The organism is Streptomyces sp. NPDC001108 (assembly GCF_053598535.1).
Map to the genome: position 1 here is coordinate 114,778 of NZ_JBSFKL010000002.1, position 228,120 is coordinate 342,897.

199 protein-coding genes, 3 tRNA genes and 1 riboswitch (2 of these 203 cut by a window edge) are annotated in these 228,120 nt (G+C 72.5%); of the genes, 81 read left to right on the forward strand and 121 right to left on the reverse strand.

What is annotated here, in order from left to right:
* From ACWC97_RS05340 to ACWC97_RS05350, 3 genes are all read right to left on the reverse strand, one after another.
* On the reverse strand, positions 1-1,678 hold the 5' portion of the coding sequence (locus tag ACWC97_RS05340; RefSeq protein ID WP_450647583.1) for an ATP-binding protein. Its footprint begins 833 nt before the window's first position; only the first 1,678 of its 2,511 coding nucleotides appear in the window; the start codon lies at positions 1,676-1,678; the stop codon falls past the left edge of the window.
* A gap of 244 nt (positions 1,679-1,922) precedes the next feature.
* A complete protein-coding gene (locus ACWC97_RS05345) occupies positions 1,923-2,246 on the reverse strand; it encodes an STAS domain-containing protein (protein ID WP_072486732.1) in 324 nt (107 codons plus the stop codon).
* A gap of 236 nt (positions 2,247-2,482) precedes the next feature.
* The gene (locus ACWC97_RS05350; RefSeq protein WP_352277204.1) at positions 2,483-3,331 is read right to left on the reverse strand and encodes a 3-hydroxyacyl-CoA dehydrogenase family protein; all 849 of its coding nucleotides are present in this window, start codon (positions 3,329-3,331) and stop codon (positions 2,483-2,485) included.
* Between the two features lie 205 nt (positions 3,332-3,536).
* On the opposite strand from ACWC97_RS05350, the gene ACWC97_RS05355 reads away from it, so the two are divergent.
* A complete protein-coding gene (locus tag ACWC97_RS05355; protein WP_352277203.1) occupies positions 3,537-4,109 on the forward strand; it encodes a cob(I)yrinic acid a,c-diamide adenosyltransferase in 573 nt (190 codons plus the stop codon).
* Positions 4,110-4,161: 52 nt separating this feature from the next.
* Here ACWC97_RS05355 and ACWC97_RS05360 read toward each other — a convergent pair whose 3' ends face one another.
* Positions 4,162-4,707 (reverse strand): hypothetical protein, encoded by a 546-nt coding sequence (locus tag ACWC97_RS05360; RefSeq protein WP_352277346.1) that lies wholly within the window; start codon positions 4,705-4,707, stop codon positions 4,162-4,164.
* 150 nt (positions 4,708-4,857) lie between these two features.
* On the opposite strand from ACWC97_RS05360, the gene ACWC97_RS05365 reads away from it, so the two are divergent.
* The 3 genes from ACWC97_RS05365 to ACWC97_RS05375 all read left to right on the forward strand — a co-directional run bounded on the left by ACWC97_RS05365 (position 4,858) and on the right by ACWC97_RS05375 (position 8,750).
* A complete protein-coding gene (locus ACWC97_RS05365) occupies positions 4,858-6,057 on the forward strand; it encodes a sensor histidine kinase (protein ID WP_450647585.1) in 1,200 nt (399 codons plus the stop codon).
* Entirely contained in the window at positions 6,054-6,704 is a 651-nt protein-coding gene (locus tag ACWC97_RS05370; RefSeq protein ID WP_352277200.1) for a response regulator transcription factor, read from the forward strand. The genes ACWC97_RS05365 and ACWC97_RS05370 overlap by 4 nt, the downstream gene beginning before the upstream one ends.
* A 168-nt stretch (positions 6,705-6,872) precedes the next feature.
* A complete protein-coding gene (locus ACWC97_RS05375) occupies positions 6,873-8,750 on the forward strand; it encodes a glycoside hydrolase family 18 chitinase (protein ID WP_352277198.1) in 1,878 nt (625 codons plus the stop codon).
* A 138-nt stretch (positions 8,751-8,888) separates the two neighbouring features.
* Here ACWC97_RS05375 and ACWC97_RS05380 read toward each other — a convergent pair whose 3' ends face one another.
* The 25 genes from ACWC97_RS05380 to ACWC97_RS05500 all read right to left on the reverse strand — a co-directional run bounded on the left by ACWC97_RS05380 (position 8,889) and on the right by ACWC97_RS05500 (position 34,767).
* A complete protein-coding gene (locus tag ACWC97_RS05380; RefSeq protein ID WP_352277196.1) occupies positions 8,889-9,335 on the reverse strand; it encodes a DUF2550 domain-containing protein in 447 nt (148 codons plus the stop codon).
* Positions 9,336-9,481: 146 nt separating this feature from the next.
* The gene (locus ACWC97_RS05385) at positions 9,482-9,856 is read right to left on the reverse strand and encodes a F0F1 ATP synthase subunit epsilon (RefSeq protein WP_352277195.1); all 375 of its coding nucleotides are present in this window, start codon (positions 9,854-9,856) and stop codon (positions 9,482-9,484) included.
* 109 nt (positions 9,857-9,965) lie between these two features.
* Positions 9,966-11,408: a F0F1 ATP synthase subunit beta gene (gene atpD, locus ACWC97_RS05390; RefSeq protein ID WP_352277194.1), complete on the reverse strand. Its 1,443-nt coding sequence runs from the start codon at positions 11,406-11,408 to the stop codon at positions 9,966-9,968.
* On the reverse strand, positions 11,408-12,322 hold the full coding sequence (locus ACWC97_RS05395) for a F0F1 ATP synthase subunit gamma (protein WP_352277193.1): 915 nt from the start codon (positions 12,320-12,322) through the stop codon (positions 11,408-11,410). The genes atpD and ACWC97_RS05395 overlap by 1 nt, the downstream gene beginning before the upstream one ends.
* A 3-nt stretch (positions 12,323-12,325) precedes the next feature.
* On the reverse strand, positions 12,326-13,897 hold the full coding sequence (gene atpA / locus ACWC97_RS05400) for a F0F1 ATP synthase subunit alpha (RefSeq protein ID WP_352277191.1): 1,572 nt from the start codon (positions 13,895-13,897) through the stop codon (positions 12,326-12,328).
* 138 nt (positions 13,898-14,035) lie between these two features.
* On the reverse strand, positions 14,036-14,851 hold the full coding sequence (locus tag ACWC97_RS05405) for a F0F1 ATP synthase subunit delta (protein ID WP_450647589.1): 816 nt from the start codon (positions 14,849-14,851) through the stop codon (positions 14,036-14,038).
* The gene (locus tag ACWC97_RS05410) at positions 14,848-15,390 is read right to left on the reverse strand and encodes a F0F1 ATP synthase subunit B (protein ID WP_352277187.1); all 543 of its coding nucleotides are present in this window, start codon (positions 15,388-15,390) and stop codon (positions 14,848-14,850) included. Before ACWC97_RS05410 ends, ACWC97_RS05405 begins: the two co-directional genes overlap by 4 nt.
* Positions 15,391-15,432: 42 nt before the next feature.
* The gene (locus tag ACWC97_RS05415) at positions 15,433-15,672 is read right to left on the reverse strand and encodes an ATP synthase subunit c family protein (protein WP_005311859.1); all 240 of its coding nucleotides are present in this window, start codon (positions 15,670-15,672) and stop codon (positions 15,433-15,435) included.
* Positions 15,673-15,746: 74 nt separating this feature from the next.
* Positions 15,747-16,568 carry a F0F1 ATP synthase subunit A gene (gene atpB, locus ACWC97_RS05420; protein ID WP_352277185.1) on the reverse strand — a complete coding sequence of 274 codons (822 nt, stop codon included), beginning with the start codon at positions 16,566-16,568 and terminating at the stop codon, positions 15,747-15,749.
* A 225-nt stretch (positions 16,569-16,793) separates the two neighbouring features.
* Entirely contained in the window at positions 16,794-17,231 is a 438-nt protein-coding gene (locus ACWC97_RS05425; protein ID WP_352277183.1) for a hypothetical protein, read from the reverse strand.
* A gap of 264 nt (positions 17,232-17,495) precedes the next feature.
* Entirely contained in the window at positions 17,496-18,890 is a 1,395-nt protein-coding gene (locus ACWC97_RS05430; protein WP_450647592.1) for an MraY family glycosyltransferase, read from the reverse strand.
* 144 nt (positions 18,891-19,034) lie between these two features.
* Entirely contained in the window at positions 19,035-20,294 is a 1,260-nt protein-coding gene (locus tag ACWC97_RS05435) for a serine hydroxymethyltransferase (protein ID WP_450647593.1), read from the reverse strand.
* A gap of 159 nt (positions 20,295-20,453) precedes the next feature.
* On the reverse strand, positions 20,454-21,095 hold the full coding sequence (locus ACWC97_RS05440; RefSeq protein ID WP_352277178.1) for an arsenate reductase/protein-tyrosine-phosphatase family protein: 642 nt from the start codon (positions 21,093-21,095) through the stop codon (positions 20,454-20,456).
* Complete coding sequence (locus ACWC97_RS05445; RefSeq protein WP_352277176.1) at positions 21,092-21,739, reverse strand: L-threonylcarbamoyladenylate synthase; 648 nt, start codon at positions 21,737-21,739, stop codon at positions 21,092-21,094. The genes ACWC97_RS05440 and ACWC97_RS05445 overlap by 4 nt, the downstream gene beginning before the upstream one ends.
* Before the next feature lie 73 nt (positions 21,740-21,812).
* Positions 21,813-22,658 carry a peptide chain release factor N(5)-glutamine methyltransferase gene (gene prmC, locus ACWC97_RS05450; protein WP_352277174.1) on the reverse strand — a complete coding sequence of 282 codons (846 nt, stop codon included), beginning with the start codon at positions 22,656-22,658 and terminating at the stop codon, positions 21,813-21,815.
* A 44-nt stretch (positions 22,659-22,702) separates the two neighbouring features.
* Complete coding sequence (gene prfA, locus ACWC97_RS05455; RefSeq protein ID WP_385215090.1) at positions 22,703-23,779, reverse strand: peptide chain release factor 1; 1,077 nt, start codon at positions 23,777-23,779, stop codon at positions 22,703-22,705.
* A 156-nt stretch (positions 23,780-23,935) separates the two neighbouring features.
* Entirely contained in the window at positions 23,936-24,163 is a 228-nt protein-coding gene (gene rpmE, locus ACWC97_RS05460) for a 50S ribosomal protein L31 (protein WP_352277171.1), read from the reverse strand.
* Positions 24,164-24,315: 152 nt separating this feature from the next.
* Positions 24,316-25,419 carry an LCP family protein gene (locus ACWC97_RS05465; protein ID WP_392280800.1) on the reverse strand — a complete coding sequence of 368 codons (1,104 nt, stop codon included), beginning with the start codon at positions 25,417-25,419 and terminating at the stop codon, positions 24,316-24,318.
* A gap of 378 nt (positions 25,420-25,797) precedes the next feature.
* Positions 25,798-27,792: a transcription termination factor Rho gene (gene rho, locus ACWC97_RS05470; RefSeq protein ID WP_450647597.1), complete on the reverse strand. Its 1,995-nt coding sequence runs from the start codon at positions 27,790-27,792 to the stop codon at positions 25,798-25,800.
* 386 nt (positions 27,793-28,178) lie between these two features.
* A complete protein-coding gene (gene thrB, locus ACWC97_RS05475) occupies positions 28,179-29,096 on the reverse strand; it encodes a homoserine kinase (RefSeq protein ID WP_450647599.1) in 918 nt (305 codons plus the stop codon).
* A gap of 328 nt (positions 29,097-29,424) precedes the next feature.
* A complete protein-coding gene (gene thrC / locus ACWC97_RS05480) occupies positions 29,425-30,495 on the reverse strand; it encodes a threonine synthase (RefSeq protein ID WP_402400979.1) in 1,071 nt (356 codons plus the stop codon).
* Between the two features lie 6 nt (positions 30,496-30,501).
* On the reverse strand, positions 30,502-31,791 hold the full coding sequence (locus tag ACWC97_RS05485) for a homoserine dehydrogenase (RefSeq protein WP_352277345.1): 1,290 nt from the start codon (positions 31,789-31,791) through the stop codon (positions 30,502-30,504).
* A gap of 98 nt (positions 31,792-31,889) precedes the next feature.
* Complete coding sequence (gene lysA / locus ACWC97_RS05490; RefSeq protein ID WP_352277163.1) at positions 31,890-33,281, reverse strand: diaminopimelate decarboxylase; 1,392 nt, start codon at positions 33,279-33,281, stop codon at positions 31,890-31,892.
* Positions 33,282-33,305: 24 nt separating this feature from the next.
* Positions 33,306-34,301, reverse strand: a complete 996-nt coding sequence (gene nrtL, locus ACWC97_RS05495) for an ArgS-related anticodon-binding protein NrtL (protein ID WP_450647601.1) — start codon at positions 34,299-34,301, stop codon at positions 33,306-33,308.
* A 55-nt stretch (positions 34,302-34,356) separates the two neighbouring features.
* A complete protein-coding gene (locus ACWC97_RS05500; RefSeq protein WP_352277159.1) occupies positions 34,357-34,767 on the reverse strand; it encodes a response regulator in 411 nt (136 codons plus the stop codon).
* A 263-nt stretch (positions 34,768-35,030) separates the two neighbouring features.
* Between ACWC97_RS05500 and ACWC97_RS05505 the strand changes: the two genes are divergently transcribed.
* A tRNA-Arg gene (locus ACWC97_RS05505) sits at positions 35,031-35,102 on the forward strand.
* 87 nt (positions 35,103-35,189) lie between these two features.
* Here the strand turns inward: ACWC97_RS05505 and ACWC97_RS05510 are convergent.
* On the reverse strand, positions 35,190-35,594 hold the full coding sequence (locus ACWC97_RS05510; protein ID WP_352277157.1) for a hypothetical protein: 405 nt from the start codon (positions 35,592-35,594) through the stop codon (positions 35,190-35,192).
* A 258-nt stretch (positions 35,595-35,852) separates the two neighbouring features.
* Between ACWC97_RS05510 and ACWC97_RS05515 the strand changes: the two genes are divergently transcribed.
* Positions 35,853-37,817, forward strand: a complete 1,965-nt coding sequence (locus ACWC97_RS05515; RefSeq protein ID WP_450647603.1) for a S53 family peptidase — start codon at positions 35,853-35,855, stop codon at positions 37,815-37,817.
* A gap of 82 nt (positions 37,818-37,899) precedes the next feature.
* Here ACWC97_RS05515 and ku read toward each other — a convergent pair whose 3' ends face one another.
* A complete protein-coding gene (gene ku, locus ACWC97_RS05520; protein ID WP_450647605.1) occupies positions 37,900-38,961 on the reverse strand; it encodes a non-homologous end joining protein Ku in 1,062 nt (353 codons plus the stop codon).
* A 60-nt stretch (positions 38,962-39,021) separates the two neighbouring features.
* On the opposite strand from ku, the gene ligD reads away from it, so the two are divergent.
* The 8 genes from ligD (at position 39,022) to ACWC97_RS05560 (ending at position 48,810) form a co-directional block, all read left to right on the forward strand.
* Positions 39,022-39,927: a non-homologous end-joining DNA ligase gene (gene ligD, locus ACWC97_RS05525; protein WP_450647606.1), complete on the forward strand. Its 906-nt coding sequence runs from the start codon at positions 39,022-39,024 to the stop codon at positions 39,925-39,927.
* 268 nt (positions 39,928-40,195) lie between these two features.
* Complete coding sequence (locus tag ACWC97_RS05530; RefSeq protein WP_450647608.1) at positions 40,196-42,346, forward strand: HEAT repeat domain-containing protein; 2,151 nt, start codon at positions 40,196-40,198, stop codon at positions 42,344-42,346.
* The gene (locus ACWC97_RS05535; protein WP_352277148.1) at positions 42,343-42,651 is read left to right on the forward strand and encodes a zinc ribbon domain-containing protein; all 309 of its coding nucleotides are present in this window, start codon (positions 42,343-42,345) and stop codon (positions 42,649-42,651) included. The genes ACWC97_RS05530 and ACWC97_RS05535 overlap by 4 nt, the downstream gene beginning before the upstream one ends.
* A 131-nt stretch (positions 42,652-42,782) precedes the next feature.
* Positions 42,783-43,523: a hypothetical protein gene (locus ACWC97_RS05540; protein WP_352277146.1), complete on the forward strand. Its 741-nt coding sequence runs from the start codon at positions 42,783-42,785 to the stop codon at positions 43,521-43,523.
* Complete coding sequence (locus tag ACWC97_RS05545; protein ID WP_352277144.1) at positions 43,520-44,815, forward strand: HAMP domain-containing sensor histidine kinase; 1,296 nt, start codon at positions 43,520-43,522, stop codon at positions 44,813-44,815. The genes ACWC97_RS05540 and ACWC97_RS05545 overlap by 4 nt, the downstream gene beginning before the upstream one ends.
* An 86-nt stretch (positions 44,816-44,901) precedes the next feature.
* Positions 44,902-46,281 (forward strand): FtsW/RodA/SpoVE family cell cycle protein, encoded by a 1,380-nt coding sequence (locus ACWC97_RS05550; protein ID WP_352277142.1) that lies wholly within the window; start codon positions 44,902-44,904, stop codon positions 46,279-46,281.
* Complete coding sequence (locus tag ACWC97_RS05555; RefSeq protein ID WP_450647611.1) at positions 46,278-47,735, forward strand: penicillin-binding transpeptidase domain-containing protein; 1,458 nt, start codon at positions 46,278-46,280, stop codon at positions 47,733-47,735. Before ACWC97_RS05550 ends, ACWC97_RS05555 begins: the two co-directional genes overlap by 4 nt.
* 4 nt (positions 47,736-47,739) lie before the next feature.
* Entirely contained in the window at positions 47,740-48,810 is a 1,071-nt protein-coding gene (locus tag ACWC97_RS05560) for an amidase family protein (RefSeq protein WP_450647612.1), read from the forward strand.
* Positions 48,811-48,817: 7 nt separating this feature from the next.
* Here ACWC97_RS05560 and ACWC97_RS05565 read toward each other — a convergent pair whose 3' ends face one another.
* Together ACWC97_RS05565 and ACWC97_RS05570 are read right to left on the reverse strand one after the other, a co-directional pair.
* Complete coding sequence (locus ACWC97_RS05565; protein ID WP_450647613.1) at positions 48,818-49,732, reverse strand: ADP-ribosylglycohydrolase family protein; 915 nt, start codon at positions 49,730-49,732, stop codon at positions 48,818-48,820.
* 55 nt (positions 49,733-49,787) lie between these two features.
* Positions 49,788-50,894, reverse strand: coding sequence for a ferritin-like domain-containing protein (locus tag ACWC97_RS05570; protein WP_352277135.1), 1,107 nt, complete (start codon positions 50,892-50,894; stop codon positions 49,788-49,790).
* A 176-nt stretch (positions 50,895-51,070) separates the two neighbouring features.
* Here ACWC97_RS05570 and ACWC97_RS05575 point away from each other — a divergent pair, with 176 nt between their 5' ends.
* The 5 genes from ACWC97_RS05575 to ACWC97_RS05595 all read left to right on the forward strand — a co-directional run bounded on the left by ACWC97_RS05575 (position 51,071) and on the right by ACWC97_RS05595 (position 57,406).
* Positions 51,071-52,006, forward strand: a complete 936-nt coding sequence (locus ACWC97_RS05575; RefSeq protein ID WP_352277134.1) for an AurF N-oxygenase family protein — start codon at positions 51,071-51,073, stop codon at positions 52,004-52,006.
* Between the two features lie 43 nt (positions 52,007-52,049).
* Positions 52,050-52,802, forward strand: a complete 753-nt coding sequence (locus tag ACWC97_RS05580) for a TetR/AcrR family transcriptional regulator (RefSeq protein ID WP_352277132.1) — start codon at positions 52,050-52,052, stop codon at positions 52,800-52,802.
* Between the two features lie 122 nt (positions 52,803-52,924).
* The gene (locus ACWC97_RS05585; protein ID WP_352277130.1) at positions 52,925-53,191 is read left to right on the forward strand and encodes a hypothetical protein; all 267 of its coding nucleotides are present in this window, start codon (positions 52,925-52,927) and stop codon (positions 53,189-53,191) included.
* Between the two features lie 83 nt (positions 53,192-53,274).
* Positions 53,275-55,914 (forward strand): outer membrane protein assembly factor BamB family protein, encoded by a 2,640-nt coding sequence (locus ACWC97_RS05590; RefSeq protein ID WP_450647616.1) that lies wholly within the window; start codon positions 53,275-53,277, stop codon positions 55,912-55,914.
* 358 nt (positions 55,915-56,272) lie between these two features.
* Positions 56,273-57,406 carry a C40 family peptidase gene (locus ACWC97_RS05595; RefSeq protein ID WP_352277128.1) on the forward strand — a complete coding sequence of 378 codons (1,134 nt, stop codon included), beginning with the start codon at positions 56,273-56,275 and terminating at the stop codon, positions 57,404-57,406.
* Positions 57,407-57,499: 93 nt separating this feature from the next.
* On the opposite strand, the gene ACWC97_RS05600 is transcribed toward ACWC97_RS05595, so the two are convergent.
* From ACWC97_RS05600 to ACWC97_RS05630, 7 genes are all read right to left on the reverse strand, one after another.
* Positions 57,500-58,147, reverse strand: a complete 648-nt coding sequence (locus ACWC97_RS05600) for a DUF6518 family protein (RefSeq protein WP_450647618.1) — start codon at positions 58,145-58,147, stop codon at positions 57,500-57,502.
* A 119-nt stretch (positions 58,148-58,266) separates the two neighbouring features.
* Positions 58,267-58,827: a hypothetical protein gene (locus ACWC97_RS05605; RefSeq protein WP_450647620.1), complete on the reverse strand. Its 561-nt coding sequence runs from the start codon at positions 58,825-58,827 to the stop codon at positions 58,267-58,269.
* Positions 58,828-59,103: 276 nt separating this feature from the next.
* A complete protein-coding gene (locus ACWC97_RS05610; protein ID WP_450647622.1) occupies positions 59,104-60,342 on the reverse strand; it encodes a styrene monooxygenase/indole monooxygenase family protein in 1,239 nt (412 codons plus the stop codon).
* 203 nt (positions 60,343-60,545) lie between these two features.
* Complete coding sequence (locus ACWC97_RS05615; RefSeq protein WP_352277123.1) at positions 60,546-61,196, reverse strand: GTP-binding protein; 651 nt, start codon at positions 61,194-61,196, stop codon at positions 60,546-60,548.
* Positions 61,177-61,590: a DUF742 domain-containing protein gene (locus ACWC97_RS05620; protein ID WP_352277121.1), complete on the reverse strand. Its 414-nt coding sequence runs from the start codon at positions 61,588-61,590 to the stop codon at positions 61,177-61,179. The genes ACWC97_RS05615 and ACWC97_RS05620 overlap by 20 nt, the downstream gene beginning before the upstream one ends.
* Positions 61,587-62,075: a roadblock/LC7 domain-containing protein gene (locus tag ACWC97_RS05625; protein ID WP_352277120.1), complete on the reverse strand. Its 489-nt coding sequence runs from the start codon at positions 62,073-62,075 to the stop codon at positions 61,587-61,589. Before ACWC97_RS05625 ends, ACWC97_RS05620 begins: the two co-directional genes overlap by 4 nt.
* Positions 62,072-65,158: a nitrate- and nitrite sensing domain-containing protein gene (locus ACWC97_RS05630; protein WP_450648182.1), complete on the reverse strand. Its 3,087-nt coding sequence runs from the start codon at positions 65,156-65,158 to the stop codon at positions 62,072-62,074. Before ACWC97_RS05630 ends, ACWC97_RS05625 begins: the two co-directional genes overlap by 4 nt.
* A gap of 365 nt (positions 65,159-65,523) precedes the next feature.
* Here ACWC97_RS05630 and ACWC97_RS05635 point away from each other — a divergent pair, with 365 nt between their 5' ends.
* Positions 65,524-66,315 carry a hypothetical protein gene (locus ACWC97_RS05635; RefSeq protein ID WP_450647625.1) on the forward strand — a complete coding sequence of 264 codons (792 nt, stop codon included), beginning with the start codon at positions 65,524-65,526 and terminating at the stop codon, positions 66,313-66,315.
* A gap of 73 nt (positions 66,316-66,388) precedes the next feature.
* On the opposite strand, the gene ACWC97_RS05640 is transcribed toward ACWC97_RS05635, so the two are convergent.
* Positions 66,389-66,886 carry a MarR family winged helix-turn-helix transcriptional regulator gene (locus tag ACWC97_RS05640; protein WP_385217649.1) on the reverse strand — a complete coding sequence of 166 codons (498 nt, stop codon included), beginning with the start codon at positions 66,884-66,886 and terminating at the stop codon, positions 66,389-66,391.
* A gap of 230 nt (positions 66,887-67,116) precedes the next feature.
* Here ACWC97_RS05640 and ACWC97_RS05645 point away from each other — a divergent pair, with 230 nt between their 5' ends.
* Together ACWC97_RS05645 and ACWC97_RS05650 are read left to right on the forward strand one after the other, a co-directional pair.
* Positions 67,117-67,968, forward strand: coding sequence for a lysozyme (locus ACWC97_RS05645; RefSeq protein ID WP_352277117.1), 852 nt, complete (start codon positions 67,117-67,119; stop codon positions 67,966-67,968).
* Positions 67,969-68,281: 313 nt separating this feature from the next.
* Positions 68,282-68,962: a polysaccharide deacetylase family protein gene (locus tag ACWC97_RS05650; protein ID WP_385217660.1), complete on the forward strand. Its 681-nt coding sequence runs from the start codon at positions 68,282-68,284 to the stop codon at positions 68,960-68,962.
* A gap of 185 nt (positions 68,963-69,147) precedes the next feature.
* Here the strand turns inward: ACWC97_RS05650 and lon are convergent, their stop codons facing one another.
* Positions 69,148-71,574 (reverse strand): endopeptidase La, encoded by a 2,427-nt coding sequence (lon, locus tag ACWC97_RS05655; RefSeq protein ID WP_385217646.1) that lies wholly within the window; start codon positions 71,572-71,574, stop codon positions 69,148-69,150.
* A gap of 263 nt (positions 71,575-71,837) precedes the next feature.
* Here lon and ACWC97_RS05660 point away from each other — a divergent pair, with 263 nt between their 5' ends.
* Positions 71,838-72,422, forward strand: coding sequence for an SMI1/KNR4 family protein (locus ACWC97_RS05660; protein WP_450647626.1), 585 nt, complete (start codon positions 71,838-71,840; stop codon positions 72,420-72,422).
* Between the two features lie 53 nt (positions 72,423-72,475).
* Here the strand turns inward: ACWC97_RS05660 and ACWC97_RS05665 are convergent, their stop codons facing one another.
* Positions 72,476-73,510, reverse strand: coding sequence for a hypothetical protein (locus ACWC97_RS05665; protein ID WP_450647628.1), 1,035 nt, complete (start codon positions 73,508-73,510; stop codon positions 72,476-72,478).
* 660 nt (positions 73,511-74,170) lie between these two features.
* Between ACWC97_RS05665 and ACWC97_RS05670 the strand changes: the two genes are divergently transcribed.
* From ACWC97_RS05670 to ACWC97_RS05695, 6 genes are all read left to right on the forward strand, one after another.
* The gene (locus tag ACWC97_RS05670; RefSeq protein ID WP_352277109.1) at positions 74,171-74,665 is read left to right on the forward strand and encodes a DUF6328 family protein; all 495 of its coding nucleotides are present in this window, start codon (positions 74,171-74,173) and stop codon (positions 74,663-74,665) included.
* Between the two features lie 1,038 nt (positions 74,666-75,703).
* Positions 75,704-76,306: a hypothetical protein gene (locus ACWC97_RS05675; protein WP_450648184.1), complete on the forward strand. Its 603-nt coding sequence runs from the start codon at positions 75,704-75,706 to the stop codon at positions 76,304-76,306.
* Positions 76,307-76,379: 73 nt separating this feature from the next.
* Positions 76,380-77,072: a spermidine synthase gene (locus tag ACWC97_RS05680; RefSeq protein WP_450647630.1), complete on the forward strand. Its 693-nt coding sequence runs from the start codon at positions 76,380-76,382 to the stop codon at positions 77,070-77,072.
* A 225-nt stretch (positions 77,073-77,297) separates the two neighbouring features.
* The gene (locus ACWC97_RS05685; protein WP_352277106.1) at positions 77,298-78,035 is read left to right on the forward strand and encodes a response regulator transcription factor; all 738 of its coding nucleotides are present in this window, start codon (positions 77,298-77,300) and stop codon (positions 78,033-78,035) included.
* On the forward strand, positions 78,032-79,108 hold the full coding sequence (locus tag ACWC97_RS05690) for a HAMP domain-containing sensor histidine kinase (RefSeq protein ID WP_352277104.1): 1,077 nt from the start codon (positions 78,032-78,034) through the stop codon (positions 79,106-79,108). The genes ACWC97_RS05685 and ACWC97_RS05690 overlap by 4 nt, the downstream gene beginning before the upstream one ends.
* A gap of 258 nt (positions 79,109-79,366) precedes the next feature.
* Positions 79,367-83,167: a multifunctional oxoglutarate decarboxylase/oxoglutarate dehydrogenase thiamine pyrophosphate-binding subunit/dihydrolipoyllysine-residue succinyltransferase subunit gene (locus ACWC97_RS05695; RefSeq protein ID WP_450647632.1), complete on the forward strand. Its 3,801-nt coding sequence runs from the start codon at positions 79,367-79,369 to the stop codon at positions 83,165-83,167.
* Positions 83,168-83,311: 144 nt separating this feature from the next.
* Here the strand turns inward: ACWC97_RS05695 and fxsT are convergent, their stop codons facing one another.
* The 5 genes from fxsT to ACWC97_RS05720 all read right to left on the reverse strand — a co-directional run bounded on the left by fxsT (position 83,312) and on the right by ACWC97_RS05720 (position 93,304).
* A complete protein-coding gene (fxsT, locus tag ACWC97_RS05700) occupies positions 83,312-86,305 on the reverse strand; it encodes an FxSxx-COOH system tetratricopeptide repeat protein (RefSeq protein WP_352277101.1) in 2,994 nt (997 codons plus the stop codon).
* A 154-nt stretch (positions 86,306-86,459) separates the two neighbouring features.
* Positions 86,460-89,753: an SAV_2336 N-terminal domain-related protein gene (locus ACWC97_RS05705; RefSeq protein ID WP_450647635.1), complete on the reverse strand. Its 3,294-nt coding sequence runs from the start codon at positions 89,751-89,753 to the stop codon at positions 86,460-86,462.
* Between the two features lie 7 nt (positions 89,754-89,760).
* Complete coding sequence (locus tag ACWC97_RS05710) at positions 89,761-90,771, reverse strand: AAA family ATPase (RefSeq protein ID WP_352277098.1); 1,011 nt, start codon at positions 90,769-90,771, stop codon at positions 89,761-89,763.
* 29 nt (positions 90,772-90,800) lie between these two features.
* The gene (locus tag ACWC97_RS05715) at positions 90,801-92,879 is read right to left on the reverse strand and encodes a VMAP-C domain-containing protein (protein ID WP_450647637.1); all 2,079 of its coding nucleotides are present in this window, start codon (positions 92,877-92,879) and stop codon (positions 90,801-90,803) included.
* Positions 92,876-93,304 carry a CU044_2847 family protein gene (locus ACWC97_RS05720; RefSeq protein ID WP_450647639.1) on the reverse strand — a complete coding sequence of 143 codons (429 nt, stop codon included), beginning with the start codon at positions 93,302-93,304 and terminating at the stop codon, positions 92,876-92,878. Before ACWC97_RS05720 ends, ACWC97_RS05715 begins: the two co-directional genes overlap by 4 nt.
* A gap of 187 nt (positions 93,305-93,491) precedes the next feature.
* On the opposite strand from ACWC97_RS05720, the gene ACWC97_RS05725 reads away from it, so the two are divergent.
* A complete protein-coding gene (locus ACWC97_RS05725) occupies positions 93,492-93,671 on the forward strand; it encodes a DUF6104 family protein (RefSeq protein ID WP_128557595.1) in 180 nt (59 codons plus the stop codon).
* Between the two features lie 19 nt (positions 93,672-93,690).
* On the opposite strand, the gene ACWC97_RS05730 is transcribed toward ACWC97_RS05725, so the two are convergent.
* Positions 93,691-94,533, reverse strand: a complete 843-nt coding sequence (locus ACWC97_RS05730; protein ID WP_450647641.1) for a hypothetical protein — start codon at positions 94,531-94,533, stop codon at positions 93,691-93,693.
* Positions 94,534-94,694: 161 nt separating this feature from the next.
* On the opposite strand from ACWC97_RS05730, the gene ACWC97_RS05735 reads away from it, so the two are divergent.
* A complete protein-coding gene (locus tag ACWC97_RS05735) occupies positions 94,695-95,570 on the forward strand; it encodes a DUF4097 family beta strand repeat-containing protein (RefSeq protein ID WP_352277093.1) in 876 nt (291 codons plus the stop codon).
* A gap of 1 nt (position 95,571) precedes the next feature.
* A complete protein-coding gene (locus tag ACWC97_RS05740; protein ID WP_450647643.1) occupies positions 95,572-96,567 on the forward strand; it encodes a helix-turn-helix transcriptional regulator in 996 nt (331 codons plus the stop codon).
* Between the two features lie 69 nt (positions 96,568-96,636).
* Here ACWC97_RS05740 and ACWC97_RS05745 read toward each other — a convergent pair whose 3' ends face one another.
* The 3 genes from ACWC97_RS05745 to ACWC97_RS05755 all read right to left on the reverse strand — a co-directional run bounded on the left by ACWC97_RS05745 (position 96,637) and on the right by ACWC97_RS05755 (position 100,438).
* A complete protein-coding gene (locus ACWC97_RS05745) occupies positions 96,637-98,091 on the reverse strand; it encodes a cellulase family glycosylhydrolase (protein ID WP_450647645.1) in 1,455 nt (484 codons plus the stop codon).
* Positions 98,092-98,123: 32 nt separating this feature from the next.
* Positions 98,124-99,089, reverse strand: coding sequence for a zinc-binding dehydrogenase (locus tag ACWC97_RS05750; RefSeq protein ID WP_450647647.1), 966 nt, complete (start codon positions 99,087-99,089; stop codon positions 98,124-98,126).
* Positions 99,090-99,223: 134 nt separating this feature from the next.
* On the reverse strand, positions 99,224-100,438 hold the full coding sequence (locus ACWC97_RS05755; RefSeq protein ID WP_450647648.1) for an NAD(P)-dependent malic enzyme: 1,215 nt from the start codon (positions 100,436-100,438) through the stop codon (positions 99,224-99,226).
* Between the two features lie 536 nt (positions 100,439-100,974).
* Here ACWC97_RS05755 and ACWC97_RS05760 point away from each other — a divergent pair.
* Genes ACWC97_RS05760 through ACWC97_RS05770 form a run of 3 tightly spaced genes read left to right on the forward strand, consistent with a single transcriptional unit; the run spans position 100,975 to position 103,660 of the window.
* Positions 100,975-101,922, forward strand: a complete 948-nt coding sequence (locus tag ACWC97_RS05760; RefSeq protein WP_352278458.1) for an ABC transporter substrate-binding protein — start codon at positions 100,975-100,977, stop codon at positions 101,920-101,922.
* 29 nt (positions 101,923-101,951) lie between these two features.
* Positions 101,952-102,902 (forward strand): amino acid ABC transporter permease, encoded by a 951-nt coding sequence (locus ACWC97_RS05765; RefSeq protein ID WP_450647650.1) that lies wholly within the window; start codon positions 101,952-101,954, stop codon positions 102,900-102,902.
* The gene (locus ACWC97_RS05770; RefSeq protein WP_352278454.1) at positions 102,899-103,660 is read left to right on the forward strand and encodes an amino acid ABC transporter ATP-binding protein; all 762 of its coding nucleotides are present in this window, start codon (positions 102,899-102,901) and stop codon (positions 103,658-103,660) included. Before ACWC97_RS05765 ends, ACWC97_RS05770 begins: the two co-directional genes overlap by 4 nt.
* Before the next feature lie 109 nt (positions 103,661-103,769).
* Here the strand turns inward: ACWC97_RS05770 and ACWC97_RS05775 are convergent, their stop codons facing one another.
* From ACWC97_RS05775 to ACWC97_RS05785, 3 genes are all read right to left on the reverse strand, one after another.
* Positions 103,770-104,531, reverse strand: a complete 762-nt coding sequence (locus tag ACWC97_RS05775) for a hypothetical protein (RefSeq protein WP_450647652.1) — start codon at positions 104,529-104,531, stop codon at positions 103,770-103,772.
* Positions 104,528-105,016 (reverse strand): SigE family RNA polymerase sigma factor, encoded by a 489-nt coding sequence (locus ACWC97_RS05780; protein WP_450647654.1) that lies wholly within the window; start codon positions 105,014-105,016, stop codon positions 104,528-104,530. The genes ACWC97_RS05775 and ACWC97_RS05780 overlap by 4 nt, the downstream gene beginning before the upstream one ends.
* 150 nt (positions 105,017-105,166) lie before the next feature.
* Positions 105,167-105,940, reverse strand: a complete 774-nt coding sequence (locus ACWC97_RS05785; RefSeq protein ID WP_450647655.1) for a class I SAM-dependent methyltransferase — start codon at positions 105,938-105,940, stop codon at positions 105,167-105,169.
* A 76-nt stretch (positions 105,941-106,016) separates the two neighbouring features.
* On the opposite strand from ACWC97_RS05785, the gene ACWC97_RS05790 reads away from it, so the two are divergent.
* Entirely contained in the window at positions 106,017-106,646 is a 630-nt protein-coding gene (locus tag ACWC97_RS05790; RefSeq protein ID WP_352278446.1) for a CGNR zinc finger domain-containing protein, read from the forward strand.
* Here the strand turns inward: ACWC97_RS05790 and sodX are convergent.
* Positions 106,550-106,999: a nickel-type superoxide dismutase maturation protease gene (gene sodX / locus ACWC97_RS05795; protein ID WP_352278444.1), complete on the reverse strand. Its 450-nt coding sequence runs from the start codon at positions 106,997-106,999 to the stop codon at positions 106,550-106,552. The two genes, ACWC97_RS05790 and sodX, sit on opposite strands and share 97 nt — an antisense overlap.
* 208 nt (positions 107,000-107,207) lie before the next feature.
* Between sodX and sodN the strand changes: the two genes are divergently transcribed.
* Positions 107,208-107,603 (forward strand): superoxide dismutase, Ni, encoded by a 396-nt coding sequence (gene sodN, locus ACWC97_RS05800; protein ID WP_352278442.1) that lies wholly within the window; start codon positions 107,208-107,210, stop codon positions 107,601-107,603.
* An 83-nt stretch (positions 107,604-107,686) separates the two neighbouring features.
* Here sodN and ACWC97_RS05805 read toward each other — a convergent pair whose 3' ends face one another.
* On the reverse strand, positions 107,687-108,220 hold the full coding sequence (locus ACWC97_RS05805; protein WP_450647657.1) for an AAA family ATPase: 534 nt from the start codon (positions 108,218-108,220) through the stop codon (positions 107,687-107,689).
* A gap of 477 nt (positions 108,221-108,697) precedes the next feature.
* On the opposite strand from ACWC97_RS05805, the gene abc-f reads away from it, so the two are divergent.
* From abc-f to ACWC97_RS05820, 3 genes are all read left to right on the forward strand, one after another.
* The gene (gene abc-f, locus ACWC97_RS05810; RefSeq protein WP_450648186.1) at positions 108,698-110,365 is read left to right on the forward strand and encodes a ribosomal protection-like ABC-F family protein; all 1,668 of its coding nucleotides are present in this window, start codon (positions 108,698-108,700) and stop codon (positions 110,363-110,365) included.
* Positions 110,366-110,511: 146 nt separating this feature from the next.
* Positions 110,512-110,769, forward strand: coding sequence for a hypothetical protein (locus tag ACWC97_RS05815; RefSeq protein WP_352278437.1), 258 nt, complete (start codon positions 110,512-110,514; stop codon positions 110,767-110,769).
* A 218-nt stretch (positions 110,770-110,987) separates the two neighbouring features.
* Positions 110,988-111,482, forward strand: coding sequence for a VOC family protein (locus ACWC97_RS05820; protein ID WP_352278436.1), 495 nt, complete (start codon positions 110,988-110,990; stop codon positions 111,480-111,482).
* A gap of 49 nt (positions 111,483-111,531) precedes the next feature.
* Here the strand turns inward: ACWC97_RS05820 and ACWC97_RS05825 are convergent, their stop codons facing one another.
* Positions 111,532-113,019, reverse strand: coding sequence for an MFS transporter (locus ACWC97_RS05825; protein WP_450647660.1), 1,488 nt, complete (start codon positions 113,017-113,019; stop codon positions 111,532-111,534).
* 103 nt (positions 113,020-113,122) lie between these two features.
* On the opposite strand from ACWC97_RS05825, the gene ACWC97_RS05830 reads away from it, so the two are divergent.
* Positions 113,123-113,749: a TetR/AcrR family transcriptional regulator gene (locus tag ACWC97_RS05830; protein ID WP_450647662.1), complete on the forward strand. Its 627-nt coding sequence runs from the start codon at positions 113,123-113,125 to the stop codon at positions 113,747-113,749.
* A gap of 61 nt (positions 113,750-113,810) precedes the next feature.
* On the opposite strand, the gene ACWC97_RS05835 is transcribed toward ACWC97_RS05830, so the two are convergent.
* The 4 genes from ACWC97_RS05835 to ACWC97_RS05850 form a co-directional block, all read right to left on the reverse strand.
* Complete coding sequence (locus ACWC97_RS05835) at positions 113,811-114,764, reverse strand: NAD(P)H-binding protein (RefSeq protein ID WP_450647664.1); 954 nt, start codon at positions 114,762-114,764, stop codon at positions 113,811-113,813.
* Positions 114,761-115,156: a DUF952 domain-containing protein gene (locus ACWC97_RS05840; protein ID WP_450647666.1), complete on the reverse strand. Its 396-nt coding sequence runs from the start codon at positions 115,154-115,156 to the stop codon at positions 114,761-114,763. Before ACWC97_RS05840 ends, ACWC97_RS05835 begins: the two co-directional genes overlap by 4 nt.
* A 72-nt stretch (positions 115,157-115,228) precedes the next feature.
* Positions 115,229-116,236 carry an NAD-dependent epimerase/dehydratase family protein gene (locus ACWC97_RS05845; protein WP_450647668.1) on the reverse strand — a complete coding sequence of 336 codons (1,008 nt, stop codon included), beginning with the start codon at positions 116,234-116,236 and terminating at the stop codon, positions 115,229-115,231.
* Between the two features lie 92 nt (positions 116,237-116,328).
* Positions 116,329-117,282 carry a LysR family transcriptional regulator gene (locus ACWC97_RS05850; protein WP_352278428.1) on the reverse strand — a complete coding sequence of 318 codons (954 nt, stop codon included), beginning with the start codon at positions 117,280-117,282 and terminating at the stop codon, positions 116,329-116,331.
* Between the two features lie 244 nt (positions 117,283-117,526).
* On the opposite strand from ACWC97_RS05850, the gene snpA reads away from it, so the two are divergent.
* Entirely contained in the window at positions 117,527-118,195 is a 669-nt protein-coding gene (gene snpA, locus ACWC97_RS05855) for a snapalysin (protein ID WP_352278426.1), read from the forward strand.
* Positions 118,196-118,262: 67 nt separating this feature from the next.
* Here snpA and ACWC97_RS05860 read toward each other — a convergent pair whose 3' ends face one another.
* The 5 genes from ACWC97_RS05860 to ACWC97_RS05880 all read right to left on the reverse strand — a co-directional run bounded on the left by ACWC97_RS05860 (position 118,263) and on the right by ACWC97_RS05880 (position 123,263).
* The gene (locus tag ACWC97_RS05860) at positions 118,263-118,622 is read right to left on the reverse strand and encodes a GntR family transcriptional regulator (RefSeq protein WP_352278424.1); all 360 of its coding nucleotides are present in this window, start codon (positions 118,620-118,622) and stop codon (positions 118,263-118,265) included.
* 2 nt (positions 118,623-118,624) lie between these two features.
* Positions 118,625-119,614, reverse strand: coding sequence for a DUF1648 domain-containing protein (locus ACWC97_RS05865; protein WP_450647671.1), 990 nt, complete (start codon positions 119,612-119,614; stop codon positions 118,625-118,627).
* A gap of 127 nt (positions 119,615-119,741) precedes the next feature.
* A complete protein-coding gene (locus ACWC97_RS05870; RefSeq protein ID WP_352278421.1) occupies positions 119,742-120,416 on the reverse strand; it encodes a DUF6304 family protein in 675 nt (224 codons plus the stop codon).
* A 220-nt stretch (positions 120,417-120,636) separates the two neighbouring features.
* Positions 120,637-121,692 (reverse strand): family 2 encapsulin nanocompartment cargo protein polyprenyl transferase, encoded by a 1,056-nt coding sequence (locus tag ACWC97_RS05875; RefSeq protein WP_450648188.1) that lies wholly within the window; start codon positions 121,690-121,692, stop codon positions 120,637-120,639.
* 164 nt (positions 121,693-121,856) lie between these two features.
* Positions 121,857-123,263, reverse strand: coding sequence for a family 2B encapsulin nanocompartment shell protein (locus tag ACWC97_RS05880; RefSeq protein WP_352278420.1), 1,407 nt, complete (start codon positions 123,261-123,263; stop codon positions 121,857-121,859).
* A 190-nt stretch (positions 123,264-123,453) separates the two neighbouring features.
* On the opposite strand from ACWC97_RS05880, the gene ACWC97_RS05885 reads away from it, so the two are divergent.
* The 3 genes from ACWC97_RS05885 (at position 123,454) to ACWC97_RS05895 (ending at position 126,163) form a co-directional block, all read left to right on the forward strand.
* Positions 123,454-123,903, forward strand: a complete 450-nt coding sequence (locus ACWC97_RS05885) for an RrF2 family transcriptional regulator (RefSeq protein ID WP_450647674.1) — start codon at positions 123,454-123,456, stop codon at positions 123,901-123,903.
* A 114-nt stretch (positions 123,904-124,017) separates the two neighbouring features.
* Complete coding sequence (locus ACWC97_RS05890) at positions 124,018-125,214, forward strand: globin domain-containing protein (protein ID WP_450647676.1); 1,197 nt, start codon at positions 124,018-124,020, stop codon at positions 125,212-125,214.
* A 31-nt stretch (positions 125,215-125,245) separates the two neighbouring features.
* Positions 125,246-126,163: a 1-aminocyclopropane-1-carboxylate deaminase/D-cysteine desulfhydrase gene (locus ACWC97_RS05895; RefSeq protein WP_352278416.1), complete on the forward strand. Its 918-nt coding sequence runs from the start codon at positions 125,246-125,248 to the stop codon at positions 126,161-126,163.
* Here the strand turns inward: ACWC97_RS05895 and ACWC97_RS05900 are convergent.
* On the reverse strand, positions 126,136-127,740 hold the full coding sequence (locus ACWC97_RS05900; protein WP_352278414.1) for a Na+/H+ antiporter: 1,605 nt from the start codon (positions 127,738-127,740) through the stop codon (positions 126,136-126,138). The genes ACWC97_RS05895 and ACWC97_RS05900 overlap by 28 nt on opposite strands.
* Before the next feature lie 57 nt (positions 127,741-127,797).
* On the opposite strand from ACWC97_RS05900, the gene ACWC97_RS05905 reads away from it, so the two are divergent.
* The 3 genes from ACWC97_RS05905 (at position 127,798) to ACWC97_RS05915 (ending at position 129,652) form a co-directional block, all read left to right on the forward strand.
* The gene (locus ACWC97_RS05905) at positions 127,798-128,058 is read left to right on the forward strand and encodes a UBP-type zinc finger domain-containing protein (RefSeq protein ID WP_352278412.1); all 261 of its coding nucleotides are present in this window, start codon (positions 127,798-127,800) and stop codon (positions 128,056-128,058) included.
* Positions 128,059-128,288: 230 nt separating this feature from the next.
* On the forward strand, positions 128,289-128,702 hold the full coding sequence (locus ACWC97_RS05910) for an ATP-binding protein (RefSeq protein WP_148839137.1): 414 nt from the start codon (positions 128,289-128,291) through the stop codon (positions 128,700-128,702).
* A 23-nt stretch (positions 128,703-128,725) separates the two neighbouring features.
* Entirely contained in the window at positions 128,726-129,652 is a 927-nt protein-coding gene (locus ACWC97_RS05915; RefSeq protein WP_385217518.1) for an RNA polymerase sigma factor SigF, read from the forward strand.
* A 121-nt stretch (positions 129,653-129,773) separates the two neighbouring features.
* On the opposite strand, the gene ACWC97_RS05920 is transcribed toward ACWC97_RS05915, so the two are convergent.
* A complete protein-coding gene (locus ACWC97_RS05920; RefSeq protein WP_385218333.1) occupies positions 129,774-130,082 on the reverse strand; it encodes a hypothetical protein in 309 nt (102 codons plus the stop codon).
* 294 nt (positions 130,083-130,376) lie between these two features.
* Between ACWC97_RS05920 and ACWC97_RS05925 the strand changes: the two genes are divergently transcribed.
* Both ACWC97_RS05925 and ACWC97_RS05930 read left to right on the forward strand, forming a co-directional pair.
* Positions 130,377-131,345 (forward strand): diacylglycerol/lipid kinase family protein, encoded by a 969-nt coding sequence (locus ACWC97_RS05925; protein WP_352278408.1) that lies wholly within the window; start codon positions 130,377-130,379, stop codon positions 131,343-131,345.
* 320 nt (positions 131,346-131,665) lie between these two features.
* A complete protein-coding gene (locus ACWC97_RS05930) occupies positions 131,666-131,923 on the forward strand; it encodes a WhiB family transcriptional regulator (RefSeq protein WP_003953983.1) in 258 nt (85 codons plus the stop codon).
* A gap of 198 nt (positions 131,924-132,121) precedes the next feature.
* Here the strand turns inward: ACWC97_RS05930 and ACWC97_RS05935 are convergent, their stop codons facing one another.
* Positions 132,122-133,591, reverse strand: coding sequence for a sensor histidine kinase (locus ACWC97_RS05935; protein WP_352278407.1), 1,470 nt, complete (start codon positions 133,589-133,591; stop codon positions 132,122-132,124).
* A 532-nt stretch (positions 133,592-134,123) separates the two neighbouring features.
* On the opposite strand from ACWC97_RS05935, the gene nagB reads away from it, so the two are divergent.
* Positions 134,124-134,909 (forward strand): glucosamine-6-phosphate deaminase, encoded by a 786-nt coding sequence (gene nagB, locus ACWC97_RS05940; protein WP_352278405.1) that lies wholly within the window; start codon positions 134,124-134,126, stop codon positions 134,907-134,909.
* Between the two features lie 111 nt (positions 134,910-135,020).
* On the opposite strand, the gene ACWC97_RS05945 is transcribed toward nagB, so the two are convergent.
* The 4 genes from ACWC97_RS05945 to ACWC97_RS05960 all read right to left on the reverse strand — a co-directional run bounded on the left by ACWC97_RS05945 (position 135,021) and on the right by ACWC97_RS05960 (position 139,764).
* Positions 135,021-136,550, reverse strand: coding sequence for a glycoside hydrolase family 3 protein (locus ACWC97_RS05945; protein WP_352278404.1), 1,530 nt, complete (start codon positions 136,548-136,550; stop codon positions 135,021-135,023).
* 7 nt (positions 136,551-136,557) lie between these two features.
* The gene (locus tag ACWC97_RS05950; RefSeq protein WP_352278402.1) at positions 136,558-137,388 is read right to left on the reverse strand and encodes a carbohydrate ABC transporter permease; all 831 of its coding nucleotides are present in this window, start codon (positions 137,386-137,388) and stop codon (positions 136,558-136,560) included.
* Complete coding sequence (locus ACWC97_RS05955) at positions 137,385-138,377, reverse strand: carbohydrate ABC transporter permease (RefSeq protein ID WP_352278400.1); 993 nt, start codon at positions 138,375-138,377, stop codon at positions 137,385-137,387. The genes ACWC97_RS05950 and ACWC97_RS05955 overlap by 4 nt, the downstream gene beginning before the upstream one ends.
* Positions 138,378-138,480: 103 nt before the next feature.
* Positions 138,481-139,764, reverse strand: coding sequence for an extracellular solute-binding protein (locus ACWC97_RS05960; protein ID WP_352278398.1), 1,284 nt, complete (start codon positions 139,762-139,764; stop codon positions 138,481-138,483).
* A 279-nt stretch (positions 139,765-140,043) separates the two neighbouring features.
* On the opposite strand from ACWC97_RS05960, the gene ACWC97_RS05965 reads away from it, so the two are divergent.
* From ACWC97_RS05965 to ACWC97_RS05985, 5 genes are all read left to right on the forward strand, one after another.
* A complete protein-coding gene (locus tag ACWC97_RS05965) occupies positions 140,044-140,808 on the forward strand; it encodes a GntR family transcriptional regulator (protein ID WP_352278397.1) in 765 nt (254 codons plus the stop codon).
* 262 nt (positions 140,809-141,070) lie between these two features.
* On the forward strand, positions 141,071-141,325 hold the full coding sequence (locus ACWC97_RS05970; RefSeq protein ID WP_352278395.1) for a DUF3311 domain-containing protein: 255 nt from the start codon (positions 141,071-141,073) through the stop codon (positions 141,323-141,325).
* On the forward strand, positions 141,322-142,956 hold the full coding sequence (gene mctP, locus ACWC97_RS05975) for a monocarboxylate uptake permease MctP (protein WP_450647682.1): 1,635 nt from the start codon (positions 141,322-141,324) through the stop codon (positions 142,954-142,956). The genes ACWC97_RS05970 and mctP overlap by 4 nt, the downstream gene beginning before the upstream one ends.
* A gap of 181 nt (positions 142,957-143,137) precedes the next feature.
* A riboswitch (cobalamin riboswitch) is annotated at positions 143,138-143,263 on the forward strand.
* A 141-nt stretch (positions 143,264-143,404) separates the two neighbouring features.
* A complete protein-coding gene (locus ACWC97_RS05980; RefSeq protein WP_450647684.1) occupies positions 143,405-145,807 on the forward strand; it encodes a ribonucleoside-diphosphate reductase subunit alpha in 2,403 nt (800 codons plus the stop codon).
* The gene (locus tag ACWC97_RS05985) at positions 145,807-146,826 is read left to right on the forward strand and encodes a ribonucleotide-diphosphate reductase subunit beta (RefSeq protein ID WP_352278390.1); all 1,020 of its coding nucleotides are present in this window, start codon (positions 145,807-145,809) and stop codon (positions 146,824-146,826) included. The genes ACWC97_RS05980 and ACWC97_RS05985 overlap by 1 nt, the downstream gene beginning before the upstream one ends.
* 86 nt (positions 146,827-146,912) lie before the next feature.
* On the opposite strand, the gene ACWC97_RS05990 is transcribed toward ACWC97_RS05985, so the two are convergent.
* Positions 146,913-147,089 carry a hypothetical protein gene (locus ACWC97_RS05990; protein ID WP_352278389.1) on the reverse strand — a complete coding sequence of 59 codons (177 nt, stop codon included), beginning with the start codon at positions 147,087-147,089 and terminating at the stop codon, positions 146,913-146,915.
* A gap of 81 nt (positions 147,090-147,170) precedes the next feature.
* Here ACWC97_RS05990 and ACWC97_RS05995 point away from each other — a divergent pair, with 81 nt between their 5' ends.
* Both ACWC97_RS05995 and ACWC97_RS06000 read left to right on the forward strand, forming a co-directional pair.
* Complete coding sequence (locus ACWC97_RS05995; protein WP_352278388.1) at positions 147,171-148,145, forward strand: helix-turn-helix domain-containing protein; 975 nt, start codon at positions 147,171-147,173, stop codon at positions 148,143-148,145.
* A gap of 92 nt (positions 148,146-148,237) precedes the next feature.
* The gene (locus tag ACWC97_RS06000; protein WP_450647687.1) at positions 148,238-150,160 is read left to right on the forward strand and encodes a family 20 glycosylhydrolase; all 1,923 of its coding nucleotides are present in this window, start codon (positions 148,238-148,240) and stop codon (positions 150,158-150,160) included.
* 61 nt (positions 150,161-150,221) lie between these two features.
* Here ACWC97_RS06000 and ACWC97_RS06005 read toward each other — a convergent pair whose 3' ends face one another.
* The 9 genes from ACWC97_RS06005 to ACWC97_RS06045 form a co-directional block, all read right to left on the reverse strand.
* The gene (locus tag ACWC97_RS06005; protein WP_352278386.1) at positions 150,222-150,959 is read right to left on the reverse strand and encodes a D-Ala-D-Ala carboxypeptidase family metallohydrolase; all 738 of its coding nucleotides are present in this window, start codon (positions 150,957-150,959) and stop codon (positions 150,222-150,224) included.
* 177 nt (positions 150,960-151,136) lie between these two features.
* Complete coding sequence (gene def, locus ACWC97_RS06010; RefSeq protein WP_352278384.1) at positions 151,137-151,775, reverse strand: peptide deformylase; 639 nt, start codon at positions 151,773-151,775, stop codon at positions 151,137-151,139.
* Between the two features lie 104 nt (positions 151,776-151,879).
* Positions 151,880-152,872, reverse strand: coding sequence for a tetratricopeptide repeat protein (locus tag ACWC97_RS06015; RefSeq protein ID WP_352278382.1), 993 nt, complete (start codon positions 152,870-152,872; stop codon positions 151,880-151,882).
* A 91-nt stretch (positions 152,873-152,963) separates the two neighbouring features.
* Entirely contained in the window at positions 152,964-154,220 is a 1,257-nt protein-coding gene (locus ACWC97_RS06020; RefSeq protein ID WP_450647690.1) for an HD-GYP domain-containing protein, read from the reverse strand.
* Positions 154,217-155,605: an HD-GYP domain-containing protein gene (locus ACWC97_RS06025; RefSeq protein WP_352278378.1), complete on the reverse strand. Its 1,389-nt coding sequence runs from the start codon at positions 155,603-155,605 to the stop codon at positions 154,217-154,219. The genes ACWC97_RS06020 and ACWC97_RS06025 overlap by 4 nt, the downstream gene beginning before the upstream one ends.
* Before the next feature lie 137 nt (positions 155,606-155,742).
* A complete protein-coding gene (rsrA, locus tag ACWC97_RS06030) occupies positions 155,743-156,063 on the reverse strand; it encodes a mycothiol system anti-sigma-R factor (RefSeq protein WP_352278376.1) in 321 nt (106 codons plus the stop codon).
* The gene (locus ACWC97_RS06035) at positions 156,060-156,716 is read right to left on the reverse strand and encodes a sigma-70 family RNA polymerase sigma factor (RefSeq protein WP_352278374.1); all 657 of its coding nucleotides are present in this window, start codon (positions 156,714-156,716) and stop codon (positions 156,060-156,062) included. The genes rsrA and ACWC97_RS06035 overlap by 4 nt, the downstream gene beginning before the upstream one ends.
* 383 nt (positions 156,717-157,099) lie before the next feature.
* Positions 157,100-157,768: an alpha/beta hydrolase family protein gene (locus ACWC97_RS06040; protein WP_352278373.1), complete on the reverse strand. Its 669-nt coding sequence runs from the start codon at positions 157,766-157,768 to the stop codon at positions 157,100-157,102.
* 31 nt (positions 157,769-157,799) lie between these two features.
* Entirely contained in the window at positions 157,800-158,615 is an 816-nt protein-coding gene (locus ACWC97_RS06045; protein WP_352278371.1) for an SOS response-associated peptidase, read from the reverse strand.
* A gap of 78 nt (positions 158,616-158,693) precedes the next feature.
* On the opposite strand from ACWC97_RS06045, the gene ACWC97_RS06050 reads away from it, so the two are divergent.
* From ACWC97_RS06050 to ACWC97_RS06075, 6 genes are all read left to right on the forward strand, one after another.
* Entirely contained in the window at positions 158,694-159,407 is a 714-nt protein-coding gene (locus ACWC97_RS06050; RefSeq protein ID WP_450647694.1) for a M50 family metallopeptidase, read from the forward strand.
* A gap of 100 nt (positions 159,408-159,507) precedes the next feature.
* The gene (gene aroA, locus ACWC97_RS06055; RefSeq protein WP_450647696.1) at positions 159,508-160,824 is read left to right on the forward strand and encodes a 3-phosphoshikimate 1-carboxyvinyltransferase; all 1,317 of its coding nucleotides are present in this window, start codon (positions 159,508-159,510) and stop codon (positions 160,822-160,824) included.
* 3 nt (positions 160,825-160,827) lie between these two features.
* The gene (gene rsgA, locus ACWC97_RS06060; RefSeq protein ID WP_352278365.1) at positions 160,828-161,844 is read left to right on the forward strand and encodes a ribosome small subunit-dependent GTPase A; all 1,017 of its coding nucleotides are present in this window, start codon (positions 160,828-160,830) and stop codon (positions 161,842-161,844) included.
* Between the two features lie 105 nt (positions 161,845-161,949).
* Complete coding sequence (locus tag ACWC97_RS06065; protein WP_352278363.1) at positions 161,950-162,273, forward strand: DMT family transporter; 324 nt, start codon at positions 161,950-161,952, stop codon at positions 162,271-162,273.
* Between the two features lie 55 nt (positions 162,274-162,328).
* Positions 162,329-163,129, forward strand: coding sequence for a histidinol-phosphatase (hisN, locus tag ACWC97_RS06070; RefSeq protein ID WP_352278361.1), 801 nt, complete (start codon positions 162,329-162,331; stop codon positions 163,127-163,129).
* 121 nt (positions 163,130-163,250) lie between these two features.
* Positions 163,251-163,664, forward strand: coding sequence for a CBS domain-containing protein (locus ACWC97_RS06075; RefSeq protein ID WP_352278359.1), 414 nt, complete (start codon positions 163,251-163,253; stop codon positions 163,662-163,664).
* A gap of 72 nt (positions 163,665-163,736) precedes the next feature.
* Here ACWC97_RS06075 and ACWC97_RS06080 read toward each other — a convergent pair whose 3' ends face one another.
* Entirely contained in the window at positions 163,737-165,188 is a 1,452-nt protein-coding gene (locus ACWC97_RS06080; protein ID WP_450647700.1) for a catalase, read from the reverse strand.
* A gap of 161 nt (positions 165,189-165,349) precedes the next feature.
* Between ACWC97_RS06080 and ACWC97_RS06085 the strand changes: the two genes are divergently transcribed.
* Positions 165,350-165,769: a Fur family transcriptional regulator gene (locus ACWC97_RS06085; RefSeq protein ID WP_352278357.1), complete on the forward strand. Its 420-nt coding sequence runs from the start codon at positions 165,350-165,352 to the stop codon at positions 165,767-165,769.
* A 143-nt stretch (positions 165,770-165,912) separates the two neighbouring features.
* On the opposite strand, the gene ACWC97_RS06090 is transcribed toward ACWC97_RS06085, so the two are convergent.
* The 4 genes from ACWC97_RS06090 to ACWC97_RS06105 form a co-directional block, all read right to left on the reverse strand.
* Positions 165,913-165,986 (reverse strand) — tRNA-Met (locus ACWC97_RS06090).
* 111 nt (positions 165,987-166,097) lie between these two features.
* Positions 166,098-168,140, reverse strand: a complete 2,043-nt coding sequence (locus ACWC97_RS06095) for a tetratricopeptide repeat protein (protein WP_352278356.1) — start codon at positions 168,138-168,140, stop codon at positions 166,098-166,100.
* A 212-nt stretch (positions 168,141-168,352) separates the two neighbouring features.
* Positions 168,353-168,426 (reverse strand) — tRNA-Met (locus ACWC97_RS06100).
* A gap of 51 nt (positions 168,427-168,477) precedes the next feature.
* A complete protein-coding gene (locus ACWC97_RS06105; RefSeq protein ID WP_352278465.1) occupies positions 168,478-171,462 on the reverse strand; it encodes a UPF0182 family membrane protein in 2,985 nt (994 codons plus the stop codon).
* Between the two features lie 137 nt (positions 171,463-171,599).
* On the opposite strand from ACWC97_RS06105, the gene ACWC97_RS06110 reads away from it, so the two are divergent.
* A complete protein-coding gene (locus ACWC97_RS06110; RefSeq protein WP_352278354.1) occupies positions 171,600-172,160 on the forward strand; it encodes a PPA1309 family protein in 561 nt (186 codons plus the stop codon).
* Positions 172,161-172,187: 27 nt separating this feature from the next.
* On the opposite strand, the gene ACWC97_RS06115 is transcribed toward ACWC97_RS06110, so the two are convergent.
* The 4 genes from ACWC97_RS06115 to ACWC97_RS06130 all read right to left on the reverse strand — a co-directional run bounded on the left by ACWC97_RS06115 (position 172,188) and on the right by ACWC97_RS06130 (position 175,477).
* Positions 172,188-173,276 carry a YlbL family protein gene (locus ACWC97_RS06115; RefSeq protein WP_352278353.1) on the reverse strand — a complete coding sequence of 363 codons (1,089 nt, stop codon included), beginning with the start codon at positions 173,274-173,276 and terminating at the stop codon, positions 172,188-172,190.
* 146 nt (positions 173,277-173,422) lie between these two features.
* Positions 173,423-173,593: a hypothetical protein gene (locus tag ACWC97_RS06120; protein WP_352278352.1), complete on the reverse strand. Its 171-nt coding sequence runs from the start codon at positions 173,591-173,593 to the stop codon at positions 173,423-173,425.
* Between the two features lie 163 nt (positions 173,594-173,756).
* Complete coding sequence (locus ACWC97_RS06125; RefSeq protein WP_352278350.1) at positions 173,757-174,218, reverse strand: molybdenum cofactor biosynthesis protein MoaE; 462 nt, start codon at positions 174,216-174,218, stop codon at positions 173,757-173,759.
* Positions 174,219-174,334: 116 nt separating this feature from the next.
* Entirely contained in the window at positions 174,335-175,477 is a 1,143-nt protein-coding gene (locus tag ACWC97_RS06130) for an SDR family oxidoreductase (RefSeq protein ID WP_366293016.1), read from the reverse strand.
* 192 nt (positions 175,478-175,669) lie between these two features.
* Here ACWC97_RS06130 and ACWC97_RS06135 point away from each other — a divergent pair, with 192 nt between their 5' ends.
* Both ACWC97_RS06135 and ACWC97_RS06140 read left to right on the forward strand, forming a co-directional pair.
* On the forward strand, positions 175,670-177,085 hold the full coding sequence (locus ACWC97_RS06135; protein ID WP_352278346.1) for a zinc-dependent metalloprotease: 1,416 nt from the start codon (positions 175,670-175,672) through the stop codon (positions 177,083-177,085).
* Positions 177,082-177,630 carry an NUDIX hydrolase gene (locus ACWC97_RS06140; RefSeq protein ID WP_352278344.1) on the forward strand — a complete coding sequence of 183 codons (549 nt, stop codon included), beginning with the start codon at positions 177,082-177,084 and terminating at the stop codon, positions 177,628-177,630. The genes ACWC97_RS06135 and ACWC97_RS06140 overlap by 4 nt, the downstream gene beginning before the upstream one ends.
* Before the next feature lie 117 nt (positions 177,631-177,747).
* On the opposite strand, the gene ACWC97_RS06145 is transcribed toward ACWC97_RS06140, so the two are convergent.
* From ACWC97_RS06145 to ACWC97_RS06160, 4 genes are all read right to left on the reverse strand, one after another.
* Complete coding sequence (locus ACWC97_RS06145) at positions 177,748-178,503, reverse strand: AIM24 family protein (RefSeq protein WP_352278343.1); 756 nt, start codon at positions 178,501-178,503, stop codon at positions 177,748-177,750.
* A gap of 19 nt (positions 178,504-178,522) precedes the next feature.
* Positions 178,523-179,203 carry an AIM24 family protein gene (locus ACWC97_RS06150; RefSeq protein WP_392280704.1) on the reverse strand — a complete coding sequence of 227 codons (681 nt, stop codon included), beginning with the start codon at positions 179,201-179,203 and terminating at the stop codon, positions 178,523-178,525.
* 11 nt (positions 179,204-179,214) lie between these two features.
* Positions 179,215-180,879 (reverse strand): TerD family protein, encoded by a 1,665-nt coding sequence (locus ACWC97_RS06155; protein WP_450647705.1) that lies wholly within the window; start codon positions 180,877-180,879, stop codon positions 179,215-179,217.
* Positions 180,880-180,986: 107 nt separating this feature from the next.
* Positions 180,987-181,610, reverse strand: coding sequence for a M48 metallopeptidase family protein (locus ACWC97_RS06160; protein ID WP_352278338.1), 624 nt, complete (start codon positions 181,608-181,610; stop codon positions 180,987-180,989).
* 247 nt (positions 181,611-181,857) lie between these two features.
* Between ACWC97_RS06160 and ACWC97_RS06165 the strand changes: the two genes are divergently transcribed.
* Complete coding sequence (locus ACWC97_RS06165; RefSeq protein ID WP_450647707.1) at positions 181,858-183,003, forward strand: ThiF family adenylyltransferase; 1,146 nt, start codon at positions 181,858-181,860, stop codon at positions 183,001-183,003.
* Between the two features lie 41 nt (positions 183,004-183,044).
* Positions 183,045-184,604 carry an ABC1 kinase family protein gene (locus tag ACWC97_RS06170; protein WP_450647709.1) on the forward strand — a complete coding sequence of 520 codons (1,560 nt, stop codon included), beginning with the start codon at positions 183,045-183,047 and terminating at the stop codon, positions 184,602-184,604.
* 56 nt (positions 184,605-184,660) lie between these two features.
* On the opposite strand, the gene ACWC97_RS06175 is transcribed toward ACWC97_RS06170, so the two are convergent.
* The 5 genes from ACWC97_RS06175 to ACWC97_RS06195 all read right to left on the reverse strand — a co-directional run bounded on the left by ACWC97_RS06175 (position 184,661) and on the right by ACWC97_RS06195 (position 188,688).
* On the reverse strand, positions 184,661-184,876 hold the full coding sequence (locus ACWC97_RS06175) for a hypothetical protein (RefSeq protein WP_450647711.1): 216 nt from the start codon (positions 184,874-184,876) through the stop codon (positions 184,661-184,663).
* Positions 184,877-185,087: 211 nt separating this feature from the next.
* A complete protein-coding gene (locus tag ACWC97_RS06180; protein ID WP_352278331.1) occupies positions 185,088-185,438 on the reverse strand; it encodes a hypothetical protein in 351 nt (116 codons plus the stop codon).
* The gene (locus ACWC97_RS06185) at positions 185,435-185,812 is read right to left on the reverse strand and encodes a WhiB family transcriptional regulator (RefSeq protein WP_385217866.1); all 378 of its coding nucleotides are present in this window, start codon (positions 185,810-185,812) and stop codon (positions 185,435-185,437) included. Before ACWC97_RS06185 ends, ACWC97_RS06180 begins: the two co-directional genes overlap by 4 nt.
* A gap of 173 nt (positions 185,813-185,985) precedes the next feature.
* Positions 185,986-186,321 carry a hypothetical protein gene (locus ACWC97_RS06190; protein WP_352278328.1) on the reverse strand — a complete coding sequence of 112 codons (336 nt, stop codon included), beginning with the start codon at positions 186,319-186,321 and terminating at the stop codon, positions 185,986-185,988.
* 165 nt (positions 186,322-186,486) lie between these two features.
* Positions 186,487-188,688 (reverse strand): ATP-dependent DNA helicase UvrD2, encoded by a 2,202-nt coding sequence (locus tag ACWC97_RS06195; protein WP_450647714.1) that lies wholly within the window; start codon positions 188,686-188,688, stop codon positions 186,487-186,489.
* Positions 188,689-188,912: 224 nt separating this feature from the next.
* Between ACWC97_RS06195 and ACWC97_RS06200 the strand changes: the two genes are divergently transcribed.
* A complete protein-coding gene (locus ACWC97_RS06200; protein WP_352278325.1) occupies positions 188,913-189,167 on the forward strand; it encodes a mycoredoxin in 255 nt (84 codons plus the stop codon).
* A gap of 78 nt (positions 189,168-189,245) precedes the next feature.
* Here ACWC97_RS06200 and nudC read toward each other — a convergent pair whose 3' ends face one another.
* Together nudC and ACWC97_RS06210 are read right to left on the reverse strand one after the other, a co-directional pair.
* Positions 189,246-190,193, reverse strand: coding sequence for an NAD(+) diphosphatase (nudC, locus tag ACWC97_RS06205; protein WP_366292975.1), 948 nt, complete (start codon positions 190,191-190,193; stop codon positions 189,246-189,248).
* 43 nt (positions 190,194-190,236) lie between these two features.
* Positions 190,237-191,631, reverse strand: a complete 1,395-nt coding sequence (locus ACWC97_RS06210; protein ID WP_450647717.1) for a dipeptidase — start codon at positions 191,629-191,631, stop codon at positions 190,237-190,239.
* 436 nt (positions 191,632-192,067) lie between these two features.
* Here ACWC97_RS06210 and ACWC97_RS06215 point away from each other — a divergent pair, with 436 nt between their 5' ends.
* Positions 192,068-192,535, forward strand: a complete 468-nt coding sequence (locus ACWC97_RS06215) for a hypothetical protein (RefSeq protein ID WP_450647719.1) — start codon at positions 192,068-192,070, stop codon at positions 192,533-192,535.
* A gap of 19 nt (positions 192,536-192,554) precedes the next feature.
* Here the strand turns inward: ACWC97_RS06215 and ACWC97_RS06220 are convergent, their stop codons facing one another.
* From ACWC97_RS06220 to ACWC97_RS06230, 3 genes are all read right to left on the reverse strand, one after another.
* Positions 192,555-196,061 (reverse strand): UvrD-helicase domain-containing protein, encoded by a 3,507-nt coding sequence (locus tag ACWC97_RS06220; protein ID WP_450647721.1) that lies wholly within the window; start codon positions 196,059-196,061, stop codon positions 192,555-192,557.
* Positions 196,062-196,124: 63 nt separating this feature from the next.
* Positions 196,125-199,670, reverse strand: a complete 3,546-nt coding sequence (locus tag ACWC97_RS06225; protein ID WP_450647723.1) for a UvrD-helicase domain-containing protein — start codon at positions 199,668-199,670, stop codon at positions 196,125-196,127.
* 328 nt (positions 199,671-199,998) lie between these two features.
* Positions 199,999-200,403 carry an MGMT family protein gene (locus tag ACWC97_RS06230; RefSeq protein WP_352278316.1) on the reverse strand — a complete coding sequence of 135 codons (405 nt, stop codon included), beginning with the start codon at positions 200,401-200,403 and terminating at the stop codon, positions 199,999-200,001.
* 221 nt (positions 200,404-200,624) lie between these two features.
* Between ACWC97_RS06230 and ACWC97_RS06235 the strand changes: the two genes are divergently transcribed.
* From ACWC97_RS06235 to ACWC97_RS06245, 3 genes are all read left to right on the forward strand, one after another.
* On the forward strand, positions 200,625-203,375 hold the full coding sequence (locus ACWC97_RS06235) for a lysylphosphatidylglycerol synthase transmembrane domain-containing protein (protein WP_450647725.1): 2,751 nt from the start codon (positions 200,625-200,627) through the stop codon (positions 203,373-203,375).
* A 122-nt stretch (positions 203,376-203,497) separates the two neighbouring features.
* The gene (locus ACWC97_RS06240) at positions 203,498-205,081 is read left to right on the forward strand and encodes an alpha/beta hydrolase (protein WP_450647727.1); all 1,584 of its coding nucleotides are present in this window, start codon (positions 203,498-203,500) and stop codon (positions 205,079-205,081) included.
* Positions 205,082-205,229: 148 nt separating this feature from the next.
* On the forward strand, positions 205,230-206,798 hold the full coding sequence (locus ACWC97_RS06245; protein WP_450647729.1) for an alpha/beta hydrolase: 1,569 nt from the start codon (positions 205,230-205,232) through the stop codon (positions 206,796-206,798).
* A 62-nt stretch (positions 206,799-206,860) separates the two neighbouring features.
* Here the strand turns inward: ACWC97_RS06245 and moeZ are convergent, their stop codons facing one another.
* The 12 genes from moeZ to ACWC97_RS06305 all read right to left on the reverse strand — a co-directional run bounded on the left by moeZ (position 206,861) and on the right by ACWC97_RS06305 (position 221,439).
* Entirely contained in the window at positions 206,861-208,039 is a 1,179-nt protein-coding gene (gene moeZ / locus ACWC97_RS06250; protein WP_352278309.1) for an adenylyltransferase/sulfurtransferase MoeZ, read from the reverse strand.
* A gap of 85 nt (positions 208,040-208,124) precedes the next feature.
* Positions 208,125-208,940 carry a spherulation-specific family 4 protein gene (locus ACWC97_RS06255; RefSeq protein ID WP_352278308.1) on the reverse strand — a complete coding sequence of 272 codons (816 nt, stop codon included), beginning with the start codon at positions 208,938-208,940 and terminating at the stop codon, positions 208,125-208,127.
* Positions 208,928-209,893 carry an NAD-dependent epimerase/dehydratase family protein gene (locus ACWC97_RS06260; RefSeq protein ID WP_352278306.1) on the reverse strand — a complete coding sequence of 322 codons (966 nt, stop codon included), beginning with the start codon at positions 209,891-209,893 and terminating at the stop codon, positions 208,928-208,930. Before ACWC97_RS06260 ends, ACWC97_RS06255 begins: the two co-directional genes overlap by 13 nt.
* Positions 209,894-210,048: 155 nt before the next feature.
* Positions 210,049-211,398, reverse strand: a complete 1,350-nt coding sequence (locus ACWC97_RS06265) for a hypothetical protein (protein WP_450647732.1) — start codon at positions 211,396-211,398, stop codon at positions 210,049-210,051.
* Positions 211,391-213,136: a DUF3492 domain-containing protein gene (locus ACWC97_RS06270; protein WP_450647734.1), complete on the reverse strand. Its 1,746-nt coding sequence runs from the start codon at positions 213,134-213,136 to the stop codon at positions 211,391-211,393. Before ACWC97_RS06270 ends, ACWC97_RS06265 begins: the two co-directional genes overlap by 8 nt.
* Before the next feature lie 191 nt (positions 213,137-213,327).
* The gene (locus tag ACWC97_RS06275) at positions 213,328-214,989 is read right to left on the reverse strand and encodes a dipeptide ABC transporter ATP-binding protein (RefSeq protein ID WP_450647736.1); all 1,662 of its coding nucleotides are present in this window, start codon (positions 214,987-214,989) and stop codon (positions 213,328-213,330) included.
* Positions 214,986-215,975, reverse strand: coding sequence for an ABC transporter permease (locus tag ACWC97_RS06280; RefSeq protein WP_352278302.1), 990 nt, complete (start codon positions 215,973-215,975; stop codon positions 214,986-214,988). The genes ACWC97_RS06275 and ACWC97_RS06280 overlap by 4 nt, the downstream gene beginning before the upstream one ends.
* Complete coding sequence (locus tag ACWC97_RS06285) at positions 215,972-216,955, reverse strand: ABC transporter permease (RefSeq protein WP_352278301.1); 984 nt, start codon at positions 216,953-216,955, stop codon at positions 215,972-215,974. Before ACWC97_RS06285 ends, ACWC97_RS06280 begins: the two co-directional genes overlap by 4 nt.
* 2 nt (positions 216,956-216,957) lie before the next feature.
* Positions 216,958-218,682, reverse strand: coding sequence for an ABC transporter substrate-binding protein (locus tag ACWC97_RS06290; RefSeq protein WP_450647739.1), 1,725 nt, complete (start codon positions 218,680-218,682; stop codon positions 216,958-216,960).
* Positions 218,683-218,893: 211 nt separating this feature from the next.
* On the reverse strand, positions 218,894-218,989 hold the full coding sequence (locus ACWC97_RS06295; protein WP_323180069.1) for an Ms4533A family Cys-rich leader peptide: 96 nt from the start codon (positions 218,987-218,989) through the stop codon (positions 218,894-218,896).
* Positions 218,990-219,157: 168 nt separating this feature from the next.
* A complete protein-coding gene (locus ACWC97_RS06300; RefSeq protein WP_450647741.1) occupies positions 219,158-220,468 on the reverse strand; it encodes a DUF3152 domain-containing protein in 1,311 nt (436 codons plus the stop codon).
* 8 nt (positions 220,469-220,476) lie between these two features.
* Positions 220,477-221,439, reverse strand: a complete 963-nt coding sequence (locus ACWC97_RS06305; RefSeq protein WP_352278296.1) for an alpha/beta fold hydrolase — start codon at positions 221,437-221,439, stop codon at positions 220,477-220,479.
* A 113-nt stretch (positions 221,440-221,552) separates the two neighbouring features.
* Here ACWC97_RS06305 and ACWC97_RS06310 point away from each other — a divergent pair, with 113 nt between their 5' ends.
* From ACWC97_RS06310 to ACWC97_RS06325, 4 genes are all read left to right on the forward strand, one after another.
* Positions 221,553-221,768, forward strand: coding sequence for a hypothetical protein (locus ACWC97_RS06310; protein WP_352278295.1), 216 nt, complete (start codon positions 221,553-221,555; stop codon positions 221,766-221,768).
* Positions 221,769-221,936: 168 nt separating this feature from the next.
* Positions 221,937-222,578: a TetR/AcrR family transcriptional regulator gene (locus ACWC97_RS06315; protein ID WP_352278293.1), complete on the forward strand. Its 642-nt coding sequence runs from the start codon at positions 221,937-221,939 to the stop codon at positions 222,576-222,578.
* Positions 222,579-222,719: 141 nt separating this feature from the next.
* Positions 222,720-222,947: a DUF3107 domain-containing protein gene (locus ACWC97_RS06320; RefSeq protein WP_352278291.1), complete on the forward strand. Its 228-nt coding sequence runs from the start codon at positions 222,720-222,722 to the stop codon at positions 222,945-222,947.
* A gap of 243 nt (positions 222,948-223,190) precedes the next feature.
* Positions 223,191-223,460: a hypothetical protein gene (locus ACWC97_RS06325; protein WP_450647744.1), complete on the forward strand. Its 270-nt coding sequence runs from the start codon at positions 223,191-223,193 to the stop codon at positions 223,458-223,460.
* 32 nt (positions 223,461-223,492) lie between these two features.
* On the opposite strand, the gene ACWC97_RS06330 is transcribed toward ACWC97_RS06325, so the two are convergent.
* Complete coding sequence (locus tag ACWC97_RS06330; RefSeq protein WP_352278288.1) at positions 223,493-224,227, reverse strand: ferritin-like fold-containing protein; 735 nt, start codon at positions 224,225-224,227, stop codon at positions 223,493-223,495.
* A gap of 484 nt (positions 224,228-224,711) precedes the next feature.
* On the opposite strand from ACWC97_RS06330, the gene ACWC97_RS06335 reads away from it, so the two are divergent.
* On the forward strand, positions 224,712-226,559 hold the full coding sequence (locus ACWC97_RS06335) for a DEAD/DEAH box helicase (protein ID WP_450647746.1): 1,848 nt from the start codon (positions 224,712-224,714) through the stop codon (positions 226,557-226,559).
* 121 nt (positions 226,560-226,680) lie between these two features.
* Entirely contained in the window at positions 226,681-227,532 is an 852-nt protein-coding gene (locus ACWC97_RS06340) for an alpha/beta fold hydrolase (RefSeq protein ID WP_385214011.1), read from the forward strand.
* A gap of 21 nt (positions 227,533-227,553) precedes the next feature.
* Here the strand turns inward: ACWC97_RS06340 and ACWC97_RS06345 are convergent, their stop codons facing one another.
* Positions 227,554-228,120, reverse strand: partial view of an NYN domain-containing protein gene (locus ACWC97_RS06345; protein WP_352278285.1) — the 3' portion only. It continues 321 nt past the right edge of the window; only the last 567 of its 888 coding nucleotides appear in the window; the start codon falls outside the window, past its right edge — the gene reads right to left on this strand; the stop codon is at positions 227,554-227,556.

Below are 228,120 nucleotides of genomic sequence, written 5' to 3' on the forward strand. Positions count from 1 at the left end.
GGCGCCCGGCGACGGCGCCGGACTTGTCGGCCAGCGCCCCGCGCATGCCGATCGAGGTCTCCAGCTCGGCCCTGGCCCGGTCCGGGTTGCCGGTGAGGAGGGCGAGCACGCCCAGTTCGTGGTGGAGGTACGCCTCCTCGGCGACCTCCCCGGCGATCCGGGCGGCCTCCTGGCCGATCCGCAGCGCCCGCTCCCAGGCGCCCCAGTGAAGCCCCGCCGCGAAGGCCGGGGCGGCGCTGCGGGCCAGCAGCACGGCCACGCTGGCCTGTCCGGCGCCGTCGCCGGGGACCAGTTGGGCCATCGCCGCGAGGACCGCGTCGCCCTCGGCCGTCACCCGCTCGGGGGTGACCGAGGGGTGCCCGGCCCACCAGGCGTAGTGCTGGGCCGCGGTCCGGGCGCGCTCGGTGGCGCCCTCGCCGTATCCGGCGGCCTCCAGCTGGGTCACCACCCCGGCGGCCAGCCGGTAGCGGGACCCGGCCGGGGAGAGCAGCCCGCAGCCGGCCAGCTCGCCGAGCGCGGCGTCCGCGTGGGTGTCCCCGATGAGCGCCGGGAGATGCGCCTGGTGCGGCACCTCGCCGCCGAGCGCCACCGCGAAGCGCAGGGTCTCGCGGGCGGCCTCGCTGAGCCGGGAGGCGAGCAGGGCGGCCGGGGCCGCCCCCTCCCCCAGGCTCGGCAGCGGTACGTGGACGCCGTCGACGGCCGGGTCGTGGCCGAACGGGGCGTCCTGCGCCGGGCCGTCCTCGGTGTCGTACGCCCCGGGGTCGGCGCGCAGCAGGTCGCGCTGGCGCAGCAGGGCCGCGGCCTGGACGAAGCGGAGCGGCAGCCCCTCGGACTCGAACCGGAGGTCGCCCGCCCAGTTCCGTTCCTCCTCGGTGAGCGGGCGCTCGACGGCCCGCTCCAGCAGGTCGAGGCAGGCCCCGCGGCCGAGGCCCGCGAGGAAGACCTCTTCGAGCTGGGAGTCCGTGGTGGGCGCGGCGACGTCGGGCACCGTCGCGAACAGGAAGGCGCACTCCGGGGTGGCGTCGAGCAGCTCCTCCAGGGCCGTGCCGCCGAACTCCAGGTCGTCGAGGACGACGACGGCGCCGATGCGGCGGACCGCGTCGAGCAGCTGGGCCCGGTCGGGGCGGTGGTCCGGTGCGTCGTGGACCGCCTCGAAGAGGCCGTACAGGAGGTCGGCGGCGGTGCGCTTGTAGCCGCTGAGGCGTACGACGCCGTCGGGGGCGAGATCGGCGCAGTCGGCCGCCACGGCGTCCAGCAGGGCCGTACGGCCGGAGCCGCCGGGCCCGGTGAGCCGTACCGAGCGGCCCTGGGTGAGCAGCCGGACGAGCCGCTCGCGCTCCCGGGTGCGCTCCAGGAGGGGGAGCTGCGGGGCGGGCGGGCCCGGGGGCACGGGCGGCGCGGCGGCGCGCTCCCGGCCGGCGCGGCCGGCCTCGGTGCGCCGGGCGGGCGGGCCGGGGTGTTCACCGGGCGGGCAGAGCTCGATCTCGCTGCCGTCGACCGGGTTGACGGTGAGGAGGTAGTCGCCCGATATCAGCCGCACGGTCCGGGCCTGCGGCGGCGCGGGCCGCCCGGGGTCCGGGGTCAGCTGGCCGCGGACCGGCCGGCGGGGTCCGGCGGCCGTACCGGGGCCGTCGTCGTCCCGGCCGTACAGTTCCGGTCCCCGGTGTGTCGAATCCATCGACGAAAGCCCCCAGACGCGTCGCGCACGATTGCCCCTCCCGGCCTCACACGCCCCGCAGTCGCTTCTGGTCCGGTGTCCGCCCGGTGGGTTCCCGTCAATCGGCGGACGGGCCGAACCCTAATCCGTCGTGCGGTGCCCCCGCACAGCCGGGGGGTCGTGCCGCCCGAAGCGGCTCGCTCTCGCACGGATTGCGCGGATCTGTCCGTGGTGAGCGTCCGTGGTCCGGGCCGGGCGGGTGGTTCTACACCCGGGGCAGCGAGTCGGCGGCGATTCCGCCCTCGATGGCCAGAATGCGGTGCAGCCGGGTCGCCACCAGGAGACGCTGCATCTGCGGCGGCACTCCGCGGAGCACCAGCCGTCGGCCGGCCCGGCCGGCCCGGCGGTGGGCGCCCATGATGACGCCGAGTCCGGTGGCGTCCCAGGAGTCCAGCTCGGTCAGGTCGAGCACGAGGTCGCCGACCCCGTCGTCGAGGGCGGAGTGCAGGGCCGTACGGGCGTCCGCCGCGCTTCGGACGTCGAGGCGGCCCCCGACGACCAGTTCGGCGTGGTCGCCCCTGATGTGCATATGCGCTCCCCTGGAATGCCCCGTTGCAAGGTTCGTCTGTCTGTTCTGTCTCTGCCACAACTGACTCCGGCGGAGACAGGGAAGTTTCCGTCTGTAAGCGAACCGATACCGAATTCACCCCGTCGAGTGACCGAGGTGCGGCGAAGGCCGGATCGGGCCCACGGTTCCCGGGGCCTGCGCCCCGGGTCCCCGGGCGCCGGCCGACGGAGGACCGGCCCCCGGAGGACCGGGAACGATCAGTACGTGTAGAAGCCCTGCCCGCTCTTGCGGCCGATGTCACCTGCGTCCACCATCCGGCGCATCAGCTCCGGGGCGGCGAACTTCTCGTCCTGCGACTCCGTGTAGATGTTGCCGGTGGCGTGCAGCAGGATGTCGACGCCGGTCAGGTCCGCGGTGGCGAGCGGGCCCATGGCGTGGCCGAAACCAAGCTTGCAGGCGATGTCGATGTCCTCGGCCGAGGCGACGCCCGACTCGTACAGCTTGGCGGCCTCGACGACCAGGGCCGAGATCAGCCGGGTGGTGACGAAGCCGGCCACGTCGCGGTTGACGACGATGCAGGTCTTGCCGACGGACTCGGCGAACTCGCGCGCGGTGGCGAGGGTTTCGTCGCTGGTCTTGTAGCCGCGGACCAGCTCGCAGAGCTGCATCATCGGGACCGGCGAGAAGAAGTGCACACCGACGACGCGCTCGGGGCGCTCCGTCACGGCCGCGATCTTGGTGATCGGGATGGCGGAGGTGTTGGAGGCGAGGACCGTGTCCTCCCGGACGATCTTGTCGAGGGAGCGGAAGATCTCGTGCTTGACCTCCAGCTTCTCGAAGACGGCCTCGACAACGACGTCCGCGTCGGCGACCGCGTCGAGGTCGGTGGTGGTCGTGATGCGGGCGAGGGCGGCCTCGGCGTCGGCCGCGTCCAGCTTGCCCTTGGAGACGAACTTGGCGTACGACGCCTCGATGCCGCCACGACCGCGGGCCAGCGCCTCGTCGGTGACGTCGCGCAGCACCACGTCCCAGCCCGCCTGGGCGGACACCTGCGCGATACCGGACCCCATGAGTCCGGCTCCGATGACGGCGAGCTTCCTGGCCACGTATGCACCCCTTGGTTCAGTGTTTCGCGCGCGCGGCTGGTCCCCGCACGGCCTGTCCTCACGCTTGTTCACATGCCCTCCGGCGGAGATTAGTACCCGGGAAGGGCCCTGGGGCCGTGAAGAGATGCGCGTCACGTCTCACATGACGGACATCACACCGGCAGGGGTCATCCGGCGGCGCGCCGGGCGTAGTTACGCTGACGGCATGGTCAATCTGACACGTATCTACACCCGCACCGGCGACCAGGGCACCACCGCGCTGGGCGACATGAGCCGCACCGCCAAGACCGATCTGCGGATCTCCGCGTACGCCGACACCAACGAGGCCAATGCCGTCATCGGGACCGCCATCGCGCTCGGGCAGCTCTCCGAGGACGTGGTGAAGGTGCTCGTCCGGGTGCAGAACGACCTGTTCGACGTGGGCGCGGACCTGTCGACCCCGGTCGTCGAGGACCCGAAGTACCCGCCGCTGCGCGTGGAGCAGTCCTACGTCGACAAGCTGGAGGCGGACTGCGACCGCTTCCTGGCGGAGCTGGAGAAGCTGCGCAGCTTCATCCTGCCGGGCGGTACGCCCGGGGCCGCGCTGCTGCACCAGGCGTGCACGGTGGTCCGGCGCGCGGAGCGGTCCACCTGGGCGGCGCTGGAGGTGCACGGCGACGTGATGAACGCGCTGACCGCCACGTACCTCAACCGCCTCTCCGACCTGTTGTTCATCCTGGCGAGGACGGCGAACAAGGAGGTCGGGGACGTGCTGTGGGTGCCGGGCGGCGAGCGGTAGCGGACCGTCCTCCCGGGCGGGCCCGCACCCCCGTGGCGGGCCTGTCCCGGTGTCAGCGGACGGCTTTGGGCTCCTGCTTGGGGAACAGCGTGTAGCTCACGGCGATGACCAGGTTGATGCCGATGACCAGCAGCATCTTCTCCTGCCAGGCCCGCAGCGAGGAGACGTCGCCGTCCCCGCCCACGTACCAGGCGGCCGCCTGGAGCAGCGCCAGCGCGGTCGCCGCCGCGAGGGACCAGCGCCCGGCGACCCGCCATTCGTGCGCCGCGCGCGCCCGGCCGTACTTCGGCGGCTTCACCGGCGGCGGACCGCCCGCCCACCGGTGGGCGACCCGGGCGTCGACCCAGCGGATCGTGGAGTGGCCGAGCCCCACCGTGAAGCCGATGTAGACCGCGGCGAGCCCGTGCTTCCAGTCCGGCTGCGCCCCGTTCTTCAGGTCGATGGCGGTCACCACCAGGAGCACGAGCTCCAGCAGCGGCTCGCACAGCAGCACGGCCGCCCCGAGCCTCGGCTTCCTCGCCCAGTACCGCAGGGCCAGCCCGGCCGCCAGCAGCACCCAGAAGGCGACCTCGCAGAGCACGATCAGTGTGACGATCACGGCGTTTCCCTTCTTCTCCCCGTTCCCTCCAGCATTCCGGCCGTCCGGGGCGTACTCGTCGTCGGCGATGACGAATCCGCACTGCATCCTTCGATGTACCGGCGCCTCCCCCCGCGACAGGAGGCCGGCGCCCCGGTCACCGTGTTGGATATGAGGGTGTCCACGCTTCCCCGACCGCACCGCCACGACGTGCTCCTGGCCGTGCTGGGCCTGTCCGGCGGCCTGCTCCTGTGGCTGCTGGGCCTGCACCTCCAGAACAACCGGTTCCTCGCGGGCCCGTGGGCCTGCCTGGTGCCGCTCGTCGTGGTCTCCGGGCTCGAACTCCTCCGCCGGAGCGCCCCGCAGACGGGGCTGGTCGTCGGCACGATCGCCCTGGTCGCGGACCAGTTCACGGTCGGGAACCTGGCGACGGTCCTGATGTTCACGGACCTGGTCTACGCGGCCGTGCTGTACGGGAAGCCGTCCGCCGCCCGGCGCATCCCGGTGACCACGTTCCTGATCACGGTCGGGGTCACGATCGGCTTCCTGGCCTGGTTCCGCAATCCGCAGGCCCTGCTCATCGGCGTCGTCACCGCCATGGTCTCGTTCCTCCCGGCGCTCACGGCGGTGAGCGTCCGCAACCACCGGGACGCCGCCGCGACGGCCCGGCTGCAGGCCGAGCAGACCGCGCGGCTCGCCGAGATGGACCGGGCCCAGGCGGTGACCGCCGAGCGCGCCCGGATGGCCCGCGAGCTCCACGACGTGGTGGCCAACCACCTCTCCGCGATCGCCATCCACTCCACCGCCGCGCTCTCCATCGACGACCCGGGGACCTCGCGCGAGGCGCTCGGGGTGATCCGGGAGAACAGCGTCGACGGCCTCGCCGAGATGCGCCGGCTCATCGGGCTGCTGCGCACAGGGGACGCGGCGCGGCCCGCCGCCTCCCCCACGCTCGCCTCGCTGGACGCGCTGGTCGAACAGGCCCGCGCCAACGCGGCCTCCAGCGGCCTGGGATGCTCCTTCGAGGACGTCCGGGAGGAACGGGGGCCGCTGCCCGCGCCGGTCGAACTTGCCGCGTACCGGATCGTCCAGGAGTCCCTGACGAACGCGCTCAAGCACGCCGCTCCCGGGCCCGTCACGGTACGGCTCGGACAGTCGGGGCGGCTGCTCACGGTGGAGGTCAGCAGCGCGCTCGGGGAGCGCGGCGGACCGCGCGTGCCGGGTTCCGGGGCCGGTCTGGTGGGCATGCGCGAGCGGGTGGCGCTGCTGGGCGGCACGATCGACGCGGGCCCGTCGGCCGGCTCCGGCGGCGGGAGGATCTGGCGGGTACGGGCCGAACTGCCCGTGGAGGAAGGGGTGTCCGGACGATGACGATCCGGGTGGTGGTCGCCGAGGACCAGTCGGCCGTACGGGCGGGGCTGGTGCTCATCCTGCGCAGCGCGGGCGGCATCGAGGTGGTGGGCGAGGCCGGGGACGGCGAGGAGGCGGTGCGGCTCGCCCGCGAGCTCCGGCCGGACCTGGTGCTGATGGACGTTCAGATGCCCCGGCTGGACGGGGTGTCCGCGACCGCGCGGGTGGTGGCGGAGCGGCTCGCGGACGTCCTGGTGCTCACCACGTTCGACCTGGACGAGTACGTCTTCGGGGCGCTGCGGGCGGGGGCCTCGGGCTTCCTGCTGAAGAACACCGACGCGCGCGACCTGATCGAGGCCGTCCGCACGGTGGCGCGCGGCGAGGGCCTGATCGCCCCGGCCGTGACGCGCAGGCTGATCGCCGAGTTCGCCGGGACCCGCCCCGCGCCCCCGGCGGACGGTCCCGGCGCGGCGGCGCTGGACGCGCTCACCCGGCGGGAGCGGGAGGTGCTGGGCTGCCTCGGCGAGGGGCTGTCGAACGCGGAGATCGCGGTCCGGCTCTCCATGGCGGAGGCCACCGTGAAGACCCATGTGAGCAGGCTGCTGGGGAAGCTCGGGCTGCGCAGCCGGGTACAGGCGGCGGTCCTCGCCCAGGAGTTGGGCATCTGAGGCCATCAACTGATCTTTGGTCCAGACCTCTTGACGATTGGTCCAGACCTTCCTAATCTCACCGGACACACTGCGGTGAGCACGCCATGACAAGGTGCGCTCTGGGCGGCGCAGGGTTTGCAGTTCACGGACCACCCCCGTTTGTCCGGACTCACCCGAGGAGCACCGTTGAGCACTGAAAACCCCCTACGCCGGACCCGATTCAGACTCGGGACCGGAAGAGCCACGAAAACCCGAGCGGTCGCGGGCCTCACCGCGCTCCTGCTCCCGCTGGCCGCCATGGTCGGCCTGGCCGCCCCCGCCGAGGCCGCGTCCTCGGCGACCGCCTCGTACGTCAAGAAGTCCGACTGGGGCAACGGCTTCGAGGGCCAGTGGACGGTGAAGAACACCGGCACCACCGCGCTCTCCTCCTGGACCATCGAGTGGGACTTCCCCTCCGGCACCGCGGTCGGCTCCGCCTGGGACGCCACCGTCACCAGCTCCGGAACCCACTGGACCGCCAAGAACCTCGGCTGGAACGGATCGGTCGCCCCCGGCGCCTCCGTCAGCTTCGGCTTCAACGGCACCGGCACCGGCGCCCCCACCGGCTGCAAGCTGAACGGCGCCTCCTGCGACGGCGGCAGCGTCCCCGGCGACAACGCCCCCTCGGCCCCCGGCACCCCCACGGCCAGCGGTATCACCGACACCTCGGTCAAGCTGAGCTGGACCGCCGCGACCGACGACAACGGCATCAAGAACTACGACGTCCTGCGGGACGGCGCGGTCGTCTCGACGGTCACCGGCACGACGTACACGGACTCCGGTCTGAAGGCCGGGACCGACTACTCGTACACCGTGCAGGCCCGCGACACCGCCGGCCAGACCGGACCGGTCAGCGGCGCGGTCAAGGTGCGCACCACCGGCGGCGGGGGCAACCCCGACCCGGGCACCGGCGGCAAGGTGAACCTCGGCTACTTCACCAACTGGGGCGTCTACGGACGCAACTACCACGTCAAGAACCTGGACACCTCCGGTTCCGCCGCGAAGATCACGCACATCAACTACGCCTTCGGCAACGTCCAGGGCGGCAAGTGCACGATCGGTGACTCGTACGCCGACTACGACAAGGCGTACACCGCCGACCAGTCGGTCGACGGCGTGGCCGACACCTGGGACCAGCCGCTGCGCGGCAACTTCAACCAGCTCCGCAAGCTGAAGGCGAAGTACCCGCACATCAAGATCCTGTGGTCCTTCGGCGGCTGGACCTGGTCCGGCGGCTTCGGTGACGCCGCGAAGAACCCGGCCGCGTTCGCCGACTCCTGCTACAGCCTGGTCGAGGACCCGCGCTGGGCCGATGTCTTCGACGGCATCGACATCGACTGGGAGTACCCCAACGCCTGCGGCCTCACCTGCGACACCAGCGGCCCCGCCGCGCTGAAGGGCCTCACCTCTGCCCTGCGGACCAAGTTCGGCAAGGACTACCTGGTCACCGCCGCCATCACGGCCGACGGCTCCCAGGGCGGCAAGATCGACCTCACCGACTACGCCGGCGCCGCCCAGTCCCTGAACTGGTACAACGTGATGACGTACGACTTCTTCGGTGCCTGGGACGCGAAGGGCCCGACCGCCCCGCACTCCCCGCTCACCTCGTACAACGGCATCCCGCAGGCCGGCTTCAACTCCGCCGACGCCATCGCCAAGCTGAAGACCCAGGGCGTCCCCGCCTCCAAGCTGCTCCTCGGCATCGGCTTCTACGGCCGCGGCTGGACCGGCGTCACCCAGGACGCGCCCGGCGGCACCGCCACCGGCGCCGCCCCGGGCACCTACGAGGCCGGCATCGAGGACTACAAGGTCCTCAAGACCAGCTGCCCGACCACCGGCACCGTCGCCGGCACCGCCTACGCCCACTGCGGCACCAACTGGTGGAGCTACGACACCCCCGCCACCATCACCTCCAAGATGACCTGGGCGAAGAGCCAGGGCCTCGGTGGCGCGTTCTTCTGGGAGTTCAGCGGTGACACCGCCAACGGCGAACTCGTCAGCGCCATCAACAGCGGCCTGAAGTAGCCCCTACGCGGTCCCGGCCGCCCCCCACCGGCACACCGCATCGCACCACCCCGCAAAGCAGCCGGGGAGACAGGTCCGCCCCCTGTCTCCCCGGCTTCTCCATCTGTACGGCGGCCCGGTGACGGCCGCCCGCGGCGCTCAGGCCACGTTCACCCGCTGGCCGGGCGGCGCCGCCTCCAGCCAGGCCAGGAAACCGGTCAGCGCGTCCTCGCTCATGGCCAGCTCCAGGCGGGTCTCCTCATGGAGACAGCCGAGCACCACCGCGTCGGACAGGAGCGCCAGCTCCTCCTCGCCCTCGGGCAGCCGCCGGGCGACCACCTCGATCGAGGCGCGCTCCAGGACCCGGCGCGGGCGGGGCGCGTAAGAGAAGACCCGGAACCAGTCGATCCGGTCCCCGCTGTACCGGGCGACGCCGTACACCCAGCCCTTGCCGGAGAGATCGGGCTCCTCCGGAACGTTCCACCGCACACTGCAGTCGAAGGTGCCGCCGGAGCGCTGGATCAGCCGCCGGCGCAGGCCGAAGACGAACAGCCCCACCAGAACCAGGGCGACGACCAGACCGCCCACCCACAGCGCGAGGATCATCTGCACCGACCTCCTCGCGTCGTCGAGTTACGAATACCGCCGGACCTGCAACAAACCGCACCTGCATCGCCTCAGCCGCGGCCCGGTCTGGAGGGGTTCTCCAGCACGGGCCGCGGCTGAGGGTAAAGCTACGTCGTCGCGGTGCGCTAGCGCGCCGCCACCGCGCGCAGTCGCACTTCGGCGCGTCGCTCGGAAGCGGCGTCCGTGTCCGACTTCGCACGCTCCAGCGCACGCTCGGCGCGCTGGACATCGATCTCGTCCGCAAGCTCGGCGATCTCCGCGAGCAGCGAGAGCTTGTCGTCCGCGAACGAGATGAATCCGCCGTGCACGGCGGCGACGACCGTGCCGCCGTCGCTCGTACGGATGGTCACCGGGCCCGACTCCAGCACACCCAGAAGCGGCTGGTGACCGGGCATGACGCCGATGTCGCCGGACGTGGTGCGCGCGACGACCAGGGTGGCCTCGCCGGACCAGACACTGCGGTCCGCGGCGACCAGCTCGACGTGCAGCTCAGCAGCCAAGGGTGGCTCCTCGGGTCACCACCCGGCCGTTCCGCCGGGTGTTGGGTCAATTCTAAGGGGCGTGGTGAGGGGGACGGGACGTGCCCCGCCCCCCTCGGTGAGCCAGGGCTCAGGAGACGCCGAGCTCCTTGGCGTTGGCCTTCAGGTCCTCGATGCCACCGCACATGAAGAACGCCTGCTCGGGGAAGTGGTCGTACTCACCGTCGCAGATCGCGTTGAACGCGGCGATCGACTCGTCCAGCGGCACGTCCGAACCGTCCACGCCGGTGAACTGCTTGGCGACGTGGGTGTTCTGCGACAGGAAGCGCTCGACACGGCGGGCACGCTGGACGACCAGCTTGTCCTCCTCGCCGAGCTCGTCCATACCGAGGATGGCGATGATGTCCTGGAGGTCCTTGTACTTCTGGAGGATCCCCTTGACGCGCATGGCGGCGTCGTAGTGGTCCTGCGCGATGTAGCGCGGGTCCAGGATGCGGGACGTGGAGTCCAGCGGGTCCACGGCCGGGTAGATGCCCTTCTCGGAGATCGGACGGGAGAGAACCGTCGTCGCGTCGAGGTGGGCGAAGGTGGTGGCCGGGGCCGGGTCGGTCAGGTCGTCCGCGGGGACGTAGATCGCCTGCATCGAGGTGATCGAGTGACCGCGGGTCGACGTGATGCGCTCCTGCAGCAGACCCATCTCGTCGGCCAGGTTCGGCTGGTAACCCACCGCGGACGGCATACGGCCGAGCAGGGTGGACACCTCGGAGCCGGCCTGGGTGTACCGGAAGATGTTGTCGATGAAGAAGAGCACGTCCTGCTTCTGAACATCGCGGAAGTACTCCGCCATGGTCAGACCGGCGAGCGCGACCCGAAGACGCGTCCCCGGCGGCTCGTCCATCTGGCCGAAGACCAGCGCGGTCTTGTCGATGACGCCCGAGTCGGCCATTTCCTCGATGAGGTCGTTGCCCTCACGGGTGCGCTCGCCGACACCGGCGAACACCGACACACCGTCGTGGTTGTTGGCCACGCGGTAGATCATTTCCTGGATCAGAACGGTCTTGCCGACACCGGCACCACCGAACAGACCGATCTTTCCACCCTTGACGTACGGGGTGAGAAGGTCGATGACCTTGACGCCGGTCTCGAACATCTCGGTCTTGGACTCGAGCTGGTCGAAGTTGGGCGCCTTGCGGTGGATCGCCCAGCGCTCGGTGACCTCGGCGTTGGCCTCCGGCTTGTTGAGGATCTCGCCGAGGGTGTTGAACACCTTGCCCTTGGTGATGTCACCGACGGGGACGGTGATGCCCTCGCCCGTGTCGGTCACCGGGGCCTGGCGGACCAGGCCGTCGGTCGGCTGCATCGAGATCGCGCGGACCATGCCGTCGCCGAGGTGCTGGGCGACTTCCAGGGTCAGCGTCTTGAGCTTGCCGTCCTCGGCCGGGTCGGCCACCTGGACGGTCAGCGCGTTGTAGATGTCCGGCATCGCGTCGACGGGGAACTCCACGTCGACGACCGGGCCGATGACCCGGGCGACGCGGCCCGTGGCAACGGCCGTCTCAACTGTCGTCGTCATTACTTGTCACTCCCCGCGGTCGCGTCGGCCAGCGCACTGGCACCACCGACGATCTCGCTGATTTCCTGGGTGATTTCGGCCTGGCGGGCCGCGTTGGCAAGCCGGGAGAGCGTCTTGATGAGCTCACCGGCGTTGTCGGTGGCGGACTTCATCGCGCGGCGGCGGGCGGCGTGCTCGGAAGCAGCGGCCTGCAGCAGCGCGTTGTAGATCCGGCTCTCGACGTACCGCGGCAGCAGGGCGTCGAGGACGTCCTCCGCCGACGGCTCGAACTCGAACAGCGGCAGGATCTCTCCCTTGCCGTCCTCGTCCTTCGCCGCACCGAGACTGAGCGGCAGCATCCGGTCGTCGACCGGGCTCTGCGTCATCATCGACACGAACTCCGTGAAGACGATGTGCAGCTCGTCGACACCGCCCTCGGCGGTCTCCTGGGTGACCGCCTCGATCAGCGGCGCAGCGGCGCGCTTGGCGTCCGCGTACGTCGGGCTGTCGGTGAAGCCGGTCCACGAGTCCGCGATCTTGCGCTCGCGGAAGCCGTAGTAGGCGACGCCCTTGCGGCCGATCACGTAGGTGACGACCTCCTTGCCCTCGCCCTGGAGGCGCTCGGTCAGTCGCTCCGCGGCCTTGATGGCGTTGGAGGAGTAACCGCCGGCCAGACCGCGGTCGCTCGTGATGAGCAGGATCGCGGCCCGGGTCGGGGCGTCGGCCTCGGTCGTCAGCGGGTGCTTGGTGGTGGAGCCGGTCGCCACCGCGGTCACCGCACGGGTGAGCTCGGTCGCGTACGGCGTGGATGCCGCCACCTGGCGCTGCGCCTTGACGATGCGCGAGGCGGCGATCATCTCCATCGCCTTGGTGATCTTCTTCGTGGCGGAGACGGAGCGAATGCGGCGCTTGTAAACGCGAAGCTGAGCGCCCATCGATCAGCCCTCGCCCAGCAGCTTGCCGTCCGAGGTCTCGAACTGCTGCTTGAAGGTGGCGACGGCGTCGGCGATCGCCTGCAGCGTGTCGTCGGACATCTTGGCGCCCTCGCGGATGCTGGTCAGGAGGTCCTTGCGCTCGCGGCGCAGGAACTCGAGCAGCTCCGTCTCGAAGCGGCGGATGTCCTGGACCGGGACGTCGTCCATCTTGCCGTTGGTGCCGGCCCAGATGGAGACGACCTGCTCCTCGACCGGGAACGGCGCGTACTGCGGCTGCTTCAGCAGCTCGACCATGCGCTTACCGCGCTCCAGCGACGCCTTCGAGGCCGCGTCCAGGTCGGAACCGAAGGCGGCGAACGCCTCCAGCTCGCGGTACTGGGCGAGGTCGACACGGAGACGGCCGGAGACCTGGCGCATCGCCTTGTGCTGGGCGGAACCACCGACGCGGGAGACCGAGATACCGACGTTCAGGGCCGGGCGCTGGCCGGCGTTGAACAGGTCGGACTCCAGGAAGCACTGGCCGTCGGTGATGGAGATGACGTTGGTCGGGATGAACGCCGACACGTCGTTGGCCTTCGTCTCGACGATCGGGAGACCCGTCATCGAACCGGCGCCCATGTCGTCGGAGAGCTTGGCGCAGCGCTCCAGCAGACGCGAGTGCAGGTAGAAGACGTCGCCCGGGTAGGCCTCACGGCCCGGCGGACGGCGCAGCAGAAGCGACACGGCGCGGTAGGCGTCGGCCTGCTTCGAGAGGTCGTCGAAGATGATCAGGACGTGCTTGCCCTGGTACATCCAGTGCTGGCCGATGGCCGAACCGGTGTACGGCGCCAGGTACTTGAAGCCGGCCGGGTCGGACGCCGGGGCGGCGACGATGGTCGTGTACTCCAGCGCGCCGGCCTCTTCGAGGGCACCGCGCACGGAGGCGATGGTGGAGCCCTTCTGACCGATGGCGACGTAGATGCAGCGGACCTGCTTGTTCACGTCGCCGGAGCGCCAGTTGTCGCGCTGGTTGATGATTGTGTCGACGGCCAGAGCGGTCTTACCCGTCTGACGGTCACCAATGATCAGCTGACGCTGGCCGCGGCCGATCGGCACCATGGCGTCGACGGCCTTGTAGCCGGTCTGCATCGGCTCGTGCACCGACTTGCGGACCATGACGCCAGGGGCCTGCAGCTCAAGGGCGCGACGGCTGTCGGTCGCGATCTCGCCGAGACCGTCGATCGGGTTGCCGAGCGGGTCGACGACGCGGCCGAGGTAGCCCTCGCCGACGCCGACGGAGAGCACCTCACCGGTGCGCTGCACCGGCTGGCCCTCCTCGATACCGCTGAACTCGCCGAGGACGATCGCACCGATCTCGCGCTCCTCGAGGTTGAGGGCGAGACCGAGGGTGCCGTCCTCGAACTTCAGCAGCTCGTTCGCCATGGCCGAGGGAAGACCCTCGACCTTCGCGATGCCGTCGCCGGCAACGCTGACCGTACCGACCTCCTCGCGCGAGGCCGCGTCCGGCTTGTACGACTGGACAAAGTTCTCCAGCGCGTCCCGGATCTCCTCCGGCCGGATCGTGAGCTCCGCCATCTGGGTTCCCTGCTCTCCTTGTTGGGCCCGAAGTTTCTTAAGGGGGTCTGGGGGCCGACCCCCAGGAATCTTCTGCAGTTTCTGCACGGCCCAACCGGGCCGCTGGTCTTGCTCTGTTCTGTTGCTGCGCGGCGTCGGTCAGCCGGCCATGCGACGGGACGCCTCGTCGAGGCGGTCCGCGATGGTGCCGTTGATGACCTCGTCGCCGACCCGCACCGAGATCCCGCCGAGGACCGTGGGGTCCACGTCGAGGTTCAGGTGCATCGGGCGACCGTAGATCTTCGCCAGCGCCGCGCCGAGGCGCTGCTTCTGCTGATCGCTCAGCGGCACTGCCGAGGTCACGACCGCGACCATGCGCTCCCGACGCTCCGCGGCGAGCTTGGAAAGGGACTCCAGTCCCTCTTCCAGGCTACGTCCGCGCGGCTGGGTGACGAGCCGCGTGACGACGCGCACGGTGGCGGCCCTGGCCTTGCCGTCGAGCAGGCTGTGCAGCAGCTGGCTCTTGGCGGGGGCGGAGGCCGACCGGTCGGTCAGCGCGGCGCGCAGTGCCTTGTCGGAGGTGACGATCCGGCCGAACCGGAACAGTTCGTCCTCGACGTCGTCGAGGTCCCCGCTGCGCTGGGCGGCGGTGAGGTCGGCGGTGTTCGCCAGCTCCTCGACCGCGTCGACCAGGTCGCGCGACTGCGACCAGCGGGAGCGGACCATGCCGGAGACCAGGTCGACGGTCTCGCCGCCCACCTGACCACGCAGCAGCCGTCCGGCCAGCTCCGCCCGGGCCTCGCCGGGCTGCGACGGGTCGGTCAGGACCCGTCGCAGGGAGACCTCGCGGTGGAGCAGCGCCGTCACGGCGGCCAGCTCCTCGGCGAGCTTCGCCGCGTCGACCGACGTGTTGTCGGTCAGCGCGTCGAGGGACTCACGTGCGGCAGCCAGTGCCTCGCGGCTCGCTCCGTTCATCGGACAGCCTCGGCCTTCGCCTCGAGCTCGTCGAGGAAACGGTCGACGGTGCCGCTCTGCCGGGCGTAGTCCTCCAGGGACTCGCCGACGAGCTTGCCGGCCAGGTCGGTGGCGAGCTTGCCCACGTCCTGACGCAGCGCGGAGGCCGCGGCCTTGCGGTCGGCCTCGATCTGGGCGTGACCGGCAGCGATGATCTCCTCGCGCTGCCGCTGGCCCTCGGCCCGCATCTCCTGCAGGATCACGGCACCCTGCTCCTGCGCCTCCTGGCGCAGGCGCGCGGCCTCGTGACGGGCCTCGGCGAGCTGAGCCTTGTACTGCTCAAGCACGCTCTGGGCCTCGGTCTGGGCCGCATCGGCCTTTTCGATACCGCCTTCGATGGCCTCGCGGCGCTCTTCCAGAACCTTGTTGATGTTCGGGAGGAGCTTCTTGGCGAGGAAGCCGAAGACGATGAGGAAGGCGATGAGGCCGATGACGAGCTCGGGGATCGGCGGGATGAGCGGGTTTTCCGTCTCGGCCGCGATCGTAAGCAACTGGCTCACGTCATTGCCTTTCGTCTAGTGGGCTGGTCTGTGATCCGTGGATCAGGAGCCGTAGACGAACGGCATGACCAGACCGATGAGGGCGAGCGCCTCACAGAAGGCGAAGCCGAGGATCTGGTTGGCGCGGATGAGACCGGCGGCCTCGGGCTGACGGGCCAGCGCCTGGGTGCCGTTACCGAAGATGATGCCGACGCCGACGCCGGGGCCGATGGCGGCGAGGCCGTAACCGATGGAGCCGAGAGCCTTCAGGTCGCCGGTGACAGCGGCAAGGGTCTGGGACATGCCAGTTCTTCCTTCTCTTTCAAGAACCGGTGGGGGTTGGCCACCGGACGTTTAAGGGACCGAGCGCGAGGGGCTCAGTGGTGCTCGGCGAGCGCGCCCTGGATGTAGGTGCAGGTCAGGAGTACGAACACGTACGCCTGAAGCGCCTGGACGAAGAGCTCGAAGGCGGTCATCACGATCGTCATCACGAAGGAGACGCCCGCGTAGGCGATGCCGACACCGTTGAGCAGGTACCAGCTGGCGATCGTGAAGAGCAGCAGCAGAGTGTGACCGGCGAACATGTTCGCGAAGAGTCGCACCGCGTGGGTGAAGGGCCGGACCAGCAGGTTCGAGAAGAGCTCGATGGCCCCGGCGAGGTAGGCGACCGGGCCCAGAGACTTGTCGAAGCCGGTGAAGTTCTTGAAGGCACCGACGAAGCCGTGACGCTTGAACGTCAGGCTGACCCACACGATGTAGACGATCAGCGCCAGCCCCACGGGGTAGGCGATGATCGACGTCACCGGGAACTGGGCGACCGGAATGATCGCCCAGAGGTTCATCATCCAGACGAAGAAGAACAGCGAAACCACGAGTGGGACGTACTTCTCGCCCTCGCGCTTGCCGATCGTCTCGTAGACGATGCCGCGGCGGATGAAGTCGTATCCCGTCTCCGCGACCATCTGCAGCTTGCCGGGAACGACCTTGGGCTTGCGGAAGGCCGCCCAGAAGAAGCCGACGATGACGATCGAGCCGAGCAGGGCCAGCAGCATCGGCTTGTTGAAGTACAGGTTGCTGTCCGCGTCGCCCCACAGGGGCTCGAACAGGAACGAGTGCAAGCCGGGTGCCGGGAAACCACAACCATCGAAGATGTGGCAATCGGTCTCGAAGGCGAGCACCTGTGTCGGGTCAGCACTCACCGCGGGCTCCTTCAGCGTGGCGCATAGGTACGGCAACCTCGTTGTGTCGGCGCGGCGCGCAGCCGCGGTTCGGCACTGGACTGGTGTTACGGATGTGTGAGCGGCAGTCAGGCATTGAGCCTCGCGATCGAGCAGGCGTCAGCTCACATGCCCGCGCCCGCAATGCCGCAGTTGGAACCGGACGATAGCAGGGTCTTGAACCCGCTCTTATCCCGCCCCTACCCTTCACGACTTCGTGCCCGTGTTCTTGGGCTTTTCCGCCTTGCCGGACTCGGGCTCGACGTAAAGGATCTTGGCCTTCATGTGTGCACGCGTCTGCGCGCCGATCCACACGAGGGTCATCGCCACCAGCGTGATCGCGAATGCCTTCGGGTTGAACAGCGTCGTGTTCTTGAATGCGGCGACGAAGATGAACAGCAGGAGAAGCTGAGCCGTGTAAAGCATCAGCCCCATCGCCTGGAAGAGGTGAGGCAGGGACCTCGCGGTCCGTTGCAGGACGATCAGCCCGATCCCCATGAAGAGGATCACCACGACCGTCGCCACGAGCGCGCCCAGGGCTCCCTTGCCGCCCGCGATCCCGGCACTGACCGCGACGGCGACAGCGCCGGCGGCAGCGGTGGGTACGGCGACTTGGAGGAGAGTCCGGGCGTCGTTGGACGGCATGGCGGCAGCTCCGCTTGCAGGGGGTGGGCAGTGTGTCGTCATGGACGAGCGTAGGCCCGGGACCGGTCGTTGGATTCAGGCCGAGGAACCGTTGCTACTCAAGTCCTTCGGCCCCGTCACCGGGCTTCGTGAACGGTATCACAAACTATTTGATGAGGTCTTTACTCGAAAGGTGTGCTTACTGTCACACGTGAGAGTGAAGCTGCGCATGTGAGCAAGGCAACTAAGCAAGCTGTCTGCTATTGCCCCGCGATGCCCTGAATATCAGCGCGCGCTTTCAGCCGTGTTTCTGTCCGAAAGACGCGAACGGGGGCCGATGGCGGTCGCTCCGTTGACGCCCGAAACTCCCACCACGACCGGGGTGCGCTCCGGCTCCACGGACTCCGCACGCCCCTCGTGCCCCGTCCGCTCCGCCGGCCCCTCAGGGCCCTCCCCGGCGGCCGCCGGGGGTTCCGTTCCGGAGGTTCCTCTTTCGGCGCGACGGTGGCGGTAGCGGGGCGGTACGAAGCGTTCCGCCCAGTACGGGGCCCGCGGGGTGAAGCGCGGCATCAGCAGCAGGACGAGACCGATCGTGCTCATCCCCATGATGACCAGCACGATCCACAACGACGTCGAGTGCACCGAGTAGCCGACCGCGCCGAAGGCGATCAGGGCCGACCAGAAGTACATGATCAGCACCGACCTGCTGTGCGAATGGCCGATCTCCAGCAGCCGGTGGTGCAGATGGCCCCGGTCCGCCGCGAACGGCGACTGGCCGTTCCAGGTGCGCCGCACGATCGCCAGCACCAGGTCCGCGGCCGGGATCGCGATGATCGTGAGCGGCAGCAGCAGCGGGATGAAGACCGGCAGCATCGCGTGGGTCGCCTCGCGCTCACTGCCCGCGAAGATCTTCAGTGTGTCCGGGTCGACCCGGCCGGTGACGGAGATCGCCCCGGCCGCCAGCACCAGGCCGATCAGCATCGAGCCCGAGTCCCCCATGAAGATCCGGGCCGGATGCATGTTGTGCGGCAGGAAGCCCAGGCACATGCCCATCAGGATCACCGCGAAGAGTGTCGCCGGGGCCGCCGCCTCGATCATGTGCCCGTACCAGAGCCGGTACGTGTACAGGAAGAACGCCGCGGCGGCGATGCACACCATGCCCGCCGCGAGCCCGTCGAGGCCGTCGACGAAGTTGACCGCGTTGATCGTGATGACGACCAGCGCGACCGTGAGCAGCGTGCCCTGCCACTGGGTGAGCGCGACCGTGCCCACACCCGGGATCGGGAGCCACAGGATCGTCAGCCCCTGGAGGACCATGACCGCGGCGGCGATCATCTGGCCGCCGAGCTTGATCAGGGCGTCGATCTCGAACTTGTCGTCGAGCACCCCGATCAGCCAGATCAGCGCGGCCCCGGAGAGCAGCGCCCGCGGTTCGGTGGAGAGCTGGAAGACCCATTCGAGGTTGTGGAGGTGCGCCGCGACGATCAGCCCGGCGCAGAGCCCGCCGAACATGGCGATGCCGCCGAGCCGCGGGGTCGGTTCCCGGTGGACGTCGCGCGCACGGATCGCGGGCATCGCCCCGATCGCGATGGCGAACTTGCGCACCGGACCGGTCAGCAGATACGTCACCGCGGCCGTGACGCAGAGCGTCAGCAGGTAATCACGCACGGGCTGCCCCACAGAATTTGCCTGGCCATCTCAGCCCACACCATAAACCGTCCGGAGCCACCGGACGGTCGCGCTGGACGGGCCCCGTGACCGAGGACACCGGGCGCGGGACGGCCGGTTCCGGGCTTCGGGAACCTCCCACGCGGCCCTTTCGCGTCACCCCGGGTAGGGCGGATGGTTCACGGCCAGTGCCCGGACCTCGGCACGGACATCGGCGTCCTCCCGCACCGCCTGCCCCAGGAGCACCGCCAGCCGGGCCATGTCGGCCCCGTCCAGGCCCTGGGTGGTCACGGCCGCCGTGCCGAGCCGAATGCCCCGGGCGTCCCCGTACGGCAGCGCGCAGGTGTCCAGCACCACCCCGGCCGCCGCCAGCCGGGCCCGCGCGGTGGCGGCGTCGACGCCCAGCGGGGCCGGGTCCGCGACGATCAGATGGGTGTCCGTGCCGCCCGTGGTGACCTCGAAGCCCTCCGCCTCCAGGCCGGCCGCCAGCACCCGGGCGTGCGCGACCACCCGATGGGCGTACGCGGCGAACGCCGGGGCCGCCGCCTCCCCGAACGCGACGGCCTTGGCCGCGACGCTGTGCATCTGGGCGCCGCCCTGCGTGAACGGGAAGACCGCCCGGTCGATCCGCTCCGCCAGCTCGGCGCCGCACAGCAGCATCCCGCCGCGCGGCCCCCGCAGCACCTTGTGGGTGGTCGCGCAGACCACGTCGGCGTACGGCACCGGGCTGGGGGCCGCTCCCCCGGCGATCAGCCCCATCGGGTGCGCGGAGTCGGCGATGAGATACGCCCCCACCTCGTCGGCGATCTCCCGGAACCGCTCGTGGTCGGGGTGGCGGGGGTAGGAGATCGAGCCGCTCACGATCGCCTTGGGGCGGTGGGCGCGGGCCAGGGCACGGACCTGCCCGTAGTCGATCAGTCCGCTCTCGGGGTCCACCCCGTAGCCGACGAACTCGAACCAGCGGCCGGAGAAGTTGGCGGGCGAACCGTGGGTGAGGTGCCCCCCGTACGGGAGTCCCATGGCGAGGACCGTGTCGCCGGGGCGCAGCAGCGCGGCGTACGCGGCGAGGACCGCGGCGGAGCCGGAGTGCGGCTGGACGTTGGCGTGCTCGGCGCCGAAGAGGGCGGTGGCCCGGCGGCGGGCGATGTTCTCGGCGGCGTCCGCCTGCTCGCAGCCGCCGTGGTGGCGGGCGCCCGGGTAGCCCTCGGCGTACTTGTTGGCGAGCGGGGAGCCCAGGGCGGCGAGGACCGCGGGCGAGGTGAAGTTCTCGGCGGCGGTGAGCTGGAGGGTGGTGGACTGGCGGCGCAGCTCCGCCTGGAGCACGGCGGCGATCTCCGGGTCCTCCCGGAGCAGGGCGGCGGGGTCCTGGGGCAGGACGGGGCCGGAGGGCGGTGCGGCGGGAGTGGTGACCGGCATCGGGATGCTCCGGACCTGGAGGGGGTGCGCTGGCGTCAGCTCTCAATGTAGGCCGGGGACGGCGCTCCCGCCCGCTGTACGGCGTCGTGGCGCGCCGGTCGGCCCCATGGGCCCGCCGCGCTTCCTCCGCCCGTCGTGGGGGCGCGGGCGGCGTCGCGCTCAGTGCGGCGCGGGGACTCCGGTCAGGGCCGTGAGGACCGGGTCGAGGGCCTGGTTGATCTCGTCGCCGATGGACCGGAAGAAGGTGATCGGGGCGCCGTACGGGTCGTGCACCTCGTCGGCCTCGACGGTGGGCGCCAGCAGCCAGCCGCGCAGCGCGGCGGCGGCGCGGACCAGCGCGCGGGCCCGCTCGACGACGCCTTCGTCGAGCGGGTCGGGGAGGGTGGCGGGGTCTATCGCCCGGACCAGCCGGGTGAATTCCTTGAGCGTGAAGGTCCGCAGCCCGGCCGAGTGGCCCATCGAGATCACCTGCGCGCGGTGGTCGCGGGTGGCGGTGAGGACCAGGTCGGCGCGGATCACGTGCTCGTCGAGGAGCTCCCGGCCGACGAAGCCGGTGGTGTCGGCGCCGAAGTCGGCGAGGACGATCTCGGCGTTGGCCTCCATCGGGGCGCCCTCGTGGCCCCAGGTGCCCGCGCTCTCCACGATCAGCCCGCCGCCCAGCGGATCGCCGAGGCGGTCCACCAGGGCGTGCCGGGTCAGCCGCTCGGTGATCGGTGAGCGGCAGACGTTGCCGGTGCTGACGTGGAGGATGCGGAAAGTGTCGGGCCGCCCCGCTATGCCACGCCCCTCAGGGGCGGTCAATTGGCCACCTCGAGGTCGGGTACCACCTTGCGGAGCTCCTCGGCGGAGAGCGCGCCGGCCCGGAGCAGCACGGGGACCTTGCCAGTGACGTCGACGATCGACGAGGGGACGATGCCGGGGGTCGGCCCGCCGTCCAGGTAGACGGAGACGGAGTCGCCGAGCATCTCCTGGGCGGCGTCGCAGGTCTCGGGGGCCGGGTGGCCGGTGAGGTTGGCGCTGGAGACGGCCATCGGGCCGAACTCCGTGAGCAGCTCGATGGCGACCGGGTGCAGCGGCATCCGGATGGCGACGGTGCCGCGGGTGTCGCCGAGGTCCCACTGGAGCGAGGGCTGGTGCTTGGCGACCAGGGTGAGGGCGCCGGGCCAGAAGGCGTCGACCAGCTCCCAGGCCTGCTCGGAGAAGTCGGTGACCAGCCCGTGCAGGGTGTTCGGGGAGCCGATCAGCACCGGGGTCGGCATGTTCCGGCCGCGTCCCTTGGCCGTGAGCAGGTCGGCGACGCCCTCGGAGCTGAAGGCGTCCGCGCCGATGCCGTACACGGTGTCGGTGGGCAGCACGACCAGTTCGCCGCGGCGGACGGCCGACGCGGCCTCGCGCAGGCCCGTCGTACGGTCGGTCGCGTCGTTGCAGTCGTATCGCCGAGCCATCAGCCGGCCTCCTCAAACGTGTACGGGTGTGACGGGTGGGGCGGGTACGGGGTGTGCGGAGGGTGGCCGCCGGTCACGGCAGGGCCTTGCGGGCCGTGGCGAACCGGGGTCGGTTGTTCAGGTCGGGGTGGTCGGCCGCGTCGGCCCAGCCGCGTTCCTCGGCGAAGATCCACGGCACCTGGCCGCCCTGGGTGTCGGCGTGCTCGATGACGACGAGGCCGCCGGGGCGCAGCAGGCGGTGCGCGGTGCGTTCGATGCCGCGGATGGTGTCGAGGCCGTCCTCGCCGGAGAACAGGGCCATCTCGGGGTCGTGGTCGCGGGCCTCGGGCGCCACGTACTCCCACTCGGTGAGCGGGATGTACGGGGGGTTGGAGATGACCAGGTCGACCTGGCCGTCCAGCTCGGGCAGGGCGGTCAACGCGTCGCCCTGGTGGACGGTGACGCGGGAGCCGTCGGCGTTCTTCCGGGTCCAGACGAGGGCGTCGTCGGAGAGCTCGACGGCGTGCACCTTGGAGCGGGGCACCTCCTGGGCCATGGCCAGGGCGATGGCGCCGGAGCCGCTGCACAGGTCGACGACGACGGGCTCGACCACGTCCATCGCGCGCACCGCGTCTATCGCCCAGCCGACGACCGACTCGGTCTCCGGGCGGGGGACGAAGACCCCGGGCCCCACCTGGAGCTCCAGGTAGCGGAAGAAGGCGCGGCCGGTGATGTGCTGGAGGGGTTCGCGGGCCTCGCGGCGGGCGATCGCCTCCCAGTAGCGGGCGTCGAAGTCCGCGTCCGGCACCCGGTGCAGCTCGCCCCGCTTGACGCCGTGCACGAACGCGGCGAGTTCCTCCGCGTCGAATCGCGGCGAGGGCACACCGGCGTCGGCCAGCCGCTGGGTGGCCTGGGCCACCTCGGCGAGCAGCAGGTTCATCGCGGTTCTCCGTACGGTCTACGGGCGGGCGGGGCGGGCTCTGCTCACGCGGCGGCGAGCTTGGCGGCGGAGTCGGCGTCGACGCACGCCTGGATCACCGCGTCCAGGTCGCCGTCGAGCACCTGGTCCAAGTTGTACGCCTTGAAGCCGACGCGGTGGTCCGAGATCCGGTTCTCCGGGAAGTTGTACGTGCGGATCTTCTCGGACCGGTCGACGGTGCGCACCTGGCTGCGGCGTACGTCGGAGGCCTCCTGCTCGGCGGCCTCCTGGGCGGCGGCGAGCAGCCTGGACCGCAGGATGCGCATGGCCTGCTCCTTGTTCTGGAGCTGGCTCTTCTCGTTCTGGCAGGAGGCGACGACGCCGGTCGGCAGGTGCGTGATACGGACGGCGGAGTCCGTGGTGTTGACGGACTGGCCGCCGGGGCCGGAGGAGCGGTAGACGTCGATCCGGAGGTCGTTGGCGTGGATCTCCACGTCGACCTCCTCGGCCTCGGGCGTGACGAGGACCCCGGCGGCGGAGGTGTGGATGCGGCCCTGCGACTCGGTGGAGGGCACCCGCTGCACGCGGTGCACCCCGCCCTCGTACTTGAGGCGGGCCCACACGCCCTGGCCGGGCTCGGTGGCGCCGTTGCCGCCCTTGGTCTTCACGGCGACCTGGACGTCCTTGTAGCCGCCCAGCTCGGACTCGGTGGAGTCGATGATCTCGGTCTTCCAGCCGACCCGCTCGGCGTAGCGCAGGTACATGCGCAGCAGGTCGCCGGCGAAGAGGGCGGATTCGTCGCCGCCCGCGCCGGCCTTGATCTCCAGGAGGACGTCCTTGTCGTCGCTGGGGTCGCGCGGGACCAGGAGCAGCCGGAGCTTCTCGGTGAGCTCCTCGCGCTGCTTCTCCAGCTCCTTGACCTCGGCGGCGAAGTCGGGGTCGTCGGCGGCGAACTCGCGGGCCGTCTCGATGTCGTCACCGGACTGCTTCCAGGAGCGGTACGTCGCGACGATCGGGGTCAGCTCGGCGTAGCGCTTGTTGAGCTTGCGCGCGTTCGCCTGGTCGGCGTGGACCGCGGGGTCCGCGAGCTGCTTCTCCAGATCGGCCTGCTCGCCGATCAGTTCCTCGACCGCCTCGAACATCTTCGGGCTCCTGTTTCCTTCACTCGGGCGTGCCTGCCGGACGGCGTGGTGCCGGCCGGGCGGGGGTGCGGCGGCGGGTCCGTCCACCCCCGGCCGGAAAAAACGCCGGTCCCGACGCCCCCGTGAGAGGGCGCCAGGAACCGGCGCAGTGGCTCGCTACTTGCTGGCGGAGCCGGAAGCAGCCTTGCCGAAGCGGGCCTCGAAGCGGGCCACACGGCCACCGGTGTCGAGGATCTTCTGCTTGCCCGTGTAGAACGGGTGGCACTCGGAGCAGACATCGGCGCGGATGGTGCCGCCCTCGATGGTGCTACGGGTGGTGAACGACGCGCCGCAGGTGCAGCTGACCTGCGTCTCGACGTACTCGGGGTGGATGTCGCGCTTCAAGGGTTTCTCCTAGGTTCGGGAGGGCACCGGGTCGCACGCGCGGATTGCGCGTCCGTGAACCGGGGCCGACGTACCAGTCTGCCAGGACCAGTCGTATCTCCCAAAACCGGGGGCGGTCCGGAACTATTCCCCCGGCCCGGGAGGGGCTCCGGTCAGTGGACGACGCTGCCCGCGGCGCCCTTGTCACCCGCCGAGTGCTCGGTGGCGGAGGCCGGGATCGGCCGGTCGTGGGCGAGCGCGGTCCAGACCTCGGTGGCGCCGGGCTCCAGCGGGACGACCCGGTTCGGGTCGGTGGGGTCGTACTCCACGGGCAGGGTGACCATGTGGACGTTCTTCGAGCCGAGCCCCTTGAGGCCGTTGGCGAAGGCGGTGAGCTCCTTCACCGAGCCGAGGTCGGAGTCGGTGGTGACGGTCCTGGTCGCGGTGTCCGCGAGGTCGAACAGGGTTTTCGGGTTGGAGAACACCCCGACGTTCTTGACCTGGTCCATCAGCGCCTTGACGAACGCCTGCTGGAGCTGGATGCGGCCGAGGTCGCTGCCGTCGCCGACGCTCTTGCGGGTGCGGACCAGGCCGAGCGCCTGCTCCCCGTCGAGGGTGTGGGTGCCGGCGGCGAGCTTCAGGTGGCTCTTGGGGTCGTCGATCGGGGCGGCGGTGGTGATCTCCACGCCGCCCAGCTGGTCGATGAGCTTCTTGAAGCCGGTGAAGTCGACCTCCAGGTAGTGGTCCATGCGGATGCCGGACATGGCCTCGACGGTCTTGACGGCGCAGGCCGGGCCGCCGACCTCGTACGCCGTGTTGAACATCGCCCGCTGCTGCCCGGCGACGGGTCGGCCGGTGGTGTCGCTGACGCAGTCGGGGCGGGTGACGAGGGTGTCGCGCGGGATGGAGACGACGGAGGCCGTCCGGTGGCCCTTGTCGACGTGCAGGACCATCGCGGTGTCGGAGCGGGCGGTGCCCTCGTCCGCGCCGTACTCGCCGTTCGCACCGGACCGGGAGTCCGAGCCGAGCACGAGGATGTCCTGGGAGCCGTTGTCGACGTTCTGGGGGCGGTTCTTGCCCAGGGCGGCGTTGATGTCGACGGACTTCAGGTTGCCGTTGAGCTTGACGTACGCGAACCCCAGTCCGGCGCCGCCGACGACCACGGCCCCGGCCAGGGTCCAGGCGGCGATCACCGTCGCCCTGCGGCGGCGGGAGGGCTTCTTCCGGCGCTTACCGGTGGGACGTATTCGGCCGCCGCTCCCGTTCTGCTCGGTCATGGGTCTCCTTAGCTCCTCGGCCTCGCCCGGCTACCCCCAAGCAGTGGTGTGCGGGTACGGAACGCGTCGACGGACTCGTCGACAAACCGGGTATCGACGACTTGTCGGTACTTCTCACGACGTCGCCCTACCAAAAAGGGTTGCACAGCCACCCGTTGTGCCGGCGTGAGGAGACGCCGGGTTCCCGGCCCGCGCGGACACCCGGTAATTCCCCGCTCACCTGCGGTTTCTTGAGCGGTACAGCCATCTCGCCGCCCTTCGGCGCCGGCCCGGGGTGTGGCAAAGGTCTCGGTCCGGACACGGTGTACGACACAGGGCCGCCCCCGGCACCGAAGTGGCGGGGGCGGCCCTGTGTGCGGCGGCCGGGCGGGAGCGACGTCAGTCGTTGCCGTTGCCCGGGGCCGGTGTCGTCTTCTGGATCTGGAGCAGGAACTCCGCGTTGGACTGGGTCTTCTTCATCCGGTCCAGGAGGAGCTCGATCGCCTGCTGCTGGTCGAGCGCGTGGAGCACCCGGCGGAGCTTCCAGACGATCGCCAACTCCTCGCTGCCCAGGAGGATTTCCTCCTTGCGGGTGCTGGACGCGTCGACGTCCACCGCCGGGAAGATGCGCTTGTCCGAGAGCTTCCGGTCGAGCTTGAGCTCCATGTTGCCGGTGCCCTTGAACTCCTCGAAGATCACCTCGTCCATGCGCGAGCCGGTCTCGACGAGCGCGGTGGCCAGGATGGTCAGTGAACCGCCGTCCTCGATGTTGCGCGCGGCACCGAAGAAGCGCTTCGGCGGGTACAGCGCGGTCGAGTCGACACCACCGGACAGGATGCGGCCGGAGGCGGGGGCCGCGAGGTTGTACGCGCGGCCGAGGCGGGTGATGGAGTCCAGCAGGACGACCACGTCGTGACCCAGCTCCACGAGACGCTTGGCGCGCTCGATGGCCAGCTCGGCGACGGTGGTGTGGTCCTCGGCGGGGCGGTCGAAGGTCGAGGAGATGACCTCGCCCTTCACCGACCGCTGCATGTCGGTGACCTCTTCCGGACGCTCGTCGACCAGGACGACCATCAGGTGGCACTCGGGGCTGTTGACCGTGATCGCGTTGGCGATGGCCTGGAGGATCATGGTCTTGCCGGTCTTCGGCGGGGCCACGATCAGACCGCGCTGGCCCTTGCCGATGGGGGCGACCAGGTCGATGATCCGCGTCGTCAGGACGTTGGAGTCGGTCTCCAGGCGGAGCCGGTCCTGCGGGTAGAGCGGGGTCAGCTTCTGGAACTCCGGGCGGCCGCGGCCGGTTTCGGGCGCCATGCCGTTCACCGAGTCGAGGCGGACCAGGGCGTTGAACTTCTCCCGGCGCTCGCCGTCCTTGGGCTGGCGCACCGCACCGGTGACGTGGTCGCCCTTGCGCAGGCCGTTCTTGCGGACCTGGGCGAGCGAGACGTACACGTCGTTCGGGCCGGGCAGGTAGCCGGAGGTCCGGATGAACGCGTAGTTGTCGAGGATGTCCAGGATGCCCGCGACGGGGATCAGGACGTCGTCCTCGGAGACCGGCACCTCGCCCGCGAAGTCCTCGCGGCCGCGACGGCCCCGGCGGTCGCGGTAGCGGCCGCGACGGCCCCGGCGGCCGCCGGCCTCGTCGTCGTAGCCGTCGTCCTGCGGGCCGCTCTGCGGACCCTGGCCCTGGCCCTGGCGCTGCTGGCGCTGGCCGCCCTGCTGGCCCTGGTCGTCGCCCTTGCCCCGGCGGTCGCGCTGACGGTCGCGGCGGTCGCCACGCTCCCCGCGCTCCCCGCGCTCCCCGCGCTGACGGTCCTGGCGGTCGCCGCGACGGCCCTCGGCCGTGTCGGCGGCGGCCTCGGCGCGCTCCTCGCCCTTGGGCTCGGCCGACGCCTCCGCCTTGGCCTCGGCGGGCTTGGACTCCGCCTTGGTCTCGGTGGGGCTGCCCGCCTGCGCGGTCGCCCGGCGGCGACGGCGCTCGACCACGGGCTGGTCCTCGCTGGCCGGCTGGCCGGGGATGTCGATCTGCTGCTGGGCCGCGCTCTTCTCGGCGGGCTCGGCGGCCGCGGACTCGTCCCCGGTGCGCGCCTTGGAGGTGGCGCGGCGCTTCGGCTTGGTCTCCGCCGTCGCGGCGGGCGCGGCGGCCTTGGGCGCGGCGTTGCCCGCCTGCGCCTCCTTGATGACCTCGATCAGCTGGCCCTTGCGCATCCGCGCGGTGCCCTTGATACCGAGGCCGGACGCGACCTGCTGCAGCTCGGCCAGGACCATGCCCTCAAGGCCGGTGCCGGAGCGGCGGCGCCGTGCGGTGGTGCCAGTGGCAGCACCTTCGGCGGGCGCGGCGCTGTCGACGGTCTTGTCGGCAGTCACGCCCATCAGATCGGTGGTGTCGCTCACGAAGGGTCCTTCCCTGGAGCGGACGTCGGCCTTCTGGCTCGGCGACCGGTTGTGCTGTCCGACTGCGGTCTTCTTTGCGGACCGTGCCGGGGCGGTGGTCCCGCCGGGGTACGGCGGAGAGATGAAAGTGTGCGTGGGGTCCGGCGCGAGCATCCCCCTGCTCGGCCCACTCCTGGACGAACGAGGGGTGTCGTGCCGGTTCCGGAGCGTGCACGAAACTGCTCAGAAAGGCTGCTCAGGCAGTTTTGGGGAGGCTCCCGGAAGAATCGGTGGTCCCGGAACGGGACACGAAGCAACGCGCCACTGAGACGTCGATTGCTGACTTGAGGTTAACACTACCGGCTCCAACAAACATTCCCCCTCTCCCTCACCGGCAATCTTCTCCGCTACGGAGCGAGCGGCAGCACACTCGCGCCCTGGGCGTCGAGCGCGAGGCGGTTGGCCGCCCAGCCCTCGCCCGCCAGCCGTGCGGCCTTCTCGGCCGCACCGTCCTCGGTCAGTGCGAGCACGGTGGGCCCGGCACCGGAGATGACCGCGGGGACGCCGTCCGCGCGCAGTCGGTTGACGAGTTCCACGCTCTCGGGCATCGCGGGGGCGCGGTACTCCTGGTGGAGCCGGTCCTCGGTGGCGGTGAGGAGCAGCTCGGGGTTCCTGGTCAGGGCCTCGACGAGCAGGGCCGCGCGGCCCGCGTTGAAGGCGGCGTCGACGTGCGGGACCGTTCGGGGGAGCAGGCCCCGGGCGGTCTCGGTGAGCACCGGCTTGCCGGGGACGAAAACCACCGGAACGATGGATTCTGCGGGGTCCATCCTGAGGGCCCGCGCCGCTCCCCCGTCCATCCACGCCAGCGTGAATCCGCCGAGCAGACAGGCCGCGACGTTGTCGGGGTGGCCCTCGATCTCGGTGGCCAGCTCCAGCAGGGCCGCGTCGTCGAGGCGGGCCTCGCCGCCGGTGGTCACGGCACGGGCCGCGACGATCCCGGCGCAGATGGCGGCGGAGGAGGAACCGAGGCCGCGGCCGTGCGGGATGCGGTTGGCGCAGACGATCTCCAGGCCGCGGGGCTGGCCGCCCAGGAGGTCGAAGGCCGCGCGCAGCGAGCGCACGAGGAGGTGCTTCTCGTCGCGGGGCAGCGTGTCGGCACCCTCGCCGGCGATGTCGATGTGCAGTCCGGAGTCGGCCACGCGGACGACGACGTCGTCGTACAGCCCCAGGGAGAGGCCGAAGGCGTCGAAACCCGGGCCCAGGTTGGCGCTGGTCGCGGGGGTGCGCACCCGGACGGCGGCGGCTCGGAAGGCGGGACCGGCCATCGGTTGAACGACTCTCCTTGGGTGGCGGCGGGGGTGGTGAAGCGTTTTCTCCGTGCGGCGTGAGTCGTGGTGACGGGGGGTGGGGTGACGGAGAGCCCGACGGCCACGACGGCCCAGGCACCGCGGCAGACGCGGCGGGGCGGTTGGGTACAGCTTATCGAAGGAAGGTTCTGTGGCGACATAGGGCGCACAGGAGGCGCACGATGCGTGTCGCACGCCGCGGGTGCGCTCTCGTCCCGAAAAGGGGTGGTTGAGCTGGGTTCTTGCCTGCGCGGGCGGAGCCCGGGGCGCGTGCCGGACCGCCCGGGTCCGGCACGCGCGGGAATGCCTAGACGAGGCCCAGCTTCTCGGCGGCGGTGGCCGCGTCGACCGGGACGGTGACCGGCTGCGGGGCGCCCGCGACGGCCCAGTCGGGGTCCTTGAGACCGTTGCCGGTGACCGTGCAGACGATCTTCTGGCCGGGGTCGACCTTGCCCTCCTCGGCGGCCTTCAGCAGGCCCGCGACGGAGGCGGCCGAGGCCGGCTCCACAAAGACGCCCTCCTGGGAGGCCAACAGCCGGTAGGCGGACAGAATCTGGCGGTCCGTCACCTCATCGATGAAACCGCCCGATTCGTCCCGGGCGTTCAGCGCGAACTGCCAGGAGGCCGGGTTGCCGATCCGGATCGCGGTGGCGACCGTCGACGGGTCCTTGACGACCTCGCCGCGCACGATGGGGGCGGAGCCGGACGCCTGGAAGCCCCACATGCGCGGGGTGTGCGTGGCCATGCCGTCCGCCGCGTATTCGCGGTAGCCCTTCCAGTACGCGGTGATGTTGCCCGCGTTGCCGACCGGGAGGACGTGGATGTCCGGCGCGTCGCCGAGCGCGTCGACGATCTCGAAGGCGGCGGTCTTCTGGCCCTCGATACGGACCGGGTTGACCGAATTGACCAGCGCCACCGGGTAGTTGTCCGAGAGCGAGCGGGCCAGCGTCAGGCAGTCGTCGAAATTGCCGTCGACCTGGAGGATCTTGGCGCCGTGCACCAGCGCCTGGCCCATCTTGCCGAGCGCGATCTTGCCCTGCGGCACGAGCACGGCGCAGACCATCCCGGCCCGCACCGCGTACGCGGCGGCGGAGGCGGAGGTGTTGCCGGTGGAGGCGCAGATGACCGCCTTGGCGCCCTCCTCCTTGGCCCGGGTGATGGCCATCGTCATGCCGCGGTCCTTGAAGGAACCGGTCGGGTTGGCGCCCTCGACCTTGAGGTGCACCTCGCAGCCCGTGCGCTCGGAGAGGACCTGAGCGGGGACGAGCGGCGTACCGCCCTCACGGAGCGTGACGACCGGCGTCGTGCTCGTGACCGGAAGCCGGTCCCGGTACTCCTCGATGATGCCGCGCCACTGGTGGGTGCCCTTGGTGGTCATGGGTCCTTACTCCCCTTCAACACGCATGATGCTGGCGACACCGCGCACGGTGTCGAGCTGCCGCAGCGCCCCGACGGTCGCCGAGAGCGCCGCGTCGGACGCACGGTGGGTGACGACGACGAGGGACGCCTCACCGCCCTTGCCCTGCTGTCGGACCGTATCGATCGATACGCCCTTCTCGGCGAAGACCGTCGCGACCTGGGCGAGCACGCCCGGCTTGTCGGCCACGTCGAGACTGATGTGGTACCGCGTGACCACGTCGCCCATCGGGCTGACCGGCAGGCGCGTGTACGCGGACTCACCGGGGCCGGTGGCCTCGTTGAGCTTGTTGCGGCAGACCGCGACCAGGTCGCCGAGGACCGCGGAGGCGGTCGGCGAGCCGCCGGCGCCGGGGCCGTAGAACATCAGCTGCCCGGCCGCCTCGGCCTCGACGAAGACCGCGTTGTACGCCTCGCGGACGGAGGCCAGCGGGTGGCTGAGCGGAATCATCGCCGGGTGGACCCGGGCCGTGACCGACTGCCCGTCGGCGGCGCGCTCGCAGATGGCGAGGAGCTTGACGGTGCAGCCCATGCGGCGGGCGGAGGCGATGTCGGCGGCGGTGACCTCGGTGATGCCCTCGCGGTAGACGTCACCGATCCGCACCCGGGTGTGGAAGGCGATGCCGGCGAGGATCGCGGCCTTGGCGGCGGCGTCGAACCCCTCGACGTCGGCGGTCGGGTCGGCCTCGGCGTATCCGAGGGCGGTGGCCTCGTCGAGCGCCTCGGAGTACCCGGCGCCGCTGGTGTCCATCTTGTCGAGGATGAAGTTGGTGGTGCCGTTCACGATCCCGAGGACCCGGTTGACCTTGTCACCGGCGAGGGATTCGCGCAGCGGGCGCACCAGCGGGATGGCACCGGCCACGGCGGCCTCGTAGTAGAGGTCCCGGCCGTGCTGCTCGGCGGCGGCGTGCAGCGCGGCGCCGTCCTCGGCGAGCAGGGCCTTGTTGGCGGAGACCACGCTCGCGCCGTGCTCGAAGGCGGTGGTGATGAGCGTCCGGGCGGGTTCGATGCCGCCGATGACCTCGATGACGACGTCGATGTCGCCCCGTTTGACCAGGGCGGTCGCGTCGGTGGTGATCAGCGCGGGGTCGATTCCCTCGCGCACCTTGGAGGGCCGGCGCACGGCGACACCGGCGAGCTCGACCGGCGCGCCGATGCGCGCGGCGAGGTCGTCGGCGTGCGTCGTCATGATGCGCGCCACCTCTGAGCCGACCACTCCACAGCCCAGCAGCGCCACCTTCAGCGGACGCGTACGCATCATCCGACCTCGATTCCTTTACATCTGATGTGTGGACCAGTCTCACTCACCGGACGGGCGATTCTGCCACCCGTCCGGATCCTGAGACATCTATTTCATCAGCCGACATCGAGACGCAGGAGATCTTCCTCCGTCTCGCGCCTGACGATGACACGCGCCGCACCGTCGCGCACGGCGACGACCGGCGGACGCAGGGCGTGGTTGTAGTTGCTCGCCATGGAGCGGCAGTACGCGCCGGTGGCGGGCACGGCGATCAGGTCGCCGGGGGCGAGGTCGGACGGCAGGAAGGCGTCCTTGACCACGATGTCGCCGCTCTCGCAGTGCTTGCCGACGACCCGGACGAGCATCGGCTCGGCGTCGGAGGCGCGGGAGGCGAGCGCGACGCTGTACTCGGCGTCGTACAGCGCGGTGCGGATGTTGTCCGACATGCCGCCGTCGACGCTGACGTACGTCCGCAGCCCCTCCAGGGGCTTGACCGTGCCCACCTCGTACAGCGTGAAGGCGGTCGGGCCGACGATCGCGCGGCCGGGCTCGACGGAGATCCGCGGGGTGGTGAGCCCGGCGGCCTCGCACTCGCGGGTCACGATGTCGCCGAGCGCCTTGGCGATCTCGTGCGGCTCGCGGGGGTCGTCCTCGGAGGTGTAGGCGATGCCGAGGCCGCCGCCGAGGTCGATCTCGGGCAGCTCCACCCCGTGCTCGTCGCGGACCTCGGCGAGCAGCTGGACCACCCGCCGGGCGGAGACCTCGAAGCCGGCCATGTCGAAGATCTGCGAGCCGATGTGCGAGTGGATGCCGATGAGCTCCAGCCCGTCGAGGGTGAGGGCCCGGCGCACCGCCTCGGCGGCCTGTCCCCCGGCCAGCGCGATCCCGAACTTCTGGTCCTCGTGGGCGGTGGCGATGAACTCGTGGGTGTGCGCCTCGACGCCGACGGTCACCCTGATCTGTACGCGCTGCCGCCTGCCGAGCCGCTGCGCGACGTGCGCGACCCGGACGATCTCCTGGAAGGAGTCCAGCACGATGCGGCCAACCCCGGCGGAGACCGCCCGCTCGATCTCGTCGACGGTCTTGTTGTTGCCGTGGAAGGCGATGCGCTCGGCGGGCATCCCGGCGGCCAGCGCGGTCGTCAGCTCGCCGCCGGAGCAGACGTCGAGGTTGAGCCCCTCCTCCGTGAGCCAGCGCACGACGGCGCGGGAGAGGAACGCCTTGCCGGCGTAGAAGACGTCGGCGCCGGGCCCGAAGGCCTCGGCCCAGGCGCGGCAGCGGGCCCGGAAGTCGCTCTCGTCGAGGAAGTAGGCGGGGGTTCCGAACTCCTCGGCCAGCCGGGTCACTTGGAGGCCGCCGACGGTGATCGCGCCGTCCTCGTCGCGGGTGACGGTACGGGCCCAGACCTTCGCGTCCAGGGCGTTGAGGTCGGCGGGCGGGGCGGTGTAGTGCCCCTCCGTCATGACGTCGGCGTGGCGGGGACCGGCGGGGTGTGCGGATCGGCTCATGGTGGTTCGGCTCTTTCGGGTCTCTCAGAGGACTTCGGGCGCGCTGATGCCGAGCAGGGACAGGCCACCGGCCAGCACCGTTCCGGCGGCCTCGGCGAGGGCGAGCCGGGAGCGGTGGGCGGCCGAGGGTTTCTCGTCACCGACGGGGAGCGGGGCGGCGCCGTCGTGGAAGTCGGAGAAGGCCGCGGCGACGGCCTCCAGATGGCGGGCGAGCCGGTCGGGCTCGCGGTACCGGGCCGCGGCGGTGAGCACCGCCGGATGGTCGGCGAGCAGCGCCCCGAGCGCGGGGGCGTCCACGGCGCACTCGTAGGCGGCCCGGAAGCCGAGCTGCCCGGCGTTCCGGCTCAGGGCGCGGGTCCGGGCGTGGGCGTACCGCACCCGGAAGAGCGGGTTGCCCTCCCGCTGGACGAGCAGCTCGCCGTTCCCGGTGTGCCGGGGGCGGTCGTGCGGGGCGGGCCGCAGCAGGGCCCAGCGCGCGGCGTCCTCGCCGAGCCGGGCGAAGAGGTCGCGGTCGGTGGCGGGCACCGGGTGGACGTGGAGCGCCTCGCCGTCCGCCGCGCGGTCGCCGACCTCGGCGCCCTGGGAGCGCAGCAGCCGCTCGACGGTGTCCGTGACGACCCGGGCGCGCGGCTCCTCGGCGGGTACGAAGGAGACGGCGGTGCCGGCGAGGGCGTCGCCGTGGCCGTACGCCGTGCCGTGCTCCCGGACCGTGCGGACCAGCGCGCCGAGGTCGCGGGCGGCGGGCAGCGTGAAGTTCAGGAAGCCGGGGCCGGTGACCTCGACGGCGGCGATGCCCGGTGTCCGGGCCATCCGCCGCCGCAGGATCTCGGCGACGTCCCTGGCGGGGAGCGCGGCGGGGCCGGCCAGCTGGAGGGCGACGGCGCAGGCGTAGTCGCCGCGGCCGCCGGGCCTGGTCCGCTCGACCCGGACGCGCGCGGGCACGGCCACGCGCAGGGCGTCCTCGTCGACCGCGCGGCGCACGGCGTGCAGCACGGTCGTGGAGAGATCGGCGGGGGTCACGGGACAAGCGTAGGGGAGGAGGGGTGGCACCCCGCGACCCGGTTTCACCATGCGGTCACCCCGCGGCGCGCTCCGCGGTCCCGGCTTCCCGCCGCCCGGCCGGCGACGGCGGCTCCTCGCGCACCATCAGCCGTCGCACGAGCCGCACCAGCTCGGTCGGCTCGAAGGGCTTCGCGAGGAAGGCGTCGATCTCGGCCGCGCCGCCGTCCGTCCCGTAGGGCGTACAGGCGCTGATGATCGCGACGGGCAGATGTCTGGTCCGCGGGTCGGAGCGCAGTCTGGCCGCGGTCTGCGGACCGTCCAACCGGGGCATGACGACATCGAGCGTGATCACGTCGGGCAGGACCCGATGCACCAGATCAAGACACTCGACACCATCGGCCGCGGTCACGACCTCGAAGCCCTCTAGCTCGAGATTGACCCTGATCAACTGCCGGATGACCTTGTTGTCGTCGACAACAAGCACGCGGCCACACGCCCCTGACACACTCCGAGAGTAGGGCGGTTCCGGGGCTGCGTCCGGGTTTTACCCACTTACGCCCCCGGACGGGTGGCGCGAACGGTGGCCGGAAGCGTCCGGAACACGCCGCACACCCCCGTCCCCGGCCGGGGACGACCCGGCCCGGGCCGCCCGCCGGGCACCCCCTCGGGCGGCCCGGAAATACCTGTTCACGGGCACCCCTCGGAAGCTGGTAGTGTTTCACCCGTCGCCGAGCAACACAGCGACTCGCCCTCGTAGCTCAGGGGATAGAGCATCGGCCTCCGGAGCCGTGTGCGCAGGTTCGAATCCTGCCGAGGGCACTTCGAAGAAGTGTCGAGGGAAAGACCCCCGATCAGGCATCGCGCCGGATCGGGGGTCTTTCTCGTAGGGCCCCGCGCCGATACGGATCAGGCGATGCCCGATCCGCCACCCGGGCCGTCCGGCCCCTCGGTGCCGATCTGTTCGGCGCGCAGCGCCAGGTCCTGGAGGACGTCGGCGGAGGTCACGTCCGTCTGTCCGGAGTCGTGCACCTGGGCCAGCATCGCGAAGGCCAGGGTGAACGCGCCGACGAGTTGTTCGACCGCGCCGCCGACCTCCCGGGCGATCAGGGTCGCCACCTCCTGGACCGAGGCGTCCTCGGGTACGGAGATGCGGGGCATCGTCTCGTTCAGCAGCACGGTGACGACGCCGCTGTCGGGGTCCAGGTCGTCGCGGTCGACGTCCTCCTCCAGCAGCCGGCGGATCTCGCCCGCCTCCGTGAGGATGCCCACCACCCGCTTCACCACTTCGCTCTGCTCCATACCGGTGAGCATAGGCCCGTGGCCTCGCGGAAGGGCCCTGCCGCGCGGCGTCCCGCCCGCCTGCCCCGCCACTGCCCGACAAACCCGGCCATTGCCCGCGAAGGGTCTGCGAATCACCTGCTGAACCGCCCGGAGAAGCAGGGCACTTGATGGATTCTTGGCCTCCGCATGCCCCTCATATGAGGTGTTCCTCGCCAGAGTGGCGCATTACATGTGCACACCATCCAGTGCATGTCGTCCACACGCGAAGACCACATCGCAGGGGGTTGTATGAGAACCAGCCGCGCGAGAAGTCGCGCCGCGCTGAGCATGGTGGCCACGCTGCCGCTGCTGGCCGGTGCGCTCGCCCTCGGGTCACCGAACGCCAGCGCCGACTCCGCTCCGGGCGGACGGGCCGCGCTGGCCGGCACCAAGCCCGCCTGGGCCACCGCCGGGGCGGACCGGGGCGCCAGCGCCGACGGCGCGAAGGTCGCCGTCCGGGTCCATCTGGCGGGCCGGGACGCGAAGGGGCTGGCCGCCTACGCCGCCGCCGTGTCCGACCCGGACTCCGCCGCGTACGGGAAGTTCCTGAGCCCCGCGCAGGCGCGGGCCCGGTTCGGGGCCACCCAGGGGCAGATCGACCGGGTCCGGGACTGGCTGCGGTCGAGCGGGCTGACCGTCACCGGCGCCAACCAGCACTACGTCTCGGCCACCGGTGACGTCGCCACCGCCCAGCGGGCCTTCAGCACCCGCCTGCACAACTACCGCAAGGGCGACCGGACCTACCGCGCCCCGGCGTCCACCGCCTCGGTGCCCGCCGCGCTGGGCGACGCCGTCCTCGCCGTCTCCGGCCTGGACAACGCCCCGCACAAGTCGAGCCACGACGAGGAACTGCCGCCGCCGGACGACGTGTTCCGCAACGCCGGGCCCTTCTCCACGTACTACGGCTCCAAGACGTCCCCGGCGCTGCCGGACGCGTACGGGAGGAAGGCGCCGTACGCCGTCAAGGGCTACACCGGGAAGCAGCTCCGCGCCGCGTACGGGGCGGGGAAGTGGACCGGCAGGGGCGTCACGGTCGCGATCACCGACGCGTACGCCTCGCCGACCATCGCGCGGGACGCCGCCGAGTACGCCCGGCGCAACGGCGACGCCCCGTACCGCGAGGGACAGCTGCGCCAGGTGCTGCCGGCCGACTACACCCGGACCGAGGAGTGCGGGGCCTCCGGGTGGTACGGCGAGGAGACCCTGGACGTCGAGGCCGTGCACGCGGTCGCGCCGGCCGCGGACATCGTGTACCTGGGCGCGGCCTCCTGCTACGACGAGGACCTGCTGGACACCCTGAACAAGGTGGTCGACAAGCGGCTCGCCGACATCGTCTCCAACTCCTGGGGCGATGTGGAGTCCAACGAGACGCCGGACGTGGCGGCCGCCTACGACCAGGTCTTCAAGATGGGCGCGGTCGAGGGGATCGGCTTCTACTTCTCCTCCGGCGACGACGGCGACAACGTCGAGTCGACCGGGACGAAGCAGATCGACGTGCCGTCCAACTCCGCCTGGGTGACCTCCGTCGGCGGCACCGCGCTGGCGGTCGGCAGGAACGACACGTACCAGTGGGAGACCGGCTGGGGCACGCTCAAGGCGACCCTCTCCGCCGACGGGAAGAGCTGGGACGGCTTCCCCGGCGCGTACACCTCGGGCGCGGGCGGCGGCACCAGCTCGACCGTGAAGCAGCCGTTCTACCAGCGCGGGATCGTGCCCGACGCGCTCGCCCGGGCCAACGGCAAGCAGCGGATGCGCACGGCCCCGGACATCGCGGCCGTCGCCGACCCGAACACCGGCTTCCTGGTCGGCCAGACCCAGACGCTGCCCGACGGCTCGCTCGGCTACGACGAGTACCGCATCGGCGGCACCTCGCTGGCCGCGCCGGTCGTCGCGGGTGTCCAGGCGCTGGCGCAGCAGGCCCGGCACGGGCTGCCGATCGGGTTCGCCAACCCGTCGATCTACGCCCGGTACGGCTCGAAGGTGTACCACGACGTCACCGACCACCCGCTGGGCCCGAACCGCGACCTCGCGGTGGTCCGGGTCGACTACGCCAACGGGGTGGACGCGGCGGACGGGCTGCTGACCTCGCTGCGCGGCCTGGGCAAGGACGCCTCGCTGAAGGCGGTCCGCGGCTACGACGACGTGACGGGGGTCGGGACCCCGGCGCCCGGTTACGTGGACTCGTACCGCTTCCCGTTCCTCGGCAGGCACTGAGCCGCGGGCAGGACGACGGCGGCCGTCCCGGGGAGCGGGTGCTCCCCGGGACGGCCGGTCCGCGCTTACGGGGCGGGGAGGTTCAGGCCGAGGCCCGTCCGCGCGGGGCGGCCTTCCCCGTCGCCGCCTTCGCGGTGGTCCTCTTCGCGGTCTTCTTCGCCGATGCCTTCGCCGCCGTCTTTCCGGTGGCCTTCTTCTCGGCCGTCTTCCTGGCGGCCGGCTTCGCCGACTTCGTGGTCTTCCCCGCCGTCTTCTTCGCCGTCCGGCGCGCGGGCTGCGCCTTCTTACGGGCGCCGGTGGCGCCGGACTTCCGGCGGCCGGCCAGCGGGGTGACCTCGGCGACGGAGGCGTCCTCCGGCTTCTCGCCCCGGGCCTCCTTCGCCTCCCGGACACTGCTCTCCAGGGCCGCGATCAGGTCGATGACCTTGCCGCCGCCGGTGCCCTCCGCCTCGGCCCGTTCGGGGGTGCGGCCCGCCGCCTTGGCGGCGATCAGCTGCTCGACCGCCTCGCGGTAGTCGTCGTGCAGCGAGTCCAGGTCGACCTCGCCGAGGGTGTCCATCAGCGCGTCCGCCAGGTCGAGTTCGGCGTCCCGGACCGTGACGTCGGCCTGCGGGGCGGCCCCCTTGGGGCTGCGGATCTCGTCCGGCCACAGCAGTCCGTGCATGGCGATCACGTCGTCGACCACCCGCAGCATGCCGAGCCGCTCCCGGCCGCGCAGCGCGTACTTGGCCACGGCGACCTTCCGGCTCCGCTTCAGCGCCTCCCGGAGCAGGGTGTACGGCTTGGCCGCGGTGACTCCGTCGGCGGAGAGGTAGTACGCCGTGTCCATCTGGAGCGGGTCGATCGAGGCGGCGGGAACGAAGGCCACGATCTCGATCGTGCGGGCGGTGGGCAGCGGGAGCGAGCCGAGGTCCTCGTCGGTGATCGGGATCATCGAGCCGTCGGCCTCCTCGTACGCCTTGCCGATCTCGGCGGCGGAGAGCTCCTCACCATCGAGTTCGCAGACCTTGCGGTAGCGGACCCGGCCGTTGTCGGCGAGGTGGATCTGCCGGAAGGAGACCGCGTGGTTCTCGGTGGCGTTGACCAGCTTGATGGGGATGCTGACCAGCCCGAACGAGATGGCACCGTTCCATATGGATCTCACCGTTCACCCCTTGTGTCCGGATGGATACCTGCACCTGGCGAAACGTGTGATTCTTATCGTATGACGCCGATCACGGAGGTGGCAGGGCGGCGGCTGGCGCTCAGCAATCTCGACAAGGTGCTGTATCCGGCCACCGGGACCACCAAGGGCGAGGTGCTGCACTACTACGCGGTCACGGCGGCGGGGCCGCTGCTCGCCCAGTTGCGCGACCGCCCGGTGTCGTTCCTGCGGTATCCGGACGGTGTGGACGGACCCCGGTTCTTCAGCAAGAACCCGCCACCGGGCACACCGTCCTGGGTGCGGGTCGCCGCGGTGCCCCGGCACCGGGACGAAACGGCCGGGCAGGTGCTCGTGGAGGATCTGGCCGCGCTGGTGTGGGCGGCCAATCTGGTGGTGGAGTTCCACACCCCGCAGTGGCGGGCGGCGGCGCCGGGGCTCGCCGACCGGATCGTGTTCGACCTGGACCCGGGCGACCCCGCGACCGTCGTGGAGTGCTGCGCGGTGGCGTGCTGGCTGCGCGGGCGGCTGGCGGCGGACGGGCTGCGCGGCTACCCGAAGACGTCCGGATCGAAGGGGCTGCACCTGCTCGTCCCGCTGGAGCCGACCCCCGCCGAACGGGTGTCGGCGTACGCGCGCCGGCTGGCCGTCCGGGCCGAGCGGGAGCTCCCGGAGCTGGTGGTGCACCGGATGCGGCGGGCGCTGCGCCCGGGGAAGGTCTTCGTCGACTTCAGCCAGAACTCCGCGTCGAAGACCACCGCCACCCCCTACACACTGCGCGCCCGCCCCGAGCCGACCGTCTCCGCGCCCGTCACCTGGGCGGAGGTCGAGGGCTGCCGCTCCCCCGGCGAGCTGGTCGTCCTGGCGGACGGGATGGCGGCGCGGCTGGCCCGGTACGGCGACCTGCTCGCGCCACTGGCCGATCCGGCCTCGGCCGGGACGCTGCCGGACGCGACGTCGCCCGGGTGACCGGGCACCCCGGCGCGCGGCCGGTGCGAACGCGCCGGAGCGCGGCTGATCCGGTGCGCCGGAGCGCGGGCGGGTCCGGTGCGCCGGGGTACGGGTGGCATGGACGCGCCGTAGCACGGATGTCCGAATCACCCCGGTCCGATAGCGCATACCCGGCCGTTTGTCATGCCCGCCGGGAAAAGACCGCATGTGAAGGGCGGATCGGCCGGACCGTGGTGCACACTCCTCGCAGACACTGCTTCGTTGTAACGCGTGGGGAGGCGATGGGGTGTTCGCGGGGATCGACGAGGTCGACTGGGCCTCGATGGAACATGCCTACGGGCCGGCCGATGACGTGCCCGCCCTGCTGCGGGGGCTCGCGTCCGCCGACCCGGCACGGCGCGAGACGGCGCTGGACGGGATGTACGGCGCGGTGCACCACCAGGGCGATGTGTACGCCTGCACGCTGGCCAGCATTCCCTTCCTCTTCGAGCTGGTCGTGGACCCGGGCGTCCAGGACCGGGGCGGCATCGTCGAACTCCTCACCAGCATCGGCGGGATCGATCTGGACGAGGACGACGAGATCGACGAGGACGAGATCGAGGGCGCGGCCAACTACGCGATGGCGGCCACCGCGGTCACCGCGGGCGCGGGGGTCTTCTTCGAGCTGATGTCCGACGAGGACCCGGGCGTGCGACTCAACGCGCCCCTGGCGCTCGCCGCGCTGCACGACCACCCGGACCGGGTGCTCGCGGTGCTGCGGGAGCGGCTGCCGATCGAGCCGGACGAGGAGGTGCGGCTCGCCCTGGTCGAGGCGGCCGGGCGGATCGCGCTGCGCCACCGGTCGCTGGCCGGGCAGGCGGCGGGGTGGCTGACCCGGCTGGCGGGCGGGGGTTTCCCGCCGGGGCTGCGGCTGGCCGCGCTGGCCCAGCTGGCCCGGTGCGCCCCCGATGCGCTCCCCGGTGACGTGGTGCGGGTGGTGACGGGGGTGCTGCGGCAGTTGCGCGCGGTCCCGGCGCGCCGGTCCGGCGCGGGTCCGGCGGCGGGCGCGCGCCCCGGGGCGGCGGCGGTCGAGGCGTACCCGGAGGCGGTCGGGGAGCCGCCCGCGGAGGAGCGGTCCGCGCCGGCGGCGGCCCGGTTGCGCGCGCTGCCCGACGAGCCGGTGGTACGGCCCGCCGCCCCGTGGACGGCGGATCTGCTGCGCACCCTGCACGCCGGGCTCGACGACCGGGTCGCCGAGCGGACGGCGCTCCTGACGGACCAGTTGCGCAGCCCGGACCGGCAGCAGCGGATCGACGCGCTCCGGATGTGCGGCGGGCTGATCCGGGCCTGGCGGGGCGAGTACGGCGAGCTGGTCCGGCTGGTCGGCGAGCAGCTCGCCACCCCCGAGCCGCGGCTCGCCGAGGCCGCCTCGCACGTGCTGGAGGAGCTGTTCGGGCTGGCCGCGCCGGCCGCGGACGCGCTGGCGGCGCGGGTGGCGGCGGACCCGGGGGCATGGGTGCGGGACTGGCCGAGCGGACCGCCCGAGCTGGGCAGCGCGGTGAAGGCGCTGGCCCGGCTGGGCGACGTACGGGCGCTGCCCGCGCTGGCCGCCGCGCTGGAGCGGACCGAGGTGCCGCACGACGTGGGCTTCGCCGTCGGCTGTCTCGGGGCGGCCGGGGCCCCGCTGACCGGTGCGCTGAGGCGCGGGCTCGCCGCCCTGCCGCTCGACGGGCGCACGCACGACCGGGCCGGGCCGCTGCTGACCGCCGTCACCGCGCTGCGGGCGGACGAGGCGCTGCCGGAGGTGCTGCGGGTGCTGCGCGGTGCGCCGGAGTACCGGGGCGACTGGGTGCGCACGTCGGCGCTGCGGGCCATCGGTTCGTTCGGGCCGGTGGCGCGCGAGGCCGTCCCCGAACTGCGGGCGCTGCTGCGGAGCCCGGGGGCCACCTCGGCGACCGAGGTCGCGAAGGCGCTGTGGGCGGTCGAGGGGGACGCCGGGGCGGTGCTGCCGGTGCTGGTGGAGGAGTTGCGGGCGGAGCGCGTCCATGAGGTCCGGGCCGCGGTGCGGGCGCTGGGCGGGCTGGGAGCGCGGGCCGAGGTGGTCGCGCCGAGGCTGCGGGCCCTGCTGGGCCACGGGGAGGCGGCGGCGCGGGTGGACGCGGCGATCGCGCTGTGGCAGGTGACCGGGCGGACCGGGGAGTCCGTGCCGGTGCTGCTGGCGGCCTGGGAGCAGGAGCGCCAGGGCCGCGTCCGGGTGGCGGAGGGCCTGGCGCTGATGGGGGCGGCCGGTGAGGGGTCCCCGGCCGCGGAGGTGCTGCGCGCCGAACTCTCCTCCGTACGCCGCCACAACGCGATGGACGGCGGGTACGCCAGCCATGACACCCATGAGGACGAGAAACTGCTGACGCTCTGTCGGCAGGCGCTTTCGGGCAGGACGGGGAAGGGACCCACCACATGATCATTTTCGGTACGCGCGGCTATCTGTACCAGCTGGCCATTCTGACGCTGGTCTGCGGCTGGTGCGGGAACCCGGCCGCGCACACCCTGCGCAAGCGGGTCACGAAGTTCACCCTGTTCTTCGTCCCGCTCTTCCCGTTCTCGACGAAGTACGCCACCCAGTGCACGTTCTGCGGCGGCGAGCAGCAGATCGCGAAGGAGCAGGCCGAGCAGTTGCTGGCCCAGCACACCGCCGCACAGCAGGGCAATCCGTACGGGCAGCCGCAGGGGTTCGCGCCGAACGGGCGGGGCCCGCACCAGGACTGACGTCCGGCCGGTTGCCGCCGGGGCGACACCCCTCGCGCGCAGTAAATACGGATAACTGACTTCTTAAATACACATAACCGACTTCCTTCCGCATACAGTCGTGGAATCCGGTCTCCGGAAGGGAGGGAGTCATGCGTCGGCTGGGACACCGTGCGGCGGCGGCCCTCGGAGCCGTCGCCGGTGCGGTGCTGCTGGCCGGCTGCGGGGACAACGGCGGGCTGCGGAGCGCCGGTACGGTCCCGCCCGCCGTCGGGCCCGTCCGGCTCTGGCCCGGTCTGCCGACCGCCTCCGCCGCCCCGAAGGACTACGGCGAGGGCGAGACCGCGCGCATCCCCGGGATCACCGTGCCGGACGACGACGTGCACCGGCTGGACCCGGTGGCGGTGGTGCGGGCCGGTCTCGCGGCCCGGTCGGGCCGGACCAGCGGTACGGCCGAACTGCCCGCCGACACCGTACGGCGGATCAACGCCTGCGGCACCGAACCCGCCTCCTGCCCGGTGCTGCGGCCGTACTACCGCGATCTGACCGGCGACGGCCACGACGACCTGGTGCTGGGCATCCGGTTGACGAACGGTCAGCTCTCGGTGCGGGCCTACACCGCCCGGGGCGGCGTGCTGACCCGCATCCTGTCCACCTCGGACGCGGTGATCAGCGTCGAGCTGGCGGGCCGGGACCTGATCGTGCGCGCCCCGTCGGCGATCCCGGGCTACGAGTACCGCACCTCCTGGACCTGGGACGGCAGCCAGCGGGCGATGCTGCCCACCCAGGAGGAGATCCAGCGGATGCCGTCGTCCCCCTCGCCGCTCCCCCGCCCCACCCCGGCCGGCTCCTCACCCGCGCCGCTCGCCGAAGCCCCCGCGGGGCGGCGATGAGCCGGCTGCGCCCGCCCGCCTGGACCGCCTCGCTCACCTGGAAGGCGGGGCTCTTCATCACGGTGATGTGCTGCGCGCTGGCCGCGCTGCTGGGCGCCCTGGTACACACCGAGGTGACCCGCCGGACCGTGGGCCAGTCCCGGGACAAGGCGCTGGCCCGGCTCTCCGACGTCACCACCGCGTACGAGACCGGCGAGGCCCTGCCGCCGGGCTCCGGGCTCGACCCGCCGGGGCTGCCCGCCGCGCTGCGCACCCTGGCGGCGGGCGGCGGGCGCGGCACGGTGGTCGGCGACCTGGACGGCCGGCCGGTCATGTGGGCGGCGGCCCCGGCGGACGGGCGGGCGCTGGCCGTCCAGATCGACTACCGGCAGAGCGCCCGCACCATCGAGAGCCTCGACGGGGCGATCGCCGGCTCCTCGGTCCTGGCCATCGGCGCGACCCTGCTGGTCGGGGCGTTCGCCGTCACCCGGGTCACCCGGCGGCTGCACCAGACGGCGCTGGTGGCCCGCCGGATCAGCGCGGGCGATCTCGACGCCCGGGTCGACGACCCGCGCACGACGGACCCCTCGCGCCCGCAGGACGAGGTCGCGACCGTCGCCGGGGCGCTCGACACCATGGCCGCCACGCTCCAGCGCAAGCTCCTCGCCGAGCAGCGCTTCACCGCCGACGTGGCGCACGAGCTGCGCACCCCGCTGACCGGTCTCTCCGCCGCCGCCGAGCTGCTCCCGCCGGGGCGCCCCTCCGAGCTGGTCCGGGACCGGGTGCGCACCATGCGGGCGCTGACCGAGGACCTGCTGGAGATCTCTCGCCTGGACGCCGGCCGGGAGCACGTCGACCTCGGGGTGTACGAGCTGGCGCCGCTGGTCGCGCGGGTGGCCCGCGCCTCCGGGACGGCGACCGAGGTCCGGGTCGAGGGGGCGACGGCGGGGGCGCCGGTGCACGTCCGGACCGATCTGCGGCGGCTGGAGCGGGTGCTGGGCAATCTGATCGCCAACGCCCACCGGCACGGCCTGCCCCCGGTGGTGGCGACGGTCGACGGCCCGGTGGTGACCGTGCGCGACCACGGTCCCGGGTTCCCGGAGTACCTGCTGGACGACGGGCCGCGCCGGTTCCGCACCGGGGGCGGCGGCAAGGGCCACGGCCTCGGGCTGACCATCGCCGCCGGGCAGGCCGCGGTGATCGGCGCCCGGCTGGAGTTCCGCAACGCCCCGGACGGCGGGGCGGCGGCCCGGGTGACGCTGCCCGCGCACCGGCCGCCGGACGACCCGCGCTCCACCCCGCCCCAGGCGTGACGGGGCGGCCGTTCCACGGTCCTTCTTCGGACATACCCGCTGCGACATAAAGGAAATACGGAGCGGCTCTTGCTACGTTTCCCGGCATGACCGCAACGACGGCGGACGCGCCCCCGCCCGAGCTACGCCTGGCGAAACGGCGCGGGATCGAGCTGCTGCTCCTGCTCGGGGCCGTCCTGATCGCGGTCTTCGGGTACGTCTCCGTCGGCCTGGCGAAGAACGGCACGGTCCCGCCCGACGCGGCCGGGTACGGGGCGGGGCTGGGGCTGCTGGCGCTGCTCGCCCATCTCGCGGTGCGGCTGCGGGCCCCGTACGCCGATCCGCTGCTGCTGCCCATCGCCGTCCTGCTCAACGGGCTCGGTCTGGTGCTGATCTACCGGCTCGACCTGGAGACGCCCGGGGACCGGGCGGCGCCCACCCAGTTGATCTGGTCCACGCTGGGGGTGGCGCTGTTCATCGTGGTGGTCGTCGTGCTCCGCGACCACCGGGTGCTCCAGCGGTACGCGTACCTCTCGGTGGCCGCCGCGCTGGTCCTGATGATCGTGCCGATCTTCTTCCCGGCGGTGAACGGCGCCAAGATCTGGATCCGGGTCGGCGGATTCTCCTTCCAGCCGGGCGAGTTCGCGAAGATCCTGCTCGCGGTGTTCTTCGCCGCGTACCTCGCGGTCAACAGCAACGCGCTCGCCTACACCGGCCGCCGCGTCTGGCGGCTCCAACTGCCCACCGGCCGGGTGCTCGGCCCGATCGTGGCGATCTGGCTGCTCAGCGTCGGCGTCCTGGTCCTGGAGCGCGACCTGGGCACCTCGCTGCTCTTCTTCGGCCTCTTCGTGATCATGCTGTACGTGGCCACCGGGCGGACCGGGTGGATCGCGGTGGGGCTGCTGCTCGCGGCGGTCGGCGCGTTCGTCGTCGGCTCCCTCGAACCGCATGTGCACAGCCGGGTGCAGGACTGGCTCGCCCCGTTCGCCTCCATCGACGCCGGCCAGGGCCCCGGCCAGTTGGCCCAGTCGCTGTTCGCGTTCGCGGCGGGCGGGCTGCTCGGCGCGGGGCTGGGGCTCGGCCACTCGATCCTGATCGGGTTCGCCGCCAAGTCCGACTTCATCCTGGCGACGGCGGGCGAGGAGCTGGGGCTGACCGGGCTGACCGCAATCTTCCTGCTGTACGCGCTGGTGGTGGCGCGCGGCTACCGGGCCGGGCTCGCCCTGCGCGACCCGTTCGGGCGGCTGCTGGCGATCGGTCTGGCCTCGATCCTGGCGCTCCAGGTCTTCGTGATCGCGGGCGGGGTGATGGGGCTGATCCCGCTGACCGGCATGGCGATGCCGTTCCTCGCCCAGGGCGGTTCCTCGGTGGTCACCAACTGGATCATCATGGCGCTGCTGATCCGGATCAGCGACCAGGCCCGCAGACCGCGGCCGGATCCCGTGGAGACCGGGATCGTCGCGCGGATCCCGGGGGGCGGACGGTGATCCGCTACATCAGGCGGGCCGCCGCGCTCCTGCTGGTCCTGCTGGTGGCGCTGCTGCTGAACGCCGCCCGCATCCAGGTCCTGGACGCCGACGAGCTCGACAACAACCCCGCCAACCGCCGCCTCACGATCGCCCGTTACGACCAGCCGCGCGGCGATATCGTGGTGGGCGGCCGGTCCGTCACCGGCTCGAAGGACACCGGTGAGCAGCTCGCCCACGAGCGCACCTACCGCGAGGGCCCGCTGTACGCGCCGGTGACCGGCTACGCCTCGCAGACGTACGGCACGACGCTGCTGGAGAACGCCGAGGACCCCCTCCTCTCCGGCACCGACCCGATGCTCGCGCCGTTCCCGTTCTGGAACGACGTCACCCGGGCGCAGCAGCCCGGCGGACGGGTCGTCACCACCGTCGTGGACGCGGTGCAGCGGGCCGCGTACCAGGGGCTCGGCGGGCGGCGGGGCGCGGTCGCCGCCCTGGAGCCGGCCACCGGGAAGATCCTGGCGCTGGTCTCGACGCCCTCGTACGACCCCGGGCTGATCTCGGGCACCGGGGCGGCGGTCACCGGTGCCTGGGCGCGGCTGAACGCGTCGAAGAGCCAGCCGATGCTCAACCGGGCGATCCGGCAGACCTATCCGCCGGGCTCCACCTTCAAGATCGTGACGGCGGCCGCAGCGCTGGACGCCCAGGTCGTCACCGATCCCGACACGGACACCCGCACCCCGTCCCCGTACGTCCTGCCGGGCACCACGACCACGCTGCCCAACGAGGCGCACGGCTGCGAGCGGGCCTCGCTGGCCGAGGCGATCCGGATCTCCTGCAACACCGTCCTGGCGGACCTGGGCGTACGGGTGGGGCTCGACGGCATGGTGGACGCGGCGCGGAACTTCGGCTTCGACGACACCGGGCTGCGGATCCCCTCGGGGGTGGCGAAGAGCAACTTCGACACGGAGATGACCAGGGACCAGCTGGCGCTCTCCTCGATCGGGCAGTTCGACACCACGGCCACCCCGCTCCAGATGGCGATGGTGGCGGCCGCCGTGGCCAACGGCGGCGAGCTGATGCGCCCGTACCTGGTGGACCGTACGACCACCCACGGGTCCAGGACGGTCCGGCGCAACGGCCCCCGCTCCTACCACCGGGCGATGAACCCGGGCACGGCGGTGCAGCTGCGGCGGATGATGGTCGACGTGGTGGAGAACGGCACCGGGACCAACGCGGCGATCGACGGGGTGACGGTCGGAGGCAAGACCGGCACCGCGCAGCACGGCGTGGACAACTCGGGCCTGCCCTATGCCTGGTTCATCTCCTGGGCGCAGGCGCCCGACGCGGCGCGGCCGGCCGTGGCGGTCGCCGTGGTGGTCGAGGACGCGGCGGCGGACCGGGCGGACATCAGCGGGGGCGGCAGCGCGGCCCCGATCGCCCGTTCCGTGATGGCGGCGGCCCTGAGAGGCTGACCCGATGGCGAGTCGGGTGGAAGCGGTGGAGCGGGCCCTGGAGCGGATCGGCCGGGAGGATCCCCGGCTGTGCGCCTTCGTGGAGGTGTGGCCCGAGCGGGCGCGCGCGGCGGCGGAGCGGGCGGGCGGGCTGCCACTGGCCGGGGTGCCGTTCGCGGTCAAGGGGCGGACGGGGATCGGCGCGTACACGGCGCGGCGGCTGGCCGGGGCCGGGGCGGTGCCGGTCGGCTCGACCTCGGTGCCCGGCCCCGGCACCCCCTGGCAGACCTGGGGGCAGGGCGCCCTGGGCCGTACGGTCAACCCCTGGCGCGCCGACCGCACCCCGGGCGGCTCCTCGGCGGGCGCGGCGGTCGCGGTGGCGGCGGGCCTGGTGGGGCTGGCGACCGGCGGCGACGGGGCCGGGTCGGTGCGGATCCCGGCGGCGTGGTGCGGGGTGTTCGGGCTGAAGACGACGAACGGCCTGCTGCCGTCGCCGGACCGCACGGGGCTGGCCGCCGCCGGTGTGCTGGCCCGCACGGCCGGGGAGGCCGGTGCCTTCGCGCGCCATGTCCTGGAGGTGGCGGTGCCCGAGCCGCCGACGGGGCCGGTGGACGCGGTGTTCAGTGTCGATCTGGGGTACGCGGAGGTCGACCCGGAGGTCGCGGCGGTGGTCCGGCGGGCGGTGCGGCGGCTGGTGGCGGCCGGGGTGGTGCGGCTGGTGGACGGCGGGTGCCCGCTGCTCGACCCGCGGGAGGCGTGGCGGACGGTCCGGGGCGGGGCGGTGTCGCCGGAGGGCGGGGAGGTCCGGCGGGCGAACGACACGGCGCTGGACGCGCTGTTCGCCCGTACGCCCCTGCTGCTCACCCCGACCACCCCGAACCGCCCGCACGGCCACGAGGGCCCCGGCGAGACGTACTCGACCGCGCTGACCTGGGCGTTCAACCTGAGCGGTCATCCGGCCGCCAGTGTGCCGGCCGGGTTCACGGCGGACGGCTGCCCGGTGGGGCTCCAGCTGGTCGCGGAGCGCGGGGCGGACGCGGCGCTGCTCGCGGTGGCGGGCGCGGTGGAGCGCGCCCTGCCCGCCGTGCGCCGCTGATCCGGCGTCAGTCGAGCGGCTCGCGACGCCGCAGCCAGGACGCGGGCACCCCGGTGGTCCCGGTGGCCGCGCCGACCACGCCGCCGGTGATGGCGCACGTCGTGTCGACGTCACCGAGTCCCTCGGCCGTCGCCCAGAGCGCCGCCTCCAGGTCGTCCGGGTGCCTGGCCGCGGTCCACAGGGCGAACGGCACGGTGTCGTCGGCGCGGATGCGCTGCCCGTTGCCCAGCAGGTCGGACGCCTTCCACGGCGCGGTGTCGAAGGGGAGGTCGGCGGCTCGGCGCAGCCCGTCGCGGACGAGCCCGGCGGGGGTCAGTCCGGCGACCTCGGCCAGGGTGAGCGTGCCCCGTACGGACAGCGCGGCGGCGACCGCGACCGCCACCGCGCCCGCGATCCCCTCCGGGTGGGCGTGGGTGACCTCCGCCTGGCGCGCGGCCTGGTCCGCGACGAGGGCGAGGTCGTGGTGGAAGTAGGCGCCGAGCGGGGCGACCCGCATCGCCGCGCCGTTGCCGAGGCTGCCGCCCTCGAAGAGTCCGGGGGCCAGGGTGCGCCAGTCGGCGGGTGCCGTCAGGAGCGCGGGCAGCAGCATGTGCATGCCGTGGCCGTAGCCCCGGCCCCGGTCGGCCTCGTGGGTGAGGGCGAAGCAGAGGGCGAGCCGGTCCTGCTCCACCCGGCCGTGCTCGTCCAGCACCCGAAGCAGGGCGCGGGCCAGCGCGGTGTCGTCGGTCCAGTGCCAGACGGGCTCGTCGGGGGTGTGGCGGGCACGGATCTCGGCGGCCGCCCGCCGGGGTTCCCGGAAGAGCGGGGCCCACCGCTCCCCGAAGGCGTCCCCGAGGGCCAGCGCCTCCAGGCTGCGGCGGGCGGCGGCGGGGTCGGCGGCGTACGCGGGCGGCGGTGGCGGCGGTGTGGTCATGGCGGCCATCCTCGCCGGGCCGGGCCGCGGCGCACACCCCCGTTTCCGGCCGTGCGCCGCCCGCTCAGGCGCCCCCGCCCTGGGCTATCGCTTCCTCGACCTCGGCGACCCGGGCCTGCTCCTCCGCCGCGAACCGGTCCCGGTCGAGCTGCTCGGCGATCTCCTCGTCCTGGGCCATCAGCAGGTCCAGGTTGGAGTCGCCGAGTTCGAGGACGCCCATGTCGACGTAGGCCTTCTGGAGCCGTTCGCCCCACAGGCCGATGTCCTTGACGCACGGCACGATCCGGCTGAACAGCAGCTTCCGGAAGAGCTGGAGGAACTCCGAGTGCTCGGACAGCTCCTTGGCCTCCTGCTTGCCGATGCCGAAGTTCTCCAGCACCTCGACACCGCTGAGCCGGTCGCGCATCAGGTAGCAGCCCTCGATGACGAACTCCTCGCGCTCGCGCCGCTCGGCCTCGCTCAGCTGCCGGTAGTAGTCGCGCAGCGCCATCCGTCCGAACGCGACGTGCCGGGCCTCGTCCTGCATGACGTAGGCCAGTATCTGCTTGGGCAGCGGCTTGGTCGTGGTGTCGCGGATCATGCCGAACGCGGCCAGCGCGAGGCCCTCGATGAGGACCTGCATGCCGAGGTAGGGCATGTCCCAGCGGGAGTCGCGCAGGGTGTCGCCGAGCAGCGCCTGGAGGTTGTCGTTGATCGGGTAGACCATCCCGACCTTCTCGTGCAGGAACCGGCCGTACACCTCCGCGTGCCGGGCCTCGTCCATGGCCTGGGTCGCGGAGTAGAACTTGGCGTCCAGGTCGGGGACGGACTCGACGATCCGGGCGGCGCAGATCATGGCGCCCTGCTCACCGTGGAGGAACTGGCTGAACTGCCAGGAGGTGTAGTGGCTGCGCAGCCGACCGCGGTCCTTCTCGGTCATCTTGTCCCAGTGCGGGGTGCCGTAGAGGGTCAGGGCCTCGTCGGGGGTGCCCAGCGGGTCCTCCGGGTCGACCTCCAGGGACCAGTCGATGCGCTTGTTGCCGTCCCACTGCTTGTCCTTGCCCTTCTGGTAGAGGGCGAGCAGGCGTTCGCGTCCGTCGTCGTAGTCCCAGCTGAAGCGGGCGGCGCCGGAGGCGGGCACCTCCCACAGCGGAGCCCCGGGGGCGGTGGTGTAGAGGTCGTGTGTCGACACGGACAACTCCTTCGCCTGGCAGTTCGCGGCAATTCCCTTGGCGGTGCGCTCAGTTGGCAGGTTCACACGTTGGTAGACGCCGGGTCAACAAGTCGCGCGGAAGGGATTGACGGCCTTGCTGACTGGGAGTCTCATAAGGAGTGACCGCCGGTAACCCCAGAGCGAGGTGCCTCCTCATGACCCCAGTGACCGAAGCCGACGTCCAACTCCTGCGCGACGCGCTCGGACCGCTCCGGGACCGCGAACAGGTGGCCGCGCGGCTCCTCGAATCCTCGGCCAGGCACTCCTTCGACCCGGACAAGGAGCTGGACTGGGACGCCCCGATCGAGGAGGGCAAGTGGTTCTGGCCGCCCGAGCTCGTCTCGCTCTACGACACCCCGCTGTGGCGGCGGATGTCCGAGGAGCAGCGGATCGACCTCTCCCGGCACGAGGGCGCCTCGCTCGCCTCGCTGGGCATCTGGTTCGAGATCATCCTGATGCAGCTGCTGGTCCGGCACATCTACGACCGGCCGGTGACCAGCAACCACGTCCGCTACGCGCTGACCGAGATAGCCGACGAGTGCCGGCACTCGATGATGTTCGGCCGCATGATCACCTGGGGCGGCTCGCCCGACTACCCCGTACCGCGCGTCTACCACAACCTCGCCCGGGTACTGAAGACCATCTCCACCACCCCCGGCTCGTTCGCCGCGACCCTGCTGGGCGAGGAGATCCTGGACTGGATGCAGCGGCTGACCTTCCCCGACGAGCGCGTCCAGACGCTGGTGCGCGGCGTGACCCGCATCCATGTCGTCGAGGAGGCGCGGCACGTCCGCTACGCCCGGGAGGAGCTGCGCCGCCAGATGGTGACCGCCCCGGCCTGGGAGCGCCGGCTGACCCGGCTGAGCTGCGGTGAGGCGGCCCGCGTCTTCTCCGTCTGCTTCGTCAACCCGCAGGTGTACGAGCACGTCGGCCTGGACCGCCGCGAGGCCGTCGCCCAGGTGCGGGCGAGCGGCCACCGCGCCGAGGTCATGCAGTCGGGCGCGAAGCGGCTGACGGACTTCTTCGAGGACATCGGGGTGCTGAACGGGGTGGGGCGCAAGCTGTGGAAGCGTTCCGGACTGCTGGCCTGAACGGCCGGGGCGCGTCCGGGGACGGAACACCTAGGCTTCGGTCATGACCCCTGTCGCCGCCGCGTCACCGGCCCGTGCGTACCGAAGGCTCAGTGTCGAGGAGCGCCGCGCCCAACTGCTCGGCGCGGCGCTCTCCCTCTTCGCCCACCGGGCCCCCGACGAGGTCTCGCTCGACGAGGTGGCGAGCGTCGCGGGGGTCTCCCGTCCGCTCGTCTACCGCTACTTCCCGGGTGGACGGCAGCAGTTGTACGAGGCGGCGCTGCGCTCGGCGGCCGAGGAGCTGATCCTCTGCTTCACCGAGCCCCCGGTGGGACCGCCCACCGAGCGGGTGACGCGGGTACTGGACCGCTACCTCGCCTTCGTCGACGGGCACGACACCGGGTTCAGCGCGCTGCTGCGCGGTGGCGGCGTCGTCGGGACCTCGCGCACGTCGGCGATCGTCGACGAGGTGCGACGGGCGGCGGCCGAGCAGATCCTGCGCCATCTCGGCGAACGGTCCGAGCCGGGCCCCCGGCTGCGGATGATGGTGCGGACCTGGATCGCGGCGGTCGAGGCGGCGTCCCTGATCTGGCTGGACGAGGAGAAGCGGCCCGCCGCGTCGGAGCTGCGGGACTGGCTGGTGGACCACCTGATGGCACTGCTGGCCGCGACCGCGGCGAGCGACCCGCAGACCGCGGAGGTGCTGGCGGCGCTGCTGCCTCTGGAGCGGCCGGAGGGCCCGGCGGGCCGCCTGGCCCAGGGTCTGGGCCCGGTGCTCGGCGGGGCGGGCCATCTACTGCCGGGGGCCGGGCGGTGACCGGGCGGGACGGCTGACCGGTCGGAACCGCTGACGGGCCGGGACGGCCGACCGGCCCGCCCACTCCCGGACTCGCCGGGCCGACCGCTGCCGGGTGCGGGCCCATCGGTCAGACTGGGGCGGTGCGAAGCGAGAACACCGCCTTCACCGGCGGCCCCCTGGACGGCCGGGTGCTGCCCGTGCTGGTCGGCCCGACCGGTCACCCGCCCAAGTGGTACGAGGTCCCGGTACCGTCCGCCGACGGCGGGCCCGCCACGGTGCACGCGTACCGGAGGGCCCCGGCCGGCTACTCCAAGCGGCTGGGCATCCAGCGCGGCTGGGTGTACGAGTACGTCCCGGAGGGCCGGGAGCGCCGCACCCTCAAGTGGCCCTGGTCCAGGCCGGACTGACGGGCCCGGTAGCGGAGACGGCCGCCCGTACCCCCTAGGATCGACGCTCTGGTGCCCAGGGACGGTCAGCGAGGGGGTGCGCCATGGAGGCGCTGCGTCAGGACGATCCACGCCGCTTCGGCCCGTACACCGTGCTCGCGCGGTTGCGCACGACCGCGGGCAGTGTGCTGTACCTGGCGCGCGGGGCCACCGGGGACGACGCGGTGGTGGTCACCGCGGCCCGTACCGAACTCGCCTCGCAGCCCGTCTTCCGGCGCCGCTTCCAGGCGGAGGCCCGCACCGCGCGCGAGCTGGCCGGGAGTTGGGTCCAGCCTTCGCCGGACGGGCCGGACGGCGAGGCCGACGAGTTGCAGTGGACGGCCGCCCCGTATCTGCCCGCGCTGACCCTGGCGGAGGTCATCGGGACGACCGGGCCGCTGCCCGAGCGGGCCGTGCGGGTGCTGGGCGCGGGACTCGCCGAGGTCCTGGCGCGGGTGCACGCCTCCGGGGCGGTGCTCCAGGGACTGGCCCCGCACACGGTGCTGCTGGCCGGGGACGGGCCCCGGCTGATCGCCTTCGGCCCGCTGGGGGCGGCGGTCGACGCGTCGGCGGGCCCCGGCGGCCAGTTGTCGGTACGGCTCGGGTACCTGACGCCGGAACAGGTCGAGGGCGAGGAGCCCGGACCGGCCTCGGACCTCTTCGTGCTGGGCCTGCTGCTGGCGTACGCGGCGACCGGCACGACCCCGCTCGCCGAGGGGCCGGCCGCCGAGGGCGCCGAACGGATCGCCCGCACCGCCCCCGAACTGGGCGCCGTTCCCGAGGAGTTGCGCGGCCCGATCGCCCGCTGCCTGGAGAAGGACCCGGCCGCCCGGCCGAGCGCCGAGGAGATCGCGGCCGAGCTGGCCCCCGGGGGCGCGGCGGAGTCGGCTAAGGACGGCTGGCTGCCGGACGCGACGGCGGCCGCGGTGGCGGAGCAGGGGATGCGCGTACGGGAGGCCGTCGCGTCCGGTGAGCGGATCGAGGCGAAGGAGGCGCCGGGAACGCCGGAAGCACCCGTCGCGGAGGCGCCCGGGGCCGCCGAGGCCCCGGCGCCCGCCGCCGCACCGCCCGCGGACACCCGGACCGCCCAGCTCGGGGACATCGCCCACCGGGCCCCGGCGACGGACCGGCCCACGACCCAACTGGCCGTCCCCCAGGAGCTGACCGGCCGCCCCGCCCTGCCGTCGGCGTCCCCGGCGCTGCCCGCGGTCCCGTCCTCGGGGCCCGTACCGGCGCTGCCCGCCGGGCTCTCCCCCGTACCGGCCGTGCCGCAGTCCACCAGCGCCCTGCCCGCCCTTCCCGCGCCGTCGGGCGCGGCGGACCCCCGGCCGCTTCCGGTCCCGCTGGGCAGCGGCCCCGCCGCCCCGCCCTCCTCCGCCGCTTCGGATGTCGGGCGGCGGAGCCTGTTCATCGGGCTCGCCGCCGGGGCCGCCGGGCTGCTCGTCGGCGGGGGCGGGGCGCTCGCACTGGCGGGCGGCGACGGGGACACCGACGACGACGCCGGGCCCTCGCCGAGCCACGGCGGCCCCACCGTCGCGGGCCTGCCGCCGCAGCCCCGCTGGGTGTACACGCACCCGGACGCCGACGCGGCGTCGCTCACCGCCACCGTCTGGAACAAGCGGCTGCTGGTGCTGACCGGCGAGTCCGGCGCGTCCGCCGTCGATCTGCGGACCGGGCGCCGGATCTGGGAGAACAAGGACGCGGCCGGCGGCCGGGCCGTACCGGACGCCGGGCAGGACTTCTGCTTCGTGGCGACGCCGTCCGCGTTCCTCTGGCTGTCACCGAAGGACGGGAAGACCGTGCACCGGGCGGCCCTCGCGGAGCTCTCCCCCGAGACGCCGTCGCTCGCCGCCCCGTCGGTGACCGGTGCGTCGGGGACGGAGCTGTGGTTCACCGCCACCGAGACGGTCACGGTCAAGGCTCCGCCGCCGAAGAAGGGCAAGAAGCGCGGCAAGGACCAACGGGTCGTCAAGGCGTACCTGTTCGGCTACGACCTCGCCCGCCGCGCCCAGCTGTGGCGGACCCCGGTACCCGCCGGACGCGGCACCGCCACCCCCGTCCACCGGCTGGTCGCGGTCCGCGGGGACGGCGTGGTCGTGCGGCAGACCTCGGCCACGCTCGCCCCCGGCCAGGTGAAGGCCGACAAGGGCAAGGCGGTCTTCCGGAGCTTCGACCGGAAGACCGGGAAGCAGCAGTGGAACCATTCGTTCGGCTCGGTCGCGCCGGACGCGGCGGTCGCGGGCGACGACCGGGGACTGCTGTACGGGGCGGTGGGCGACGCCCTCCAGGCGTTCGAGACCCCGGGCGGCAAGCCGAAGTGGACGCTGAACGGCACCGACGGGGCCCCGTTCGGCACCCCCGTCGTCTCCGGGACGGTGCTGCACGTCACCAGCCGCAACCAGGAGGTCGGCGCCGTCGAACGGGAGACGGGACGGCTGCGCTGGCGGCGCTCCACGGAGGCGGCCATCGGCACGGCGGCCCCCGCCGTCACCCTCAGCGCGGGCGGCGGAACACTGCTGGCCGCGGACGCCTCCCAGGTCACCGCCTTCGCCTCGGCGGACGGCCGACGACTGTGGAAGTTCCAGGACATCGGCGCCCAGGACCCCAAGGGCCCCACGGTCACCGCCCCGTACCGCGTCCTGCCCGCCGACCGCACGGCCGTGGTCCAGCGCGACCGGATCTTCTACGCCTTCCCGGTCGACTGAGACCCCGCCCCGCCCCGGTCGCGGCCGCACGCGCGATGCGACCGGGGCGGCGGGTCACACCGGCCGAATCCGTACGTCGCTCCGCGGCGGGTGCGATCCGATCACGTCGCCCGCTCCGGACCGGGCGTATGCGCCGACGACGACGGTGGGCAGGGAACGTCGCGCAGGCCCGGTCGGGCAGGCACGCCCCCTGAAAGCTCAGCACCCCACCCCGCCCCAACACCCGCGTCCTTCCGGGCGAATCCGCCCGGCGCCACGCGCCACGGTTCTTGCATCCCCTGACACCGAGTGACCGTATGGTCTCGTTGCGCTCACTTATGGGGTAGTCCCATGATCGCCCCGTTGCCGGAGGTGTGTCATGCCAGGTGGAGTCTCCCGCACGGTCTGTGCCGCGGCCCTGGCTGCGGTCGTCCTCGCACCGGCGGCCGTCGCCGCCCCCGTGCCGGTCGCCCCGAGGAACAAGAGTGTCGCCCAACTACTCTCAGAAATGCGGCAGTTGTATCAGCAGGCCGAGGAGGCCACCGAGGCGTACAACGGCACCGTGGCGGAGCTGAAGCAGCGCAAGGCGCAGGTGAAGAAGCTGGACGCCGCGCTCGTCACCGCCCGGTCCGCGCTGGCCGACAGCCGTGACGCGGTGGGGCGGCTCGCCCGGGAGCAGTACCAGGGCCGGTCCGACTTCTCCGCGTATCTGCAACTGCTGATGTCCCGGAACCCCGAGGGCCTCCTGGACCAGGAGCATCTGATCCGGCGCGCGGCGACCGTGCGGACGGCGGCCGTGCAGCGGCTCACCGGTGCCGAGAAGCGCGCCGACCGGCTGGCCGCCGAGTCCCGCGCGGCGCTGGACCGGCAGCAGACGCTGGTGTCGAAGCGGAAGAAACAGCGGGACGCGGTCCGGTCCCGGCTCAAGAACGTCGAGACGATGCTGGCGTCGCTCTCCGGCAGTCAGCTCGGCGCGCTGTCCCGGCTGGAGCAGCGCCAGACGACGCAGGCGCAGCGCGCCCTGGCCGCCTCGGGAGCGCTGTCCTCGACCGGGCGGCCGTCGGCGGCGGGCCGCCGGGCGGTGGCGTACGCGATCGAGCAGATCGGCAAGCCGTACGTGTGGGGCGCGCAAGGCCCGAACTCCTTCGACTGCTCGGGGCTCACCTCGCGGGCCTGGGCGAAGGCGGGCCGCCCCATCCCGAGGACCTCCCAGGAGCAGTGGCGGCAGTTGCGGAAGGTCCCGGTGAACGCGCTGCGCCCGGGGGACCTGGTGATCTACTTCCCGAAGGCCACGCATGTGGCGCTGTACATCGGCAAGGGGCTGGTGGTGCAGGCGCCCCGGCCGGGCTCGCGGGTGAAGGTGTCGCCGATGGGATCGAACCCGCTGCTGGGCGCGGTACGCCCCGACCCGGGCAGCGCCCCGCTGTCCGAGTACCGGTTGCCGCGGCTCCCCTCGGGCGCCGCCTCGGGTTCGCACACGGGGTACGGCTCCTCGTCCGCCCCGAGGCGCTGAGGCCGCCGGGACGGCGGACCGCGACGGGCGGGACGGTGGCGGGACCGACCCGTGCCCCTGCGGCTGCGGGTGCTCCCCGTCCCCCGCGCGCTCTCAGCCGAGGAGTGTCGCCAGGATCAGTTCGTAGAAGACGAGATAGGCCACCAGCGAGAAGGGAACGGCGGTCAGGAGGGCCAGCGCCCGTTCTCTGTGGGTGCGGCCCATGAGCAGGGGGACGAGAACCAGAATGGCGAGGCAGGCCCACGCCTGAGGGGCGTAGTGCAGAACCCAGGCGTAGTGGATGGCTTCCGTGCCGAAAACGCCCGCCAGCGCGGCAAGGCCGATGACGCGGTGGCGAGGGCTGCTCCCTCGCCACCCGAAGCCCGCCGCCCCGAAGAGGGGACCGGCGACGAACGCCATGCCGAGCCAGACGAGCGGAGCGAACAGGGAGCCCATGCCGTCGCGGCCGACCTCCGCGTAGCCGTAGTAGCCGACGACGAGACCGGACTCGGCGAGCAGGCCCGCGACGACGGCCGTGGACAGGCCGGCCTTCCGGGCCACCAGCGCGCCCGCGACGAACGCGGCGACGGACCAGACCCCACCGGAGTTGACGATCTGATTCCACGCGCCCGGAAGCCAGCCCTGGAGCAGGTTGGTCAGGACGCCGAGAAGGATCCCTCCGACGCATGCCGACACTGTCGCACAGGCCCAGGATCTTCCACTCGTACCGGGCACTGGGGCGATGACCGGGGACGCGCTCATGGTGGTGCTCACTTCGTCTGTCGAGGGCTGCGTGGCTCGCACCGCTTGGTGCAGTTGTAAGGATGCGTGGCGCCGGCGGTACGTTCCCCCGACCTGCGGGCGCTGACGTGGCAGGGGGCCTACGGCGCCGCACGGAGTGTGCGGTCGCGGGCCAGCGGTGCGAGGCCGGCCATGAGACCGACGGCCGCGAGCGGGATCAGGTCGAGGTCGGCCGTGATCAGGGCGAAGGACACGAACACGAGCACCGGGCTCCACACGGGCAGCCGCCCGGGCCGTACGGCTGCCAGCATGATCAGCAGGGTGAGCAGGCCGAGCTGGAAGGCGAGCGGGCCTGCGAGCTTGAGAAGGTCGGGCAGCGGAGCGGAGTCGGCCAGGCCGGGGAACAGGTCGCCGAGGATGACCCAGACGAAACAGCCCGCGCCGAACACTCCGCCGATCACGGCGGCACCGGCGGCGGTTCGTGTCCGGGTGGTGGTCGCGGGAACGAGGCGGCGCAGCTCCACGACGAAGGCGCCGAACAGGAGGAAGGCGGCGAGGAAGGACGTGTGGCCGAGGTTCCAGGCCGTCCCCGGGCCGTGGTCGCCGTCCATGCCGTCGATCAGGCGCAGCACGCCGTAGCACAGCAGCAGGAAGGGGATGAGGACGGAGAGCAGTCGGGTTCCGCGCGGCATCGAGGTCATGCCCATACGGTGTCGGCCGACCCGGTCATGAGGTATCGGGATGATCCCCGGGCGCACCCGGAGGGCCGCCTTAGGGGTTGGGCCGCTCAACGACCGGCGCTCTCGGGGTACAGCACCCCCGCGGGGGCTCCCCGGGGCCCATCTCCGGCGGGCGCTGTGAGCCCGCCACCCCCCACCCCCGCCTCGCCGACGGCCGGGCCGCCCGCGGGCCGTCCGAGGACGGCCCACAGGCACCGAAGTTCACCAGCGTCGACCGCTGCTCCGCAGGTGGGACGCCTACGCGGCGCCCGAGACCTCGGCCAGGTAGGCGTTGGTCCTCTCCGGGTCGAAGAAGAAGTTCTCGAAGTCCGCCGGGTCGTTGAAGCCGTTGGCGAAGCGGTCGGCGACCGGCTGGAGCTGGCCTGCGGCGCCGATCAGGTTCAGTACGTGCTCGGGCGGTACGCCGAGCATGGCGTTGGTCCACTTCACGACGTGCTGGGCGGTGTCCCAGTAGCGGTCGAACGTGGCCTGCATCCATGCCTCGTCGAACTCGCGGTCGCCGTGCTCGACGATCGAGTCCAGGTAGGCGTTGGCGCACTTGGAGGCCGAGTTGGAGCCCTGGCCGGTGATCGGGTCGTTGGCGACGACGACGTCCGCGACGCCGAGCACCAGACCACCGCCGGGCAGTCGGCCGATCGGCTTGCGCACGGTCGGGGCGTACCGGCCCGCCAGGGTGCCGTTGGCGTCGGTCAGTTCGACCTTGGTGGCGCGGGCGTACTCCCAGGGGAGGAACTTCTCCATCAGCGCCAGGGTCGTCTCCAGGTGCTCCGCGGGGTCCTTGATGCCCCGGAAGACGTCGACCGGGCCGCCGGGGACGCCTTCCCAGAACAGGATGTCGGCGCGCCCGGAGATGGTCAGGGTCGGCATCACGAAGAGCTCGCCGACGCCGGGGACCAGGTTGCAGCGGACCGCGTCGAACTCCGGGTGCTCCGGGCGCGGACCCATGCCGTGGACGTAGGCGACGGCCAGGGCGCGCTGCGGGGCGTCGAACGGCGAACGGGAGGCGTCCCGGCCGAACATGGAGACCAGCTCGCCCTTGCCCGCGGAGACCAGCACGAGGTCGTAGGCGCGGGAGAAGTAGTCGAGGTCCGAGACGGCCGCGCCGTGGATGACGAGCTGACCACCACGCTGGGCGAACGTCTCCATCCATCCGGCCATCTTGACCCGCTGGTCGACGGACTGGGCGAAGCCGTCCAGCTTGCCGACCCAGTCGACGGCGCGCGAGGAGTCGGGCGCCGCGACGGAGACGCCGAGGCCCTCGATGCGCGGGGCCTGGGACTCCCAGAAGTTGAGCTGGTAGTCCCGCTCGTACTGGAGCGCGGTGTGGAACATGCACTGCGTGGACATGACCCGGCCGGAGCGGATCTCGTCGGCGGTGCGGTTGGACATGAGGGTGACTTCGTACCCCTTGGACTGGAGTCCGAGGGCGAGCTGGAGGCCGGACTGGCCTGCTCCGACTATGAGTATCTTCCGCATCGCGCTTCTCCGTGCTGTGTCTGGGACGTCTGAGGCAGGGCCTAGGGCCTTTCGTTTGGATCACGCCGGGTTCGCGTGCCCCGGCACGCACGCTCGCCGCGTTGTCGTCGGTCGCCGACGCTCCGCGTCGACTCCCTCCTCCGCCTTGCGATCGCACGCACCGGACCCCGCTCACTGATCCGGCCCGATCCAAACGAAAGTCCCTAGGCGGGGGTGGCGTCGAGGGCGTGGCCGACGAGGGCCAGCAGGGACTCGACGACGGTGATCCGGTTACGCGCGTCCATGATCACAACAGGTACGTGCGGGGCTATGGTCAGGGCCTCCCGTACGTCCTCCGCCTCGTATCCGGGCGTCCCCTCGAAGTGGTTGACGGCCACGATGTAGGGCAGGCCGCAGCTCTCGAAGTAGTCGAGGGCGGGGAAGCAGTCGGCGAGCCGACGGGTGTCGGCCATCACGACCGCGCCGATCGCGCCGCGCACCAGGTCGTCCCACATGAACCAGAAACGTTGCTGCCCGGGGGTGCCGAAGACGTAGAGCACCAGGTCGTCGTCGAGGGTGATCCGGCCGAAGTCCATCGCGACGGTGGTGGTGACCTTCTCGGGCGTCGCGGAGAGGTCGTCGGTCTCCTCGCTGGCCTGGGTCATCATCGCTTCGGTCTTCAGCGGGGTGATCTCGGAGACGGCGCCGACGAAGGTCGTCTTGCCGACGCCGAAGCCGCCCGCGACCACGATCTTCGTGGCGATGGGGGCCCGGGTACGGTCGAGTTGCCAGGCCTGGAGCGATTCCTCTGCCTGGTCCGCTGTGCCCGGCCGGCGCGGGGCGAAGAGCGTCGACTCAGAGACGGCGGAGTCCATTGAGCACCCTTTCGAGCAGTGCGCGGTCGGGCTGGCCGGTGCCGTGACCGGTTCCGTACACGCGGATCTTTCCTTGGTCGGCCAGGTCGCTGAGGAGGACCCGGACCACGCCGAGCGGCATCTTCAGCAGGGCCGAGATCTCCGCGACCGTGCGCATCCGGCGGCAGATCTCGACGATCGCCTGGAGTTCGGGCATGACCCGGGTCGACAGGCTGCCGTTGGTCAGCTCGCGGCGTTCCTCGGGGGCGTCGAGCGCGGCGACGAAGGTCTCGACGAGCAGGACGTGCCCGAAGCGGGTGCGGCCGCCGGTGAGGGAGTACGGCCGGACCCTGGCGGGCCTGCGGTCGGCCCCGCGTACGGGGAGCCTGGGCGCGGATTCGGCAGCGGGCTTCACTGGGTGCTCTCCATCGATTTGCGCAGTTCACTGCGGAGTTCGGGGGTGAGTACGTGTCCGGCCCGGCCGACGAAGAGCGCCATGTGGTACGCGATGACGCTCATGTCGCAGTCCGGGGTGGCGTGCACCCCGAGCAGGGATCCGTCGCTGATCGACATGACGAAGACGCTGCCCTCGTCCATGGCGACCATCGTCTGCTTGACGCCACCGCCGTCCATGAGTTTGGCGGCACCGATGGTGAGGCTGCCGATGCCGGAGACGATGGTCGCCAGGTCGGCGCTGGAACCCCTGGGGCCGCCGGGGGCCCCGGTGTTCGTGGTGCTCGTGGTGGCCAGATGGCCGGGGTCGGAGGAGAGCAGCATCAGTCCGTCGGACGAGACGACGGTGACCGAGTGGACCCCTGGTACCTCCTCCACCAGATTGCTCAGCAGCCAGTGCAGGTTGCGGGCCTCGGTGCTCAGCCCGATTGTGCTCGGCGCAGTCAACTGCGTGCCTCCTCGACTGTGTCCCCCGTCTCATCGGTCTGGTCGGTCATGCTGCTGCCCGGGCGGGCCGCGTCGCCGTGCTGGTCGGTGGGTGTGCTGTGCGGGGCGGGGTACCCTTCGGCGATCTCCGCCTCGACGTCCCGGCGGCCGTCCTTCGCGCCCTGGTGGAAGCCGCCGAGCCGTCGGCGCAGCGCCTCCTTGTCCAGGTTCCCCTTGCGCTCGGTGGTGGCCGCCGCGGCGGGCTTGGTGATGCGGGGGGTGCGCTTGGGCAGCCCCTTGTCGGTGACGCGCCCGGCGGGAGCGGCGGGCTCCGCCTCCGCGGCGGGGGCGGCTTCCGCGGGCGACTGGGTGCGCTGCTCCGGGATGCGGTCCCGGGGCTGGTCGGGCGTCCGCTCGTGGCGGTCGGGGCCGATGGCGTACGGGTCCGCCGCCTCGGGCCGCGGGGAGGCGGCGGGCTTCGGTGCGACGGGGAGGCGGACCTGGAGGGTGACCTCGGACTCCGACTCGGCCGGAGCCGGGGTCGGGGACTTCTGGGCCGGGGACGGATCTGCGGCTGCCGGGGCCGGTACGGAGTCGGCGCCCGACGCCCGGATCGCCCGCTCGGCGGCGGCGATCAGCGGGTCCTCGGCGGGCCGCTTCCCGGACGGCTGCCACTCCTCGGGCGACTGCGGCTCCTCCGCGGACGGCCGCTCCTCGACGGACGACCGGGCCTCGGCGAACGGCGGCGCCTCGGCGGGCCGCGGTTCCGGTGCGGTCGCGGCCGCGGTCGGCTCCTCGTCGCCGGACGACGGCTGCGGCTCGCCGGACGACAGCTCCGGCTCCGGCTCGGTCGACGGCGTACGGGCGGGCAGCGCGTTGGAGTTGGCCTCGGCGACCGAGCCCGGGAGGTTCAGCGTGGGCGCGGAACCGGAGGACTTCGCCGGGGGCGGGGTGACGGCCGGGGGCGCCTCCGGCAGCAGGGCCTTGGGCAGGACGACGACGGCGGTGAGCCCGCTGCCGGTGTGCTCGCGCAGCTCGACGCGTACGCCGTGCCGGGCCGCCAGCAGTGCGGTGACCTGGAGGCCGAGCCCGGCCCCCTCCGTGCTCCGGTCGCCCGCCTCGAACAGGGTCGGGTCGGCCAGCCGGGCGTTCAGCTCCGTCATCCGCGCCGCGGGCATCCCGAGGCCGTCGTCCTGCACGGAGAGCATCACCTCGCCGCTCTCCAGCAGCCAGCCGGAGAGCTGGATCCGGGACTCCGGCGGCGAGAAGGCGGTGGCGTTCTCCAGCAGCTCGGCGAGCAGGTGGCTGAGGTCGTCGGCGGCGAAGCCGGCGACCTGGGCGTGCGGCGGCAGGGCCTGGATGACGACCCGCTCGTACCGCTCGATCTCGGAGACCGCCGCGCGTGCCACGTCGACCAGCGGGATCGGCCCGGCGTGCCCGTGGCCGTGCTCGGCGCCCGCGAGGACCAGCATGTTCTCGCTGTGCCTGCGCATGACGGTGGCCATGTGGTCGAGCTTGAAGAGGGTGGCCAGCCGCTCCGGGTCCTGCTCCCGGTCCTCCAGGCCCTCGATGACGCCGAGCTGACGGTCGACCAGGCCGAGGGTGCGCAGCGAGAGGTTGACGAAGGTGTGGTGGACGGTGTTCTTCAGCTGCTCCAGCTCGGCCGTGAGCTCCGCGGTCGCGGTCTGGAGCTCGGCGCGCTGGGCGGCGAGGGCCTCGCGCCCGGCGGCCAGCTCGCCGCGCTCGCCCTCCAGCTCCGCGAAGCGGCCGTTGAACTGGGTCAGGAGCCCCCGGAGCCTCGCGTGCAGGCTGTTGAGGGACCGTACGACCTGGGCGTACTCGTCGTTGCGGCCGGTGTAGCGGACCGGCTCGGCGGTCTCGGGCTCCGTGGCGAGCCGAGCGGCGCCGATCCGCAGCACGGCGAGCGGCTGGGTGAGGGTGCGGGCCACGGCGGTGGAGACGCCGACGGCGATCAGCAGGCAGCCGCCGAGCAGCGCGATGCGCAGTTCGAGCGCGGTGACGTCGTCGTCGCGCAGCTGCTCCAGTCGGCCGATCCGCTCGGTGCCCAGGGCCGATTCGACGCTCCGCATCCGGTCGATCCGCGCGGAGAGCGCCGCCCCGGCCTTCTTCCGGCTGGTGGCGCGGCCGCTCTCGGACAGTTCGGGGCGGGCGGTGAGCTTGTTGAGGTACTTCTCAGCTCCGGCGACCTCCGGTCCGGTGACCGTGGACGCCAGTTTGTCGCGGGCGGTGGCTCCCGCGACCTGGTCGAAGTCGGCGAGCGCGCCGAGCTCGCGGACGCGGGCGAGCTGGGCCGCGGCGCTCAGCTCGTCGCGGGTGCGGTCGTCCTTGGCGCTCGCGCCGTCCTGCGTCTGGACCGGCAGGCCGGTCGCCGGGTCGATCGTGCTCGAACCGTTCTGCACCGGCAGCCCGGTCACCGGGTCGATCTGCGGGGTGGGGGCCCCGCCGGGCACCGAGAGCGCGGCGAGCAGCAGCCCCCGGGTGGCGGCGGCCTGTTCGGTGGCGCGGGCGAGGGCGAGCGAGGCACGGGTGGCCCCGGCGGCGCGCGGCGGGGTCTTCTCCGTCAGCTCCTCGGCGAGGGCCTGGAGCTTTCCGATGATCTCGGAGTACGCCTGGTGGGCCTCCAGCGCCGTGCCCTTGCCGGTGAGCGCCTCGCGGCGCAGGGAGGGGATGCCGGCGAGGTCGCGGCGGAGCGCGGCGGGGGCGGCGGCCCGGATCTCCTCGACCCGCTGGTCGACCCGGGTGCTCCGGGCGTCGTCCGCGCCGGTCTTCCCGTCCCGGCCCGCGGCGATCCTGGCGGTGACGTCGTCGCGCTCGTCCGCCAGCGCGTGGGCGAGGGCGACGGCCTGCTGGTTCAGCTCGGCGAGGGTGACCAGGCGCTGCGAGTCGTTCAGCTCGGAGGAGGCGGTGAGGACCATGGGGGCACCGGCCGCGATGACGGTGACCCCGACCACCGCGACTCCGGCGACCAGCCTGCTCCGCACCCGTACGGGACGCCGGGTGCTCCCGCTCTCGGCGGGGGCCGGTGACACCGCCCCGGAACCGTTCCGCTCTTCGCCCTTGCTCCGAGGCCGCTTCTTCTGCACCGGTGCTCGCATTCTTGACTCGTCCGCCCATGAAGCAGAGGTGACGCACGGTCACACGCGCGGGCGTCCCTTCCCACTGGTACGGCTTCCGACCATTCCAGCGCTGTTGGGAGGGGGACACGCAACGACCACTCCACCACCTGAAGGAGTGAACATCACTCCCGAGTTGGCGAACAAGTCTGCCCGGACAGGCCCTCGGCCACACCCGGTCCGCCGGGTGGAACTTCCGCCCGGGCTTTGGCAGGATGCCCGCCCGCACGCCCCACGGAGGCCGCCCTTCCGCTCCCTCACCGGCCGGAAGCCGCAGGTTCAGGCCAATCACACGGGAGTGCGGAGGGCGTGAAGGCGTCGTGCAGACTGGCCGCATGCTCTTCGCGCTGGCCACGGCCCCCGGAAGTCCCGAACACCCGAACGAGGACTGGGCGGCCACCGTTCTCCCCGCTTCCGGGTGGGGCGGGGCGCTGGTCCTGCTGGACGGGGTGACGCCGCCGCGGGGCGACGACGGTTGTGTGCATTCGGTTCCGTGGTTCACGGCCCGGCTGGGCGGCGCGCTGATCGAACTGTCCGGTTCGCGGCGGGATCTGACCCTTCAGGAGATCCTCGCCCTGTCCATAGGGCGCACCGCCGACACGCACCGTTCCCTGTGTGACCTTTCTCACGTACGTACACCGCAGGCGACGGTCGTCATGGCCCGGTGGGACGAACGCGAGATCGAGCACCTGGTGCTCTCCGACTCCGTGCTGCTGCTCGGGATGCGCGACGGGAGCGTACGCCCGGTGCTCGACGACCGGCTGGACCGGCTGCCGCCCGGCTCGCTGAGCTCCGTGGCGTTCACCGACACCCGGCTGCGCAACAAGGAGGGCGGCTTCTTCACCGCGGCCGCCGACCCCGCCGTGGCGTCCCGTGCGGTGACCGGCCGCACCCCGCTCGACCAGGTGCGGGCGATCGCCGCGCTGACGGACGGGGCGGCCCGCTGGACCGAGGTGTTCCGCGCGGGCGACTGGGCGGACTGCCTGAAGGTGCTCGACGACGAGGGGCCGCAGTCGCTGATCGACCGGGTCAGGGTGCTGGAGGAGGCGGACGCGGGGGCCGGGCGGGCGCTGCTGGGCCGCGGCAAGACGCACGACGACGCGACGGCGGTCCACTCGGTGCTGTGACGGGGCGTCCGGGCGCCCGCCCTCGCGCTCCGGGGGCCGCCCCCGAGGCCGTACGCCCTCCGGCCCCGGGGCGTCAGTTCTCGGCGCGGGCGTTCAAGTGGTGGAGCAGCCGGGCGAGTTCGGCCACCTCGGCGCGGTCCCAGTCGGCGAGCTTGCGGACGTAGCGCTCGCGGCGGGCGTCGCGGACGCTGCGGTAGCGGTCCAGTCCTTCGGCGGTGAGGCGGACGAGGAAGGCCCGGCCGTCGGCGGGATCGGGTTCGCGGATCACCAGCCCGAGCGTTTCCAGGGCGCGGAGTTGACGGCTCATGGTCGCCTTGCCCACCCCGAAGTAGGCCGCGAGGTCGGTGGCCCGCTGCGGCCCCGCCGACTCCAACTGGACGAGCAGGCCGTACGCGGCGGATTCCAGGTCGGGATGGACCTCCCGGGCCATCTCCCCCGAATTGGCGCGGGCCCGGCGCAGAAAGACGGCCAACTCCCGTTCCAGCGCGAGGAATGCGTGGTCCACACCACTCCTTCCGGTCGCGCCCGGTTCACTACCGCTTTCGCTCCCGTGCACGTCAACACCCCTCATGAGCTTTCCGGTCGCTGAAAATTTCTTTCACCGCAGGTCATCACCGCAGCTTGCGCCAGTATTTCGCAGGAGTAGACCAACGGCGGCGCCCGGACCCCCTTCCCCAGCACGGGTCTACGTGCGTAGCGTCATGCCTGGCATGTTCACACCATTACATGCCCGCAGGGGGGTGTGCCCCACGTCCCCCTGGGATCAGCGCGTCCCCCCACCACGTCCTCGGAGGCACTCCCATGCCGGTGCTCAGATCCACTGCCAGGTCCTCCCGCCGCTCCCGTTTCGCGGCGGCCGGAACGCTCCTCGCAGCGCTCTCCCTCATGCTCACCCTGCCCGGCGCGGCGAGCGCCGCCGACACCGACGCCGCGGCCGCCAAGAAGCCCGCCAGGGGCACCGCCACGATGGGCATGGGCGTCATAGCCCACGACGGCGAGGCCGGACTCCCCCGCGACACCCGCGCCGTCCAGACCGAAGGCGTGGACGTCGCCAGCTACCAGGGCAACGTCGCCTGGTCGACGCTCTGGGGCAGCGGCGTGAAGTGGGCCTACACCAAGGCCACGGAGGGCACGTACTACACGAACCCCTACTTCGCGCAGCAGTACAACGGCTCGTACAACGTGGGCATGATCCGGGGTTCGTACCACTTCGCCACCCCGAACACCACGAGCGGCGCCACCCAGGCCAACTACTTCGTGGACCACGGCGGCGGCTGGTCCAGGGACGGCAAGACGCTCCCCGGCGTGCTCGACATCGAGTGGAACCCGTACGGCGCCCAGTGCTACGGCCTGAGCCAGGCCGGCATGGTCAACTGGATCCGCGACTTCGTGAACACGTACAAGGCGCGCACCGGCCGCGACGCGGTCATCTACACCGCGACCAGCTGGTGGAAGGACTGCACCGGCAACAACGCGAGCTTCGGCGCCACCAACCCGCTCTGGGTGGCCCGGTACGCCAGCACCGTCGGCGAGCTCCCGGCCGGCTGGGGCTTCTACACGATCTGGCAGTACACCTCGTCCGGCCCGTACGTCGGTGACCACAACCGCTTCAACGGCGCCCTCGACCGCGTACAGGCCCTCGCCAACGGCTGAGCCTCTCCCGGACGCGCATCCTCCCCGCGTACACCGCAGTGCCCCGGCGCGCCCCGCCGGGGCACTGCGCGTACCGCGTTCCATACGCCTCCGAACAGGGATTTCGTCCCCCGGAGCGGTGATTGACCCCGACGTTCGTTGACGTATACACGCTGTGTATAGTCCTCCTCCGGCGCACCCGGCACACCGCGCCGCGCGCATCTGTTCAGCCACGGAGGAGTGACCCGCCTTGCCCAAGAAGACGAAGCCGATCGGTAAGGGGTTGACCGCGGCCCTGGTGACGGCGCTCACGCTGACCCTGGGCGGCTGCGCGATGCAGACCACGGCTCCGGCCTCGGCGCGCGCCGACGCGGGCTCCGACGCGAAGGGCACCTTCGGCCCGGTGGACTGCCGCAAGGCCAAGTGCATAGCGCTGACCTTCGACGCCGGACCGGGCGAGGACACCCCGCGTCTGCTGGACATCCTCAAGGAGAAGAAGGTGCACGCGACCTTCTTCCTGCTCGGCAAGAACCATGTGAAGAAGCACCCCGACACGGTGCGCCGGATCGCCGCCGAGGGCCACGAGGTGGCCAACCACACCTGGACCCACAAGATCCTCACGGATCGCGACCCGGCCGACATACGCGCCGAGCTGAAGAAGACGCAGGACGCGATCACGGAGATAACCGGCAAGCAGCCCCGGCTGATGCGCCCGCCGCAGGGCCGCACCGACGACATCGTCTCGGACGTCAGCAAGGACCTGGGCCTCTCCCAGATCCTGTGGAGCGCCACCGCCAAGGACTACTCCACGACCGACTCCGCGCTGATCAGGAAGCGGATACTCGACCAGGCGAGCCGGGACGGCGTCATCCTGCTGCACGACATCTACAAGGGCACGGTCCCCGCAGTGCCGGGCATCATCGACGCGCTGCAGAAGCAGGGCTACACCTTCGTGACGGTGCCGCAACTGATGGCCCCCGCCGAGCCGGTCCCGGGCACCATCTACCGCCCCTGACCTCCCGGTTCCACGACGACGCGACCCCCGGCACCCCGGCACCCCGGCGCCGGGGGTCGCGTCGTCACGGAAGGGTCAGCCGCCGCGCACGGGCACGCGGTACGGCCCGCTCCCCCGGGGATCCCGGGAGGCGGGCCGTCCGTACCGGTCACGCGCGCGGCGCCACGTCCGTCACGCCGTGCCGCTCACGCCGCGACCGGGATCTCCTCCCGTGCCGGGGCCTCGGCCGGGGCCAGGGCGATCTCCAAAACCTGGCGGACGTCGGTCACCGGGTGGACCTCCAGGGTGTCCAGCACCTCGGCCGGGACGTCGTCCAGGTCGGCCTCGTTCCGCTTCGGGATGACCACGGTGGTGATCCCGGCCCGGTGGGCGGCGAGCAGCTTCTGCTTGAGGCCGCCGATCGGCAGCACCCGCCCGGTCAGCGAGACCTCACCGGTCATCGCCACGTCCGTACGGACCAGCCGCCCGGAGAGCAGCGAGGCCAGCGCGGTCGTCATGGTGATGCCGGCGCTCGGGCCGTCCTTGGGGACCGCGCCCGCCGGGAAGTGGATGTGCACGCCCCGGTCCTTCAGGTCCGCGACCGGCAGTTCCAGCTCCGCCCCGTGCGAGCGCAGGAAGCTCAGCGCGATCTGCGCTGACTCCTTCATGACGTCGCCGAGCTGACCGGTGAGGGTCAGTCCGGAGGCCCCGGTCTCCGGGTCGGCCAGCGAGGCCTCCACGAAGAGCACGTCGCCACCGGCCCCGGTGACCGCGAGCCCGGTCGCCACCCCCGGCACCGAGGTCCGGCGCTCGGCCGGGTCCTGCGCCGACTCCGGGACGTGGTGCGGGCGCCCGATCAGGCCCCGCAGGTCCGCGTCGGTGACGGTGAACGGAAGCTCCCGGTCGCCCAGTTCATGCTGGGCCGCGACCTTGCGGAGCAGCCGGGCGACGGCCCGCTCCAGGTTCCGGACCCCGGCCTCCCGCGTGTACTCGCCGGCCAGCCTGCGCAGCGCGGACTCGTCGAGCGTGACCTCGTCCGCCGCCAGTCCGGCCCGCTCCAGCTGACGCGGGAGCAGGTGGTCGCGGGCGATGACGACCTTCTCGTCCTCGGTGTAGCCGTCGAGCCGGACCAGTTCCATGCGGTCGAGCAGCGCCTCCGGGATGGCTTCGAGCACATTGGCGGTGGCCAGGAAGACGACGTCGCTGAGGTCGAGCTCGACCTCCAGGTAGTGGTCGCGGAAGGTGTGGTTCTGCGCCGGGTCGAGGACTTCGAGGAGGGCGGCGGCCGGGTCGCCCCGGAAGTCGGAGCCGACCTTGTCGATCTCGTCGAGCAGGACGACCGGGTTCATCGAACCGGCCTCCTTGATCGCCCGCACGATGCGTCCGGGCAGAGCACCGACGTACGTACGCCGGTGGCCGCGGATCTCGGCCTCGTCCCGCACCCCGCCGAGGGCGACGCGGACGAACTTGCGGCCCATGGCGTGCGCGACGGATTCGCCGAGCGAGGTCTTGCCGACACCGGGCGGCCCCACCAGCGCCAGTACGGCGCCGCCGCGCCGCCCGCCGACGACCCCGAGGCCGCGGTCGGAGCGCCGCTTGCGCACGGCCAGGTACTCGGTGATCCGCTCCTTCACGTCCTGGAGCCCGGCGTGCTCGGCGTCCAGGACCCGCTGGGCGCCCCGGATGTCGTAGGCGTCCTCGGTCCGCTCGGTCCAGGGAAGTTCGAGGACGGTGTCGAGCCAGGTCCTGATCCAGGAGCCCTCGGGGCTCTGGTCGGAGGCCCGCTCCAGCTTCTCGACCTCCTTCAGCGCCGCCTCACGGACGTGCTCGGGCAGGTCGGCGGCCTCGACGCGGGCCCGGTAGTCGTCGGACTCGTCGCCGGAACCGGACTCGCCGTTGAGCTCGGCGAGCTCCTTGCGTACGGCGTCGAGCTGGCGGCGCAGCAGGAACTCGCGCTGCTGCTTGTCGACGCCCTCCTGGACGTCCTTGGCGATGGACTCGGCGACGTCCTGCTCGGCGAGGTGCTCGCCGAGCCACTGGATGGCGAGCTTCAGCCGGGCGACCGGGTCGGTCGTCTCCAGGAGCCGCACCTTCTGGGCGGTGGTGAGGAACGGGGAGTAACCGGAGTTGTCGGCGAGCGCGGAGATGTCCTCGATCTGCTGGACCCGGTCCACGACCTGCCAGGCGCCGCGCTTCTTCAGCCAGCTGGTGGCGAGCGCCTTGTACTCCTTGACCAGCTCGGCGGCGGCGCCCGGCAGCGGGTCGGGGACGACCGGGTCGACCCGGGTCCCCTCCACCCAGAGCGCGGCGCCCGGACCGCTGGTCCCGGCCCCGATCCGCACCCGGCCCCGGCCGCGGATCAGCGCGCCCGGGTCTCCATCCGAGAGCCGCCCGACCTGCTCGACGGTACCGATGACACCGGTACCGGCGTACGTACCGTCGATCCGCGGCACGAGCAGCACCTCGGGCTTGCCCCCGTCGGCCCGGACCGCCGCCTGCGCGGCCTCGACGGCGCCCCGCACCTCCGCGTCGGACAGGTCCAGAGGCACCACCATCCCGGGCAGCACGACCTCGTCGTCGAGCGGCAGCACGGGCAGGGCGAGCGGAGTAACCGCGGTGGAATCGGTAGCCATGATCTCCCCTTCGGCAGTCAAGTTGAGCTATGCAGACTCAATGCTCCTGAGCCGCCCATTGTTCCCAGGGATGTGTTCGCTCTGAGCGATCAACCGGAAGCGCTCCCGTGTCGCCGGTCTCTTCGTTTCGCAGCTAGGGGTCACCGTTCGGTCGCGGTGCAGAACCGACGGCCGCGCGCTTCGTCCAGCAGGGGCAAGAAGCGCCGAGCGTCCGAAGCAACAGCCTCCGAAGCGTCAACCCTTCCGCACTACAGTCCCGGCTCGTGACCGATGCCACCCACCGCACTGCTACGGACGACGACGCGCTCCTGAAGAGACTGCACGCACTCGCATGGGGCGCCGGAGGCGCAATCCCCTCCCGCAGAAGCCTCCCCGACACGCCCTTCCCGCCTGTCACGCTCGCCCAGGTCGAGCACGCGGAGCAGAAGCTCGGGTATCGGCTGCCCGCATTGCTTCGCCGCATCTACACCGAGATCGGCGACGGAGGGTTCGGGCCGGATGGCGGCCTCGCATCACTGATACCGCGCAGCATTCCGCACTGGCACTTCCCGGACTGGCACTGTGCAACCACCGTCCACGACCAGCGGCCAGGATGGGGGCCACCGGCATCGTGGTTCTTCCTGACGGGTGGCGGCTGCACCATGGAGTGGCACGTCTCCCTGACAGCGATCGACAACCCGGTGCTGCTCTGGGACGCCGACGGTTGGGAACCAGACTGGGGCCAGAACCCCCACGATGGCCTGCGCTACGCGGCACCGTCTCTGCGTCAATGGCTGTGGACCTGGGCGGACGGAGGGGACGTGTGGGACGAAGCGCTGGCGCACATCAAGCAGGACGTCAGCAACTGAACGTGACCCACCAGGCGTCGGGTCCATGCGCGGACGGGGCCGAGGCGAGTCGCTCAGAGCAAGGAGGACCAGGGGTCGTCGTCGTACGGTTCGGGCTTCTCGGGGTGGAGCATGCGGCGAACACAGCGCAGGAGTCCGGGTTCACCGGTTCCGGCGGCGGCACGCATCCACGGCAGGGCGTCCATGGCGTGCGCGCGTTCGTCCGTGGCGAGGGTGTCGACGGTCCGGTGGAGATCCTCGGGGATGGGCTCATCGGTGAGGCAGAGCCAGCCGATCGCCGCGGCCAGGCGGACTTCGGGGGCGTCCGTCCCGTCACGCCACCCCTCACGGAACCACGGGACGGCCGACGGCCCTACGTGAGCCCGGGCGGTCTCGGCGACGGCGAGGAGCAGGGCGGCGCGGACCATGACGTCATGCTCGGCGGCGAAACCGGCGGCAAGGGCGCCCCGCACCACGAGGTCGGGGTCGGCGGCCGTGGCCAGGGCATAGGCCGCGTCGATGCGGATGGCGGGGTCGGAGTCGTTGAGAAGCGGCAGGAGGACGGAGGTTCCGGCGGTGATCGCGGCCCGGGCGGCAGACACCGACCAGCCTGCCGGGTAGCCCGTCACCTCGACACCGTAGTCGTCGTAGTCGTCGGGGGCGTGACGCCGGGGGTCGTTGCGATGGAGGAGGAATTCGTCGCGGGAGGCGACGCCATGATGCCGGGCGCGGGCCGGGCCGGAGAGCACGGCAAGGGCGGCAGCGCGGTGAGGGTGGCGGGTATCGGCGGCGATGGGGATCAGGAACGGTACGGCGAGGGCGGCCGCGGCCCGGCTGTCGTTGGCGCACAGGCCGCCCAGCACGTCCGTCGCGCAGCGAACGGGACCCTCGCCGGTGCGCAACAGGCGAACGGCTGCCCGGGCGTCGTCACCGTGCGGGAAGTTCCCCCACGGAACGGCTTCGGGAAGCAGCCCGTTCCGGTTCCCGGACTGGACGGCAGCGACCACCGCCCGCACATCGAACCCGCCTCCCGCGAACGATGCCGGATCCGCCCCGTTCACCAGCGCCCGGCACATCGCGAACGTCGAATCGGTCCGCCAATCCCTCACACCGCACCCCCATGATCGAATCTCCAGAGACTCCATCATGAATACCTTCACACCGAGGTTCCCACCCGGACGACGATGCGCCGCACCGCATGTGGCGGTTAATCTGCACCGGCTTCCTCACATTTCAACTCACGTCGAAAAAATTCCACGAGCTGTCGCAGAATTTTCGGCAGGCAAGTCTCCAGTTCGCCCCTTCCGAACGCGCTGTCCGAGCTGGCGGCCAGGTCGAGACACCGTCCACCACCCGAACCACCCCGACGCCGTTCGTCCGCATGGGGCGACTTCTGCTGGACGGCCTCGGTCCCGATCTTCTCCCCTTCGTTCCAGGCCATCGTGCGCCGCCGTTTCGGCCGGTTCTCGTTTCTCCCGCAGGCATACGCGCATCGCCGTGCCCCGTGGCGGGCTGTGCGTTTTATTCAACAGGGGATGACCGATCGATTCGACATTCCCTTGCGGCTCCTTGTGATTCGGTCGCATCACGACCGAAAGAGGGCCACCTCGGGAATCACCGGGCCCCTGACGGCGACCCGGACGGGCGCCGGTGCTCCCGGACACCCGTCCCGGACTACCCGCACGGAGCCCCCGCGACCGCGCCGGGTGCTGCCCCTCCGAGCTGAGCAGCGGTGGCGCGGCCGGGGCGTGGGGGAAAAAATGGGGCCCATGTCGCACATCTCGCGGAGATCCGCGGCCGCGTCCCCTCATGGTGAGGAGACGCCTGCGGAGCGCGCCGACCGCAATCTGGTCGAGCTGCTCCAGGAGCTGCGGGTCGTGCAGACGGGGGTGCAGATCGTCTTCGCGTTCCTGCTCGGTGTGGCGTTCACCAACCGGTTCCCGGATCTCGACAGCTACGAGCGCGCCACGTACGTGGTGACGCTGCTGCTCACCGTGGTCTCCTCGGCCGTGCTGGCGACCCCGGTCGCCCTGCACCGGGGGATGTTCCACCGGGGCGTCAAGTCCCGGATCGTCGCCCTGTCGGCGCAGTTCGCGCAAGTCGGTCTGGTCTTCCTCGCCCTCGCGCTCAACGGGGCCGTTCTCCTGCTGATGACGGTGGTCCTCGGCCGGGTCGCCGGCATCGCGATCACGGCCGCCACCCTCTGCCTCTTCATCGTCCTGTGGTTCATCCTCCCGAAGGCGCTGCTCCGCCCGCCTCCGTGAGCCGGGCCGGGCGCCCCGCCGTGGCCCCGGCGTAAATCCGCCGGGGGCCACAGCGGGGCGGCGGGCAGAGTACGTGCATGGACGACAAGGACGACCGGGGGCTGAACCCGGACGGAACGATCCGGCGAGAGGGCTCGCCGAGCCGGGTGCCCGCGCCCTTCGCCCCCGTCGTGGCGGCGGCCCGGACCCGGATCGCCGGGACATTCGGCGCCGCGCGGCTGCACAGCGCGTACGTCTACGGCAGCATTCCGCGCGGCACCGCCGTTCCCGGGGTCAGTGACCTGGACCTGCTGGTGGCACTGCGTGGGGCGCCCACCGCCGACGACGCGGCGGCCGTCCGCGCCCTGGAGGCCGAGCTGGACGCCGCCTTCGACCAGATCGACGGGGTCGGGGCGCTGCTCCACGACGCCGCCACCCTCACCAGCCGCCTGGAACGCCACGACCTCGGCTTCTTCGTCGCCTGCCTCTGCACCCCGCTGCTGGGCGAGGACCTCGCCGCACGGCTGCCCGCCTACCGTCCGACGCCCCTGCTCGCCCGCGAGACCAACGGGGACCTGGGCCTCGCCCTGCCGCTCCGGCGGCGCCGGGTCGCCGGGGCCGCCACGGACGCCGAGCGCCTGGCCCTCTCCCGGGGTGTCGCCCGCCGTCTGGTCCGGACCGGTTTCACCCTGGTCATGCCGCGGTGGCGGGGATGGACCAGCGATCTGGCCGAGTCGGCCGAGGTGTTCGCCCGCTACTACCCCGGCCGCCCCGAGCGGATCGCGCAGATGCGCCTCGCCGCCCGCACCGGCCGCGCCCCCCTCCCCCGACCCGGCGGTCCTGACGCCCCTCGTCGAGGACCTGGCCCCCTGGCTGGCGGCCGAGTACCGCGCGGTGCACGGGGAGAAGGCGCCCCGCCCGTGAACTATCGGGCCGGCTCCGCCCGATATAAGAGGTGTGAAGCTGTTGCGCCCCGGGGGAAGGTCCGTCGGCGCCGCGCTCGACCGGAACTCGCCCGAGCTGCGCGAGGTTCTGCTCGCCGAACGGGGTCCCGGCCCTGTGAGCGCGCTGTCCCTCCTCTATCTCCGTTCCCGCGCGCTCCCCGTCACCGCGGCCGCCCTCGCGGGCGTCGTGCTCGTGGCCGCCTGGTCCGCGGACCAGCTCCAGGACCGGCCGCACTTCGACCACACCGCCCGCGCCCCGGTCGTCGTGCTCGCCCCGCTGCTCGCCGCCGCGGCGATCGGCACCGCGCTGCACTCGCACGCCGAGGAGCTGGACCGGACCGCCGCCCGGCGGTGGTGGCCGCTTCTGCTGGCGCACCTGGTGGTGGCGACCGCCCTGGCCGCGGGGGCGTTGGCGGCGGCGGTGCCGGGGCATCCGGAGGCGTTCGGCGCCCCGGCCATGGTGCGCAACGTGCTCGGCTCGACGGGGGTGACCGTGGCGTCCGCCGCCCTGCTCGGCGCCCGGCCCAGCTGGCTGCCGATGACGGTGTACGGGAGCGCCGTCTACCTGGCCGCGCCGAACGAGCCGGGCCGGGCGGCGGCGCTCTGGGCGTGGCCGCTGCAGCCGGGCCCGGAGGCCGGGGCCTGGGCGGTGGCGCTGGCGGCGTACGGGGCCGGGGCCGCGCTGCTCGCGGTGCGCGGGCCGGGCCGGTCCCGGTAACCGGCTGGCCCCGGGCCGTGCCGAGAGGCCAGGATGGCGGGGACCCCCGCCCCCACGACCGGAGAGCCATGCCATGCCCGACTTCGCCCGTACCGATGACTCCTCCCCCGTCACGCTCGACCGCCGGGACGGGCCGTACGGGGAGGTGGTCCTGCGCAGACGGGGGGGCGACTTCGAGATCATCGCCAACGGGTGCTTCCTGATGGACACCTCGGACGGCCGGTCCGAGCGGCTGCTGATCGACGCGGCGCTGGCGGCGCTCCCCGCCGACCGGACGGCCCCGTCCGTGCTCATCGGCGGGCTCGGGGTCGGCTTCTCGCTCGCCCGCGCCGCCGCCGAGCCGCGCTGGGGGCGGATCGCCGTCGCCGAACGGGAGCGGGCGATCGTCGACTGGCACCGGGAGGGGCCGCTGTCCGGGATCTCCGGTGCGGCGCTCGCCGACCCCCGGACCGGCATCCTGACGGTCGATCTGGTCGAGTATCTGCGTACGACTACCGACCGTTACGACGCCCTGTGCCTGGACATCGACAACGGCCCGGACTGGACCGTCACCGAGGACAACGGCACCCTCTACTCCCCCGCCGGGCTGGCGGCCTGCCGGGAGCGGCTGACACCGGGCGGCGTTCTCGCAGTGTGGTCCGCACAGCCGTCCGCCGACTTCGAACAAGCCTTGCGAAATGCCGGATTCATCAGCGTAAGAACCGAAGAAGTCAGCGTTGCCCGAGGTGTTCCCGACGTGGTGCATCTCGCACTCCGGACACTCTGAGACCCTCCACCGGCCCTCCACGCCCCCCCGGCGCCCCGGTGTCCGGGCATCGCGCGACGGCCGGGACGCCACTTCCCCGCAGCCGGGGCGTTACACCCTGCGTAGCCGAGAGCGGGTCGCTGCCTTTACGCTGGCGACCCGTAATCGGGACACTACGAAAATCCACAAGCGAAGACCGTGCGTCCGGGGGAATGGCCCCCGTGAGAACGGGGCAGGGGCGGGGCGATGGAACAGACACACACCACCCAGACCGGTGTCGCGGCCACCCCGGGCGCGCAGCGCCGGGTGCTGGTGGTCGAGGACGACGCCACGATCGTCGAGGCCATCTCCGCCCGGCTGCGGGCCGAGGGCTTCCTCGTGCAGACCGCGCTCGACGGGCCCGCCGCGGTGGACGCGGCCGAGGCGTGGCAGCCCGATCTGATGGTGCTCGACATCATGCTGCCGGGCTTCGACGGCCTGGAGGTCTGCCGCCGGGTGCAGGCCCAGCGCCCGGTGCCGGTGCTGATGCTGACCGCCCGGGACGACGAGACGGACATGCTGGTCGGCCTCGGCGTGGGCGCCGACGACTACATGACCAAGCCGTTCTCGATGCGCGAGCTGGCGGCCCGGGTCCATGTCCTGCTGCGCCGCGTCGAGCGCGCCGCGCTGGCCGCGGTGACCCCGCGCAGCGGCATCCTGCGCCTGGGCGAACTGGAGATCGACCACGCGCAGCGCCGGGTCCGGGTGCGCGCCGACGACGTCCACCTCACGCCGACCGAGTTCGACCTGCTGGTCTGTCTGGCCAACACGCCGCGCGCGGTGCTCTCCCGGGAGCAGCTGCTGGCCGAGGTCTGGGACTGGGCGGACGCCTCCGGCACCCGTACCGTCGACAGCCACATCAAGGCGCTGCGCCGGAAGATCGGCGCCGAGCGCATCCGTACCGTGCACGGTGTGGGATACGCCCTGGAGACGCCGGCTCCATGACCCGGCCCGGCTCCGGCCTGCGTCCCTTCTCGATCAAGGCGAAGATGAGCACGCTCGTCGTGCTCTCGGTCTTCATCACCACCGGTCTGCTGCTGGTGGCGGTGCGCACCAGGACCGAGCTGCGGTTCATCACGGTGTTCTCGGTGATCGCGACCCTGCTGATCACCCAGTTCGTGGCGCACGGGCTGACCGCGCCGCTGGACGAGATGACCACCGTGGCCCGGTCTATCTCGCACGGCGACTACACCCGGCGGGTGCGCGGCGCCGGCCGCCGCGACGAGCTGGGCGACCTGGCCCAGACGATCAACCGCATGGCGGACGACCTGGAGGCGGTGGACCGGCACCGCAAGGAGCTGGTCGCCAATGTCTCGCACGAATTGCGCACCCCCATCGCGGCGTTGAGAGCCGTGCTGGAGAACGTCGTGGACGGGGTGTCCTCGGCCGATCCGGAGACGATGCGCACCGCCCTGAAGCAGACGGAGCGGCTCGGGCGGCTGGTGGAGACGCTGCTGGACCTGTCCCGGCTGGACAACGGCGTGGTGACGCTGAAGGCCGGGCGGTTCGAGGTGTGGCCCTATCTGTCGGGGGTGCTGAAGGAGGCGAATCTCGCCGCCGCGCACCGGGGGCTGGCCTCCGGTTCGGGGAACCACACCCGCAAGGACGTGCATCTGGCGCTCGACGTCTCGCCGCCGGAGCTGACGGCGTACGCCGACGCGGAGCGGCTGCACCAGGTGGTGGCCAATCTGGTCGACAACGCGGTCAAGCACAGCCCGCCGCACGGCCGGGTCCAGGTGCTGGCCCGCCGCGGCCCCGCCCCGGAGTCGCTGGTGCTGGAGATCATGGACGAGGGGCCGGGCATCCCGGAGGCGGAGCGCCACCGGGTCTTCGAGAGGTTCAACCGGGGCGCGGTGCCCTCCCCGCACGGGCCCGGCAGTGACGGCGGCACCGGTCTCGGCCTGGCGATCGCCCGCTGGGCGGTGGACCTGCATGGCGGACGCATCGGGGTGGCCGAATCCGAGCGCGGCTGCCGCATTCAGGTCACTCTTCCGGGGGTACCTCGGCAGCGAGGTTGACATAGGGTTCGAACCGGAGGGACGCGTTCTGCGTGTTCCGTTCCAGGGGGTGCGACCCGAAGGGCCGTAGCCGTGGTTCCGCGTACCCAAAGGGAAGCGGAACCATGCTTGTTTCCCGCCAATTCCTGCACCGAAACCCGCCTTCCAGTGTGACTTGCGCGACGAAGACCGGCCCGGCCTGCGTGTTACGGCCGGGGAGGCGTAGCCTTGATTTCCGCTGTCCATCACCTTGTGAAGCGGAAGAGGGCGGTTGCCGCCGTGTCGTCTCAGTCCCCCAGTAACTCCAGCATCTCGACCGACCAAGCCGGCCCGGGGTCGAACCCGGCCGCTGCCTTCGGGCCCAACGAGTGGCTCGTCGACGAGATCTATCAGCAGTACCTCCAGGATCCCAGTTCGGTCGATCGCGCCTGGTGGGACTTCTTCGCCGATTACAAGCCGGGTACGTCCGGCACGGCGGACAAGCCCGTTCCCGGCGCCCCGGCCGCAGGGGCCGCGGTGACCCCCACCCCCTCCGCTCCGGCCCCGGCCGTGCCCGCCCCGGCGGCGCAGGCCCCCGCACCGGCCGCGCCCGCTCCGGCGAAGGCGGCCCCGGCCCCGGCCCCGGCGAAGGCCGCTCCGGCCCCGGCAGCGAAGGCCGCCGCACCGGCCGCCGCCAAGCCCGCCGCCGCACCGGCCGCCGAGGCCCCGGCCGGCACCGAGTACGTGACGCTGCGCGGCCCCTCCGCCGCCGTCGCGAAGAACATGAACGCCTCGCTGGAGCTGCCGACGGCCACGTCCGTGCGCGCCGTCCCGGTGAAGCTGCTCTTCGACAACCGCATCGTCATCAACAACCACCTGAAGCGCGCCCGGGGCGGGAAGATCTCCTTCACCCACCTCATCGGGTACGCGATGGTGCAGGCCCTCAAGGCCATGCCGTCGATGAACCACTCCTTCGCGGTGAAGGACGGCAAGCCGACCCTGGTCAAGCCGGACCACGTGAACCTCGGCCTCGCCATCGACCTGGTGAAGCCGAACGGCGACCGCCAGCTCGTCGTCGCGGCCATCAAGAAGGCCGAGACGCTCAACTTCTTCGAGTTCTGGCAGGCCTACGAGGACATCGTCCGCCGCGCCCGCAACGGCAAGCTCGGCATGGACGACTTCACCGGCGTCACCGCCTCGCTGACCAACCCCGGCGGCATCGGCACCGTCCACTCGGTGCCCCGCCTGATGCCCGGTCAGGGCCTCATCATGGGCGTCGGCGCGATGGACTACCCCGCCGAGTTCCAGGGCACCTCCCAGGACACCCTGAACAAGCTGGGCATCTCCAAGGTCATGACGCTGACCTCGACGTACGACCACCGGGTCATCCAGGGCGCCGCCTCCGGCGAGTTCCTGCGGATCGTCTCCCAGCTCCTGCTCGGCGAGAACGAGTTCTACGACGAGATCTTCAAGTCGCTGCGCATCCCGTACGAGCCGGTCCGCTGGCTCACGGACATCGACGCCTCGCACGACAACGACGTGACCAAGGCCGCGCGGGTCTTCGAGCTGATCCACTCCTACCGGGTCCGCGGCCACGTCATGGCCGACACCGACCCGCTGGAGTACCGCCAGCGCAAGCACCCCGACCTGGACATCACCGAGCACGGCCTCACCCTGTGGGACCTGGAGCGGGACTTCGCGGTCGGCGGCTTCGCCGGCAAGTCGATGATGAAGCTCCGCGACATCCTCGGCGTGCTGCGCGAGTCGTACTGCCGCACCACCGGCATCGAGTTCATGCACATCCAGGACCCGAAGCAGCGCAAGTGGATCCAGGACCGGGTGGAGCGCACCCACACCCAGCAGCCGGAGCGCGAGGAGCAGCTGCGCATCCTGCGCCGGCTGAACGCCGCCGAGGCGTTCGAGACCTTCCTGCAGACCAAGTACGTCGGCCAGAAGCGGTTCTCGCTGGAGGGCGGCGAGTCCGTCATCCCGCTGCTCGACGCGGTCATCGACTCCGCCGCCGAGGCCCGCCTCGACGAGGTCGTCATCGGCATGGCCCACCGCGGCCGGCTCAACGTCCTGGCGAACATCGTCGGCAAGTCGTACGCGCAGATCTTCCGCGAGTTCGAGGGCAACCTCGACCCCCGGTCGATGCACGGCTCCGGCGACGTCAAGTACCACCTGGGCGCCGAGGGAACCTTCACCGGCCTGGACGGCGAGCAGATCAAGGTCTCGCTGGCCGCCAACCCCTCGCACCTGGAGGCGGTGGACCCGGTCCTGGAGGGCATCGCCCGCGCCAAGCAGGACATCATCAACAAGGGCGGCACGGACTTCACCGTCCTGCCCATCGCGCTCCACGGCGACGCGGCCTTCGCGGGCCAGGGCGTCGTCGCCGAGACGCTCAACATGTCGCAGCTGCGCGGCTACCGCACCGGCGGCACCGTGCACGTGGTGATCAACAACCAGGTCGGCTTCACCGCCGCCCCGGAGTCCTCGCGCTCCTCGATGTACGCCACCGACGTGGCGCGCATGATCGAGGCGCCGATCATCCACGTCAACGGGGACGACCCCGAGGCCGTCGTGCGCGTCGCGCGGCTCGCCTTCGAGTTCCGGCAGGCCTTCAACAAGGACGTCGTGATCGACCTCATCTGCTACCGCCGCCGCGGTCACAACGAGGGCGACAACCCGGAGTTCACCAACCCGCAGATGTACACGCTGATCGACAAGAAGCGCTCGGTGCGCAAGCTCTACACCGAGTCCCTCATCGGTCGCGGCGACATCACCCTGGAAGAGGCCGAGCAGGCGCTCCAGGACTTCCAGGGCCAGCTGGAGAAGGTCTTCGCCGAGGTCCGCGAGGCCACCTCGCTGCCGGCCCCGGCGTCCATGCCCGAGGTCCAGCCGGAGTTCCCGGTCGCCGTGACCACCGCGGTCTCCCCGGAGGTCGTCAAGGTCATCGCCGAGTCCCAGGTGAACATCCCCGAGCGGATCACCGTCCACCCCCGCCTGATGCCGCAGATGCAGCGCCGCGCGGCCTCGGTGGAGAACGGCACGATCGACTGGGGCATGGGCGAGACCCTGGCCATCGGCTCGCTGCTGATGGAGGGCACCCCGGTCCGGCTCGCCGGCCAGGACTCCCGCCGCGGCACCTTCGGCCAGCGCCACGCGGTCCTCGTCGACCAGGTGACCGGCGAGGACTACACCCCGCTGCTCTACCTCGCCGACGACCAGGCCCGCTACAACGTCTACGACTCGCTGCTCAGCGAGTACGCGGCGATGGGCTTCGAGTACGGCTACTCGCTGGCCCGCCCCGAGTCGCTGGTCATCTGGGAGGCCCAGTTCGGTGACTTCGTCAACGGCGCGCAGACCGTCGTCGACGAGTTCATCTCCTCGGCCGAGCAGAAGTGGGGCCAGACCTCCGGCGTCACGCTGCTGCTGCCGCACGGCTACGAGGGCCAGGGCCCGGACCACTCGTCCGCCCGCCCGGAGCGCTTCCTCACGCTGTGCGCGCAGAACAACATGACGGTCGCGATGCCGACCCTGCCGTCGAACTACTTCCACCTCCTGCGGTGGCAGGTGCACAACCCGCACCACAAGCCGCTGATCGTCTTCACCCCGAAGTCGATGCTCCGTCTGAAGGCGGCCGCGTCGAAGGTGGAGGAGTTCACCAGCGGCGGCTTCCGCCCGGTGATCGGCGACGACTCGGTGAACCCGGCCGACGTCCGCAAGGTCGTCTTCTGCGCCGGAAAGGTCTTCTACGACCTGGAGGCCGAGCGGGTCAAGCGCGGCGTCACGGACACCGCGATCATCCGGCTGGAGCGCCTGTACCCGCTGCCGGGTGCCGAGCTCCAGGCCGAGATCGCCAAGTACCCGAACGCCGAGAAGTACCTCTGGACGCAGGAGGAGCCGGCCAACCAGGGCGCCTGGCCGTTCATCGCCCTGAACCTGATCGACCACCTGGACCTGGCCGTCGGCGCCGACGTCCCGCACGGTGAGCGCCTGCGCCGCATCTCGCGGCCGCACAGCTCCTCCCCGGCGGTCGGTTCGGCCAAGCGCCACCAGGCCGAGCAGGCCCAGCTGGTCGCCGAGGTCTTCGAGGCCTAAGGTCTTCCGTTTGGATCAGGCCGGCTCAGCGAGCCCGGCATGATCCGGACGAGAGGTCCTGACCCGCTGCCGTACGGAAGGGGGCCCGTTCCCGCGAGTCGATCGCGGGGGCGGGCCCCTTCGGCGTGCGGCCGTCGTCCCCGGTCAGACGGCCGGGGGTTCGAAGTCCCAGTACGGGCGGGTGCGGGAGCGGGCCGAGACGGTGTGGACGTGCTGGGCACCGAGGGTCGCGGAGAGGTCTTCCAGGGCCTCGCTCTCGATCTTCTCGGCGCGCTGCCGTTCCCGCAGGCCGCGCAGGTCCGCGGCGTGCGCGATCCGGGCGGAGAGGGTCAGCGGATGGGTCCGGCCCAGGGCCTCGGCGGCCCGGACGGCCACCAGGTCGGTGAGGGCGGCCGCCGACTCCGGGTCGCCCACCAGATTGCGCAGCGCCGAGGCGTTGATCGCGCAGCCCAGGCTCCACGGGTGGTTCTCGCCCACGGCCCGGGTCATCGCGGCGAGCGAGTGCTCCAGCAGCTCGTGGGCCCGGTCCCGTTCCCCGACGTTGCGCAGGATCAGGGCGTGGTTGGCCCGGGTGCCCGCGACGAACGGGTGGTCCTCGCCGAGCATGGCGACGTACCGCCCGATCACCTCCTCGCTCATGGACCGGGCCCGGTCGATGTCGCCGTGCTGGCGGACGAAGCAGCTCTGGGTGGCGGCGACCATCATGGTCAGCGGGTCGCCCTCGCCGAGGACCCGCTCGCAGCGCTCCAGGGCCCGGGTGAAGAGCGCCGACGCCTGCTCCCGGTCCCCGGAACGGTAGTGGCACAGGGCGAGGTTGTGCTCGGCCCGCAGGGTCTGCGGGTTGTCGGGGCCGAGGACCATGCGGTGCACCCGCAGGCTCTGGTTCTGGAGCGAGAGGGCGTCGCCGTACCGGCCGAGGAGGCGCAGGTCGGTGGTGTAGTTGATCTCGGAGGCCAGGGTCCAGGTGTGGCGCAGGCGCAGCAGCCGGCGCCGGGCGTCCAGGGTGCGGCGGTTGAGCTCCAGGGACTCCCCGTACCGGCCGAGCAGCCGGAGCGAGACCGCCAGGTTGTTCTGGGCGTTGAGGGTCCGGGCGTCCTGGTCGCCCAGGAGTTCGCGGTAGGCGGCGAGGATCCAGCCGGAGATCTCCAGCGCCTCGTCGTACCGGCCCAGGCCGCGCAGGTCGGCGGCGAGGCCGCCGGCGGCGCGCAGGTGCTCCAGGTCGTGGGCGCCGCGCTCGGCGCGGAGGCGGTCGACGGCGGCCCGTTCGATGGCTTCCGTCCCGGCGTAGTCGCCGACGGCGCGCAGCAGGTTGGCGTAGTTGTAGGTGAGGTCCCAGAGGCGGGGGTGGTTCTCGCCGAGGAGTTCCCGCCAGGCCCGTACGGCGCGTCGGCCGAGCTTGATGCCGGCCTGGTACTCGCCGGAGAGGTAGAGGTAGCGCAGGCAGTTGAGGACCAGGACCTGTACGGCGGGGTCGGTGCTGTTGAGGACGTCGGCCCATTTCAGGTGCGGGGTGATCTCCGCGTAGGCGGGCCAGAGCCGGGTGTCGATGGGGCGGCCGGGGTCGGCGGCGACGAGGGCCCGGCGGACCACGTCGACGAATTCGCGGCGGTCGCGTTCGGGCATGTCCGTGCCGACGATCTGGTGGACCATGCGGTGGACGTAGAGCGATTCGCCGGACGACGCCTCCTCGTCGGCGGTCTCGTGGGACTCCAGGCGGACCACGGAGTACTGGCGGAGCTGGCCGATCGCCCTGTTCCACAGCAGCGGATCGTTCATCAGGCCGGAGAGCTGCTCGGGGAGTTCGCCGGGTGGCATCTTGCGCAGCAGCCGTACGGGGATGGAGCCGGGGGCGAAGAAGCTGCACAGGCGGAGCAGGTCGACGGATTCCGGGACGGTCTCCTTGAGCTTGTTCAGCAGGATCGACCAGGCGGTCTGGAAGGCGAGCGGGAAGTCGGCGGAGACCTTGACGACGTCCTGGTCGATGCCGCCGTCCAGGAGCCGTACGTACTCCGCGACGGACATGTCGGAGTCGTTGAGCCAGCCCCCGGTCTGGTCGAGGAGGAGCGGCAGGTCCTCCAGGGCCTCGGCGAGGCGCCCGGCCTCGGCCCGGCTCAGCCTCGGGGCGCGGCGGCGGATGAAGGCGACGGACTCGTCGCGCGAGTAGACCGGCACCCCGACGAGGTGGCTGTTGTACTCGCTCCATCTGCGGTTGCGGGAGGTGATCAGGACGTGTCCGGGTCCGCTGGGCACCAGGTCCCCGATGTCGCCGGGTTCGTCGGCGCCGTCGAGGACCAGCAGCCAGTGGGAGTGCGGTTCGCCGCGGCGCAGCGCGTCGTGGACGGCGCGCAGCCGCTCACCGTACTCGGCTCCGGTGGACAGCCCGAGTTCGGGGGCGAGTTCGGCGAGTTTCTGGCGGTAGAGGGCGCGGCGGTCGGCGGGGACCCACCAGACCACGTCGTACTCGGAGCCGAAGCGGTAGACGTACTCCGCGGCGAGCTGGGTCTTGCCGGCGCCGGGCATGCCGTGCAGGGTGACGACCCCGGCGCCGGGTCCGGCGTCCTGGAGGGTCCGGTAGACGGAGCTGAGCAGTTCGTCGCGGCCGGTGAAGCGGATGTTGCGGCGCGGTACCCCGCCCCACACCTCGGAGGGGTCGGCCGGGTAGCGGGGGCCCTGCCGGGTGCCGGCCGGTTCGGGCAGCGGGTCGGTGGGCAGGCCGAGGCGCGCCAGGAGCCGCCGTTCGGCCTCCTCGGCGCCGACGTTGGTCAGGTCGGCCGCCGCGAGGACGGAGGTGGCGCCGGGCAGGGGGGCGGTGGTGACGCTGACGGCGGCGAACCGGTCCGGGTCGGCGGCGACGACCGCGCGCAGGGCCCGGTTCCACTCCTCGTGGCCGCGCGGGCCGAGCTGGAAGTACCAGTCGCTGAGGACGATGAGCACCCGGCCCCGGGCGAGCGTCAGATCGCGCAGCAGCTCCTCCAGCGGCACCTCCGCCCGGGGGTCCCAGCGCTGCCGGACGACCGCCGTTCCGCGCCGCTCCAGCCGGTCGGCGATCCAGGCCGCCCAGGCCCGGTTGAATCCGGCGAAGCTGATGGTGACGGTGGACGTCCCGGTTGCTCCGGCTTCCTCGCGCGTACCGGGCATTGAACCGTCTCCCTACGGGAATCGAGTGTGTCGATGTACGGGCCGGGCGGCACCGGGCCGGTCCCGGGGCCCTGTCCGGACGTTCTTCCGCCGCCGTTCCCCCGGGGCGAAGGGCCGGTGGGCAGGGTGCCCGTTCCCGGGGGTGCCGGGCGGGTCAGCGGTCCAGCTCCGCGAGCCGGGCGGCGGTCGCGGCGCCCGCCGTGCCGCCGCCGTCCGGCAGCTCGCGCCAGGCCCGCAGGGCCGCCCGGTAGGCGTCGCGGGCGGCCCGGGGGCGGCCTGCCCGCTCGTAGGTCATACCCCTCCAGTGACCGGCTGTAGCGCTCAATTCGATCGCTTCTTCGAGGAGTTGGTGGCTGTCCGGTTTCTCCTGGGCCGTTCGGGCCGCCTCGGCGGCGCTCCGGAACGCCTCGGCCGCCTCGTCGAGCCGGGCCGGGCGGTCGAGCACCCGGGCGGCGTCCAGGTGGGCCCGGCCCAGCTCCAGCCAGCAGCGCGCCCGGGTCAGCGGGGTGGCGGCCTCACCGGCCGCGAGGCCGAAGAGGTGCTCGGCCTCGCGGAGGTCGACCCGGTCGTCGGTGGCCCGGTGGCGCAGCATCAGTGCCCGGCCCAGCAGCAGCAGCCGCTCGGCGAGGTGTCCGCCGCCGGCCGCGGTCTCGGCGCGGCAGTCGCGCAGCACCCGGATCGCGGCGCCGATGTGCGGGCGCCCGTCCGGCAGTGCGGCCCGGCGCAGCAGGGTGGCGCCCCATTCGGCGAGGAGGTCGGCGTACGCGCGGGAGTCGCGGGTCACGTCCCGGGCGGCCCGGCCGAACCACTCGGCGGCGGCGGTGAGTCCGGCCGGGTCGCCGGTGTCCTCGTACCGCGCGGCGTGGATGCGGCCGGCCCGGATCCGCAGCGCGGCGCGCTGCCGCTCCTCGCCCTCGGTGGCCAGGGCCCGGTCGACCAGGGCCGCGGCCTCGTCCGGTGGGGCGCCGGAGGCGAGCAGGGCGTCCACCAGGTCGAGCAGGACGCGGGGGGCGGTCCCGGTGGTGTGCCCGGAGCCGCCCCGCTCGTACGCGGTGCGCAGGGAGCGGGCGGCCTGGGCGGCGTGGGCCCGGGACCGGGCGGTGTCGGCGGTGGCCCCGGCGAGTCGGAGCAGGGTCCGTCCGTGGGCCAGCAGCAGGGCGGTGGGCGGGTCCGCCCGGTCGGGCCGGCCGTCGACGAACGCCTCCAGCATGCCGCAGGCGCTCTGGAGCGGCGCGGTGTCGCCGTCGAGCCGCCACTGCGCCTCCAGGGCCCGGACCCGTTCCAGGGTGAGCCGCAGGGCCTCGGCGGGTTCCAGGCCGGGGGCCGCGCAGGCGGCGGTGTACTCGCGGTCGGCGCGGCGCAGCAGTTCCAGTGCGCCGGGCCGGTCGCCGCGCCTGCGCCGGTCGTCGGCGGCGGCGTGCAGCACCTCGGCGAGGACGGCGCGTTCGTGCGGGGCGGCGGGGGGTGCGGCGGCCCGTTCGGCGGCGCGCTCGGCCTCGGCCAGCAGCTCGGCGCCGCCGCGGACCTCCCAGAGCCGCAGGGCGGCCCGGGCGTACGGCGCCCACGGCCCGGACTCCTCGCCGTCGACGGCGTCGCGCAGCAGCCGCACGGCGTCGATGAGGTACTGCACCATGCCCTCCGACTCGAACCGCCGCAGCAGTTCGCGGGCGTCCTCCTCGGCCGTGCCGGTGGGACCGCCGGGTACGGGGTGCCCGCCGGGCCCGGTCCGGGCGGCGAACTCGCCGGGCAGCGGCATGAAGCGTTCCAGCACCCGGACGGCGACCTCGGCGAAGGGGCGCGGGACCTGGGGTCCGTCCTTCTCCGGGTCGCCCTCGTCGCCCTCCCCGGCGCCGGGGAGCGTGGGGTGGCCGCCCTCGCCGAGCTGGGCGAGGGCCAGGGCCGGGAAGTTGGGGCCGCCGCGTCCGAAGCGCCGCTCGATGTACTGGGAGCAGTGCTTGAGGACGAGCAGGGCGTCGTCGCGGCCGAGCGAGCCGAGCAGCGCCTCCTGGGCGCCGGGGACGAAGGCGTACCACTGGTCGTCGTGGGCGGTGCCGGTGCCGCTGCGGGTCAGCAGCCCGCTGAGCAGGACCTCGGCGAGTTCGGAGGGGCCGGAGTGCGGCAGCATCGTGCGCTGCACCAGTTGCATGACGGGGAGGTGGAGGGGGGCGGCCGCGAGGTGGACGGCGAGCTGTCCGGCGGCGGGCGAGGCCGTCGCGCGGAAGCGGTCGACCAGCCGGCTCGGGGAGGGTTCGGTTCCGGCGCGCCGGGCGGCGGCGGGCGGCTGGTCGGCCCGTACCCAGCCGACGGCGCCGAAGGTCCGCCCGGCGCCGGTGCCGGAGAGCAGCCGCGCCCAGGCCGCCAGCGCCCCGGCGACCGGCGGGAGCACCGGTACGGCGAGGGCGCCGGGGTACGTGGCCGGGGCGGTGCCCGGGTGTTCCACGACCTTCAGTACGGCGGCGCCGCCGGGTCCGTCGCCCCGGGAGAGCGCGCCCCGGGTGACCGGGAGCCGGGTGCGGCCCCACATCCGCTGCGGGAGCGGCTGGAGCACGGCGGCCGGTGCCTGGGCGGCCAGGTGGTGGAGGAGGCGGTGGGCCCGGCCGCTGTGCCAGAGCGGTCCGGCGCAGTCGCTGACCAGTACGGTGAGGCGGCGGCCGGTCGGATCGCTGAGCCGGTCCGCCGAGTGCAGGGGCGCGGCGGCCGGGTCGGGGCTGCGGCTGACGGCGGCGGCACCGTCCGGCCCCTGGTGGAGATAGCGCGCCCGGACGTCCCGGAATGCCCCCAACTGGCCGAATATCTGGAGGAGTTCGTCGAACATCCGGCACCACACCAGCATCGAGGACGAGGCGTCCATGACGCACTGGAGGACCGCCTCTCCGCGCGCCTCGCCACGGAAGACCGGGATGACCAGTCCGCCCGCGCGGGCGCTGAGTTCGGCGGTGGCCGTCTCGTCGAGGGTGCGGCGCATCGGTGGCGCGGCGGGGCGGTAGCGCCGCAACGGCCGCAGGGCCCGCTGGAGTTCGAGCGGGGCGGGGAACGCCGGGGCGGCCGGCACCCCGAAGGCGAGCGCTCCCCCGCGCCCCGTACCGCCGCCGTCCGAGGCGTCCGGGGGGCCGGGACGCGGTACGGGGTGGAGGGCGATCCGGTCCGCGCCGGCGGCGGGCGGGCCGGGTCGGCCGCCGGAGGGCGGGGGTGCGGGGTGCGGGGTGGTGGCGCGGGGCGGGGCGGGGGCCGGTCGTGGGGCGTCGGCCCGCGTACCGCCGCTCGCCTCCTCCCGCTGCGGGGGCGCGGCCGGGGGCCGGGCCCAACGGGCCAGCCAGAGGGCGTCGCGGAGCTGCTCGACGCCGGGGTCGAGACCGGCCGCGCGCAGCCGGGCGACGAGTGCGGGGTAGTGCCCGGTGTCGTCGGTGCCGTGCTCCTGGGGTGGGCCGTCCGGCCCGGTGCCCGCCATCGGCCCGTCACCTCGGCCGGTCGAGTCGCTGGATGAGCAGGTCGGCGAGGCGGTCGCGGCCGGCCGGGGCCGCGGCGTCGGTGAGGTAGATCGCGTTCAGCAGCTGGTCGGTGGCGAGGAGTTCGGTGCGCGACCGTTCCAGGAACCGGGCGATCAGCTCGTCGCCGTCGCGCGCCGCGTCGTCGCCGAGGTGGGCCCGTACGAAGGTCGCCAGGCGCTGGTGGTCGGGGCGGCCGAGCTCCAGGTGGATGCAGCGGCGCATCAGCGGGGCCGGGAAGTCCCGTTCGCCGTTGCTGGTGAGGACGGTGAACGGGAAGGCCGTGCACCGTACCCGGCCGTCGCGCACCGTGACCTTGTTGCCGTCGTCGTCCAGGACCCGGGCCTCGCCGCCGGGCAGCCGGTCGGCGATCCGTTCCAGTTCGGGGATCCGGAACTCGCCCTCCTCCAACACGTTGAGCAGGTCGTTCGGCAGGTCGATGTCGCTCTTGTCGAGTTCGTCGATGAGCAGCACCCGGGGCCGGTCGGAGGGGAGCAGCGCGGTGCCGAGCGGTCCGAGCCGGATGTAGCTGCCGACGTCCTCGGTGGCCGGGGCGGCGTCGCCGTGCGCGGCGATCTGGACGTCCTGGAGGCGGGCGATCGCGTCGTAGTGGTAGAGCCCGTCGAGGAGGGTGGTCCGGCTGACGACCGGCCAGCGCAGGACCCGGCCGAGGCCGAGCTCGTGGGCGACGGAGTGGGCCAGGGTGCTCTTTCCGGCGCCGGGGACGCCGGTGACGAGGAGCGGGCGGCGCAGATAGAGCGCCGCGTTGATCATTTCGAGCTCCTCGGCGCCGGGCCGGTGGAGTTCGGCGATGCCCCGGTGGCCGCCGAGCCGACGGTCGGCGGAGCCGTCCCCGTCCCCGCCGGCCTCCTCCGCGCGCGCGGCGAAGTCGCGCCAGGGCGGCGGCGGGGGCAACTGGCTCATGCCGTCGTGCGGTTCGCCCGCGCCTCGGTAGATGAGCCATTCGCCGGGTTCACTCATGACGGTCTCCTCGTCCTCGCTCGGGGGCATCACGGCGCCTGCAGGAAGAGATCGGGGGCGGGTGGCCGAGGGGGTCCGTAGACCAGGGCGATGCCGTCCGACCAGTAGGTGTCGACGCGGCCCTCGCGCACCCCTTCGCGCAGTGCGCGGACGCGCTGTGGGAGCTGGGCGGCGCCCCCGGCCCCGTCGACCGTGTCGACCACCCGGAGGTGGAACTCCGCGCAGGTGGCGGCCCGTTCGTCCCGGGGGCGCCGCCACAGGGCCACCCCGTAGCCGGCGGCGAGCAGCCGGGCGAACCACTCGGGCCCCCGGGCGTCGTCCCGGCCGCCGTACCGGCAGAGCACCGGTACGGTGCGGTGCTCCAGGCCGCGCAGCTCGGCCATCAACAGCAGGGGGACGCGGAGGCCGTCGTCGCAGTCGAGGACGGCGGCCCGCGCCGGGCCGGTGTGGACGCGGTCCCAGCGGGCCGTGCGCTCCGCCTCGTACGCCTCGTACTCCTCGTCCGTCCCGTACGCGGAGGAGTCGTCCGGGTCGGGTTCCGGGCAGTGCACGACGACCGGACGCTGGACGCCGAGCGGGCGCCCGTCCCCGGGCAGCTCCCACCGGTCCACCTCCAGGTCGAGCAGGTCGGGGCCCGCCACGACCTGGAGGACCGCGGGGCCGCCCGGTTCGTCGCACATCCGGAACGCCTTGCCGAGCGGGGCGGCGAGCCGGGCCGGGAGCTCGTCGAGGCGGGTGCCCCGGTGGTTCTCCGCCACTGGGAGGTCCTCGTCGTGCGGGCGGGCCACCACCCGCCAGTCGTAGCGGTCCGGCTCCCAGGCGCGGGCCTCCAGGTGCAGCGCGACGAGCGCGGGTGCGGGCGGCCGGACCGGCGCGGGGTCCGGGTCGGCGGCCGGGGCCCGGTGGTGCGCGTCCTGCTCCCGCAGCCGGGCCAGCTCGCCCCGGAACGGCCGGCGCAGCCCGCCCGCCACCTTCTCCACCCAGTCCCACAGGGCGTCCTCGGCGGGCTTGGTGGACGGCAGGACGTAGGGGCGTTCGGCGGTGGCGGCGGCCACGCAGTAGCGCAGGATCCGCTCCAGCGCCTCGTCGCCCTCGCGGGTGTCGTGCAGGACGCCCAGCCCGTCGCGCCAGCCGCGCGGGGCCGGAACGCCGAAGGCGCGGTGCGTGTGCCCGAGGGAGCCGAGGATGTCGAGCAGGCCGCGGGTGCTGACCGGGGGCGGGAGCGTGGCGAGCCGCCCCAGCAGGTCGACGCGCTGCTGCGGGGTGAGCGCCGGACCGGCCGCCGCGCCCAGGTCCCGCTGGACGTCCACCCAGGTGTCCCGGTCGTCGACGGGGCTGTTGTGCCGGTCGGCGTGGTAGCGGTCGTGGGCGTGGAACACGGCCTGGTAGAGGTCGTCCGGCTCGGCCTCGACGGCCCGTTCCGGCACCGGCAGCGCCCGCAGTCGCTCCACCCCGATCGCGGTGCCGCCGGCCGTGTCGGTGGCCCGGGACTTGAGGACGCCGACGACCTCGCCGCGCGCCAGGTCGACCAGCGGCCCGCCGGACATGCCGGGGTAGAGCTGGCTCGCCTCGATCAGCACCTGCGCGTCGTCCTCGTCCCCGTCGTCGAGGGTGCCGACCACCCGGCACTCCCGGCCGAGCCGCCGGGGCGGTCCGGCGCCGCCGTCCGCCCAGCCCGCGAAGTAGTACGTTCCGCGCCGCAGACCGGTCGGGCGCTCGCTGACGTACACGCAGGGGTGCTCGACGGGGCGGAGCAGTTGGACGAGGGCCAGGTCGGGCGGGGGCCAGCCGCCGTGGTCGGGCCGCCGCTCGGGCAGGGCGGCCCGGACCGTGCCGCCGACCCGGACGGACTCGCCCCCGGCGGTCCGGAACACCACGTCGACCCGGTGCCCCCTTCCCTCCGTAGCGACGTGCGCGCAGGTGAGGACCCAGCCCGGGGCGACGAAGAATCCGCTCCCCAGGAAGACGCCGTCGTGCCCTTCCGCGTCCGGCCCGCACCCGGGCCCCGGCCGGTGGATGCGGACCGTGGCGTCCCGTACCAGGCCGGTCAGCGCGGATTCGGGGTCGTCGCCGTCCCGCCACGCGCCCCCGTCCGGCGGGGGTGTCACGGCCCGTTTCCGCCGTCCGCCCCGGTGCGGTCCGGATCCGCCGGTGCGCCGGCGGGCGGGTCGAGGAGCGGCGGGCCGCCGTTCCAGGTCAGGGTGACCTTGAGGGAGCCCTTCGCCTCGCCGTCCGCGAGGAGCCCGACGACCTTGCCCGCCCTCGCGGTCAGCTCGATGCCGAACTCGACGCTGACCGTGTCGGGCCGCACCGCCCGCAGTGGTTCGGCGAGCGAGCGGGCGACGCCGGTCACCACGGAGTGCAGCCCCTCGACCCGGGTCCGCATCCGGTCGGCGACGTTCCCGGCGCCGATGTCCGAGAAGGCCGGCCCCGCTCCGGCACCGGCCGGTTCCTCGGCGCCGGAGATCCGCGCCCAGACCTCCGTACCGTCGGGCAGCTCGATCCGCGTGATCCGGGCACCATCGTCGTCCATGAAACCCCCCGTTCCACAACTCCCCGCAGGTTAACGGCAGTTGCCCACCGAAGCGAGGTGTGCGGAGCAGGACGCCACGGCACCGCCGACCGGTTCCGGACACCGCCGCACGGACCTCGGGGCACGGCCCGGAGCCGCGTCCCGGCCGCGCTCGGGACGGCCGCCACCAGGCATTAGGCTGGTGGCCATGTACTTCACCGACCGTGGCATCGAGGAGCTGGAGAAGCGCCGGGGCGAGGAGGAGGTCACCTTCGAGTGGCTCGCCGAGCAGCTCCGTACGTTCGTCGACCTCAACCCCGACTTCGAGGTGCCGGTCGAGCGCCTCGCGACCTGGCTGGCCCGTCTCGACGACGAGGACGAGGACTAGACCCGCCCGTCGGCTCCCCTCAAGGCGTTCCGGCGCTCTCCTCGACGTCCCTGATCCGGTCGTAGGCGAGGCCGAGCGCGCCGTGCGCCACCAGCAGGGTGCCCGCGAGCGCCCAGCCGCCGCCGCGCCGGATCCCCAGGAGGACCAGCGGCAGCCCGGCGGCGATCTGGGCGGCGGCCAGCGCGCGGGCCCGGGGGCCGCGCAGCCAGGGTCCGAGGCGCCCGCGCTCCACCGCGTCCAGTTCGGCCCGTACCGCGCGCCGCCAGCCGGTCCAGACGAGCGCCTCCGCATCGGGCCGTTCGTCGGCCGCCGCGTACAGCCGCTCGCCGGGGGTGTCCGGGTCGAGGCCGGGCGGCAGGACCAGCCCGATCCTGGTCAGCACGGCGACCAGTCCGCGCAGCCGGATGCGGGCGTCGGCGTCCGCGTCCGGCCGGGTCAGCTCTTCGAGCGCCTGGACGTCCAGTACGGGATCGAGGCCGAGGCGCTCCGCGAAGGTGCGCATGGCCTCGTCCTCACCGGCCGGGGTGCCGTCGGCGAGCCAGACGTAGCCGACCGGGCGGCGGAACCCCGTCGCGAGGATGTATCCGGCCCGGTCGCCGTCCCACCACAGGGCGAGCACGGGCCAGGTCGAGCCGACCGCGAGCGCGGTCGCCCAGCCGGCCACCACCCGGTCGACCGGCTCCACGTCCGCCTCTCCCGCACCGTCGCCCTGCCAGGGCTTCCCCTCGGGCACCAGGACGGACCAGCCGTCCCCGGCGGGGGCGAGCAGCATCCGCTCGCGCAGCAGATGGGCCACCGGGCGCACGGACTCCGGTTCGGCCCGGCACAGCAGCAGCGCCCCGGCGGGGGATGTCGCGTTCATGGCTCACACGCTAGGGCACCTCGCCCCGGTTCGACACTATTTGCCGCACCCCTGTCGTTCCGCGGACGGGACGGGCCTTGACTTCCGCATGCCGCGATATATCGTGTTCAACAAGAGACGCGATATGTTGCGTCATTCCGTGTTCCTGGGAGGTCAGATCCATGCCTGTGTCGACCTGGGCCGTCCCCGAGCCCCAGAAACTGGCCTTCGACGCCCCGGTGACCTCGCTCGACGTACGTCTCGTCGGCGGCACCGTCAACGTGGTGGGCACCGACGAGCCGACCGCCCGGCTGGAGGTCACCTCGATCGAGGGGCCGCCGCTGATCGTGACCCAGGAGGGCGGGGCGCTCACGGTCGCCTACGAGGACCTGCCGTGGCAGGACTTCCTCAAGTGGTTCGACCGCCGCGCCCGGCAGCGCAGCGCGGTCGTCTCGCTCGCCGTGCCGGCCGGATCGGCGGTGAAGGTCGGGGTGGTCGGCGCGAGCGCCGTCGTCTCCGGCGTCCACGGCCGGACCGAGGTCCGGGGCGTCACCGGCGACACCACGCTCGTCGGGCTCGGCGGCCCGGTCCTGGCCGACACGGTCTCCGGCAGCGTCGAGGCCCAGTCGGTCGCGGGCGAGCTGCGCTTCCACTCGGTCTCCGGCGATCTGACGGTGGTCGAGGGCACCGGGGCGGCCGTGAAGGCGGAATCGGTCAGCGGCAACATGGTCCTCGACCTGGACCCGACCGGGCGGCCCACGGACATCCGGCTCACCACGGTCTCCGGCGAGATCGCCATCCGGCTGCCGCACCCGGCGGACGCCACGGTGGAGGCCAACACCGCGAGCGGCTCCGTCTCCAACGGCTTCGAGGACCTGCGGGTCGGCGGCCAGTGGGGCGCGAAGAAGATCACCGGCACGCTCGGCGCCGGGACCGGGAAGCTGCGCGCGACGACCGTCTCCGGCTCGATCGCCCTCCTCCGGCGCCCCTCGGCCGAGGACGGCGCACCGGCCGAGGACGGCCCGTACGATGCCGAGCCGACCGGAAAGGTGCTCTGACATGCCCCCCGTTTTCGCCCACGGCCGCCTCCGCCTCTATCTGCTGAAGCTGCTCGACGAGGCGCCCCGCCACGGCTACGAGGTGATCCGGCTCCTGGAGGAGCGCTTCCAGGGGCTGTACGCCCCCTCGGCGGGGACGGTCTATCCGCGTCTGGCGAAGCTGGAGGCCGAGGGGCTCGTCACCCACGCCACCGAGGGCGGTCGCAAGGTCTATTCGATCACCGACGCGGGCCGCGAGGAGCTGGCCGGCCGCACCGCCGAGCTGGCCGACCTGGAGCTGGAGATCCGCGAGTCGGTCTCCGAGCTGGCCGCCGAGATACGGGACGACGTGCGCGGTGCCGCGGGCAAGCTCCGCAGCGAGATGCGGGCGGCGGCGGACGAGACCCGGCACACCTCCGCCCGCAAGGGCCCCCGGGAGAACCCCTTCGGCGACCTCGGGGACCTCACCGACACCGAGGCGTGGCGCGCGGCGAAGGAGGAGCTGCGCAGGGCCAAGCAGGAGTGGAAGGAGCAGGCCCGCCGGGCGAAGGACGAGTCCCGCCGGGCCCGCGAGGAGGCCCAGCAGGCCCGCCGCCAGGCCAAGGAGGCCCAGGACCGGGCGCGCGAGCAGATGCAGAACGCCGTCCGCCAGGTGCAGGACCACTTCGCGCGCGGCGACTGGCCGGCGGGCGTACGGGACGGGCTGGCCGAGATCACCGGCCAGCTGGGCGGCCTGGCCCGTACCGGCAACTGGTCCCCGTACGTGAAGCCGGACCCCGCCGGGGCCGACCCCGACTGGGGCCGGGACACCTCCCGCACCGGCGACCCGGCCCGCGACCTGGACCGGCTGCTGGACCGCTTCCGCGACGACATCCGCGACACGGCCCGGGACCGGGGGGTCACCGAGGAGCAGTTCGCCGCGGCCCGGGGCCACCTCGCGACGGCGGCGGCCCGCATCGACGCGCTGCTGCGCGGTGACGGCGGGGCCGCCGACGGGAAGGCGGCCGACCACGGCTGACGCCCCGCCCCCGGCCGCCGCTCCCGGCCGGGGGCGGCGGCTCTCCGGCCCCTGACCGGGCCGTCTCCGTCACCGCGACGCGGGCCCCGTCCCGGTCACCGTCACCGTGACGCGCGTCCCGGGGCGGGCCCGGACGCTCACCTCTCCCCCGTTCCGGCGGACCTCGGCGCGGCCCTGGACCGCCACCCGCCACCGCCCCGCGGTCGGCGGCAGCGAGATCTCCGTGGCCCCGCCCCGGCCCGCGGTGTAGGCGAGCCGGTAGACGCGCGCCGTGTCGTCGTACGTGTCGGAGCGGACGGTTCCGGCGACGGCGGGGGCGTACGGGGTGGCGGTCCGCTCCTTGTTCGCGGCGAAGTCCCCGTTCCCGTCCAGGGCGCAGTAGCCGCCGCCGTAGCACCACACGTAGCCCGCCCAGCCGGAGCTGTAGCGGCTCAGCGAGGCCATCGCGTCCCGGTAGAAGCGGCCCATCATCGGCAGCCGGTTGTTCAGCGGACCCCACTCCCCGACGACGACCGGCATCCGCCGCTCACGGGGGTACGCGGTGACGGCGGCCTCGTACGTCTCGATCCAGCCGGCCGCCGGGTCGTAGTCGGCGCCCGCCTCCATCGCGGTGTTGTAGAAGTGCGGGGCGTAGACGGTGCGGCGGTCGCGGATCGCGCCGAGGCCGGTGGGGACGCCCTCGCCGACGATCGGGGTGGGCTCCACGAAGAGCCAGTTGCTCCGGTCCACCGTGCGGACGGCGCGGGCCAGCCGGTTGTACATCGGGGTGAGCTGCCGGGCCTCGATGCGGCGGGCGGCGGTCGGCAGGTCCTCGCCCTCGCGCACCTCCCCCATGGGCTCGTTGATCAGGTCGTAGCCGAGGACGGCGGGGTGGCGGCCGAAGCGCTCGGCGAGGAGCCGCCACATGGCGGCCTGGGCCCGCTGGAGGTCGGCGTCCTCGTAGAGGTGGGTGAAGGCGCGCTGCACGGCCGGTTCGAAGTACTCCCCGAACCAGTCGTCGGGGTGCGGGGTGAAGGGCAGCCCGTCGGTACGGGTCGCCCAGGCGGGGATGCCGCGATGGCCGAAGGCCGGGCCGAACACGTCCTGGTGGGCGTCGATCAGCACCTGGATGTCGTACGTGTGCGCCCAGTCCAGGATCCGGCCGATCCGGCGCAGGTACTCGGCGCTGTAGTGGCCCCGGCGCGGTTCCAGGTCGTCCCAGAAGATCAGCAGCCGGGCGAAATTGAAGCCCTTGGCCCGCAGGTCGCGGAAGTGCTTCTCGGTGATGGCGGTGAGGGCCCGGTCACCGCTGTTCGCCTTGTCCTCGACGTTCCAGCCGCGCAGGGTGAGCGTCCGGCCCCGGTCGTCGGTGAGCGGGGGGATCCCGGCCCGGTCGGACGGCGCCGGCCGGGCGGGGTGCGTGGCTGGTACGGGTGGTGCCTGGTGTGCTTCGGCGGCGGGGGCGAGGGCCCCCGCCGCGAGCACGAAGGTCGTCATGATCGAGGTGGCGGCGGTGGCCGCCCGTATCCGCGTCCGCTTCAGCATGGCGCAGATCAGAGCAGCTCACCGGTCACACCTCAAGAGCAGGTGAGCACAATCTTGCCGAAGTGGTCGCCCGCGGCCAGCCGTTCGAAGCCCTCGCGGGCCCGGTCCAGCGGCAGCACCTTGTCGATGACCGGGCGGACCCCGGTGGTCGCGCAGAACGCCAGCAGGTCCTCCAGCTCGTCCTTGCTTCCCATGGTCGAGCCGACGACCTTCAGCTCCAGGAAGAAGATCCGGGTCAGCTCGGCGTGCGAGGGCCGGTCGCCGCTGGTCGCGCCGGAGATGACCAGGGTGCCGCCGGGACGCAGCGACTTCACGGAGTGGGACCAGGTGGCCGCGCCGACCGTCTCGATGACCGCGTCGACCCGCTGCGGCAGCCGTGCGCCCGGCTCGAAGGCTTCGAGGGCGCCCAGCTCGACGGCGCGCTTCCGCTTGGCCTCGTCGCGGCTGGTGGCGTAGATCCGCAGTCCGGCGGCCCGGCCGAGCACGATCGCGGCGGTGGCGACGCCGCCGCCCGCGCCCTGGACGAGTACCGAGTCGCCGGGGCGCACCCCGGCGTTGGTGAAGAGCATCCGGTACGCGGTGAGCCAGGCGGTCGGCAGGCAGGCGGCCTGCTCGAAGCTGAGCTCCTTCGGCTTGGGCAGCACGTTCCAGGTGGGGACGGTGACCTGTTCGGCGAAGGTGCCCTGGTAGCGCTCGGTGAGGATGGAGCGGGGCTCGTCCGGGCCGACCCCGTGGCCGCTCTGGCCGATGACGGAGTGCAGGACGACCTCGTTGCCGTCCTGGTCGACTCCGGCGGCGTCGCAGCCGAGGATCATCGGCAGCTTGTCCTCGGCGAGGCCGACGCCGCGCAGGGACCAGAGGTCGTGGTGGTTGAGGGAGGCGGCCCGGACGGTGACGGTGGTCCAGCCGGGGCGTGCCTCGGGGGCCGGGCGTTCGCCCAGTTCGAGGCCGTCGAGGGGGCGGTCGCGGTCGATGCGGGAGGCGTAGGCGGCGAACATGACCCGACGATAGGCCGGGGCGCGGCGGGGCGTAACCGGCCGCGGGTGTGACGCGCGCCGCGCGGGGTGGATCTCCCGCGCGGCGCGGGTGAGGGGGCCGGGCCCGGCGGCCCCGGCCCCCTCACCCGCCCGGCTCAGCGCCGGGCCACGCCCTCGGCCCGCGCGGCCGCCGCCACCGCGGCCGTAACGGCGGGGGCCACCCGCTCGTCGAACGGCGAGGGGATCACGTAGTCCGCCGCGAGCTCGTCGCCGACGACGTCGGCCAGCGCGTTCGCCGCGGCGATCTTCATGCCCTCGGTGATCCGGGAGGCCCGGACCTGGAGTGCGCCGGCGAAGATGCCGGGGAAGGCCAGCACGTTGTTGATCTGGTTGGGGTAGTCGGACCGCCCGGTCGCCACGACGGACGCGTACTTGTGCGCGACGTCGGGGTGGACCTCGGGGTTCGGGTTGGCCATGGCGAAGACGAACGCGCCGGGCGCCATCGAGGCGACGGCCGCCTCGGGGACCGTGCCGCCGGAGACGCCGATGAAGACGTCCGCACCGGCCAGGGCGGCCTCCAGCGGACCGGAGATCCCGGCCCGGTTGGTCAGCTCGGCCAGCTCGCGCTTGACCTCGGTGAGGTCCTCGCGGTCCCGGCTCACGACGCCCTTGCGGTCGGCCACGGCGACGTCGCCGAGCCCGGCCTCCAGCAGGAACTTGGCGATGGCCACCCCGGCGGCGCCCGCGCCGGAGATGACGGCGCGCAGGTCGCCGAGGCTGCGGCCGGACAGCTTCGCGGCGTTGCGCAGGGCCGCGAGCGTCACGACGGCGGTGCCGTGCTGGTCGTCGTGGAAGACCGGGATGTCGAGCCGCTCCTGGAGCTTGCGCTCGATCTCGAAGCAGCGCGGGGCCGAGATGTCCTCCAGGTTCACGCCGCCGAAGGAGGGCGCGAGCCGGACGACGGTCTCGACGATCTCGTCCGCGTCGGTGGTCGCGAGCGCGATCGGCACCGCGTCGACCCCGCCGAACTGCTTGAAGAGGATCGCCTTGCCCTCCATCACGGGGAGGGACGCCTCGGGCCCGATGTCACCGAGGCCGAGCACCGCGGTGCCGTCCGTCACGACCGCGACGACCTGGGACTTCCAGGTGTAGTCGTGGACCAGCTCGGGGTTGTCCGCGATGGCGCTGCACACCTTGGCGACGCCGGGCGTGTACGCGAGGGACAGGTCGTCCTTGTCGCGGATCGGGACGGTGGCCTGCACGGCCATCTTCCCGCCGCGGTGCAGCGCGAAGGCCGGATCGAACGGCTCGTCGGTGCTGCTGTTGTCGGTATTGCTGTCGCTGCGAGGATTGACGATCTCCGCTGCCATGGTGTTGACCCCTTAAGTCTTCATCTTTTTGAGGGTGGCCACTCCTGGTTGAGGAGGGGTGGGCGGGCACCGCGTACGTTCCCTGCGTCGGCGGTTGGCCCGCACCGGCAGGGGGAACTACATACGCGCGGGCGCGCCGCACAACGCGCCCCGAGCCCCTGATGAGGGGTGTAAAGGTCTTTCTTACCGGACAGAGCCCGTCATCGACGAGTCCGGGGCGGCTCGGTGACGTGACTCATACTCGAATATCTGGACATGTCAGCTGGACGGCGAAAGTGTCCACCTGTCAAGACGCGCCACAGATCCTCCGGCCGGGAATCCGTTTCCCCGAAGAACGTCCGGCCCCGCACACCGGCCCAGTACCGGCCTTCTGGGCTACTGGAACGGCCCGTTATCCGATTTTGACATGTTCAGCGGCAAGTTTGAGCCAGTCCGAATGGCAAGATGCCCTAACCAATCAGGGGGGCGACATCGACAGTCACGTGTCCATACCGCCTGGCACCACACCACCCTCACCTGCCGGAGGAATCCCGATCATGACCGCACGCACCACCTGTCGACCGACCGCGAAGCACCGGATCGCAGCGGTCGGCGCCATCGCGGTCGCCGGCACCATGCTGCTGACCGCTTGTGGCGACCAGACGAAGAACGGCTCGCGCCCCGCTTCGAACGACCAGGCCCCGCTGGCCCATCTGCTGCCCGCGGCGATCAAGGACAAGGGAACGCTCCGGGTCGGCTCGGACATCGCCTACCCGCCGGTCGAGTTCAAGGACAAGTCCGGCAACACGGTCGGCATCGATCCCGACATCGCCGCCGCCATCGGCAAGCAGCTCGGCCTGACCCTCGAGTTCCAGAACGGCACGTTCGACACGCTGATCACCGGCCTGCGCTCCAAGCGCTACGACCTGGCCATGTCGTCCATGACCGACACCAAGGACCGCCAGCAGGGCATCGACCCCGAGACGAACAAGAAGGTCGGCGAGGGTGTCGACTTCGTCGACTACTTCAACGCCGGTGTCTCGATCTACACGCGCAAGGGCGACGACCAGGGGATCGCGTCCTGGGCCGACCTCTGCGGCAAGAAGATCGCCGTCCAGCGCAACACCGTCTCGCACGACCTCGCCAAGGCCGAGTCGAAGAAGTGCCCGGCCGGCAGGTCGATCACGATCGAGACCTTCGACAACGACCTGGAGGCCCAGACCCGGCTGCGCAGCGGTGGCGTCGACGCCGGCTCCTCCGATTTCCCGGTGGCCGCGTACGCGGTGAAGACCTCGGGCGACGGCAAGGACTTCCAGATGGTCGGCGAGCAGGTCGACGCGGCCCCGTACGGCATCGCCGTCGCCAAGGGCAACGACCAGCTGACCCAGGCCATCCGGGCGGCCCTGGACGCGATCATCAAGAACGGCGAGTACGGCAAGATCCTCGCCAAGTGGAAGGTGGAGGACGGGGCCGTCACCGAGGCCAAGATCAATGGCGGGTCCTGACAGGGCATCGGCGCAGAAAGGTTCTTCCTGTGACTGACTTCGAGAAGAAGAGGACCGGCCCGGCCGACCCGCCGCCCGCCGCCCCGTCGTCCGGACCCCAGGCGATCCGGGCCATCCCGGTCCGGCACTACGGCCGGTACGTCTCGGCGGCCGTCGCCATCGGTGTCCTGGTGGCGATCGTCTACGCCTTCAGCCAGGGCAAGATCAACTGGGGCGCGGTCCCCGACTACTTCTTCGACGACCGCATCCTGAAGGGCGTCGGCCAGACCCTGCTGCTGACCGCCCTGTCCATGGTCATCGGTGTCGTCGGCGGCATCCTGCTGGCCGTGATGCGGCTGTCGAAGAACCCGGTGACCTCGTCGATCGCCTGGTTCTACATCTGGTTCTTCCGCGGCACCCCGGTCCTGGTCCAGCTCTTCGTCTGGTTCAACCTCGGCCTGGTCTTCGAGTACATCGACCTGATGCCGATCTACAAGGACTACTGGTCGAGCTTCATGACGCCGCTGCTGACGGCGCTGCTCGGCCTGGGCCTGAACGAGGCCGCGTACATGGCCGAGATCTGCCGGGCGGGGCTGCTCTCCGTCGACGAGGGGCAGACGGAGGCCGCGCACGCGCTGGGCATGAGCCACGGCAAGACGCTCCGCCGCGTCGTGGTCCCGCAGGCCATGCGGGTGATCGTGCCGCCCACCGGCAACGAAGTGATCAACATGCTCAAGACGACGTCGCTGGTGGCGGCCGTCCAGTTCTACGAGCTGTTCAAGTACGCCCAGGACATCGGGCAGGCGTCCGGGGCCCCGGTCGAGATGTACTTCCTGGCCGCCTCCTGGTACCTGATCATGACCTCGGTGCTCAGCGTCGGCCAGTACTACCTGGAGCGGTACTACGCGCGCGGTTCCAGCCGCAGCCTGCCGCCCACCCCGTTCCAGAAGGTCAGGGCCAATCTGCTGTCCCTGGGCCGCCCGAAGGGAGGCATGGCATGAACGCCATGGTGAAGGCCGAGGGCGTCCACAAGTCCTTCGGCGCCGCGCACATCCTCAAGGGCATCGACCTGGAGGTCGCGCCGCGTGAGGTCTTCTGCCTGATCGGCCCGTCCGGCTCCGGCAAGTCGACGTTCCTGCGGTGCATCAACCACCTGGAGAAGATCAACGCCGGCCGGCTGTACGTCGACGGCGAACTGGTCGGCTACCGGCAGAAGGGCGACAAGCTCTACGAGCTGAAGGACAGCGAGGTCGCGCTGAAGCGCCAGGACATCGGCATGGTGTTCCAGCGCTTCAACCTCTTCCCGCACATGACGGCGATCGAGAACGTCATGGAGGCCCCGGTCCAGGTCAGGCGCGAGTCCAAGGCGGTGGCCCGGGCCCGCGCCGAGCGGCTGCTGGACCGGGTCGGCCTCGGCGACAAGGCGAAGAACTACCCCTCGCAGCTCTCCGGCGGCCAACAGCAGCGGGTGGCGATCGCCCGCGCCCTGGCCATGGAGCCGAAGCTGATGCTCTTCGACGAGCCGACCTCGGCGCTCGACCCGGAGCTGGTGGGCGATGTCCTCGACGTCATGCGCGGACTCGCGGAGGACGGCATGACCATGATCGTCGTCACCCATGAGATGGGCTTCGCCCGCGAGGTCGGCGACGCGCTGGTCTTCATGGACGACGGCGTGGTCGTCGAGTCGGGCCACCCGCGCGACGTGCTGACCAACCCGCAGCACGACCGGACGAAGTCGTTCCTGTCCAAGGTCCTGTGACGCCCGGGCCATGAGGCCATGAGGCCATGAGGCCATGAGGCCATGAGGCCATGAGGCCATGAGGAGAGGGGGAGGGCCGCGCGGCCCTCCCCCTCTCCTCATTCCCCGCCTACTTCTTCGGCAGCAGGGCCGGGTCGAGCAGCAGGGACCGCAACTGGTCCCGGGTGAGCGGCGGGTTCTTCAGGAGCGGCCCCTGCGCCCGCTTCCCCTCGAAGCCGGTGCTGCCGCGCACGGCCAGCACCCCGCCGTCCTTCATGACCAGCCGGCCGCTCAGCTCGGGTCCCCAGGGCAGTTCGACGCCCTCCATCGCGTCGGTCCAGGTGGTCAGCACACTGCCGTCCGGCCGCTTCTCGTTCACGCAGTCCGTCGCACCGGGGACCCCGTGGGAGGGCTTGCAGATGTCCTGCGCCCGGCCGCCGTTGCCGGTGTCCATGTAGCCGATGGTGAGGTAGCCGACGCCACCGTCCCTGCGTACGGAGTAGCTGCCGTCCAGCGGTCCCTGGAGGTGCGGCATCTCCCGCTCGTAGGTGTCGCCGTCGATGATCACGGCCATCGAGACCTCGTTGACCACCCCGACGCCCGGGGGCAGCACCTTCGCCAGTTCCTTCTCCCGGCCGCCGTTGCCCACCAGCTCGACCGGGGCCGCCACCGTGGCCCCGGGCACGGCCGGGCCGCCGCCGCTCCCGGCCGGGGACAGCCCCGGCAGGACGACCGCACCGGCCGCGACGGCGGCGACCGCCGCGGTCGTGACGCCGGCCCGGCGGCGCAGCCGCGCCCGGGCGGCCCCGGCGTACACCGCCCGTACCGAGGTCGTCGGCTCCCCCGCGCCGTCCGCGGCCCGCCCCAGCAGCTCGTGCACGTCGTTGCTCATACCAATTCCTCCGCCATCTCGGCGCGCAGTGCCGCCAACCCCCGAGCCGTGTGGCTCTTGACCGTGTTCTCCCGCATCCCGAGCAGCTCGGCCGTGACCTCGACGCTCAGGTCCTCCCAGTAGCGCAGGACCAGGACGGCCCGCTGCTTGTCGGTGAGACGGGCGAGCGCCGCCCGTACCGCCAGACCGGTGTCCGTGTCGGCCGTCCGGTCGGGGCGGTCGGGCAGTTCCCCGTAGGACTGCTCGCGCCGCCAGAACCGGCGGCGGGATGCGATGAAGGTGTTGATCAGCGTCTTGCGCGCGTACGCCTCGATGTTGTCGAGCCGTCCGTACCGCCGCCCTCCGAGCACCACCTTGACCAGCGTCGCCTGGACCAGGTCATCGGCTTCGTGCCGGTCGCCGCAGAGCAGGTACGCGCTGCGGAACAGCGCGGTACGTCTGCCTTCGACGAAGGCGTGCAGCGCGGCATCGTCATCGATCCGCATCGTCGGCGCCCCTCTCCCGGGTCCGCGGGTGCGGACCGTCTCATCCCTTCCAGTGCGGTGGGGGCCGCGGCGGGTTGCAGCGCACACGGGAGAGGGGGAGGGCGACGTACCGCCCTCCCCCTCTCCCGGTCCTGACGAACCGTCTGTCCCTCACTTCACGGCGAGCACCAGGGTGTCCGAGGGCGAGGCCCAGACGGCCCGCGCCTCACCGAACCCGGCCGCACGCAAGGTGTCGATGTGCCAGGCCGCCGGGGGCATGTCGCCGTCCGCGTGTTCACCGTAGATCCGGAACCGCTCGGCGGTCGGTCCGGCCAGCGCCGGGTCCTTGGCGGCCAGCGCCCACCAGTCCGCCCAGTCGACCGCGCCCGCCTCCTTGGCCCGGTCCATGACGGCGTGCCGGTGGGCGCGCTCGGCCGCGTTGATCCGGGGCGTGGTGGTGTCGATCATGTGGTCCGCGTTCATGAACACGCCGCCGTCCCTGACCAGCCCGCCGATGTGCCCGTAGAGCGCGGCGAGCGGTTCGGTGTGCAGCCAGTGCAGGGCGGTCGCGGTGAGGACGGCGTCGTACGAGTCGTACGGCAGCTTCGCGGCCCACGCGGGGTCCTTGAGGTCGGCGGAGACGAACTCGACGCGCCCGTCCCCCTCGAAGGAGCCGCGCGCGATGGTGAGCAGCGCGGGGTCGAGGTCGACTCCGGTACTGGTGGCTTCCGGGAACCGCCGGAGCAGCCGGTCCGTAATACTTCCCGTACCGCACGCGAGGTCCAACACCCTCGGCCGCGGCCCCACGACGGCCTCGACCATGTCCAGCATCACCCGGAAGCGCTCCTCGCGGTCGGGCATGTACCACTCCTGCTGACGGTCCCAGCTCTCCTGCCAGGCCCGCCAGTCCGTACCCGTCGACGTCTCTGCCACCGGAACCTCCATGTAATACCCTGAATCTTGAACAGCCCATTACATCTTTCGACGCATCGACCATAGACCGACGCCGTAAGGACTACAAGTGGAACTGGCCTATTACTCGGACTACGCCGTACGTCTGGTCAACACCGAGGAGCCGGCCCGTAACAAGGACTGCCTCACCTCCGTGGAGGCGGTCCGCGAGCTGTTCGGCCCCAACCAGCAGGCCGCCCGGCGCGCCACCGACGCGGACGTGACCCGCTTCAGGTCGGTACGGGCCCGGCTGCGCGCGGTCTTCGAGGCGGCCGACGGGGGTGACGAGACGCTCGCCGTCGACCTGCTCAACTCGCTGATGCTGGAGTTCCCGGTCAGCCCGCAGATCTCCGGCCACGAGACCCGGGACGCGGACGGCAAGCCGGACTGGCACATGCACCTGGCCGACCACCCGTCGAACGCGACGGCCGGGTACGCCGCCATCGCGGCGATGGGCCTGGCCTTCCACCTCACGTCGTACGGGGTCGACCGGCTCGGCCTGTGCGAGGCGTCGCCGTGCCGCAACGCCTACCTCGACACCTCGACCAACCGGTCCCGCCGCTACTGCTCGGACCGGTGCGCGACCCGCGCCAACGTGGCCGCCTACCGGGCCCGCAAGCGCCTGGAGACGGAGCGGGCCGCCGACACCGGCCGCAGCGCGGAGACCGCCCAGCTCACCACGGACCGCAGCGAACGCTGACCCTTCGCCGGCGGCCGGTACCGCAGCCGGGCCGTGGCCAGTACGAGCTCCTCGGGGACGGCACCGTAGTCCGTGCTGTCACCGCCCGCGAAGCTGTTGTCGGCCAGCACCCACCAGCCGCCCCGGCGCCGTTCGGCGGCCCTCTTCACCACCAGCAGGTCCTGCTGGAACGGATGGCGCAGGATCACCACGTCACCGGGGCGGACCCGGGCCCCGTACTGCACCAGCAGCCAGTCCCCGTGATGGAGCGTCGGCACCATCGACGGCCCGGTCACCTCCACCACCTGGAACGGCCCCCGCGCCACCGGCCCCCGCCCGGACCGCTCCCGCGTCGGCTCAGGCGTTTCCGGCATCTCCGGCACCTCCCGCATCTCCGGTACCTCCCGGCCCGTCCCGCACACATTCCGTACCCGTCCCGACAACAGCGTCCCGCATCACCGGGCCACTGGCCTCATCCTCGCCCCGGACTTTTGGCCTAAGCCCATGGGGGCACCCGGGAAAACCCGCCTCTCACCGAGTAATGTCCCACCTGAGAAGACGATCACGAGGAAGGACAGCTCAATGCTTTCCCGCCTGTTTGCCCCCAAGGTGAAGGTCAGCGCCCACTGCGACCTGCCCTGCGGCGTGTACGACCCGGCCCAGGCCCGCATCGAGGCGGAGTCCGTCAAGGCCGTCCAGGAGAAGTACCAGGCCAACGAGGACCCGCACTTCCGGGCCCGCGCGGTGGTCATCAAGGAGCAGCGCGCCGAGCTCGCCAAGCACCACGTCTCGGTGCTGTGGAGCGACTACTTCAAGCCGCCGCACTTCGAGAAGTACCCGGAGCTGCACCAGCTGGTCAACGACACCCTCAAGGCCCTCTCGGCCGCGAAGGCCTCCACGGACCCGGCGACGGGCCAGAAGGCTCTTGACCTGATCGCCCAGATCGACAAGATCTTCTGGGAGACGAAGAAGGCCTGACCTTCTCGCCGCTCGGCGAGGAAGGGAGGCCCGGCCGCTTCGCGCGGCCGGGCCTCCCTTCCTCGCTTCCGCCCGCCCCGCCGTCAAGCCCCTTCGGCGCGCCGGTGCTGTGCCAGCGCCGCCAGAAGCGCGCCGAGGTCACCTCGATGGATGATGACCTCCTCGTCCACCCCGGGCGGTTCGAAACGGCCGAAGAAGTCGTCGAGCGCTTCGGGCGTGACCACGAGAGCGTTGGCATCCCCGCGTCCGTTGCGCCCGGCCAGCCGCCGCACCAGCTCGTCGCGGCCGGCAGGCAGGTGCACGACCAGCGGCAGACCACCCTCGTCACGGGCCGCCCGCCGCCACGCGTCCCGCTCGCGACGGCGCCACAGGCCGTGGTCCAGGACCACGTCGTTCCCCGCCGCGATCTCCTCGCCGAACCTCCGCCGGACCGCCTCGACGACGGGCCGCTCGCGCGCGAAGTAGGTGTCCTCGGGATAGTCCACGCCGTAACGGCCGTGCAGACGGTGGACCTCCTCGTCGACGGAGAGACGCGCGAACCCCCGGCCGGCCAGGGCCCGGGCGAGGGTGGTCTTCCCGGAACCGGGCAGCCCGACCAGGAGAACAGCGAGGGGCACGGGGCAGTCCTTACGTTCGGATCCGTCCGTGGGCATCGGCACCGTCCCAGCGTGCCCGACGAAGTGACCGACCACGCACCCCCGGCTCGCGCATGGGGCACTCCCTCCCCGGTCGACCGGGCTGTGCCGGAGGGGATCCCCCATCGCGGCACGGCGGGGAGCCTCGCTGTCGCCGGGGCCGTCCTCTCAATTCCACGGGCCGTGCCGTCCGCCCGCTTCCACGTGCCGGATCGGCGGCTCGGAGCACGCCCGGTCGAGTGCGGGGAATCGTCGGGCCGAGCACACCTCCTCGCCGCGGTCGTCGATTCCGTACCCCCGTAAATCCCATGGAGCAGGACGATGCGTCTTGTTACGGTGGCGGCATGGCTTTCCTTTTCTTCGTCTGAGTCCGGGCACGGCCCTTGCCGCCGTTTCTGCCGCCCGTAGACCCTTCGCATGCCCAGGGAAAGCCTTATGCGCGACCGCGCTCATACCGTCATGCCCACCGCCGCCCCCACCGTGGCGCAGCTGTCCGTCAGGTCCGTCACCAAGTCGTACGGCACCCGGACCGTCCTCGACCAGGTCTCCTTCACCGTACGGCCGGGCGAGAAGGCCGCCGTGATCGGTGAGAACGGCTCCGGCAAGTCCACCTTGCTGCGGCTGCTCGCCGCGGTCGAGGAGCCGGACGCCGGGGAGGTCACCGTCCGCTTTCCCGGCGGGACCGGTCATCTCGCCCAGACCCTCGGCCTCGACGCGGGCCGCACCGTGCAGGACGCCGTCGACCTCGCCCTGGCCGAACTGCGCGACATGGAGCGGAGGATCCGTGTCGCGGAGGCGGCCCTCGCCGACGCGTCGGACGCGGAACTCGCTTCGTACGGCGATCTGTTGACCGCCTACCAGGAACGCGGTGGATACGAGGCGGACGCCCGCGTCGATGCCGCCATGCACGGGCTCGGGCTGGCCCGGATCGGCCGGGAGCGGCTGCTCGGCTCGTTGTCCGGCGGTGAACAGTCGCGGCTCGCGCTCGCCTGCTGCCTGGCCGCCGCCCCGGAACTGCTGCTTCTGGACGAGCCGACGAACCACCTCGACGCGGCGGCCGTGGGCTGGCTGGAGGAACACCTGCGCGCCCACCGCGGCACCGTCGTCGCGGTCACCCACGACCGCGGCTTCCTGGAACGCATCGCGACCACGATCCTGGAGGTCGACCGGGACGAGCGCACCGTGCGCCGGTACGGGGACGGCTGGGCCGGTTACCGTGCCGCGCGGGCCGCCGCCCGGCACGGAGCGGAGCAGCGGTACGCGGACTGGGTCGAGGAGGTGGCCCGGACGGAGGAGCTGCTGGAGGCCGCGGGCCGGCGGCTGGCCGTCACCGGACGCGACCCGAAGCAGGGTTTCGGCAAGCACCGCCGCTCCAGCGAGGCGAAGCTCGGCGGGCGGGTCCGCTCGGCGCGGGAGCGTCTGGAGCGGATGCGGCGCGACCCGGTGGTGAAGCCGCCGGAACCGCTCCGGTTCACGACGCTGCCGCCGTCCGCGGACCCCGGCCCGGCCCAGGAGGTACTCGCCGAACTCGACGGCGTACGGGTCGGGGAACGGCTGAGCCTCGACGGGCTCCTGACGATCGGGCCGGGAGGCCGCCTCCTCGTCACGGGCGGGAACGGGGCGGGCAAGACGACGCTGCTCCGCGTCCTGGCGGGCGAGCTGCGACCGGACGCGGGCACGGTGCGCCGCCCCGCCCGCGTCGGCCATCTCGCCCAGGAACTGCCCGCCCGCGCGTCACGGCTGCCGCTGCTCGCCGCGTTCGCCGCCGGGCGCCCCGGGCCGCCGGACGAGCACGCCGAACAGCTGCTGTCCCTGGGCCTGTTCCGCGAACAGGATCTGCACGTCCCGGTCGCCGCCCTGTCCGTGGGCCAGCAGCGGCGGTTGCAGATCGCGACCCTGGTGACCCGGCCCGCCGACCTCCTCGTCCTCGACGAACCGACCAACCACCTCGCACTCGACCTGGTCGAGGACCTTCAGGCGGCGCTCGCGGCCTACCCGGGGGCGGTGGTCGCGGTCTCGCACGATCGGGACTTCCGGGCGTCCTTCGCGGCCGAGCGCCTCGAACTGCACGCCGGCCACGGGCGCTGCCCCGGTCCGGTCATGCCCCGGAGGGTGTCCGGCGCATGACCCCGCGACGCCGCAGTCCGGTGTCCGACGCCCCCGGCACCGATGCGACCCGCCGTCCGACTACGCGCCACAGTGGCCAACATCGTTTATTTTAAGATCACTTGGTACCGCATACCGTGCGATCCCTCTTCGTCAGGAGACTGAACATGTCTGTCCCCGAAGGCGCCTACGCCGTCGAGTACTCGTTCACGGCCTACGACACCGGCGTCGAGATAGGCGCCGTCATCAAGTTCCCGCTCAGCTCGTCCCCCTCCCAGCAGCCGCACGAGGACGCCGCGGCGCGGGCCGCGGCCGAGGCGTACCGGGCCACCATCGCCGCCGCCTATCCGGCCGTCCCGGTGCACGCGAGCCGCGTCTACCAGTGCCGCCGCCCGGGCGACGCCTGGCCCACGACCTCCGCCTGACCACCGCGCCCGGAGGCGACCGGATCGGAACGGAGCGGCAACTCCATGGCGCGGCGCAGCGATTCGCGCTCGTTTCGCCCGACACGGCCGTGTCGTCGAGATGTTTGCGCGCTTCCGGGGGACCATATGGAGTCGGCCGATTCCGGTCCCCCGTCACTTCGCTCCTCCTGGTATACGCGAGCAATGAAACGGGGCTGCGTACACGAGGGGAGACAGCTATGGCGACCGAGGGTTTCACCACATGTCTGTGGTTCGACGGGCAGGCCGAGGAGGCCGCGGAGTACTACGTGTCCGTCTTCCGGAACTCCCGCGTCGGCAGGGTCGCCCGCTACAGCGAGGCCGGGCCGGGGCCCGCCGGCTCGGTGATGACGGTGGAGTTCGAGATCAACGGCCAGCGGTTCGTCGGGGTGAACGGCGGACCGGCGTTCACCTTCGACGAGGCCATCTCGTTCCAGATCGGCTGCGCGGACCAGGCCGAGGTGGACCACTACTGGGCGCTCCTCACCGACGGCGGCGAGGAAGGCCCCTGCGGCTGGCTGAAGGACCGGTACGGGGTCTCCTGGCAGGTCGTGCCCGACGGGCTGATCGAGCTGGTGAGCGACCCGGACGGGGAGAAGGCCGCCCGGGTCACCCGGGCGATGATGACGATGAAGAAGCTCGACATCGCCGCGCTGCGGCAGGCGCACGGCGCCGGCCGGCAGAGCGCTTCCTGACGACCGGGCCGCCGGGACACCCCCGACGGCCCGCCCCGCCCGCGTCCCGTCACGGGCGGGACGCGCCGCCCGGGCGGCGCGGTGCGAGGAAGGCCCCCGCGAGGAGTGCCCCGGCGAGCACCAGCGCCGCGTTGACCAGGATCGCGACCGCGACCCCGGACAGGACGGCCTCGGGTCCGGTGCCGCCGAGGGCGGAGATCCGGGCGGTGGCGATCGCGCTCATGACCGGGATGCCCATCGTGATGCCGACCTGCTGGGTCATGGTGGCGAGCCCGGTGGCCAGGCCCTGTTCCTCGTCGGGGAGCCCCGAGGTCGCGGTGACCATGAAGCCGACGATCATCAGCATGTTGCCGATGCCGCCGACGAACGTGGCCACCAGCAAGAGCGCGATCCAGCCACCTGTGCTGCCCAGCGCGACCAGGGAGAGGGTCGCCACGGCCTGGACGATCCCGCCGCCGACGATGGTGGCCCGGCTCCCGAACCGGCCGACTGCCCGCCCGCCGAACGCCCCGCCGAGCACCGTGCCGACGCCGAGGACACCGAAGGCGAGCCCGGTCGCGAGCGGCGAGTAGCCGAGGACCTCCTGGAGGTAGAGGGTGAGCAGGAAGACCAGCGAGGTCTCGGTGACGAACGCGATCAGCCCCGCCGTGTTGCCCCAGACGACGCCGCGCCGCCGCAGGACGCGTACGGGGACGAGCGGCGCCGCGGCCCTCGCCTCGACGAACCGGAAGGCGACGAGGAGCGCGGCCCCGGCAAGCAGGGCCGCCAGGGTGACGGGCCCGGTCCAGCCGGACTCGCCGGCCCGGGTCAGACCGTAGACGAGCAGCAGCAGTCCGCCGGTGACGGTCACCGCGCCGGGGACGTCGAGCCGGGGACGACGGGCGGGCCGGGCGTCGGTGACGACGGACGGGGCGAGGGCGACGACCAGGGCGGCGACCGGCACGTTGACGAAGAAGGCCCAGCGCCAGGAGAGCAGGTCGGTGAGCAGTCCGCCGAGGACGGCCCCGGCGGTGAAGCCCGCCGACATCAGCGCCCCGTTGAGGCCCAGGGCGCGTTCGCGCAGCGGCCCCTCCTTGAAGGCGGTGGTCAGCAGTGCCAGCCCGGCGGGCGTGACGGCCGCCGTGGCGAGCCCCTGGAGCACCCGGGCCACGAGCAGCACACCGGGCGAGGTGGCGAGCCCGCCGAGAACGGACGAGAGACCGAGGACGGTCATGCCGACGAGGAACATCCGCTTCCGGCCGACCAGATCGGCGATCCGGCCGAACAGCAGGGTGAACCCGGCGGCGGCGAGGGCGAAGGCGGTGGCGATCCACTGGAGTCGGGAGAGGGGGAAACCGAGCCCCTGGCCGACGGCGGGCAGCGCGACGTTCAGGATCGAGAAGTCCACGGCGATCATGAACTGCGCGCCGAGGAGAAGTGTGAGGACGAGCTTCTGCCGCCCGGTCATCCGGACGGCTGGAGCGGCGGGGACGCGATCCCCGGAGGGGGCGGGGGCGGAGTCGGTCGCGGCCGACGGGGCGGGGCTGGGCGCGGACATGGCGGGCCTTCCTCAGCGCAGGTTCTCTAACGGGACTGTGGTTCCGTTAAGGTGGGCGTCACCGTAGCAGAGGAAGAGACACTAATGGAACTGGAGACCCGTTATGACTTCTGAGGGTGTGGACCCCGAGGCGGTGGAACCCGGCAGCGTGCGTCCCGGGGGCCGTACCGCCCGGGTGCGTGAAGCGGTGCTGCGGGCGGCGGGCGACGCCCTGGCCGAGCACGGCTTCGGCCGGCTGGACCTCGCCGACGTCGCGCGCCGGGCGGGCGTGGGCAAGACCACCGTCTACCGGCGCTGGTCCACCCCGACCGGGCTGATGGCGGACCTGCTGGACGACATGGCCGAGCAGTCCTCGCCCCGTGCGGCCACGGGTTCGCTCACCGAGGACCTCCGGGCCAACGCCCGGCTGGTGGTGGACACCCTCACCGACGCGCGGCAGGGTGCTCTCTTCCGGGCCGTGATCGCCGCGGCCCTCTGCGACCCGCACACGGCGAAGGCGCTGCACCGCTTCTACGCGATCCGGGTCGAGGAGTGGTCCGCCTGCGTCACCGAGGCCGTCGAACGCGGCGAGCTGCCCGCCGGCACGGACCCCGGCGAAGTGGTCCGCGCCGTGTCGGCACCGCTCTACTACCGGCTGCTGACCAGCGGGGACAGGCTCGACGCGGCGGCGGCGGACCGGGCCGCCGAGGCCGCCGAGGCCGCGGCGCGGTCGGGGGCGTACGTCGTCTGAACAGCCGCGCCCGCCCACGGGAAGCGGGCGGGCGCGGGGCGGCCCAAGGGCTCGGGTGTGCTCAGGGTCGGGGCGGCCCGTCCGGTGCCAGCAGGTGCCGGTAGCTGTCCGGGTGCTGCCGCAGGAAGGCGGCCAGGCCCGTCGCCGGGCGGCCGGTGAGCTGCGGCACGGCGTCCGAGACCGTGGCCATTTCACCGGCGGCGATGGCCTCGTACGAGGTGACCCAGCCGGCCACCTCCCAGTCCTCGGCCCCGTAGTGCGCCCGTGAGGCGTACGCCTCCTTGCGGGTCTCCGGCACGTAGGTGACGGCCCGGCCGGTGACCCGGCTCAGCTCCTCCGCCGCCTCGGCGAGGGTGAACGCCTCGGGGCCGGTGAGGTCGTAGCTCCGCCCGTCGTGCCGGGTGACGGGGCCCTCGGCGCCCGGTCCGGTACCGGCCAGCAGGACGGTGGTGGCGGCGTCGGCGATGTCGTCGTGCGCCACCGCCGCCACCCGTCCGTCGCCCGCCGGTCCGCGCAGCACCCCGTCGGCGCCGGTCATGGCCGGGATGCCCGCGAGGTACAGGCTGTCGCGGAGGAAGGTGTGGCGGACGTCGGCGGCCCGGATGTGCGCCTCGGTGTGCCAGTGGTCCCGGGCGAAGGTGAATGTGGCGTCCGGCGCCGCTCCCAGGAACGAGACGTACACGATGCGTTCGACGCCGACGGCCACCGCCGCGTCCACCGCCGTCGTGTGCTCCCGTACCCGGTGCGGGCTCTCGTGCGCCGAGACCAGGAACAGGGTGTGCGCCCCGGCCAGGGCACGCCGCATGGCCTCCCCGTCGCCGTACGGGGCGGGCGGGGCGGCCACCGCTCCGGGCAGTTCGGGCAGCCGGGACGGGTCGCGGCCGAGCAGCCGTACGGGCACCCCGGCCCGGACCAGCCGCCGGGCGACCCGGCCGCCGACGGCACCGCCCGCGCCGGTGACGGCGACGATCGGGGCGTCCGGGACCGGCGTGCTCGTGGCGGACGTGTCGCTCATGCGGGACCGTCCTCCTTCCCCGGCGAATTCCCGGGCGCGTTCCCGGGCGCGTTCCCGGGCCAGGGGCGCACCTCGACGACCGCGTCCACCGGGACGGGACCGTAGATGTGCGGGAACTCCTCGCCGCCGGGCGCGGCGGGCTCGTACCGGACGGGCACCGTGAGCAGGTCGGGGTCGATGACGAGGACGACGAGTTCCTGGTCGTGGGCGCCGGCCCCGCTCCCGGTGCCGTAGAGCAGTTCGGCGACACCGTCGAGCTGGTGCGGCAGCGAGCAGTGGATGAAGCCCTCTTCGTGCAGGGTGCGGCCGCGGGTGGACATCTCGAACGTCCCGATCCCGCGGGCCGCCTCCCACAGCGGGCCTTCGGTGAGGTGCAGCAGCAGTTCGGCCATGGGCCAAAACTACGGGCTGTGCCGTGTTCCCCGGTGGATCAGCGCGCGGCCGGGTCCGGGCGCGCGCCGGTGTCAGGCGCCCCCGAGGAGCCGGGCCTCCACCTCCGGGTCCAGCCCGACGGCCGGCCGGTCCGGCCGCTGCGGGGCCCGTCCGCCCAGCTTCTCCAGCCACGTCCAGGTGTCGGCGACCGTCTCCTCGACCGGGCGGCAGCGCAGCCCGGCCGCGTGCGCCCGCTCGACGTCGCCGCGGTGGAGCGTGTCGTACAGCTCGCCCGGCGGCAGCCAGACCGGCAGGTCGCTCCACGGCTCCACGCCCGCCGCGAGGATCGCCTCCTCGGGGACCCAGCGCAGCTCGGCGCCGGAGCCGGTGACACGCACGCAGGCCTCCAGCAGCCGCCCCATGGTGGTGTGGCCCGGGCGGCTCACCAGGTTGTACGGGCCGTGCAGCCCGGCGCGGGCCGCGTCCAGCAGCCAGCCGGCGAGGTCGCGGGCGTCGATGTACTGGAGATCCAGATCCGGTCCGCCGGGGGCCAGTACGGGCCCGCCCCGGGCGATCCGCCCCAGCCACCAGGGCAGTCGGCCGATGTTCTCCCCGGGACCGAGGATCAGCCCGGCGCGGGCGAGCAGTGCCCGGTCGCCGAAGGCGTCGAGCGCCGCCAGCTCCCCGCCGCGCTTGGCCTGCGCGTACGGGACGTCCCCGCCCGCGTCCGGTGAGGCGCCGGTGACCAGCGGGCCGTCCTCGGGCAGCCCGGCCGGGGCCGGGTACGCGTACACGGAGCGGCTGGACACGTACGTGTACCGCCCGGCCCGGCCGGCGAGCAGCCGGGCGGCGTCCCGGACGGCCGAGGGTGCGCCGCTCCAGGTGTCGACGACCAGGTCCCAGCCGGGCCCGTCTGCGGCGCCCCGGGCCAGCGCGGCGAGGCCGTCCGGCGCGGTGCGGTCGCCGAGCAGCTCCGCCACGCCCGGCGGGGCGGCGTGCCGGCCCCGGTGGAACACCGTGACGTCCCAGCCGCGCGCCGACGCCTCCTCGGTCACCGCGCGCCCCACGAACTCCGTACCGCCCAGGATCAGTAGCCTCATGATCCGACTCTGCCCGGCCGGAGCCGTTCCGGTAACCGGTCCTCGCTCCTGGCGGAATCGGCACGCCCACGGCGAAACCGGGAACCTTCCGGTCACGGGGTGCGGGCGAGCGGGCTGCGGTTGCGCAGCAGCCACTGGTGGTACCCGGCGGCGCGCGAGGCGGCCTCCCGGTAGGCCGCCTCCAGCTCCGCGTAGACCGGGTCCATGTCGGCGCCCGGCCGGGAGAGCAGCAGCAGCCGTACGGCGAGGGGGTCGTCGCGCAGCGGGCGGATCGCCATGTCGTCGCGCGGCCCGGAGGTCGGCTGGCAGGGGGCGACCGCCTCGCCGAGCACGATGAGCGAGGCGGCGGTGAGGTAGTCCCCGTGCAGGACGGTCGGGGCGAGACCGGCCGCGTCGAAGACCCGCCGCAGCCCGTCCCACTCGCCGTCCACCGTGGGGTCGACCATCCACCGGTCGGCGGCCAGGTCGACGAGGTCGACCACCGGGCGGGCGGCGGCGGGGTGGTCCCTGGCCATGGAGATGAACTGCGGTTCGCGGTCCAGGAGTACGCGCTGTTCCAGACCGTCCGGTACCGCCAGCGGGCACCCCTCGACCTCGTGCACGAAGGCGACGTCCAGCGCGCCGGTCGCGACGTCGCGGAGCAGGGCGCGGGCCGACACGTCGACCCGCAGCGAGATGTCGGTGCCGGGCAGCCGGAGCCGGAGCCGGCGCAACCAGCCGCCGATGACCCGGCTCGCCGTGCAGCCGATGCGCAGCCGGGGACCGGTGGCGCGGACCGCGTCGGCCTCCGCCCTGGCGTCGCTGACCAGGGCGGTCATGCCGTCGACCAGGGGGCGGGCGCGGCTGAGGACGGCGCGGCCGAGCTGGGTCGGGCGGCAGCCGGTCCGTTCGCGCCAGAACAGCTCGGCGCCCAGGGCGTTCTCGATCCGGCGCAGCTGGGTGGTCAGAGAGGGCTGGCTGACGCCCAGGCGGCGGGCGGCTCGGTGCAGGCTGCCCGCGTCCGCGATGGCGCACAGCGCCCTGAGGTGCCTCACCTCAAGCTCCATACGAGCGAGCGTAGGGCGGCGGGAGACGGTCGCACCAGACTCCCCAATCATCTCAAAGCCCTTTAATTCACCGGGAGTTGACGGAAGCTTCAGCGACCGTACGGGGACCGGTGATAGTGCGGCGCTATCGCCGGTTGACATCATCCGCCGCGGCTTCCGCTCCCCGACACTCACTGCGTACCGCACCCGTCCGGTTCCGATCATCGGACGGGTCCATCGGACCGGTAACGGCAGGAGACCCCCCATGAAGCACCCCAGGACCGTCATCTCGGCCTTGGTCGGCCTCGGCTTCGGCCTCGCGGCCGCGCTGGGCACCGCACCCGCGATCGCCGCCTCCCCGGCCCCCGCCGACCAGGCGGCCCAGAAGGCCGCGGGCTACGCCGCGTACGCCGGTTCGGCGGAGAACGCCGCCGGGAACAAGGCGTTCTTCGAGGCGGTCGCCAAGTCCGTCGCGAAGAAGCGGGCGGCCAACCCCGGCCTCAAGTCCGTCACCATCGTCTACAGCGCCACCAACGCGCCGAGCTTCCGCAGCCAGATATCCAGCAGCGCGCAGATCTGGAACAGCTCGGTCTCCAACGTCCGGCTCCAGGAGGGCTCGAACGCCGACTTCGCCTACTACGAGGGCAACGACTCCCGGGGGTCGTACGCGAGCACCGACGGGCACGGCAACGGCTACGTCTTCCTGGACTACGCGCAGAACCAGCAGTACAGCTCGGTCCGGGTCACCGCCCACGAGACCGGGCACGTGCTCGGCCTGCCGGACCACTACTCCGGTCCGTGCAGCGAGCTGATGTCCGGCGGCGGCCCCGGCACGTCCTGCACCAACCCGTACCCGAACGCGAACGAGGTCAGCCGGGTCAACTCCCTTTGGCAGTACGGCTTCGCGGCCTCCCTCGCGAAGAACGCCTCCTGACGGTCACGGCCGTCACGCACGCGGCACGCCGCGGGGCCCCACCCCGCGGCGTGCCGCGCCGGACGTCTCAGCCGGTGCGCAGCGCGGTCCGCACCAGCTCCAGCAGCTCCTCCTCGGTCATGCCCAGCTCACGCGCGTCGGCCGCCACTTCCCGTACGCGTTCCAGCAGTCTGGCCCGGTGCGGCGGGACGCCTCCGGTGACGACCGCGCCGCGGCCCCGGCGCAGTTCGATGAGCCCTTCCTCGCGCAGCTGCTGGTAGCCACGGAGCACGGTGTGGACGTTGACGCCGAGGGAGTCCGCGAGCGCCCGGGCCGCGGGCAGCCGTTCGCCCGGCGCCACCTCGCCCCGGGCGGCCGAGCGGCGCACGCACGCCGCGATCTGGTCGCCGAGCGGCACGGTGGAGGTGGGATCGACACGGAACAGCATGCTCAGCGTCCCGCCCGACGCCGGTCGACCAGGGTGTTGAGGAGCGCGGCGCCGGTCTTCGAGTCGTCGACGGTCACCGCGAACTTCCGGCCGTCCACCAACGTCGCCACGATCCCCTCGCCGGAGCGGAGCACCACACCGGTGCCGCCGGGCCGGACGCGGTAGCCCCAGCCGCCGAACTCGGCGAGAGGGCTGATGTCGCGGCTGCACGCGGACTCTATCCGGTCGAGCGGCACCCTGACGCGGGGCCAGGGCAGCGTCCCGGAGACGGTGATGCCGCGCCGGTCCACCATCACGTGCGCCCGGACGAACCCGCCCAGCACCACGCCGACGACCAGCAGCGGCAGCCCGGCCTCCCACCGCCACAGCGGCGTCAGCACCAGCCCCGCGGCGAGCAGCGCCAGGACCGCCGCCGGAGCCCACCGGCTTCCGGCGCCGCGGGTCCACCCGGCGACCTCGCCGTCCGCCAGCGCGATCCGCGCACCGCCGCCCGCCTGCCCCGGACCGCTCCCGGTCGGCGGTTCCGGTGCGGGGAAGAGCGCGGCGAGCGCCCATCCGAGCCCGCCCGTGAGCGCGGCGACCCCCAGGGCGGCGGCGAAGTGCCACATCGGGAGCGAGACTCCCGGCACCTCCCCCCGCGGACCCACGGTCGCGTCCACGTTGACGAGCAGCGCGGCGGCCAGCAGCCAGCCGAGGAAACCGGCCAAGGCGAAGCCGCTGGAGAAGAGCCACCGGTGGGCCCGACCGTGCAGCTGCCACCGGGCCGCCATGAGCAGCCACGCCCCGCCGGCCACGACGAGCGTCAGCGTGCTGATCAGCACGTACCAGTCCCGCCCCATGTACTGGTCCGCCCGGCCGCCGCCCGTGAAGTGGCTGGCGACGCGCTCCGGGAGCCGATCCCGGAACACGAGGAAGAGCACCAGGTCGACGGCGAGGGCGAGCACGAACGGCAGGACCGCGAAGAGGGCCCCACCCAGGTTCTTTCGATTCATCAAAACCTCCCTTGTTCGCATGCTAGTAGAACAATGAGGGGCTGACAAACCCGCCCTGTACCGGAACTGCGCCGGTACGGGGCGGGATGCGATGTGCGGGAGGGCCGGCGGCCGTGCGCCGGGCCGCTCAGGCGTGTTCGAGCGGGAACGCTCCCCGATGGCCGGTGCCCGCCCCGGAGTCCGGGCGGGGCTCGTACTCGCGGCAGCTCCAGATCTCCTGGACGAACCCGGTGCGCCGGTCCCACAGGTCCCGTACGTCACCCTCGCCCGCCGCTCCCCGGTAGGCGTCCTTGGCGCCCCGGAAGCAGGCGAGGCCGCCGGAGAGTCCGCGGACCGCCTCCGGGGCCGGGAAGTAGTCCGAGAAGGCGCAGGCGATACAGGTCCGCAGCCGCACCCCGGGCGGCAGCGCACGCTGGATCGTGGCGAGCGCGGAGGCGAAGTCGCTCTCGGCCCGGCGGGACGCGTAGGAGGCCCCGCCGAACTGCAGCTCCAGACTGAGGTGCGAACCGGGCCTGCGCAGCGACAACAGGCAGCTGAGCGTGGCCTGATGGACCACCCCGTCCCAGCCGACCGGGAACGGCAGGTCCCACTCCAGCACGCAGTCGCTCAGCGCGCCGTCCACCAGGACGAACCGGTCGTCGGCCGGTGGCGTGCCGGCGACGGGGGTGAGGCCGTCGAAGCCGGGGCCCTCGAAGTCGGTGCCCCGTGTCCGGAGGCGTAGTTGCTGTCCGTCGGTGGTGAGGACGACGGCGTCGGAACCCTGCCGGTCCCGGTACCACCCGGCCCATGACTCGTCTGTCATGGGCACGGACTGTAGCCCGTGCCCATGACAGTCGCCCGGTCACCCTCCGCTTCCCACCGGCGGCGGGCAGCCGATGGCGGCCGACGCTCCCGCCGGACCTTCGGCGGAGGGTGCGCGGAAGGGAGCGCCGGTGCGTCCGGCGGTCCTTCGACGGATGTGCACCGAAGGGGCGTCAGTACCTCCAACGGCCCTTCGGCGAAAGGCGCACGGAAGCGGGGTGTCAGTGCGTCCGGCGGGTGACGAACTCCGCCAGGGTCAGGAGCTCCCCCGCCCCGGCCAGGTCGTCCACCGCGCGGGACAGGTGATGGACCGCCCGGGACATCCGGTCCGCCGCCCCGGCCTGCGCCCAGTCCCGCCCGCCGGCCCGCTCCACCGCGTCGGCGGCACGGGCCACCTCCTCGGGGGTGCTCATCGGACCCCGGTAGAGCGCGGCGAGTTCGCCCGCCGCCGGAGTGCCGGAGGTCAGTGCCGCGACGACCGGCAGGGACTTCTTACGGGCCATGAGATCCGCCCCGACCGGCTTCCCGGTCCGGGCGGGATCGCCCCAGATGCCGATCAGATCGTCGATGAGCTGGAAGGCGAGGCCCGCCTCCCGGCCGAATCCGTCCATCGCGGCGACCGCCCGCTCCCCCGCGCCGGCGTAGAGCGCCCCCAGCGCGCAGGCGCAGCCGAGCAGGGCGCCGGTCTTGGCGGTGGCCATCGTCAGGCACTCGTCCAGCGTGACCTCCTCGGGGCCCCGGTCCTCGAAGGAGCAGTCGGCCTGCTGCCCCGCGCACAGCTCGATGATGCAGGTCGAGAGCCGTGCGGCGGCCTGGGCGGCGGCCGGTGACGAGTCCTCGGCGAGCAGCCGGTGGGCCAGGACCATCATGGCGTCGCCCGTGATGACGGCGTCCGGGACACCGAAGACCGCCCAGGCGGTGGGGCGGTGCCGGCGGGTCCGGTCCTCGTCGATGATGTCGTCGTGGAGCAGGGTGAAGTTGTGGGCCAGTTCCACGGCGACGGCCGCCCGCACCGCCTGTTCCGGATCGCCGCCGAGCGCGCGGGCGGCGGCGAGGACCAGCGCGGGCCTGATCGCCTTGCCCGCGGGCCCCGAGGACGGGCTGCCGTCGGCCTCCTGCCAGCCGAAGTGGTACATCGCGACGCGGCGCAGCGAACCGGGCAGCGACTCGACGGCCGCCCGCAGCCGGGGGTCGACCAGGGCCCGGGTCCGCTCCAGGAGGGACTCGGCCCCCTCGCCCCGGCTCACGGGCCCCGGCGGCGCGCCGCCGGGGAGCACGGCACCGCCCGCGGCCCTGGCGGTCGGTGACGGAATCACCTGCGCGGTCTGCTGCGTCACATGCTGGGTCTTCACTGGGGCGTCCTCCCGGAACCACCGCGGGCACGGCTGCCCGGCGGTGGAGGTTGACGGGGTCCGGACGCCCCCGTCCGGACCCCGATCGGCTACCGCCAGCGACTGACTTCGACGTTCTCCAGGACGCCCAGGGCGTCCGGGACGAGGATGGCCGCGGAGTAGTAGGCGGTCACCAGGTAGGAGATGATCGCCTGCTCGTCGATGCCCATGAAGCGGACCGAGAGGCTGGGCTCGATCTCATCGGGGAGACCGGTCTGATGGAGCCCGATGACGCCCTGGTCGGACTCGCCGGTCCTCATGCAGATGATCGAGCTGGTCCGGGCCTCGGTGACCGGGATCTTGTTGCAGGGGAGGATCGGAACGCCGCGCCAGGCCGGTACGTGCTGGCCGCCCAGGTCCACGCTCTCCGGCACCAGGCCGCGCTTGTTGCACTCGCGGCCGAAGGCGGCGATGGCCTTGGGGTGGGCGAGGAAGAGCTTCGAGCCGCGGCGGCGGGAGAGGAGCTCGTCCATGTCGTCGGGGCCCGGCACGCCCGCGTGCGGCTGGAGGCGCTGGGAGTAGTCGCAGTTGTGGAGCAGCCCGAACTCGCGGTTGTTGACCAGCTCGTGCTCCTGGCGCTCGCGCAGCGCCTCGACCGTGAGCCGCAACTGCTGCTCGGTCTGGTTCATCGGCTGGTTGTAGAGGTCGGCGACCCGGCTGTGGACCTTCAGCACGGTCTGCGCGACGCTCAGCTCGTACTCGCGCGGGGACGCCTCGTAGTCGACGTACGTGTGCGGGACGACGGCTTCGCCGACGTGGCCGGCGGACAGGTCGATGGCCGCCTCGCCGTACTTGTTGGTGCGCTGCTCCGGGATGGCGCGCAGGCCGGCGAGGTGGGCGCGGAGCGCGTCGGAGCGCTCGGCGAGGTTCAGCACGTCGGCGCGGCTCAGCGTCAGCACCGTGCAGGCGGTGAGGGCGCGGGCCGTGTACTCCCAGACGGCGTCGCCGTCGACCAGGGAGTCGTCCCCGAAGTAGGCCCCGTCGGCGTGGACCCCGAGCACCGTCTCGTCCCCGTAGGGGCCGGTGCCGACCTTCTGGACCTTGCCGTGCGCCAGGAGGTAGACGGTGTCCGCCGCGTCCCCCGCGACGCCCAGCACCTGGCCCGCCGCGATCTCGCGCTGCTCGCAGCGCCGCGCCAGCTCGCTCAGCGCCTCCTCGTCCTCGAAGTCCCGCAGTGCGGGGAGTTCGCCGAGCTCGGCGGGGATGACCGCCACCCGGTCACCGGTCTGCACGAAGGTCACCCGGCCGTCCCCGACCGCGTAACTCAACCGGCGGTTCACCCGGTAGGTACCGCCCTGCACCTGGACCCACGGCAGCATCTTGAGCAGCCACCGCGAGGTGATCTCCTGCATCTGCGGGGCGGACTTGGTGGTCGTCGCGAGGTTCCGCGCCGCCGCCGTCCCCAGACTCTGCTGCGGAAGCGTCGCCGCGCCCTGAACCTCTTCGCCAACGGACATCTGACGTTCTCTCCATTCTTCGGATGACCTGCGCGAAGAAGCCTTTCAGCGCGGAGAGTACGCGCGCCATTACACAAAAGAGTGTGACTAATCTGCCTGGGACTGGGCAGATGCGGGCAGGTGTGCGGTGGCGCGTATCACACTCCTCGCTAACTTGCATCTCATATGCAAGTTATCTAGCGTGAGGGCCATGCGGCTGACGAGATTCACCGACGTGGCGCTGCGCGTGCTGATGCGCCTCGCCGTGGCGGAGGACGAGGACACGCCGACCACCCGGGAGGTGGCGGCCACCATGGAGGTGCCGTACACCCATACGGCGAAGGTCGTCGCCAAGCTCCAGCACCTCGGCCTGATCGAGGCGCGCCGGGGCCGCGGCGGGGGGCTCAGCCTGACCGGGGCGGGGCGCTCCGCCTCGATCGGCGGACTGGTCCGGGAGCTGGAAGGCCCCGGCGACGTCGTCGACTGCGAGGGCACCACACCCTGCCCCGTACGCTCGGCCTGCCGGCTCCGCGCCGCCCTGCGCGGTGCGACGGACGCCTTCTACCAGGCACTCGACCCGCTCACCGTCACCGAACTCGTCGCCGCGCCCACCGGTCCGCTGCTGATCGGCATCAGCCGCTCCCGGCCGGACACCGGCTGAGCCGGAGCACGATCCGCACCACACCCACCCACCGGACCCCGCTCCCCCCTGCCCGGATCCGGCACGCCCGAAAATACGCATCTCAAATACCAATTTAAACCGCAAGGAGTCCCGATGCTCTCCGAGACGTCGACCGCCACCGTCCGAGCCACCCTGCCCGCCGTGGGCGCGGCCATCGGGGACATCGCCGACCTCTTCTACCGCAAGCTCTTCGAGGCCCACCCCGAGCTGCTGCGCGACCTCTTCAACCGGGGCAACCAGGCGTCCGGCGCCCAGCGGCAGGCACTCGCGGGCTCCATAGCCGCCTTCGCGACCCACCTGGTCGAGCACCCGGACACCCGCCCCGACGTGATGCTCGGCCGGATCGCCCACAAGCATGCCTCGCTCGGCGTCACCGCCGCCCAGTACGAGATCGTGCACACCCACCTCTTCGCCGCCATCGCCGAGGTGCTCGGCGACGCGGTGACCCCCGAGGTCGCCGCCGCCTGGGACGAGGTCTACTGGCTGATGGCGAACGCCCTCATATCGATCGAGGAGCGGCTCTACGCGCAGCAGGGCGTCGTCGCGGGCGACGTGTGGCGCGACTGGGAGGTCGTCTCCCGGGTCGAGGAGACCGACGACGTCGCCACCTTCCGGATCCGCCCGGCCGACGGGGCGCCCGCGCCCGACTTCCGGCCCGGCCAGTACGTCTCCGTACAGGTGGAGCTGGCCGACGGGGCCCACCAGATACGCCAGTACAGCCTCTCCAGCGCCCCCGGTTCGGAGGTCCGCTCCCTCACCGTGAAGCGGGTGCGCGAGGCCGGGGCGCCCGACGGCGAGGTCTCCAACCACCTGCACGCCGCGGTGGCCGCCGGTGACACGCTGCGCGTCTCCGCCCCCTACGGCGACCTGGTGCTGGACGCGTCCGACGCACCGGTCCTGCTCGCCTCGGCGGGCATCGGCTGCACCCCGATGCTCTCGATGCTGGAGCACCTCGCCGCGACCGGGCACACCGCCCCCGTCACCGTCGTGCACGGCGACCGCTCCCCCGCCACCCACGCCCTGCGCGTCGACCACGACCGGCTCACCGCCAAGCTCCCCGACGCCGCCGCCCACTTCTGGTACGAGAACCCCGAGCCCGGCCACCCGGCCGACCGCACCGGCCGCGTCGACCTGAGCGGCCTCGACATCGCCCCCGGAACCCGCGCCTACCTCTGCGGCCCGCTGCCCTTCATGCGCTCCGTCCGTACCCAGCTGCTGGCCGAGGGCGTCCCGGCGAGCGACATCCACTACGAGGTGTTCGGCCCGGACATGTGGCTGGCCCAGGACTGAGCCACCGGCCGGGCACGGCCACAATGACGGCATGACCTCCGAAGCGCTCGACCTCTCCCGGCTGCGGCCGGTGCTCCCCTCACCCCTGGAGCCGGTGGAGGACGAGCGCTTCGCGCGTCACGGCGTACGGCTGGTGCTCAAGCGCGACGACCTGATCCACCCCGATCTGCCGGGCAACAAGTGGCGCAAGCTCGCCCCCAACCTGCGGGCCGCCGGCGGGCGCGCCGTGCTGACCTTCGGCGGGGCCTACTCCAACCATCTGCGGGCCACCGCCGCCGCCGGACGGCTCCTGGGGTTCCGGACCATCGGGATCGTGCGGGGCGATGAGCTGGCCCACCGCCCACTGAACCCCTCGCTCGCCGCCTGCGCCGCCGACGGGATGACCCTGCGCTTCGTGGACCGCTCGACGTACCGCGCGAAGGGCGATCCCACGGTCCTGAAGGGGCTGCTGAGCGGCTACGGGGAGTGCTGTGTCGTCCCGGAGGGTGGCAGCAACGCCCTGGCCGCACAGGGCTGTACAGAGCTGGGGCGGGAATTGCGCGGCGTGGCCGACGTGGTCGCGGTGGCCTGCGGGACCGGAGGCACCCTGGCCGGGCTCGCCGCCGGACTCGCCCCGCCGCAGCGCGCCCTCGGCGTCCCCGTCCTGCGCGGCGGCTTCCTCGGGGAGGCGGTCCGGGAGCTCCAGACGGCGGCCTTCGGCGCCCCGGCCGGCGACTGGTCCCTGGACGAGCGCTTCCACTTCGGCGGCTACGCCCGTACCACCCCGGAGCTGCACTCCTTCGCCGACGACTTCGAGCGGCGCCATGGACTGCCGGTGGAGCGGCTGTACGTGGCCAAGCTCCTGTACGCGCTGACCGAGCTGGCCGGGGAGGGCGCGTTCCCACCGGGGACCACGGTCGCCGCGGTCGTCACGGGCCGCCCTCAGGAGGCGTCCGAGGACTCCCGGTAGGCCGCCGCCTCCTCCAGGTCGAGGCGTCGGAGCAGGGTGCGCAGCATCTCGTCGTCGATGTGCCGCTCGTCGCGCAGCCGGACGAAGACCTCGCGTTCGGCGTCGATCGCCTCCCTCGACAGGCGCCGGTAGGTGTCGTCCGCCGACTCACCGGTCACCGGGTTGGCGGCGCCCAACCGCTCCCAGACGGCGTTGCGGCGGCGCTCCAGGACGGTGCGGAGCCGGTCGGCGAGCGGGCCGGGCAGGCGGTTGCCGGGGTCGGCGAGCAGCTCGTCCAGCCGTTCCTCGGCGGCCGCGGACGCCTGACTCTGGGCCTGCGCCTCGGCCAGCGTCTCGGCCTTCGCGTCGCGCCCCGGCAGCTTCAGGACCCGCACCAGCACGGGCAGGGTGAGCCCCTGGACCACCAGGGTGCCGATGACGGTGGTGAAGGTCAGGAACATCACCAGGTTGCGGGCCGGGAACGGGGCCCCGCCATGCACGACGAACGGGACGGAGAAGGCGACGGCGAGCGAGACGACCCCGCGCATCCCCGCCCAGCCGACGATGAGCGGCGCGGTCCAGTCGGTGTCCGGCTCGCGTTCCCTGATCCGCCGGGACAGCAGACGGGGCAGATAGGTCGCCGGGTAGACCCAGACGAAACGGACCACGACCACGGCGAGGAAGACGGCGACCGCGTACCAGACGGCCTCGCCCGCGGTGTACCCGCCGAGGTCCTTCAGTACGAAGGGCAGCTGGAGGCCGATCAGCGCGAAGACCGTGGACTCCAGGACGAACGCGACCATCTTCCAGACGGCCTCCTCCTGGAGCCGGGTCGCGAAATCGACCTGCCAGGAGCGGTGCCCGAGGTAGAGCGCCACCACGACGACGGCGAGCACCCCGGAGGCGTGGACCCGCTCGGCCGCCGCGTACGCGACGAAGGGGATCAGCAGCGACAGCGTGTTCTGGAGCAGCGCCTCCTTGAGGTGGGTACGCAGCCAGTGCAGCGGCACCATGAGGGCCAGGCCCACCGCGACGCCGCCGACCGCGGCGAGGAGGAACTCGCCGATCCCGGCGCCCCAGCTCATGCCCTCGCCGACGGCGGCGGCCACCGCCACCTTGTAGGCGGTGATCGCGGTGGCGTCGTTCACCAGGGACTCGCCCTGGAGGACGGTCGTCAGCCGGCCGGGCAGCCCGACCCGGCGGGCGATCGCGGCGGCCGTGACCGCGTCCGGCGGGGCGACGACCGCGCCGAGCACCAGCGCCGCGGTGAGCGGCAGATCGGGCACCAGCCGGTACGCCAGCCAGCCGACCGCGACGGTCGCGAACAGGACGTAGCCGACCGAGAGCAGTGCGACGGGCCGGAGGTTGGCCCGCAGGTCCAGGTAGGAGCTGTCGACGGCCGCCGTATGGAGCAGGGGCGGCAGCAGCAGCGGCAGCACGATGTGCGCGTCCAGGGTGTACGTGGGCACCCCGGGCAGGTAGGCGGCGACCAGGCCCGCCGCGACGAGCAGCAGCGGGGCCGGCACCGGGGTGCGGCGGGCCGCGCCCGCGACCGCCGCGCTGGCCGCGACCAGCCCCACCAGCGGCAGTGCGTCCATTCCGGGCCCTCGCCTTCCACGGTCCGTGATCCATGTCTCCGACGTAACCTGAACATCATGAGTGACTGCCCTCACCTGTCCGCACTGCCGCGCCCCGAGCCGGCCCCGCTGAGCAGCACCTGTCCTGGCTGCCTCGCGGCGGGCACCCACCCCGTGCAGCTGCGGCTCTGCCTGGTCTGCGGCCATGTCGGCTGCTGCGACTCCTCGCCCCTCCGGCACGCCACGGCGCACTTCGAGGAGACCGGTCACCCGGTGATCCGGAGCTTCGAGCCGGGCGAGAGCTGGCGCTGGTGCTTCGAGGACGGTTCGATCGTCTGACGTCTGGGTACGTCAAACCGGCGCCGGTTGTTCGCAATTGACCGCCACGAACCCCTAGCCACTGTGCGTACCCATGGGTTTACCATGAGTGACAGCCATGGGTTGAGGCTCTGGCGACACGGCATCATGGGTCACGACAGCGTCGCGGGCCAGATCCGACGGCGTACCACACGGCTCCGGGGCACCCTTCCCGGATCCTCGAAAGAGTTTGTGCCACCTTGGAGGTGAGGGTGTCCCAGATCGCAGGCGAGCCCGGGAATCAGGACTTCGTGGAGGTCCGGCTGCCCGCTGCGGGTGCCTACCTGTCGGTGCTGCGGACGGCCACGGCCGGTCTTGCAGCGCGCTTGGACTTCACGCTCGACGAGATCGAGGATCTTCGCATCGCGGTCGACGAGGCCTGCGCGATCCTGCTTCAGCAGGCCGTGCCGGGGTCCGTCCTCAGCTGCGTCTTCCGGCTCGTCGAGGATTCCCTCGAAGTCACGGTGTCGGCCCCCACCACGGACGGACGGGCGCCGGAGCGCGACACCTTCGCCTGGACGGTGCTCTCCGCACTGGCCGGGAAGGTCGACTCCTCGGTCGCCGACGACCGTACGGTCAGCATCAGCCTCTACAAGCAGCGCGGCGCGGGCCCCGGGCCGGCGTGAGCAACGGGAACGGGGACGGTCCTGTGCGGGACGAATCGACGCGACCAGGGGTGGTGCGAGCAGCAGGCATCCCGGAGCAACAGGCCCTGCCGCACCCGGAGGACGGGGCGGACGGGCCGGTGGGCCGTACGGTCGCGGTGGAGCAGTCGCAGGCGGAGCGGGCAGGCCAGATGAGCGAGCACGGGCACCACGATCCACACGACCGCAGCGCGGCGCGGGCACTCTTCATCGAGCTGCGGGCACTGCCCGACGGCTCGCCCGAGAAGGCGGAGCTGCGCAACCGGCTGGTGCGGATGCACCTGCCGCTCGTCGAGCACCTGGCCCGCCGCTTCCGCAACCGGGGCGAGCCGCTGGACGATCTGACCCAGGTCGCCACGATCGGCCTGATCAAGTCGGTGGACCGGTTCGACCCGGACCGCGGTGTGGAGTTCTCCACGTACGCGACCCCCACGGTCGTCGGCGAGATCAAGCGCCACTTCCGCGACAAGGGCTGGGCGGTGCGGGTGCCGCGCCGCCTCCAGGAGCTGCGGCTCTCGCTGACCACGGCCACCGCCGAGCTCTCCCAGCTGCACGGCCGCTCGCCCACGGTCCACGAGCTGGCGGAGCGGCTGGGCATCTCCGAGGAGGAGGTGCTGGAGGGCCTGGAGTCGGCCAACGCGTACAGCACGCTCTCGCTGGACGTGCCGGACACGGACGACGAGTCGCCCGCGGTCGCGGACACGCTGGGCTCCGAGGACGAGGCCCTGGAGGGGGTCGAGTACCGGGAGTCGCTCAAGCCGCTGCTGGAGGACCTGCCGCCGCGCGAGAAGCGGATCCTGCTGCTGCGCTTCTTCGGCAACATGACCCAGTCGCAGATCGCGCAGGAGGTCGGCATCTCGCAGATGCACGTCTCGCGGCTGCTGGCGCGCACGCTGGCGCAGCTGCGCGAGCGACTGCTCGTCGAGGAGTGACGGAACGACCCCGTTCCGCGACGTCCGGCGCCGCCCCGTCCCGCCAGGGGCGGGGCGGCGCCGCGTTCAGTCCGTCGGCAGACCCCGCTCCCAAATCCGGCCCGACCCGAACAAAAGGCCCCTAGCCCGGGCGGCGGATGCCGAGGGCCTCGATGGTGGCGGGCCTGACCAGCTGGAAGAGGGCGGTCAGGCTCACCGCGGCCAGGACGATCCCGGCCGGGATCAGCACGCCGTGCGAGCGCAGCAGCGTCCAGACCACGGGGAGCGCGATGATCTGCGTGATGAGCGCGGGACCCCGGCTCCAGCTGCGCCGCCGCAGCAGACCCCGGGCGGCGGCCAGCGGGATCACGGCGAGCGCGATCAGCGTCAGCCCGCCGGTCTCCGCCTGCTGGGGGCTCTCGGGGCGGCCCAGCAGCCCCATGACCAGCATGTAGATCCCGCCGATGGCGAGGGCCGCCCCTTCCAGGGCGGTGAGCGCGGCGACGAGAGTGATCCTGCTCGGCTTCGCCGGTTCGAGCCTCGGCAGAGGCGTCGATGCGGGCGTGTTCTGCTCAGTACTCACCCTTGCAGGTTGGCATCCCGGCGGCGGGGAAGCGAAGCCGGGGTCGGGATCGACACGGAAACCGGTGAAGGGTTCGCCCGGTGGCACCCATGTCGTCACGGAGCGTAAACGTCATGGGGAAGGACTTCAGAGCGATACCGCGCGGTAGGTAGTCTGGCGGTCATGCGCGCACTTCTCGTGGTCAATCCGGCAGCTACCACCACCAGTGCGCGGACCCGCGACGTACTCATCCACGCGCTGGCCAGCGAGATGAAGCTGGAGGCCGTGACCACGGAGTACCGGGGGCACGCCCGGGACCTGGGCCGGCAGGCCGCGGAGGGCGACGACATCGACCTGGTGGTGGCGCTGGGCGGCGACGGCACGGTCAACGAGGTGGTCAACGGGCTCCTCCACAACGGCCCGGAGCTGGACCGGCTGCCGCGCCTCGCGGTGGTGCCCGGGGGTTCCACCAATGTCTTCGCGCGCGCCCTGGGTCTGCCCAATGACGCGGTGGAGGCGACCGGAGCGATTCTGGACGCCCTCGCCAACCGGACCGAACGCACGGTCGGCCTCGGCCTGGCTTCCGGTACGCCCGGCACGGAGGACGAATCCGTACCGGAACGCTGGTTCACTTTCTGCGCCGGAATGGGATTCGACGCGGGCGTGGTGGGCCGGGTCGAACAGCAGCGGGAACGCGGCAAGCGTTCCACGCACGCGCTCTACGTACGCCAGGTGGTCCGGCAGTTCTTCGACGAGCCGCACCGCCGGCAGGGCGTGATGACGCTGGAAACCCCGGGCCACGAACCGGTGACGGATCTCGCACTCTCGATAATCTCGAACACCGCCCCCTGGTCCTACCTGGGAAATCGTCCGCTGTACGCCTCCCCCAAGGCCACGTTCGACACCGGCCTGGACGTGCTCGGGCTGAAGCGGCTCTCCACTCCCGCGGTCGCCCGGTACGGCACCCAGCTGCTCACGTCGAGCCCGGAAAAGGGCCCGTCGGGAAAGCACGCCGTTTCACTTCACGACCTCACGGACTTCACCTTGCATTCAAAGGTTCCACTCCCCTTCCAGATGGACGGTGACCACCTGGGAGTGCGTACAAGTGTGACGTTCACAGGCGTACGCCGTGCACTGCGTGTGATTGTGTGAGTCGAAGGGACCAAAGTCCTTTAACTCGAACGTTTGGACTGGGATCCACCCCATAGAAGTACGGCTGTGACCTAGTCGACACCGAGGAATCAAAAAAAACTTTCCAGAAGGGGTTGTATCCGCCGCTGAGGTTTGCGAATCTCTACATGGCGATCGGGACGGCCCGCAACACCGGCCTCCACTGAGAGCCAGAACCCCTCCTCTACTGCACAGGACCACAACCAGTTCATCTGGGCGTCGGCCCGTCACCTGCGGGGGGATTCGTGAAAGCGTTCACATTCACAAGCAAGAGTATGCAATACCAAGGAGAGGTAGCAGCCATGGACTGGCGTCACAACGCCGTTTGTCGTGAGGAAGACCCCGAGCTGTTCTTCCCCATCGGCAACACCGGTCCTGCGCTGCTGCAGATCGAGGAAGCCAAGGCCGTCTGCCGTCGCTGCCCCGTCATGGAGCAGTGCCTGCAGTGGGCGCTCGAGTCCGGCCAGGACTCCGGCGTCTGGGGTGGCCTCAGCGAGGACGAGCGCCGTGCGATGAAGCGCCGCGCCGCTCGCAACCGGGCGCGTAACGCCAGCGCCTGACCGACGCCACCGCTTCGAGCCTCAGCCAGGCGGCGCGTACAGCGCGTACGCACCACCCCGCCCCCCGAGTCGCAGCGCGCAGTACCCCCCGAAGCGCACGCTTGACCAGTGAGCCCGGACCGTCACAACGGTCCGGGCTCACTGCTGTGTTGGCGCCCGCCCGTCCGTACGGAACGGTGAACGGGCAGGTGGCAGGGGTTACTTGGCGGAGCGGACCGGGATGTCGAGGACGACCTGGGTGCCGCGCCCGGGGGCGGGGACCATGCCGAAGGTGCCGCCCAACTCACCCTCCACCAGAGTCCGGACGATCTGGAGCCCGAGGTTCCCGGCGCGCTGCGGGTCGAAGCCCTCGGGCAGCCCGCAGCCGTCGTCCTGGACGGTGATCAGCAGCCGGGCACCGGTGGTCGAGGAGCCGCCACGCACCGCGGAGACCTCCACCGTGCCGGACTCGGCGAGCGTGAAGGCGTGCTCCAGGGCGTTCTGCAGAACCTCCGTGAGCACCATCGCCAGCGGGGTGGCCACTTCGGCGTCCAGGATGCCGAAGCGCCCCGTGCGGCGACAGGTGACCTTGCCCGGGGAGATCTCGGCGACCATCGCGATGACCCGGTCGGCGATGTCGTCGAACTCCACCCGCTCGTCCAGATTCTGGGACAGCGTCTCATGGACGATGGCGATCGAACCGACGCGCCGCACCGCCTCGTTGAGCGCCTCGCGACCGCGCACGGAATCCATCCGGCGGGCCTGGAGGCGCAGAAGGGCCGCCACGGTCTGGAGGTTGTTCTTCACCCGGTGGTGGATCTCCCGGATGGTGGCGTCCTTGGTGATCAACTCGCGCTCGCGACGGCGGAGTTCGGTCACGTCCCGGAGCAGGACCAGGGAGCCGATGCGGGCGCCCTTGGGCTTGAGCGGGATCGTCCTCAGCTGGATCACCCCGCCCTCGCACTCGACCTCGAACTCCCGGGGCGCGTAGCCGCTGGCCATCTTGACCAGGGCTTCGTCCACCGGGCCCCGGGAAGGGGCGAGTTCGGCGGTGATGGAGCCCAGGTGGTGGCCGACCAGGTCGGAGGCGAGGCCGAGACGGTGGTACGCGGAGAGGCCGTTGGGGCTGGCGTACTGGACGACCCCGTCGGCGTCGAGCCGGATCAGTCCGTCGCCGACGCGCGGCGAGGCGTCCATGTCGACCTGCTGGTCCGGGAAGGGGAAGGCGCCGGCCGCGATCATCTGGGCCAGGTCGGAGGCCGACTGGAGGTAGGTGAGCTCCAGCCGGGAGGGGGTCCGGACGGTCAGGAGGTTGGTGTTGCGGGCGATCACCCCGAGCACCCGGCCCTCCCTGCGGACCGGGATCGACTCGACCCGGACCGGCACCTCCTCGCGCCACTCCGGGTCGCCCTCGCGGACGATCCGGCCCTCGTCCAGGGCCGCGTCCAGCATCGGGCGGCGGCCGCGCGGCACCAGGTGGCCGACCATGTCGTCCTGGTAGGAGGTCGGGCCGGTGTTGGGACGCATCTGGGCCACGGACACATAGCGGGTACCGTCCCGGGTGGGCACCCAGAGCACGAGGTCGGCGAAGGACAGGTCGGAGAGCAACTGCCACTCCGAGACCAGCAGGTGCAGCCACTCCAGGTCGGTGTCACCGAGGGCTGTGTGCTGGCGGACGAGATCGTTCATGGAGGGCACATGTGCGAGCGTACCCGCGCGGGAGCGATCATTCCGAACCGGACGACTCCCCCGTACGTGCCGGGGAAGAGGCCGAAATTTCGGCGCCCGGACGGATGGACACAGCTAATGGTCTAGTCCACAATGCTGGAGACAGATCTTCCACTCTCCCCGCACAGGAGAGTGGATCGAGGCACCGCGCTCTCTGCCCTGACCGCGTCGGTGCCTCTCCCCGGCCGGGGGCACCGCACACCGCCGGCCGAACCGGACCGTCCGTGACGGACGGCCCTACTCCGGGCTGCGGTGCCGGACAGGCTGAGGGTCCTGTCCCGGCGCCGTGGCCCGCGGGTGTTTCCGGGTCCGTACCGAGGCCGTCCGGCCCTCCGGTCCCCGCCCCGCCGCCGAGCCGTTCCCGGCCGTCCCACTCCATGAAATCCGCCGCGGGAACGGGGACATCCACCGCGCCCACGTTGCCGTGGTCTGCTAAATTGGAACCGATTGGTCTATACCACCTGACTCAACTCTTCAGATCGGCAGGCCCCGCGTGGAAGTTGTCATCGTCCCGGACGCCCAGGCAGGCGGCGAACTCATCGCGGAGGCCATCGGTGCCCTGCTGAGCCGCAAGCCCGACGCCCTTCTCGGCGTTGCCACCGGCTCTACCCCGCTGCCCATCTACCAGGCGCTGGCGGCCAAGGTCCGCTCCGGCGCCGTGGACGCCTCGCGCGCCCGTATCTGCCAGCTCGACGAGTACGTGGGCCTGCCGGCCGGCCACCCCGAGTCCTACCGCTCGGTGGTGCTGCGCGAGGTCGTCGAACCGCTCGGCCTGTCCCAGGAGTCCTTCATGGGTCCGGACGGCGCCGCCGAGGACGTCCAGGCGGCCTGTCTCGCCTATGACAAGGCGCTCGCCGAGGCCGGCGGGGTGGACCTCCAGCTCCTCGGGATCGGCACCGACGGGCACATCGGCTTCAACGAGCCGTGCTCCTCGCTCGCCTCCCGCACCCGGATCAAGACGCTCACCGAGCAGACCCGGATCGACAACGCGCGCTTCTTCGACAACGACATCACGCAGGTGCCGCACCACGTGATCACCCAGGGCATCGGCACCATCCTGGAGGCCCGCCACCCGATCCTGCTCGCCACCGGCGAGGGCAAGGCGGACGCCGTGGCGCAGACGGTGGAGGGGCCCGTCGCCTCGATCGTGCCCGCCTCGGCGCTCCAGCTGCACCCGCACGCGACGGTGGTGGTCGACGAGGCCGCCGCGTCGAAGCTGAAGCTGGCGGACTACTTCCGTGCCACGTACGCGGCGAAGCCGTCGTGGCAGGGGCTGTAGGACTTCCGGACGACCACGAAGGCCCGGGGCCGCCCACGCTGGGCGGCCCCGGGCCTTCGGCTGTCGTGCGGGGCGTGGCGCGACCCCCCGTGCCCGCGCCACGCCCCGGGCTCAGGCCGCCCCGCCGCCGGTGCCGCGGACGATGACCTCGGCCGCGGCCAGGCCGCAGACGCGGGCCGCGCCGTGGGTGGCGATGTGCAGGGCGCCCCTGGGGGCCGCCTGCGGTACGCCCATCTCGACGACGACGGTGTCGGGGCGCCGCGCGACCAGGGCGTCGAGCGTTTCGGCCATCCAGGCGTGGCGGTGGACGTCACGGACCACGACGACCAGCGGCCGCTCCCCCGCGGCCCGGAGCACGGCCCCGGCCGGGTCCTCGGTCTCGGCGCTGTACGTGTCGGTCTCCGTGCCGGGCACCAGCCGGGCCAGCTCGGCGGCGACGCCCCAGGGGGTCTCGTCGCCGACCGCGATGTTCGACGCGGAGGTGAGGGCGGCGACGTACGCGGGCGCGGTCAGCGGGGCGGCCGAGCCGGTCACCAGGACCGCCCGGCGGGCGGCGACCAGGCCGATGTCGGAGGCGGGCGCGGTCCCCTCCTGCACTGCCGCACCCGATTCCGTACCGGTCCGCCCGGCCTGCCGCGTCCAGGCCGCCAGGGCGCGGACCCGGGCGGCCGCGTCCGCGAGCCGCTCCTCGGCGAGTTCGCCGCTGTGCACCGCGCGGACCAGCGCGTCGCGCAGCCGCACCACGGTGCCCTCGTCCTCCAGGCCGCCGCCGACGCAGAGCGCGTCGGCGCCCGCCGCGATGGCGAGGACGGAGCCCTGCTCGATGCCGTAGGTCGCGGCGATGGCCTGCATCTCCACGGCGTCGGTGACGATCAGTCCGTCGTAGCCCAGCTCCTGGCGGAGCAGGCCGGTGAGGATCTGCGGGCTGACGGTGGCGGGGCGGTCCGGGTCGAGTGCCGGCAGCAGGATGTGCGCGCTCATCACGCACTTGGAGCCGGCCGCGATGGCCGCCCGGAACGGCACCAGCTCGCGGGCGTGCAGGGTCTCCAGGTCGACGTCGATGCGCGGCATCGCGTGGTGCGAGTCGATCGCGGTGTCGCCGTGCCCCGGGAAGTGCTTGGTGCAGGCGGCGACGCCGGAGGACTGGAGGCCCTCGATGTACGCGGCGGTGTGCCGGGCCACCAGCTCGGTGTCGGCGCCGAAGGCGCGTACGCCGATGATCGGGTTGCCCGGGTTGGAGTTGACGTCGGCGGAGGGCGCCCAGTTGAGGTTGACGCCGCACTCGGCGAGCCGGCGGCCGAGTTCCCGGGCGACCTCGCGGGTCAGCCCGAGGTCGTCGACGTGGCCGAGGGCGAGGTTGCCGGGGAAGGAGGAGCCGGTGCGGACCTCCAGGCGGGTGACGTCGCCGCCCTCCTCGTCGATCGCGACGAGGAGGTCCTCGCGCTCGGCCCTGAGCCGGGCGGTGAGCGCGGTGACCTGCTCGGCCGTCCGGATGTTGCGGCCGAAGAGGGCGACGGAGGCGAGGCCCTCGTCGACCCGGCGCAGCACCCACTCGGGGGCGGTGGTGCCGGTGAATCCGGGCTGGAGGACGGCGAGCGCGTCGCGGGTGACGGTGTCCGTGGCGGATATCGAGGTGGTCATGACTGCGTTATCCCTTCACGGCGCCGTCGGTGAGGCCGCTGACGGCCTTGCGCTGCAGGAAGACGAAGAGGATCAGGATCGGGATGGCGAAGATCGAGGCGGCCGCCATGGTTGCGCCCCAGTCGTCGCCGAACTGGCTCTGGAACTGGGACAGCCAGAGCGGCAGCGTCTTGGCCTCGGGGTCCTTGTTGAGGATGAGGACCAGCGGGAACTCGTTCCACGCGGTGATGAAGCCGAAGAGCGAGGTGGCCATCAGGCCGGGGGCGAGCAGCGGCAGGATGACCTTGATGAAGGCCTGCGGGCGGGTACAGCCGTCGACCATGGCGGACTCCTCCAGTTCCTTGGGCACCGCGGCAACGTAGCCGCGGAGCGTGAGGATCGTGAAGGGGAGCACCATCACCATGTAGAAGAGCGTCAGCGGAACCAGGCTGTTGAGCATGTCCGCGTCGCGCACCAGGAGATAGATCGCGATGACCATGACTTCCCAGGGCGCCATCTGAGCGATCATGAAGACGAGGATCATGCCCTTGCGGCCCTTGAAACGCATGCGGGCCAGTGCGAACGACGCGAAGAGCGCGATGATCAGCGAGAAGGACACGGCGAGCAGGGTGACCGTCAGCGAGTTCCCGACCAGGGTCAGGAAGTTCGGCGCGTTGTACGCGGTCTTGAAGTGCTCGAAGGTGATCTCGGTGGGGAACCAGACCGGGGTCTCGGTGATGATGTCGCCGGTCGGCTTGAAGGCCGTGCTGAACATCCAGTAGACGGGGAAGACCAGCCCGACGAAGAGGATGAGGGCGAGGGCGTTGGGCCAGATGCGGCCGAACAGTGAGCGCTTCACAGCTCGTCCTCCTCTTGCTTGAGAACGATGCGGAGGTAGTACGAGGTCAGCCCCAGCATGATCAGGATGGTGAGCAGCGAGATCGCCGCGCCCATGCCGTAGTGCTGGTTGCCGACACCTTCGACGAAGGCGTAGATCGGCAGGGTCTCGGTGAGGCGGTTGGGGCCGCCCTCACTGATGGTGAAGATCTGCGGGAACGCCTTGAAGACCCAGATGACCTCGAGGAAGGTCGTGGCGTAGAGGAAGGGCCGCAGGAACGGCATGGTCACCGAGGTGAAACTCTTCCAGCTGCCGGCGCCGTCGAGGGAGGCCGCCTCGTAGAGCTCCTTGGGGATGGTCGTGGTCGCCGCGTAGAGGTTGATCGCCACGAACGGGATGGACTGCCAGACGATCATCAGGGTGACCACGAAGAACGTGGAGAACTGCGATCCGGTCCAGTTGAAGTCGGCCATCGAGTGCCAGCCGAGCTTGTCCAGCACGTAGTTGACCACGCCGAAGCGGGAGGCGAAGAGCCACTGGTAGACGGTGGACGCCGCCACGATCGGCATGGCCCAGGCGAGCACCAGGCCGATCAACAAGGTGAACCGCATCTTCTTGCCGAGGCGGGCGAGCAGCAGGCCGACCAGGGTACCGATGATCATGATCAGCGCGACGTTGGCGGCGGTGAACACGATCGTGCGGAGGGTTACCCTCCAGAAGTCCTCTCCGGTGAGGATCTCCTGGTAGTTCTTGAAGCCGTTCCACTCGGTGACATGCTGGATCAGCTGCCCCATGTTGAGGTTCTGGAACGACAGCATGGCGTTCTTCACCAGGGGATACCCGAGGAAGATCGCCGTCACCGCGAGCGCGGGAACCATCAGCAGGTACGGCGCGGCGCCGATACCCACTCTCCGCTTCTTCCCCCCGTGCTGCCCGACGGGTGGTATCCCGTCCCGGCCGCGGCCCGCGGCCGTCCCGGCCACGTCCGAGGGATCGGTCTGCACTGCCATGCTCGCCATCTCTTCCAACAAAGCCCTACACGGAACGATGCGTACGGCCGGGGGCGGCGGGTCGGAACCCGCCGCCCCCGGCGCGGGACGCGCTAGCTGCGAACTACTGCTGCTGGCTGAGGCGCTTGTTGAGCTCGCCCTCGACCTGCTTGGCGGCGTCGGCGGGCGACTTACCCTGCAGGACCAGCGTCATGTAGGTCTTGATCGGGTTCGGCGGGTTCTCGACCGGCGCCCACTCCGGGATCAGCGGCGTGGTGCCACCGGACTTGGCGGCGGCGGGGCCGGCGGCCTCGGCGGCGGGCTGACCGACGGTGTACTTCTGCATGGCGTCGTTCTTGGGGGACCAGCCGGCCTCCTTGATGAGCGCGCCGTCGTTCTCCTCGGAGAGCGCGATCTTCAGGAACTCCTTGGCCAGGTCCTGCTTCTTGCTGCCCGCGGCCACGGCGAGGTTGGAGCCGCCGAGGAAGACGCCCTCGGGCTTGTCGGCGGTCTCACCGGGGATGGTGAAGAAGCCGATGTCGTCCTTGAGCTTCGGGTTGGCCTTGATGGCGGTGCCGGCCTCGTAGCCCATGGCGATGATGGCGCCGGTCTTGCCCTTGGCGAAGACCTCGGCCTGCTGCGGGGTGGCCTCGTCCTTGTCCTTGGGGGCCTTGGAGTAGGACTGGTACTTCTTGTACACATCCATGGCCTCGGCGACCTTCGGGTCGGCCAGGTTGGAGACGTACTTGTCGCCTTCCTTCTTGACCGGGGAGACGTCCTTGCCGACGAGCAGGCCGTCGAAGAAGTACCAGTTCTGGCCGGGCAGGTAGATCGGCTCGGCGTCGCCCTTCTTCTCGATGGCCTCGAAGGCCTTGAAGAGGTCGGCGCGGGTCTTCGGCGTCTCGGTGATGCCAGCGTCCTTGAAGACCTTCTTGTTGTACATGACGACGCGGTTGCCCACGTACCACGGCAGGGCGTACTGCTTGCCGTCGTAGATGGAGGGCTGGTTGACGCCGTCGGCCCAGGCGGAGCCGATCTCCTTCTTGAGGTCGCCGAGGTCGGCGAGGCCGCCGGTCTTGGCGTAGGCCGGGGTCTGGGTGTTGCCGATCTCCAGGACGTCCGGCGGGTTGGACTCCGAGAGGGCGGTGGTGACCTTCTGCTGGATGCCGTTCCAGTCCTGGACTTCGATCTTCAGCTTGGCCTTGGTCTTCTTCTCGAACTCCTCGGTGACCTTCTTGGTCCATCCGTCGGGGTTCGAGCCGGACATCGTCCAGACGGTCAGCGTCTGACCCTTGTAGGCGTCGGGACCGGCCTTCTTGCCGCTGTCTCCGCCGTCGTCGGACCCACACGCGGCGAGGCCGATCATCATGCCCGCGACGCCGATCGCCGCGATGAGCTTGCGCTTCACGCCAAACCCTCCTCAGGGATACTGCAACCCCGCCCACCGCGAAGACATTCGACGAGTACTGCTGGGGCTGGACCTGGTCTTTAATGGTTTAGACCAGTACCGGGAGCTTGGCCTAGACCTTTTGGGGTGTCAAGGGTGTATAAGAAGTGCACTCGCGTCCGTTATAGGACCGACACCTAAGGGAGGGCGACCAGCCGTGACCGGACCGTGCCACCATGTGAGCCGCGACAGACGGAGGAGCCGGTGACGGCAGCAACGCAAGCGTCGGGAAGGCGGACCATGGGTGCCGACGGGGGCAGTACGGAGAACGAGACGGGCGCGGCCACACGCACGGCACGCGTCCCGAAGTACTACCGGCTGAAGCGACATCTGCTGGACATGACGGACACCATGCCGCCGGGCACCCCCGTGCCCCCTGAGCGGACCCTGGCCGCCGAGTTCGACACCTCGCGCACCACCGTGCGCCAGGCGCTCCAGGAGCTGGTCGTCGAGGGCCGGCTGGAGCGCATCCAGGGCAAGGGCACCTTCGTCGCCAAGCCGAAGGTCTCGCAGGCCCTCCAACTCACCTCGTACACCGAGGACATGCGTGCCCAGGGGCTGGAACCGACGTCCCAGCTGCTGGACATCGGCTATGTGACGGCCGACGACACCCTCGCCGGGCTGCTCGACATCACCACCGGCGGGCGGGTGCTGCGGATCGAGCGGCTCCGGCTGGCCAGCGGCGAGCCGATGGCGATCGAGACCACACACCTTTCGGCCAAGCGCTTCCCGGCGCTCCGCCGCTCCCTGGTGAAGTACACCTCTCTCTACACCGCGCTGGCCGAGGTCTACGACGTACGGCTGGCCGAGGCCGAGGAGACCATCGAGACCTCGCTGGCCACCCCGCGCGAGGCCGGGCTGCTCGGCACCGACGTGGGTCTGCCGATGCTGATGCTCTCCCGGCACTCGCTGGACGGGCAGGGCGAGCCGGTGGAGTGGGTGCGCTCGGTCTACCGCGGCGACCGGTACAAGTTCGTGGCGCGACTCAAGCGGCCCATCGACTGATTCCGGCGGACGGGAGGCCATTTCCGGCCATCCCTTCCCGTGCCACCACCCTCGGGCCCCTGTGGAGCGCACCACTCCGCAGGGGCCTTTCGGCTGCCCTGGTACGGACCAACTCCCGTACGTATGACGCGATCTCACACATACGTACCAACCGGTCGGACCGTTGTCGGACCGCAATGCGGACAGGGGGTGACGGTGACCGGAACCTCCCCTAGATTTCCTGCGCATTACAGGGTGATCAGCGAGGGGACGGAGTCGCCGCATGTCCGTGGAACCAGAGGAAAAACCGCCCACCATCACACCGGTCAGAGTGGTCGTCGCGCTCTGTCTGGTCGCGCCGTTCGTGGCGATGCTCTGGGTGGGTTCGTACGCGAAGGTGGACCCCACCTTCATCGGCATCCCGTTCTTCTACTGGTACCAGATGCTCTGGGTGCTGATCTCCACCGCGCTCACGATGGTCGCGTACAAGCTGTGGCAGCGCGACCAGCGCGCCCGCAAGGGGGGTGAGCGCGCATGAAGGACGGCGTGAACGGCGTCGCGCTCGGCGTCTTCATCTTCTTCTTCGTGGCGGTCACGGTCATGGGCTTCCTGGCCGCCCGCTGGCGCAGGGCCGAGAACGAGGCCAGCCTCGACGAATGGGGTCTGGGCGGACGCTCGTTCGGCACCTGGGTGACCTGGTTCCTGCTCGGCGGCGACCTGTACACGGCGTACACCTTCGTCGCCGTACCGGCGGCGATCTACGCGGCGGGCGCGGCGGGCTTCTTCGCCGTTCCGTACACGATCCTGGTGTACCCGCTGATCTTCACCTTCCTGCCCCGGCTGTGGTCGGTCTCGCACAAGCACGGCTACGTCACCACCTCTGACTTCGTCCGCGGGCGGTTCGGCTCGAAGGGGCTGTCGCTGGCGGTCGCCGTCACCGGCATCCTCGCCACCATGCCGTACATCGCGCTCCAACTCGTGGGCATCCAGGCGGTGCTGGACGTGATGGGCGTCGGCGGCGGCGAGAACACGCACTGGTTCATCAAGGACCTGCCGCTGCTGCTCGCGTTCGCGGTGCTCGCCGCGTACACCTACTCGTCCGGGCTGCGCGCGCCCGCGCTGATCGCGTTCGTCAAGGACGGGCTGATCTACCTGGTCATCGCCGTGGCGATCATCTACATCCCGATCAAGCTGGGCGGCTTCCACGACATCTTCGCCAAGGCGGGCGAGGCGTTCTCCGAGACCAGTCCGACCACCGGCAAGCCGCGCGGCGCACTCGCCCCGGGCGAGGCGGGCCAGTGGGGGTACGCGACCCTGGCGCTGGGCTCGGCGCTGGCGCTGTTCATGTATCCGCACTCCATCACGGCGACGCTCTCCAGCCGCAGCCGCAACGTGATCCGGCGCAACACCACGATCCTGCCGCTGTACTCGCTGATGCTGGGCCTGCTGGCGCTGCTCGGCTTCATGGCGATCGCCGCCGGGATCAAGGTGGACAACGGGCAGCTCGCCATCCCGCAGCTGTTCGAGAACATGTTCCCGGACTGGTTCGCGGGGGTGGCCTTCGCCGCGATCGGCATCGGCGCGCTGGTGCCCGCCGCCATCATGTCGATCGCCGCGGCGAACCTCTTCACCCGCAACATCTACAAGGACTTCCTGAGGCCCGACGCCACCCCGGAGCAGGAGACCAAGGTATCCAAGCTGGTGTCGCTGCTGGTCAAGGTCGGTGCGCTGGCCTTCGTCCTCACCATGGACAAGACCGTCGCGATCAACTTCCAGCTCCTCGGCGGGATCTGGATCCTCCAGACGATGCCGGCCCTGGTCGGCGGGCTGTTCACCCGCTGGTTCCACCGCTGGGCGCTGCTCGCGGGCTGGGCGGTCGGCATGGTGTACGGGACGGTCGCCGCGTACGGGGTCGCCTCGCCGACCCAGAAGCACTTCGGCGGTTCGTCGGCGGAGATCCCCGGCATCGGCGAGATCGGCTACATCGGCCTCACCGCGTTCGTGCTGAACGTGGTCGTGACGGTGGTGCTGACCTTCGTCCTGAACGCCGTGAAGGCGCCCGCCGGTACGGACGAGACCTCGCCGGCCGACTACACGGCCGACGCGGGCGACCCGGGCGTGCGGGCGGAGCTCCCGCCGGCCACCGCGGGGGCTCCGGGCGGCCACTGACGGCCCGCTTCCCGGCGCCCCGGGAACACCCTCCGGCAGGGCCCGTCACCGGGCCTCCACGGCCCGTTCCCGCCCCTTCCCGAGGGGCGGGGGCGGGCCGCCCGCCGTTGCGGGAGCGGCCTGATCCTGCGTCGTACGACACAACATGTGGGGGCTGCCTCATCGGGCGGCCCCCACATGTATGCTCATCCTCGCTGTCGTCGCAGGGGAATCCGGTGCGAATCCGGAACTGTCCCGCAACGGTGTATCCCGTGCGCTTTTGCGCACCCGAGCCAGTCCGAGGACCTGCCGACAGCGCATCCGGCTCGACCGAACCGGATGCCCAGACGTCCGGGCCTCGCGGTTGGGCCGGTGGACGCCGCGCGGAGTGCTGCCCCGGCCCGGGTGCGTCCTTCGCGGGCTGCCCCGTTCCCCCGCCGGCCCCGAGCCGAGCGTGGGAGAGCAACACGTGACCATCGCGCCAGCCGATCCGGCTTCAGTCGCCGCGTCCGTCGAGTCCGAGGCAGCCGCACAGGACGGTCCCGGAGCGGCGCTGCTGCGGACCCTGACCGCCCTCACCGCCGATCTGCCCGACACCGACCCCGGCCGGGTCGCCGCCGCCGCCCTGCGCGGCCGCAGCGCGCGGGCGGACGAGGCGGAGCTGCGTGCGCTGGCCACCGAGGCGGCCGCGGGCCTGATCTCCGAGGACCCCGCGTACTCCCGGCTGGCCGCCCGCCTGCTGACCCTCGCCATCGCGGACGAGGCGGCGGGCCAGGGCGCGGTCTCCTTCTCCGCGTCGGTCGCCGTGGGGCACCGCGAGGGCCTGATCGCGGACCGCACCGCCGCCTTCGTCGCCCGGCACGCACCGGCGCTGGACGCGCTGGTGGACCAGTCCCTCGCCGACGGCGCGGACGACCGCTTCGGCTACTTCGGGCTGCGCACCCTGCACAGCCGCTACCTGCTGCGCCACCCGCACACCCGCCAGGTCGTCGAGACCCCGCAGCACTTCATGCTCCGGGTGGCGTCCGGGCTCGCCGAGGACGAGTCGCAGCGCGCCCTGGACGAGGTGGCGGCGCTGTACGGCCTGATGAGCCGGCTCGACTACCTGCCCTCCTCCCCCACCCTGTTCAACTCCGGTACCCGGCACCCGCAGATGTCCTCCTGCTACCTGCTGGACTCGCCGCTGGACGAGCTGGACTCGATCTACGACCGCTACCACCAGGTGGCCCGGCTCTCGAAGCACGCGGGCGGCATCGGCCTCTCGTACTCCCGTATCCGCTCGCGCGGTTCGCTGATCCGCGGCACCAACGGGCACTCCAACGGCATCGTGCCGTTCCTCAAGACGCTGGACGCCTCGGTCGCCGCCGTCAACCAGGGGGGCCGCCGCAAGGGCGCCGCCGCCGTCTACCTGGAGACCTGGCACGCGGACATCGAGGAGTTCCTGGAGCTGCGCGACAACACGGGCGAGGACCAGCGGCGCACGCACAACCTGAACCTGGCGCACTGGGTGCCGGACGAGTTCATGCGCCGGGTCGAGGCGGACGGCGAGTGGTCGCTGTTCTCCCCGGTCGACGTGCCCGACCTGGTCGACCTGTGGGGCGACGCGTTCGACGCCGCGTACCGGGCCGCCGAGGCGAAGGGGCTGGCCCGCCGGACGCTCCCGGCCCGCGAGCTGTACGGCCGGATGATGCGCACCCTCGCCCAGACCGGCCAGGGCTGGATGACCTTCAAGGACGCCTCCAACCGGACCGCGAACCAGACCGCCGAGCCGGGCAGCGTCGTCCACTCGTCGAACCTGTGCACCGAGATCCTGGAGGTCACCGACGACGGTGAGACCGCCGTCTGCAACCTGGGCTCGGTCAACCTCGGCGCGTTCGTCGCCGGCGGCTCCATCGACTGGGAGCGGCTGGACGCCACCGTCCGCACCGCCGTGACCTTCCTGGACCGGGTCGTCGACATCAACTTCTACCCGACCGAGCAGGCGGGCCGCTCCAACGCCCAGTGGCGCCCGGTGGGCCTGGGCGCCATGGGGCTCCAGGACGTCTTCTTCCAGCTGCGGCTGCCGTTCGACTCGCCGGAGGCCCGCGCGCTCTCCACCCGGATCTCCGAGCGGATCATGCTCGCCGCCTACGAGGCGTCCTGCGAGCTCGCCGAGCGCTCGGGCCCGCTGCCCGCCTGGGAGCGGACGCGCGCGGCGCGCGGGGTGCTGCACCCCGACCACTACGACACCGGGCTGAACTGGCCGGAGCGCTGGGAGGCGCTGCGCGCCCGGGTCGCGAAGTCCGGCATGCGCAACTCGCTCCTGCTGGCCATCGCGCCGACCGCGACGATCGCCTCGATCGCCGGGGTGTACGAGTGCATCGAGCCGCAGGTCTCCAACCTCTTCAAGCGCGAGACGCTCAGCGGTGAGTTCCTCCAGGTCAACGCGTACCTGGTGGAGGAGCTGAAGCAGCTCGGCGTGTGGGACGCGCGGACCCGTGAGGCGCTGCGCGAGGCGAGCGGCTCGGTGCAGGGCTTCGCCTGGATCCCCGAGGACGTGCGGGCGCTGTACCGCACCGCGTGGGAGATCCCGCAGCGCGGCCTGATCGACATGGCGGCGGCCCGTACCCCGTTCCTGGACCAGAGCCAGTCGCTGAACCTGTTCCTGGAGACGCCGACGATCGGCAAGCTCTCCTCGATGTACGCGTACGCCTGGAAGCAGGGGCTGAAGACGACGTACTACCTGCGCTCGCGCCCGGCGACCCGGATCGCCCGCGCGGCCTCCGGCCAGGCCGCCGCCGCCCCCCTTCCCGTACAGCAGGCGTCGGCACCCGACGCGGACGCGATCGCCTGCTCCCTCGAAAACCCCGAGTCCTGCGAGGCATGCCAGTAATGAGCTCCACCCACTCCGAGAAGAACCTGCTGGACCCGGGTTTCGAGCTGACCCTGCGTCCGATGCGCTACCCGGACTTCTACGAGCGCTACCGGGACGCGATCAAGAACACCTGGACGGTGGAGGAGGTCGACCTCCACTCCGACGTCGCCGACCTGGCCAAGCTGTCGCCGGGCGAGCAGCACATGATCGGGCGGCTCGTCGCGTTCTTCGCGACCGGTGACTCGATCGTCTCCAACAACCTCGTGCTGACGCTGTACAAGCACATCAACTCCCCCGAGGCGCGGCTGTACCTGTCGCGGCAGCTCTTCGAGGAGGCCGTGCACGTCCAGTTCTATCTGACGCTGCTGGACACCTATCTGCCCGATCCGCAGGACCGGGCGGCGGCGTTCGACGCGGTCGAGGAGATCCCCTCGATCCGCGAGAAGGCCCAGTTCTGCTTCAAGTGGATGGACTCGGTCGAGAAGATCGAGCGGCTGGAGACGAAGGCCGACCGCCGCCGCTTCCTGCTCAACCTGATCTGCTTCGCGGCGTGCATCGAGGGGCTGTTCTTCTACGGCGCGTTCGCATACGTCTACTGGTTCCGCTCGCGGGGTCTGCTGCACGGTCTGGCCACCGGCACCAACTGGGTGTTCCGGGACGAGACGATGCACATGAACTTCGCGTTCGAGGTGGTGGACACCGTCCGCAAGGAGGAGCCCGACCTCTTCGACGACGAGCTCCAGCAGCAGGTCACCGACATGCTGAAGGAGGCCGTGGCGGCGGAGCTCCAGTTCGGCCGCGACCTGTGCGGCGACGGGCTGCCGGGCATGAACACCGACTCGATGCGGCAGTACCTGGAGTGCGTCGCCGACCAGCGCCTGACCCGGCTGGGCTTCCCGGCGGTCTACGGCTCGGAGAACCCGTTCTCGTTCATGGAGCTGCAGGGCGTGCAGGAGCTGACGAACTTCTTCGAGCGCCGCCCGTCCGCCTACCAGGTCGCGGTGGAGGGGTCCGTCTCCTTCGACGACGACTTCTAGGCGGAAGAGGCCGGTCCCGCCGGGTACGCGGCGGGACCGGCCTTCTGCTGTACGGGGGACTCGGGGCGGTGGCCCCGGACACGGCATCAGACGCGGGCCCAGCTTCTGACGTACGGGCGTCTCGGGGCGGGGGCGGGGGCCGGGGCCTCCGCGGCGCGCAGCTCGCGGTCGATGCGGCGCTCCCGGGCGAGCCCGGCCAGGGTGGGTGCCAGGAAAAGAACGATGAGTGCGGAGATGCCGAGTACGTTCTCGATTGCGGTCATGGCTCCACTCTCGCCCCCGCCGAAGGATCGCGGCAGTGGCAGGACTGTCATGGAGCATCGAATTACTGCCACACTGGTGCCATGCTGAACAATGTCGCCGCACTGCTGCTGGACGAGGTCCACCCCTTCGAGCTGGGGGTGCTGTGCGAGGTCTTCGGGCTCGACCGCAGTGACGAGGGGCTGCCGTTCCACGACTTCGCGGTGGTCTCGGCCGAGGGACCGGTGCTGCGCACCCACGCCGGTTTCACCCTCAGCACACCGCACGGCCTCGACCGTCTGGAGGAGGCCGACCTGATCGCCATCCCGGCCGGCGGCCACTACGTGGACCGGGAGTACCCCGAGGATGCCCTGGACGCGCTGCGCCGGGCGGTGGACCGGGGCGCCCGGGTGCTGAGCGTCTGCTCCGGCGCGTACGTGCTCGGCGCGGCCGGGCTGCTGGACGGGCGCCGCTGCACCACCCACTGGCGGCACACCGAGGAGCTGGCCCGCCGCTACCCGCGGGCCGTCGTCGAGCCCGACGTGCTGTACGTGGACGAGGGCCAGATCATCACCTCGGCCGGAACCGCCGCCGGGATCGACGCCTGCCTGCATCTGATCCGGCAGTCCTACGGGCCGGACGCCGCCAACGCCATCGCCCGCCGCATGGTGGTGCCGCCGCACCGGGACGGCGGGCAGGCCCAGTACATCGAGCGGCCGCTGCCCCGCACCTCCTGCGACACCGTGGGCGAGACGCTCGTCTGGATGGAGCGCCACCTCGACGAGGAGATGACCGTCGACCAACTGGCCGCGCAGGCCCACATGTCGCCGCGCACCTTCGCCCGCCGCTTCCAGCAGGAGACCGGCACGACGCCGTACCGCTGGCTGCTGCGCCAGCGGGTCCTCCTCGCGCAGCACCTGCTGGAGACGTCCGACGAGACGGTGGACACCATCGCCGGGCGCACCGGTTTCGGGACCGCCGCCGCCCTGCGCCACCAGTTCGTCCGCTCCCTGGGCACCACGCCGAACGCGTACCGCCGCACCTTCCGCGGACCGGGCGCCGTCGTCGACGTGGCCTGAACCTCGGCAGGTCTGACGTCGGACGATTCGTCCAAGCGCTCGCCGCACCTGTCCATGGACCGATGCCCGGCGGGCCCAGCAGGGTCTCGGGCATGGACATGCAGAAGACAGGACGAAGGACCATCGGGGCCCTGGTCGTCGCGCTCGCCGCCGCACTGCTGCCCTGGCAGAGCGCCTCGGCCACGGACTCCCCCACCACCGCTGCCCCGCCCGAGGTACTGCCCTCGCTACGGCAGTGGCAGCCCGCCGAGGGCGAGTTCACCCTGACCGGCCGGACCCGGATCGTGCTGGCCGGGGTGCGGGACGGCCGGACGACCGCCGATGCCCGGCGGTTCGCCGGTGAGCTGGCCACCGGCCGGGCCCCGGTGACGCGGGGCGCGGCGGCCCGGGGCGGGGACGTCGTACTGCGCCAGGACCCCTCGCTGAAGAGCTCGCTGGGCACGGAGGGCTACCGGCTCGATGTCGGGGACCGGATCACGGTCACCGCCGCGACCTCCACCGGCGTCTTCTACGGCTCCCGGACCGTGCTCCAGTTGCTGAACGACGACGGCAGGGCCGCGCGCGGCACCGCGACCGACGTACCCGCGTACCGGGAGCGCGGAGTGGGCGTCTGCGCCTGCTACATCAATGTGTCGATTCCCTGGTTCGAGCGGCTGCTCAAGGACATGGCGTCCCAGAAGCTCAACCAGTTGTGGATCGAGGCCAAGGTCAGGAGCGACACCGACCCGGCGTCCGCCTTCTGGGGCTACTACACGAAGCCCCAGGTCCGCGCCCTCGTCGCGCTGGCGAAGAAGTACCACGTCGAACTGGTCCCGGAGATCAACTCCCCCGGCCACATGGACACCTACCTGGAGAACCACCCGGAGCTCCAGCTCAAGGACCGCGACGGGGTCTCCTCCCCGCCCCGCCTCGACATCTCCCGGCCCGAGGCGCTCACGTACTACACCTCGCTGGTCGACGAGGCGCTGGAGGTGTGGGACACCCGCTCCTGGCACATGGGCGCGGACGAGTACATGATCGGCTCCTCCTACCCCGACTACCCCCAGCTCCAGGCCGCCGCGACCGCGCGGTTCGGCGCGGACGCGACCCCGGACGACCTCTTCGTCGACTTCGTCAACCAGGTCGACGCGCATGTACGGGCGGGCGGCCGGTCGCTGCGGATCTGGAACGACGGCCTCATGGGCCGCAACGGCGTGGTCCGGCTCGATCCCGACATCACCGTCGAGCACTGGCTGGGCGGCGGATCCATCCAGAAGCCGTCCGCGCTGCTCGCCGAGGGCCGCCCGGTCATGAACTCCGCGTACGCCCTGTACCTGGTGCGCGGCGGCTACACCAGCCGTACCCGTGAGCTCTACGAGAGCGACTGGACGCCGCTGCGTTTCGAGGGTGAGACCTTGCCCGCGCGGTCGGCCGGTCTCACCGGGGCGAAAATCAGCCTGTGGCCGGACAGCGCGGCGGCCGAGACCGAGAACGAGGTGGAGGCCAAGACGTTCATGCCGCTGCGTTTCCTGGCCCAGGCCACCTGGGGTGGCCCCAGGCCGAGCGACAGCTACGACGGCTTCGAGGCGATGGCCCGCCGGATCGGCCACGCCCCGGGCTGGTCGAACACCGACCGCACCCCGCTGCCCGACGGCACGTACCGGCTGACGTCGGGCGCCAAGTCCCTGTCCTCCGCTGACGGTTCGGGGGTGTCCCTGGTCCGGGGCGGCACCACCGCATGGACGCTGGCGGCGACCTCCGACGGCTACTACACGGCGCGCCCGGCCGGCACGGATCAGTGCCTGGACGCGGTGCGCGGGAGGAAGTACCTCGGGGCGCCGCTGGAAGTGGGGGCCGAACTCTCGCTCGGCGACTGCTCCACGGCCTCACGCACCCAGCGCTGGCAGCTCGACACGGCGGCCGGGACGCTCGTCCTGCGCAACGCGATCTCTCAGCTCCGCCTGACGGAGCGGGCCGCCGACGGCGCCGCCGTCCAGACGACGGACGGCACCCGGCTGACCGCGCTCGCCGTCTGATCCGCCGGACGGAGAGGTCCCGCGCACCGCGCCCTCGGGGCCGGCGCGCGGGACCGGTGCGTCAGATGCCGCAGCTGGGCGCCGACCAGTAGTGCGAGGGGCCCTGGTTCACATGGATGTGGTCGTTGTGGCCCGGGTAGCCGGGGCCGAGGATCCCGTTGAAGCCGTGGTTGCGGGCCTGCTTGGCGATGGTGCACAGCGCGTGCGGCCCGGCGCCGAGGTCGACGGCGTCCCCGTACATGTGGCGGCTGTTGGAGGCGCCGCCGACCGCCGAGTTGCAGGGGGCGGAGCGGAAGCCGCTGGTGACCCGGAGCGGCTGGTCGCCCAGCGCGTGCCGCAGCGCCTCCAGCTTCCACATCGAGCTGAGCGCGTTGGCCTTCGCCGTTCCGGCCGCGACCTTGCCCCCGGCCCAGGTGCTGTTGCACGTGTTCAGCTCGGGGTACGTGAAGTGTGCCGGGGTGCAGTCGTTGTCCTGGAGCGCGTAGATCTTGGCCTGGGTGGCGGGGCCCGCGATGCCGTCGGCGGCGAGGCCGTAGGCGGCCTGGAAGCGCTTGACGGCGGCGGTCGTGGCCGGCCCGTAGGACCCGTCGATGGCGAGCACCGCGTTGTAGCCGGGGTAGCCGGCCACCCGGATCTGGAGCTGGACGACGTCGTTGCCGGTGGCGCCGGGGGACAGCGTGCGGGTCCAGGTGTAGCAGCCGTCGGCCTGTGCGGTGCCGGCGGTCATCACGGCACCACCCAAGGCGAACGCCATGGTCATGACAAGGCCGAGCAGGAGTCGTGCGGTGCGTTTGAGCATGAGGGGGCTCCCAACACGAAAGAGGTGTGGGGGGAAAGACTGGCGGACGAGTCGACGCGCGTCAACTTCTCGTAAAGGAACGGCAATTGACAGTTCCGGAACGGGACGGCGGACGGGCCCGGTCCCCCGCCGAGGAGGACCGGGCCCGTCCGCGGAAGCCCGACACGTACGTACGGATCAGTCGTTCGGCACGGTCTCGTAGCGCGGCGTGCCCTCGGCCATCTGGCGCAGCGCGTCCTTGCGGTCGCGCTTGGAGAGCCGGTCGATGTACAGGTAGCCGTACAGGTGGTCCGTCTCGTGCTGGAGGCAGCGGGCGAAGTAGCCGGTGCCCCGGACCCGGATCGGGTTGCCCTTGGCGTCCTGCCCCGTGACCACCGCGTAGTCCGGGCGGGCCAGCTCGGCGTACGCGGTCGGCACCGAGAGGCAGCCCTCGTTGGAGTCGTCCAGGACCCGGAGCTCGGGCGCCAGCTCCTCCAGCACCGGGTTGCAGACGACGCCCACGTGTCGTACGCCCTCGTCGTCCGGGCAGTCGTAGACGAAGACCTTCTGGTCGACGCCGATCTGGTTGGCGGCCAGGCCGACGCCCTCCGCCGCCCGCTGGCTCGCGAACATGTCGTCGATCAGCGTGGCCAGCTCGTCGCCGAACTCGGTGACGTCCGCGCACTCCTTGTGGAGCACCGGATTGCCGACGACCGTGATCGGACGGGCGGTGCCGCGCTCGCGGTACGCCGCCTCGCGCGCCTCGCAGTCCTCCGTGTCCACGACGAATCCCTCGTCGTCGAGGGTGATCTGCTCGTCCGTCTCCTGCTGCGCCATCTCCGCCGTACGCCTTCCTCAAAGCCGAAACCGGCCGCCCGGCAGTCCCGGGACCCGGTTGCCCGTGCACCGCGACCGGTGTCCGTACAGCCTACGGGCACCGGTCAGCAGACTTCTTCCAGATCCCGCCACTCGCGGCTGTCCGGACTGTCGGCCACCCAGCCGTCCAGCAGACCGCGCACCAGCCCGGCCGGCGCGGCTATCCCGCACTCCCGCTCGGGCACCCAGAGCTCGCCGGAGGTGCGGTGGCCCAGCGGACCGGGATGGCCCGGCTCGCTGTGGTCGTGCGGGTCGAGGTGCTCGCCGTCGCCCTCGTCGCTCTCCATCCGGCTCTCCGAGCAGGCCCGGCAGAGCAGCCGCACGGAGGACGACCAGTCCTCGGCGGCGAACCCGGCGTCGGAGGCCAGCCGCTCCAGCGCGTCCCGGTCCTCCTCCGTGGCAGCCTCCAGCAGCACCACCCAGGTCGGCACGGGGGACGGCGCCCACAGCTCGATCTCGTCGAAGACGGGGTAGGAGGGCCCGGCCGCGGTCACCCGCTCACCGTTCGGCACCCCGTCGTGCAGCACGACCTCGCCCCAGCGGCGGCCGGAGGACGGCAGCGGGATGGAGAGCACCTCCATCCGGGCCGGATCGAGCCTGCGCCCCCAGACCACCTCGGCCTCGCCCTCCGGCGACAGCCGCACCGCGGCGCTGCCCAGCTCCATGCCGACCGGCTCGCTGTTGGCCGCGGAGACGTGCGGGCCGGTGCCCGGCACCTTCAGCCCGTACGCCTGCCAGGCCCGGCGGGCCAGCGGCCAGTCCTGGAGCGCGGTGGCGGCGATGCCCACGTTCCACCAGTCCGGAGCGCCGGACTCCTTGCCCAGCAGCGCGACGGCCCGCAGACCGGCGGATCTGGCCTGTTCCCAGTCGTGCCGGAACTTGTGCAGCAGCGCCAGGTTGAACCACGACTCCGAGAGCCAGGGTTCCAGGTCCGCCGCACGCGTCAGCAGCGCGCCCGCGTCCTCGTACCGGCCGTCGCCGATCAGCGTGAACGCGCGGTCCGTGGCCTGCCGCCAAGAGGCGGAGGGCCGATGCCGTACCTTCCCGAAGATCCTCACGATTCCCGCCTGTCCCGACTGGACACCCTCTGATTTCCACTCTCTTCGCATCCAACCATGCCGGGCCGGACGCCCGCTCATTACCCGTGGGTTACCCGGGCGGGACCGGGACCGGAGCGCCCCGCGCCAGGACCCTGGCCAGCGACTCCACGACTTCGGGCTGATAGTCGTGGGCCGTGCCGAGCCTGAGTTGTTCGAGCGCACCCAGTGGCCCGATGAGACCTTCCCCGCAGAGGTCGTCGTATGCGTTGACGACCCTGACGATCCTGGCGGACAACGGCTGCTCGCGGTAGGGGTCGGCCTGCCGTTCCACGACGACGGCGACCTCGGCGTCCACCCCGGTCTGCCGGACCACCGCGCCGCCCAGCAGGGCGATGCGGCGCTGCTCGGCGGCGGGCAGGGTGGCCGTCGCCCCGGCCGGGACCGGGTCGACCAGCGAGAGCTGGCCGATGTCGTGCATCAGGGCGGCGTACTCCAGGACGGTCAGCCGGCTCCCCGAGAGCCCCAGCTCGCGGCCGACGGCCCGGCAGAGCACCGCGACCCTGCGGGCATGGCCGGGCGGGGTGTACCCGGCGATCTCGGTGGACCGGGCGAGCGAGGCGATGGTCTGCCAGTAGGTCGTGCGGACGGCGACGAAGCGGCGGAAGGAGACCTGGGTCAGCAGCAGCGGTACGCAGAGCACCGGCAGCGCCCACAGCCCGGCGACGGCCACCCCGATGGCCATCACCACCCCGGTGGCACCGACCGCCGAGCCGATGCCGACGAGGCCGCGCAGCTCGTCGCGGAGGAGCGGCGGGTAGGGGTGGCGGGTGCGGGCGCACAGCAGCAGGGCCGCCAGCACGGCGTCGCACAGCGCGGTCAGGACCAGGATCAGGACCAGCACGAGGACGTAGTACGGGCCCTCGGCGAGCAGTCCCCCGGCATACAGGGGCTGGAAGCAGACCGCGGCGAAGGCGACCGTCAGGACGCGGCGGGCCACCCGGTCGGGAGAGGGCCCGGTGCCGCGCGCCACATGCGGCACCGAGGCGACCAGCTGGGCCGCGACGAGCACGGCGACCACCTGGTGCACCCCGTGCGTGGTCGGCGTACCGCCGCTGCGGCCGAGCAGGGCGTACGCCAGCGCCCCGGCGGCGCCGAGCGGCGCGGGCTCGCGCTCCCCGGGCAGCGCGCCCCAGCGGGTCAGCTCGCCGAGCGCGATCAGCACCCCGAAGACGAGGGCGTGCCCGGGGTCGTGGACGCCCTCCCAGAGCGTGCGGCCGAGCCCGGCGGCGGCGAGCAGCACCGCGGCGACCCGGACGGCGGGGGCGCCGAGGAGCACGAGGGGCGCTCCGGCCCCGGTGCGGGTCATCCGCGGCGGTCCGCGGACGCCTGCCGCCCCGCCGCGGGACCGGCCTCCTCGGCCGCCGCCGGCGCGGGGACCCGGCCGGGAGCGGGCCCGTCCGCCGCCCCGGCCGCCGTCTCCGGCGCCCAGCCGTGCCGCTCCAGGCCGCGGGCCAGCGCCCGGACCATCCGGGGGTCGAACTGCGTGCCCGCGCACCGCTTGAGCTCCGCCAGCGCGGCGGGGACCGGCCGGCCCCGCCGGTACGAGCGGGTCGAGGTCATCGCGTCGAAGGCGTCGGCCACCGCGACCACCCGGGCGAACTCCGGGATCTCGCGCCCGCTGAGCCCGTACGGGTATCCGGTGCCGTCGAGCCGTTCGTGGTGGTGGAGGATGGCGGCCCGCGCCTCGCCGAGGAAGCCGATTCCGCGCACGATCTCGTGTCCGTACTCGGGGTGCAGCTCGATCACCTGCCGTTCCTCCGGGGTGAGCGGCCCGTCCTTGCGGAGCACCCGGGTGGGGACGCCGAGCTTGCCGACGTCGTGCAGGATCCCGGCGAAGCGGACGACCTCCATCCGGTCCTGGTCCATGCCGAGTTCCCGGGCGATCAGGACGGAGGCCCGGCCGACCCGCTCGCTGTGGCCCCGGGTGTACGTGTCCTTGAGGTCGACGGCCTCGACCAGGGCCCGGATGGTGGCGCGGTGCGCGGCGTGCTCGCGGTGGTACTGCGCGAAGACCCAGCAGGAGATGTACATCGGCAGCAGGACGAGGAGCGCGGAGAGCGGCCCGTACGGACCGTGCCACAGGACCGCCATCATCAGTCCGGCCAGCCCGTGCACCAGGTGCGGCCCCAGCGAGCGGCCCGGCAGCCCGCTCCAGGCCCGTCGCGGCGGGACCCGTTCGGCGACGGCCAGGACCGATCCGTCCAGCGCCGCCAGCACCAGGCTGAAGGCGAGCACGGCGGCGCAGCCGGGCAGCATCGCGTACGGGAGGTCGGGGAGCCGGCCGGGGCCGCCGAGCGTGGCCGGGCCGCCGAGCAGTCCGTGGACGGTGGAGGCGGCCCAGACCGTGACGGCGAGCTGCGCGGCCCGCCAGACGCGCCGCTCGGCGGCGGGCGGCCGCTCCACCCGCCCGACGAGCGAGCCGGGCACGGCGACCAGGGCCGCGGCGGCGGGCGGCAGCAGGAAGGCGGCGGCGAGCAGCAGCGGAAAGAACGATCCGGCACTGATCGGCAGGGAATTGCCGGGGAAGGGGCGGCGGCCGGGGAGCTCGCAGACGAGATAGAGCCCGGCGAGCAGCGCGGTGGTGCCCCAGGGTGTTCCGGCGCCGCCGGACAGCGCGGGGGCGGCACAGCACACGGCGCCTGCCGCGACGGTCGCGATGAACGCGCGGGCCGCCCCGCCTGTGGCTCTCACCCGCTCGCCCCGCCCTCCGACGTCGTCAATGGAGGCGCCACGCTAGCGATTGGTGCGAGCGGTCGAGCGTCAATGAGCCCGATTAGCACATTCGGGTGATGCGGGGGCGGCGGCCGGGGCGGACCGGCCGCCGTGGGTCACTCCTTGGCGGCGGTCGGCTGCTCGCTGTCCGCGGCCGTGATGTCCTGCTCGGGGACGGCCTGCCCGGAGCGGATCAGGTCGATCCGGCCCATCACCTTGGACCGGAGGTCACTGGGCACGTCGTCCTGACCGCAGCACCGCTTGACCAGCTTCTTGACGGCCTGCTCCAGGCCGTACTTCTCCAGGCACGGGGAGCACTCCTCGAAGTGCACCTCGAACTTGGTGCAGTCGCTGTCGGGCATCTCGTGGTCGAGGAACTCGTAGAGATGGTCGAGGACTTCCGAGCAGTCCGTCTCGTGCGGCTCTCCGCAGCTCATGAGCCCGAGCCTTTCCGATCGTCCGACTCTCCGGCACCGGCCGGGACGAGCCCGCGCTCACGGGCGTAGTCCTCCAGCATGCCGCGCAGCTGGCGGCGGCCCCGGTGCAGTCGGGACATCACCGTACCGATGGGAGTCCCCATGATGTCCGCGATCTCCTTGTACGCAAAGCCCTCGACATCGGCGAGGTAGACGGCGATGCGGAACTCCTCGGGGATCGCCTGGAGAGCGGCCTTCACGTCGGAGTCGGGCAGGTGGTCGAGCGCCTGGGACTCCGCGGAGCGCAGACCGGTCGACATGTGCGACTCGGCGCGCGCCAGCTGCCAGTCCTCGATCTCCTCGGCGGCGCTGCGCTGGGGCTCGCGCTGCTTCTTGCGGTACGAGTTGATGAACGTGTTGGTGAGGATGCGGTACATCCACGCCTTGAGGTTGGTGCCCTCGCGGAACTGGTGGAACGAGCCGTACGCCTTCGCGTACGTCTCCTGGACCAGGTCCTCGGCGTCCGCGGGGTTGCGCGTCATGCGCAGCGCGGCCGAGTACATCTGGTCGAGGTATCCGAGCGCGTCCCGTTCGAAGCGCGCGTTGCGCTCGGCGGGCGACTCCTGTGCGCGGCCGTCGTCGGTCCCCGTATCGGTCCCAGTGACCGGACCCACCTCCTCCAACGCCGTGGCGGAACCGAGACCGGATCCGCTCGAATCGGAGAATAGTCGACCTTGCTTCGGGACGGGCTGTCGATCCTTTCCGCCCAGCCCCCGCTCGGGAGTGGTCCTGGCCGCATGCAGCACCGTCCACTCCAGGTCAGCGGTGTTCGAGCGGTGCGGGCAGATGGTCGGACCCATGCGACGGACTCCCTTTCCACAACGACGTCTGTGTACCGATGACTCGGACAACAGCGGCCCCGCGCCCGGCATTCCCGAGGTACGCCACAGGGGTACGCGGGGGTGCCGGGGGCACGTCGCGGCACACCGGCCCGGCCCGTCCCGGCCCGTCGCAAGGGGTGCGTCAGCTCACATCCGTCACACCGCCGGGACGGCCGTCACGCCAGGTCGGCCAGCCACCCGGTCACGGCACCGGTCAGGAGTTCCAGCGCCGCCTCCTGGCCGGGTTCGGCCCGCTTCGGCACGGCGAAGCCGTGGTCGCCGCCGGGCACCTCGGCGATCCGGTACTCCCCCGGCGGGAACTCGGCGGGGCGGCCGAACGGGTCGCGGCCGCCCTGGACGACGAGGGTGGGGACGCCGGTGGAGAGGAGCTCCTCGGCCCGGGACTTCTCCGGCCTGCCCGGCGGGTGGAGCGGGAAGGCGAGCGCGAGCACCCCGCACGCGCCCAGCTCCGCCGCCGTCCGGCAGGCCACCCGGGCCCCGGCGCTCCGACCGCCCGCGACGACCGGCGCGCCTTCGGCGGCCAGCGCGGGCCAGAGCCCCCGCCATCCGGTGTCCAGGGTCTTCGGGGCGGGCGCGACCTTCTTCCCGGCCACCCGCCACGGCTGCTCCACCAGGGCGACGGTGATCCCGTGGGCGGGGAGCGCGGCGGCCAGGGCCGTCAGGTCGCGGGCCTCGATGCCGCCGCCCGCGCCGTGCCCGAGGGCCAGCACCAGGCGGGGGTCCGCGCCGCCGGTCGCGCGATGCCAGGTGATCCTCGCCGGTCCGGCGCCGGTGTCGACCAGGTCGGTGGTGCGGGCGTCGCGGCCCGCCTCTGCTGTGCTCACGCGTCCCATCCTCCCGCCGCCGCCCCGGAAGTCAGAAGAGGGTGCCGATCTCCGGCGCGGCCAGCTCCTCCAGCAGTTCGGGGCCGTTGTTGCGGACGTTGCTGACGGCCGTGGACACCGGGTAGGCCCGCATCAGCCCGGCGGGCGGCGGCGCGAGCAGCGCCCGTACCTCGTCGACGTCGGTGCGGGCCGGGTCGAGCCAGGCGTCCCAGCGGTCCGGGGTCAGCATCAGCGGCATCCGGGGGTGGATGTCGGCGAGCGTGGCCGGGCCCTCGGCCGGGGCGACCGCGAGCGGGGTGGTCTCCGCCTCGGTGGTGATCACCGAGCAGGTCGCCCACCAGGCCATCGGGTGGTCGGCCGGAAGGGTCCGGTCGCGCCAGAACTCGTACAGTCCGGCCATCGCGAACACCGAGCCGTCGGCGGGCGTCACGAAGTAGGGCTGTTTGCGCGGCCGCTTGCGCTTCCCCGCCTCCTCCAGCTGCCGTTCGTCGGCGCCGGTGACCCACTCGTAGTAGCCGTCGGCGGGCACGATGCAGCGCCGCGCGGCGAAGGCGCTCCGGAAGGACGGCTTCTCGTGGACGGTCTCCGCGCGGGCGTTGATCATCCGGGCGGCACCTTCCGGGGACTTGGCCCAGGACGGTACGAGCCCCCATTTCAGTACCCGCATCTGGCGAACCGGACGGCGGTCCCCGGCGTCCTTCAAAGGGCGCTCCACGATGACGTGGACCTCCTTGGTGGGGGCCACGTTCCAATCGGGCGCCAGGCTCTCGGCCGGCTCCCACTTCTCGACCTGGAAGAGCTCGGTCAGGGCCTCGGGCCGCCGGCTCGCCGCATACCGTCCGCACATGAGTGCCAGACTGCCACGACCGCCGCACCGGCAGGACGCCGCTACCGCACCCCGAAACCACGAGGAGCCGCCCGCACCATGGACAGCACCGATCTGGGCAATCTCTGGGACCGGGTCTTCGGCACCCAGCCGGCCCCCGAGCAGTGGCTGGTGGTGGTGACCGGCACGCTGGCGCTGATCGTCACCGTGCCGAACCCGCTGTGGCGGCTGACCCGCAACGCGGTCACCATCGCGCACGAGGGCGGCCACGGGCTGATCGCGCTGCTCACCGGGCGGCAGCTCTCCGGCATCCGGCTGCACTCGGACACCAGCGGGCTGACCGTGAGCCGGGGCAAGCCGACCGGCATCGGCATGGTCCTGACCGCCGCCACGGGCTACACCGCCCCGTCCCTGCTGGGCCTCGGCGGCGCGTGGCTGCTGACCGAGGGCCGGATCACCCTGCTGCTGTGGGTGGCCACCGCGCTGCTCGCGGCGATGCTGGTGATGATCCGCAACGTGTACGGGGCGCTGACGGTGATCGTCACCGGCTCCGCCTTCCTGCTGATGTCCTGGCTGGCCTCGCCGGACTGGCAGGCGTTCTTCGCGTACGCCGTGGTCTGGTTCCTGCTGCTCGGCGGGGTGCGTCCGGTCTTCGAGCTCCAGTCGAAGCGGCGGCGCGGCGGGGCGCCGGACTCGGACGCGGACCAGTTGTCGAGGCTGACGGACGTACCGGCCGCGCTCTGGCTCTTCCTCTTCCACGCGGTGTCGCTCTGCTCGCTGATCGGCGGCGGGCGCTGGCTGCTCGGGCTCTGAGACGGCGAGGGCCGGTACCGTTCCCCACCCTCGGAAAGTGACCGGTTTCGACGCTTTCGGCAAGGATTGCGCACGGTGGGGAGCCACTAAGGTAAGGACCATGACCGAGAGTTCCGCGCACCCTGCCCTCTGGCCCGCCCCGCACGCGACGGGGGCCGTCGACGCGACGGTCACCGTCCCCGGATCGAAATCGGTCACCAACCGCGCGCTCGTCCTCGCCGCGCTCGCCGCCGAGCCCGGCTGGCTGCGCCGCCCGCTGCGCTCCCGCGACACGCTGCTGATGGCCGAGGCGCTGCGCTCGATGGGCGTCGGCATCGAGGAGGGCGTCGGGCCGGACGGCACGGGCGAGGCGTGGCGGGTCATCCCGGCCGGGCTGCGCGGCCCCACCACGGTCGACGTCGGCAACGCCGGTACGGTGATGCGCTTCCTGCCGCCGGTCGCGACCCTCGCCGACGGGCCGGTCCGCTTCGACGGCGACCCCCGTTCGTACGAGCGCCCGCTGACCGGCGTGATCGACGCGCTGCGGACGCTCGGCGCCCGGATCGACGACGAGGGGCGCGGCTCGCTGCCGATGACGGTGCACGGCGGCGGGGCGCTGGAGGGCGGCACCGTGGAGATCGACGCCTCCGCCTCGTCCCAGTTCGTCTCGGCCCTGCTGCTGTCGGCGCCGCGCTTCAACCAGGGCGTGGAGGTCCGCCACACCGGCTCCCGGCTCCCCTCCATGCCGCACATCCGGATGACCGTCGACATGCTGCGGGCGGTCGGCGCGCAGGTCGACGAGCCGGAGACGGGCGGCGAGCCGAACGTCTGGCGGGTCTCCCACTCGGCCCTGCTCGGCCGTGACCTGACCATCGAGCCCGACCTCTCCAACGCCCAGCCGTTCCTCGCGGCCGCGCTGGTCACCGGCGGCCGGGTCACCATCCCCGACTGGCCCGAGCGCACCACCCAGCCGGGCGACGCCCTGCGGGAGATCTTCACGGCGATGGGCGGCAGCTGCGAGCTGACCGCGCGCGGCCTCACCCTCACCGGCTCCGGCCGGATCCACGGCATCGACGCCGACCTCGGCGAGGTCGGCGAGCTGACCCCGGTCATCGCCGCGCTCGCCGCGCTCGCCGACTCCCCCTCCACCCTGAGCGGCGTCGCCCACCTGCGGCTCCACGAGACGGACCGGCTGGCCGCGCTCACCAAGGAGATCAACGAGCTCGGCGGCGACGTCACCGAGACCGCCGACGGCCTCCACATCCGGCCCCGTCCGCTGCGTGGCGGTACCTTCCATACGTACGACGACCACCGGATGGCGACCGCCGGGTCGGTGATCGGCCTGGCCGTCCCCGGAGTGGAGATCGAGAACGTGGCGACAACCGCCAAGACCCTGCCGGACTTCCCGCGGATGTGGACCGGAATGCTCGGGGCCTGAGACATGCGCCGCTACGGCAAGCACACCGACGAGGACGACGTCCGGGTCCGCCCCAACCGCAAGGGCAACCGGCCCCGTACCCACATCCGCCCCAAGCACGAGGACGCCGAGGAGGGCATGGTCCTCACCGTCGACCGGGGCCGCCTCACCTGCCTCGTCGAGGACCGTACGGTCGTCGCGATGAAGGCCCGCGAGCTGGGCCGGAAGGCCGCCGTGGTCGGGGACCGGGTCTCGCTCGTCGGGGACCTCTCCGGCGACAAGGACACCCTCGCCCGGATCGTCCGGATCGGTGAGCGCCGCTCCGTGCTGCGCCGGACGGCCGACGACGACGATCCGTTCGAGCGGGTCGTCGTCGCCAACGCCGACCAGTTGGCCATCGTCACCGCGCTCGCCGATCCGGAACCCCGCCCGCGGATGATCGACCGCTGCCTGGTCGCGGCGTACGACGGCGGGCTCTCCCCGCTCCTGGTGCTCACCAAGTCGGACCTGGCGCCCCCGGACAAGCTGCTGGAGGCGTACATCCCGCTGGGCGTCCCGTACGTGGTGACCAGCCGCGAGGAGCTGGAGAACGGCGACGCGGCCGACCGGGTCCGCGAGCAGCTCGACAACCGGATCACCGCCTTCGTCGGCCACTCCGGCGTCGGCAAGACCACCCTGGTCAACGCCCTGGTGCCGAAGGACCGGCGGCGTACGACGGGGGTGGTCAACGCGGTCACCGGCCGGGGCCGGCACACCACGACCTCGGCCCTGGCGCTGCCGTTGCCCGGTCACCGGGGCTGGGTGATCGACACCCCCGGCGTGCGCTCCTTCGGGCTCAACCACATCGACCCGTCCCGGGTGATCCACGCCTTCCCGGACCTGGAGCCCGGTGCCGAGGAGTGCCCCCGCGGCTGCACCCACGACAGCCGGCAACCGGAATGCGCCCTGGACGCCTGGGTGGCCGCCGGCCACGCCGATCCCGCCCGGCTGGACTCGCTGCGCAGGCTGCTGGCCACCCGGGAACGGCGCGAGGGCGACTGACCCGATCGCGTTTGCGATCCACTCGACCAGGTAAATTCATCATCACACCGGGCGTGATCGCACTCGGTGTGGCGGGACGGCCGGCATGGCGGGAGGGTCTGGACGATGGCGTGGCTGCTGGTGGTGGTCGCAGGGATCCTGGAGACCGGTTTCGCCGTCTGTCTGAAGCTCTCGCACGGGTTCACCCGGCTCTGGCCGACCATCGCGTTCGCCGTCTTCGCCCTCGGCAGCTTCGGTCTGCTGACGCTGTCGCTGAAGAAGCTCGACGTGGGGCCCGCCTACGCCGTGTGGACCGGCATCGGCGCGGCGGGCACCGCGATCTACGGCATGGTCTTCCTGGACGACGTGGTCTCCACGCTCAAGCTGATCTCGATCTCCCTGGTCATCCTCGGCGTGATCGGCCTCCAGCTCTCCGGTTCCTCGCACTGACCGGCGCGAACGGGGCCGTGTAGCCCTGTTCACCTCCGGTCGATACTGTGACGACATGCCCGATTACCACGATGATCTGCGCCTTGCCCATGTGCTGGCGGACGCCGCCGACGCGGCGACGATGGACCGGTTCAAGGCGCTCGACCTCAAGGTCGAGACCAAGCCGGACATGACGCCGGTGACCGAGGCCGACAAGGCCGCCGAGGAGATCATCCGCGGCCACCTCCACCGGGCCCGCCCGCGCGACGCGATCCTGGGCGAGGAGTTCGGGATCGAGGGCACCGGCCCCCGGCGCTGGGTCGTCGACCCGATCGACGGCACCAAGAACTACGTGCGCGGCGTGCCGGTCTGGGCGACGCTGATCTCGCTGATGGAGGAGGGCGAGGACGGCTTCCAGCCGGTCGTCGGCGTGGTGTCCGCCCCGGCGCTGAACCGGCGCTGGTGGGCGGCGAAGGGCGCGGGCGCGTACACCGGCCGCAGCCTGACCTCCGCGACCCGGATCCAGGTGTCCGGGGTGGAGCGGATCCCGGACGCCTCCTTCGCGTACGCCTCGCTGAGCGGCTGGGAGGAGCAGGGGCGGCTCGACGGCTTCCTGGACCTGACCCGGGCCTGCTGGCGCACCCGCGGGTACGGCGACTTCTGGCCGTACATGATGGTCGCCGAGGGGTCGGTGGACATCTGCGCGGAGCCGGAGCTCTCGCTCTGGGACATGGCCGCCAACGCCATCGTCGTCCAGGAGGCGGGCGGGAAGTTCACCAGCCTGGACGGGGTGTCCGGTCCGGGCGGCGGCAACGCGGCCGCGTCCAACGGGCGGCTCCACCACGAACTGCTCGGCTACCTCAACCAGCGGTACTGACCGCCGCGCCACCGGGGCGGTGCGCGGTTGTTCCGCCCCGGTATCGGTGCGAGGCTGAAACCCCGGGTTCGTGAACTCGTGAATCCGCCCGCGCGGCCGTCCGCCGAGGAGGTGGCCCGCCATGCTCGTCCGCGACGCCATGAGCACACTGGTCCTCACCGTGCGGTCCACCGACACGCTCCGCCGGGCCGCCCGGCTGATGTCGGAGCACCGCGTCGGGGCGGTGGCCGTCCTCGACCTGGACGGGGCCGACGAGGACGCGGCCCTCGGCATCCTCACCGAGCGGGACGTCCTCAGTGCGGTCGGCGCGGGCTGCAACCCGGGCACCGAGACCGTCGGCCCGCACACCACCACCGACGTGGTCTTCGCCGCGCCCGCCTGGCCCCTGGAGCGGGCGGCGGAGGCCATGACCCGCGGCGGCTTCCGCCATCTGATCGTCCTGGACGGCCAACTGCCGGTGGGCATCGTCTCGCTCCGCGACATCCTGCGCTGCTGGGCGCCGTCCGGGCGCCGTCACGCGGATCTCAGCGGCTGATCCGGCGGAACGGCCGGTGGGCCGGCCCCTCCGAGGAGGAGACCGGCCCACCGTCGACGGCAGCCGCCCGGATCAGCCGCGCAGGGCCTGGACCGCGGCCTCCAGACGCTTGCCGAAGTCGCCGTCCGCCTGGCGGAAGTTGTTGACCGCGCGCTCGGCGATGTCGTCGCGCGACACCTTGGCGATGAACCCGGCGAGGTTCTCCACCAGCCGCGCCTTCTCGTCCTCGGAGAACAGCCGGTAGAGGTTCCCGGCCTGCACGAAGTCGTTGTCCTCGGCGTGGCTCGGCGCCACGTGCGTGTGGACGTCACCGCCGACCTGGGTGGCCTCCCACAGCGGACGGCCGGTCTCGAACGGGCCGCCGAAGCTGTTCGGCTCGTAGTTCTTCGCGCCCTTGTGGCGGCCGTCGTACAGGAAGCCGTCACGGCTGTTGGTCCGCGCCTCGGTGGCGTGCGGGCGGTTCACCGGCAGGTGGTCGGCGTTGATGCCGACGCGGTAGCGGTGGGCGTCGCCGTACGCGAAGAGGCGGCCCTGGAGCATCTTGTCCGGGGACGGGCCGATGCCCGGCACGAAGTGCGCGGGGCTGAAGATCGACTGCTCGACCTCGGCGAAGATGTTCTCCGGGTTGCGGTTGAGCTCCAGCTTCCCGATCTCGATCGGCGGGTAGTCCTCGTGCGGCCACACCTTGGTGAGGTCGAACGGGTTGAAGCGGTACGTGGCGGCCTCCGCCGCCGGCATGATCTGGACCTGCACCGTCCAGCTCGGGAAGTCACCGCGCTCGATGGCCTCGCGCAGATCGCGCTGGTGGCTGTCGGGGTCCTCACCGGCGAGCTTGTTGGCCTCGGCCTGGGTGAGGTTCTTGATGCCCTGGTCGGTCTTGAAGTGGTACTTGACCCAGAAGACCTCGCCCGCCTCGTTGCTCCACTGGTACGTGTGCGAGCCGTAGCCGTTCATGTGGCGGTACGAGGCCGGGATGCCTCGGTCTCCGAAGAGCCAGGTCACCTGGTGGGTCGACTCGGGCGACAGCCCCCAGAAGTCCCAGACGTTGTCCGCCTCCTGCGAGCCGGTGTACGGGTCGCGCTTCTGGGTGTGGATGAAGTCGGGGAACTTGATGGCGTCCTTGATGAAGAACACCGGGGTGTTGTTGCCGACGAGGTCGTAGTTGCCCTCCTCGGTGTAGAACTTCAGCGCGAAGCCCCGGGGGTCGCGCACCGCGTCGGCCGCGCCGAGGTTGCCCGCCACCGTCGAGAAGCGGAGGAAGGTCTCCGTCTGCTTGCCGACCTCGGAGAGGAACTTCGCCCGCGTCCACTGGGAGACGTCCCGGGTCAGCGTGAACGTGCCGTACGCACCGGCGCCGCGGGCGTGCACGATGCGCTCCGGGATGCGCTCGCGGTTGAAGTGGGCGAGCTTCTCCAGCAGCGACTGGTCCTGCACCAGAACCGGACCGCCGACGCCCGCGGTCTGGCTGTTCTGGTTGTCGGCGACCGGCGCGCCGGCCTCCGTGGTGAGCGGTCCCTGCGTCACGTGCGCCTCCTGCGTCGTTCCTGCACATTCGTCATGTCGTGCACAGCCTGTCCCTTGGCGTATGCCGCTGCCGATCCTACAATGGACAAAGTCCAAGTCAAGCGAAAGTCCAGATTCACACCCGTTCGGGACACGGTCCCTTGACTGTTAGGCTTATCCCCATGAGTGACCTGTTGGAACGACTTCGCAGCCGCGGCTGGCGCATGACCGCGCAGCGCCGCGTCGTCGCCGAGGTACTCGACGGGGACCATGTGCATCTGACGGCCGACGAGGTCCACGCCAGGGCCGTGGCCAAGCTGCCCGAGATCTCCCGCGCCACCGTCTACAACACGCTGGGCGAGATGGTGACCCTCGGTGAGGTCATCGAGGTCTCCACGGACCGCCGCGCCAAGCGGTACGACCCGAACGCGCACCGCCCCCACCACCACCTGGTCTGCGCGAGCTGCGGCACGATCCGCGACGTGCACCCGGCCGGCGACCCGCTGGCGGACCTGCCGAGCGACGAGCGCTTCGGCTTCACGGTCTCCGACGTCGAGGTGACCTACCGGGGCATCTGTCCGGGCTGCGCGGCCGCTGCCTGAATCCGTACGCGAAGGGCCCCGGCGCACATCTCCGTGCGCCGGGGTCCTTCCGCATGTACGCGTTCCGAATCCCGCACCTACTGAATCCGCACGCACCTATGCAGAAGGCCGGATCCTCGAAAGGATCCGGCCTTCTGTTTCAGTAGCGGGGACAGGATTTGAACCTGCGACCTCTGGGTTATGAGCCCAGCGAGCTACCGAGCTGCTCCACCCCGCGTCGTTGTGTTTAGAACTGTACGTCACGGCTCCGGACCAGCGCAAATCGATTCCGGCGCGGTCCGGGCGGGCGGCCCGGCGGCGACCGGCCGGGCCGCCCCCCGGACGCGTCCTACGCGGTCAGCTCCTGGTGCAGCGCCTCCCGCAGCCGGGCGGCGCGCTCGGCGACCTCCGCCGGGCCCAGCTCCACCGCCCGGGCGCACCAGCGCTGCCCCTCGGTGAGCTCGCCGCGGCGGGCGGCCAGGAGGGCGAGGCGGAGCGCGGCCCGGCCGTGGCCGTCGTTCGCCGCCCGGCTCCACCAGAGCGCCGCCTCCCGCTCGCCGCCCTCGCGGGCCAGCAGCAGTCCGAGGTTGAAGGCGCCGTTGCGGCTGCCCGCCTCGGCGGCCTCCCGGTACCAGCGGGCGGCGCTGTCCATGTCGCCCCGGGCCGCCGCGAGCATCCCGGCCCGGACCTGGGCGCGGCGGTGGCCCTGTTCGGCGGCGCGCTCGTACCACTCCTCGCACTCGGTCTTCGCGGGCATCGGCTCGCCGAGGGCGGGCGCACCGGGCGGCGGCTGCCGAGAGTCCAGCACCCCGGCCAGCCGGAAGGCCGCCTCCGCGCTGCCGCCGCCGGCAGCGCACCGCAGGTGCCGCTCCGCCTCCTGCTCCTCGCCCTGGTGCAGCAGGGCCATGCCGACCTGGAGGGCGGCCTCGGTGTGGCCCGCCGCGGCGGCACGCTCGTACCAGACCAGCGCCATGCGGTCCTCCTCGCGCCCGGAGTACAGGATGCCGAGGTTGAACGCCGCGTCCACGCTGCCCGCCTCGGCGGCCTTGGAGAACCAGGGCTCGGCACCGGTCGCGTCGTCCGCCTGGAGCAGGAGCACGGCCAGCGCGTTGGCGGCCTCGCGGTGGCCCGCGTACGCGGCGCGACGGTACCACTGCTCGGCCTGCGGCGTACGGTCCTGGGCGGCGCAGAGCAGGCCCAGGTTGTAGGCGCCGTTGACGTCGCCCGCGTCCATGGCGGCGCGGTACCAGCGCTCGGCGGTCTGCTGCTCCCCCCGGGCGGCGTGCAGGGCGCCCAGCGCGTTGGCCGCGTTCCCGTCGCCCTCCTGGGCGGCGCGCAGCCACCAGACGGCGGCGCTCTCCTCGTCGCCCGCGTCCCGCAGCAGGAAACCGAGCGCGCAGGCGGCCCGCGCCTCACCGGCCTTCGCCGAGACGAGGTACCAGCGGCCCGCCTCCTTGGCCTCGCCGCGCCGCTCGAGGATGGCGCCGAGGTGCAGGGCGGCCCGTCGGTGACCGCGTGCGGCGGCCTGCCGGTACCACTGCTCGGCCTCGCCCGCCCGCCCCGTCGCCGGGCCGTTCCCGGTGCGCGCGGCACCCCGGCCGGACGCGCCGGGGCCCGTACGCGGCCGCCCGAAGGCGTCGTGCGGGTCGTCGGCCGGCGAGCGGTCCAGCAGCCGGGCCAGGCGGTACGCGGCTTCCCGGTGCCCCTGCTCCGCCGCGGCGCGCAGCCAGCGCTCGGCGCCGACGTCGCCGCGGTGCTCCAGCAGCTCGGCCAGGGCGTACGCGCCCAGCGCGTGCCCCTGCTCGGCGGACTGCCGCAGCCAGTACTCGGCGCCGGGCTCGTCGCCCCGCTCGCGGTAGTGGCGGCCCAGCGCGTGCGCGGCGGGGGCCGAGCCCGCGACGGCGGCGATGCGCCACCAGCCGGCCGCGTCGTCCACGTATCCGCGCTGGTGGAGGAGGACGCCCAGGTTGTTGGCGGCGGCCCGGTCGCCCTCGGCGGTGGCCCCGCGCAGATAGGGCTCCGCCCCGTCCAGGTCCCCCCTGCGCAACAGCAGGGCACCGAGGATGCTCATCGACGCGGTGTCCCCGGCGTCGGCGGCGCGGCGGTGCCGTGCCTCGCTCTCGGCGCTCTCCGGGCTCTCGGCACTCTCCGCGCCCCCGGTCTCCTCGGTCCCCGTGCTCTCGGCGGTCGCGGCACACCCCGCAGTCTCGGCGGTCTCGGTCGCCTTGATGATCCCAGGTGCCCCGGGTGTCCCCCATGTGCCGGTGGTCTCTTTGTCCCCCACGACGGGACTACCAGAAGCCGCATCCGACGCACTCTCGCCCAGATGAGTGCGTCGCCGTATAAACCGCCCTGTCTCCAACAGAGTTGCCCTGTCCCCCATAAATTCCATCGTCGCACCACCCGCACCCCGCGTACACCGGTACAACGAGGACCGTGAGGTCACTTCAGCGTTTTGTCGACATGCCCACAGAGAGACAAGTCAAACACGTTCGGAGCCAACACGTGCCCCCCGAACCGCACTTCACTCACCCTGCACAAGAAAGTCGCCATGGCATGACGAAGGCCCGGATCCTCGAAAGGATCCGGGCCTTGGTCTTTCAGTAGCGGGGACAGGATTTGAACCTGCGACCTCTGGGTTATGAGCCCAGCGAGCTACCGAGCTGCTCCACCCCGCGTCGTTGTGTTGCAACCGTACCACGACGCGAGGTGGAGCTTTACCGGGTTGCTCAGCCGCCGCTGTCGCTTCCGGCCGGTTCGTCCTTCTTCTTGTCGGAACCACCGGAGGCGGCCGTGCTCTTGTCGGAGCCGCCCGAGGAGTCCGCACCCTTCGGGCCGTCGCTCTCGGCGCCCGGCTTGGGCTGGGCGGCCGCAGCACGCTGGAGCGCGTCCTGGAGGTCCGCCTGGGCCTTGCCGTAAGCGGTCCAGTCCTGCTCCTTCAGGGCCGCCTCGCCCTCCGAGTAGGCCTTCTGCGCGTCCGCGATCGCCTTCTTCAGCGCCGCGTCACCGGTGGCCGGCGGCTCGGTGGTCTCGCCCGGCGGCCGGGTTTCGCCCGGCGGCTCGGTGGTGCCGGAGTCCGTCACCCCGAAGACCGCGTTGAGCGCCTCGCCGAGGCTGTTCTCGAAGACGGTCTTCGATCCGTACGAAGCGGCGACCTTGCGCAGCAGCGGGTAGTTCTGCGTACCACCGCGCGTGTACACCGGCTCGATGTAGAGGAAGCCCCCTTCGAGCGGCACGGTCAGCAGGTTGCCGTACTCGATGTCGGAGTCGGTCCCCTTCAGGTTCCGCACGAACTCGGCGACGTCGTCGTTGCCGTTGAGCTCACTCTGTACCTGACCGGGGCCCTTCACCGTGGTGGTGACCCTGAGCAGCCTTATCGTGCCGTAGTCCTTGCTGGCGGCGTCCGCGTCCACCGCCATGAACGCCCCCAGGTCGGGCCGCCCCTTCGGGGTGAAGGTCGTCGTCAGCGAGAACTTCTGAGCCGTCTGGTCCGGCATCTTTATGCTCAGGTAGTACGGCGGGACGGCACCGGAGTCCTTGTTGGTCGGGTCGTCCGGCACCTGCCAGGCGTCACTGCCGCTGTAGAACTGCGCGGGGTTGGTGACGTGGTAGCGGGTGAGCAGCTCGCGCTGGACCTTGAACAGGTCCTGCGGGTACCGCAGGTGGTCCACGAGCTCCTGCGGGATGTCCGCCCGGGACTCCACGGTCCCGGGGAACGCCTTGCGCCAGGTCTTGAGCACCGGGTCCTTGGTGTCCCACTCGTAGAGCTTGACCGTGCCGTCGTACGCGTCGACGGTGGCCTTCACCGAGTTGCGGATGTAGTTGACCTGGTTCTGCTGGGCGACCACCGCGCGCTGGTTGGTGGTCAGCGAGTCGGCCGTGGTGTCACCGAGCGTCGTACGCGAGGCGTACGGGTAGCCGTTCATCGTGGTGTACGCGTCGACGACCCACTGGATGCGGCCCTTCACCACCGCCGGGTAGGCGTCGCCGTCGATGGTCAGCCACGGGGCGACCGCCTCGACGCGCTCCTTGGGCGTGCGGTTGTAGAGGATCCGCGAGCCGTCGCCGATGGCCCCCGAGTAGAGGATCTGCGGCTCGCTGAACGAGACGGCGTACGCGGCACGGTTGAAGGCGTTGGAGAGGCTGACCCCGCTGTCGCCCTTGTAGCTCGTGGTCTTCTCGCCGTCCTCCTCGTAGTCGAGCTCCTTCTGGGGCCCGCCGACGATGGAGTACTGCTCGGTCTTCTCGCCGTAGTAGATCCGCTGCTCGTACGTGCCCAGATCACCCGTGGTCGGCAGACCGGACTCGGTGAAGTCCGGGGAACCCTTCGGGTTCTTGCCGGTCGTCGTGCCGCGGGCCGCGATGGCGCCGTAGCCGTGGGTGTAGGTGAAGTGGTCGTTGATCCAGTTGCGCTTGGGGATGCCGTCGAGGTTGAGCTCGCGCAGACCGATGACCGTGTCCTGGTCCCTGCCGTCGGCGTCCTTGTAGCGGTCGACGTCCAGCGTCTTGGGGAACTGGTAGTAGTTCCTCTTCTGCTGGAGCTGCTGGAAGGCCGGGGAGACGACGTTGGGGTCCATCACGCGGTAGCTGGCGGCGTCGTTCGCGCTCGCGCGCAGCTTGGCGTCGTCCTCGGTCGTGCTCTTGCCCGAGTAGTCCTGGACCTGCGCCCGGTCGATGTCGTACGCGTCACGCGTCGCTTCGATGTTCTTCCGGATGAAGGGGGCTTCCTTGGCCTGCTCGTTCGGCTGGACCTGGAACTTCTGCACGATCGCCGGGTACAGCCCGCCGATCAGGACGGCGGAGAGCACCATCAGCCCGAAGCCGATCACCGGGAGCTGCCAGGTGCGGCGCCAGAGCGTCGCGAAGAACAGCACCGCGCAGATCGCGGCGATGCAGAACAGGATGGTCTTCGCCGGAAGGTAGGCGTTGGCGTCGACGTACCGCAGACCCGTCCAGTTGTCGGTGGCCTTGAAGTCGCTGGACTTCACGGCCAGGCCGTACCGGTCGAGCCAGTAGGCCACGGCCTTCAGCGAGACGAAGACACCGAGCAGCACCGACAGATGGCCGGTGGCCGCGCCGGTCGCCCGCGCGCCGGGGCTGGTGACGCGGAGCCCGCCGTACAGGTAGTGGGTCATCGCGGCGGCGATCAGCGAGAGCACCGTGGCCGCGAAGCCGAAGCCGAGCAGGAAGCGGTACCAGGGCAGATCGAAGGCGTAGAAGGACACGTCCAGGTGGAACTGGGGGTCCTTCTGCCCGAACGCCACTCCGTTCACGTACATCAGCCAGGTACGCCACTGACCGGAGGCCGATGCTCCGGCGATCAGGCCGACGAGCGCGGTGATCGCGAGCAGCACCCACTTCTTGTGCGGGGCGAGGCTCATGCGGTAGCGGTCCAGGCTCTGCTGCTCCAGCGACATCGCGCTCAGCGGCGGCCGGAGCCGGTGGGCGAGCCAGATGTTCAGACCGACGGCGAAGGCCATCAGGAGTCCGAAGACGAGGAACAGCCCGATCTTGGTCCACAGAGTGGTGGTGAAGACGGACGAATAATCGACCGACCGGTACCACAACCAGTCCGTCCAGAACCCGGCGAACATGACGAACGCCATGGCGAGAACCGCCAGGACGCCCAGTGTCATGAGCAGGGTACGGGCACGCCGGGACGGGCGGCCGACTCTGATCCGTGGCCCGGTGGGGCCTCCGCCGCGGTCCGGCATCTGGAAAGCCAAGGTGCGCACCTCGAAGTTCGCGGGTCGTTGTGAAGCGGGCCCAGCGATCGTAGAGCCCGCTTGTTCAACTTACTGACGCTTTACCTAGTTCCCGTTTCCGGGGGCGAAGGAGGCAGGATATTGCCATGTCCAACGTTTCCCCCTCAGGCCCTCCGATGGCCGCGAGCCCGCTCACCGTGGCCGTGCTCGAAATCGACGAGTACATTTCCGGCCTCGGCTGGGACCAGCCGGCCCGGCTCTTCGCCCTGGTCGACACCGCCCGGCTCCGCCGCCAGGAGCCCGCCCTGGCCACCCAGCTCGGCCTGGACGGCGCCGAGGCGCCGACCTCCGCACTGACCCCCGTCGAGCAGGACGAGCTGCCGCCCGGCACCGCCCTCGACGAGTTCCTCGCCACGATCGCCTGGCCGGACGCGGTGACGGGCTGCGCCATGTCGGTGGAGCGGCTGATGCTGCCGCCGTCCGCCGAGGCGTCCGTGCCCGAAGGGCTCAGCGACGCGCAGCTGACCTCGTGGGTGGCCGAGCACCCGGAGCGCCAGGAGGTGCGGATGACCGTGGCGGTCCTCCGGGACGGCACCCGCGAGGCGGCCGTACGGCTGCGCGCGAAGGACACCCCGAGCGAGGTGCGGACCGGCGCCGGGCTGGTGCCCGGACTGGCCGACGCGCTGGCGGCGACCTTCGAGGCCTGACCCGTCACGCCCGCAGGGGGGGCGCGGTCAGCCCGCCGAGCAGCTCGGCAGCCCGGCCGTGTCCCCCACCCGGATCTTCTCCAGCGACTTCTTCGCGTCGCCGATCGTCTTCACCTTCACCAGCGTGAGCCCGCTCGGGGTGTCCGAGGCGGCGGCCGCGCAGTTCTCCGCCGGGGTGAGGAAGTACTCCGCCCCGGCGTCACGCGCGCCGACCAGCTTCATCGTGATACCGCCGATCGGGCCCACCTTGCCCTTGTCGTCCATCGTGCCGGTGCCCGCGACGAACTTGCCGCCGGTGAGATCGCCGGGCGTGAGCTTGTCGACGATGCCGAGCGAGAACATCAGACCGGCGCTCGGGCCGCCGACGTCGGCGAGCTTGATGTCGATCCGGAACGGGAAGGTGTGGTCCGTCCCGGCCTGGATGCCGACGATCGCGCGGTCCTCCTTGGGGGCCTTCACAGTCGTGATGACGACCTCCCGGCTACCCACGGGCTCCTTGCCCGCCTTCTCCGCCTCCTGGGCCGTACGCGCCGGGACGACGGTGAACGTGACCTTCTCGCCGGGATCGTTGCGGGTGACGAGCTTCGCGACGTCCTCGGGCCGCTTCACCGCCTCGCCGTCCACCTGCTTGATCACATCGCCGGCGTGCAGCTTCCCCTGGGCGGGGCTGCCCTTGACGACGGTGGAGACCACGACGCGCGACTTCACCGGGATGCCCAGTTCGTTGAGGGCGGCGACCTTGGCGCTCTCCTGGGACTGGCTGAACTCCTCGGCGTTCTCCTGCGTCGACTGCTGCTCGGTCTTCCCGTCCGGGTAGAGGGTGTCGTGCGGCACGACCAGGCTGTCGTGCCCCAGCCATCCGTAGACGGCCTCGACGACGTTCATCCGGTAGTCGGCGCCGGTGACCCTGACCGTCGTCATGTTGAGGTGGCCGGAGGTCGGATACGTCTTGTGCCCGGAGATCTGCAGGACCGGTTCGCCGCCCGCCTTGCCGAGGGTGTTCACGGTCGGGCCCGGGGACATCTCCGAGTACGGGACCTTGACCACCACGCCGACGCAGAGCAGCGCGATGAGGATCAGCGTGGAGGCGAGCAGCGTCGCGGTGCGGCGTGGCATGGAACGACAGTACGGGAAGGGTCCGTCAGTGCACTGTCGGGGCCGGTCCGTACGGACGGGGCACCGGGCGGCAGCGCCCCGGCGGCCGGGGCCGGTTCAGGGGCAGGCCGCAGCGCGGATTGGCGACCGCATACGCGCGGGACCGTTCAGACGACGTCGGAACCGGAACGCGACTTCTCCATCGCCTCGCGGAACCGGGCATAGCCGACGAGCTCCGAGGCATCGCCGGTGGTTCGATTTCGAGCGGCCCAGCTACTCCATATCGCAGAGCCGAGCGCAGCGAAAAGCGGAATCATCAACCAGGCAAGCGCTGCCATTACGACCTCCCTACCCGTGAGCGACCGCAACTGACCGATCAGCAGATTAACCGTCCGGTGAAACAACGCTCACGGCAGGGCCCGAGTTACGCAAATCGGGTCGCCCGGATGGTCCTCCGGCCGGGGCGGGTCCGCCCCTGCCGCGTCGGACACGCGCTTGCGATCAGCAGGCGCCGACCCATTCCTCGGTGCCGTCCGAGAATCGCTGGTGCTTCCAGATCGGGACCTCGTGCTTGAGGTCGTCGATGAGTCTGCGGCTGGCCGCGAACGCCTCGGCACGGTGCGGGCAGGAGACGGCGACGATGACGGCGAGATCGCCCACCTGGAGGTCGCCCACCCGGTGGACCGCCGCCAGTGCCCGGACCGGGAAGTCTGCGGCGACCTTCTCGGCCACCCGGCGCATCTCGTCCCGCGCCGAGGGGTGGCAGGAGTAGCCGAGCCCGCCGACGTCCTGGCCGCCGTCGTGGTTGCGCACCGTACCGACGAAGAGCGCCGTGCCGCCCGCCGCGTCGTCCCCGACGGCCCGGAAGACCTCGTCGATCGAGAGGGGGGTGTCGCGGATCTCCAGCAGCCGGACCGGGTCGTCCGCCGCCCGCTCGCCGGGATGGTGGTTGGTGGGTGCCATGGGGCCCATGGTGCCGCACCGGGGCGCCGGGGCGGAATTGCGGATTTCACCGGCGGGCCGCCCCCGGCCTTGGAGCCTCCTACAGAAGAACCCCGTCGGGCGCGGCCGCGCCGCCCTCAGATCCGGCGGCGGGCCTTGCGGGCCCGGCGCACCAGGGCGGCGGTGCCGAGCAGCGCCACGGTCGCCCCGGCGGCACCGGCGGCGGTGGCGTCCTTGCGGCCGAGACGCCGCCCGGCGACGGTGTGCCGCCCCTCGACCTCCTCCAGGAGCGCGGCGAGCACCTCCTCGTTGGTCCAGCCCGGACGCCAGCCCACGTCGTGGAGCCGGCTCACGCTGACCACCCAGGGATGCATCGTGTACGCCAGGTCACCGGCCGGGGAGGGAGTGAGGCCGATCCGGTGCAGCCGGGCGGCGGCGCCCAGGGCCACCGCGGAGGGCAGCTCCATCCGCCGGACGCCGCTGAGCTCCTCCACCTCCTCCTGCTCCAGCCAGCCGTCGCAGCCGACCGCGAACTCTCCGTCGATCTTCTCCAGCGCGGCGTACTCCAGGGCCGTGACCAGGTCCTCGACGTGGCAGAACTGCCAGGTCGGACGGGATCCCGCGACGACCAGGAGACGCGGTGACTCGAAGTAACGGGTCAGCGCGGTGTCCGTACCGCCCACCAGGACCGTGGGGCGGACCACGGTCACGTTGAGTCCGGGGTGGGCGCGGGGCGCGCGGCGGCCGAGCCGTTCGATCTCCAGCAGGTCGCCGACACCGGTGGCCTCCGCGGTGGCCCGCAGTTCGGCGTCCTCGGAGAGCGGGATGTCGTTGTCGGGCAGGGCCCCGTAGACCATCGCCGAGGTGCACAGCACGACCCGGTGCACACCGACGGCGGCGGCCGCGGTCAGCACGGTCTGGGTGCCGCGCACGTTGTACGCGGTACGGGCGGCCGGATCGGTCTCCAGGTCGAGATCGAGCGCGAGGTGCACCACGACGTCCGCGCCGCGCAGCTTCTCCGCGATGGCGGGATCACGCACGTCGAGGATGTGCCAGGTCGCCTCCGAGACCTCGCCGCGTCGCTCGTCGATGGCGATGACCTGCTTGATCTCCTCGGACGCCGCGAGGCGCGCGGTGAGCAGTTCGCCCACGCCGCCGGCGGCCCCGGTGACCGCGACCACGGGGCCACGGTTCCTGGACCGGCTCTTTTCCGGTTTGTTCTCGGTCGAGGGAGCGGACAGGTTTCGCGCTGCGCGAACCTGAGGATCTGGGGAACTCACCAGGCATCTCCAGCGGTTGTCTTCAGTACGTACCCGAATGACGCGTGCGTACCAGGTGGCGTCCATCCTGCCGCAGGCCGGGAGCCGGCGGAGCACTGAGGCCCTGCGGGGACTTTTGGTGTCTACGCTGGATGGTGATGTCGGGCAGTCGCCGTCGGTTCGAGCCGGCGGCCCTACGAGCCGAGGAAACCCGTGAGTGACACCCCATTCGGATTCGGCCTTCCGCCGGAGGAGCCGGACAACGGCGACGAGGGCAAGAAGAAGGACCCCACCGGAGGTGGGCAGGGCTCGGGCGGGCCGGCGAACCCGTTCGGCTTCGGGCCGGGCGCGGGCGGGGACAACCCGTTCGCGGCGATGTTCGGCTCGATGAACCCCAACGACTTGGGCGCCGCCTTCCAGCAGCTCGGCCAGATGCTGAGCTACGAGGGCGGCCCGGTGAACTGGGACATGGCCAAGCAGATCGCCCGCCAGACGGTCTCGCAGGGCACGCCGGACGGCACGAAGGACGCCAGCGTCGGCGCCTCGGAGCGGTCCGCGGTCGACGAGGCGCTGCGCCTGGCCGACCTCTGGCTGGACGGGGTGACGTCGCTGCCCTCCGGTTCGGTCTCGACGGTGGCGTGGAGCCGCGCGGAGTGGGTCGAGGCGTCCCTGCCCGCCTGGCAGAAGCTGGTCGACCCGGTGGCGGAGCGCGTCGGCCTCGCCATGGGCGACGTGCTGCCCGAGGAGATGCAGGCGATGGCCGGCCCGCTGATCGGCATGATGCGGTCCATGGGCGGCGCCATGTTCGGTCAGCAGATCGGGCAGGCCGTCGGTGTGCTCGCCGGTGAGGTGGTCGGGTCGACCGACATCGGTCTGCCGCTGGGCCCGGCGGGCAAGGCCGCGCTGCTGCCGCTGAACGTGGAGCGGTTCGGCAAGGACCTCAGCGTGCCGCAGGAGGAGGTGCGGCTGTACCTGGCCCTGCGCGAGGCGGCCCACCAGCGCCTCTTCGCCCACGTCCCGTGGCTGCGGTCGCACCTGTTCGGCGCCGTCGAGGGGTACGCGCGCGGCATCAAGGTCGACACCAGCAAGCTGGAGGACGTGGTCGGCCAGTTCGACCCGTCGCAGCCCGAGCAGCTCCAGGACGCCCTCCAGCAGGGCATGTTCCAGCCGGAGGACACGCCGGAGCAGAAGGCCGCCCTGGCCCGTCTGGAGACGGCGCTCGCGCTCGTCGAGGGCTGGGTGGACGCCGTGGTGCACGAGGCCGCGAAGTCCCGTCTGACCTCGGCGGACGCGCTGCGCGAGACGATGCGCAGGCGCCGTGCCTCCGGTGGTCCCGCCGAGCAGACCTTCGCGACGCTCATCGGTCTGCAACTGCGCCCGAGGCGGCTGCGGGACGCGTCCCGGCTGTGGGCCTCGCTCACCGACGCGCGCGGTCTCGACGGCCGCGACGCCCTGTGGGCGCACCCCGACATGCTGCCGACCGCCCAGGACCTGGACGACCCGGACGGTTTCGTCCACCACGAGCAGCTGGACTTCTCCGAGCTGGACAAGATGCTCGGCGAGGCGGCGAAGGGCCCGGGCAAGCCCGAGCCGGACGACGAGGACGGCAAGGACGACACCGGCCGGTGAGCCTCCACGACGACGCCACCCTCGTACTGAAGGCGTACGACAGCCCGGCGGATCCGGCTCAGGAGGAGCTGCGCCAGGTCTACCTCGACCATCTGGCGCACCACCCCGACGGCATGTGGAAGTCCTGCGGGGCGGGCCACCTCACGGCCAGCGCGCTGGTCGTCGATCCGGAGCACGGGCGGGTTCTGCTCACACTCCACCGCAAGCTGCGGATGTGGCTGCAGATGGGCGGCCACTGCGAACCGCAGGACGCCTCGCTCGCCGCGGCAGCGCTCCGGGAGGCCACCGAGGAGTCCGGCATCCCCGGGCTGACCCTGCTCGGGGGCGGCCCGGTCACGCTGGACCGCCATCCGATCCCCGCGCCCTGCCACTGGCATCTGGACGTCCAGTACGCGGCGCTGGCCCCCGCCGGCTCCACCGAGCGGATCAGCGACGAATCGCTGGACCTGCGCTGGTTCGCGTACGACGAGGTCGCCTCGGTGGCCGACGCCTCCGTCGTGCGGCTGCTGGAGCGCACCCGCGCCGCGCTGGCGGAACGCCGGTAGCGGCCCCGGCCCACCGAGCTCGGCCCTTGGCCGTGCCAGGCTTCGCGGCCACGGCCGAGGGGCGGTCCCCGCGTGAGGACCGCCCCTCGGCCGTGGCGCACGTTTCGTGCCGGCGGTTCAGTTCCAGGTGTTGTTCTGGTTCTGGCCGTGGGCGCCCTGCTGCCCCATGCCGTACTGGGCCCGGATGCCCTGGCCGATGTCATGGCTCTGCGGAGGCAGCACCTCGCTCGGCTGGACCAGGGCGAAACCCTGGCCGAGGAAGCTGAGCTCCCAGCCCTCGCCGGTGCTGCCGCGCCTGCGCCAGACGCCCGAGGAATGGGTCTGGGCCTGCATCTGCACCCGCAGCGAGCTGGACCAGGCGACGATCGCGTCGGCGTCGGCATTGACGTACTTGTCCGGCGTGACCTGCATCATCAGCGGCTGGCCCGAGGTCATCAGCGCGACCTTGCCGCTGCCGGAGATGTTGAGCTGGTACTTCCCGGTGCCCGAGATGCCGTACTGGCTGTCCACCGCGATGACCTCGGTGTGCAGCGCGGAGTCCAGAGCCAGGACGTAGGCACTGTCCACGGTGATGCCGTCGTGGTCGACGTCCACGACGTGGATGTGCTGCGCCAGGTTGGCGAAGAAGACGGTGCCCTGGCCGGAGCACCGCATCAGTTCGAGGCCCTCGCCGGTGTGCGCGCGGGCATGACGCTGCCCCTGCGACTGGTACTCGCCGTCGAACTCCATCAGGCCCTGGTACGCGACCATGGCCCCCTTGCGGGCGAGGACGTCGTCGTGGCCGGTCAGCGAGACCCGCAGGAGCTGCGGGTTCTGGACGGTGTACCGCTCCTGGGACTGCTGCTCGGTGTGGCTGAAAAGCGGACTCTGCATGGTGTGTTCCCCTCCCCCGTCAGTTCCGGATCCGCAGGCGGTCGGTACTGTCCTCGCTCGGCTGGACGACGACGATGCCCTGGCCGGAGAACGCCATCTGGTACGCCTCGCCGCTGCCCCGCCCGATGAGCGAGGACGCCTTGAAGCTGCGCTTCCCCTTCACCTTGAGGTTCGGGGACCAGGCCACGAGCGCGTCCGGGTCGACGTAGGTCTCGTCCTCGCCGCGTCCGCAGTCGACGACGATGGGCGTGCCGCGCGAGGTGATCGCGACCCATCCGGTGCCGGAGATGCAGACGTTCCACAGGCCCTGCCCGGCGAACTTGGCGAGGCCCTTGACCCGCTCGACGCCCCAGGTGAGATGGGCGTCGAAGGCGAGGACATTGGTCCCGTTGACCGAGAGGGACTCGTTGTTGAGGTTGATGACGACCACGTCGGCGCCGTAGTCGGCGAGGTAGAGCAGACCGTCGCCGGAGCACTTCATGATCGGCGTGCTCTCACCGGTGAGCCACTGGGAGGCGATCTGCCGGACGGCGGGCGGGTTGGGCTCGTACTGGATGAAGCCCTCGTAGGCGACCATCGAGCCGGTACGCGCGTAAAGGTCCTGGCCGGTGGCCATGGCGACCTTGAGCATCGTGTGGCCGTGGTTCTCCATCCGGGCGGTGACCGGGGTCGGGACGTAGCCCGCGAGCTGCTGGTTCATGACGGGCTCCCTCAGACCTCGTAGGGCTGGACGACGATGAAGTTGCCGGGGGCGCCCCGGAACTGGAGGTTCACGGTCTCCCCGCTGTGCCCGGGGTACGCGTTGCGGCGCAGCCGGACCTGGCTGGAGATGATCACCTGGGACCCGGACGACCAGGCCACGACGGCGTTGCAGTCGGCGAAGGTGGTCGGCGTGACGGGCAGCACGACGGGGGTGCCGTGGGTCTTGACGACGACCGTGCCGGTGCCCTGGAACTGCATGGTGAACAGGGCACCGCCGGGGATGCCGTGGCCGTCGATCCTGCGGACCTCGTACTGAAGGGTCTCGTCGAAGGCGAGAACGTTCTCCGCCGAGACGCAGATTCCGTCGCCCTGGAGCTCGATGGGGTGCAGGTGGGAGCCCTCCTCGGCGAGGAAGACCTGGCCGCGGCCGGTGCAGCGCATCAGCTGCATCTCCTGGCCGGTGGCGTTGCCGACGATGCGGCCGGCGAAACCGGCGCCCTTGTAGCCGAAGTCGACCTTGCCCTGGTACATCACCATGCTGCCCTGGCGGGCGAGCACGGGCGTGCCGCCCTTGTCGAGGTCGACCCGCATGAGCTGCTGGTTCTGCGAGGTCCAGCGCTGGCCGTTGTCCGTCTCCTTGTAGAGCTGAAGAGCTGCCTGGAGACCGGCACCGGCCTGCGGCACCCCCTGGGGAACGCCGTGCGGAACACCGGGAGGCTGCATCCCGGGAGGCTGCTGACCGAACGGGGCCGCGGGCGGCTGGCCGTAGGGCCCGGGGGGCTGCTGACCGTACGGGGCCGCGGGCGGTGCCTGGCCGGGGACCTGCCCGAACTGCGGCTGCGGCGGCTGCCCCGGATGCCCGTAGGGCGCGGCGGGCGGGGGCGGGGGCGGCACCGGGCCGCCGTGCGGTGCCAGTGGTGCCACCATCGTCGGCGCGGCGTGCATCTGCTGCGGCGTCACGGGGGCCGGGGCCGGCGGTGGCGCGGCGGGAGGCTGCGCGGCAGGGGCGCCGAAGGACGGGGCGGGGGGCGGTGCCGGTGCGGCGGGCGCGCCGAAGGACGGGGCAGGGGGCGGCGCGGACGCCTGGGCGGGCGGGGCGAACGCCGGGGGTGCGGCCGCCTCCGGCTGGGGCGCGGCGGGCTCCTCCTCGGCGACCTCGCCGCCGAAATTCTTCAGCAGCGCTTCGAGACCGCCGTCGAAGCCCTGGCCGACCGCCGCGAAGCGCCAGACGTCCTTCAGGTAGAAGTCGCCCAGCATCACCGCACGCTCGGTGGTGAACTCCGAGCCGGTGAAGGCGTACCTGACGACCTCCTCGCCACCCGCGACGACCCGGATGTAGCCGGGACCGACCTGGGACATCTGCCCGGCCCCGTCGATCGTCGCGGTGAAGGACAGCTTGTGGATGTGTGCCGGGACGCGGTCCAGGGTGACGCGGAACGACTCGGTGTCACCGGCCTGCGGGCCGAGGAGCTGGATGGACTCCTCCGGCGATTTGGGCTGGTTGAAGAAGACGAAATAGCGGTCGTCGGAGAGCTGCTCGTTGGCGTCGAGACCGAAGCAGCTGATGTCGAAAGTCAGTCCCTGGCCGGCGATCTGCACGCCTACGTACAGGTCCGTGCCCGCTGTGAGGTCGCTGATCCTGGCCTTGTGGCCGCGTTGGAATTCCCTGGCCATACGTAACGACCGTCCCCCATCCCGAAGGTGAATGCGTCGCGCCAGGCTAACCGCAAACTCCGACATCGATCCAAGCCGGTGCACACCCGGTACAGAATCGGCGCTGGTCACTCACCTCGCGCGGCGGGAAGGCGCGGCAACCGGTCGGCGGCGACCACGCCCTCCAGGTATCCGCGCGCCCGTTCGGTACGGGGATACCCCTCCAGCAACCGCCAGAAGTCCGGGCCGTGCCCGGGGACGAGCAGATGCGCCAGCTCGTGGAGGAGCACGTAGTCGATGACGTACTCGGGCATGCCCTGCAGCCGGTGCGAGAGGCGGATGCTGCCCTCCGCCGGGGTGCAGGAGCCCCATCGGCTGTTCTGGTTGGTGACCCACCGCACCGAGGCCGGCCTGGCCCGGCCCTGGAAGTACTGGGCGGACAGCCGCTCGGCGCGCTCGGCCAGCTCGCTGTCGCCGAAGACCTTCTTGCTCTCCTGCGCCGCGAGTTTGTCGAGCATCACGCCCACCCAGCGCCGCTCCTCGGCCTCCGACATCCGGGCCGGGATGAGCACGATGGTGCGGTCGCCCTCCCGGTAGGCGGAGACCGTTCTGCGGCGGCGGTTGCTCCTGCGGACCTCGACGGCGTTCGCCACCGGGGCGCGGGGCGGACGGTCCGCGGCACTTTGCTGCTGGGTTCCGGCACGGCGCGCGGGGGTCTCCCCGGCGATTCCGGGTGACGGGTCGGCGGGCACGCCACGACGTTACCCGGTGCCGGTGGGAGAAATCCCGGCTCCGGACGGTTCGGGCTCGATCCGTTCCCTTCCCCCACCATTTGAATGACTAACACCCCGTGCCTGTGGACAACTTTCCGCACGTTTCGGCCCCGGCATGCATTCTGGCAACGGGTCCGGCGAGGAACCGGGTCCCGGCCCATGCGCGGGACCACGCAGGGAGCAGGACCGAGGGACACAGAGCAGACCGGGGGCAGCCATGTATCCGATGTATCCGATGTTGAAGCCCGCACTGCGCCGCGCCTGGCGCAGCGCGGGGACCGTGCAGTTCGGGGTGACGCACGCCCATGCGGTGAAGTTCGGTCCGCTGGACATCACCACGGGCAGTTTCCTGGAAATGCTCGACGGGACGCGCGGGCTGCCGCTGCTGTACGAGGAGGCCCGCACGCTCGGGCTGACCGAGGCACACGTGGACACACTGGTGGGACGGTTGCTGGACGCCGGGCTGATCGACGACGTACGGGCCGCCGGTCCGGAGGCCGATGTGCTGCGCAACCGGCCCGGTGCGCTGGAGCGGCACCGCCCCGACCTCGCCTCGCTCTCCGTCGTGCACCCCGAAGCGGGCGGCGGGATGAGGCGGTTGGCGGCCCGGCGGGCGATGCGGGTCCAGGTGAGGGGAGCGGGCCGGGTGGGGGCCGCGATCGCGGCGGTGCTGTCCGGATCCGGGGTGGGCCGCGTGGAGGTGCTCGACGGCGGGCACACCGAGCCGTCCGACGTCTCGCCCGGCGGACTTCCGGCGACAGCCGTCGGGGAGCGCCGGGACACCGCCGCCCGGCAGTTGGTGCGCAGGTCCGCGCCCGGTACGGCGCCCCGGGCCGCGGAAACGGCGGGACCGCCCGGCGGCGGCGAGCCGGGGCTGTCCCTGGTCGTGGTGGCCCCGCGCGACGGATTCTCGGTGTACGTCCCCGACCCCAGGTCGGCCGAGCCCTGGATCGCGTCGGGCACGCCGCATCTCTATGCCGGGGTGCTGGAGTCGACGGGGATCGTCGGGCCGCTGGTGCTGCCCGGCGGCACGGCCTGCGCGCAATGCATGGCGTTGGAGCGCGCGGCCCGGGATCCCGACTGGACCAGGATGCTGTCGCAGTGGCGGTCCGGCCGGCGGACGGCGGTGCAGGCCTGTGACCTGGGTCTGGCGACGGCGGTGGCCGGGCTGGCGGCCGCGCACGCGCTGTCCTTCCTGGACGGCGATCTGCCCGCGAGCACGGGAACCCGTTGGGAGGCGGCGCTGCCGCTGCTGGAATGGCGTCCCGAGCGGTGGTCACCGCGCCTCGACTGTTCCTGCGGGGCGGCCGGGCACATTGGGGAGGATCGCTCCTCCGATAGCGAGGTACGGCAGGACACAATGGCCGGGTAGCCGCCGCGCGCGGTACGGCGGTCTGGGATTTGGAGGGGCTCATGTCTGATCTTCCCCGGAAAGCGGTCACCCGTACCGCCAAGCTGGCCGCCCTGCCTCTGGGCTTCGCCGGCCGGGCGACGTGGGGTCTGGGCAAGCGGATCGGCGGGAGATCGGCGGAGCTGGTCGCCCGGGAGGTCCAGCAACGCACCGCGGACCAGTTGTTCCGCGTTCTGGGTGAGTTGAAGGGAGGGGCGATGAAGCTCGGCCAGGCGCTGTCCGTCTTCGAGTCGGCCCTGCCGGAGGAGGTCGCCGGACCGTACCGGGCGGCCCTCACCAAACTGCAGGAAGCCGCGCCCCCGATGCCCAGTGACACCGTGCACACGGTGCTGGCGGAGCGGCTCGGGGAGGACTGGCGGGAGCTGTTCCTCGCGTTCGACGACAAGCCGTCGGCCGCCGCCTCGATCGGCCAGGTGCACCGGGCGGTGTGGCACGACGGGCGGGCCGTGGCGGTGAAGGTGCAGTATCCGGGTGCCGGGGAGGCGCTGCTCTCGGATCTGACCCAGCTCAGCAGATTCGCCCGTCTGCTCGGTCCGCTGATCCCCGGGATGGACATCAAGCCCCTGATCACGGAGTTGCGCGACCGCGTCTCGGAGGAGCTGGACTACGAGCAGGAGGCCCGTTCGCAGGGGGACCACGCCGAGGAGTTCGCGGACGATCCCGATGTGGTGATCCCCGGCGTGGTGCACCGGTCGGACCAGGTGCTGGTGACGGAGTGGATGGAAGGCGTCCCGCTCGCCGATGTGATCGCCGACGGTACGCCGGAGCAGCGGGACCGGGCCGGACAGTTGTTGGCGCGCTTCCTCTTCTCGGGGCCGGCGCGCACCGGTCTGCTGCACGCGGACCCGCACCCGGGCAATTTCCGGCTGCTGCCGCCGGAGGACCGAGGAGCGGTGGAAGGAACAGAGGAAGGAGAAGAGGGCTCGGGATCGGGGGGCGGAGAGGCGGTCGACCGGACCGGCGAGTGGCGGCTCGGGGTACTGGACTTCGGAACGGTCGACCGGCTTCCGGGCGGCCTGCCGGAGATCATCGGGGAATCCCTGCGGCTGACGCTGTCGGGCGAGGCGGAAGCGGTATACGAACTGCTGCGGGGGGAGGGCTTCGTCAAGGAGACGATCGATCTCGACCCCGACGCGGTGCTGGACTACCTCCTGCCGATCATCGAGCCGGCGCAGGTGGAGGAGTTCACGTTCACCCGGAGCTGGATGCGCAACCAGGCGGCGCGGATCGCCGATCCCCGCTCCCCCGCCCACCAGTTGGGCAAGCAGCTGAATCTGCCGCCCGCGTATCTGCTGATACACCGGGTGACGCTGAGCACGATCGGGGTGCTGTGCCAGTTGAACGCGACGGTGCGGCTGCGCGACGAGCTCGAAGCCTGGCTGCCGGGCTTCCTGCCGCAGGACGAACCGGATACGGACGGGGTGGCCGGGGACGGACCCGCCGAGAGCGGGCCGGCCGACGGTGGACCGGAGGAGAGCCGGATGGGTGCGGACGTGCCGGAGCCGAGCGGGAAGGGGCTCGTGGTGCAGGAGCTGGCGGGCGACGCACCGTCAGGGGCATAGCGGGCGGGCCGGTCGACGGGCACGGGGGCAGGGGGCGGGGCCGCCGCGGTGGGCCGTCACCACCAGTCGGAGTCGAGGCGGCCCTCGATCGCCCTGATGTGGGTGCGGGCGCACGTGTCGCAGAAGTACTGGCGTCCGCCGTTCTTCACGGAACAGAGCCAGGTCGGCGGTACGGCCTCGCCCTCGGCCGAGGTGCCGCACAGGGCGCAGACGACGGGAGCGTCGTCGTCCGGCTCGGGCTCCTGGGTCCGGTGCGGCTTCTCCTCGTCCATCTCGTGACGATAACGCCGTCCTCGGCATGTCGCGCGGTGTCGTCCGGCGCCACCGCACAGCACGACCGCGGGGCCGGTCCGTCCGGACCGGCCCCGCGGAAGGGGTACTGCTTGTCGGGTTCGCGTACCGTTCCGGGGCGCGAATCCCTGCCGGGCAGAGAGCGGCTGCCCGGCGGTGAGGTGGCCGGCGCAGGGCGCGGCCGGTGCCTGGCTAGTGCATGACTGCCATGGCCAGTGCCCGGCGGGCACGCATCGAGGCGCGCTCGGCCCGGCGCTGCATCCGGCGCGCGTTGACCAGGCGCACGGCCTGTCGTTGCGAGTCGGCCTCCTGCAGGCGCTCGTGCATATGGGCACGGGCCAGGGCTTCTGGGATGAGTTGCATGGCGCGGGTCCTGTTCTGACGCGAGTCGTTCGCGCCGGTGATCGTGACGTTCGGTGTTGCGGAGCCGACGGGCTCGTGGGTGGGGACGGACATTTCTGCCTGATTTCGGGGATCGTGGGTGTGGGGACGGTCGATGGTGCCGATGCGTTGGGGGGCCGTGACCCCCAGTCCGGCGATCACGCCGCGACCGGGTTCTTGCGCGGACGGCCACGCGGCCGCTTCCGGGCGACGACGACGCCCTGGATGAAGAGCTCACCGCCCCAGACACCCCACGGCTCGCGGCGCTCCTTGGCGCCCGCGAGGCAGGCTTCGACGAGCGGGCAGGTACGGCAGAGGGACTTGGCGTACTCGACGTCGGCGGGCGACTCCGCGAAGAAGACCTCCGGGTCGTAGGAGCGGCACGGGACGGGCACGCCGAGGTTCTCGATGGCGTCGTCGAGCGCGGTGAGCGCGGTGAGGGGGGCGAGGGGGGTCAAGGTGGAGTCCTCCGTGAGGCCGGGCGGCGGGAGCGTGTCGGAAGTCGGTACGGACGGGGCGTGCGTTTCGAGTTGCACGGTGGGTGGTGTCCTCGTCTGGTCGTTCCGGCCTGTTGGCCGAGTGGCGGCTGGTACCGGGTGGTGCTTGTCCCGAGGCCCCTTCGCGTTGTCTCGTCCGTTGGGACAAAACAAAAGGGCCGCGGATCCCGAGTGGGGTTCCGCGGCCCTGAAGGCGCCGGCCTGATGATGCATCAGGCTGGATGACTCCAGGGTTCAGGCCCACGGAAGGCCCACATCGTGTGGTGCTGCTTCATCTGCTGATCGGCGCCGGCTTCAGCTCCCGCACCGACGGCGGCAAAGGCATAGGCCTGGGCCTGTCCCTTCGCTACTGCTGCTGCCGGTGCCAGAGCCGGTCGCTCATTGCGCTCCTGCGCCGGGAGGCTCGCCGGGGACAGCGGACGGACGGCAGGAATGCCGGACAGACCGGTGCCACGGAGCGAGGACTCGGAAGAGCAGGCGAGGCCGAGCGAGCAGGCGGAGACGACCGAAAGATCGGTCATTTTGTTGGTCTCGATGATGCTGATCACTTCAATCGCCTCCTCTCGGCGTCTCGGGCGGACCGGCGGGCCGGTCCTACGTATTCGGATAAGTACAGCACGGACCCAAGGCTTCCGAGAAGCCGTTGTTTCCGTGGTTAAGAACCTATGGTGATGACTGGTGCGGGCGCAAACTATTTTTCCGACGAGTTTTCCTCACTCCTCGCCGGTGTCCTCGCCGAGCGCTTCCTCCACCGTCCCACCTGCGCAGATGGCCAGAACGGCGGTTCCGAACCGGCCCAGCTTCCGCGCGCCGACCCCGGCGATCACCGCCAGCTCGCCCGCGCTGCCCGGTACGGCCTCGGCGATCGCCATCAGCGTCTTGTCCGTGAACACGCAGTACGCGGGCTGCCCGATCTCCCGGGCCCTGGCCGCGCGCCAGTCGCGCAGCCGCTCGTACAGGGCCTCGTCCATGTCGGAGGGGCAGTCCTCGCAGCGCATCAGCTTCATCTCTCCGGCGTCGGTGAGGGTCCTGCCGCAGACCCGGCACCGGGCGGGGCCCCGGCGGCCCCGTCTGGCGGCGGCCGGTCCCGCGCCCCGTTCGATCCCGCCGCCGACCGCGCCACGCGCGCTGCGGGTGCCGAGCGGGCCGGAGCCCGGGCGCAGGCCGCTGAGGAAGCGGCTCGGGCGCCGCCCGGCACGGCCGCCGGGAGAGCGGGCGAGCGACCACGACAGCGTCAGATGGAGCCGGGCCCGGGTGATGCCGACGTAGAGGAGCCGGCGCTCCTCCTCGACCTGCTCGTCGGTCCTGGCGTACGCGATCGGCATCATGCCCTCGGTCAGCCCGACCAGGAACACCGCGTCCCACTCCAGGCCCTTCGCGGAGTGGAGGGAGGCGAGGGTGACGCCCTGGATCGTCGGGGCGTGCTGGGCGGCGGCCCGTTCGTCGAGCTCCGCCACCAGATCGGAGAGGGTCGCGCCGGGCCTGGCCCGTTCGAAGTCCTCGGCGAGGCGGACCAGGGCGGCCAGGGACTCCCAGCGGTCGCGCACCGCGCCGGAGCCCGCGGGGGGCTCCGAGGTCCATCCCTTGGTGGAGAGCACCGCGCGCACCTCCGCGGGGAGGCCCTCGGCGTCGTCGAGCAGGGAGTCGTTGCCTCCGGCGCGGGCGGCGCCGCGCAGGGCGACGCCCGCCTCCCGGACCTCGGCCCGTTCGAAGAAGCGCTCAGCGCCCCGGAGCTGGTAGGGCACACCGGCGTCGGACAGGGCCTGCTCGTAGATCTCGGACTGCGAGTTGACCCGGTAGAGCACGGCGATCTCGCCGGCCGGGACGCCCGCGGCGATCAGGTCGCGGATGCGGCGGGCGGTGCCCTCGGCCTCCGAGGGCTCGTCCGCGTACTCCGTGTAGGCGGGCTCGGGGCCGGGGTCGCGCTGCGAGACCAGTTCGAGCCGGTGCTCGGCGGCGCGGCCCCGGGCCTGGCCGAGCAGCCCGTTGGCCAGGTGGACGACCTGGGGGGTGGAGCGGTAGTCGCGGACCAGCTTGACCACCGTGGCCCTCGGGTGGCGGGTGCGGAAGTTCAGCAGGTGCTCGGGGGTGGCGCCGGTGAAGGAGTAGATCGTCTGGCTGGCGTCGCCGACGACGCAGAGGCTGTCCCGGTCGCCGAGCCAGAGGTCGAGCAGCCGCTGCTGGAGCGGGCTGACGTCCTGGTACTCGTCGACGACGAAGTGCTGGTACTGGCGGCGGACGTGGTCGGCGATGTCGTGGCGGTCCTGGAGGATGGCGACCGTGAGAAGCAGAACGTCCTCGAAGTCGATCACCGAGCGGTCGCGCTTCAGCTCCTCGTACGTGGCGTAGATCTGGGCGATCTCCGCCGGGTCGCGGGGGGCGTCGCGCTGGGTCTTGGCGACCACGGCCGGGTAGTCGGCGGGGACGGTCTGGGTGACCTTGGACCATTCGATCTCGCTGGTGACGTCCCGCAGCTCGTTGCGGTCGAGGCGGATGCGGCAGCGGGCCGCCGCCTCGGCGACCAGCTGGACCTTGCGCTCCAGCAGCCGGGGCAGCTCGCCGCCGACCGCCTTCGGCCAGAAGTACTGGAGCTGGCGCAGGGCGGCGGAATGGAACGTACGCGCCTGGACACCGCCCGCGCCGAGCTGGCGGAGCCGACCGCGCATCTCGCCGGCGGCCCGGTTGGTGAACGTGACGGCCAGCACGCTGCTCGGCTGGAGAATCCCGGCGCGCACCCCGTAGGCGATGCGGTGGGTGATCGCACGCGTCTTGCCCGTACCGGCTCCGGCCAGCACGCACACCGGGCCGTGCAGGGCCGTGGCGACCTCTCGCTGCTCGGGGTCCAGGCCGTCGAGCACGGCGTCGGCCGACTCGGGGACCTGGGGGAAGAGGGAGGAATGCGTTGCTGCTGTCACTCCGCCCATGCTGCCAGGTCGGCGGGGAGGGGCGCGGTGGGTCGTCCACAGGCGGGCCGTATTCGTCGTACCGGTCCCGGCGGGGAATGGTGGTCGCCCTGTGTACGTTGCCCTTCCGTGCGGTGACGCACGGTCCGGCTTCTCCGTGACGGACTTCTCCGTGTGACGGACGGGACGGGCGAGATGGACGAGACGACCATGCGAGAACAGAGGAGCGCGAAGACATGTCGGGCACTGTGACGATGTACAGCACCACGTGGTGCGGCTACTGCCGTCGGCTGAAGAGCCAGATGGACCGTGAGGGCATCGCCTACAACGAGATCAACATCGAGCAGGACCCGGAGTCCGCCGCCTTCGTGGAGAAGGCCAACGGCGGCAACCAGACCGTTCCCACCGTCCTGGTCGTCGGCGCGACCGGCGCCGAGGCCGTCATGACGAACCCGTCGCTGGCGCAGGTGAAGCAGGCGCTCGCCGCCTGATCCGCGTACCGGCGCGCCCCACGCCCCTTCCGGTGCCGTGCTCGGCCGGAGGGGGCGTCGGCATGTCCCGCGGGCGGGTCAGCCGAGGCTGCCGGGCTTCGGGAGCGGCTTGCCGTACCAGAGCTCGATCAGCCGCGCCGCGATGGAGATGCCGTACGGGGGCATGACCTCGCCGGACTCGAAGGCGGCGGTCAGGTCCTCGCGGGAGAACCAGCGGGCCTCCTCGATCTCCTCGCCGTCGACGTTGATCTCGGAGCTGGTGGCGCGGGCCATGAAGCCGAGCATCAGGCTGGACGGGAAGGGCCAGGGCTGGCTGGCGACGTACTCGACCTCGCCGACCGTGACGCCCGCCTCCTCGAAGACCTCGCGGGCCACCGACTGCTCGATCGACTCGCCGGGTTCGACGAAGCCCGCGAGCGTCGAGAAGCGGCCCTCGGGCCAGTGCACCTGGCGGCCGAGCAGGGCGCGGTCCTGTTCGTCCGTCACGAGCATGATCACCGCGGGGTCGGTGCGCGGGTAGTGCTCGGCGCCGCAGGCCGGGCAGCGGCGGATGTGGCCGGCCGCCGCGATGACCGTGCGCTCGCCGCAGCGGGAGCAGAAGCGGTGCAGGCGCTGCCAGTTCTCCAGGGCGACCGCGTGCACCATCAGGCTCGCGTCGCGCGGGCCGAGGAGCAGGCCCGCCTCGCGCAGTCCGGCCGGGCGGGCCGGCTGGTCCATGCGGCCGGGCAGGGAGTCCTTCTGGAGCGCGAAGTAGCTGACGCCGTTCTCGTCGGTGCCGAGGAAATAGCGGTGGGTCTCGGTGAGCGGGGCCTCGAAGGCCGGGGTCATGACGATCTCCGTGGAGCCGTCGGCCGAGTCGTCGATCAGCACCTGGCCGCCGGAGACGACGAACACACGGGTGGTCGGGTGGCTCCACGCGGCGGACAGCCAGGCCTCGTCGAGGCGGTGGTGGGCGGCGCGGTCGATGCCGCTGGGCGCGGTCAGGCCGATGGGCCGGACCGCGGCGGCGTTGTCGAAGGTGCTCACAGGTGCTTCCTACTCCCCCGGGGTGGAATCGGGTGTTCAGGACTCAGCGGAGTGCGGCGGCCAGCTCGCCCCACAGGTACGCGGCCGTCTCCACGCCCTTGAGGAGGAGGTCCAGCTCGACCTTCTCGTTGGGGGCGTGCCAGCCGTCCGACGGTACGGAGATGCCCAGGAAGAGGACGGGGGCGCCGAGCACGTCCTGGAGGTCGGCGGCGGGCCCCGAGCCTCCCTCGCGGGTGAAGAGGACCTTCTGGCCGAAGGCCCGTCCCATGGCGCGGGCCACCGCCTGGAGGGCGGGGTGGTCGAGCGGGGTCAGGCAGGGGCGGGTGGCGGGGGCGAAGGTGATCCGGTGGGCGATGCCGGCCGGGACGCGCTCCTCGGCCCAGGCCCGGACCGCCTGCTGGACGTGGTCGGGATCCTGGCCCGCGACGAGCCGGAAGCTGATCTTGACCAGGGCGGAGGACGGGATGATCGTCTTGCTGCCGTCGCCCTGGTAGCCGCCGCCGATGCCGTTGACCTCGGCGGTGGGGCGGGCCCAGACGCGCTCCAGGGTGGAGTATCCGGCCTCGCCGGACGCGGCGCGGGACTTGGCGGTGCGCAGCCAGGCCGCCTCGTCGAAGGGCAGCTCGGCGAAGAGCGCCCGCTCGGTGTCGGTGAGTCCGGTCACCCCGTCGTAGAAGCCGGGGATCGCGACCCGGCCGTCCGCGTCGTGCAGCGCGGCGACCAGCCGGGCGACGGCGGTCGCCGGGTTGGGGACCGCGCCGCCGAACGAGCCGGAGTGGATGTCCTGCTCCGGGCCGTCCAGGACGATCTCGCACTCGGCGAGGCCGCGCATGCCGGTGCAGACCGTGGGGGTCGTCTCGTTCCACATGCCGGTGTCGGAGACGATCACGGCGTCGGTGGCGAGGCGGGCGGCCCGCTCCTCGACCAGGGCGCGGAAGTGCGGCGAGCCGGACTCCTCCTCGCCCTCGATCAGGAGCTTGAGGTGGACGGCGGGGGTGGTGCGGCCGGTGGCGGCGAGATGGGCCCGGACGCCGAGCGTGTGGAAGAACACCTGCCCCTTGTCGTCGGCGGCGCCCCGCCCGTACATCCGGCCGTCGCGGATCACCGGCTCGAACGGGTCGGTGTCCCAGCCGTCCTCGCGGGCGGCGGGCTGCACGTCGTGGTGGCCGTAGACCAGGACGGTCGGGGCGTCCGGGTCGTCGGAGGGCCACTCCGCGAAGACCGCGGGGGCGCCGGGTGTCTCCCAGATCTCCACGGCCGGGAAGCCGGTCTCCTCAAGCTTGGCGGACAGCCACTCGGCGCTGCGTCGTACGTCCCCGTCGTGGACCGGCTGGGCGGACACGGACGGGATGCGCAGCCAGTCGGCGAGGTCGTCGAGGAAGGCGGCGCGATGCTGCTGGGTGTACGTACGGACGGCGCTGTCCGGGGTGTCGCTCATGGCCACGAGCCTAGTGCCTCCCCCGACGGGGTCCGTTCCGCGCAGGGGTGTCCGGGGCCGCGGCCCGCTCCGGGCCGTACGGCTGTCGGCGGGGCCCCTCCTCCAGTTGAATGGCTCCGCCGAACGGTTCCGGGGACGGTGCCCGGCAGCGAAGGGGGAGAGCGGTTCAGGTGGGGGAACGCCGCCGCGTCGGCGCACCGGTGAGGCGGCGGCCTGGGTCTCGGCGATCACGGCGGTGGCCGGTCTGCTGCTGGCGGTGTTCGGGATTCCGCTCGTCGGCGGCTCCCCGGTCAACCGGGGCGTCGCCGGCCGCGCGGACGCCCCGGCGGCGTCGCGGTCGCCCGCGCCATCGCAGGGGTCGCCGGAGTCACAGAAGTCTCAGGAGTCGCCTGAATCACAGGGCTCACCGGAACCGCGGTCGTCACCGCCCCCGGCCGTGCCCGAGGGGTGGCACCGGGTCCGGGAGGCCGGTCTCACGGTCGCCTTCGCCGTACCGGACGGCTGGACCCGGACGAGGCGGAACGCCATCCAGAGCAACTGGGCCTCCCCGGGCGGCACCCATGAGACGAGCGTGAAACGGGACACGTCGTACGGGGCGACCGCCGAGGCGGCCGCGGAAGGGCAGCTCGCCTGGTACCGCGACACCGCGAAGTCGTCGATGGCCGGGCTCACGGCGGTCCGCCACACCACCCGGCAGAACGGCCGCGCGGCCCTCTGGCTGGAGATCGACCACCACTGGGCGGGCCAGAGCCGGGCCCGCAAGCGCGTCGAGGTGTTCGTCCCGGGCACGGCGGGCCGGGTCTACCAGCTCCTCGTCGACACCACCGCGACCACCGGCGACCTCGCCGTGCGGCGGCGGCTCTTCGCGACCGCGCGCGGGCAGCTCCTGCTCGACCGGGGCTGAGCCGGCCGCGCGGGCCGACTCAGCCGCGCGGGGGCGGCTCGTCCAGCAGGATCCGCTCCAGCTCGGCCCGGCCCGGGAGGCGGGTGGGGCGGGCGATCTCCCCCGTGCGCACGTAGAGGAACGTGGCGGTGACGTCGGTCAGCGGCAGCCCGTGCAGCTCGGCCCAGGCCAGGCGGTAGACCGCGAGCTGGAGTGGGTCGGCGGTGTGGGCGCGGGTGGTCTTCCAGTCGACGATCTCGTACGTGTCCCCGGTGCGGTAGACGGCGTCGATGCGGCCCCGGACCACCCGCCCGGCCAGGGTGATCTGGAACGGCGCCTCGACTCGGTACGGGGTGCGGCGGGCGTACGGGGTGCGCTCGAACGCCTCCTTGAGCGCGGCGAGGTCGCGTTCGTCGGCGATCTCGGCGTCGGTCCCGTCCCCGCCGGGCAGCTCGTCGGGGCCGAGCATCGGCAGCGGCAGCTCCTCGAAGCGGGACTCCACCCAGGCGTGGAACCGGGTGCCCCGGCGGGCGGCCGGCTGCGGCGGCCTCGGCATGGGGCGGGCCAGCTCCTGGGCGAAGCCGTCGGGGTCGTCGGCGAGGCGCAGCAGCTGCGTGGCGGAGAGCGAGGCCGGTACGACCACGTCGCGCACGGTGGCGCGGGCGCGGCGCAGCTCCTCGGCGAGGGCGTCGAGGTCGCGGTCCCAGGAGGCGAGGGTGCGGGCCTCCTGGGGGGTGAGGCGGTGCGACCCGGCGGGGCCGGGGGCGGCCGTGGGCCCGGGCTCGGGGGTGCGGGCCGCCGGGACGCGCGGGGCGGGCGGGGGCTGCGTGGGCAGGGCGTCCCAGTCGTCGGCGTACCGCTCCTCGTCGAACTCGGGGGGCTCCTCGTCGGGGAAGGGCGCCTCGTCGTCCCCGAAGGGTGACGGGGTGTCGGGGAAGGGCGCCTCGTCGTCCTCGAACGGGGGCGCGTCGCGCGGGACCGGCTGCCGGTCGCCGCCCGGGAACGGCTCCGCCGGCCCTCCCGCGCCCGCCCCGGCCAGGGCGTCCAGATGGGCCGTCACCGCGGCCGCCGCGGCCCTGCGCCGGGTCAGCGCGAGGTCGTCCAGCGGCAGCGGCCACGCCTGGTCGGCGGTCTCCTCGCCGAGGGCCGGGTTCTCCGCGTCCTCGGCCGGTTCGTCGGCCCAGACCTCGATCTCGCCGTACCCGGCCGCGCAGTGCTCGTACAGCGCGTGCAGGAAGGGGGACGGGCCGCGCGGCTTCTTCTGGGACGGGCCCCACCAGTGGCCGGAGCCGAGCAGCAGGCTGCGGGGCCGGGTGAAGGTGACGTACCCCAGCCGGAGCTCCTCGGTGTGCTGGTGCTCCTTCATCTCCTCCTTGAACGCCTTGAGGCCCTTGGCGTCCCAGGTGCGGACGTCGGGGAGCGTCGCCCGGTCGCCGCGCAGGGCGTGCGGGAGGACCTGGGCCTGGGCGGTCCAGGCGTCGCGGGACTGGCCGCTGGGGAACTGTCCGCCGACCAGCCCGGGCACGGCGACGACGTCCCACTCCAGGCCCTTGGACTTGTGGGCGGTGAGCACCTTGACGGTTTTCTCGCCGCCGGGCAGGGCGTTGTCCAGGCCCTTCTCGTACTGGACGGCGGTGCGCAGGAACCCGAGGAAGGCGAGGAGGGTGGCGTCGCCCTCGACGGCGGAGAACCGGGCCGCGACGTCCAGGAAGTTGCCGAGGGTCTCCCTGCGGCGGGCGGCCAGCGCCTGCGGGGAGGCGGACAGCTCGACCTCCAGGCCGGTGGCGGCGAGCACCCGGTGCAGCACGTCCATCAGCGGGTCGGCCAGGGAGCGGCGCAGCTCGCGCAGCTCGGCGGCGAGCCGGGCGAAGCGGATCCGGGCCTCGGCGGAGAACGGAAGGCCGTCGTCCGCCTCGCCGCCCGCTTCGAGGAAGGTGTCCAGCGCGTCGGCGAGCGAGATCACCTCGGCCGGGTCGACCCCCTCGACGGCCTCGGCGAGGCGGCGGTCGGGGTCGGCGGCGTCGTCGTCGGCGTGGGCCGCGCGGTGCACGAGGAGCCGGGCACGGCGGCCGAGCAGCGCCAGGTCGCGCGGGCCGATCCGCCAGCGGGGGCCGGTGAGCAGCCGGACCAGGGCGGCGTTGGCGCCGGGGTCCTGGAGGACCTCGCAGACGGCGACGAGATCGGCGACCTCGGGCAGGTGCAGCAGTCCGGACAGCCCGACGACCTCGACCGGGACGTCCCGCGCCACCAGGGCGGCCTGGATCCGGGGGAAGTCGCCCGCGGTACGGCACAGGACGGCGATCTCGCCGGGCTCCCTGCCGGTCCGTACGAGGTGGGCGATGGAGTCGGCGAGCCAGTCGATCTCCTCGGCGTGGGTGGACAGCAGGGCGCAGCGGACGGTGCCGTCGCGCTCGGCGCCGGGGGCGGGGCGCAGCGCCTCGACGCCCTCGTGCATGGCGCGCAGCGGTGCGGCGAGGCCGTTGGCGAGGTGCAGGAGGCGGCCGCCGCTGCGGCGGTTCTCGCTGAGCGAGTGACGGGTGGCGGGGGTGCCGTCGGCGTGCGGGAAGTGGTGCGGGAAGTCGTCGAGGTTGGCGACGGAGGCGCCGCGCCAGCCGTAGATCGCCTGGCAGGGGTCGCCGACGGCGGTGACGGCGTGGCCGGTCACGCCCGCGGGACCGCTCCCGAAGAGGGCGGAGAGCAGCAGCCGCTGGGCGACGGAGGTGTCCTGGTACTCGTCGAGGAGCACGACGCGGAACTCGTCGCGCAGGATCGTGCCGACCTCGGGGCGGGTGAGGGCCAGCTCGGCGGAGAGCGCGATCTGGTCGCCGAAGTCGAGGAGGTCGCGGCTCCGCTTGGCGTCGCGGTAGCGCCGGGTCAGCTGGAGCAGCTCCCGGCGGGCCTCGGCGGTCTCGGGGATCCGGCGCAGCTCGGCGTTGCTGAGCCGGGCCGAGGCGAGCGTGTCCAGCAGGTCGGTGTCGTACTCCGCGAGCTGTTCGGGGCGTACGAGGTGCTCGGCCAGCTCGGCGTCCAGGGCCAGCAGATCGCTGACGAGGCTGGGGAACGACCTGGTCAGGGCCGGGTACGGGCCGGGGGCCTCGCGCAGCACCCGGGCGGCGAGCTGGTAGCGGGTGGCGTCGGCGAGGAGGCGGGTGGTCGGTTCGAGCCCGATGCGCAGCCCGTGCTCGGTGAGGAGCCGGCCGGCGAAGGCGTGGTACGTGGAGATGCTGGGCTCGCCCGGGGGGTGGTCCGGATCGATGGCTTCCGGATCGGTGACCCCGGCGGCGATCAGGGCCTTGCGGACGCGCTCGGCGAGTTCGGCGGCCGCCTTGTTGGTGAAGGTGAGCCCGAGGACCTGCTCGGGGGCGACCTGGCCGGTGCCCACCAGCCACACCACACGGGCCGCCATGACCGTGGTCTTCCCCGAACCGGCTCCGGCCACGATCACCTGCGGGGCGGGCGGCGCGGTGATGCAGGCCGTCTGCTCCGGGGTGAACGGAATCCCCAGGAGCTCCTTGAGCTGCTCGGGATCGGTGATACGCGGGGACACCCCAGAAAGGCTAACCGGCCCCACCGACAACCGGCGGCGCCGAGGACCGCAGCCCCTCCCCCCTCACTCCACGACGTGGCGGCCCTCCGGCTGGGCGCTGCACGAGGCGCGGAAGGCGCAGTGCGTGCAGTGCTGGCCGGTCGTGGGGGTGAAGCGCTCGTCCAGGACCCGGCCCGCGGCGGTGGCCAGCAGCTCGGGCACCCACTCCCGGGCGAGGGGTTCCTGCGCCTGCACCTTGGGCAGGGTCTCGCCGCCCTCCTTCTTGGGGGCGGGCTGGCGGAGCTGAACGAGTTCGGCGCCGCCCGGCTCGGGGCGGCGGCCGTCGAACACCTCGTCGACCGCACCCTCCCGGACGGCCAGCTGGTAAACGGCGAGCTGGGGGTGGCGGGCGACCTCGTCCCTGGTCGGGGCCTGTTTGCCGGTCTTGAAGTCGACGACGTAGGCGCGGCCGTCGGCGTCCTGCTCGACCCGGTCCATGGAGCCCCGGATCCGTACCTCGTACTCCCCCGCCTCCAGGGTCACGTCGAAGTCGTGCTCGCTGGCGACGGCGGTGCGCCCGGCGCGGTCCATGACGTGCCAGCGCAGGAAGCGTTCGAGGGCGGCCCGGGCCTGCTCCTTCTCCTGCCCGGACTTCCAGGGGGCGTCGAAGACGAGCCCGTCCCAGACCGAGTCCAGCCGCTCCATCAGGACGGCGAGGTCGGCGGGGGTGCGCCCGGAGGCCACCTCGTCGGCCAGCACGTGGACGACGTTGCCGAAGCCCTGGGCGGCCGTCGCCGGGGCGTCCGCCTTGACCTCGCGGCCGAGGAACCACTGGAGCGCGCAGGTGCGGGCGAGCTGGTCGAGGGCGCTGCCGGAGAGGGCCACGGGCCGGTCCCGGTCGCGGAGCGGGACGGCGGAGCGGGTCGGTTCGTACAGGCCCCACCAGCGGTGGGGGTGGGCGGCGGGGACGAGCGGCAGCCCGTCGTCGTCGGTGAGCGCGGCGAGCCGGGCCAGGCGGCGGGCGGCCTCCTCGCGCAGGGCGTCGGAGGCGGCGGGGTCGACGGTGGTGGCGCGGAGTTCGGCGACGAGCGCGGCGACGGCGAGCGGGCGGCGCGGGCGGCCGGTGACGTCGCGGGGTTCGGCGCCCAGCTCGGTGAGGAAGCGGGACGGCTGGTCGCCGTCGTCGGCGGGGGCCTTCACGGCGGTGACGACGAGCCGTTCACGGGCGCGGGTGGCCGCGACGTAGAAGAGCCGGCGCTCCTCGGCGAGGAGGGCGCCGGGGGTGAGCGGTTCGGCCAGGCCGTCGCGGCCGATCCGGTCCGCCTCCAGCAGCGAGCCGCGGCGGCGCAGGTCCGGCCAGAGCCCTTCCTGTACGCCCGCGACGACGACGAGCCGCCACTCCAGGCCCTTGGAGCGGTGCGCGGTCATCAGCCGTACGGCGTCGGGGCGGACCAGGCGCCGGGAGAGGGTGTCGGCGGCGATGTCCTGGGCGTCGACCTCCTCCAGGAAGTTGAGCGCGCCGCGTCCTCCGGTGCGCTCCTCGGCGCGGGCCGCGGTGTCGAAGAGGGCGCAGACGGCGTCGAGGTCGCGGTCGGCGTTGCGGCCGGCCGCGCCGCCGCGCAGGGCGGCGCGCTCCAGCCGGCCCGGCCACGGGGTGCCGGACCACAGGGCCCACAGGGCCTCCTCCGCGGTGCCGCCGCCTTCGAGCAGCTCGCGCGCCTTGCGCAGGAGCGCGCCGAGCCGCTGGGCGCCGCGGGCGTACGCCGGATCGTGCGTGACGAGCTGTTCGGGCTCGGCGAGCGCGCGGGCCAGCAGGTCCCCGGAGGGCGCGGGGACGCGGACGCCCGCGGCGCGCTCCTCGTCGCGCAGGGCCCGGCCGAGGCGGCGCAGGTCGGCCGCGTCCATGGCGCCGAGCGGGGAGCCGAGCAGGGTCAGCGCGGTCTCGGTGTCGAGCCAGGGGGCTTCGGCCGGGGTGGCGGGGGGCTCGGGCTCGGTCCCGGCTTCCGGATCGGTCACGTCCCCGGCTTCCGGCCTCGGCTCCCTTACGGCGGCTCCGGCTCCGGCTTCGGGCTCGACCCCGGGCTCGGGCTCGACCCCGGGCCCAGGCCCGGCATCGGCATCGGCATCGGCATCGAGCCCAGGCTCTGCCCCGGCCTCTCCTCCGGTCTCTTCCCCGCGCCCCTCCTCCGCGCCCGGCGCGCCCTTGCGCACCGCCGCCATGGCGACCGCGCGCAGGGCGGTGAGCAGCGGGGCCACCGCGGGTTCGTGGCGGAGCGGGAGGTCGTCGCCGTCGACCTCCAGGGGGACGCCCGCCGAGGTCAGGGCCCGGCGCAGCGAGGGGATCGTGCGGCCGCCGGCCCGGACCAGTACGGCCATCTCGCGCCACGGGACGCCGTCCTCCAGATGGGCGCGGCGCAGCAGGTCGGCGATGTTGTCCAGCTCGGTGGAGGCGGTCGGGTAGGTGTACGCCTCCACGGTGCCGCCCTCGCGGACCGCGGCCAGCTCGCGGTGGGCGCGGACCTTCTCCGCGGGCAGCCGGGTCAGCGGCATCCGGCGGGTGAGCAGCCGGGTGGCGGCCAGCAGCTGCCCGGCCGAGCGCCGTGAGGTGGTGAGCACGCCGACCGGGGCGGGGGCACCGTCCGCCCGCCGGAAGGTCTCGGGGAAGTCCAGGATGCCGTTCACGTCGGCGCCCCGGAAGGCGTAGATCGACTGGTCCGGGTCGCCGAAGGCGATCAGGTCCCGACCGCCCCCGGCACCCGGGGCGCTCCCCCGGTTCCCGGCCAGCGCGTGCAGCAGCCGCACCTGCGCCGGGTCGGTGTCCTGGTACTCGTCGACGAAGACCGCGTCGTACGCTCCGGCGAGCACCGCCGACACCTCGGGCCGCTCCGCGAGCAGCACCGCCCGGTGCACCAGCTCCGCGTAGTCCAGCACCCCCTGCGCGTCCAGCACGTCCAGGTACTCGGCGAGGAACCCGGCGGCGGCGCCCCAGTCCGGCCGGCCGGTGCGGCGGGCGAAGGCGGCCAGCGCGTCCGGCCCGAGGCCCAGCTCGCGGCTGCGGGCCAGCACCGCGCGCACCTCGTCGGCGAAGCCCCGCGTGGTCAGACAGGCCCGCAGCTCGTCGGGCCAGCGGATGTGCGGGAAGCCGTCCCGCTCCAGCTCGAGCTGGCCGGCGAGGAGCTCGCGCACGGTGACGTCCTGCTCCGGTCCGGAGAGCAGCCGCATCGGTTCGGCGAAGAGGTCGGCGTCCTGGTGGGCGCGGACCAGGGCGTAGCAGAACGAGTGGAACGTCGTCGCCTGCGGGCCGCGTGCGGCGCCGAGGCGGGCGGCCATCCGGTCGCGCAGTTCGACGGCGGCCTTGCGGCTGAAGGTGAGCACCAGGACGCGCGCCGGGTCGGCGCCCCGGGCGATGCGCGCGGCGACCGCCTCGACCAGCGTGGTCGTCTTGCCCGTGCCCGGTCCGGCGAGCACCAGCAGCGGACCGCCGGGGTGGTCAACCACCGCGCGCTGTGCCGCGTCCAGAACAGGAGGGTCCACCGAGCCCGGCGGGGTACGCACCAGCCGGTACGCGCCCGCGGCCCGCTGCCGTGCCGGGCGGTGCGGACTGTGCCGGGTGGTGGAGGAGGAGCTCACGTGGATCGCCGGTCCTGATGGGTGTGCCGATGCCGAGGGTGCCAGGGGTGTCAGGGGTGTCAGGGGTGTCGAAGGTGTCAGGGGTGTCAGGGGTTTTGAGGGTGCCGAGGTTTTCGAAGGGGCCGCAGGGGCCCCGGGGCCGAGAGTGTCGAAGGGGTCCGGGGTGCCGAGTCCGGGGTGCGCGCGGTACGTACCGCGAACCTACGAAGCTACGCCAGTGACGGCACGATCCGGGCCGCCCGCGATGCGTCCCTCGCCACATTCCGCGATGCCCGGCACCCCGTACGGCCCCGGTACCGCCCGCCGCGCCGCCGGATGGCGGAAGCTGTCAGGTGTGAGCACCTCGGCCCTCGTCCCGGTCCGCGCCGCCGTCCCCGGTGGTGCCGTCCCACCGCGCCCGTCGCATGTCAAGACGCGGAAGGTGGCCCTCCGCTGCCCGCGGGGCCTCGCGCAGCGGAGTGCCCTCCGCGCGGTAGTGGTCCAGCGCCCGCAGCTCGTGGCCGGGCAGCAGCGACCCGTCCGCGCGCACCACGCGCCACCAGGGCACCGTGGCCCCGTACAGCGTCATGACCCGGCCGACCTGGCGCGGGCCGCCCTCGCCGAGCCACTCGGCGACGTCCCCGTAGGTCATGACCCGGCCGGGCGGGACCAGCTCGACGGCGTCGAGCACCCGCTCCGCGTACTCCGGCAGTTCGTGGACCGGCCCCTCGCCGCCCGCTCGCTGTTGGCTCATCCGCCCCATCCTGCCGTACGCCACCGACATCCCGGCCCGGTCCGCGCGCACCCGGTCATCAGGTGTGCGGGCGGCCGCGAAGGGGCGTATGTTGCGCTTCGCGCATCGGTGCGGCGCACCCTGGCGCCGCCCTCCGCCGCCGGGCCGTGCCACCATCGTGCGGACGGTGACCGGTGATACGAGAACACGAAGACCCATCAGAGGCGACGAAGGAGCAGGGCGTGCAGCCACCGAAGGCGGCCAACGCCCCTGACACCGAGCCGCGACCGGACATTCCAGACACCATGGGCCCGGACGCCCCCGGCGCGGCCGGATCGACGCTGTCGACCGTCGCCGAGGAGCAGGCCGAGCGCGTCTCCGGGGACGAGCCGCTGCTGCCCGCCCGGGTGCACCGCCCCTCCGACCTCATGCGGCTGCTCATCGGGGTGCTGGCCATCGCGGTGCTGTTCGCCGTCGCCGCCTTCGCCCACGGCACCACCACCGGCCTCGAACAGGACATCACCAAGGGCACGGGCCAGGCGCCCGACCTCCTGATCAAGATGGCGGGTCTGGTCTCCAGCATCGCCGTCCTGCTCGTCCCGGTCGTCTTCGCCATCGAGCGGCTGATCAAACGCGACGGGCTGCGGATCGCCGACGGGGTGCTCGCCGCCGTGCTGGCCCACGGCGTCACGCTCGCCGCCGATCTCTGGGTCGCCCGGTCCGCCCCCGGCACCATCCAGGACGCCCTGACCCAGCCGCAGCCGGGGGACGCGCTCAGCGACCCGGTGCACGGCTACCTCGCCCCGGTGATCGCGTACATGACGGCGGTCGGGATGGCGAGACGGCCGCGCTGGCGGGTCGTGCTGTGGGTGGTGCTGCTGCTCGACGCCTTCGCGATGCTGGTCGGCGGCTACACCACCCCGTTCTCGATCGTCCTCACCGTGCTGATCGGCTGGACCGTGGCGTACGGCACGCTGTACGCGGTCGGCTCGCCGAACGTCCGGCCGACCGGCCAGCACCTGATGGCCGGTCTGCGCCGTGTCGGCTTCCGCCCGGTCAGCGCGATGCGCGCCGACGAGGCGCTCGACTCGGGCGACCAGAACGACCGGGGGCGCCGCTATCTGGTCCCCCTGGAGGACGGGCCGCCGCTGGACGTGACGGTCGTCGACCGCGAACAGCAGGCCCAGGGCTTCTTCTACCGGGTGTGGCGGCGGCTCACCCTGCGCGGCATCACCGAGCGCCGCTCCATCCAGTCGCTGCGCCAGGCCCTGGAGCAGGAGGCGCTGCTCGCCTACGCGGCGATCGCCGCCGGGGCCAACGCGCCCAAGCTGATCGCCACCTCCGAGCTCGGGCCGGACGCCGTGATGCTGGTGTACGAGCACATCGGCGGCCGTTCGCTGGACGCCCTGGAGGACGCGGAGATCACCGACGAGCTGCTGCACGGGGCCTGGCGGCAGGTGAAGGCGCTCCAGTCGCGCCGGATCGCGCACCGCGGGCTCACCGGCGACGCCATCCTGGTGGATCGTTCCGGCGCGGTGTTCGTCACCGATCTGCGCGGCGGCGAGATCGCGGCCGGTGATCTGCTGCTGCGGATGGACGTCGCCCAGCTGCTCACCACGACCGGTCTGCGGGTCGGTGCGGAGCGGGCCGTCGCCGGGGCGCTGGAGGTCCTCGGCCCGGACGCCGTCGCGGACTGTCTGCCGCTGCTCCAGCCGATCGCGCTGAGCCGCTCCACCCGGGCGGCGCTGCGCCGGCTCGCCCGGGAGCGTTCGCAGCGGGAACGCGAGGCGGTGCTGGCGGCCTCGGACGCGGCGAAGCGGGCGCGGGCCCAGGAGCACGCCGCCCAGTCCGCCGCCCCGGACGGTGAGGCGACCGGCGCCGACCGCCGGGCGGACCGCAAGGCCGACCGCAGGGCGCTGCGCGACCACAAGCAGGCCGAGAAGCGTGCCCTGGACGACGCCCTCGAAGAGGCCCGCGAGGAGGATCTGCTCACCCAGATGCGGCGCCAGGTGCTGCTGATCCGCCCGCAGGCGCCGGTCGAGCCGGTGCGGCTGGAGCGGATCAAGCCCCGCACCCTGGTCAGCTGCATCGCCGGGGCGATCGCCGCGTACTTCCTCATCTCGCAGATCACCCAGCCGGACTTCGGCGCGGTGGCCGAGCAGGCGGAGTGGGGGTGGGTGGCGGCGGCGGTCGGCTTCTCGGCGCTCACCTACGTCGCGGCGGCGATGAGCCTCCTGGGCTTCGTGCCGGAGCGGGTGCCGTTCGGGAAGACGGTGCTGGCGCAGGTCGCCGGGTCGTTCGTGAAGATCGTCGCCCCGGCCGCGGTCGGCGGCGTCGCGCTGAACACCCGGTTCCTGCAACGCGCCGGGGTGCGCCCCGGACTCGCCGTGGCCAGCGTCGGCGCCTCGCAGCTGTTCGGCCTCGGCGCCCACATCCTGCTGCTGGCCGCCTTCGGCTATCTGACCGGCACCGAGAAGACCCCGTCGTCGCTCACCCCGTCCAGGACGGTCATCGCCGGACTGCTGACGATCGCCGTGCTGGTGCTGGTGGTGACGGCCGTCCCGTTCCTGCGGAAGTTCGTGGTGACCCGGGTGCGGTCGCTGTTCGCCGGGGTGGTGCCGCGCATGCTCGACGTGGTGCAGCGGCCGCAGAAGCTGCTGACCGGCATCGGCGGGATGCTGCTGCTGACCGGCCTGTTCGTGATGTGCCTGGACGCCTCGGTGCGGGCGTTCAGCGGTCCGGACGTCCCGCATCTGAGCTACGCCAGCATCGCGGTGGTCTTCCTCGCGGGCAACGCCCTCGGTTCGGCGGCGCCCACCCCGGGCGGAATGGGCGCGGTGGAGGGCGCGCTGACGCTCGGTCTGATCGCGGTCGGCCTACCGAAGGAGGTCGCGGCGCCCGCCGTGCTGCTGTACCGGCTGCTGACGCTCTGGCTGCCGGTGCTGCCCGGCTGGCTCTGCTTCAACCACCTGACCCGCCGGGGCGAGCTCTGACACCCCCTCACCACCCGCCCCCGGGCGGCCCGGAGGCCAGTCGGGCGACGCCCCGGCCGGGCCGCCACCCGCTTGGACCGGCGCCCCGTGCGAAGCCCCCGGCGCCGCCGCAGCATGGGCGCATGAGGACCTCCCCCGCCCTGCGCACCGCCGCCCTGGCCGCCGCGGCCACCCTGCTCCTGCCCCTCGCCGCATGCTCGAAGAGTGCCGACGGGAGCGGCCCGGCCGGGTCGGAGCCGGTCGCCGAGGCCACCGGCTCCGGCCTCGCCGCCCAGAAGCTGACGTGGAAGCCCTGCCCCGCCCCGTCCGCGGCGCAGGGCGGCGGAAAGGCGCCGTCCCCGCTGCCCGGCGGCACCCCCTGGGAGTGCACGTTCATGAACGCGCCGCTCGACTACGCGAAGCCCGACGGCGACACGATCCGGCTGGCGCTGATCCGGGCCGCCGCCAAGGACAAGGACCGGCGGATCGGCTCCCTCCTCTTCAACTTCGGCGGCCCCGGCGCCTCCGGCGTCGCCACCCTGCCCGCCTTCGGCACCGACTACGAGAAGCTCCGCGCCCGCTACGACCTGGTCAGCTTCGATCCGCGCGGCGTCGGCCGCAGCGAGGGCGTGAAGTGCGAGGACGACAAGCAGCTCGACGCCCGGTACGAGATCGACGCCACCCCGGACACCAGCGAGGAGGTGAACACCTTCGTCGAGAGCACCAAGAAGTACGCGCTGGCCTGCAAGCAGCACTCCGGCAAGCAGCTCCCGCACGTCGGCACCACCGAGGCCGCCCGGGACATGGACCTGATGCGCCAGGTCCTCGGCGACCGGAAGCTGCACTACTTCGGCATCTCGTACGGCACCGAGCTCGGCGGCGTCTACGCCCACCTGTACCCGAAGAACGTCGGCCGGGCGGTGCTGGACGCGGTGGTCAACCCGAACGAGGACACCGTGCAGGCCTCGCTCGGACAGGCCAAGGGCTTCCAGCTCGCCCTGGACAACTTCGCCCAGGACTGCGTCGACCGCGGCGACGCCTGCAAGCTGCCCGGCTCCACCGCCGAGGAGGTCGAGCAGCACATCTCCGACCTGCTGAACCGGCTGGAGAAGAAGCCGATCCAGGGGCTCGGCCGACGCAACCTGACGCAGACCCTGGCGGTCACCGGCACCGCCGCCGCCCTCTACTCCAAGCAGACCTGGCCGCTGCTGGAACAGGGGCTCGACGAGGCCGACGGCGGCAACGGCGGCCTGCTCCTGGCCCTCGCCGACTCGATGAACGGCCGCTCCCAGAACGGCCGTTACGACAACTCGATGGCCGCCAACACCGCGATCAACTGCGCCGACTCCAAGCAGCGGTTCACCTCCGACCAGACCGAGGCCAAGCTCCCCGAGTTCCGCTCCGCCTCGAAGGTCTTCGGCGACTACCTGGGCTGGTCCCTGATGAGCTGCACCGGCTGGCCGGTGGCGGGCGTCTGGAACCACCCGGACGTCAGCGCCCCGGGCTCCGCCCCCATCCTGGTCGTCGGCAACACCGGCGACCCGGCGACCCCGTACGCGGGCGCCAAGGCGATGGCCGGCGCGCTGGGCAAGGGCGTCGGCGTGACGATGACGTACGAGGGCCAGGGGCACGGCGCGTACAACAGCGGCAACGCCTGTGTGCAGAAGGCCGTGGGCGGCTACCTGCTGGACGGCAAGGTCCCCTCGGCCGGCACCGTCTGCAAGTAGCGCCACACCGAGCCCGTACCCCGGGGCCTTTCGTCCGGATCGGGCAGCACCAGGGCACGCGAGCCCCGCCCGACCCGAACGAAAGGGCCATAGCATGGGCGGCCTCTCTTGCCCGGACGCCGGGCAGGCACACCGGGAGGACGCACACGTGGTCGTACACGCACGCGCCGGGGCCCTGGCCGCCGCCGCGCTCCTGCTGACCGGGCTGCTCGCGGGCTGCGGGGGCGGCGCCGACGGGGGGACGGACCCGGGGTCCGCCGCCCCGGCCGGGTCCCCGCCCGCCGCGGCCACCGGGGGACCGGGCTCGCCCCGGCTCCCCGCCTCCCTCACCGCCCAGCGGCCGGACTGGAAGCGGTGCGGGGCCCGCGCCGGGGAGAGCGCGCCCGGCACCGAGTGGCGCTGTGCGACGGTCCGGGTGCCGCTGGACTACGCGAAGCCCGACGGCGACACCCTCGGGATCGCGCTGATCCGCAAGCAGGCCACGGACCGGGACCGCCGCCTCGGCTCGATGCTCTTCAACTTCGGCGGCCCCGGCGGCTCCGGCGTCTCGACCCTGCCGCGCGCCGCGGGCTCGTACGCGAACCTCAACACCCGCTACGACCTGGTGGGCTTCGACCCGCGCGGCGTCGCGGGCAGCGAGGGGGTGCGCTGCCGCACCGACCAGGAGCAGGAGGCCGACAACCGGAACGTCGACATGACCCCGGACACCCCGGCCGAGGAGGCGGCCTTCATGCGGTACGGCGCCGATTTCGGAGCGGGCTGCGCCCGCCGCTCCGGCAAGGTCCTGCCGTACGTCGGCACGTCGAACGCCGCCCGGGACATGGACCTGGTCCGCGAGGTGCTCGGCGACCGGAAGCTCACCTACTTCGGCATCTCGTACGGCACCGAACTCGGCGGCACGTACGCCCACCTCTTCCCCGCACACGTCGGACGCACCGTCCTGGACGCCGTCGTCGACCCGACCGCCGACGCGATCGGGCACGCCCGCAACCAGGCGACCGGCTTCCAGCGGGCCCTGGACAACTACCTGAAGGACAGCGGCCAGGACCCGGCGGAGGGCACCCGGCGCATCGCCCGGCTGCTGGACCGGCTCGACCGGAAGCCGCTGCCGACCGGCTCGGGCCGTGAGCTCAACCAGTCGCTGGCCGTCATCGGCATCGTCACGCCGCTCTACTCCAGGTCCAGTTGGCCGGTCCTCACCCAGGCGCTCGACGAGGCCGAGAAGAACGGCACCGGGGACGCCCTGCTCCGGCTGGCCGACTCGTACAACGGCCGGGACGCCCGGGGCCACTACGGCACCCAGAGCCACGCCCAGCGCGCCGTCTCCTGCGCCGACAGCAAGCTCCGGCCGACCGCCGACGAGGCGCGGGCGCTGCTGCCGGAGTTCCGGAAGCTGTCCCCGGTGTTCGGCCCGTTCCTGGCGTGGGACACGGCCGGCTGGTGCGCGAAGTGGCCGGTGGCCGGGGAGCACGAGCACCCGGAGACGAGCGCCCCGGGTGCCGGGCCGGTGCTGGTCGTCGGCAACACCGGCGACCCGGCGACCCCGTACGAGGGGGCCCGGCGGATGGCGGACTCGCTGGGCAAGGGCGTGGGCGTCCTGCTCACCAACAAGGGCGAGGGGCACGGCGCGTACGGCCAGAACTCCTGCGTGACCTCGGCCGTGGACGCGTACTTCCTCGACGGGAAGGTCCCCGAGGACGGCCGGACCTGCTCGTAGGGCAGGCATGGTGAAGGGGCCGGTCCGTGCGGACCGGCCCCTTCACCAGGACAGCGGATGTCTCAGTACACCGGCTTCTCGGGCTCGATCTGGTTGACCCAGCCGATGACGCCGCCGCCCACGTGGACCGCGTCGGCGAACCCGGCCGACTTGAGGACCGCGAGGACCTCGGCGCTGCGGACGCCCGTCTTGCAGTGCAGGACGATGCGCTTGTCCTGCGGGAGGTCCTGGAGGGCGTTGCCCATCAGGAACTCGTTCTTCGGGATCAGCTTGGCGCCGGGGATCGAGACGATCTCGAACTCGTTCGGCTCGCGGACGTCGATGATCTCGATCTTCTCGTCCGCGTCGATCCACTCCTTGAGCTGCTTGGGAGTGATCGTGGAACCGGCCGCCGCCTCCTGGGCCTCCTCGGACACGACGCCGCAGAAGGCCTCGTAGTCGATCAGCTCGGTGACGGTGGGGTTCTCGCCGCAGACCGCGCAGTCGGGGTCCTTGCGGACCTTGACCTGGCGGTACTGCATCTCCAGGGCGTCGTAGATCATCAGCCGGCCGACCAGCGGGTCACCGATACCGGCGAGCAGCTTGATGGCCTCGTTGACCTGGATGGAGCCGATCGAGGCGCAGAGCACCCCGAGCACCCCGCCCTCGGCGCAGGACGGCACCATGCCCGGCGGCGGCGGCTCCGGGTAGAGGCAGCGGTAGCAGGGGCCGTGCTCGGACCAGAAGACGGACGCCTGGCCGTCGAACCGGTAGATCGAGCCCCAGATGTACGGCTTGTTCAGCAGCACGGCCGCGTCGTTGACCAGGTAGCGGGTGGCGAAGTTGTCCGTGCCGTCCACGATCAGGTCGTACGGGGCGAAGATGTCCATCACGTTGTCGGCTTCGAGCCGCTCCTCGTGCAGGACCACGTTCACGTACGGGTTGATGCCCAGCACCGAGTCCTTGGCCGACTCGGCCTTGGAGCGCCCGATGTCGGACTGGCTGTGGATGATCTGGCGCTGCAGGTTCGACTCGTCGACCTCGTCGAACTCCACGATGCCCAGCGTGCCGACACCGGCCGCGGCCAGGTACATCAGGGCCGGGGAGCCGAGACCGCCGGCGCCGACACAGAGCACCTTCGCGTTCTTCAGCCGCTTCTGCCCGTCCATCCCGACATCCGGGATGATCAGGTGGCGGGAGTACCTGCGGACCTCGTCGACGGTGAGCTCGGCGGCCGGCTCGACCAGGGGTGGCAGCGACACAGGAACCTCAACAATGCAGGTGGTCGGTTTCTACGTACTTCGACTACGTACGGTTGTTCTTCCGGTAACACTGCCACGCCCCTCCTCATTCCGAGATACCAGGTCCGATCCGCGAGACGATTTCGTCCCAGTACCTGGGCAGTGCCGTGTATGGGTCGTTCTGTCCGCGCCGGCCGTCCCGGTCCGTGAAGAAGATCGTGCCCGCGCCCTGCCAGCGGGCGACCCGCATCGCCTCGTCCAGGTGGGTGCGCGGGACGCCGTGGACGAAGTGGGCGAACCGCTCCGGCGGGTAGGAGGCGGTCCACTCCGCCACCTGGGACCAGCGGTATTCGGTCCACCCCCCGTTGAAGGTGACGAGCTGGTCGGCGGCTTCGGCGTAGCCGGGGTACGGGTGGGTGCCCACCCCCAGCACCAGCGGCCCGCTCCCCTTTCCGTACGAGCGGCCGCCGTGCTCCAGGAACGTCGCGAGGGTGCTGGTGAGCCGGCGCACCACCGGGAGGTGGCTCCGCTCGGCCGGGCAGCGGTCGAGGTAGAAGCCGTCGACCCGGTACCAGTCGAGGAAGCACTGGGCGTCGGCGATCAGCTCGGCGAAGAGACGGCTGCCGTACGCCAGGTCGAGATGGCCTAACAGCCGTCCGCCGCCCGGCCGCGCGTCCGGTCCGTGTCCGCTCCCGTGCGCGTGGCGGAGCCGGCCCACGACCTCCAGGCACTGCGGGTCGGGGCGGGCGCCGGGGCCGTTGTCGATGTTCAGGACGGCCCAGTGCAGCGGGGTGCCGGGGCGGGCCAGCTCAGCCCATTCGGTCGGCGCGAGCAGCGGATGGGCGTACCCGGGCACCCCGAAGCCGAGCCGCCCGGCACCGCTGGTCCGGCGGGCGGTGCCGGGACTGGTCAGATGCGGCACGCCGCCTCCATCCAGATGTCCGCGAGGGACTCCTCCAGATTGATCCGGGGCCGCCAGCCCAGCCGGTCGCGGGCGGTCCGGACATCGGCCTGCTGCCAGGCGCCGCACCCGTCCGGGTAGGGCGACGGGGTCGCCGAGAGGTGCTCGATCACCGACTCGTTGGAGCTGCGCGGGGCGCCGATGGGCAGCCGGGGCGGGGGCGCGTCCAGCTCGTGGAGTGCGCCGGCGAACCCGGCGACCCGGGCGAGGACGGCGGCGGCGTCCCGCAGGCGCACGGCGCGGCCGGTCCCGATGTTGACGACGCCCTGCGCGGCGGAGAGCGAGGCGGCGTGCACCGCGCGGGCGACATCGCGCACGTCCACGAAGTCGCGCTGCACGCCGAGGCCGCTGAGCTTCAGCTCGCCGTCGCCGGACTGCATGGCCCGGCGCATCGCCTCGGCCAGCCGGCCGAGCGGGGAGCCGGCCGGGGTGCCCGGCCCGACCGGCGAGAAGACCCGCAGCACCACCGCGTCGAGGCCGGAGCCGAGGACGAGTTCGGTGGCGGCGAGCTTGCTGACCCCGTACGGGCCGCCGGGGCGCGGGACGGCGTCCTCGGCCGTGGAGGAACCGGGCTGCGAGGGGCCGTACTCCGAGGAGCAGCCGAGCTGGACGAGCCGGGCGGTGCAGACACTGCGCCGCATCGCCTCGCAGACGGTGGCGACGGCGACGGTGTTGTGCCGGGTCAGGTCGCGGGCCCCGCCGCGGGTGGCGCCCGCGCAGTTGACGACGACTCCGGGGTGGACGGCGTCCAGGAAGCGGGTCAGCGCGCCGGGGCTGCCGCTGGCGAGGTCGAAGCGGACGTCGGCGTCGTCGCCGCGGCCGAGCGCCGTGAGGTGCACGGCGGGGTCGGCGAGCAGCCGGTCGGCCACGAAGCGGCCGAGGAAGCCATTGGCTCCGAGCAGCAGCACCCTCATCGCGCGCCCCCTCGGCGCCGACGGCCAGCTGCCGGGGAAGGGGGTTGGGGGGTCATGTCCGGTGTCTCCTAGGGATTGTGAGGCGTTGGAAGGGCGGTGACCCGCGGCGTCGGCTCCGCGGGGCAGGCATTGACGGTGTTCTGGCGTGGTGTGGGTTACGCGGCGACCGGGCCTTCGTCGACCGGCCGGGCGGTGCTGTGGGCGGATGCGCGGGAGAGGACTGCGGTGGCCGCGATCAGCAGCCCGAGCGCGGCTCCGCCGCAGGCGACGGCCGGTACGGCTCCGGTACCGGCCGTCAGGACGAGAAGGTCTACGGGGCGGGCCAGGAAGCGCAGTCCCGGCAGCCGCCCGGCCAGCACCAGTGCGGGGGCCAGCGCCTCGGCCGCACAGGCGGCGGCGAGCCCGCCGGTGGCGAGCCCGGGGAAGCCGTGCACGGCGAGCAGCCGGGCGGCCAGCAGCAGCAGTCCGAGCGCGCCCGCTCCGGCGTACGCCCCGCCGCCCCCGTACATCAGGTGCGCGAGGGAGAGCAGGACGACGAGGGCGCAGAGGTGGAGGGCGACGGCCCCGAGGAGCAGGGGGCGCACGCCCGCGCCGAACTCCTCCAGGACGCGGCTGCCGATGAGCCTGCGGTGGGCGTGGACGGAGAAGAGGTGGGCGCACCAGGCGGCCGGGGCGACCGCGAGGGCCAGCCCCAGCAGGGGTGCGGGGGTGAGCACCCAGGGGCCTTCGGGGCCGCCGCTGAGCACCTGGTCGAGGAGGGGCTGGCCGTACAGGACGTAGCCGAGGAGCCAGCAGGTGTACGCCGTGGCGGTGGCGGAGGGGCGGGCGCCGGTGCGCAGCGGGCCGCCGCGCAGGGCGAGCGCGAGCGCGGTGAGGACGGCGAGGGTCCCGGTGAGGCCGATGGCGAGCCGGATCCGGCCGTCGAGCGCGTCCGGGGCGAGGGCCAGCGCCCCCAGGGTCGCGGCGCAGGCGGCGCCCGGCAGGAGGGCGCGCAGCGTCCAGGCGGTACGGGGCGCGGTGTCGCGCGCCGGAGCCTTGGGCGCGCCCGTGCGGCCGGTCGGCACACCGGGCATCCGGGCGAAGAGTTCCTCGGCGAGCGAGAAGACGTCGCGGTGCCGGTAGCGGGCGGCGGCGCGGTCGGTGACGCCGTGGGCTTCGAGCCCGGCGGCCAGCTCCAGCGGGTCGACGGCCCGTTCGCAGAGCTCGCGGTGGCGGTGCATCAGCGAGCGCACCGGGTCGGCGGGGCCGCGTCGCCCGGCGGCGGCCCGGCGGGCCGGGTGTCCGGGGGCCGCGGTGTGGGCGATCTCGGGGGCGCGCGGCGCGGGGGCGGGGCCCGCGACGGGCCCGGCGGGGGCATCGGGGGTCTCGGGCGCACCGGTCGGGCCGTCCATGGTGGTTCCTCCGTGGTCGTCGCCGTCCTGGTCCCGGCGGGCGGGACCGCCCCGGCCCGCTCCGGTGCGCTCCGGGCCGGGGATCCACGGCCGCGGCTGTTCCGCTTCACGCATCGCGGCCACCCGCTCCCCGCGCCCCCGCGCAGACGGCCCGGGGCCCGGTGGCCCAGCTGGGCTTGCGGCCGGCGGGGGCCGGGCCGGTCCGGGTGTCCAGGACGTGTGCCTCCGGCGGGGTGGCGAACGGGCGGGGCCCGCCGTCGGCGCGCTCCGCCGCCTGTCCGCGCACCGGGGCCCGGGCGATCAGTTCCAGGTAGAGGCCGTGGAGGTCCGCGAGGTTCCGTTCGACGGTGAAGAGTTCGAGTGCGCGGGCGCGCGCCGCCGCGCCGAGCCGTGCACGGCGCTCGGGGTCGCGCAGCAGCGCGAGGCAGGCACCGGCCAGCGCCCGCGGGTCGCGCGGCGGCACCACGAGCCCGGTGCCGCCGATGGTCTCGACGACCGCGCCGACGTCCGTGGAGACCGTGGCCCGGCCGCAGAACATCGCCGCGACGAGATCGGCGGGGAAGCCCTCCGCCACGCTGGACTGGACGACGACGCCACCCGCCGCGTAGGCGTCGGCGGCCCCGGACGGGCCGGCCCCGCCGGTCTCCTCGAAGGAGACCGGGGCCGCGCCGTCGGCGGCTCCGTCCGGGAACAGCCGGGCCGCGAGCGCCCGGCACCGTACGAGATGGCCTTCACCCAGGGAGCCCGGTGGCGCCGTGGCGATGATCCGCAGCCGGGTCCCCGGCTCGGCCCCGCGCACCTCGGCGAAGGCGTGCAGCAGCGTCGTCAGATCCTTGGCGGGCTCGATCCGGCCGACCCAGACCAGGGTGTCGCCGGGACCGCAGTCGTCGCGCTCGCCGAGCTCCGCGAAATGGTCGGCGGCCATGCCGGGCCGGACCGTGCGGAGCTTCGCGGGGTCGGCGCCGCACCGCTCCTGCCAGCGGCGGGCGTGGGCGGTGCCCGAGGTGACGATCGTGGCCCGCCGGTACACCTCGGTGGCCAGTCTGCCGTGGAAGCTCGCGAGGAGGGCGCGCGCCGGCGCGTTCAGCAGGGTGGAGCCGGCCGCGAGGTAATGCTCCCGCAGCCGGGCGCCGTCCTCGCTGACCAGTAAGGGGGTCCGGAAGAAATGCCCGGCCAGCAGCCCGGGGAGGGCGGCGCCGCCGGAGGTCGCGTGGCAGAGGTCGACGGCGCCGAGGCCCCGTTCGTCGTACCAGTCCAGCGAGAGCGGGCGCAGCGCCCGGCCGAGTTCCTGGGCGAAGGCGAGGAGGTCCGGGACGGTGGCGCTCTGCACGGTGCGCGCGGTGCCCGGGGCCCGGCAGGCCGCTTCGAGCACCTGGACGGCGGGCTCGGAGCGCAGCGCCGTGGCGAGTCCGCCGTGTTCGCGGGCCAGTTCGGCCAGGCCGTACAGGCCGTCGGCGAACCGGGGGTCCGGGTCGGCGGGGCCCCGGACGGCGGTGTCGTCCTCGCCGCCCGCCGCGCAGACCGCGGCCACGAGGTCCGCGAGCCGGTCCGTGAACCACTGCCGCTCGCGGCGGCCGTACGGGCGGGCGGTGCCGCCCGTCGCCATCCGGGCGAGCAGGCCCTTCGGGGCCCGGGGCCCGGGGCGGTGCCCGTCGTCGGCCCACAGCGGCGCCGTGCGCACCCGGCCCCCGTGCTCCGGGAACGGGCCGCGCACCTCCTGCTCCACCGAGCGGACCAGCGCGAAGAGGTCGAACTCGTGCTGCGGGAGCCCGCGTACCAGCCGGTCGCACCATGCCCCGGACTCACCGGTCGCACAGGGATGACCACCATCGGTGAGTAGCCCGATCCGCACGAGTGCACCTCCGTTCTCCCTCGTGGGTGTCCACCGGAAAAAACGGCGGCTCACAGCGGGAAGAAGGTAAGCGCATACGCCGGTGGTGCGACGGACGGTTGTCCGTCGCACCACCGAAAGGGGTGAACCGTCGTAACTTTCCCGCCCCGACAACGTTCTGTTGTGCTGGACGTACGGAAGGTCACGGGGCGTCAGGCAGCGGCCAGCTCCTTGCGGGCCGCGCGGCGCACGGCCGCCAGCGCCGGGTCGAGCGCGGGCACGGCCGCCAGCAGCTGCCGGGTGTAGGGGTCCTTCGGGTCCCCGTAGACCTGGTCCACCGTGCCCTGTTCGACGATCCGGCCGCGCCGCATGACCACGACCCGGTCGCTGACCTGGCGGACGACGGCGAGGTCGTGGGCGATGAAGACCAGGGCGAGCCCCAGTTCCCGCTGGAGCCGGGCCAGCAGTGCGGTCACCTGGGCCTGGGTCGTCACGTCGAGCGCGGAGACGGCCTCGTCGCAGACGATCAGCTCCGGCTCGGCGGCCAGCGCGCGGGCGATCCCGACGCGCTGGCGCTGCCCGCCGCTGAACTCGTGGGGGTAGCGGTCGTAGCCCTCCGGGTCGAGTCCGACGCGGGTCAGCAGCTCGCCGACCCGGGCCCTGATCGCCTTCTCGTCGCGCCGGCCGGCGGCCCGCAGCGGGTCGGCGACCGACTCGCCGACCGAGCGGCGCGGGTTGAGCGAGGAGACCGGGTCCTGGAAGACCATCTGCACCCGGGCGTCCCGGGTGAGCCGGCCCGAGGTCGGCTCCAGCAGCCCGACGAGCATCCGGCCGAGGGTGGTCTTGCCGCTGCCGCTCTCGCCGACGACGCCGAGGGTCTCGCCGCGCCGCACGGCGAGCGAGACCCCGTCGACGGCGGTGAACGCGCCCTTCCCCCGGCCGAAGACCTGCCGTACGTCGACGGCCTCGACCAGCACGTCGGCGTTCTGGTCCGGCTTCCTGGCACCGTCGGCGTTCTGGTCCGGCTCCGCGAGGTCGCGGAGGCCCTCGACCGGCACCTCGGCATCGGCCGCCGGCTTCGCGGCGGGAGCGGGGCGCTCCCCCGTCACCCGGGGCACCGCCGCCAGCAGTTCCCGGGTGTACGGCTCGCGCGGGGCCACCAGCACCTGTCCCACCGGGCCCCGTTCCACCGCCCGCCCCGCGCACATGACCAGCACCTCGTCGACGGACTCGGCCGCCACGCCCACGTCGTGGGTGACCAGCAGCAGCCCCATCCCCGTCTCCCGGCGCAGCCCGTGCAGCAGGTCCAGGATCTGGGCCTGCACGGTCACGTCGAGGGCGGTGGTGGGCTCGTCGGCGATGAGCAGCCGGGGTTCGCAGGCCAGGGCCATCGCGATCAGCGCCCGCTGCCGCATCCCGCCGGAGAACTCGTGCGGCCGGGACCGGGAGCGCCGGGCGGCGTCGGGGATGCCGACCCGGTCCAGCACCTCCACCGCACGGGCCCGCGCGGCCCGCCGGGACGCCTTGTTGTGGACCCGGTACACCTCGGCGATCTGGTCGCCGACCGCGTAGTACGGGTCGAGCGAGGAGAGCGGGTCCTGGAAGACCATCGCGGCCCCGGCGCCCCGCAGGGCCCGCAGCTCCGCGTCGCTCGCGGCGGTCACGTCCACCCCGGCGACCCGGATCGAGCCGGTGACCTTGGCGCCGGTGCCCCGGTGCAGTCCGAGCAGGGCGTACGCCGAGGCGCTCTTGCCGGAGCCGGACTCGCCGACCACCCCGAGCGCCCCGCCGGGCTCCAGCGAGAACGACAGCCCGTCCACCGCCCGTACGTCGCCGAACGAGACGGACAGATCGGAGACTTCGACCAGGCTCATGCCAGCACCACCCGTCGGTCGGCCATCGCCTGGAGGATGTCGGCGACGGTATTGGCAAGGACGACGAAGAACCCGGTGACGAGCACCAGCCCCACGACGACCGGAAGGTCCACGTGCTTCACGGCGTCGACCAGTTCGCGGCCGACCCCCGGGATCCCGAAGAGCGATTCGGTCAGCACGGCACCGCCGAACATCGAGCCGATGTCCAGCGCGCCGAGCGCGATCACCGGCCCCAGCGCCCCGCGCAGCGCGTGCCGCCCGACGAGCGCCCGCTCGCCGACCCCGTACGCCCGGAAGGTCCGTACATGGTCCTCGGCCAGGGTCTCCAGCATCGAGGCCCGGGTCATCCGGGCGTACGGCGCCGCCGACACCAGGGCCAGCGAGATCCACGGCAGCAGCAGGTTCCACGCCCACTGCTCCGGGTCCTCGGTGAACGGCACGTAGTCCGGGAAGGGCAGGATCTGGAGCGCCGTGACCAGGACGATGATCAGCAGCAGCCCGATGACGAAGACGGGGGTGGCCATCCCGGCGAGGGTGATCCAGGTGAGGACGCGCTCGGTGAGCCGGCCGCGCCGCCACACCGAGAGCAGCCCGGTGCCGACGCCCAGCAGCATCCACAGCACGAAGGCGCCCAGCGCGAGCGAGGCGGTGGCCGGGAGCTTGGCCAGGATCAGCTCGGTGACCTGCTGGTCGCTCTGGTAGGAGAGCCCCAGGCACGGCGCCTGGCAGTGCAGCACACCGGTGCCGGTCGAGTAGTCGCGGCCCGCGAAGAGCCCCTGGAGGAAGTGCGCGTACTGCGTGTACAGCGGGTCCCCGAGGTTCAGTTGCTCGCTGACCTGGGCGACCTGGGCGGGCGAGCAGCGCGGTCCGCAGGCGATCTGCGCGACGTTGCCGGGGGCGACGTAGAAGGCGGCGTAGACGACGACGCTGAGCACGAACAGGACGAGCACCGCCCCGCCGAGCCGTCTGAGCAGGAACCACTTCACGCGTCGGCCTCCTTCTTCCGGCCGGTGCCCACCCGCAGCCGGGACTCGGCGCGCGGGTCGAGCGCGGTGCGGACGCCCTCGCCGAGGACGGTCAGCGCCAGCACGGTGATGAAGAGCAGCAGCGCGGGGATGAGCAGATAGGTGGGCGCCGCCTGGTACCAGGTGTCGGCGTCGCTGAGCATCTGCCCCCAGGACGGGGTGGGCGGTTTGATGCCCACGCCGAGGAAGGACAGGGCCGCCTCGACGACGATGTTGCCCGGGAAGAGCAGCACGGCGTACGTGATGACCGGGGCGGCGAGCGAGGGGAGCAGCTCGCGCCGGGCGATCTGCCAGGAGCCCCAGCCGCTGAGCCGGGCGGCGGCGACGTGGTCGCGCGACTTCAGCGACAGGGTCTGGGCGCGCACGATCTTCGAGATGCCGGACCAGCCGACCAGGCCGATGATCACGGCGATCAGGACCGGGCGGGGGAAGCCGGCGGGTACGACGGCGAGCGCGCCGAGCGCGATCACCATGACCGGCAGCGCGACCACGACGTCGGTGACCCGGCTGAGCAGTTGGTCGACGAGGCGGTTGCCGAGCCCGGCGGCGAGACCGACGGCGACGCCGATGACCACCTGGAGCAGGGTGGCGGCCAGCGCGACGCCGAGCGAGACCCGGGCCCCGTACACGACCCGGGCGAACAGGTCGCGCCCGGTGAGCGGTTCGACGCCGAGCCAGTGCTCGGCGCTCATCCCGCCGAAGGAGCCGAGCGGCACCCCGCCGGTGGCGGAGTCGACGAGGTCCGGGTGGTACGTGGTCGGGTCCTGGCCCTCGACGGCGGTGAGCAGCGGGGCGGCGAGCGCGGCCAGGACGAGCAGGGCGACGACGGCCGCGGCCACCAGCGCCGAGGGCCGGGCGCGCAGCCGCCGCCAGAACGGACGGGCCCCGGAGGCGGGGGCCGCCACGGCCCCCGCCTCCTCGGCCGCGGATACGTCGGCCATGGTTACTTGACCGCTACCTGCGAGATGTCGAGGACGCCGGTCCAGTCGCTGATCACGACGTTCTTGATGTCCTCGCCGTACAGGCGCTTGTAGACCGGGTGGAAGAGCGGCACGGTCAGGGCCCGCTCACCGACCTTCTCGTCCAGGGCGCCCCAGCGCTTCGCGGCGGCCTCCAGGTCGGTCAGCTTGTTGATCTCGTCGATCTCCTTGTTGACCGCGGGGTCGTTGAGCTGGCCGGAGTTGAAGTTGTAGCCGGCCCTGACGATCTGCCGGCCGTCGAAGATCGGCGCGAAGAACGGGCCGCCGGACGGCCAGTCGGCGCCCCAGCCGCCGAGGAAGAAGCCGGGCTCGCTCTTCACGTTGTAGACGGTGTCGGAGTAGTCGTTGCTCTCCAGGCCCTTGAGCCGGACGGTGATGCCGGCCTTCTTCAGGGCCTCCTGGAGCGCGGTGGCGATCTCCGGGCCGGTGGCGAAGTCCTTCTCGTTGGAGTGGGTGAGGGTGACGGTCAGCCCGTCCGGGTGGCCGGCCTCCTTCAGCAGTTCCTTGGCCTTGGCGGCGTCGCCGTTCTTCCCGGCCGGGAAGTGGTCGTACGGAGTGTGGCCGAAAGCCGCCTGCGCGGGCAGGAAGGTGGTGGCGGGTTCGGCGAGCGAGGAGCCGCCGGCCGCGTTGATCACGGAGGAGCGGTCCACGGCGTAGGCGATGGCCTGGCGCACCTTCGGGTCGTCGAAGGGCTTCACCTTCGGGTTGAAGGCGATGTAGTTGGTGTAGCCGAAGTGTCCGGTGCCGACGCGGGCGGCGAGCTTCTTGTCGCCGGTGACCTTGGCGAGTTCGGCCGGGCCGAGGTTGGTGTCGGTGGTGACGGCGGCGGCGTCGGCGCCCTGCGAGGCGGAGAGCCGCTGGTTGATGACGGCGGAGTCGAGCCCGGAGCGGACGTCGATCCGGTCGGGGTAGGCCTTGCGCTGGTCGTCGGTGGCGGCCGACCAGTGCGGGTTGCGCTCCAGGACCAGTCGCTCGCCGTCGCCCTCGTTGCGCACCACCTTGTACGGGCCCGAGGAGACCGGGTGCTCCTCGTACTTGGTGCCGGTGTCCTTGGCCTTCGGCACCGGGGTGGTCTGGGTCTGGGTGGCCAGGAAGGGGAATTCGCCCTCCGGCTTGTCGAGGTGGAAGACGATGGTCTTCTCGTCGGGCGTCTCGATCGAGTCGAGGCCCTTCTTGTCCTTGTACGGGCCCTGGTAGTCGGCCCCGCCGATGAGCCAGTCGCGCAGGTAGGGGGCGCCGCCGGAGAGTTCGGCGGCGAAGGAGCGCTCGATGCCGTACTTGATGTCGGCGCTGGTGATCGGGGTGCCGTCCTCGTACTTCAGCCCGTCCTTGAGCGTGTACGTCCACACCGTGGCGTTCTTGCTGGGGCGGCCCAGGTCGGTCGCGAGGTCGGGGACGACCTTGGCACCGGCCGCGCCGTCGGCCCGGTTGCGGGTGGTGAGCGTACGGAAGACCAGGGACGGGACGTTGCCGCCGCCGGAGGTGTAGAGCCGGGCGGGGTCGAAGTCCGACTGGGGCTTGCTGTTGAGGACGGTGAGCGTGCCGCCCTTCGCCGGCTTCCCGGCCGCTCCGGCACCGCTGTCGCCGCCCTTCTTGTCCTCGGGCCCGCAGGCAGCGACACTCGCGGCGACGACGAGTACGGCGGTGGCCGCTGCCACGCGGCGCGATATGACGGACGGTTGACGCATCGGAAGATGACCTCTCGGACGTACTGCCTGAAAACGGGAGAAAACAAGTCCGCGCGGGCAGCGGCGAGAGGGCGGCCGGAGGGCCGTGGAGGGCCGGGGGGACACCGGTGGCTGCCGCGCCTGCGGACGGAGGGGTCCTGCGCGGCGGCACCACGGGGCGGGACGGGCCCCTCAGGGCCGGACCGCGGGCGGACGCGCGCTCGGACGGGCGTCAGCAACAGTGGATGTCGGCGACACTGTGCCCGGTCACGCCGATGAGCGCCAGTTCGATGACTGCGCGATCGGGGAGGACGGGGCCGTGTGACATGCCGAGAAATATGGTGGAGCGCCCAGATGATGTCAACGCGATTCGAGACGGCGATCTCAAGATGCGGACAGAACAGGGGCGTGTGCAGCCGTTACTCCGAGTACGGCGAGAAGGCGCGTACGGTCCGGAAGCGGGCCCGCGGTGTCCGCGGACCCACCCGGCGCGGCGTCAACCCTTGGGGTACACCCAGGAGTTGGGGCGACACTTGATGCCGTCGATGTCCAGCGACTTGGTCTGCTGCTGCATCACCGGGGCGAGCGCCCCGGGCGTGCGGCAGCTCACATGGTTGTGTCCCAGTCGGTGGCCCACCTCGTGGTTGATCAGCATCCGGCGGTACGCGAGGAGCTTGTCCGGCCCGAAGGTCGACGAGCCCTGCGCCCAGCGGTAGGCGTTGATCATGACGCGCTCGGTCGCCGCGGAGTCGCAGCTCACGTTGTCCACGGTCGTGTCCAGCCCGGACTTGGCGCACCAGTCGCCGGTGGTCCCGGGGCTGGCCAGGGTGATCACGAAATCGGCGTCGCCGGTGGAGACCCGCTCGAAGGTCATCGCCCCGTCGTGCGCCCAGCTGCGGTCGTCGTTGAGCGTCTCCTGGACGGCCCGCGCGAAGAGCGCGGTGTCGAGACCGAGCCCCTTCTCGACGTCTATCCGGTAGCGGTACGTGCGGCCGCGCCCGGGGGCCTTCGCCTTACCGGGCACGGTCTCGAACTTCCCGGACGCCTTGAGCTTCGGGTCCAGCGGATAGGCCCTGGCCATCTTCTCGGCGTACGAGAGCGGCTTGACCGCGGCCTCCTGCGGGGTCGGCGTCCCCCGGCCGTCCGAGCGGGAGGCACCGTCGGCGCCGCCCCGGTCGACGCCGGAGGGCTGGGCGGCGCTGCTCCTGGACCCGTCGTCCTGGGCGACCTGCCCGGCGACGACCACCGCGAGCACGGTGGTCACCGCGGCGGCCGCGATCCCGGCGAAGGCCCGGCCCTTGCCCCCCTTGGCCGGGGCGTCGTCCGAGGGCGGGGGCGGCTCCTGGTCCCATTCACCGACCGAGGCGTACGGGTCGGCGGGGCGGGCCGGGGACAGGGAGGTCCCGCGCGGCGCGGCCGGTGCGTCGAACGCCTCGACGAACTCGCGCCGCGGTCCCGGTATCAGCGGCCGGGTACCGGTCGGCGGCTGCCCCGGTGCCGTGCGCCGGGCCGGGGGGCGCGGTGCGGCGGGTCCGGCCCCGTCGGCCCGTAGGCGGGGCTGCGGGCCGGTGCCCCAGCCGCCGCCCGGCTCGTGCTGCTCGGGGTGGCCGCCGCGCACCTGGCCGGTCTGCTGGAACGGGTCGTGTCCCCCGGAACCGGCCGGCGCGTCCGCCTCCGCCGGCTTGCGCCGACGCCCACTGCCGGGGACCGGCGATCCGGTCGCCCCCCGCTCGCCGTCCGCCTCCGCGGCGGCGGCCTCGCTCTCGGACCCCGAGGGTCCGGGGCCCTTTCGACTATGTCGTCCCACGCCCCGGATCAGCTCCCGCCGCGTTCGTCCAGCAGTTCCCGGAAGGCCTGGGCGACCGCCTCCGGGTACTCCATCATCGCCACGTGCCCCGCGTCGGGCAGCGTCAGCAGCCGCGCGTCCCGGAAGGCCGCGGACGCCTTGCGTGCCATCCGGTACGAGACGAGCTGGTCCCGTCCGCCGTACACCAGCAGGGTCGGTGCGAGCACCCGCTCGGCCTGGCGCCACAGTCCTTGCTGCCCCCCGAGCGTGTACGCATCGACAATGCCACGTGCCGAGCGCGCCATCGCGTCCCAGAAGTACGGCAGCGCGATTCGGCGTTCCATTTCGGCCACCGCGTCACGGAAGCCGGCCTCGGTGACCCGGGACGGGTCCCCGTAGCAGAGCGCCATCACGCCGCGGGTGCGGTCCTCCGCCGTCCAGTCCCGGGACATCCGGGCGAACAGGGCGGCGATCCCGGGCACCGCGAGCAGTCCCGTCGGCACGGCCGTCCGCTGCACCCGGAGTTCGGGCAGCGCGGGCGAGACCAGCGTGAGCGTGCGCACCAGGTCGGGCCGGACCGCGGCGACCCGGGTGACCACGGCGCCGCCGAGCGAATTGCCGAAGAGGTGGACCGGGCCGCGCTCGGCCGCGTCGAGGAGGCGGATCACGGCGCGGGCGTGGCCGGTGACCGAATAGTTGCCGTCGTCGGGCGGCGGGGAGTCGCCGAAGCCCGGGAGGTCGACAGCCTCGCCGTCCACCACGTCCTGGAGCAGCGGCATCAGCGCCGACCAGTTGTGCGAGGAGCCGCCGAGCCCGTGCACGTAGAGCGCGGGCGGCAGCCCGGTCCGCCCGGCGGGCCGGGACCGCACGGTCAGCGTCAGCCCGGGAAGGGTGACGGACCGCAGCTCCTCCTCCGCACCCCCGTCGGCACCGGGCGTCGGGGACACCGCGGCGGTAGCGGCACGGACTCCCGGCAGCTCGGTCGAAGACATGCGGCAATGTTACGAGACGATCACACCTCGATTCATGTGTTCGCGGTCACAGGCACCCCATGGCGGACCGCCCAGACAGCTCCTACGCTCGAAGGCGAGGAAGGGAGTCACCCATGACGGTCGACCCCAGCGACCCGGAGACCTTCACGGACGTGCAGCCGGACGAGCCGGACCAGGAGACCCCCCGCGCGGACGCCGCCGAGCAGCGCGCCGATCTCCAGCAGCGGGACGACGAACCGCTCACGGACGTGGACCCGGACGCCGCGAACGAGGCGGACGCGGTGGAACAGACCCGCGTCGTGGCACAGGATGAGGACGATTACCGCTGATACAAGCTGTTTTGTCCCGGTGGCCGGGGAATCCATGGCTACCGCAGCCGTCCGGTCCATGAAATTCTGCGTCCGCGCCACGCATGGCCGGGTTACCCAAAAGTACGATGGCCGCAGGGCGCAGCGTGTACGGAAGGGCTGAGTCAGATCACACACTTGGGAGGCGGCGTGACAGCCATCGAGCAGACCGAGGCGGCGCGCCCGCGGGGCACTCGCCTGCCTCGCCGCGCCCGACGCAACCAGCTGCTGGGCGCCGCGCAGGAAGTCTTCGTGGCGCAGGGTTACCACGCCGCCGCGATGGACGACATCGCCGAGCGGGCCGGGGTCAGCAAGCCGGTGCTCTACCAGCACTTCCCCGGAAAGCTGGAGCTCTATCTGGCCCTGCTCGACCAGCACTGCGAGTCGCTCCTCCAGGCGGTCCGCACGGCCCTGGCCTCGACCACCGACAACAAGCTCCGGGTCGCCGCGACGATGGACGCCTACTTCGCGTACGTCGAGGACGAGGGCGGCGCCTTCCGGCTGGTCTTCGAGTCCGACCTGACCAACGAGCCCGCGGTGCGCGAGCGCGTGGACCGGGTTTCGTTGCAGTGCGCGGAGGCGATCTCGGACGTCATCGCCGGGGACACGGGGCTCTCCAAGGACGAGTCCATGCTGCTCGCGGTGGGCCTGGGCGGTGTCTCCCAGGTCGTGGCCCGTTACTGGCTCTCCAGCCGGTCCGCCATTCCGCGCGACACCGCGGTCCAGCTGCTGACGTCCCTGGCCTGGCGGGGCATCGCCGGTTTCCCGCTGCACGGCATCGAGCAGCACTGACGCGGGCCGCCCGGCGCAGCCGCCGTCCGTGTTCGCTGCGGGCGTTGCCCGCCGACGCCGACGGCCCCGCTCAGCGGGCTAATGTGTGGTGCGTACGGCGCGGCTCACCGCGCAGGGACTGACCGTCGGAGGGACATAGCCGTGGAGGTCAAGATCGGGGTGCAGCACTCGCCCCGCGAGATCGTTCTGGAGAGCGGGCTTTCCGCCGAAGAGGTCGAGAGCACCGTCGCAGAGGCGCTCAACGGCAAGGCGCGGCTGCTCAGCCTCACGGACGAGAAGGGCCGCAAGGTCCTGGTGCCGGCCGACCGGATCGCCTACGTGGAGATCGGCGAGCCCACCGCGCGGCGCGTGGGATTCGGCGCGCTGTAGACCACGCGCTCCGAGCGACGGACGGGCGGCGGCCCGGTGGGACGACCACCGGGCCGCCGCCCGTCCGCGTGCGTACCGCGAGTCCGCGGTGCGCGGCGGGATTCCGGTTGCGGAGGCGGCGCGGAGGAGGGTTGCGTTCCGGCCACCTCGGGTAGGACCACCAACGACCGTATCCGGGGGTCCGTCCGGCACGAACGCGCCGGTCGCCCCCTGACCGCCCCGCTATCCGCGAGGTGATCCACCGTGATCCTGGAACCGCTCGGCGCCGTCGCCCTCGGGCTCGTTCTCGCCTGGCTGGCGCTCCGCTCGCTGCCCCACCGACTGCCGTCCCGCCGCACCGTCCTCACCACCGGCGCGCTGGGCGCGCTGTTCGGTGTCTACCTCATGAATTCGATGCTGGGGCCGGGCCATGCCGTGGCCGCGCTGATCGGCTCGGCGCTGATCGGAGCCGTGACGCTCTCCCTGCTGATCCGCCCGCGCAGTCAACGGCTGAGCCGATCAGCGGCGGCCTGAGGCCGGCCCGCCGGCCGGCCCCGGCGGACCGCCTACGCCGCGAGTCCGAGCGCGGCCATGCGCTTGGTGTGCGCCTCGGTGATCCGCGAGAACATCCGCCCGACCTCCGCGAGGTCGAAGCCGTCGGCCACACCGCCGACGAGCATCGTCGAGAGCGCGTCGCGGTCGGCCACCACGCGCTGGGCCTGGGAGAGCGCCTCGCCCATCAGCCGGCGGGCCCACAGCGCGAGCCGGCCGCCGACGCGCGGCTCGGCCTCGATCGCGGCGCGCACCTTCTCCACGGCGAAGTTGCCGTGTCCGGTGTCGTCGAGCACGGCGAGGACCAGCGAGCGGGTGTCGGAGTCGAGCCGGGCGGCGACCTCGCGGTAGAAGTCGCTGGCGATCGAGTCTCCGACGTACGCCTTGACCAGGCCCTCCAGCCAGTCCGACGGCGCGGTCTGGCGGTGGAAGTCGTCGAGCGCCTTGGCGAACGGCTCCATCGCGGCGGTCGGGTCCGTCTCGATCTCGGCCAGTCGCTCGCTGAGCCGCTCGAAGTGGTGGAATTCGGCGGAGGCCATCTTCGCCAGCTCCGCCTTGTCGGTCAGCGTCGGCGCGAGCTTGGCGTCCTCGGCAAGCCGCTCGAAGGCCGCCAGTTCCCCGTACGCGAGCGCTCCCAGCAGGTCCACGACGGCTGCCCGGTACTGCGGGTCCACCGACGCGGTGGCCCAGTCCTGGGCGGCGATTCCGGTGGGTTCGGGGGTTTCAGTGGCGTTGTCAGGCGTCTCCATGGAGCGCAGAATAGCCCGCCCGGAGGTGTGTGGAAGGGCCCGGCCAACCAGTGACATCACACCGTTCCGATGAATTCGCCCAACACACATGCGCGAATCCGAGGTACAGTGGTATTGCGCCTACTGAGTATTTTGGACGTACCGGTGGCGTGAAAAAGGTGAAAACGAATGAGGATGCCCGGTCGGTGGCCCGATCGGCTCCGACCCGACAGCCCTCCGCGCGAGTCGTGCGACACGTACGACCGCAGATGAGGGACCCCCTCAGCGGCACGAGCGCTCGAGCGACGGCAGTGGTCCCGCGCCACCCGGCCCATCCGCGGCCGGATGACCCATACCGGCGTGGTACGACCCCCAGCGTTCGCCTCGGGCCGCGTCTCACAGAAGAGGCAGCACCCTGACTACGTTCCGTGACCTCGGGATTCTTCCCGAGACAGCCGAGGCGCTCGAAGCCGTCGGCATCGTGTCCCCGTTCCCCATCCAGGAGATGACGCTCCCCGTCGCGCTCTCCGGCTCCGACGTCATCGGGCAGGCCAAGACCGGCACGGGCAAGACCCTCGGTTTCGGTCTGCCGCTGCTGGAGCGCGTCACCGTCCCGGCCGACGTCGAGGCCGGGCGGGCCGCGACCGAGGAGCTGACCGAGGCGCCGCAGGCGCTGGTCGTCGTCCCGACCCGTGAACTCTGCCAGCAGGTGACCAACGACCTGCTGACCGCCGGCAAGGTCCGCAACGTCCGCGTGCTCGCGATCTACGGCGGCCGGGCGTACGAGCCGCAGGTCGAGGCGCTCAAGAAGGGCGTCGACGTGATCGTCGGCACCCCGGGCCGCCTGCTCGACCTGGCCGGTCAGCGCAAGCTCGACCTCTCGCACGTCCGCGCCCTGGTGCTCGACGAGGCCGACGAGATGCTCGACCTGGGCTTCCTGCCCGACGTCGAGAAGATCATCACCATGCTTCCGGCGAAGCGGCAGACGATGCTGTTCTCGGCGACCATGCCGGGCGCGGTCATCGGCCTCGCCCGCCGCTACATGTCGCACCCGACACACATCCGCGCCACCTCGCCGGACGACGAGGGCGCGACCGTCGCGAACATCTCGCAGCACGTCTACCGGGCCCACTCGATGGACAAGCCGGAGATGGTCTCCCGCATCCTCCAGGCCAACGGCCGGGGCCTCGCGATGATCTTCTGCCGCACCAAGCGCACCGCGGCCGACATCGCCGAGCAGCTGGAGCGGCGCGGCTTCGCGTCCGGCGCGGTCCACGGCGACCTCGGCCAGGGCGCCCGCGAGCAGGCGCTGCGCGCCTTCCGCAACGGCAAGGTCGACGTGCTGGTCTGCACCGACGTCGCGGCCCGCGGCATCGACGTCGAGGGCGTGACCCACGTCATCAACTACCAGTCGCCCGAGGACGAGAAGACCTACCTGCACCGCATCGGCCGGACCGGCCGCGCGGGAGCCAAGGGCATCGCGATCACGCTGGTCGACTGGGACGACATCCCGCGCTGGCAGCTGATCAACAAGGCGCTCGAACTCGACTTCAACGACCCGGTGGAGACTTACTCCACCTCGCCGCACCTCTTCGAGGAGCTGGACATCCCGGCGGGCACCAAGGGTGTGCTGCCGCGTTCCGAGCGGACCCGGGCGGGGCTGAAGGCCGAGGAGATCGAGGACCTGGGCGAGACGGGCGGCCGGGGCCGCAAGTCCGCGGCGTCCGCCGCGCCCGCCGCACGCGAGGAGCGCGCGCCGCGTACGCCGCGTCAGCGCCGTCGCACCCGGGGCGGCTCGGCCGTCGCCGCCGAGGACGCCACCGCCGCCGCTCCGGCTCCGGCCGAGGCCGCGCCCGCCGACGCCCCGGCGGAGCCGCGTACCCCGCGCCGCCGTCGCCGTACCCGGGTCTCCGCCGCTCCGGAGGCCGCGGCCGAGGTGGTGCTGAACACGGTGGAGGCCGTGATCGAGGTGGAGCCGCAGACCGCCGCGGCGCCGGAGCCGGCCGCCGAGGAGACCCCCGCGGCCAAGCCGCGCCGCCGCCGCACCCGTGCGGCCAAGCCGGCCGAGACCGAGGTCGACTTCCAGATCGCGCCCGCCGCCGAGCCGGCCGCCCCGGCGCAGACGGTCACCAAGCCGCGTCGCCGCCGGGTCGTCAAGCCCGCCGAGGACGAGGTCGACTTCCAGATCGCGCCGATCTCCGAGCCGGTCCAGGAGAGCAGGCCGCGCCGCCGTACCCGTGCGGCCGCCAAGCCGAAGGCGGAGGTCGTGGTCGAGGCCCCGGCCGCCGAGGGCGAGGCGAAGCCGCGCAGGCGCCGGGCGCCGCGTGCGGCCGCCGCCAAGACCGAGGGCTGAGCCGCACCACCGCTCCGCCCCGATACGCCGGACGGGCCCGAGGGACAACCTCGGGCCCGTCCGGCGTTTCCGGCGCCCTCCCGCCGGGCCTCCCCGGCGCACCGCGGCATACCCTCCTCCCATGAGCCGGCCGCACACCTTCACCCCGCCCCCCTGCGCCCACGCCCGTCAGCTCCGCACCCCGCGCGGCGACTTCGCGGTGCTGGACGCCTCGCCGAGCGGCGCCGTGCGCGGCACCGCCCTGCTGCTGCCCGGGTACATGGGCAGCAAGGAGGACTTCGTCGCGCTGCTCGAACCGCTCGCGGCCGCCGGGTACCGCACCGTCGCGGTGGACGGCCGCGGGCAGTACGAGACCCCGGCCGGTACGGACCGTCCGGAGGAGTACGCCCAGGGCGAGCTGGCCCTCGACGTACTGGCCCAGGCCACCGCGCTCGGCTCCGACGGGGCGGGCACCGTCCATCTGCTCGGGCATTCGCTCGGCGGGCTGATCGCCCGCGCCGCGGTGCTGCTCGACGCCGCGCCGTTCCGTTCGCTGACGCTGATGTCGTCGGGGCCCGCCGCCGTCGTGGAGGACCAGCGGCGCAAGGCGAAGGTGCTCGGCGACGCCCTCGCGACGATGAGCATGGCCCGGGTGTGGCAGGCGATGCGCGCCCTCGATCCGCCGGAGGACACGGTCTCGGGCGGCGAGGCGCTGCGCCGACGCTGGCTGCTGAACCGGCCCGCCCAGCTGATCGCCACCGGCCGTCAGCTGGCGACCGAGCCGGACCGGGTGGCCGAGCTGGCCGCCCTGGACCTGCCGGTCCATGTGCTCTCCGGGGAGAGCGACGACACCTGGCCGGTGCCGGTGCTCGACGAGATGGCGGTCCGGCTGGGCGCGCACCGCACCCGGATCGCCGGCGCCGGGCACTCCCCCAACACGGACCGCCCGGCGCCGACGGCCGCCGCCCTCGCCGCGTTCTGGGACGGCCGGTAGGGCGGCGCTCCCCCGGAGCCCTCAGTACTGCGACTGGAGGTGCTGCCAGAAACCGTCGCGCAGCGCCCGGCGCAGGTGCGCGTGGCCGCGCAGCGAGTGCTGGAGCAGCCGTTCGGCCTCGACCAGCAGGTCCTGGTCGACGGAGCCGGGCAGATAGGGGTGGCCGGGCAGCAGGTCGGCGAGGGATTCCCGGCCCCGGGCGGCCAGCCAGGCCGCGGCGATCTGCGCGCCGACGAAGCGGACGTCGTCGCGCGGCGGCGCCGGGGTGTCGTCCTCGAAGGTGGTGACGGGCCGTCTGGTGACGTACGGGCGGCAGAAGTCCAGGTCGAAGGTGCGCTGGCTGTCGACCTCCCAGAGCAGCGGTTCGGCCTGGTTGCGCCCCTCCCCGGCCTCGATGCCCCACAGGTGCACCCGGGCGCCGTACCCCTGCGCCGCCTCCACCGCGGAGACCAGGTCCTCGTCGCCGCCGACCAGGGCCGCGTCGCTGATGGCGCGGTGGCGGGCGAGCGATTCGAGGTCGGTGCGGATGAGCGAGTCGACGCCCTTCTGCTGGTTGTTGGCGTTGAGGTTGCCGAGTCTGACCTTGAC

Coding starts and splice junctions, on each gene's coding strand:
- ACWC97_RS05345 (WP_072486732.1), bottom strand. CDS start 2,246: ATGCACATCAGGGGCGACCACGCCGAACTGGTCGTCGGGGGCCGCCTC.
- ACWC97_RS05355 (WP_352277203.1), top strand. CDS start 3,537: ATGGTCAATCTGACACGTATCTACACCCGCACCGGCGACCAGGGCACC.
- ACWC97_RS05365 (WP_450647585.1), top strand. CDS start 4,858: ATGAGGGTGTCCACGCTTCCCCGACCGCACCGCCACGACGTGCTCCTG.
- ACWC97_RS05370 (WP_352277200.1), top strand. CDS start 6,054: ATGACGATCCGGGTGGTGGTCGCCGAGGACCAGTCGGCCGTACGGGCG.
- ACWC97_RS05380 (WP_352277196.1), bottom strand. CDS start 9,335: ATGATCCTCGCGCTGTGGGTGGGCGGTCTGGTCGTCGCCCTGGTTCTG.
- atpD (WP_352277194.1), bottom strand. CDS start 11,408: ATGACGACGACAGTTGAGACGGCCGTTGCCACGGGCCGCGTCGCCCGG.
- ACWC97_RS05395 (WP_352277193.1), bottom strand. CDS start 12,322: ATGGGCGCTCAGCTTCGCGTTTACAAGCGCCGCATTCGCTCCGTCTCC.
- atpA (WP_352277191.1), bottom strand. CDS start 13,897: ATGGCGGAGCTCACGATCCGGCCGGAGGAGATCCGGGACGCGCTGGAG.
- ACWC97_RS05405 (WP_450647589.1), bottom strand. CDS start 14,851: ATGAACGGAGCGAGCCGCGAGGCACTGGCTGCCGCACGTGAGTCCCTC.
- ACWC97_RS05415 (WP_005311859.1), bottom strand. CDS start 15,672: ATGTCCCAGACCCTTGCCGCTGTCACCGGCGACCTGAAGGCTCTCGGC.
- ACWC97_RS05425 (WP_352277183.1), bottom strand. CDS start 17,231: ATGCCGTCCAACGACGCCCGGACTCTCCTCCAAGTCGCCGTACCCACC.
- ACWC97_RS05435 (WP_450647593.1), bottom strand. CDS start 20,294: ATGCCGGTCACCACTCCCGCCGCACCGCCCTCCGGCCCCGTCCTGCCC.
- ACWC97_RS05445 (WP_352277176.1), bottom strand. CDS start 21,739: ATGGCTCGGCGATACGACTGCAACGACGCGACCGACCGTACGACGGGC.
- prmC (WP_352277174.1), bottom strand. CDS start 22,658: ATGAACCTGCTGCTCGCCGAGGTGGCCCAGGCCACCCAGCGGCTGGCC.
- prfA (WP_385215090.1), bottom strand. CDS start 23,779: ATGTTCGAGGCGGTCGAGGAACTGATCGGCGAGCAGGCCGATCTGGAG.
- ACWC97_RS05465 (WP_392280800.1), bottom strand. CDS start 25,419: ATGACCGAGCAGAACGGGAGCGGCGGCCGAATACGTCCCACCGGTAAG.
- thrB (WP_450647599.1), bottom strand. CDS start 29,096: ATGGCCGGTCCCGCCTTCCGAGCCGCCGCCGTCCGGGTGCGCACCCCC.
- thrC (WP_402400979.1), bottom strand. CDS start 30,495: ATGACCACCAAGGGCACCCACCAGTGGCGCGGCATCATCGAGGAGTAC.
- ACWC97_RS05485 (WP_352277345.1), bottom strand. CDS start 31,791: ATGCGTACGCGTCCGCTGAAGGTGGCGCTGCTGGGCTGTGGAGTGGTC.
- lysA (WP_352277163.1), bottom strand. CDS start 33,281: ATGAGCCGATCCGCACACCCCGCCGGTCCCCGCCACGCCGACGTCATG.
- ACWC97_RS05510 (WP_352277157.1), bottom strand. CDS start 35,594: ATGCTCACCGGTATGGAGCAGAGCGAAGTGGTGAAGCGGGTGGTGGGC.
- ACWC97_RS05515 (WP_450647603.1), top strand. CDS start 35,853: ATGAGAACCAGCCGCGCGAGAAGTCGCGCCGCGCTGAGCATGGTGGCC.
- ligD (WP_450647606.1), top strand. CDS start 39,022: ATGACGCCGATCACGGAGGTGGCAGGGCGGCGGCTGGCGCTCAGCAAT.
- ACWC97_RS05535 (WP_352277148.1), top strand. CDS start 42,343: ATGATCATTTTCGGTACGCGCGGCTATCTGTACCAGCTGGCCATTCTG.
- ACWC97_RS05540 (WP_352277146.1), top strand. CDS start 42,783: ATGCGTCGGCTGGGACACCGTGCGGCGGCGGCCCTCGGAGCCGTCGCC.
- ACWC97_RS05545 (WP_352277144.1), top strand. CDS start 43,520: ATGAGCCGGCTGCGCCCGCCCGCCTGGACCGCCTCGCTCACCTGGAAG.
- ACWC97_RS05550 (WP_352277142.1), top strand. CDS start 44,902: ATGACCGCAACGACGGCGGACGCGCCCCCGCCCGAGCTACGCCTGGCG.
- ACWC97_RS05560 (WP_450647612.1), top strand. CDS start 47,740: ATGGCGAGTCGGGTGGAAGCGGTGGAGCGGGCCCTGGAGCGGATCGGC.
- ACWC97_RS05565 (WP_450647613.1), bottom strand. CDS start 49,732: ATGGCCGCCATGACCACACCGCCGCCACCGCCGCCCGCGTACGCCGCC.
- ACWC97_RS05575 (WP_352277134.1), top strand. CDS start 51,071: ATGACCCCAGTGACCGAAGCCGACGTCCAACTCCTGCGCGACGCGCTC.
- ACWC97_RS05580 (WP_352277132.1), top strand. CDS start 52,050: ATGACCCCTGTCGCCGCCGCGTCACCGGCCCGTGCGTACCGAAGGCTC.
- ACWC97_RS05590 (WP_450647616.1), top strand. CDS start 53,275: ATGGAGGCGCTGCGTCAGGACGATCCACGCCGCTTCGGCCCGTACACC.
- ACWC97_RS05595 (WP_352277128.1), top strand. CDS start 56,273: ATGCCAGGTGGAGTCTCCCGCACGGTCTGTGCCGCGGCCCTGGCTGCG.
- ACWC97_RS05600 (WP_450647618.1), bottom strand. CDS start 58,147: ATGAGCGCGTCCCCGGTCATCGCCCCAGTGCCCGGTACGAGTGGAAGA.
- ACWC97_RS05605 (WP_450647620.1), bottom strand. CDS start 58,827: ATGACCTCGATGCCGCGCGGAACCCGACTGCTCTCCGTCCTCATCCCC.
- ACWC97_RS05610 (WP_450647622.1), bottom strand. CDS start 60,342: ATGCGGAAGATACTCATAGTCGGAGCAGGCCAGTCCGGCCTCCAGCTC.
- ACWC97_RS05615 (WP_352277123.1), bottom strand. CDS start 61,196: ATGGACTCCGCCGTCTCTGAGTCGACGCTCTTCGCCCCGCGCCGGCCG.
- ACWC97_RS05635 (WP_450647625.1), top strand. CDS start 65,524: ATGCTCTTCGCGCTGGCCACGGCCCCCGGAAGTCCCGAACACCCGAAC.
- ACWC97_RS05640 (WP_385217649.1), bottom strand. CDS start 66,886: ATGAGGGGTGTTGACGTGCACGGGAGCGAAAGCGGTAGTGAACCGGGC.
- ACWC97_RS05645 (WP_352277117.1), top strand. CDS start 67,117: ATGCCGGTGCTCAGATCCACTGCCAGGTCCTCCCGCCGCTCCCGTTTC.
- ACWC97_RS05650 (WP_385217660.1), top strand. CDS start 68,282: ATGCAGACCACGGCTCCGGCCTCGGCGCGCGCCGACGCGGGCTCCGAC.
- lon (WP_385217646.1), bottom strand. CDS start 71,574: ATGGCTACCGATTCCACCGCGGTTACTCCGCTCGCCCTGCCCGTGCTG.
- ACWC97_RS05670 (WP_352277109.1), top strand. CDS start 74,171: ATGTCGCACATCTCGCGGAGATCCGCGGCCGCGTCCCCTCATGGTGAG.
- ACWC97_RS05680 (WP_450647630.1), top strand. CDS start 76,380: ATGCCCGACTTCGCCCGTACCGATGACTCCTCCCCCGTCACGCTCGAC.
- ACWC97_RS05685 (WP_352277106.1), top strand. CDS start 77,298: ATGGAACAGACACACACCACCCAGACCGGTGTCGCGGCCACCCCGGGC.
- ACWC97_RS05690 (WP_352277104.1), top strand. CDS start 78,032: ATGACCCGGCCCGGCTCCGGCCTGCGTCCCTTCTCGATCAAGGCGAAG.
- fxsT (WP_352277101.1), bottom strand. CDS start 86,305: ATGCCCGGTACGCGCGAGGAAGCCGGAGCAACCGGGACGTCCACCGTC.
- ACWC97_RS05705 (WP_450647635.1), bottom strand. CDS start 89,753: ATGGCGGGCACCGGGCCGGACGGCCCACCCCAGGAGCACGGCACCGAC.
- ACWC97_RS05710 (WP_352277098.1), bottom strand. CDS start 90,771: ATGAGTGAACCCGGCGAATGGCTCATCTACCGAGGCGCGGGCGAACCG.
- ACWC97_RS05720 (WP_450647639.1), bottom strand. CDS start 93,304: ATGGACGACGATGGTGCCCGGATCACGCGGATCGAGCTGCCCGACGGT.
- ACWC97_RS05725 (WP_128557595.1), top strand. CDS start 93,492: ATGTACTTCACCGACCGTGGCATCGAGGAGCTGGAGAAGCGCCGGGGC.
- ACWC97_RS05730 (WP_450647641.1), bottom strand. CDS start 94,533: ATGAACGCGACATCCCCCGCCGGGGCGCTGCTGCTGTGCCGGGCCGAA.
- ACWC97_RS05735 (WP_352277093.1), top strand. CDS start 94,695: ATGCCTGTGTCGACCTGGGCCGTCCCCGAGCCCCAGAAACTGGCCTTC.
- ACWC97_RS05740 (WP_450647643.1), top strand. CDS start 95,572: ATGCCCCCCGTTTTCGCCCACGGCCGCCTCCGCCTCTATCTGCTGAAG.
- ACWC97_RS05745 (WP_450647645.1), bottom strand. CDS start 98,091: ATGCTGAAGCGGACGCGGATACGGGCGGCCACCGCCGCCACCTCGATC.
- ACWC97_RS05750 (WP_450647647.1), bottom strand. CDS start 99,089: ATGTTCGCCGCCTACGCCTCCCGCATCGACCGCGACCGCCCCCTCGAC.
- ACWC97_RS05755 (WP_450647648.1), bottom strand. CDS start 100,438: ATGGCAGCGGAGATCGTCAATCCTCGCAGCGACAGCAATACCGACAAC.
- ACWC97_RS05760 (WP_352278458.1), top strand. CDS start 100,975: ATGACCGCACGCACCACCTGTCGACCGACCGCGAAGCACCGGATCGCA.
- ACWC97_RS05770 (WP_352278454.1), top strand. CDS start 102,899: ATGAACGCCATGGTGAAGGCCGAGGGCGTCCACAAGTCCTTCGGCGCC.
- ACWC97_RS05775 (WP_450647652.1), bottom strand. CDS start 104,531: ATGAGCAACGACGTGCACGAGCTGCTGGGGCGGGCCGCGGACGGCGCG.
- ACWC97_RS05780 (WP_450647654.1), bottom strand. CDS start 105,016: ATGCGGATCGATGACGATGCCGCGCTGCACGCCTTCGTCGAAGGCAGA.
- ACWC97_RS05785 (WP_450647655.1), bottom strand. CDS start 105,940: ATGGAGGTTCCGGTGGCAGAGACGTCGACGGGTACGGACTGGCGGGCC.
- sodX (WP_352278444.1), bottom strand. CDS start 106,999: ATGCCGGAAACGCCTGAGCCGACGCGGGAGCGGTCCGGGCGGGGGCCG.
- sodN (WP_352278442.1), top strand. CDS start 107,208: ATGCTTTCCCGCCTGTTTGCCCCCAAGGTGAAGGTCAGCGCCCACTGC.
- abc-f (WP_450648186.1), top strand. CDS start 108,698: ATGCCCACCGCCGCCCCCACCGTGGCGCAGCTGTCCGTCAGGTCCGTC.
- ACWC97_RS05815 (WP_352278437.1), top strand. CDS start 110,512: ATGTCTGTCCCCGAAGGCGCCTACGCCGTCGAGTACTCGTTCACGGCC.
- ACWC97_RS05820 (WP_352278436.1), top strand. CDS start 110,988: ATGGCGACCGAGGGTTTCACCACATGTCTGTGGTTCGACGGGCAGGCC.
- ACWC97_RS05825 (WP_450647660.1), bottom strand. CDS start 113,019: ATGTCCGCGCCCAGCCCCGCCCCGTCGGCCGCGACCGACTCCGCCCCC.
- ACWC97_RS05830 (WP_450647662.1), top strand. CDS start 113,123: ATGACTTCTGAGGGTGTGGACCCCGAGGCGGTGGAACCCGGCAGCGTG.
- ACWC97_RS05835 (WP_450647664.1), bottom strand. CDS start 114,764: ATGAGCGACACGTCCGCCACGAGCACGCCGGTCCCGGACGCCCCGATC.
- ACWC97_RS05840 (WP_450647666.1), bottom strand. CDS start 115,156: ATGGCCGAACTGCTGCTGCACCTCACCGAAGGCCCGCTGTGGGAGGCG.
- ACWC97_RS05845 (WP_450647668.1), bottom strand. CDS start 116,236: ATGAGGCTACTGATCCTGGGCGGTACGGAGTTCGTGGGGCGCGCGGTG.
- ACWC97_RS05850 (WP_352278428.1), bottom strand. CDS start 117,282: ATGGAGCTTGAGGTGAGGCACCTCAGGGCGCTGTGCGCCATCGCGGAC.
- snpA (WP_352278426.1), top strand. CDS start 117,527: ATGAAGCACCCCAGGACCGTCATCTCGGCCTTGGTCGGCCTCGGCTTC.
- ACWC97_RS05860 (WP_352278424.1), bottom strand. CDS start 118,622: ATGCTGTTCCGTGTCGATCCCACCTCCACCGTGCCGCTCGGCGACCAG.
- ACWC97_RS05865 (WP_450647671.1), bottom strand. CDS start 119,614: ATGAATCGAAAGAACCTGGGTGGGGCCCTCTTCGCGGTCCTGCCGTTC.
- ACWC97_RS05870 (WP_352278421.1), bottom strand. CDS start 120,416: ATGACAGACGAGTCATGGGCCGGGTGGTACCGGGACCGGCAGGGTTCC.
- ACWC97_RS05880 (WP_352278420.1), bottom strand. CDS start 123,263: ATGTCCGTTGGCGAAGAGGTTCAGGGCGCGGCGACGCTTCCGCAGCAG.
- ACWC97_RS05885 (WP_450647674.1), top strand. CDS start 123,454: ATGCGGCTGACGAGATTCACCGACGTGGCGCTGCGCGTGCTGATGCGC.
- ACWC97_RS05890 (WP_450647676.1), top strand. CDS start 124,018: ATGCTCTCCGAGACGTCGACCGCCACCGTCCGAGCCACCCTGCCCGCC.
- ACWC97_RS05895 (WP_352278416.1), top strand. CDS start 125,246: ATGACCTCCGAAGCGCTCGACCTCTCCCGGCTGCGGCCGGTGCTCCCC.
- ACWC97_RS05900 (WP_352278414.1), bottom strand. CDS start 127,740: ATGGACGCACTGCCGCTGGTGGGGCTGGTCGCGGCCAGCGCGGCGGTC.
- ACWC97_RS05905 (WP_352278412.1), top strand. CDS start 127,798: ATGAGTGACTGCCCTCACCTGTCCGCACTGCCGCGCCCCGAGCCGGCC.
- ACWC97_RS05920 (WP_385218333.1), bottom strand. CDS start 130,082: ATGCTGGTCATGGGGCTGCTGGGCCGCCCCGAGAGCCCCCAGCAGGCG.
- ACWC97_RS05925 (WP_352278408.1), top strand. CDS start 130,377: ATGCGCGCACTTCTCGTGGTCAATCCGGCAGCTACCACCACCAGTGCG.
- ACWC97_RS05930 (WP_003953983.1), top strand. CDS start 131,666: ATGGACTGGCGTCACAACGCCGTTTGTCGTGAGGAAGACCCCGAGCTG.
- ACWC97_RS05935 (WP_352278407.1), bottom strand. CDS start 133,591: ATGAACGATCTCGTCCGCCAGCACACAGCCCTCGGTGACACCGACCTG.
- ACWC97_RS05945 (WP_352278404.1), bottom strand. CDS start 136,550: ATGACCACCTCGATATCCGCCACGGACACCGTCACCCGCGACGCGCTC.
- ACWC97_RS05955 (WP_352278400.1), bottom strand. CDS start 138,377: ATGGCAGTGCAGACCGATCCCTCGGACGTGGCCGGGACGGCCGCGGGC.
- ACWC97_RS05965 (WP_352278397.1), top strand. CDS start 140,044: ATGGGTGCCGACGGGGGCAGTACGGAGAACGAGACGGGCGCGGCCACA.
- ACWC97_RS05970 (WP_352278395.1), top strand. CDS start 141,071: ATGTCCGTGGAACCAGAGGAAAAACCGCCCACCATCACACCGGTCAGA.
- mctP (WP_450647682.1), top strand. CDS start 141,322: ATGAAGGACGGCGTGAACGGCGTCGCGCTCGGCGTCTTCATCTTCTTC.
- ACWC97_RS05985 (WP_352278390.1), top strand. CDS start 145,807: ATGAGCTCCACCCACTCCGAGAAGAACCTGCTGGACCCGGGTTTCGAG.
- ACWC97_RS05990 (WP_352278389.1), bottom strand. CDS start 147,089: ATGACCGCAATCGAGAACGTACTCGGCATCTCCGCACTCATCGTTCTT.
- ACWC97_RS05995 (WP_352278388.1), top strand. CDS start 147,171: ATGCTGAACAATGTCGCCGCACTGCTGCTGGACGAGGTCCACCCCTTC.
- ACWC97_RS06000 (WP_450647687.1), top strand. CDS start 148,238: ATGGACATGCAGAAGACAGGACGAAGGACCATCGGGGCCCTGGTCGTC.
- ACWC97_RS06005 (WP_352278386.1), bottom strand. CDS start 150,959: ATGCTCAAACGCACCGCACGACTCCTGCTCGGCCTTGTCATGACCATG.
- def (WP_352278384.1), bottom strand. CDS start 151,775: ATGGCGCAGCAGGAGACGGACGAGCAGATCACCCTCGACGACGAGGGA.
- ACWC97_RS06020 (WP_450647690.1), bottom strand. CDS start 154,220: ATGACCCGCACCGGGGCCGGAGCGCCCCTCGTGCTCCTCGGCGCCCCC.
- rsrA (WP_352278376.1), bottom strand. CDS start 156,063: ATGAGCTGCGGAGAGCCGCACGAGACGGACTGCTCGGAAGTCCTCGAC.
- ACWC97_RS06045 (WP_352278371.1), bottom strand. CDS start 158,615: ATGTGCGGACGGTATGCGGCGAGCCGGCGGCCCGAGGCCCTGACCGAG.
- ACWC97_RS06050 (WP_450647694.1), top strand. CDS start 158,694: ATGGACAGCACCGATCTGGGCAATCTCTGGGACCGGGTCTTCGGCACC.
- aroA (WP_450647696.1), top strand. CDS start 159,508: ATGACCGAGAGTTCCGCGCACCCTGCCCTCTGGCCCGCCCCGCACGCG.
- rsgA (WP_352278365.1), top strand. CDS start 160,828: ATGCGCCGCTACGGCAAGCACACCGACGAGGACGACGTCCGGGTCCGC.
- ACWC97_RS06065 (WP_352278363.1), top strand. CDS start 161,950: ATGGCGTGGCTGCTGGTGGTGGTCGCAGGGATCCTGGAGACCGGTTTC.
- hisN (WP_352278361.1), top strand. CDS start 162,329: ATGCCCGATTACCACGATGATCTGCGCCTTGCCCATGTGCTGGCGGAC.
- ACWC97_RS06075 (WP_352278359.1), top strand. CDS start 163,251: ATGCTCGTCCGCGACGCCATGAGCACACTGGTCCTCACCGTGCGGTCC.
- ACWC97_RS06085 (WP_352278357.1), top strand. CDS start 165,350: ATGAGTGACCTGTTGGAACGACTTCGCAGCCGCGGCTGGCGCATGACC.
- ACWC97_RS06095 (WP_352278356.1), bottom strand. CDS start 168,140: ATGGAATTTATGGGGGACAGGGCAACTCTGTTGGAGACAGGGCGGTTT.
- ACWC97_RS06105 (WP_352278465.1), bottom strand. CDS start 171,462: ATGCCGGACCGCGGCGGAGGCCCCACCGGGCCACGGATCAGAGTCGGC.
- ACWC97_RS06110 (WP_352278354.1), top strand. CDS start 171,600: ATGTCCAACGTTTCCCCCTCAGGCCCTCCGATGGCCGCGAGCCCGCTC.
- ACWC97_RS06115 (WP_352278353.1), bottom strand. CDS start 173,276: ATGCCACGCCGCACCGCGACGCTGCTCGCCTCCACGCTGATCCTCATC.
- ACWC97_RS06120 (WP_352278352.1), bottom strand. CDS start 173,593: ATGGCAGCGCTTGCCTGGTTGATGATTCCGCTTTTCGCTGCGCTCGGC.
- ACWC97_RS06125 (WP_352278350.1), bottom strand. CDS start 174,218: ATGGCACCCACCAACCACCATCCCGGCGAGCGGGCGGCGGACGACCCG.
- ACWC97_RS06145 (WP_352278343.1), bottom strand. CDS start 178,503: ATGCAGAGTCCGCTTTTCAGCCACACCGAGCAGCAGTCCCAGGAGCGG.
- ACWC97_RS06150 (WP_392280704.1), bottom strand. CDS start 179,203: ATGAACCAGCAGCTCGCGGGCTACGTCCCGACCCCGGTCACCGCCCGG.
- ACWC97_RS06155 (WP_450647705.1), bottom strand. CDS start 180,879: ATGGCCAGGGAATTCCAACGCGGCCACAAGGCCAGGATCAGCGACCTC.
- ACWC97_RS06165 (WP_450647707.1), top strand. CDS start 181,858: ATGTATCCGATGTTGAAGCCCGCACTGCGCCGCGCCTGGCGCAGCGCG.
- ACWC97_RS06170 (WP_450647709.1), top strand. CDS start 183,045: ATGTCTGATCTTCCCCGGAAAGCGGTCACCCGTACCGCCAAGCTGGCC.
- ACWC97_RS06175 (WP_450647711.1), bottom strand. CDS start 184,876: ATGGACGAGGAGAAGCCGCACCGGACCCAGGAGCCCGAGCCGGACGAC.
- ACWC97_RS06200 (WP_352278325.1), top strand. CDS start 188,913: ATGTCGGGCACTGTGACGATGTACAGCACCACGTGGTGCGGCTACTGC.
- ACWC97_RS06210 (WP_450647717.1), bottom strand. CDS start 191,631: ATGAGCGACACCCCGGACAGCGCCGTCCGTACGTACACCCAGCAGCAT.
- ACWC97_RS06230 (WP_352278316.1), bottom strand. CDS start 200,403: ATGAGCCAACAGCGAGCGGGCGGCGAGGGGCCGGTCCACGAACTGCCG.
- ACWC97_RS06240 (WP_450647727.1), top strand. CDS start 203,498: ATGAGGACCTCCCCCGCCCTGCGCACCGCCGCCCTGGCCGCCGCGGCC.
- ACWC97_RS06260 (WP_352278306.1), bottom strand. CDS start 209,893: ATGAGGGTGCTGCTGCTCGGAGCCAATGGCTTCCTCGGCCGCTTCGTG.
- ACWC97_RS06265 (WP_450647732.1), bottom strand. CDS start 211,398: ATGCGTGAAGCGGAACAGCCGCGGCCGTGGATCCCCGGCCCGGAGCGC.
- ACWC97_RS06275 (WP_450647736.1), bottom strand. CDS start 214,989: ATGAGCCTGGTCGAAGTCTCCGATCTGTCCGTCTCGTTCGGCGACGTA.
- ACWC97_RS06285 (WP_352278301.1), bottom strand. CDS start 216,955: ATGGCCGACGTATCCGCGGCCGAGGAGGCGGGGGCCGTGGCGGCCCCC.
- ACWC97_RS06290 (WP_450647739.1), bottom strand. CDS start 218,682: ATGCGTCAACCGTCCGTCATATCGCGCCGCGTGGCAGCGGCCACCGCC.
- ACWC97_RS06295 (WP_323180069.1), bottom strand. CDS start 218,989: ATGTCACACGGCCCCGTCCTCCCCGATCGCGCAGTCATCGAACTGGCG.
- ACWC97_RS06305 (WP_352278296.1), bottom strand. CDS start 221,439: ATGTCTTCGACCGAGCTGCCGGGAGTCCGTGCCGCTACCGCCGCGGTG.
- ACWC97_RS06310 (WP_352278295.1), top strand. CDS start 221,553: ATGACGGTCGACCCCAGCGACCCGGAGACCTTCACGGACGTGCAGCCG.
- ACWC97_RS06330 (WP_352278288.1), bottom strand. CDS start 224,227: ATGGAGACGCCTGACAACGCCACTGAAACCCCCGAACCCACCGGAATC.
- ACWC97_RS06335 (WP_450647746.1), top strand. CDS start 224,712: ATGACGCTCCCCGTCGCGCTCTCCGGCTCCGACGTCATCGGGCAGGCC.
- ACWC97_RS06340 (WP_385214011.1), top strand. CDS start 226,681: ATGAGCCGGCCGCACACCTTCACCCCGCCCCCCTGCGCCCACGCCCGT.